Raw genomic sequence first — 228083 nt, forward strand, 5'->3', positions numbered from 1 at the left:
ATGGATGACCGTCGCCCGGTCGCACCGCAAGGCGCGCCGGGAACAGGATCCGGCTTACATGCCAGCTCGTCCGCCCCAGCGCATCGAACGCTGGGGCGCTTCGGACCAGCCCCTCCCGAACTCGTGCTTCCGACGGTGCGCACCCTGGTTACCGCGCGGTAGGGTTCGCGGCATGGGTGAGGCCACGGACGTCGCGAAGCAGTTCAAGGGCACTTTCGACACGCTGCACTCCCTGGTGTACTTCGTGCCGGAGACCGAGCAGTACCTCACCGCGGCGGGGCTGCGGCCGGGCCGGATGTGCTACTTCGCCGGGCGGGCCGCGCCGATGGGGGCCGTCGGGACGGCCGTGGTGACTGCGACGTTCTACAACTTCAACCCCGAAATCGTCGCCCGGCACATCCCGCGCGCCTGGACGCTGGCGACGCCGGAGGCCGTGCTCACGGCCCGGCTCGAGGCCGTCGACGCGGCGTACCGGCGGCTGCTCGGCGACGAGGCCCTCGCCTCCGACGACGTGGCCGAGGCCGCCGAGCTGGCGCGCGAAGCCACGGCTGGTTGCAGTGCGGAAGGCCGTGCCCTCTACGCCGGGCACGCGAGCCTGCCCTGGCCCGACCGGCCGCACCTCGCGCTCTGGCACGCCGTCTCGCTGCTGCGCGAGTACCGCGGCGACGCGCACGTCGCCGCGCTGATGCTGAACGGGCTGGGCGGGCTCGACGCTCTCGTCACCCACGTCGCGACGGGCGCCGGCTTCACCCCGGAGTCCGCGAAGCAGACCCGCGGCTGGAGTGACGAGCAGTGGGACGCCGCCGTCGCCGGACTGGTCGACCAGGGCATCGTCGGCGCGGACGGCGGGCTCACCGAGCGCGGCGCCGAGCTGCGCGAGCGGATCGAGGCCGCGACGAACCTGGCGTCCGAAGAGCCGTGGACGCGCCTGGGCGAGCAGAAGTCGGCCCGCCTGCGCGAACTGTGCCGCCCGCTGAGCCGCGCTGTGGTGAAGGCAGGCGCGTTCCCCCGCGCGATCACCAAGCCGTCCTGACCGGAGGAGTTCCGCGGCCCGCGCTTGTCGGCGCCGTTGCCGCCGAACGGTGCAGGTCACGCTGGTTCGGGCGGCCGAACGTGTACCCGGAGTGAGCACGGGCCGGTGCCCGGAACCGGGCGTTCCCGGAGCGGAGAGGGCCTAAACACCGCTTTCGGCGGGCCCGGCCCCCGATGTCCGATATCACGCTATGTAGTGAAAAAAGGCGTCCGACTTGCGCGTATCGTGACAAGCGCCTCACTGCTTCGTGATCGATTTCGGGCCACGGCTGCAGCGTGGCGCTCACTCAGCGGACTCGCGAGAGGCGGCCGAATGGGGCATGCCACACTGGTTGCGGCCTCATCACGTCGGCACCGGGAGCACCGAGAGTGAGCAAAGGGCTCCTGGCGGAGTGAGTTCGTCGGTCCACTGCGAAATCCGGGTGTCCGGGGTTAATCCCGAGCACCCTTGCCACCATGATGGAGGGCGAGGAATTCTGACCAGACCGCTCCGACCCGGCCCCTGCCCACAAGTCGACATTCACCAAGCGCGCTTTGACCATTACCCCATGTAACGCCATGATGTTGTTCGAAGCTTCGCCCAAGCCAGAACCGCGCGGCCCCCTCCGCGCACCGGGAGTATCGCGATGATGACCATGACCACCCTCGAGACGCTGGCTGCCGGCGAGCTCGGCACCGGCAACGTCCGTAGCTGGTTGATCGACAACGTCATCCCCCTGGTGCTGCTCGCCGTCGCGCTCCTGCTGCTGTGGCTGGGCGGCGGCAAGGGTGACAACGCGGGCGTGATGCGCCGGCTCGCCGGTGTGGTCATCGCGCTCGCGATCATCGGGCTCGCGGTCAGCGGCGCCGGCGTCAACGTGGGCCAGTGGATCGCCGGCCTGTTCACCGGCTGAGGCGGGGCTGGCGTGCGTATCAGGACAGATGACGAGGTCTACCGGGTCGACGCCGTCTGGCTCGGCCCGCCGAAGGCGACTTTTCCCTGGAGGGCCCGCTACGTAGCGTGGCTCATCGGCATACCGGTCTTCCTGCTCGTGCTCACCGTGGAGCGGTGGGCGGGCTGGAGCTTCGGGTTCTTCTCCACGGCGTGGGCCTTTGTGATCACGATCGTGATCACCAGGCTGATCACGGCCAAGATCAGCCACGAGCGCCCGCTGGGCGCGGTGGTCGCGATGGCGGGCCGTGAGCTCAACACGCCGCGGGAGCGGGGCACGGGCACGGGCGGCGCGGTCAGCGCCAGCCGGATCCGCGTCCGGGCCGAGCGCCCGGTCCCGAAGCACAAGAAAAGGCGGCAGTACCAGCACCACGGCTACGGCCAGGTCGCTGGAGCACAGGCCGGGGCACAGGGAGCACCACGAGCGCGCCGGAGCCGCCCCGCGGCTCGGGCCGGGAGGTAGTCGTTGTTCGGTCGCGGCGGAAGCCGAGGGAAGCGGGATCAGGACGTGCCGGTGGGCGCTTGGCAGACGCCCCAGCAGGTCAGGTCCGCGAACGCCAGGAACACCTCCTCGAACGGCAAGGGCGGCAAGCGCCTGACGGGTGAGCAGGCCATACCGGCCTACACCCCGTCGATCGCCGCCCGCAGCATCGACGGGCACCTGCTGCGCACGGGCTACGAGGTGTACGCCTGGTACCGGCTGGCGCCGCAGCGCTGGTCGTTCCGCTCCGACTCGCAGCGCCGCGACCTGATCGCGGCCATCGCCGGCCAGTACGCCGAGCTGCAGGGCCGCTGGCTGCACCTGCGCGTGACCAACCGGCCGTACCCGATCCGGATGTGGGCCGAGGCCCACGTGCACAACGCGGTCGGGCGCCCGGGCGACGTGCCGGGCGCGCTGTCCTTCGACGACTACCTGATCGGCGAGCAGCAGCAGCTGATGGGCCGGTCGATGGCGGAGAAGGAGGTCTACCTCGGCGTCCAGGTCCAGACCCGGCGCATGGTGGACCGCGCGGTCGAGCGCGCCGCGCCGGTGCTGCGCAAGATCCTGCCCGAGGCCGTCGACGCCGAGCTGGCGGCGCTGGACTCCGAGGTCGAGCACCTGGACCAGGTGATCGGCAGCGCCGGGCTGGAGGGCCGCCCGGTGCACGCCGAGGAGATGTCCTGGCTGATGCACCGGTCCTGCTCGCTGGGCCTGCCCGCGCCGCGGAACATGCCCGCCGTGCCGGGCGCCGCGTGGGAGCCCGAGGACCTGGCCAGCTTCACCGACGCCGCCGACTTCTACGCCGACCCGTACGCCCCGACCGTCACGGTCCGCGGCCGGACGGGGTCCAACGCGGGCGTCTCGCGGCACCTCGCCGTGCTCACCGTCGGCCAGATGCACGGCCTGCAGATCCCCGAGGTCGACGACCCGTGGATCCAGCACGCCGACCGGCTGCCCGCCGCGGTCGAGGTGTCCGCGCGGATCTACGTCCGCCGTCCGGAAGAGGTGTCCGGCGAGCTGCAGCGCCAGATGAACAAGGTGCGCTCGCAGGTCAAGCACTACACCGACGAGCACGAGCTGGAGCCGCCGCAGTCGCTGTCGCGCCAGGCCGGGCGGGTGCTGGAGATCGACGACGAGATGACGTCGGGCTTCACCGCGCTCGCCACGCGCGTGCGTTCCTGGTGGCGCCTGGCGGTTTCCGGGCCCACCGAGCGTGACGCGCTGCGGCTGGCCCAGCAGCTGCTCGACCTGTACAAGCCGAAGGTCGCGATCGAGCACCCCGAGGCGCAGTACGCGATGGCGCGGGAGTTCATCCCGGGCGAGCCGCTGGCTTCGGCGGCGTACATGCGCCGCGGTTCCGTGGTGTGGGGCGCCTCCGCGGTGCCGACGGCCACGGCCGAGGTCGGCGACCGGCGCGGCATCCTGCTCGGCGAGACGGTCACCGCGACCCGGCGCCCGGTGGCCTGGGACCCGTGGATGGCGCAGGAGATCCGCGACGGCTCGGGCCTGACCGCGATGGTGGCCGGGCTGGGTGGCGGCAAGTCGTTCCTCGGCGGCGGCATCGTCTACAAGACCCTGCGTGCCGGGGCGCACTGGACGATCCTCGACCCGTCCGGCCCGCTTTCGCGGCTGTGCGACCTGCCCGAGCTGCGCCCGTACGCGCGGCCGATCAACCTGCTCAACGCGCAGCCCGGCATCCTCAACCCGTACCGGGTGGTGGCGGACCCGCTGCTCGAGCACTTCATGGACGAGGACGACCCGGAGCGGTCCTGGCGCCGGGAGAAGGCGCTGGCGGGCGCGACGCGGCGCCGCCTGGTGCTGGACGTGCTCACCGGCGTCCTGCCGTACGAGGTGTCACGCATGGCGCAGACGCGGATCGTGCTGCTGCGCGCGGTCCGCGCGGTCGGCGGCCGCTTCGACGCCGACCCGGGCCAGGTGATCGACGCGCTGCGCCGGGACTCGAGCGAGCACCACGAGCACGCTGTGGTCGTCGCGGACTTCCTCGACGAGATGCGCGAGCGCATGGCGCTGCTGATCCCGGAGGACGACGCCGACCCGTACGCCGAGACCCGCGACGACCGCATGACCGTGCTGACCATGGCGGGCCTGACCCTGCCCAAGGACGGCGTGCCGCGCGAGTACTGGACGGACGCGGAGTCCCTCGGCGTCGAGATGCTGAACCTGGCGGCGTGGCTGACCCAGCGGTCGGTGTACGAGAAGCCGAAGGAACTGCGCAAGGGCGTCTGGATCGACGAGGCGTTCTTCCTGTCCGAGGTGCCGACCGGGCGCGTGCTGATGAACCGCTTCGCGCGTGACTCGCGCAAGTGGAACGTCCGGGTGCTGCTGTCCTCGCAGATCCCGGCGGACTTCCTGAAGATCCAGGGTTTCGTCGCGCTGCTGGACTCGGTTTTCGTCGGCCGGCTGGACGACGACGATGCCCAGGCCGACGCGTTGCGCCTGCTGAAGGTGCCGGTCGGCGTGGGCTACGAGCAGGTCGTCGCGGCGCTGGGCCGCCGCCCGGGCTCGCAACGCGGCCTGGAGCGCGACGTCGAACCGCGCCAGTTCATCTTCGGCGACGGCGCCGGCGGCGTGGAGCGCATCCGCGTCGACTTCTCCGGCCCGCACCTGCAGCAGCTGCGGTCGGTCATGGACACCACCCCGGGCTCGAAGGACGCGTACACCAAGCCGGGCACCGACCTGGTCGTGCCGCACCCGCCGGAGGAAGAGCCCGTCCCGTACGTCCCCACCCCACCGGAAGACGACGAGCTGGAACACGACTTCGAGCTCGAGGCCGAGCTCGAAGTCGGCCTGACCGACGAGCAGCTCCTCGGCTCGCCGGACCCGCTCGCGTCCGAGACCGGCGAGGTGGAGGGTGCGGTGCAGCAGAACGGAAACGGTGCCAATGGACGGGGCCAGGGTCAGCCCGCCCGGACCGGCGGCAAGGGCGGCACCGGCAGGGATGCCGCGTGAACCCGCCGGAACCGGGCCGCGGTAGCCGCGGCCTCGCCAGTGCGCGCGCCGGCTTGGCCAGGGTGCCTGAACCGGCGGTCGCCGGCCGGTCCGCGGGGACCACACCGGGCTCCGCGGGGAGGACCGCGTGAGCACCGTCCTGACGCTGGCGTTCGTGCTCTCGATCGCCGCCGCCTGGCATGCCCTGCGCCGGCGGATCAGGCAGGGGCCCAAGCCGGGCAAGCACAAGCCCAGCCGGCGGGCCACCATGATCGCCGTCATGGTCATCCTCGGGATGCAGACCGTGGTCCTGGCGCCGTCCGCGAACGCCGCCGCCTGCGGTGAGGCGCCGAATCCCGAGCGGCCGGGCTCCGGCATGGTCGGCGCGATCGACCCGCCGGAGGGCCACGGCGAGCCGAACAGCGCGTACATCGATTACAGCTACGCGGGGCTCGTCTGGGACACGTTCCAGACCGACTGCTCCCCGCTCTCCAGCATCGCCTCGCCCAGCTCGACCATCGACACCTGGGCGGGCAACCAGCTGTTCAACGTCGGCAAGAACATTGTCGGCGCGACCAACTCTCTGCACTACACCGTGCTCGAGGGCGGTCTGCTGAACCCGATCTACAACGCCGTGAAATCGGGCGCCGAGAAGGTCTACAACAACATCTACGCGCAGCTGTTCGGGCTGGTCGCGCTGATCATGTCGATCATGCTGTTCCGCAACATCTGGCGCGGTGACCTGGCCGCGGTCAGCAAACGGGCGCTGTACGCGCTGGCGGCCGTGTGGCTGGCCGCGTCGTCACTGGCAATGCTCAGATACTTCGACCCCATCGACAGGGCGATCGTCCAGACCACCACGAACATCCAGGCGGGCTTCGTCGACGAGAGCTCCGACCGGATCGTCCGCGACATCCTGCCGACCAACCTGCACACGCAGATCGTCTACAACAACTGGCTGCGCGGCGAATTCGGCAGCCCGACGGCGCCGCAGGCCGACCAATTCGGCAAGCCGCTGCTGGACGCGCAGGCCTTCACCCGCGACCAGCTGGTGAACGGCGACGACGGCAAGCAGAACGTCGTCGACGCCAAAAAGGCCGCGTACAAGGACATCTCCACCAAGCTCGGCCCCGCGACCGGCTACTTCACCGGGGAGTCCGGCGGGCGGACCGGGGCCGGGTTCCTGGCGCTGGGCCAGAGCATCGTCTACTCGCTGTTCCAGTTGCTGGCCAAGGCTTCCGTGCTGCTCGCGCAGGTGCTGATCCGGCTGTTCGCGCTCACCGCGCCGTTGATCGGGCTGGTGGCGCTGCTGCACCCGGACATCCTGCGGCGCGTGCTGAAGGTGGCCGGCGCGGTGGCGTTCAACCTGGTCGTGCTGTCCGTGCTGGCCGGGGTGCACGCGTTGCTGCTGCAGGCGATCTTCGACGCGGGCAACTCGCTGAACATGCTGACGCAGATGGTGCTCGCCGGGCTGGTCACCGTGCTGCTGTTCATGGTCGGCCGCCCGGTGCGGCGGTTGTGGCAGATGGTCGAGATGTCCGTGAGCATGGTCGGCGCCGCGGTGCCCTCGCCGTCCGGCGGGATCTTCTCGAAGTTCCGCAAGGGCGCGAACGGGCCGACACCACAGGATTCGTTCTGGCAGAACGTGCGCGAGACCGACGACGTGGTGGACGGCGAAGCCCGCGGGCCGATGGGCGCCACCGTCGGCGGTGGGCGTTATCGCCCCGAGGCAACGGTTTTCGCCAGCTCCCAGCGGCTCGACAACGGCTCCGGCGCGGTCCGGCCGGCCGCCGCGTGGTCCGGCGCGCCGTGGCCCGGCGCCGTGGGCTCGGGCGGATCGGCGGGCGCGCTCCCGGCCGGACGCGGGGGCTCACCGGTTTACGGCCAGTACAACCCGGTTTCCGGCGAGCCCGGCGATTACGTCGTGGGCAGCCGCCGGCTGCCGGCGCAGGAGAGCCGCCGCGTCGACACCTCGCCGGTCGCCGACCTGCGCTGGAGCGACGAGCCCGAGCCAGTGGTGGTGCCGTCCCGGATGAACAACGCCGACCGCGGTTACACGACGCCGGAGTCGGTCCCGGGCCAGGCCAACGTGTACACGCCGCCGGGCATCCGCGCGCAGCCGCGCCGGGTGGACCCCGAGGTCGTGGCGGGCAAGCCGGTGTTCGTGCTCTACCGCCCCTCGCGGGGCATCGAGGTGCGCGACACCGACCAGGTCATGGGGCGGTGACGGATGCCGATCCGCACCAACCGCGGCCGGGCCGCGGTCTACCGACGCCTGTGGGGCTGGCCGTTGCGCTCGCCACGGCACCTCGCCGGGACCTTGGTGTTCCTGGCCATCCTGGTCACCGCGCTCGGCATCGTGCTGCCGAAGACGATGGGCAAGCCGGCCGCCGCCCAGCCCGGCCCTTCGGCGACCAGCTCCGTGCCGCGGCCCGGCCTGGCCGCGCCGGTGGCGACCCCCTCGACGCTGCCCACGCGGCTGTCCAGCCCGCTGGCCACGCCGACGTCCGCGCCGCCGAACCCCGAGGCCGTCAATGTGGCGAAACAGTGGGCCACGGCCTGGGTGAACCACCCGGCGGGCATCTCGAACGCCGACTGGCTCAACGGGATGCGCGCGCTGACCACCGACGAGTTCCTGCCCGTCATGTCCACTGTGGACCCTTCGAACATCCCGGCCACGCGCTTGACCGGTGACCCGGCCGTCACTTCCTCCTACACCAGCTCCGTCCAGGTCGTCGTCCCCACCGATGGTCCGAAGCTCAGCATCACCGTGGTCAACACCGGCGCGGGGTGGCGAGTGGCGGACTACGACCAGGCGGGCTGAGTCCGGTGAAGCTCGGGATCCTGGTCGGGGTGCTGATCGCGGCGGTGTTCGCGACGGTGCTGACCACCAGCGCCGTGACCAAGGTGGTGGTGGACCAGCAGCAGGCCGCGGCCGGCGGGCTGATGAACACCTCCTGCGACGCCGCGATCGGCCCGACCCAGCCGGGCCAGCCCCAGCAGGGCGCCGCCGACGCGTCGAACCTGGACCAGGAGCAGAAGGGCACCGTCGCGCTGATCATCTCGATCGGCAAGCAGCGCGGCCTCGCCCCGCGCGCCTGGCAGGTGGCGATCCAGGCCGGCATGACCGAATCGGGCCTGCACAACCTCGACCACGGCGACCGCGACTCGCTCGGCGTCTTCCAGATGCGCCCGTCGATGAACTGGGGCAGCGCCGCCGAGGTGACCAACCCGAACTACGCGATCAACAAGTTCTTCGACGTGCTGCTGTCGGTCCCGGACTGGACGAACCTGCGTCCCGGCGACGCGGCCCAGTCCGTGGAGCGCTCCGGTTTCCCCGATCGCTACCACAAGTGGGAGGCGATGGCGGCGGTCCTGGTGCAGAACCTGGGCCAGGTCGTCGACGCCGCCGGCTGCGGGCAGGGGCTGGGCGCCGCGCTGCCGCCGAGCCAAGCGGCGGCGCAGGCGATCAAGTTCGCGTTGGGGGAGCAGGGCAAGCCGTACGTCTGGGGCGCGACCGGGCCCAACGCGTACGACTGCTCCGGCCTGATGCTGCGCGCGTACGAGTCGGCCGGCGTGATCCTGCCGCGCGTTTCCCAGGACCAGTACAAGGCGGGCGCGATGCTGCCGGTGCGGAACGCGCAGCCCGGGGACCTGATCTTCCTGGCGACCGACCCGGCGGACCCGTCGACGATCCACCACGTGGCGATGTACCTGGGCGACGGCAAGATCGTCGAGGCCCAGCAGACGGGCGTCCCGGTGCACATCCGGCCGTTCTCCTTCGACGAGGCGGAAGTGGTCCCGCAGGCGGTGCGTCCCGGCGTCTAGCATGGGGTTTGGGAGTCACCGGCTCTTGACACCGACCGGGGTGACCGCTATGGCCTGTCCGATGACCCGGCGACGGGCCCGATTCACCCGAAGTCGCGGCCTGTCCACGAGCACGCGGCCGCGCGCTGGCAGAGGATGACACACGTGGCACGGAAATTCGGCAAGCGAGGCAAGCCCGGCCCGGGCGAGCCCCAGGACCCGCGAACGCTGTTCGGCGCACCGCAGCCGCAGCGTCAGTCCGCGCACCCGGCGTCCAGCACGCCGCTGGCCGACCAGCTGAACCACGGCTGGCCCGGCGTCGATGCCGGTTACGTGGTGCTGCCGCGCTCGCTGGCGGAGGGCATGTCGCTGCCGTGGCAGCAGCAGATGGCGGCCCTGCTGGCCCAGTTCCACGCCGAGCACGCGCGCCTGACCTGGCCGGTCTACCGCGTGGTGCCGTCCCGCTACGAAAAGCTCGTGGATCTCGACGAGGAACAACTGGCGGAGGCCGGTTATCTCGTCGAGATCGACACCGAGGGCGAGATGATCTACCGGGAACGCAGCGGGCGCAAAGTGGCGGATCCCCTGAACACGACCGTGCTGGTTTCCTGCCTGGACCCGATCCCGAAGCCTGCTCCGCGGCCTGCCGCCCCTGCTCCCACGACGGGTCCCCTGGCGGCCCCGGCGGCGATGAACATCGGACCGGCGCCGGTGTGGCGGACGGTGCCGCATCCGGGTGGGGCTGAGGGTGGGGTGCCGGGTTCTGGTGTTGCTGGCACCGGTCTCGGCGCTTCTTCTGTTGCTGGTCCCGGTGCTGCTGCCTCCGGTGCTTCTGCAGCCAGTCTCGGTGCTGCCGGTTCTGCGCCTCCCGCTGGCCCGGGCGCGACTGGCCCTCGTCCCGGTGCGAGCGGCGCGGCTGCTTCCGGCGCTGGTGCGGGCGGTTCAGCTGTCGGCGGATCCACCGGGGCTGGCTCCGGTGCGGGTATTTCCGGCGGCCCGGAGGGGCACGAAGGCGGTGCTGCTGCGCCGGGCACCACCAGCGGACCTGGTGTTGCCAATGGACCTGGTGGTGCTGCGCCGGGCGTCGCTGACGGACCTGGTGCTGCCAACGGACTTGGCGCTATTGCGCCCGGTGGCGCGAATGGACCTGGTGCGTCGGGCGCCCCGATGTCTGGGGCTCCGAGCACAGGTCCGGTGGTTTCTGGTGCGCCGGGCGGAAGTCCTGTGGTGCCTGGTGGACCGGGTGCTCCGGGTGTGGCGCCGGGAATCCGTCCGAGGACTGGTCAAGCTCCGGCTGCGCCCGAGACGGCACCGCAGGCCTCGGCCGGTGCTGCTCCCGCCGGTGCGTCAGACAACACGATGTCAGCCGCCACAGCCCCCCGCGCCGATCCCGTGCCCGATGCTGCGCAGTCCGGTTCGGCACCGATGCCTGCACGCCCTGCGCGGGAGACCTTCCCGCAGTGGTCGCCCGGGCCGACACCGAAGTGGTCGACTACGCGCTCGCACGCTTCGGACCAGACGGGCGAGCCCGAGGCCGTCCAGCGCCAGCCGCTCCATCGCGCACCGATCGAGCAAACCCCGGAACCGGGCCAGCTTCCCCTGGAACCGGGTCGGCTCAGCCCGGAACCGGCCGTTCCGGCCGAGACCTCCTGGTCTCAGCCGGAACAACACCCACGGCACGATCGCGAGCAGACACCTCCACCCGCAGCGTCACCTGAACCCCAGCCTGAACCGGCAACTCGACCGCACGCCTCCGTCGCGCCCTTGGAGGCGACTGCTCCGACGTCACCGGCAGAGCAGCCGACGGACGCAGCGTCGCCTGAACTGGACAGCGAAACCTCCACGGATTCTGTGCCGAGCCCGCCTCGAGAGCCCGTCGCCGAGGCGCCCGCTCCGTCGACCGACCCGGCCGCGGAGCCAGAGCAGACCGGACAGACCGAACCCGAGGCTGCCGACTTGGCCGAACCTGCCGCCCAGCCAGAGCCCGCGGGGTCGGCTGATGAGGCAGTGACGCGGCCTGACGTAACGTCGCAAGCCGACCCGGCTGCTGAGCCCGAGCCGGCTGGCCGGACCGAGCCATCTGCTCGATCCGATGCCGACGAGCCAGGAGAACCGACCCCCGAGACCGAACCCGTCGCCAAGCCAGACCCCGCCGTCAAGCCAGAACCTGTAGCCGAGGCGGAACCCGTTGCGGAGCCTGAACCTGTTGCGCCGCCGACGGTTCCGGCGGAACAACCAAACCGGCCGGAAGCTGCTGCGGCGCCGATGGACTCGTCGGAATCGCCGGTGACGGAAGGGCCGGACGAGCAGCGTCACGAGGCTGCTGCCGAGCCGCCCGTGCGTCCGGCGGATGTTGCGGCTCAGCCGCAGGCGGGACCGGTGCCGCCTTCGGAGTCGCCGCAGCCAGGTTGGTCGGCTCAACAGGAAATGCAGCCGACGGAGCCGGCAAGCCACCCTGGCCCGCCACCGCAACAAGTGAGCCACTCGGAACAGCCGCAGTCGGACCGGCCTGTGCAGCCGCCGCATGAAGTGAGCCACTCGGAACAGCCGCAGGCGGATCGGACTGTGCAGCCGCCGCATCAAGCGAGCCGACCGGAGCAGCCGCCGACGGGCGGACCCGTTGAGCCGCCTTGGCACGGGAATCAGCCCAAGCACGAGAGCCTGCAGCAGTCGCAGGCGGGCGGACCCGTTCAGCCGTCACAGCAGGAGAACCAGCCAAAGCACGAGAGTCGGCAGCAACCGTCGCCGTCGCCGTCGCCGCAGCCGCCGCAGCAACCGCAGCCGCAGCAGCAGCCGCCGCAGCAACCGCAGCCGCAGCAGCAGCCGACGCAGCCGCAGTTGCCTCAGCCGTCGTTGCCGCAGCCGCAGGGGCAGCGGCCGGCGTTGCCGCAGCCTGGTGGGGGGCGTTCGGCGGGATTCGGGCCGGATGGGCGGCCGTTGCCGGTGTTTCCCGGGCAGGAGACGGGACCCGCCGGGCCGCCGCCACCGGTGCGGAGTTTCCGGGCCGCACCGCCGGTGTTCCCGGGGCGGGAGCCGGTTGTGCCGCCGGTGCCCACCGGACCGCCGGCGCCCGCGGATTCACAGGCGACCGCCGCGCAGCCGGGGCCCGCAGAACCACAGGACAGTGCCGCGCAGCAGGGGTACACGCCGCAGAAGCCCGCGGAGCACGGCCACACAGAGCAGGGCCACGTGCAGCACGGGTACGCGGAGCAGCAAGGCGCTGCCGCCGCGGGGCAGCGGACGTCCGCTGGGGTGCAGGGACCCGCGCAGCAGCCGGGCGGGTTGCCGCAGCCTCAGGACCCGGCTGGGCAGTGGGTTCAGCCGACACCGGCGGAGCAGCAGGGGTTCGGCGGGGCTCAAGGAGCCGCGCAGCCGCAGTCGTCGATGGCTCGGCGGCTTGGGGGAGAGGCCGGGGGTGCTGAACCGCCGCAGGTGCGGGATGCGCCGATCGCTTTTTCGGCTCCCTCGCCGGCCGATGACGTCGAGACGCCGCCTCGGGGGACGCCGCTGCCGCAGTCACGCGGGTGGTTCGACGAGTTCGAGAACCGCGAGGACAACGGTGGCGGCGGCGAGTTCGGCCCGACCGGCGAGCCCACGGAGATCCCCTACAAGTACCGGAAGTGACGTCGGCACCGGTAACCCGAATCGTCCCGCCGGAGTGACAGGCGCGTCCCCGGGTGCCACGCTACGAGGCATGGCTGACGACCCGAACCCGGACCAAGGCTGGTACTACAACACCCGCACCAACGAGGTGGAGCACCTCGAACGGAGCCGGAGCATCGACCTGCTCGGCCCGTACCCCGACGAGGCCACGGCCCGCCGTGCGCTGGACATCGCCCGGGAACGGACCCGACAGGCCGACGCAGCCGACCACGCCTGGGACGGCGACTGACCGCGAGCGCCCCCGCCCAACCGACCGCCTGAAGCGCCCCGACGTGGCGTTCGGCGCGTGGGTGAGGGCTGGGCGCGGAGCGCCGGTGGGGCAGAGGCTGGCGCACCCAACGCCACGTCGGACGGGCTGGCCGCACTCGACGCCGTGCCCGGGTGCGTTGGGCGCCACCAACGCCCATGTTGGCCGCGACTGACGCCACATTGGGACGGTCCCCAGCCGCTCGAGCAGGCGCAGCCAACCCCCAGCCAGCCCAGCAAACAGCAGCCGGACAGAACAGCCTCAGCGCAAAGCAGGAACCGAAGGATCCAGCACGAACTCCGGGTCCACCTGTGCCTCCAGATCGGCCCCCGTACGCCCGTTCCCCCAGGCACGAGCGTTGCGCAGGTGGAATTCCACCCCCTGCCGCTGGTACCGCGCCCAGTCGCGGGGTTCGGCGTCCACCGTGGACAGCAGGCGGGACAGGGTGTCCAGGTTGTGCGGCTCCAGTTCGCCGATGGGGCGGGGCGCGCCGCGCTCGGCGGCTCGGACGTGGCGGGAGGCACTGAGCCAGCCGATCAGGGCGTCGCCGAGTTGGGTGCTCAGGAATTCGACGTCGTCGGCGTCGGTGACTTTGTTGCCGACCACCATGAGGCGCACGCCGAAGTCGCGGGCGTGGTCCGCGTACTGGCGGTAGACGCCGACGCTGCGGAGCGTCGGCTCGCAGACCAGGTACGTCACGTCGAAGCGGGTGAACAGGCCGGAGGCGAACGCGTCCGCGCCGGCCGTCATGTCCATCACCACGTACTCGCCCGGGCCGTCGACCAGGTGGTTCAGCAGCAGCTCCGCCGCGCCGACCTTCGAGTGGTAGCAGGCCACGCCGAGGTCGTCCTCGTCGAACTGGCCGGTGACGCCCAGCCGCACGCCGCCGAGGGGGCGGAAGCACGCGTCGAAGACTGGGTTGTCCTCGAACGGCTTCACCAGGCGCGATCCGCGGCCGGGCGGGGTGGTCTTGATCATCGACGCGGCGTCCGGGATCCGCGGGTTGGCGCCGCGCAGGTACTCCTTGATCAACGCCATGTTGTCGCCCAGCGTCGGCCACGCGAGGGCCTGCTCCTCGGTGGCGCCCAGCGCCACGGCGAGGTGCTGGTTGATGTCGGCGTCGATCGCCAGCACCGGCTTGCCGGCGTCGGCGAGGTACGAAACGAACAGCGAGGACAGCGTGGTCTTCCCGCTGCCGCCCTTGCCGACGAACGCGATCTTCACGGCGAAACCCTTTCGGAAATGAAGATGGTTTTCATTGTTGGACGGGCTCAACGTACACCCGACCGGCGCGCGCCCGAACGGGCGATCACGGGCGCTTCAGCGGGATACTGTTGTGTGGTGCCTCCACTCGTGATCAGGACACACGCGGCGGGAGGGGACTTCGGTCGTCTCCGGGCCGAGTTCGCGCTGCCGGAGTCCTTCGGCCCGGAGGTGCTGGCCGAGGCGGAGCAGTCGGTGCTCGACCCGCTCGCGTCGGCCGGCGGCCGCGAGGACGCGACGAACCTGCCGTTCGTCACCATCGACCCGCCCGGTTCCAAGGACCTGGATCAGGCGATGCTCGTCGAGCGCACCCGCCGCGGTTTCCGGGTGCACTACGCCATCGCGGACCTGGCGGCGTTCGTGCCGCCCGGCGGCGCGCTGGACCGCGAGGCCCGCCGCCGAGGCCAGACGATGTACCTGCCCGACGGCAACGTCCCGCTCCACCCGCCCGTGCTGTCCGAGGGTGCCGCGAGCCTGCTGCCCGGCGAGGTCCGCCCGGCCGTGCTGTGGACGATCGACGTGGACGAGGGCGGCGAGCCGGTGGAGACGCGCGTGCGCCGCGCGCTGGTCCGGTCCACCGAGCAGTTCGACTACGAGACGGTGCAGGCCGCGCTCGACGCCGGCCGCCCGCACCCGTCCGTGGCGTCGCTGCCGGAGCTGGGCCGGGTCCGGCGTGAGCTGGCCGTCCGCCGCGGGGCCGTGGAGTTGCAGCTGCCGGAGCAGGAAATCAGCGGCGACGCCGACGGTGGCTGGGCGCTCGCCCGCCGCCCCCGCACCGCCGTCGACGCCTGGAACGCGGAGATTTCGCTGCTCACCGGAATGGCCGCCGCGCAGATCATGCTGGACGCGCGGATCGGCGTCCTCCGCACGTTGCCGCCACCGGAGCCGGACGCGGTGGAGTGGTTGCGTCGTTCGGCGCACGCGCTGGGGGTGGCCTGGCCGGAAGGGCGGACGGTCTCGGAGTTCCTGTCCTCTTTGGACCCCGGACGCCCCTCCTCGATGGCGCTGTACGCGGACACAACGCGTCTCCTGCGCGGCGCGGGCTACACCTCGTTCGACGGCGAGCGCCCCGGCCTCGACACGCACGCGGGCATCGGCGGTGCGTACGCGCACGTCACGGCGCCCATCCGACGCCTGGTCGACCGTTTCGCCACGGAGGTCTGCCTGGCGGTGACGGCGGGGCGCGAGGTGCCGTCGTGGGCGCGGGAGGCGCTGGAGGAGGTGCCGTCGAAGATGTCCGCTTCGGACGTGCTGGCCGCGCGCGTGGAGCGGGCCTGTATCGACCAGGTGGAGGCGTGGGTGCTGGCGGAGCGCGTGGGTGGTGAGTTCACGGCCGTGGTGCTGCGCGCGGAGGAGACGAAGGCGGAGATCCTGGTGGAGGACCCGCCGGTGATGGCGAAGTGCGCGGGCGAGCGCTTCCCTGAGGGCGAAAGAATCGGAGTCCGCCTGACCGCAGTCGACGTCGACAAGCGAAAGGTGCTGTTCGAACGCGTATGAGAACCCGCGACTTACTGGACGACCTGGGCGAACTGGTACCGATCGACGGCGCGCCGTCGCGGGTGGTCTCGCTGGTCCCGTCGCTGACGGAGGCGGTGGAGGTGAGCGCCCCCGGACGCCTGGTGGGTGCCACGGACTACTGCACGCACCCATCCACATTGGACGTGGTGAGGATCGGTGGCTCGAAATACCCAACCCTGGACCGCGTCCTGGACCTGGCCCCGGACCTGGTGCTGGCGAACTCGGAGGAGAACCGCCCGGAGGACGTGGAACGCCTGCGCGCCAACGGAATCCCGGTGTGGGTAATGGAAGCCAGCGCCACCGTCCCGGCCGCCCTGGGCTCGTTGCGCCGAATCCTGACCCAGGCCTACGGCATCGCGGAGCCCACGTGGCTGAACGAGGCGGAGGACCTGTGGCGAGAGGTCCCGCCGATCAGACACCACGCAGTAATCCCGGTCTGGCGCAAGCCCTGGATCGTCCTGGGCCGCAACACCTTCGCCGGTGACGTACTACGGCGCGTCGGAGTGGAGAACGCCTACGCGGATTCGGCCGACCGCTACCCCCGTCCCCCGCTGGACGAGCTACAGGCCCGAGCGGACGACCTGGTGATTCTGCCGGACGAGCCATACGAATTCACCGCCGAGGACGGCCCGGGTTTCTTCCCGGACGCTAGGCCGGTGCTGGTGTCGGGCCGGTATCTGACCTGGTATGGCCCTTCGCTTGTTGACGCGCATGCTGCATTGAACGAGGCGCTCCGCACCCTGTAATCCGCGACCGTCTTGTCCGACTTTCGTGTAGTGGCGCGGGTTTGGTCGTGTAGGTCCGTCCGGATGGCGTGGTGATGGTGCCTTCGCCGCCGGGCTTTGTGGCGTAGGTCCACCCCGGCTGGTCTTTGAGGTGGTGATGGTTCTGGCAACGCGGAGCAAGGTTGTTTTCGGCGGTATGGCCGCCTTTCGCGAAGTCGCGGGTGTGGTCGATCTCGCTGTATTGAGAGGGCCGGTGACATCCGGGATGCTGACAGACGCGATCGCGGGCTTGGACAAGGTCGGCGAGGGCGGCGGGCGGCCGGTAGCGAGTGCGCCCGACGCTGAGAACCTGCCCGGTATCCGGATCGGTGATGATGCGCCGCCACACTGAATTGGCGTCGCCTGCGAGTTCCCGCCCGAGCCAGGCAGGGATAGTGCCATTACCTGCCAGCTCGGCGGGTTCTTCGTTGAGCCCGGCGAGGGTCAGCAGATCGACGTAGACGTAGATGACGGGTGCGATGCCACTGTTGCCGGGTGATCGGTTGAGTAACCGATCGGAGAGGATATCGGCGCGTAACTGTTCGAGAGTTCGTTCGTCACCGCGACGGCGGAGCTGCCGAGCGTGCTGGTCGAGTGAGGTGTAGATGGCGGAGGCCTGTTCGACGGGAAGGTCGCAGAAAAGGGTGGCCATGGTTTCGTCTTGGTGGATAAGGCAAACGCTGCGTTCGCGCCGCCGAGCCCGAGACCGCCGCTCGTAACCCGCAGCATCAACCTTTTGCACTACGCGATTAACAGCCGCCCGAAGCGACGAGGGGTTCTTCCCGGCAAGTCGGGTCGCAACAATGGCGTCAACCTGGCGAGCCATGTCATCGGAGAGGACATTGGTCGGCTCGAACACCATGCGGGCTTTGAACCCGTCGATCTCTCCGCGTTGGAAGGCAGCGAAGGTCCGAGGCAGCCGAGTAGTTAGAGCTTGTGCCAGCGCGACCTCGGCACCGGCACGCCGTTCGGTAATGGACAGCTCCAAGGCGAGTTCGGCGGCAACAGAACGAGATGACCCGCTCGCAGCGAACGCGGCGATATCGGCTGCCTGCTCAGCCTCCATTTGTGCTATCCGAACAGCTCGATCGCGAATCCGAGTCAACACCTCGGACGAAGAATCCCCAGAACAACTCACCCTTCAATTTTACCGAAAACGACGCCGAAAAACGTCACTAAATGGGGTGAAACGAAACATGGCTACGCGACATAACCAGCACAAATGCCCACACCTCCCCGACCCCGATCCCCGCCGCCCACACGCTCACTGGGATTTGTCAAGGCATCTTTCCAGCCTTGACAAATCCCAGTGAGCGTCAGTGACACTTAAAAATCGGGGCACCACCCTACAACGTAATCCCCGTCAACACAGTGACACGTTCCTCGGTCAGATCAGCCATCGCAGCCGCCGGCCCCTCACGCCCGACCCCCGAGTCCTTCACGCCGCCATAAGGCATCTGGTCAGCCCGAAAACTAGGCACGTCACCCACCAAGACCCCGCCGACCTTCAACCGAGCGGACACGTCAAAAGCAGTCGGAAGGTCGCGAGTGAAAACACCAGCCTGAAGTCCGAAGCGCGAAGCGTTGATCCGCGCAACACCTTCGTCCACCGAGGAAACCCGGATCAGCGAAACCACCGGCCCGAAAACCTCCTCAGCCATCATCGATGCATCCTCAGGCACGTCAGCGAGCACGGTCGGCTCCACGGCGGCACCAGAACGGCCACCACCGGTCAGCAAGGTCCCACCTACGGCCACCGCATCCGAGACCCACGACTCGACCCGCACGGCGGCAGCCTCGTTGATCAGCGGGCCGACATCCACCCCATCCTCGCGCGGATCACCTGTCCGCAACGCAGCGACCTGCGCAAGCACCTTCTCCCGCAACGAGTCATACACATCGGTATGCACGTACACCCGCTGCACCGAGATACAAGACTGTCCAGCCTGGTACATGCCGAACGTAGCGATCCGCTGCGCCGCAAAGTCCAGATCTGTCCAATCAGGACAGACCAACACCGCGCCATTACCACCCAGTTCGAGCGCCACATGCTTACGCGGCACGCTCTCCCGAATGCTCCACCCGACCGGAACCGAACCAGTGAAAGAAACAACAGGCAGCCGAGGATCCTTGACCAGCTCGGCAGTCTCCTCATTGCCGATAGGCAGAATCGACCAGCTGCCCGCAGGAAGCCCCGTCTCGGCCAGGATCTCGCCAAGCAGCAACGCGGTCAGCGGCGTCGCAGGCGCAGGCTTAAGCACGATCGGCGCGCCAACTGCGATGGCGGGTGCGACCTTATGCGCCACCAAATTCAACGGGAAGTTGAACGGCGTAATGCCCAGCACCGGCCCGCGAGCCACCCGCCGGACCAACGCGATCCGCCCAGTCCCACCAGGATCGGTGTCAAGACGCTGCAACTCACCGGAGAACCGCCGAGCCTCCTCAGCCGCCCACCGGAACGTCGAAACCGCACGGCCGACCTCACCACGAGCCCACTTCAACGGCTTACCCGACTCAGCCGTGATCAGCTGCGCAATCTCCTCGGACCGCTCACCCAACACCCGGGACACGTGGTCCAACGCCCCCGCGCGGACGTGCGCAGGCAACGTGGCGAACTCATCAGCAACGTCAGCCGCAGCCTGCACAGCCGTCTCGATGTCCGATGTGGACGGTACGTGGTGCGAACCAGCCTCGCCGCCGTCGAATGGATGACGGACAACGGCGTTGGTGTCATTGGTCACCGGCTTGCCGGCGACCCAGAAGGGGACGGTCACTTACGAGCCTCCACACGGATCGCGTACTCGAGGACGGACAACCCCTCATCGAGCAACTCATCGGACAGGGAAAGAGGCGGCAGCAGCCGAACGACATTGCCGTAGGTGCCACAAGTCAGGACGACCACGCCGAGCGCGTGGCAGGCCGCGGCGGCGCGTTTGGTCAAGTCCGCGTCTGGCTCCACCCCACCCGGCTTGACGAACTCCGCCGCCAGCATCGCGCCACGCCCGCGAACGTCACCGATCACTCCGGTCTCCAATGCCAGCGCCCGCAACCGACGCAGCACCTGCTCCTGGATCCGTCGCGCAGAAGAGGCCAGGTCCGCCTCCCGCATGATCTCGATCGACCCAAGCGCCGCAGCACACGCAACCGGGTTGCCACCGTAAGTACCACCAAGCCCACCCGGCCCGACAGCGTCAAGCAACTCCGCACGCCCGGTCACCGCAGCGAGCGGCAGCCCACCCGCGATCCCCTTGGCCGTAGCGATTAGATCGGGCACCACACCTTCATCACTGGAAGCGAACCAATCACCAGTACGACAGAACCCGGTCTGCACCTCGTCAGCGACGAACACCACGCCGTTGGCCGTGCACCACGCCGAAAGAGCAGGCAGGAACCCAGCCGCAGGCTCAATGAACCCACCCTCACCCTGAATAGGCTCGATCACCACAGCGGCAACCTGGTCCCCGCCGATCTGCTTCTCTATCCGATCGATCGCAACCCGCGCAGCCTCGACGCCGTCCAACCCGTCGCGGAACGGATAAGAACCAGGCACCCGATAGACCTCAGGCGCAAACGGCCCGAAGCCGTGCTTGTACGGCACCGACTTCGCGGTCAGCGCCATCGTCAGGTTGGTCCGCCCGTGGTAAGCGTGGTCGAACACCACCACCGCCTGCCGCCCCGTCGCGGCGCGAGCGATCTTCACCGCGTTCTCCACGGCCTCAGCACCGGAGTTGAACAGCACCGACTTCTTCGCGTGGTCGCCAGGTGTCAGCTCAGCCAGCGCCTCACAGACCTCCACATAACCCTCATACGGCGTCACCATGAAACAGGTGTGTGTGAACAGCCCCACCTGCTCGCGAACGCGATCGACCACCGCAGGCGCGGAGTGGCCGACGTTCGTCACAGCGATACCGGAACCGAAGTCGATCAGCACGTTGCCATCAGCGTCAGTCAGCAGCCCACCGCTCGCAGACGTGATGTACGCAGGCAGCGTGGACGCAACCCCAGCTGCGACGACGTTCGCCCGCCGCTCCTGCAGCGCGCGCGACGCAGGGCCAGGAATCTCGGTAAGCAGCCGACGCTGCTGGGGTGCCGGTGCCTGAGGCTCGGCGGCGGTCGTAGTCACGGGCGGCTCCTGGAAACGGGCTCGTGAGTGCCTACGACGGTTCTAACCGGCACAAACACTCACGACTGGCTGGGTCGTTCACCAGAGTGCGGCCGGGAGGGCACGGCGTCATGTGGCCAAGCTGTCCAAGTCGGCACGTAGAATTAGCCACTATGGCACTGACTCTGCGCGCACTGGCCGAAGACCGACCGCTGGGCCTGCGAGTGGTCGCCGGAGCGGCAGCCCTGGACCGCCCGATCAGCTGGGTCCACCCCACCGAACTAACCGACCCGCAAGCCTTCCTCGAAGGCGGCGAACTCCTCCTCACCACCGGCCTAGCGCTGGACGAAGCGACGTCAGCCGCCTACGTCCAACGCCTCGTCGAAGCCGGCGTAGCAGGCCTCGGCTTCGGCGTCGGCCTGAGCCACACGCGCGTGCCCGAAGCACTACTAACCACCGCAGACAACATCGGCCTACCCGTCCTCGAAGTACCCAGGAAGACCCCGTTCATCGCCATCACTCGCGCCGTCTCCCGCTCAGTGGCCGCCGACGAGTACGCCGCCACAATCCGCGTCGGCAAGGCCCAACAAGAGCTGACCCGAACAGCCGTCGGCAAAACCGGCCCCGCCGGAGTGGTCCGCCGCCTGGCGCGACTCGTCGACGCCTGGGTCGTCCTGTTCGACTCCGCCGGCCGGGTGACCGAGGCCGCTCCCGCCGCCGCCCGCGCGTACGGCGAACGCCTCGACGTCGCCGGACTTCGCGCCGGCACCCGCGTCATCCCGCTCGACGACGACGAGGTGGTCCTCCAAACCCTGCACACCCGCGGCACCCTCGCCGTCGGGCGAAGGGATCCCCTCGACGCGCCCGGACGGCACATCGTCAACACCGCCGTCTCGCTGCTTTCCCTTGCCCTGGAACAGGATCGCACGCAGCACGCCGCGTTGTCGCGACTGCGCACCGGCCTCCTGGACCTCCTCGCGGCAGGACAGGAAGACCTCGCCCTGGACGTCCTGCGCACCGTTCAAGAGGTACCACCCCAGCCGTGGACCGTGCTCGCCCTGTCCGGCACGAAAGGCCAGCGCAACGCCCTCTACGACCGGCTCGAAACCCTTGCCGGACAAGTGTTCTTCGCCCACCACCACAACCTGCTGATCGCCGTGACCGACGACGCGGACCGGGTGATATCAGCGACCCAGGACGTCGGCGAGTTCCACGTGGGCCTAGCCGAGGCGGACGTCTTCGCCACCGCCCTCCACCAAGCAAGCGAGGCAGCGGCCGCCGCGCGCACCACCGACGTCCCGCTCGTCCGCTACGCCGACCACGCCGGCCGTGGACTCCTCGAACTGCTGGAACCCGAAGCAGCACAAGCGTTTTCCGCCCAGCTGCTCGCCCCATTGCGGGCCTTCGATGCAACCGGCCGCGGGGACCTGGAGACGTCGTTGCGCTGCTGGCTCGAGCACCACGGCCACTGGGACCTCGCCGCGACGAAGCTCGGCGTGCACCGGCACACCCTGCGCAACCGCGTGACGAAGGCGGCTGAACTGCTCGGCCGGGACCTCGACTCGCCCGGTGTGCGCGCCGAACTCTGGCTGGCGCTGCAGGTCAGGTCGTGACGAGCAGCGCGATCGGCGAGTCCCCGCAACGGCGCAGGGTCAGGCCGCCGTCCGCGGTGTAGGGCTCGGCGCCGGAAGCCCACCAGGCCGGCACGTCGACCGCGCGCACCAGCGAACCCGTCGCCTGCCGGACGCTGTTGGACACGATCACCCGGCCCTGCGCGTTCAGCAGCGCCGCTTCGCGTCCCAGTGAGCGAAGCCGCTTTCGCACCGTACGCTCGAACTCGCGCACGTACACGTCCGCGCCGACAACCCCGGCGAAGCCGTCTCGCTCGACCGGCAGCGTGAAGGTGAGCGTGTACTCGTCAGTGCAGAGGTAGTCGACGTACGGGCCGTTGATGTGCCTTCGCCCGCTGTCGCGCGGCACCGTGAACCACGATTGGCGCGTGTAGTCGAGGAAGTTCTCGCTGTCCGGGTCAAGCGAGATGAACAGCTGTTCCGGCGGCTCGCCCTCCTCGGCGGGGCTGGTCCACCACTCGAAGCCGAACTCCTGGTCGGACAGCACGTGCGGCGCGCTGACGAAGCCGGCGCCGATGACCAGGCCGCCGAGGGCCTCGATGACCTGCGGCCGGATTCGGTGCAGGGCGGCCGAAGCCGAGCCGCCCGGCTCGGCGAGCAGGGACTCGGCGGCGGCCAGTACCGGCTTCAGCCGTTCGAAGATCTCTTCCACCAGCGCGGAAACCTGGGCCACGACTTCATCGCCGGTCAGCGTTCGGGTGTCGGTCACGATGCTCACCTCGGATGCGGGGTCATCGAAGCTTACGGCGTTTCGAGGCTTAAGTGGAGATCGGCTAGCCGATCCAGTGCGCCCAAAATGTGGTCCTCGGTGAGCTTCCTGGCCAGTTCGCCGTCTGCTGCAGCGATCGCGGTGACGATCGCGCGGTGCTCAGCGTAGGCCTGCTGGGAACCGTCTTCGCCGCCGAGGGGCACCCAGAGCAACCCCCCGCGTTCGCTCTGCAACTGAACTTCCTGGTTGGTGAGCCGCGGCGACTGCGCGGCCGCCGCCACCTCGAGGTGGAAGTGCCGCTCGGCGCGGGTCGCGTCGGGCCCGGTGGCGTCGACCAGGTCCTCGGCGGCCAGCCGCAGCCGTTCGAGGTCCTCCGGCGAGCTGCGTTCCGCGGCGAGCTTGGCCGCGGAGCCGGCGACGGCGAGGTAGTGGTCGCCGAAGTCGCGCAGGTCCGCGAGCGAGACCAGACGCAGGCGCTCGGCCCACGAACTCGGCGCCGGCCAAGCGGGCGTGCGGACGAAGCTGCCGCCGCCCCGTCCGCGGCGCGTTTCGACCAGCCCTTGGTGACGCAGGACCGCGAGCGCCTCTCGCACCGTGACCGTGGAGACGCGGAACTGCGCGGCCAGCTCGACCTCGCTCGGCAGCTGCTCGGCGTCGTCGAGCAGGCCGAGGGTGATGGCGTCCAGCAGCCTCGCCGCCACCGCCTCAGCCCGGCCGAGCTGGTCCAGCGGCGCGAACATGGCCAGTCGCGCGTTGTTCGGCATCTCCTTGCGCATGAGTCCACCCGTCTCGCACCTGCGATTGAGTCAATCCTGCCCCAGAGTCTTGTGATTTGAAATATGGAGTTATATGTTTCAGCCTGCCACGGAGAGTCAGGAGGCGTACGCGTGCAGGAATTGAAGCACTACGTCGGCGGGAAGTTCGTCGACTCCCTGTCCGGTGCGGTCGCCGAGATCACCGATCCGGTGACCGGCCGCCCGTACTGCACCGCTCCGGTGGCCGGTGCCGAAGACGTCGACCGCGCGCTGAAGACCGCCGCGGAGGCGTTCGAGAGCTGGCGCGAGACCACGCCGGCCCAGCGTCAGCTCGCGCTGCTGAAGATCGCCGACGCCGTCGAGGCGCGTGGTGAGGAGATCGTCCGCGTCGAGTCCGCGAACACCGGGAAGCCGGTCGCGCTGACGATGTCCGAAGAGCTGCCGATGATCGTCGACCAGCTGCGCTTCTTCGCCGGCGCCGCGCGCGTGCTGGAAGGCCGGTCGGCGGGGGAGTACATGGAGGGTCACACCTCCTTCATCCGCCGCGAGCCGGTGGGCGTCTGCGCGCAGGTGACACCGTGGAACTACCCGCTGCTGATGGCCATCTGGAAGATCGCGCCCGCGCTGGCGGCCGGGAACACGATCGTGCTCAAGCCGTCCGACACCACGCCGGCGTCGACGCTGCTGCTGGCCGAGATCTGCGGCGAGTTCCTGCCCCCGGGCGTGTTCAACGTGGTCTGCGGCGACCGCGACACCGGCCGCGCGCTGGTGGAGCACGAGATCCCGGCGATGGTTTCGATCACCGGCTCCGTCCGCGCGGGCATCGAGGTGGCCGCCGCCGCGGCCCGCGACGTCAAGCGCGTGCACCTCGAGCTCGGCGGCAAGGCCCCGGTGATCGTCTTCGAGGACGCCGACCTCGACCTCGCGGCCGAGACGATCGCGATGGCCGGCTACTTCAACGGCGGCCAGGACTGCACTGCAGCCACCCGCGTGCTGGTCTCCGACGACGTGCACGACACCTTCGTCGCCGCGCTCACCCGCCAGGCCGAGGCGACCAAGACCGGCCTCCCGGACGACGACACCGTCGCGTACGGCCCGCTGAACAACGCCGCGCAGCTGGAAAAAGTGGCCGGTTTCGTGGACCGCCTGCCCGAGCACGCCACCGTCCACTGTGGAGGACGGCAGGCCGGCGACGAGGGCTACTTCTACGAGGCCACGGTCGTCTCCGGCGTCACCCAGGACGACGAGATCACCCAGAACGAGGTGTTCGGCCCGGTCATCACCGTGCAGCGGTTCAGCGACGAGGCCGACGCGGTGAAGGCCGCGAACGGCGTGCCGTACGGGCTGGCGTCCTCGGTGTGGACCAAGGACCACCAGCGGGCCATGCGGGTTTCGGCCAGGCTCGACTTCGGCTGCGTGTGGATCAACACCCACATCCCGCTGGTCGCCGAGATGCCGCACGGCGGGTTCAAGAAATCGGGCTACGGCAAGGATCTCTCGCTCTACGGCCTCGAGGACTACACCCGCGTCAAGCACGTGATGAGCGCGCTGTAACCCGAGACCGGACCGGAACGACGCCGAAAGGCCCGCCATGCCCCACCAAGCCCCCTCGACGGCCCCCCGCGCCGGCGCCGCGCGGAACCCCGGCGACCGCCCGGCGATCCGGCTCACCGGGCTGCAGAAGCACTTTTCCGAGGTGCGCGCGGTCGACGGCGTCGACCTCGACATCCCGCCGGGCGAGTTCTTCTCGATGCTCGGCCCGTCCGGCTCCGGCAAGACGACCGTGCTGCGGCTGATCGCCGGGTTCGAGCTGCCCACCTCGGGCAGCATCGAGCTGGACGGCCGCGACGTCAGCGACCTCGCGCCGTTCGACCGTGACGTGAACACGGTTTTCCAGGACTACGCGCTGTTCCCGCACATGTCCGTGCAGCAGAACGTCGAGTACGGGCTGCGGGTGAAGGGCGTCGGCAAGGCCGATCGCCGGCTGCGCGCGGAACAGGCGCTGCGCACGGTGCGGCTCGAGGAGTACGGGCGGCGCAAGCCCTCGCAGCTCTCCGGCGGCCAGCGTCAGCGGGTGGCCCTCGCGCGCGCCCTGGTAAATCGCCCGAAAGTGTTATTGCTGGACGAGCCCCTGGGCGCGTTGGATCTCAAACTGCGTCAAGCGATGCAGGTGGAGTTGAAGCAGATCCAGCGCGAAGTCGGCATCACGTTCGTCTTCGTGACGCACGACCAGGACGAGGCCCTGACGATGAGCGACCGCATCGCGGTGTTCAACGCCGGGCGGATCGAGCAGGTCGGCACCCCCGTGGAGGTGTACGAGCGGCCGGCGACCGCGTTCGTGGCCGGTTTCGTCGGCACGTCCAACCTGCTCAGCGGCCGCGGCGCGGAGGCGGTGATCGGCCGTCCGGGTGTTTTCAGCATCCGGCCGGAGAAGATCACCATCGACGGAAACCTCGCTTCACCAGCGGGGCCGGGCGAGACCAGCGCGACCGGAATCGTCACGGATGTCGTATACGCCGGGTCCACAGTGCGCTACGCTGTCGCGCTCGATGCGGGGGGTCAGTTGTCCGTTGTCCGCCAGAACATCAGTGCTCCGACCGAGTTCGCCGATGGTCGCGTCCGACTGAGCTGGCGCCGCGAACACAGTTTCCGGGTCCCCGAAGCCGGTTAGTCCTCACGGGAAGGTTTCTCTCGACATGAAGAACAGGAAGACGCTGCTCGTTGGCTTGTGCGGCGTGAGCCTCCTGCTCGCGGCCTGCGGCACGGCCAGTAACAGTTCCTCCTCGGGATCGGCGCCGGGCGCGCAGGGGTTCACCCCGCCGAAGCTGTCCGCCCTGACCGCGCTCGGCCAGCCCGAGGGGCAGCTGAACGTGCTGGCTTGGCCCGGTTACGCGGAAAACGGCTCGAACGACCCGAAGGTCAACTGGGTCACGCCGTTCGAACAGGAGACCGGCTGCAAGGTCAACGTGAAGCCGTTCGGCACCTCCGACGAGGCCGTGACGCTGATGAAGACCGGGGGCTACGACGTCGTGTCGGCTTCCGGCGACGCGTCGCTGCGACTGGTCGCTTCGGGTGACGTGGAGCCGGTCAACACCGCGCTCGTGCCGAACTACAACGACGTCTACCCGTTCCTGAAGAACAAGTCGTGGAACAGTGTCAACAACGTCGCGTACGGCATCCCGCACGGCTGGGGCGCGAACGTGCTGACCTGGCGCACCGACAAGGTGAACCCGGCGCCGACCTCGTGGTCGTCGATGTTCGACCCGAACTCGCCGTACAAGGGCAAGATCATCGCCTACGACTCCCCGATCTACATCGCCGACGCCGCGCTGTACCTGATGGCGCACCAGCCGGACCTGGGCATCAAGAACCCGTATGCGTTGGACGACAAGCAGTTCAACGCCGCGGTGGACCTGCTGAAGAAGCAGCGCCCGCAGGTCGAGGAGTACTGGGCGGACTACCTGAAGGAGGCGCAGTCGCTCAAGAGCGGCGACGGCACGATCGGCACCGCGTGGCAGGTGACGGTCAACCTGGCCAAGAGCGAGGGCGCGCCGCTGCAGTCGACGGTGCCGAGCGAAGGCGCCACGGGCTGGTCGGACACCTGGATGGTGGCCACGAAGTCGCAGCACAAGACCTGCGCGTACAAGTGGATGGACTACATCATCAGCCCGAAGGTGAACGCCCAGGTCGCCGAGTACTTCGGTGAGGCGCCGGCGAACAGCAAGGCCTGCGCCGAGTTCACCGACAAGTCGCTGTGCGACACCTACCACGCGAACGACGCCGCGTACGCCGCCAAGATCCAGTACTGGACCACGCCGATCCCGCAGTGCCTCGACGGCCGCACGGACGTCAAGTGCAAGGACTACGGCGACTGGACCCGCGCCTGGACCGAAATCAAGGGCTGACCCCCTCGTGAGTGTTTATGACGGTTAGAACCGTCATAAACACTCACAAGCCCCACAGCTCCAGGGGCGGCAGGCATCCTCCCCCTCGTCTGCCGCCCCTGGACCCCCTTCCCGCCAGCGTGTCCCGAAGGTGCCCGACATGACCGCCGTGAGCCCGCCGAGCCGCCGAGCTTCGGCCTTCTTCTTCCGCAAACCCCGGCTGCGCCTGACCATTCTGCTTTCGGCCCCGCTGCTCTGGCTCGGCCTGGCCTACCTCGGCGCGTTGGCCGCCCTGTTCATCACGGCGTTCTGGTCGACCGACGTGTTCACCGGCCAGGTGGTCACGGACTGGTCGTTCGACAACTTCGTCACGCTGTTCAGCGACTCGGTGTACCGCACGATCACGCTGCGGACCGTGGGCATCGCCGCGCTCGTCACGGTGGTGGACGCGGTGATCGCGTTCCCGATGGCGTTCGCTATGGCCAAGCTCGCTTCCCCACGCGCGCAACGGATCCTGGTGATCGCCGTGATGACGCCGCTGTGGGCCAGCTACCTGGTGAAGGCCTACGCCTGGCGGACCCTGTTGTCCGGCAACGGCGCGATCAACTGGCTGCTCGACCCGTTCGGCCTCTCCGGGCCGGGCTACGGCGTCGCGGCCACCGTGATCACGCTGTCCTACCTCTGGCTGCCGTACATGATCCTGCCGATCTACGCCGGGCTCGAACGGCTGCCGGACTCGCTGGTGGACGCTTCCGGAGACCTCGGCGCGAAGTCGTTCCGCACGTTCCGCTCGGTGATCCTGCCGCTGACCTTCCCGGCGATCGTCGCGGGCTCGATCTTCACGTTTTCCCTTTCGCTGGGTGACTACATCGCGGTGAAGATCGTCGGCGGCACGTCGCAGATGCTCGGCAACGTCGTCTACGACAACATCGGCGCGGCCAACAACCTGCCGTTCGCGGCGACCGTGGCCACCGTGCCGGTCGTGATCATGCTCGTGTACTTGGCCGTGGTGCGCCGCACCGGCGCGCTGGACAATCTCTAGGAGGCTCCCGGTGCGGATGTCGAAGACCGCCAGGGCGCTGCTGTGGACGGCGCTCGGGGCCGGGTTCGCGGTGATCTACTTCCCGCTGTTGGTGGTGCTGCTGAATTCGGTGAACTCGGACACCACCTTCGGCTGGCCGCCGAAGAGCTTCACCCTGGAGTGGTGGGGCCGCGCGGTGACGAACGAGGGCGCGCTGCACGCGTTGTGGACCAGCGTCGAGGCCGGCCTCGCGGCCACCGCGATCGCGCTGGTGCTGGGCACGATGGCGGCGTTTGCCTTGCAGCGCTACCGGTTCTTCGGGCGCAACTCGATCTCGTTGCTGATCGTGCTGCCGATCGCGCTGCCCGGCATCGTCACCGGCATCGCGCTGAACAACGCGTTCCGCACCATCCTCGGCATCGACCTCGGCCTGCTCACGGCGATCATCGCGCACTCGACGTTCTGCATCGTGGTGGTGTTCAACAACGTCGTCGCGCGGCTGCGCCGGATGGGCGGCAACCTCGAAGAGGCGTCGATGGACCTCGGCGCCGACGGTGTCACGACGTTCCGCCTGGTCACCTTCCCGATGCTGCGCTCGGCCCTGCTGGCCGGCGGGCTGCTGGCGTTCGCGCTGTCGTTCGACGAGATCATCGTGACCACGTTCACGCTCGGCACCGGTTTGGAGACCCTGCCGATCTGGATCTACGACAACCTGTTCCGCCCCAACCAGGCGCCGGTGGTGAACGTGGTGGCGGCGGTGCTGATCGTGGTCTCGACCGTGCCGGTGTACTTCGCCCAGCGGCTTTCGGGCGGCGACAGCGCCAGTGGCGGGCGGATCTAGCGGAACCCGTCGGTCGCCGCGCGCAGGGCGGCCAGGATCCCGGGGTCGTTCACGGCGTGGCCGGCCGCTTCGGTCAGCTGCAAGGAAGAACCCGGCCACGCGCGGTGCAGCTGGTACGCCGTGATGGGCGGGCAGACCGCGTCGTACCGGCCCTGCACCAGGACGCCCGGGATGCCGGCGAGACGGCCGGCGTCGCGGATCAGCTGGCCGTCCTCGAGCCAGGCGCCGTGGCGGAAGTAGTGCACGGCGAGGCGCGCGAAGGTCAACGCGAAATTGGGGCTGGCGTATTGATTCCGGAACGCCTCCTGCGGCAGCAGGGCGACCGTCGCGCCTTCCCAGACGCTCCAGGCGATCGCGGCGCGTTCGCGGACCCCGCGGTCTTCGGAGGCGAGCAGTTCGGCGTAGCCGCCCAGTGGGTCCTTACGCAGTGATTCCGGCAGCGGCGCCAGGAATTCCTCCCACTCCGCCGGGAACAGGTTCGCCGCGCCGCCGCGGTAGATCCAGTCCAGCTCGCTGCTGCGCACCGTGAAAACGCCGCGCAGCACGATTTCCGAGACCCGCGAAGGGTGCGTCTGCGCGTACGCCAGCGCGAGCGTTGATCCCCACGAGCCGCCGAACAGCTGCCAGCGCTCGATGTTCAGCCGTTCGCGCAGCAGCTCCATGTCGGACACCAGGTGCCACAACGTGTTCGTGGCCAGGTCCACGTCCGGCTCGCCGACGTTCGGCGTACTGCGGCCGGCGCCGCGCTGGTCGAACTGGATGATCCGGTAGGTGTCCGGGTCGAAGTGCCGGCGCGACATCGCCGCGATCCCGCTGCCCGGCCCGCCATGCAGCACCACCACCGGCTTGCCGTCCGGGTTTCCCGCGTCCTGGCAGAAGATCCGGTGCCCGTCGCCGACGTCGAGCAGTCCTTCGGCGCGCACCGGGAGCGGCGGGTAGAGATCGTCGTCCATGGCGGACACTCTGCCGGAACGCCGCGGATGGGTGGGGGCCCGCCCCCGCCGCCGGGCTGAGCGGGCCCCCAGTCTGTGTCGCGCGTCAGCAGCCCTCGGTGGCCGCCACGTTCGCGAATCCCTTTCCGGCACCGGTCACGGTGTTGCTCGCGCAGACCTTGTTCCCCTGCGCGGCGGCGACGACGTAGAAGCCGTACGCCGAGGGCGCCTGCACGTCGGCGGTGTTGCCCGAGAAAATGTTGTCCCGGCCCCAGCCGTCCACCTGCACGTGGACCTCGAACGAGCCGTACGTGGCGTCGTGCACGAAGACCTTGCTGCCCATGTTGCCGGTGACCAGGTAGCCGTTGCCCTTCACGTCGACCCAGCTGTCGGCGTAGTTCTCGCCGCTCTGGCCGGTGCCGTCGAAGGTGTTGCCGCGCAGCTCGCCGCCGGTGGTGCCCTCCTTGACGTCGATCGACTCGGCCCGCACGTTCGGCCCGATCTTGTTGTCCAGTGCCTTGTTGCGGTCGCTGTGGTCGGGCTGCCCGCCGGGCCAGTTGCTGTTCGCGGAGCCGAAGTAGATGCCCTCGCCGAAGCCGCCGTTGTCCTTGCCGGTGTCGGAGATCTCCGAGTTCTGCACGACGTTGTCGCTGCTCGTGTACTGGAAGTGGATGCCCTCGTTGCCGATGCCGGTGACCTTCAGGCCGTCCACCAGCGTGTTGTGCACGCCGAGCGCCATCAGGCCCTTCTGGCCGCCGGTGATGGTGAAGCCCGAGATCGTCCAGTAGCTGCCGGTCAGCTCGAGCCCACGGCCGCCGGACGCCTTCAGCACCGAGCTGCGCGGGCCGGTGAGCGTGATGCGGCCGGCCGCCGTGCCGTTGACCGCGGCCTTGAAATTGCCGGTGAACGTGGTGTCCGCGGCCAGCTGGATCGTCGTGCCGGGCGTCGCCGCGGCGAGCGCCGCCTTCAGTTCCGCGGACGTCGAGACCGGCACCGTCGCGCCGGAAGCGCTGGGTGCGGCCAAGGCGAGCAGTGCGGCGGCTCCGGCCGCCACAGCCAGAACCCGCTCACGTACACGCATCTCATCCTCCTCGTCGAGGGCTGGGCTCCGTGGTGTGCGGCGTTGGCGTAGACGCTAAGCCACCATCAGAACACCAGTCAAGGACATGATTGATGTTCAGATATGTGAACATCGTGGGATGGCACACGCCGCTCGCGGGTCTTTTGCCCGGTGTTAACCCGGCCCTGGTTAGATTTGCCGGGAATTCCCTGGATCGATGCCGAGAAAGGCTCCTGAATGTCCGCCGTTACCTATGTCGAGGCGATCGTCGTCGGCGCCTTGCAAGGGGTGTCGGAATTGTTTCCGGTGTCCAGTCTCGGGCACAGCATCCTGCTTCCGGCGTTGGTCGGCGGTACCTGGCAGCGTGATCTGAGCATCGGCAAGGACTCGCCTTATCTCGCCGTGCTCGTCGCGATGCACGTGGCCACCGCGCTCGCTCTCGTGCTGTTCTTCCGGCGCGACTGGGTGCGGATCATCGGCGGCCTCCTGACCTCGATCCGCCACCGCGAAGTGCGCACCGCGGACCAGCGCCTGGCGTGGCTGCTCGTGCTCGCCACGATCCCGGTCGGCATCGCCGGGCTGCTGCTGGAAAGCGTGCTGCGGGACTTCCTCGGCAAGCCCGTGCCGTCGGCGATCTTCCTGGCCCTCAACGGCGGGGTGCTGTTCGCCGCCGAGCGCTTCTCCCGGCCGAAGCGGTCGGCCGAACCCGCAGCTCGGCGGTCGGAAGACACGGTGGACTTCTCGGCGGAGGAGACGCTCGTGATGCGCGCGGTCACCGTCGAGGAGACCACCGACGCGCGGCTTTCGAAGCTCGGCGTCGGCGAGGCGGTGCTGATCGGCTCGGCCCAGATCCTCGCGCTGCTGCCGGGCATCAGCCGGTCCGGCATCACGATGGTCGCGGGTCTGCGAAGGGGGCTGGGGCACGAGGACGCGGCGCGCTTCGCGTGGCTGCTCGCGACGCCGGTGATCCTCGCCGCGGGCGTGCTGAAGCTGCCGTCGTTGTTCACGCCGGAGAACAGCCCTTCGCTCGGCCCGGCGCTTGTCGGAAGCCTTGTCGCGGGGGTCGCGTCCTATATCGCTGTCCGTTTTCTGACGAAATACTTCGAAACGCGCACCTTGACGCCGTTCGCGATCTACTGCTTCGTCGCCGGAATCGGCAGCCTGCTCTTTTTCACGTTGTGAGGGTGGTGTCCGGCCCGAATTCCGGGAAGGGGACACTATCGCTATCGAACCTGCGGCGAATGTGCCTCCGCTGAGCGGGGCCACTCTCTTCACGGCCTGGACCATCGACATCCCGGCCGTCGTCGTGGTGCTCCTGCTGGGCTCGGCGTACCTGTTCGCCGTACGGCGGCAGCCGGTTTGGTCACCCGGACGGACCACCGCGTTCCTCTCCGGGCTCGCGACGATCGTCCTGGTCACCTGCTCGTTCCTCGGCGTCTACGACACCACGCTGTTCTGGGTCCGGGCGACGCAGAACACCGTGCTGCTGATGGTGACGCCGCTGCTGCTCGCGCTCGGCGCCCCCGTCACGCTGCTCATGCGCACCGCGTCGCCGGGCCTGGCCGCGGTGCTGCGGCGCTACGGCCGAAGCGGCTTCGCGCGGTTCATCACCTTCCCGCTGTCGGTCACCGTGGTGCTGATCGCGCCGTTCCTGCTGATCTACCTGACGCCGTTGTACGAGCTGACGCTGGACTCGCCGGTGGTCGCCGGGCTCGTCCGCCTGGCTTTGGCGCTGGGCGGGTTCCTCTACTTCTACAGCCGCGTGCAGCTCGACCCGACCCCGCGCGGCGGCTCGCACCTGGTGTCGGTGTGGATCTCGTTCACCGAGGTGGTGTTCGACGGCGCGCTCGGGCTCGTGCTGTGGCTCGGCCCGGTGCTCGCGCCCGCGCATTACGCGGTCGCGCACCCGGGCTGGGGCCCGGACCCGCGCACGGACCAGATCGTCGGCGCCGGGGTGCTGTGGATCGGCGGCGACCTGGCGGGCCTGCCGTTCGTCGGCGCGCTGTTCATCCGCTGGGCCCGAGACGACGAGAAGCGCGCGGAGCAGCTCGACCGGCGTCTGGACGACGAAGAGGAAGCCGGAGCCGCCCCGTCCAGCGGGCTCTGGTGGGAGAACGATCCCGAACTGGCGCAACGGTTCCGCCGGCAGTGACTACTTCCCCGTACCGCCGTCAAGGCCTCCTTACCCGCGTCGGACGCAGGCAAGGAGGCCTTGACGGAACGCGGTCAGTGGAAAGCGTGCTCCGGAGCGGGGAACTCGCCGCGCCGGACGTCTTCGGCGAACGCCGTCGCCGCGCCCTGCAGCACGCCGGCCAGATCGGCGTAGCGCTTCACGAACCGCGGCGCCTTGCCCCGGCGCAGGCCGGCCATGTCCTGCCAGACCAGCACCTGCGCGTCGCAGTCCGGGCCGGCGCCGATGCCGACGGTCGGGATCTTCAGCTCGTGCGTCACCCGCTTCGCGGCCTCGGCCGGCACCATCTCCATGACGACCGCGAACGCCCCGGCCTCCTGCAGTGCCAGCGCGTCGGCGAGCAGCACGTCCGCCGCCTCGCCGCGCCCCTGCACCCGGTAGCCGCCGAGGTTGTGCTCGCTCTGCGGGGTGAAGCCGATGTGGCCCATCACGGGCACGCCCGCCGAAGTGAGCGCCTCGACGTGCGCCGCGAACCGGCGTCCGCCTTCCAGCTTCACGGCGTGGGCGCGGCCCTCCTTCATGAACCGGACCGACGTGGCCAGCGCCTGCTCCGGCGAGAGCTGGTAGGAGCCGAAGGGCAGATCGGCGACCACGAGCGCCCGCTTGACCGAGCGCGTGACGCCGCGGACGAGCGGCAGCAGCTCGTCGACGGTCACCGGCAGCGAGGTGTCGTAGCCGAACACGTTGTTGGCGGCGGAGTCGCCGACGAGCAGCACCGGGATCCCGGCCTCGTCGAACAGCTCCGCAGTATACATGTCGTAGGCGGTGAGCATCGGCCAGGGCTCGCCGCGCTCCTTCAGCTCGCGCAGATGGTGGATGCGCACCTTCTTCGCGGGCGCTTGCGCGGGAGCCGCGGGGCCGGAGCCGTACGGTGCGGCCACCTCTTCGGCGGATCCGCCGGGCGTGCCTTCGGCAGGGGTCTTCTGGGCAGACATCGTCGTCGACCGTCCTTCCCTCGAGGCCTCGAAGAGGTCCCCGGGTCGTGGAGCAGATGCGGTTCAAAGCGTGACACGCCCCGACGGCGCCCCCAAGCCCGTGCGACCAGCTTCACACGGCGGTGGCCTGCGACTCGGGGATGAGCCGCGCTCAGCCTCCCGGGTGATGACCGGAGACAACCAACCGCTGTTCACTGGCGTCCTTGAAGTCGTCGTGACAACCACGACCATCGCGGAGAAAGGCAACGATGGGAACCCCTGCGAGCGCGCGCCCGCGCATCCCCGGCTGGAAGGCAAGGGCGGGTGGCCTGACTGCCACCGTCGTGCAGCTGGCGGCCGTCTTCTCGGTTGTCCTCCTCATCGCCGGCGGCAGTCACGGCCGCCTGCTCAACAGCATCGACATGGCGTTCTCCGCGCTCAGTGTGCCGACCAGCGCGAGCCTGGTGATCGTCCTGCTGCTGGTGGTGCTCGGCGGCGCGCTGCGAAGGCGCAAGAAGGCCGCGCTGTACACGCTGCTGCTGTTCCAGGTCGCCGGCCTGCTGCTCACGCTGGCGATGCAGGCGGTGCTGCTCTGGGCGCCGAGCCTGCTCACGCTCGGCCCGCGTCAGCTCCGGCACATTCCGGCGCAGATCTGGGCGCTCACCGTCGCCGACGTGCTCTCGGTCCTGCTGATCGTGTTCCTGCTCGCCCTGCGCCCGGCGTTCCCGGCGCGGCTCGCCCCCGGGGCATGGCGCGACGGTCTGTCGATGCTGATCGGCGGCCTGCTCGTGGTGATCGTGCTCGGCTGGGCGCTGAGCGAGGCGTTCCCCGGCACCCTCGGCGACACCTGGGAGCGGTTCGCCTGGGTGGTCAACCACGCGACCGGTGAGAACGTGCAGCTGCGGCGCATCGGCGTCGGTGAGGGCCCGGCGTGGCTCGACGTGTTCCTGGATCTGGGCGCGACCTTCGTCGCCACCGCCGCGCTGTACATGCTCTTCCGCGGCGTGCGCAGCCGTCGCCTCCGCACGGACGACGAAGAGCTGCGCCTGCGCCGGCTGCTCGCGGAGTACGGCGAGGACGACTCCCTCGGCTACTTCGCGACCCGCCGCGACAAGAGCGTGGTCTTCGCCCCGAACGGCCGCGCCGCGGTGACCTACCGCGTGCTCGGCGGCACGAGCGTCGCGAGTGCGGACCCGATCGGCGACCCCGACGCGTGGCCGGACGCCGTGCGCGCGTGGCTCGACGAAACTCGTTCCTACGGCTGGACGCCCGGCGCGCTCGGCGCGAGCGAGCGTGGCGCCAAGGTGTACGCGGCCGCGGGCCTCAAGGCGCTGGAGTTCGGCGACGAGGCCGTGCTGGACATCCGCGAGTTCTCGCTGACCGGGCCCGAGCGCAAGTCCGTGCGCCAGGCCGTGAAGCGGATCGAACGGGCCGGCTACACGTCGCGGGTGCGGCGCCACAGCGAGATCCCGGACGACGAGATGACCGAGCTGCTCAAGCACGCCCAGCAGTGGCGGGGCGCGGAGACCGAGCGCGGGTTCTCCATGGCGCTGGGCCGGCTCGGCGACCCGAGCGACGGCCGTAGCGTGATGGTCGAGGCGTACGACGCCGAGGGTCGGCTGCGCGGGATGCTGTCGTTCGTGCCGTGGGGCCGTCGTGGGCTCTCGCTCGACCTGATGCGCCGCGACCGCGACGCCGAAAACGGGCTGAACGAGTTCATGGTCGCCGAGGTCGTCGCGGCCGGGCAGCAGCTGGGCGCGCAGCGGATTTCGCTCAACTTCGCCATGTTCCGCGCGGTGTTCTCCGAAGGCGAGCGGATCGGCGCCGGGCCGGTGCTGCGCGCTTGGCGAGGCGTGCTCGGTGTCGCGTCACGCTTCTTCCAGCTGGAATCGCTGTACCGCTCGAACGCGAAGTACGGGCCGGACTGGGAGCCGCGCTTCCTCTGCTACTCCTCGGCTCGACGGCTGCCGCGCGTCGGCATCGTCGCCGGCGCGCTGGAGGGCTTCGTGCCCACGGGCCGGTCGCGCTCGCTGCGGCTGGAGAACGTGGGGGAGGAGTTCGTCGCCGAGGCCAAGCGCATCGACGAGTCCTCGGCGAAGGCCGCGCCCAAGACCGCGCGACGGCCGGAGCAGGTGCGGGTGCGCGTCGCGAAGCTGGACAAGCTGCGGGAACTGGGCATCGATCCGTATCCGGTGGGTTTCGGCCGGGAGGATCTGCTGGGCGACATCGTGCGGAAGTACGCGGATCTGGGGCCGGATGCGCAGACCGGGCACCGGGTCCGGATCGCGGGCCGGGTGCTGGCGTTGCGGACGTTGGGCGGATTGTGTTTCGCGCGGATCAAGGACTTCTCGGGTGAACTGCAGTTGATGCTGGACGCTCGTGAGCTTGATCTGTCGGGGTGGCGGGGTGGCGTCGACCTTGGTGATCACGTGGGTGTGAGTGGCCAGGTGGTGACGTCGCGGCGTGGTGAGTTGTCGGTTCTGGTCGATGAGTGGACGGTGACGGCGAAGTGCCTGCATCCGTTGCCGGACAAGCGGAAGGGCTTGACGGATCCGGAGACGCGGGTGCGTCAGCGGTATCTGGATCTGGCGGTGAATCCGGAGTCGGGGCAGATGCTGCGGTTGCGGTCCACTGTGGTGCGGGCGGTGCGGGAGCGGTTGCACCAGGGTGATTATCTCGAGGTCGAGACGCCGATGTTGCAGACTGTCCACGGTGGAGCGAACGCGCGGCCGTTTGTCACGCACATCAACGCGTATGACATGCGGATGTATTTGCGGATCGCGCCGGAGCTGTATCTCAAGCGGCTGTGTGTCGCCGGGGTGGAGCGGGTTTTCGAGCTGAACCGGAACTTCCGCAACGAGGGCGTGGACGCCACCCACAACCCCGAGTTCACGATGCTCGAGGCGTATCAGGCGTACGCGGACTACAACTCGATGCGCGTGCTGACCCGCGAGCTGGTGCAGTACACGGCCGAAGCGGCGTACGGCGCGCAGATCGTGCGCCGGTTCGACGCGGACGGGCGCGTGGTCGAGCACGACATCTCCGGTGACTGGCCGGTGATCCCGGTGCACGAGGCGGTTTCCGCGGCGCTGGGCGAGGAGATCACCTCGTCGACCTCGGTGTCCGAGCTGCGCCGGCTGTGCGCCGCGGCGGGGGTGCCGGTGCCCGAGGAGGCCGGGCACGGTGACCTGGTGCTGAAGGCGTACGACCATCTGGTCGAGGGCCAGACGGTGCTGCCGACGTTCTACACCGACTACCCGACCGACGTGTCGCCGCTGACCCGGCAGCACCGCGTCGACCCGCTGCTGGCCGAGCGCTGGGACCTGGTGGCGTTCGGCCTGGAGGTCGGCACTGCCTTCACGGAGCTGACCGACCCGATCGAGCAGCGGCGGCGGCTGGAAGCCCAGTCACTGCGCGCGGCGAGCGGGGACGTCGAAGCCATGGAACTGGACGAGGACTTCCTGCTGGCGCTCGAGCACGGCATGCCGCCCACCGGCGGGCTCGGGATCGGCATCGACCGGCTGCTGATGATGCTGACCGGCACCTCGGTCCGGCAGACGGTGCTGTTCCCGTTCGTCCGCCCGCACGGCTGAGTGACGGGGCGATCGCTGGTCGTGAGCCTTGCTGTGCAATGAAAATCACGGCTGTGACACCATCGCGCGCAACGTCGCACTTTGTCCCTTAGGGTGTCCCGGTGCGTGCTGCGCGAATCGCTGCGGTGGTCCTGTTCATCGTCGGACTGGCGGCGTATTCGGCGTGGTTGCTGGAGTTCGTGGTCCCGACCGGGCTGTCTTCGCTGCAGAGCCCGGCCGAGGACCTGCTGGGGGCGGACCCGGTGTTCCGCGTCGCGCGCGGGGTGGCGGGGCTCGCGTTCGTCCTGTCCGGACCGCCCCTGATGCGGCTGGCCCCGGTGCACTGGACCGGCCGGCTCAGCGCGATCGCCGTGTGCCTGTTCGGCTTCCTGATGCTGGCCGACGCCGCCTGGCCGGGGACGCGACTCATCGACGTGGCGGCCAACCTGGTGTTCGTGGCGGGCGCGCTGAGCCTGGTGCTGTGGTGGCCGCCGCGCTGGCGCGAGTGGGCGGTCGGCGGCCTGGCGCTGGTGCTGGTGACGTGGGCGCTGGTGTTCGTCGCGGGGCTGCTGGGGCCAGGGCATCTGGAGGGCTTGTTCACGCGGGCGCAGCTGGTGGTGCGGACGGTGCTGCTGGCGGTCGGCGTCACGTACGTCTTGGTGATGCCGGCGCCGCGGCGGCTCTGAAAATTGTCGGTGGTGGCTGGGATGCTTCCGGAGTTCGGGTGAGACCCCCTTCTGGAAAGTGAGGCCCATCATGGCGGGAAGCGTCCCTCCGGTGACCGACGAGCGCAGCGGCCTGCTGGCGTACCTGGCCCAGCAGCGCCACGTGATCCGCATAGCGGCCCACGGATTGTCCGACGAGCAGGCCAGAGCCGTGCCGAGCGCCAGCGACCTGAGCGTCGGCGGCCTGGTGAAACACGCGGCCAACACGGAGAGCGGCTGGATCGATGTGGTGCTGCAGCAACCACAGAAGCCCTTTGACGACGCGATGGCGGACTATTTCGACAACTACCGCCTGGGGGAGTCGGAGACGCTGGCGTCGGTGCTGGACCGGTACGACCGCATCGCCGCCCGCACGGAAGAGGTCATCGCGGGCATCGAGGATCTGGGCCAGGCCGTGCCGGTGCCCCAGGGAGTGCCCTGGTACCCGAAGGACGTGGAAGCCTGGTCGGTCCGCTGGGTGCTCCTGCACCTGATCGAAGAGACCGCCCGCCACGCCGGCCACGCCGACATAATCCGCGAATCCCTGGACGGCGCCACGGCGATGCCGCTGATGGCCGCCGCGGAGGGCTGGCCGGAATCCGATTGGGTCAAACCTTGGCGAGGTGCTCCGGTCGCTGGTTGAGGGATTTCTGTTTCACGCTCGCCGGGTTGCTGGTTGCCAGGTCATGGGCCGCGGGGGTTGCGGTTGCCAGGGCCGCCGGGCTGCGGGCCTGCCGGTCGCCGGGCAGTTGGTTGACGGTCTCCGGTCGACGGGTTTCTGGTTGGCAGGTCTGGTCTCCGGTCCCCGAGACGTCGGGTCGCCCCACGGGGTGGCCTGGGTCTCGGGTTACCGAGGCGCCGAGTGCTGCGGATGAGCCGGGCGCTGCGGAGGAGCCAGGCGCCGCAGAGGAACAAGGCGGCTATGGATTTGCTCCCTGAGTTTCTGGGCCAACCGCGCATGTGGCAACCGTGCTCGTGGCCTTCAGTGGAACGTCGGCCGGATTCGCCTTCCCCGGAACGGAATCGGCCGCTAGAAGAGGGTCGGTTCGTCCGCGATGGCGCCTTCGATCACGAGCATGGTCCGCTTGGTCCGGACACCGCCGTGCGCCGAAAACCCGCCGTCCTTCCCGCCCGCGGCCAAAACACGGTGGCAGGGCACAACAATCGGAAACGGGTTGTGCCCCATGGCTTGCCCCACGGCCTGCGCCGCCCCCGGCATCCCCAGCCGATGCGCGATGTCCCCGTACGTCACCGTCTTCCCCGGCGAAACCGCCCGCGCGACCTCGTAGGCCCGCCGATTGAACTCCGGCACCCCACTGAAGTCGAGCCCCACCTCACCCAAATCCCGCCGCTCCCCACCCAACAACGCGACAATCCCCAGCACCGCCGCCCGCACCACATCCGGCACCCGCACTACATCCGGCACGCGTCCTGACTCCGGCACCGCCTCGCCTCCCACGTCCGATGCCAGCCCATGCCCTGCCTCAGGTGCCGCCCCGGTTCCAGCCTTCAGCGCAGACGCGCGCTCCACCTCTGGCGCCGGTTCACCCGCTGCCCCCGACGATGGCTCGCGCGCTGCCTCCGACACCGGTTCGTGCCCTGCCCCAGAGCCCAGCCCGCGATCCGTCCCACCCGAGGACCTATCACCGGGAACGTCCGCTCCGATCTCCGACACCGGGACCTCCACCGCGTCCGGAAACCTGGCCCGCAGCCGAGCGCGGGTGCGCGCCTCAGTGCCCTCCGGCAGCGTGGTGCCCACCAGCAACTCGCCCTGCCAGGCCACGCCGCACGGGCCGATCGGGGTGCCGAACACGGTGAACGAAACCGTCATCGCACCAGCGTACGAGCCACCACCGACAGAAACGCCGCCCGCCCGAACGCCCCAACCCGAACGCACCAAGCGCGACGACACGACGCCGCGCCCTCGTCCAAGCCCCGGACAGGCACCAGCAAGATATACAGCAAAGGTGTACAGTCGCGCTGTATTAATCACCAAGAAGGAGCCCCACAGTGCGCCTCACCAAACACGCCCACGCCTGCGTCGAACTGGCCAAGGACGGCACCTCGATCGTCTTCGACCCGGGCACGCTCTCGCCCGGAGCGAAGGACGCCGTCGCGCGCGCCGGGGCCGTTTTCGTCACCCATGAGCACTTCGATCACTTCGACGAGGCCCTGGTGGCCGAGGCCCTCGAGCTGCAGCCGGAGTTGCAGGTCTTCGGGCCGGCGGCCGTGCTGGAGAAGCTCGGGGACCACGGTGGCCGGGTGCGCGCCGTCGTGGCCGGTGACGTCACCGAGGCCGCCGGCTTCAGGCTCACCGTGCACGGCGAGCGCCACGCCTCGATCCACCCGGACATCCCGAACGTCGAAAACGTCGGATACCTCGTCGATGGCTCCCTGTTCCACCCCGGCGACGCCTACTTCGCACCGGGCGTGCCGGTGTCCACGCTGCTCCTGCCGACCAGCGGCCCGTGGACGAAGCTGGGCGAGGCAGCCGACTTCGTCCGCGCCGTCCGGCCGGAGCGCGTCATCCAGATCCACGAGCTGATGCTCAGCGACCTCGGCCGCCAGTCGACCGCCGCCCTGCTGGGCGAAAACGGGCTCACCGGCGTGGCCGTCACCGAAGTCCCCGCCGGTGACAGCGTCGAGCTGGCCGGGTGACGGCGGAGGTGGACAGCGACCGGCTCGCGGAGGACCTGCGCGCGGCCGTCGGGCACCTCGTCCGCGCCGCGCGGACGACGGGCACTCTGCCGGCCGGTGAAGCGGCCGTCCTCGGCCACCTCGACCGCGAAGGCCCCGCCACGACGGCGGAAATCGCGCAGTGGCGCCAAATCCGCCACCAGACGGCGGCCCGGATCGTAAAAGACCTCGTCGACGCCGGACTCGTCCGCACCGCACCGCACGAGAGCGACGGCCGCAAGGTGGTCCTCCACATCACCCCCGACGGACGCGCCCGCCTCGGCAGCCACCGCCGGGCCCGCGCGGACCGCCTCGCCGCCGCCATCGACGACGTCCTCGACCCAGCCGAACGCACCGAACTCGTCCGATGCGTCGACCTGCTGACCCGCCTGACCGGCCACCTCCGCCAGGAGCCCTGACGGAAAAAGGGCCTCCCCGACGCGCCGAGCGAGGGGAGGCCCTTCGTGTTGCGGAGGCCCTTCGTGTTGCGGAGGCCCTTCGTGTTGCGGAGGCCCTTCGTGTTGCGGAGGCCCTTCGTGTTGCGGAGGCCCTTCGTGTTGCGGAGGCCCTTCGTGTTGCGGAGGCCCTTCGTGTTGCGGAGGCCCTTCGTGTTGCGGAGGCCCTTCGTGTTGCGGAGGCCCTTCGTGCTGCGGAGGCCCTTCGTGCTGCGGAGGCCCTTCGTGCTGCGGAGGCCCTTCGTGCTGCGGAGGCCCTTCGTGCTGCGGAGGCCCTTCGTGCTGCGGAGGCACCGTCCAATGGATCGGATCGGCCCCGGTCAAGCGGATCGGGCCTCATCGGATCGCTCGGGCGCTGCCGCCGCTCCGGGCCGCAGCCAACTCGGGCCGCCGTGCCGAGCTGCCGCGGACCTACCTGTCGTCAAACCGATCCGCAGCCGACCAGCCCAACCCAAACCAGACTCAACCCAAACCAGACCCAGCCCAGCCAGACCCAGCTCAGTCAGTCTTTCCGTTCCCGCCAAGCATTGGTGATCGGCAACCGCCGGTCCCGTCCAAAAGCCTTGAACGTGATCTTCGTGCCCGGCGGGTACTGCCGCCGCTTGTACTCCGCCTTGTCGACCATCCGCACGACGCGGTCGATCGTCTCCGGGTCGAAGCCGGCTTCCAGCAGGTCGGCGTAGCCGCGGTCGCCCTCGACGTAGTCGTCCAGGATGTCGTCCAGCAGGGCGTAGTCCGGCAGTGAATCCGTGTCGACCTGGCCGGGGCGCAGTTCCGCGGACGGCGGCTTGCTGATCGAGTTCTCCGGGATCGGCGGGGTCTCGCCGCGTTTGGCCGCGTCCTCGTTGCGCCACCGGGCCAGCCGCCACACGTGCGTCTTGAACAGGTCCTTGATCGGCGCGAACGCGCCCACCGCGTCGCCGTACATGGTCGAGTAGCCGACGGCCAGCTCGGTCTTGTTGCCGGTCGCGAGGACCAGGTGACCATCCGAATTGGACAGTGCCATGAGGAGCATCCCGCGGGTGCGCGCCTGGATGTTCTCCTCCGCCAGCCCGGTCAGGTTCAGCTGCTTCACGTACACCGCAACCATTTCCTCGACCGATTCCACGCGGTAGTGCGCGCCGATCCGCCGGGCCAGGTCCGCCGCGTCGTCCTTCGAGTGGCCGGACGAGTACTTCGACGGCATCGAGACGCCGTACACGTTTTCGCCGCCGAGCGCGTCGGCCGCCAGTGCCGCCACCACGGCCGAGTCGATGCCGCCGGAGAAGCCGAAGGTGACTGACGAGAAGCCGTTCTTGTGCACGTAGTCGCGCAGGCCCACCACCAGCGCCGACCAGACCTCGGCCTCGTCGGACAGCGGCTCGCTGAGCACCGGGTCGGTCAGCGGCGGGTACGCCGGCAGCGGCTCCTCGCTCAGCACCCGGCGCCGGACGTGCAGCCCGGCCAGCTCGCCGTCGGCCGCGTGGCCGCCCGCGGTCAGCTCCATGTCCAGCACGAGCAGGTGCTCGACGAACTGCGGCGCGCGCGCCAGCAGCGCCCCGTCCGCGCCGACGACCAGTGAGTCGCCGTCGAACACGAGGTCGTCCTGGCCGCCGACCTGGTTGGTGTAGACCAGCGGCGCGCCCGCCTCCGCGGCCCGGCGCGCGACCAGCGGCAGCCGCTGCTCGTCCTTGGCCCGCTCGTACGGCGAGGCGTTCGGCGACACCACCAGGTCGACGCCGGCGCGGCCGAGCGCGGAGATCGGCCCGCCGTCCTGCCAGATGTCCTCGCAGATCACCATGCCGACGTCGATGCCGTGCAGCCGCACGACCTCCAGCTCGGTGCCCGGCTTGAAGTAGCGGTGCTCGTCGAAGACGCCGTAGTTGGGCAGGTGGTGCTTGAACTGCCGGGCCACGACCTCGCCGCGGTACAGCGCCGCGGCCGCGTCCCGCGGGCCCACCTCGTCGAAGTCGAGGTAGCCGACGTAGGTCAGGATCTCGCCGCAGCCGGCCTCGTCGAGGCGGCGCGCGAGTTCGTCGACGGATTTGCGGGACGCGGCGGCGAACGTCCGGCGCAGCGTCAGGTCCTCCACCGGGTAGCCGGTCTGGGACATCTCGGGGAACACGACGACGTGGGCGCCGGCCTCGGCGGCCTTGCGGGTCCACTCGACGGTGAGCGCGGTGTTCCCGTCGAGGTCGCCGACGGTGGTGTTGACCTGGGCCAGTGCGATGCGCAGTTGCGGCATGCCGCCATTCTGTCCCACCGCGGCACCCCCAGCCGAGCGAATGTGGGCGGAAATGCTCGTGAGTGTCTATGACGGTTAGAACCGTCATAGACACTCACGAGCCATTTTCCGGCTGGGTCAGGCCTTCTTCATCTTCATCATGCTGCGCACCCGCTTGATCGTCTGCTCGAAGTCCGAGTCGAACGGGTTGTCGTGCACCAGGTAGGTCCACGTGGTGTTCGCGCGCCGCACGCCGTTGTCGGCCAGGTCGAGGCCGTCGTCGGTGATCTCGGCTTCCTCCAGCGTCTTCGCCGCGCGCGTCGCCGCCTCCGGGATGATCTTGTGGAACTCCGGGATGGCCGCGCGGTGGAACTCGTCCAGCGGCGTCTCCCGGGCCAGCGCCCGCAGGTGGATGCTCTCGCGCACGTCGGTCAGGTACGCCAGGTGGTCGGACCAGAGCTGGTCGACGTGGAACAGCAGCACCTCGCGGGACAGCTGCTCCAGCCGGTCCTGGTCGTCCAGCTTCTCCTTCAGCTCGGCGAACTTCTCCGGGTGCGCCTTCTCCAGGCCCTCGGCCGCCAGGCCCGTGCGCAGCACCTTGTCGCGGTGCTCCAGCAGCTCGGCGCGCTGCCGCTCGATCAGCCGCGTGTAGCGCCAGGTGTTGCGGTGGATCTCCAGGTCGACGCCCTCGGCCACGCGCTGGGCGTGGTTGATCTGCCGGTGCGCGGCCGGGTCGGTGACCTCGCCGGTCTCCGGGTCGGAGTCGATGCCCTCGGGGATGTCCGGCGCGTTCGACAGCACCAGGTCGTCGTTCAGGCTGGCGAAGAAGATCGCGCTGCCCGGGTCGCCCTGACGGCCGGAGCGCCCGCGCAGCTGGCCGTCGAGCCGGCTCGACGGGTACCGCGCGGTGCCGATCACGTGCAGGCCGCCCAGCTCGGCGACCTCCTCGCGGCTCGCGCCCTCGGTGCCGCCCAGCCGGATGTCAGTACCGCGGCCCGCCATCTGCGTGGACACGGTGACCGCGCCCTTCTTGCCGGCCTCGGCGATGATCGCGGCCTCTTCGGCGTCGTTGCGCGCGTTCAGCACCACACACGGCAGGTCGGCCTTCGCGAGCTTGTCCGCCAGCTCCTCGGACTCGGCGACGTCCTGGGTGCCGACCAGGATCGGCCGCCCGGTCTCGTGCACCTTCCGGATCTCCTCCTCGATCGCGCGCAGCTTCTGCGACGGCGACCCGAAGATCCGGTCCGGCTGGTCTTCGCGGACGTTCGGCGTGTTCGGCGGGATCACGGCGACCTCGAGCCGGTAGAACTCGCGCAGCTGCTCGGCCACCGCCACGGCGGTGCCGGTCATGCCCGCGACCTCCGGGTACCGCGCGAGCAGCGCCTGCACGGTGATCGAGTCGAGGATCTCGCCGCGGTCGGTGGCCGCCACCTGCTCCTTCGCCTCGACGGCCGCCTGCAGGCCGTCCGGCCAGCGCTGCAGCTCGGCGACGCGGCCGCGGGCGGCGTTGATCAGCTGCACCTTGCCGTCGCGGACCAGGTAGTCGACGTCGCGGGTGAGCAGCGCGTGGGCGTGCAGCGCGACGTTCACCGCGGCGAGCCGGTCGGAGCCGGAGTCGCCGTAGAGGTCGATGCCGCCGAGCGACTTTTCGACCACGGACGAGCCGGCGCTGGTCAGCCAGGCGTTGCGGCCGTCGGAGTCGGTCTCGTAGTGCAGGCCCAGCCGCAGCCGCCGGACGACGGTCGCGACCTCCTCGTCGGCGTCGTTGTGGTCGATCGAGCCGGCCATCACCAGCGGCACGCGCGCCTCGTCGACGAGCACCGAGTCGGCCTCGTCCACGATCGCGATCTCGGGGGCGCCCTGCACCAGGTCGTCGACCTCGGTCACCAGGCGGTCGCGCAGCACGTCGAAGCCGATCTCGGCGACGGCGCCGTACGTGACGTCCTTGCCGTACGCCTCCTTGCGCTGCTCACGCGAGTGCGCGGGCTCGACCCAGCCGACGGACACGCCGAGCAGGTCGTACACCGGGCCCATCCACTCCGCGTCGCGTCGCGCCAGGTAGTCGTTCACGGTGACGACGTGCACGCGCTTGCCGCGCAGCGCGTGGCCCGCGGCGGCGAGCGCGCCGGCGAGCGTCTTGCCCTCACCGGTCTCCATCTGCACGACGTGCCCGCTGAGCAGGCCCATGGTGCCAAGCACCTGCACGTCGAACGCCCGCTCGTCGAGCGCCCGCCGGGCCGCCTCACGGCCGAGCGCGCACACCTCGACCAGCTGGTCGTCGCTGAACGTCGTGGTGCCGTCGAGCTGCTCGCGCAGCTTGCCCGCGCGCTCGGTGAGCTCGGGGTCGGACAGCTTTTCGAGCTCGGGTTCGAGCTTCTCGACTGCGGGCAGCAGTGCCTCGTAACGCGTCAGCTCGACGCTGCCCGGCCGCTGGATGATCCGGCGGAGCCGCTTGCCCACCCGGCTGATCAGTGCCACCCCTGGTCTCCCGTCCTGTATAACGCCGTGTCGCTCTGTACGCGGACCGCGGCTGGCCCCTACTCCCCAACGCGCCGGTGGTGCGTCGGAGTTCCGCGGCCGGATGGCACGATCAAACCGTGCCCCCTCATGTCAGCGCCAGCCCTCGTGCCCACCGAATCGCCGCCCTCGGGCTGTCCGGCCTGCTCGCCGTCACGCTCGGGGCGTGCTCGTCGAACAGCGGCCAGGCCCTGCCCGCGCCGGCGACCGAATCGCACGCACCGGTGGGGCCGGTGCCCGCGGGGCTGGAGCGCTTCTACGGCCAGAGCATGACCTGGGCCGACTGCGCACCCTACGCGACCTCGGACGACGCGCAGTCCGCCTTCCGGGCGCAGGGCATCCAGTGCGCGCGGCTCACCGTCCCGCTGGACTATGACAAACCGGACGGACAGACCATCAAGCTCGGCGTGCTGCGGCACAAGGCGACCGATTCGGGCGCCCGGATCGGCTCGCTGGTGGTGAACCCGGGCGGCCCCGGCGCGTCCGGCATGGTCGCGGCCGCGGGCCTGCTCGACCAGGTCGGCAAGAACGACCTCGGCAAGCGCTTCGACCTGGTCGGCTTCGACCCGCGCGGGATCGGCGCCAGCGAGCCGCAGATCCGCTGCCTCACCGACAAGGAGCGCGACGCCGACCGCGCGGACGACAGCGAGACGGACGGCTCGCCCGCCGGCGTCACGAAGCAGGAGACGCAGGAGAAGGACTTCGCCGCCAAGTGCGCCCAGCGCACGACGTACGGCGCCGACATGCTCGCGCACGTCGGCACGCGCGACGTCGTGAAGGACATGGACGTGCTGCGCTCGGTCCTCGGCGACCAGAAGCTGACCTACCTGGGCTACTCGTACGGCACGCGCATCGGCTCGACGTACGCGGAGGCGTTCCCGCAGAACGTCCGCGCGCTGGTCCTCGACGGTGCCGTCGACCCGGACCAGAGCCCGGAGGACTCGCTGATCGCGCAGGGCCAGGGCTTCGGCACGGCGTTCGGCGAGTTCGCCAAGTGGTGCGCCGCCCGGCAGGACTGCGCGCTGGGCCCGGACGCGGCCGGCGCGGTTCAGGCGTTCCAGGCCCTGACCCGGCCGCTGATCGACTTCCCGGTGCCGGTCGGCGACGGCCGCAAGCTGTCCTACGAAGACGCCACCACCGGCGCGATCCAGGCGCTCTACCAGCAAAACCTCTGGGAGTACCTGAACACCGGCCTGAACGAGCTGAAGCAGCAGCGCGGTTCGACGCTGGAGAAGCTCGCGGACATCTACAACGAGCGCGGCGCCGACGGCCGCTACGGCACCACGCAGGACGCCTTCACCGCCATCCGCTGCGTCGACGACCCGCGGGTCACCGATCCGAAGCAGATCCTCGACGGCCAGGAGAAGTACGTGCACGTCGCCCCGTTCCTGGACGACGGCCGCCAGGCCAGCGCCGCTCGCGACGCCTGCGCGTTCTGGCCGGTGCCGAACACCTCGCAGCCGCACGAGCCGAACGTCGCCGGCCTGCCGAAGACGCTCACCATCTCCACCACGAACGACCCGGCCACGCCGTACCAGGCGGGGGTCAACCTGGCGAAGGCGCTGAAGGGCTCGCTGCTCACCTTCGAGGGCACGCAGCACACGGTGTTCCTGCAGGGCAACTCGTGCGTGGACAAGGTGGGCGTCGCGTACCTCCTGGACGGCACGACGCCGGCCGACGGCACGCGCTGCGCCGGGAGCTGACGGTGCGACGCCTGGCCGCCGTGGTGGCAGTGGCCCTCGCGGCCACGGCGTGCTCGGCGTCGCCCGCTCCCTCCCCGTCGCCGTCGTCGAAGCCCGGCCCGGACCCGATGGACCGGTTCACCACCCAGCAACTCGCGTGGGGCCCCTGCGCCGCGTACGGGCAGGACGACTTCGAGAAGCAGGCGTACGCGGATAAATCGCTCGAGTGCGCAAGCCTCACCGTGCCGTTGGACTACGCGAAGCCGACCGGCGAGACGGTCACCGTCGGCCTGCTTCGGCACCGCGCGACGGACGCCGCGAAACGCGTCGGCGCGCTGGTCGTCGACCCCGGCGGGCCCGGCGGCTCCGGCATGATGGCGGCCGCGTCGCTGGTCAAGCCGGCCGGCGACCTGGCGAAGGAGTTCGACTTCGTCGGCTTCGATCCGCGCGGCGTGCATGCGAGCCGGCCGCGGATCACCTGCCGCTCCGACGCCGAGCAGGACGCCGACCGCTCGTCCGACATCGAGAGCGACAATTCGCCCGCGGGTGTCGAAAAGCAGCTCGCCGAGGCGAAGTCGTACGGCGCCTCTTGCGTGGCGCACACCGGCGCGGAGTTCCTCGCGCACGTCGGCACCCGCGAAGTCGTACAGGACCTCGACGTGCTGCGCGCCGCCCTCGGCGAGCCGAAGCTGACCTACCTCGGCTACTCCTACGGCACGCAGATCGGCTCCGCGTATGCCGAGGCGTACCCGGCCCGCGTCCGCGCGATGGTCCTCGACGGCGCCATCGACCCGGCTCAGGACCTCCCGCGTTCGTTGATCACGCAGACCGCGGGCTTCCAGGACGCGTTCACGGAATTCGCGAAATGGTGCGCCCCGAGGTCAGGCTGCCCGCTCCAGGGTGACGCCACCGCCGCGTTCCAGCGGCTCGTCCGTCCGCTCGTGGCCAAGCCGGTCCCGGCTCGTGGCGGGCGGAAGCTTTCCTTCGAGGACGCCATCACCGGCGTCACCGCCGCGCTCTATTCGCGGCAGCGCTGGGGTTACCTGGCCACGGGCCTGCAACAACTGTCGCAGGGGCAGGGCGGCAATCTGCTGGACCTCGCCGACAGCTACTACGAGCGGGACCAGCAGGGCCACTACAGCGGAGAGATCGACGCGTACTTCGCCGTGCGCTGCGTGGACTTCGCCCGGGTCACCGACCGTGCGGCCATCGACTCGGCGCACGCGCAGATGGTGGCGGGCGCGCCGTTCCTCGCGGGCGGCACGCCGGACACGAGCGAGCTGGACATCTGCTCGAGCTGGCCCGTTCCGCCGACGTCACGGGCGCATCAGCCGGCCCCGCCGCGCGGCCTGCCGAAGGTGCTGGTCGTCTCCACCACCCACGACCCGGCGACGCCGTACCAGCAGGGCGTCGACCTGGCGAAGGACCTGGGCGCCGCGTTGCTCACCTTCGAGGGCACGCAGCACACGGCGTTCCTGAGCGGCAGCGCCTGCGTCGACAAAGCCGTCGGCGACTACCTGCGCGCCGGCACCGCGGTCGACGCCCGCTGCGCCTGACCGGTCGGCGCGGGAGCCGCCTGGTCCTGCTGCGAAAGCGTCACCTCGAACATCACCGGGCTGTCCCGTTCGGTAGCTGGCGGCACCTGCAGCCAAAGCCGCGCGAAACGACGCGGCTCGCTCGCGGTCACCCAGACCTTCACCAGGACGGCGTCGTGGATCTGCGGCAGCAACCGGGTGGCCACAGCGGCGGGCACGGACCCGCCGACGCGGTAGGCGTCCACGCCGTTCAGCGTCTCGCGGATCTCCGTGCGCGCCCCGGACACGGCGCCGAGCAGCTGCGCCAGACTGCCGTTCGCACCAAGGAAACCGGCCACCTTGAACGGCGAGGTCCCGGTCCACGATTGGCCCGACGGGTCCTTCGTGGTGGCGGTGTCCCCGTCGACCACGAAGCTGAACTTGTGGTCCTGCGCGCCGTTCTGCACCTGGGCCTGTCCGGTCGCGTAGCCGCCGCCGGACAGGGTCGCGTCGCCGTCCAGCTGCCGCAGCGGCAGGCCGGGCAGGACGCCGTTCACGTCGATGGCGAAGTGCAGGCTCCGGACGTCGGAGAACGTGGTTTTCGCGGCGCCGAGCAACTCGCCGCCGGCCGGCAGTGGGGGTGACGCTGAGCAACTGCCGACCAGCCCGAGGAGCAGCAGCGCCGGCAGGAACCGTCGGCAGCGCATGCGGACGAGCCTACTCGGGTGGCCCGATCTTTTCGGACAGTGTCCTTCAGGCCACTGTCGAGCGGCGTGTCGACGAACCAGACTCACCTGCTGTGACCGTCGAAACCCGTCCCGCTCCCCGTGTCCACCGCGCCTGGTTCGTGGCGGCCGCCGCGTTCGTCGCGCTGCTCGCCGCCGCCGGCTTCCGCGCCGCGCCCAGCGTCCTGATCGACCCGCTGCACGAGGAGTTCGGCTGGTCGCGCGCGACGATCGGCGCCGCCGTCTCGGTCAACCTCGTCCTGTACGGCCTCTTCGCCCCCTTCGCGGCCGCGCTCATGGAGCGCTTCGGCATCCGCCGCGTCGCCGCGACGGCGCTGTTCGTGGTCGCGCTCGGCGCCGGCGGCACGGTGTTCATGAACACCAGCTGGGAGCTGATCCTCTGCTGGGGCGTGCTGGTCGGCGCCGGCACGGGCTCGATGGCGATGAGCTTCGCCGCCACGGTCACCACCCGCTGGTTCGTCCGCCACCGCGGCGCCGTCACGGGCGTGCTGACCGCCGCGGGCTCGACCGGGCAGCTCGTTTTCCTGCCGATCGTGGCCACGCTCGCCGTCAGCAACGGCTGGCGCACGGCGTCGCTGGTCATCGCGATCGCGGCGCTCGCCGTGGTCCCGGTCGTGCTGCTGGTGGTCCGCGACCACCCGGCGGACATCGGCACCACCGCGCTCGGCGCGCCGGCCGACGCCGAGGTGGCCCGCCCGGCTCCGAAGGGCGGCTCGGCCCGCCGCGCGCTCACCGTGCTCTTCCAGGCCGCGCGCACGAAGTCGTTCTGGCTGCTCGCGATCGGCTTCGCCATCTGCGGCGCGACGACCAACGGCCTGGTCGGGACCCACTTCATCCCCGCGGCCCACGACCACGGCATGCCGCAGACGACGGCCGCGAGCCTGCTCGCGCTGGTCGGGGTCTTCGACGTGGTGGGGACCGTCGCGTCCGGCTGGCTCACCGACCGTGTCGACCCGCGGCTGCTGCTCGGCGTCTACTACGCGCTGCGAGGCGTTTCGCTGGCGCTCCTGCCGCAGCTGCTCACGAACTCCGTCCAGCCGAGCATGTGGGCGTTCATCCTTTTTTACGGACTCGACTGGGTGGCCACGGTCCCGCCGACGGTCGCGCTCTGCATCCGGTCGTTCGGCGAGGCGGGCCCGATCGTGTTCGGCTGGGTCTTCGCCTGTCACCAGGTGGGAGCGGCCTTCGCCGCTTCGGCGGCCGGCGCGGTGCGCGACCAGCTGGGCGATTACGCGCTGGCCTGGTACGTCGCGGCGGGCCTGGCGGTGATCGCGTCGGTGGCCTCGGTGTCGATCACCCGATCCGGGAAACGCGAGCTCACTTTCGCGTAGTGCGGGGGAGTTCACGCAGAACCGACACTTCCGGCGCGTCGCGAAACATCCCGTTAACACGCTCTGGTTAGGGTGCGGCCATGGATCGCCAGCAGGAGTTCGTGCTCCGTACCTTGGAAGAGCGCGACATCCGTTTCGTCCGGCTCTGGTTCACCGATGTGCTGGGGTTCCTCAAGTCCGTCGCGGTCGCGCCCGCCGAACTGGAGGGCGCCTTCAGCGAGGGGATCGGGTTCGACGGTTCGGCCATCGAGGGCTTCGCCCGGGTCTACGAGTCCGACATGGTCGCCAAGCCTGACCCGTCGACCTTCCAGGTGCTCCCGTGGGAGACGCCGGAAGGCGGGCCGTACTCCGCGCGCATGTTCTGCGACATCGCGATGCCCGACGGCTCGCCGTCGTGGGCGGACCCGCGGCACGTGCTGCGGCGTCAGCTGTCGAAGGCGGGCGAAGCGGGCTTCACCTGCTACGTGCACCCGGAGATCGAGTTCTTCCTCCTCGCCAACCTCCCCGACGACGGCAGTGAGCCGGAGCCCGCCGACAACGGCGGCTACTTCGACCAGGCCAGCCACGCGACGGCCACGCACTTCCGCCGCCACGCCATCGAGACCCTCGAGGCGATGGGCATCTCGGTGGAGTTCAGCCACCACGAGGGCGCGCCCGGCCAGCAGGAGATCGACCTGCGCTACGCCGACGCCCTGACCATGGCCGACAACGTGATGACCTTCCGCTACGTGGTCAAGGAGGTCGCGCTGACGCAGGGCGTGCGGGCCACGTTCATGCCGAAGCCGTTCACCGACCAGCCCGGCTCGGGCATGCACACGCACGTCAGCCTGTTCGAGGGCGACCGCAACGCGTTCTACGACGCGGAGGACCCGTACGAGCTGTCGGAGACCGGCAAGGCGTTCGTCGCGGGGCTGCTGCACCACGCCAAGGAGATCTCCGCGGTCACGAACCAGTGGGTGAACTCGTACAAGCGCCTGATCCACGGCAGCGAGGCGCCGACCACGGTCTCGTGGGGCCGCGCGAACCGCTCCGCGCTGGTCCGGGTGCCGATGTACTCACCCGGCAAGGCGTCGTCCCGGCGGGTGGAGATCCGGACGCTGGACTCGGCCTGCAACCCGTACCTGGCCTACTCGGTGATACTGGCCGCGGGCCTGAAGGGGATCGAGAAGGGCTACGAGCTGCCGCCGCCGTCGGAGGACAACATCTGGCAGCTGTCGGACTCCGAGCGGCGCGCCGCCGGTTACGCGCAGCTGCCGCAGAACCTCGGTGAGGCCCTCGCGGAGATGGAGAAGTCGGAGCTGCTGCCGGACGCGCTGGGGGAGCACGTTTACGACTTCTTCCTGCGGAACAAGCGCGTCGAATGGGACAACTACCGGAGCGCGGTCACCCCGTACGAGCTCCGCACGCTCCTCCCGGTGCTCTGATGGGGCGGCGGCCGGTGTTCCGAATCCTTTCGGCGCTGGTCGCCGCACTCGGCGTCGCCGCGATGACGGCGCCGGCGGCCTCCGCGGCGTCTGCCGGGCCTGGCGGGTTGGACCTCGACTCCACCGACATCCCCGCGCTCCAGGCGCGGATGGCGTCCGGCCGGCTCACCGCGGTGAGCCTGACCAGGGCGTACCTCCAGCGGATCCGGGCCGTGGACCCGTGGGTGAACGCGGTGCTGGCGCTCAACCCGACGGCGCTCGCGCAAGCCGCCGCCAGCGACGTCCGGCACCGCACCGGCCGCGTCCGCGGGCCGCTCGACGGCATCCCGGTGCTGGTCAAGGACAACGTCGACACCCGCGACCAGCAGACGACGGCCGGTTCACGCGCGCTCCGCAGCCGTCCGGCGGCCGACGCCACGCTGATCACCCGCCTGCGTGAAGGCGGCGCGGTGATCCTCGGCAAGGCGAACCTGTCCGAATGGGCGAACTTCCGCGCCGAGAAGCCGACTTCCGGCTGGTCGGGCGTCGGCGGGCAGACGCACAACCCGTACGTGCTGGACCACAACCCGTGCGGGTCGTCCGCCGGTTCCGCGGCCGGCGTCGCCGCTTCGCTCGCGCAGGTCGCGATCGGCAGTGAGACGGACGGCTCGATCGTCTGCCCGGCCGGCATGACCGGGACCGTCGGGCACAAGCCGAGCCTCGGGCTGGTCAGCCGCACCGGGGTGGTGCCGATCTCCGCTGAGCAGGACACGGCGGGGCCGATCGCGCGCCACGTCGTCGACGTCGCGTTGACGCTCTCGGTCCTGCAGGGCCGAGACCCCTCCGATCCCGCGACAGCCCTGTACCCACCGACGCAGCCCACGGACTACGCGAAGCTGCTTCGCCCGGGCACGCTGCGCGGCGCGCGGATCGGGCTCTGGCGCCTGCCCGTACTGGGCCCGGACACCGACGCGATCATGTCGCGGGCGAAGGATTCGCTGGTCAAGGCCGGTGCCGACGTCGTCGAGGTGACCCTGCCGTACCAGGACCGGCTGGGGGAGCTGGAGTTCCCGGCGCTGCTCACGGAGTTCCACCGCGACATCGACGCGTACCTGGCGAAGCGCCCTTCGGGCCCGCGGAATCTCGCCGACTTGATCGCGTACAACCGCGCCGACCCGCTCGAGCGGACCTGTTTCGCCGGCCAGGAGCTGTTCGAGCAAGCGCTGGCCGCGCCCGGTCCGGACGACCCGGGATACCGCGCCGGCCGGGCGGAGCTGTCGGACCTCGCGCGCCGTTCCATCGACGAGACGCTGGCGAAGTACCAGCTCGACGCCATCGCGTCGCCGACGAACCCGCCCGCGTGGAAGACCGATTGCGCCAAGGGCGACAACGACGTGATCCCGTCCTCGACCCCGGCGGCCGTCGCGGGCTACCCGGACGTCACCGTGCCGGCCGGGTTCGCCGGGCCGCTGCCCGTCGGGATCTCGTTCATGGGCGCCCGGTGGTCCGACGGCCGGATGCTGGCGTTGGCCGCCGACTTCGAACGCGTCGCGCCGGCCCGCGTGCCGCCGAGCTACCTGCGCGAGCTGCCGTCAGGCTCCGTTTCTGGGTCCTGACCTGCGGCGATGGCGTTAAGTGACCCCCCTGTTTTCGGAGGGTTCCAGGCCATGTAATCTTCTCTTCGTCGCCAGGAACGCCGGGCTGGCGGGGCCGAAAGCCCCACGGGCCAGGCGCCAGGGCCGAGCGGGTTGACACCGCGAAACGGACCAGGTAACGTTCAGCGTCGGCCCACGAGCGGCCGCCGACTCCCTACGACTAACACCGTAGGTACAGGCATGCTCGACCAAAAGTTTATGAATATCGCTTGAAGCAATTAAGTGTGTTGCTTGAGAACTCAACAGTGTGCTAGTGAACTAAGCCAGTAGAGCTTATATGAAACCCCCTCGTCGGGGTTTCCTTTGAGAATGATTGAGAAAATGGTCTCGATCGAACTGTTCATTGTTGGAGAGTTTGATCCTGGCTCAGGACGAACGCTGGCGGCGTGCTTAACACATGCAAGTCGAACGCTGATCCGGTTTCGGCCGGGGATGAGTGGCGAACGGGTGAGTAACACGTGGGTAATCTGCCCTGTACTCTGGGATAAGCCTTGGAAACGGGGTCTAATACCGGATATCACATCTCCTCGCATGGGGGGTTGTTGAAAGTTCTGGCGGTACAGGATGAACCCGCGGCCTATCAGCTTGTTGGTGGGGTAATGGCCTACCAAGGCGACGACGGGTAGCCGGCCTGAGAGGGTGACCGGCCACACTGGGACTGAGACACGGCCCAGACTCCTACGGGAGGCAGCAGTGGGGAATATTGCACAATGGGCGAAAGCCTGATGCAGCGACGCCGCGTGAGGGATGACGGCCTTCGGGTTGTAAACCTCTTTCGCCAGGGACGAAGCGCAAGTGACGGTACCTGGATAAGAAGCACCGGCTAACTACGTGCCAGCAGCCGCGGTAATACGTAGGGTGCAAGCGTTGTCCGGAATTATTGGGCGTAAAGAGCTCGTAGGCGGTTTGTCGCGTCGGCTGTGAAATCTGGAGGCTTAACCTTCAGCGTGCAGTCGATACGGGCAGACTTGAGTTCGGTAGGGGAGACTGGAATTCCTGGTGTAGCGGTGAAATGCGCAGATATCAGGAGGAACACCGGTGGCGAAGGCGGGTCTCTGGGCCGATACTGACGCTGAGGAGCGAAAGCGTGGGGAGCGAACAGGATTAGATACCCTGGTAGTCCACGCTGTAAACGTTGGGCGCTAGGTGTGGGCGACATCCACGTTGTCCGTGCCGTAGCTAACGCATTAAGCGCCCCGCCTGGGGAGTACGGCCGCAAGGCTAAAACTCAAAGGAATTGACGGGGGCCCGCACAAGCGGCGGAGCATGTGGATTAATTCGATGCAACGCGAAGAACCTTACCTGGGCTTGACATGCGCCAGACATCCCCAGAGATGGGGCTTCCCTTGTGGTTGGTGTACAGGTGGTGCATGGCTGTCGTCAGCTCGTGTCGTGAGATGTTGGGTTAAGTCCCGCAACGAGCGCAACCCTTATCCTACGTTGCCAGCGCGTGATGGCGGGGACTCGTGGGAGACTGCCGGGGTCAACTCGGAGGAAGGTGGGGATGACGTCAAGTCATCATGCCCCTTATGTCCAGGGCTTCACACATGCTACAATGGCTGGTACAGAGGGCTGCGATACCGCGAGGTGGAGCGAATCCCTTAAAGCCGGTCTCAGTTCGGATCGCAGTCTGCAACTCGACTGCGTGAAGTCGGAGTCGCTAGTAATCGCAGATCAGCAACGCTGCGGTGAATACGTTCCCGGGCCTTGTACACACCGCCCGTCACGTCATGAAAGTCGGTAACACCCGAAGCCCATGGCCCAACCCGTAAGGGAGGGAGTGGTCGAAGGTGGGACTGGCGATTGGGACGAAGTCGTAACAAGGTAGCCGTACCGGAAGGTGCGGCTGGATCACCTCCTTTCTAAGGAGCACAACACATCCACCTGGCCGGGATACCCGGACCAACCATGGTGGAGTGGGCACGGTTTAACACCCGCCTGTGGTGTTGCCGCGCTTGCTCAAGGAATTGTGGAACTACTGGTCTAGGTGTTCAGGTGGTGACTGCGGTCGCCGGCGAGTACTGCACATGCTCTTCGGGGTGGGTGCGTGGAAAGTCGGGTTTCCGGGTCGGGTCTGGGCATGTTCACTTGGCACGCTGTTGGGTCCTGAGGCAACACACTGTTGTTTCTGGTGTGGTGTTTGAGAACTGTAGAGTGGATGCGAGCATCTTTGTGGTCAAGTTGTTAAGGGCACATGGTGGATGTCTTGGCTTCAGGAGCCGATGAAGGACGTAGGAGGCTGCGATAAGCCTCGGGGAGCTGTCAACCGAGCTGTGATCCGAGGATTTCCGAATGGGGAAACCCAGCACCAGTGATGTGGTGTTACCCGCCGGTGAATATATAGCCGGTGTGGAGGGAACGCGGGGAAGTGAAACATCTCAGTACCCGTAGGAAGAGAAAACAACCGTGATTCCGTGAGTAGTGGCGAGCGAAAGCGGAAGAGGCTAAACCGATTGCATGTGATACCTGTCAGGGGTTGTGTAGTCGGTGTTGTGGGACCCACCTTGAAGAAACTGACATTTTTTCGAAGTCACGCATGAGTTAGTGGAACCGCTTGGGATGGCGGGCCGGAGTGGGTGAGAGCCCCGTACGCGAAAGCTTGTGTTGTGGTTTTTGGTGGTGTTCCCGAGTAGCAGCGAGCTCGTGGAATTTGCTGTGAATCTGCCGGGACCACCCGGTAAGCCTAAATACTTCCTGAAGACCGATAGCGGACTAGTACCGTGAGGGAAAGATGAAAAGTACCCCGGGAGGGGAGTGAAAGAGTACCTGAAACCGTGTGCCTACAAGCCGTCAGAGCCGTAATAAGGTGATGGCGTGCCTTTTGAAGAATGAGCCTGCGAGTTAGTGCTGCGTGGCGAGGTTAACCCGTGTGGGGTAGCCGTAGCGAAAGCGAGTCTGAATAGGGCGTGTGAGTCGCGTGGTCTAGACCCGAAGCGGAGTGATCTACCCATGGCCAGGGTGAAGCGACGGTAAGACGTCGTGGAGGCCCGAACCCACTTAGGTTGAAAACTGAGGGGATGAGCTGTGGGTAGGGGTGAAAGGCCAATCAAACTCCGTGATAGCTGGTTCTCCCCGAAATGCATTTAGGTGCAGCGTCACATGTTTCACCGCGGGGGTAGAGCTACTGGATGGTCTAGGGGCCTTACCGGGTTACCGAAATCAACCAAACTCCGAATACCGTGGTGTGAGAGTGTGGCAGTGAGACGGCGGGGGATAAGCTTCGTCGTCGAGAGGGAAACAGCCCAGAACACCAGCTAAGGCCCCTAAGTGTGTGCTCAGTGGGAAAGGATGTGGGATTGCCCAGACAACCAGGAGGTTGGCTTAGAAGCAGCCACCCTTGAAAGAGTGCGTAATAGCTCACTGGTCAAGTGGTCCTGCGCCGACAATGTAGCGGGGCTTAAGCACACCGCCGAAGCTGTGTCATTGACACAATAGATCCGCTTGGACTCTTGAAGTCCTTGTGTAGTCGTGTTGATGGGTAGGGGAGCGTCCTGCATCCAGGGAAGCGGCCGTGTGAACGAGTCGTGGAGGGTGTGGGAGTGAGAATGCAGGCATGAGTAGCGAATGCAGAGTGAGAAACTCTGCCGCCGGATGACCAAGGGTTCCTGGGCCAGGCTAATCCGCCCAGGGTAAGTCGGGACCTAAGGCGAGGCCGACAGGCGTAGTCGATGGACAACGGGTTGATATTCCCGTACCCGAGCATGTGCGCCCATGACGAGGCGTTTGATACTAACCACCCAAAGCCGCTCAGCGAAGCCTTCGGGCTTAGGTGGGTGTGTGGAGCGTGGGACCTGATTTCGTAGTAGTCAAGCGATGGGGTGACGCAGGAAGGTAGCTCCGCCAGGCGATGGTTGTCCTGGTGTAAGCGTGTAGGCCGGAACATAGGCAAATCCGTGTTCCATGAGGCTGAGACGTGATGCGTAGCCGTTTGAGGCGAAGTAGAGTGATCCTATGCTGCCGAGAAAAGCCTCTAGTGAGTGCATGCACGGCCCGTACCCCAAACCAACACAGGTGGTCAGGTAGAGAATACTAAGGCGATCGGGTGAACTGTGGTTAAGGAACTCGGCAAAATGCCCCCGTAACTTCGGGAGAAGGGGGGCCAAACATCCTGAAGCTTTTTACAGGCTAGGGGTGGGTGGCCGCAGAGACCAGCGGAAAGCGACTGTTTACTAAAAACACAGGTCCATGCGAAGTCGCAAGACGATGTATATGGACTGACGCCTGCCCGGTGCTGGAACGTTAAGAGGACCGGTTAATCCCTTCGGGGGTGAAGCTGAGAATTTAAGCGCCAGTAAACGGCGGTGGTAACTATAACCATCCTAAGGTAGCGAAATTCCTTGTCGGGTAAGTTCCGACCTGCACGAATGGCGTAACGACTTTCCGGCTGTCTCAACCACAGGCCCGGCGAAATTGCACTACGAGTAAAGATGCTCGTTACGCGCGGCAGGACGGAAAGACCCCGGGACCTTTACTATAGTTTGGTATTGGTTTTCGGTTCGGCTTGTGTAGGATAGGTGGGAGACTGTGAAGCGGTGACGCTAGTTACTGTGGAGTCGTTGTTGAAATACCACTCTGGTCGAATTGGGAATCTCAACCTCGGACCATGATCTGGTTCAGGGACAGTGCCTGATGGGTAGTTTAACTGGGGCGGTTGCCTCCTAAAGAGTAACGGAGGCGCCCAAAGGTTCCCTCAGCCTGGTTGGCAATCAGGTGTTGAGTGCAAGTGCACAAGGGAGCTTGACTGTGAGACAGACATGTCGAGCAGGGACGAAAGTCGGGACTAGTGATCCGGCACCACCTGGTGGAAGGGGTGTCGCTCAACGGATAAAAGGTACCCCGGGGATAACAGGCTGATCTTGCCCAAGAGTCCATATCGACGGCATGGTTTGGCACCTCGATGTCGGCTCGTCGCATCCTGGGGCCGGAGTAGGTCCCAAGGGTTGGGCTGTTCGCCCATTAAAGCGGCACGCGAGCTGGGTTTAGAACGTCGTGAGACAGTTCGGTCCCTATCCGCCGCGCGCGTAGGATACTTGAGGAAGGCTGTCCCTAGTACGAGAGGACCGGGACGGACGAACCTCTGGTGTGCCAGTTGTCCCGCCAGGGGCATGGCTGGTTGGCCACGTTCGGAAGGGATAACCGCTGAAGGCATCTAAGCGGGAAGCCTGTTCCAAGATGAGGTATCCCACCCCATGTGGGTTAAGGCCCCCAAGAGACCATTGGGTTGATAGGCCAGAAATGGAAGCACAGTAATGTGTTGTCGAGTTGACTGGTACTAATAGGCCGAGGACTTGCCCACGAAGATGTTACGCATCCACTCTACAGCTCTGAAACACCACACCGACACCCTGAAGTATGGGGTGGGTGTGTGTTGTTTCGTAGTGTTTCGGTGGTTATAGCGCCAGGGAAACGCCCGGTCCCATTCCGAACCCGGAAGCTAAGCCTGGTAGCGCCGATGGTACTGCAACCGAAGGGTTGTGGGAGAGTAGGACGCCGCCGAACTCAACGTGAAACAGTAGGGCCCCGGTCGAGAACCTTCAACGGTTCTCCCGGGGCCCTACTGCTATTTCAGCACCTTTTCCCGGGCTGCGACCCGCCTCAGGTCGGACGCTCGACCGGCAGGCCGGCCAGCTCGAGGCCACTCGTCGGCCCGCAGACCTCCGGGAAGGCGGTCGGCATCGCGGCGGCGACAACGCACTAGCGCACACCGGCCGCAGCGAGGTCGGCGAGCGTTGGGGCGGTCGGGCAGGGTCAGCGTGTCCGGAGAGGGCCCGAGTGGTCACCCCGGCACAGCCCTCGCCGGTGCTCCGTACCCTGGAGGCGTGACTCGTCTGCTGATCATTCAACCTGACGTCAGCGATCCGCTCAGCCGGCTCGGCGACTGGCTCACCGAGGCCGGGGCCGAGCTGGACGTTCGACTGCCGCCGGGGCAGGAGCTACCCGCCAGCCTTGACGGCTACGCGGGCGTCGTCTGCCTCGGGGGTGGTATGGGCGCGCTCGACGACGCGGACCATCCCTGGCTTGCCGACGTGCGGAAGCTCCTCAGCGCCGCCGCGGCGGCCTCGCTGCCGACGCTCGGGATCTGCCTCGGCGCGCAGCTGCTCGCGGCGGCCACCGGGGGACAGGTCGTCGTCGGTGAAGATGGGCCGGAGGTCGGGCCCGGGCTTGTGTCCAAGAAGGACGCCGCCTGGACCGATCCGCTGTTCGCCGACCTCCCGCTGATGCCCGACGTCATGCAGTTCCACAACGACGTGATCAAGCGCCTGCCGGCGGGCGCGGAGCTGCTCGCGTCGGCGCCGCGTTACCAGAATCAGGCGTTCCGGCTGAACCGGTGCGTCTACGGGGTCCAGTTCCACATCGAGACCACGCCGGACGTCGTGCTCGCGTGGGCCGAGGCGGAGCCGGAGATGGCTGAACTCACCCGTCCGGGCGCACTGGAGCCGGAGAAGCTGACCACCGTGCACGCGGACATCGAGGAGACCTGGCGGCCGTTCGCGTCCCGGTTCGTCCAGTTGGCCGCGGGAGAGCTGGACGCCGCGGCGGAGAGTCAACACCGGTTGCCGATGGCTTGACGCCTGATGTCCACATCACTAACGCCGCGTTAACGATTCACCTGATCGGTCGGGTACCTTGCGGATGATGTTCCCGTAGGGCTCGGAGGTCGGGGTGGACCCCTCGTTGCTGGTTGTCGTCGTGGTTGTCACGGCGCTGGTTTTCGATTTCACGAACGGCTTCCACGACACAGCGAACTCGATGGCCACGTCCATCGCCACGGGGGCGCTCAAACCCAGAGTGGCCGTGGCGATCTCGGCGGTGCTGAACCTGGCCGGCGCGTTCCTGTCGGTCGAGGTGGCGAAGACGATCTCCAGCGGGCTGGTGGACGACACCAAGATCGGCCCCGAGATCGTCTTCGGCGGCCTGATCGGCGCGATCGCGTGGAACCTGTTCACCTGGTACGTCGGGCTTCCGTCCAGTTCGTCGCACGCGCTGTTCGGCGGCCTGATCGGCGCCACCTGGGTTTCGGCGGGCGCCGACTCCGTCCACTTCGCCAAGATCGTGGACAAGGTGCTGGTGCCCGCGGCCGCGTCGCCGGTGATCGCCGGGCTGGTGGCCGCCGGTGCGACCTACCTCGTCTACCGGCTGTTCGTGCGACGGCGCGGCGGTCGCGGCTTCCGCGTGGGCCAGATCGTCTCGGCGTCGCTGGTCTCGCTGGCGCACGGCACGAACGACGCGCAGAAGACCATGGGCGTGATCACGCTGACGCTGGTGACCGCGGGCAGCCTCCCGGCGGGCTCGGCGCCGCCGGTGTGGGTGATCGTCAGCGCCGCGTCCGCGCTCGCGCTCGGCACGTACCTCGGCGGCTGGCGGATCACGCACACCCTCGGCAAGGGCCTGACCGACATCGAAGGCCCGCAGGGCTTCGCGGCGCAGACGAGCAGCGCCGCGGTGATCCTGCTGTCCTCGCACTTCGGCTTCCCGCTGTCGACCACACACGTGTGCTCCGGCGGGATCGTCGGCTCGGGCGTCGGCCGGCGCGAGGCCCCGGTGCGCTGGCGGATGGCGGGCCGGATGGTCGTCGCCTGGCTCTTCACGCTGCCCGCTGCGGCTGTCGTCGGCGCGGCGGCCGGGAAGCTCGCATCCCTCGGCACGGCGGGGACGCTCGGCGTCGGCGTGGCGGGCATCGCCTTCGGCGCCGGCATCTACCTGCTTTCGCGGCGCAAGCCCGTCACAGCGCACAGCTTCACGGTTCCGGAGCCGTCCGCGCCCGGCACCGAGCCGGACCGCCTCGCTGCCTGAACGGGTGGCGAACTCCTCGCGCGCCCGCCTGCTCGGCCGGGGCCGATCCGGCTACGGTGGTCGTGATGGCAGAGCGCGCGCGGACGGCCGCATCGGCGGCCAGATACGGCTTCACCGACACCCGGGCCGACGGGCAGTTGCGTGCGGCGGGCTGGTGGGACGCGGCGGGACCGGTCGACGGCGTCGCCGACGTCCTGGCCGCGCTTTCGCGCGCCGCCGACCCTGATCTCGCGCTCCGCGGACTCGACCGCATCCGCGAAGCCGACGAGGACGGCTGGCCCGAACTCGACCAGACGCTGCGGGACAACCGCACGTTCCGCGGCCGGCTGCTCGCGGTCCTCGGCACGTCCACCGCGCTGTCCGACTTCCTCGCGGCTCACCCCGGGGAATGGCGCTGCCTCGTCGACAACCGCTGCACGGTGCCGGACCGGTTCACCGAGCGGCTGCTGGACCGGCTGCGTGACGAAGATGGTTCGTACCTCACCGGTTTCGCCGCCGAGCAGGCGTTGCGCGCGGCGTACCGCGGCTTGCTGCTGGGCATCGCCGCCGTCGACCTCGGGCACCTGGTGGAGCCCGGGCTCGACCACCCGCCGTTCAAGGACGTCGCCAGCCAGCTGACGGTGCTCGCCGAGGCCGCGCTGACCGCCGGCCTCGCGGTGGCTGAGACAGAGGTCGGCGCGACGACCGAGGGCTCGCTCGCGGTGATCGCGATGGGCAAGACCGGCGGCCGCGAGCTGAACTACGTCAGCGACGTCGACGTGATCTTCGTCGGCGCGGGCGACCTCGCCGTGGCGACCCGGCTGGCCAGCACGATGATGCGCGTGGTCGGCAACGCCTGCTTCGAGGTCGACGCCGCGCTGCGTCCCGAGGGCAAGAGCGGCGCGCTCGTCCGCACGCTCGAGGGGCACACCGCGTACTACCGGAAGTGGGCGAAGACGTGGGAGTTCCAAGCCCTGCTGAAGGCGCGCCCGGTGGCCGGCGACGCCGAGCTGGGCCGGCAGTACGCCGAGATGGTCGCGCCGATGGTCTGGTCGGCGGCCGACCGCGACAACTTCGTCACCGAGGTCCAGCAGATGCGCCGGCGCGTGGAGCGCCACCTGCCGGAGGAGCACCGTGAACGCGAGCTGAAGCTGGGCCGCGGCGGGCTGCGCGACGTCGAGTTCGCCGTGCAGCTGCTACAGCTCGTGCACGGCCGGATCGACCCCGAGCTGCACTCACCGTCCACTTTGGAGGCTCTGGGCGCGCTCGGCGAGGGCGGTTACGTCGGCCGCAAGGACGCCGCCGAGATGGCCGACTCGTACGAATTCCTGCGCACCATCGAGCATCGGCTGCAGCTGCGCCAGCTGCGGCGGACGCACTTGTTCCCGGAGTTCAGCGACACCGACGAGCTGCGGGTGCTCGCGCGCGCGTGTGGAATCCGCGCGGTGCGGGGACGCAGCCAGGGCGAGACGCTGCTGGCGGAATTCCGCCGGCATGCGCAGGGAGTCCGGCGCCTGCACCAGAAACTGTTCTACCGGCCGCTGCTCCAGTCCGTGGCGAACGTGCCGACGGAAGCACTGCGGCTGACCACGAAGCAGGCCGCCAGCCGGCTGTCCGCGCTCGGTTACGCGGCGCCGGAAGGCGCGTTGCAGCACATCAAGGCTCTGACGTCCGGCGTCTCGCGGCGCGCGGCCATCCAGCAGGCGCTGCTGCCGGTGCTGCTCGACCTGCTGGCCGACACCCCGGATCCGGACGGCGGGCTGCTGTCGTACCGCAAGGTGTCGGAGGCGCTGGAGGACACGCCGTGGTACCTGCGGGTGCTGCGGGACGAGGGCACCGTGGTCGAGCGGCTGGCGTTCCTGCTCGGCACGTCGCGGCTGGTGCCGGACCTGCTGGTGCGGGCCCCGGAGGTGCTGCAGCTGCTCGGCGACCCGGCGCGGCTGACCGGCCGCGACCCCGCGGACGTCGCGAAGTCGCTGCGCGCGGCCGTCCGGCGCCAGCCCGGCATCAACGCGGCGGTGGCGGCGGCGCGTTCACTGCGCCGGCACGAGTTGCTGCGCGTGGCCAGCGCGGATCTGTTGGGGCTGCTGGAAGTTCCGGCGGTGTGCGCGGCGCTGTCGAGTGTGTGGGTCGCCGTGCTCCAGGGCGCGCTGGCCGCGGCGTACCGGCAGCGGCAGGCGGAATTGGGGCAGACGCCGGCGACCGTCGCGGTCATCGCGATGGGCCGTCTTGGCGGGGCGGAGCTGGGATACGGCTCGGACGCCGACGTTCTGTTCGTTTGTGAGCCCGCGGACGGCGTTCCGGACGCTGATGCCGTCCGTTTCGCGTCTTCGGTGGCCGAGACCGTGCGGAAGATGCTGGGCGCGCCGAGTTCGGACCCGGCGCTGGTCGTGGACGCGGACCTGCGGCCGGAAGGACGCAGCGGCCCGCTGGTCCGCACGCTCGAGTCTTACCGCGCCTACTACGCGCGCTGGGGCGAGGCGTGGGAGGCGCAAGCGTTGCTGCGCGCGCGTTTCGTGGCCGGCGACGACGACCTCGGCGAGCGGTTCATCCGGATGATCGACCCGTTCCGCTACCCCGAGGGCGGGCTGGACGCGACCAACGCCCGGGAGATCCGGCGGATCAAGGCGCGGGTGGAGACCGAGCGGATGCCGCGCGGCGCCGACCCGACGCGGCACACGAAGCTCGGCCGCGGAGGGCTCGCCGACGTCGAATGGACCGTCCAGCTGTTGCAGCTTCAGCACGCATACGAGGTCCCTGGCCTGCGGACGACGTCCACCCTCGACGGCCTCACGGCGCTGGCCGAAGCGGGACTGGCGCCGGTCGAGTCGGCCGAGTCACTGCGGGAAGCGTGGCTGCTGGCCACGCGCGTGCGCAACGCCGGGATGCTGGTGCGCGGCAAGGCCGTGGACCAGGTCCCCAGCTCGGGCCGCGACCTGGCCGCCGTGGCGCGGGTGTTCGGCTACTCCCCGGACGACGACCCCGGCGAGTTCCTCGACCACTACCGCCGGGTGACGCGGCGCGCGCACGCCGTGGTCGAGGAACTGTTCTACGACAACTAGTCTGGGGCGCGTGACTGATCGCGAACCATTCCGGACCCGGCTCAAGGTGCGGCAGTACGAGCTCGACGCGCTGGGGCATGTGAACCAGGCCGTTTACCACTCGTACGCCGAGGTCTCGCGGCTCGAGGCTTTCGAGGCAGCGGGCAACACGAAGGTGGGCGAGGACAACACGGCCCCGGTCCTGCTCGAATCCCACATCGTCTACCGGAGCGAACTCCGCGGCGGCGACGTCGTCGACGTCACCTGCGACACCACTTTCGGCGAGGGCAAAGTCTTCTGGATGACCTCGCGCATCCTCAAGCTGGACGGCACGCTGTCGGCCGAGGTCAAGTGCACGCTGGGCGTGATGGACCTCGAGCGGCGCAAGCTCGTGGCCGACCCGCGGGGGCTTTTCGAGCGCGCCGGGCTGGACCTGAAGGTGCTCTCGACCGCGGAGTGACGTCTTGCCGGATAAGGTTTCCGGCCATGGAGAGCTGGCTGGCCGACACCCGGACGTCTTACGACACGGTCGCGTCCAGCTACCTCGAACAGCTGCGCGGCGCACTCGCGAACCTGCCGTACCTGCGGGCGATGCTCCCGCTGTTCGCCGAGCTGGTGCCGGACGACGGCCCGGTCGCGGACGTCGGCTGCGGTCCTGGCCTGGTCACCGCCGACCTGCGTGCCCTGGGCGTCAACGCCTTCGGGATCGACCTGTCGCCGGCGATGATCGACATCGCGCGGCGCGAACACCCGGGCGTGCCGTTCGCGGTGGGCTCGATGACGGACCTCCCGCTCGCCGACGCGTCGGTCTCGGGCCTGTTCGCCTGGTGGTCGCTGATCCACGTGCCCGACGAAGCGGTGCCGGCGGTGCTGGCGCACTTCCACCGCGCCCTGCGCCCCGGCGCCCCGGTGATGATCGGCTTCCACGTCGGCGACGAGACGACGGTGAAGACCCAGGGGTACGGCGGCCACCCGATGAACGTCCACATCCACCGCCGCCGTCCCGCCCAGGTCTCGGATTTGCTGCGTGCCGCGGGTTTCGCGATCGAATCCGAGGTCGTCTTCAACCCGGACGACCGCGTGCCCGGTGCGCTGGTCTTCGCTCGGCGGCCCGCAGTACTGGCGCCCGCCGGCTGAGCCCCGCGCGTCGGGCCGGTCACACGGTGCTGGTCACAAAAAACGGGACGGCGGCCGAGGTATTCCCTCGACCGCCGTCCCGTGTCCGGTGGGTCGTCAGCTGGCCTTCAGTGTCCGGTGAAGGCCAGGTCGATCACACGTCGTAGTACAGCGAGAACTCGTACGGGTGCGGGCGCAGCCGCAGCGGGTCGATCTCGTTCTCGCGCTTGTAGGAGACCCAGGTGTCGATCACGTCGGGCGTGAAGACACCGCCCTCGAGCAGGTAGTCATGGTCGGCTTCGAGGGTCTCGAGCACCGTGCCCAGATCGCCGGGGACCAGCTTGACGTTCTTGGCCTCCTCGGGCGGCAGCTCGTAGAGGTCCTTGTCGATGGGCTCCGGCGGCTCGATCTTGTTCTTGATGCCGTCGAGGCCGGCCATCATCATCGCCGAGAACGCCAGGTACGGGTTGCCGGACGAGTCCGGGCAGCGGAACTCGGCGCGCTTGGCCTTCGGGTTGTTGCCCGTGATCGGGATGCGGACGCACGCGGAGCGGTTGCGCTGCGAGTACACCAGCGAAACCGGCGCCTCGAAGCCCGGCACCAGGCGGTGGTACGAGTTCACCGTCGGGTTGGTGAAGGCCAGCAGGCTCGGGGCGTGCCGGAGCAGGCCGCCGATGTAGTGCCGCGCCGTGTCGGACAGGCCCGCGTAGCCGGACTCGTCGTGGAACAGCGGCTGGCCGTCCTTCCACAGCGACTGGTGGCAGTGCATGCCCGAGCCGTTGTCGCCGGCGAGCGGCTTCGGCATGAAGGTGGCCGTCTTGCCCTGGGCGAAGACGGTGTTCTTCACGATGTACTTGAACAACTGCAGGTCGTCCGCCGCGTGCAGCAGCGTGTTGAACTTGTAGTTGATCTCGGTCTGGCCGGCGGTGCCCACCTCGTGGTGCGCGCGCTCGATCTCGAAGCCGGAGCCCTCGAGGTTGCGGACGATGTCGTCGCGCAGGTCGGCGAAGTGGTCGACCGGCGGGACGGGGAAGTAACCGCCCTTGAACTTCGTCTTGTAACCCTGGTTGCCGCCGATTTCGTCGGCGCCGGTGTTCCACCAGCCCTCGACGGAGTCGATCTCGTGGAACGAGGCGTGCTCGGCCGAGTCGAAGCGCACGGAGTCGAAGATGTAGAACTCGGCTTCGGGGCCGAAGAAGACGTTGTCGGCAACGCCGTACTCGGAGATGTACTGCTCGGCCTTGCGCGCGATGTTGCGCGGGTCGCGGCTGTAGGCCTCACGCGTGAAGGGGTCGTGCACGAAGAAGTTCAGCGACAGCGTCTTCGCCTTGCGGAACGGGTCGATGCGAGCCGTCTCGGGGTCGGGCAGGAGCAGCATGTCGGACTCGTGGATCGACTGGAAGCCACGCACCGAGGAGCCGTCGAACGCGAGGCCCTCTTCGTAGGCCTCCTCCGTGAAGGCCTTCGCGGGGACCGTGAAGTGCTGCATCACGCCCGGCAGGTCACAGAACCTGACGTCGACGACCTCTACGTTCTCGTCGGCGATGAGGCGTTGGATATCGTCTGGAGTAGTGGGCACCCTCGGTGACTCCTTCTCAATCGAGCTCGTACGGCAGTACTCTCTTCGGCTCACGCTAAAAGCGCGGTGTTGCCCGACCGTCACCCGAATGTTTCGCGGGTGTTAACGGGTCGGTGGATACCCGGTAGTCGACCAGGTCGGACGTGGTGCGCGCCACCGGCATACCCTGGACGGGTGGCTAGATGGACGGGTGAATGGCTGCCGGGCGCAGGCGACGGCCCCGCGACCACTGATCAACAGGCACCGCGCTGGCGCGGCGAGCGGCTCGGCCTGCCCGAGTCCGGCGTCGGCTCCGCGGCGGGCGGCGGCTCGCGGTTGCTGGCCCTGATCGTCGACCTCGTCCTCGCGGCACTGGTCACGGCCATCTTCGTGCGCTACGACCTGCAGGACGCGGCCGCGATGCAGACGTTCAACCTGTGGGCCGGCGTCGTCTGGGCGGCCATCTCCACGGTGTCGGCCGCGTTCTTCGGCTTCACCCCCGCGATGGGCCTGTTCGGCATCCGCGTGGCGCGCCTCGACGGCGCGTCCATGGTCGGCCCGTGGCGCGCGGCGGTGCGCATGGTGCTCACAGTGGTGCTCATCCCGGCGGCGGTGCGCAACATCGACGGCCGCAGCTGGCTCGACCGGCTCACCGGCACCGTCGTGGTCCGGATGCGCTGAACCTCGTACGGAACAAGCTGACCGCATGAAGAAGGCCCCCGCGAGAACGGGGGCCTTCTTCACGTCCTGGGGCTCAGCTCAGCGGCGGCGGATGGTGCGCTGCACGTTCCGCATCTTCGCGCCGGCCGGCATCGGGCCCTTCGGCATGGCCGCGCCGCGGTTGCCGAGGGCGGCGAGCTTCGCCTCGAGGGCATCCACCTGATTCGGCTTGAGGTTGCGGGGCAGCTTCATCAGGTGGCTCTGAAGCTTCTTCAGCGGGACCTGGTTCTCTTCGTGCCCGATGGTCATGTCGTAGATCGGGGTGTCGCCGACCAGCCGCGACACGCGCTTCTTCTCCTGCGCGAGCAGGGTCTTGACCCGGTGCGACGCGCCCTCGGCCACGAGGATGACGCCCGGTCCGCCGAGCACGCGGTGCACGGCGTCGAGCTGCGTGGTGGCGGCCACCGTCGGCGTCACCTTCCAGCGGCCGCGGAGGTTCTCCAGCGCCCACGCCGCGGCGCCCGGCTGCCCGTCGGCCTTCGAGTAGACCGTGCGCTGCACCCGGCGCCCGAAGATGATCACGGCGAGCAGGATGCCCAGCACGATGCCCAGCGGGAGCAGCGCCCACTGGATGTTGAAGATGAAGCCCACCCCGAACAGCACGCCGGCGACGACGATGATCGAGCCAGCCATCCAGGGGATGAGCAGCGGATCCTCTTTGCGCTGCATCTTGAACGCTTCGAAGAGCTGCCCGCGCCGGGCCTTGCTGGCCGCGCGCTTCTCCTTCTTGGCCAGCTTGGCCGCTTCCTTGTCCTGCTTTCCCGCCATCTGACCAGGATACGGCCGCGTGCCCTGCCACGAATCCGTCGGCCCCCTCTGCGAGGATCGCGGGGTGGTTAGCGCATCGTCGGAAAAGAGTCGTCCGGGCCTGCTCGACGGGCTCGACCCCGAGCAACGGGCCGCCGCCTCCGCCCCGCGCGGGCCCGTCTGCGTCCTCGCCGGCGCGGGCACGGGCAAGACACGCACGATCACGCACCGCATCGCGCACCTGATCGCCGCTGGTCACGTGTCCGCCGGGCAGGTGCTCGCGGTCACCTTCACCACCCGCGCCGCGGGCGAGATGCGCACCCGGCTGCGCGGGCTCGGCATCGACGCGGCGCAGGCGCTGACGTTCCACGCCGCCGCCCGCCGCCAGCTCCGCTACTTCTGGCCGCGCGTGGTCGGCGACCGGCCGTGGGACCTGCTCGACAACAAGTTCCGCCTCGTCGCCCAGGCGGCCACGCGGGTCCGGCTGAGCACCGAGACCGAGGTGCTGCGCGACCTCGCGAGCGAGATCGAGTGGAGCAAGGCGTCGCTGGTCTCGCCGGAGGACTACCCGGCCGTCGCCGCGCGCACGCAGCGCGACACACCCGCGCCCGCCGCGCAGGTCGCGGAGGTCTACCGGCTGTACGAGGAGATCAAGAACTCCGCCCAGCTGCTCGACTTCGACGACCTCCTGCTGCACACCACCGCCGTGCTGGAGGAGCACGAGGCTGTCGCCACCGAGTTCCGCGACCGCTACCGCTGCTTCGTGGTCGACGAGTACCAGGACGTCACGCCGTTGCAGCAGCGCCTGCTCGACGCCTGGCTCGGCGGCCGCGACGACCTCACCGTGGTCGGCGACGCCAACCAGACCATCTACTCCTTCGGCGGCGCCTCGCCGCGCCCGCTGCTGGAGTTCACCCGGCGCTTCCCCGAGGCGTCGGTGATCCGCCTCGAGCGCGACTACCGGTCGACGCCGCAGGTCGTCTCGCTGGCCAACCAGGTGATCGGCGCGGCGCGCGGCCGTCCGGCCGGGTCGCGGCTCAAGCTCGTCGGCCAGCGCCCGCCGGGCCCGGAGCCCCGCTTCGCCGAGTACGAGGACGAGGCGGCCGAGGCCGCGGCCGCCGCGCGTCGCGTGCGTGAGCTGCTCGACGGGGGAGCGACGGCGAGCGAGATCGCCGTGCTCTTCCGCATCAACGCCCAGTCCGAGGCCTACGAGCAGGCGCTCACCGAGGCCGGCATCCCGTACCTGGTCCGCGGCGGCGAGCGGTTCTTCGCCCGAGCCGAAGTGCGGCAGGCGATGTCCGCGCTGCGGATGGCGTCGGGCGATCCGACGGGGCCGGACCTGGTCACGGCCGTCCGCTCGGCGCTGGCCAAGGTCGGCCTCACCGAGCAGCCGCCGGCCGGTGGCGCGGCGAAGGAGCGGTGGGACGCGCTGCTCGCCATCGTCGAGCTCGCCGAGGAGCTGTCGGCGAGCGTGGCCGACGCCGACCTGCCCCGTTTCGTCGCGGAGCTCGACCAGCGCGCCGCCGCCCAGCACCCTCCGACGGTGGAGGGCGTCACGCTCGCCTCGCTCCACGCGGCCAAGGGCCTGGAGTGGGACGCGGTTTTCCTCGTCGGCCTGTCCGAGGGCACCATGCCGATCCTCCACGCCGACGGCGACGAAGCGGCGATCGAGGAGGAGCGGCGCCTCTTCTACGTCGGCGTCACCCGCGCCCGCGAGCACCTGTCGCTCTCGTGGTCCCTCTCGCGCACGCCGGGTGGCCGCCGCAACCGCCGTCGCAGCCGGTTCCTCTACGGGCTGATCCCCGAGGACCACCCGGCCGCCCGCATCGCCCGCTCGCAGGGGAAGCCGGCGGCGGGGGTGACGGCTCGCTGCCGCCTGTGCGGCGGGCCGTTGCTGGAGACCATGGAGGTCAAGCTCGGCCGGTGCTCGCGGTGCCCGTCCACTGTGGATGAAGGGCTGCTCGAGAAGCTGAAGGCCTGGCGCGGTGAGCGCTCGAGGGAGCTGAAGGTGCCCGCGTTCGTGGTGTTCACCGACGCCACCCTGATGGCCATCGCCGAACAGCGACCGACCGACGACGGAGCGCTCGTGTCGATCTCCGGCATCGGCGCGACCAAGCTGGAACGCTTCGGCGCGGAGGTCCTCAACGTCGTCCGCACCGCGATGCGCTCTTGACCGCGTCCGCCCCCTGATCGGTGCGGCGAACCCGCTGCTCGAAGGCGATCTTCGTAGCTTCGGTGAGATTTCGGGAAAATAAGTTGCCCCCGTGTGCGAGGGGCAATAATCTGCTGGTACCCGGGCGGGAAGCGCCCGGTCTGGGGATCCACACGACGAGTTCCGCTTCGAGCGTAGCGCGTCCGGACAGCGAAAGGTGGTGCCGGTGAAATGATCAGCAACATGAAGCTCGCGAACCCTGGCACCGGTCTGTCCGCCTGTGGCGTCATGGCCGCTCCGCGCCAGGGTACCGATGTGTCCACGAGCGCTCACGCTCTGTTCGGTACGCACCGCGTCGAGCGCAGCGGCGGCATCTTCGGAATCAACCTCGTGAAGACCGCTGCCGTTGTCGGCGCGTACCCGCAGGTTGATGCCGATCTGCCGACCATCAAGCAGTTCCGTGTTCCGTTGTCCATACGGGAGCGAAGTTCCTGACCTAGTCAGGACTAGAGGCTCACGAAGGCCGCGGAACCGGTAACCGGATCCGCGGCCTTCGTGTTTTTTTGGCTGCACAACCACAAGGAACAAGTTGTCCAGTTCGATCGCCCATCCCACCAAAACCGCCTCGACCACAAGGAGCACGGAAATGTCATCGGCCATCGCCCTCGCCGAGGGGGCTGTATCCGACGGGTTCGACGTCGGCATAGGCGACCTGCTCGACGGGATCGCCGCCCCGGAGCTGGAACTCCCCTGCCGCTCGCGTGACGCGGACCTCTGGTTCGCCGAATCGCCCGCGGAGCTCGAGCGCGCCAAGGCGCTCTGCGCCGACTGCCCGGTCCGCGAGGCGTGCCTCGCGGGAGCGCTTGCCCGGCGTGAGCCGTGGGGCGTCTGGGGTGGCGAGATCTTCGAGCGCGGTGTCGTGATCGCGCGCAAGCGTCCCCGTGGGCGCCCGCGCAAGAACGCCGCTCTCGAACCCGCCGCCGTTGCCCGGAGTGCCGCCGCATGATCGTCGAACCAGTCACCACCAGGGATTACGAAGCGCGCAACGACACCGATCGCGCGCATCCGCAGCTGAAGCAGATCAAGATTCAGGAGCCGAGCGAAATGTTGCTTTACGAAGAACTGTCCAGGGCCCGAATACGGGAGCTGGAGCATGAGTTCGAGGTACAACGTCCATGGCGTCGGGCCAGGGCCGCTCGCCGCTGGTCGCGGGTCGCCCGATGGGCGGCCGGCCGCGCCGAGCGTTACCGCGACGCAAGTTGAGTTGCCGGAGGGCCGGTCGAGACGGCCGGCCCTCCGGCTCATCTGTGTATTCACGGCTTTCGCCCCGGCCCGCCGGTGGGTCGGGGCGTCGCTGTCTGACGACGGTTGTGGCTGGTCGGAGCTGTTCGACATCGGCCGCGCCCGGGTGGGGTCGTGGCCGCCCGATCCCAGCGGTGGCACCGTGCTGCTGGTGTTGAATGAAGCCGTGCCCGCACACACCCATGACCACATCGACTGGGCGGACCGCCTCGCGCACCTGCGTGCCGCCGACGCCCTCGACGCCGTCGCGATGGCCACTGCCGCCCGCCGGCTCGTCGCCGCCCTGCCTCCCCGTCCGACGATCGTCGACCTCGGCTGCGGCGCGGGCGGCATGAGCACGCACTTCGCCCGCGAACTCGCTGCTCTTTCGGGTGGCACGGTCGTGCTCGTGGACGCTACCCCGGCGTTGCTCGAAGAAGCCGAACGCACGGTGGCTGACAAGCATGCGGCGCAGGGGCGTGGGCCCGTCCAGGTCCACGCGATCCTCGGGGACCTCGCCGACACTGGCTTGCCGCACACCCTGCCGCCGGCGGACCTCGTCTGGGCGTCGCACGTGGTGCATCACCTGGCGGACCAGCAGGCCGCGGTCGGGACGGTCGCGGCGGTGGCGAAGCCCGGCGGCCTCGTCGCGCTCGCCGAGGGCGGTCTCGACTTCCGTTGCCTGCCTTGGGATCTCGGCGTCGGCCGGCCGGGTTTGGAGAACCGGATGCTGGCCGCGCAGGCCGAGTGGTTCATCGGGATGCGCGAGGGCATCGACAGTGCCGTCCCGATGCCGTACGGCTGGCCCGTCGCTCTGGACCGGGCGGGGTTGACCGAGGTCGATTCGTTCGGCGCGCTCGTCCACCACCCGTCGCCAGGCCCGGACTCGCTCGCGGATTATGTGGTCAACCGCATCGACCGCCTGCGCGAGTTCGCCGGTGACCAGTTCACCGCCGAGGACCGCACGACAGTCGACGCCCTGCTCGACCCGGACGGCCCCCACTTCGTCGGCGCCCGCCGGGACCTCTACCTGCTCGGCGCCAAAACCATCCACTGTGGACGCCGGCCATGACGGCGCCGGATGCCACCTGCTCCCGCTGCGGCCGCGCCCGTTCGGCCGAGCGGAACTCGCTGGACAGCCTGTCCTGGGTCTCCACCAAGGAAGACGGCCGAGAGCGCTGGCTGTGCCCTGGCTGCGCGCGCGACCACGTCCGCGACATCGAGGCCAAACTCCCGGACGAGTACTGGTAACTGCCGTGCGGTGCTCGGTTCCGGCCGCATCCGGCGCTCGCCCTGGCGGAGTGGCCCGCCGATGCTTGGCGGATGGGTCCGCAGTGGGAGCCACGCCGCGAGAAGCGATCTCACGTTGCGTCCGCGATGTCGGGGCCAAGCTCTCTGACGAGTACTGGCAACCGCCGTGCGGCGCCCGATTCGGGCTGCGTCCGGCGCCCGCCTTCGCGGGGTGGCTTGGTGGCGCGGGGCGGATGGTCGCGGGTGTGTCCGCAGTGGGAAGCACGCTGTGAGAAGTGTTCTCACACTGTGTCCGCGATGTCGCGGCCAATCTCCCTGACGAGTACTGGCAACCGCCGCGCGTCGCCCGATCCCGGTCATGTCTGGGTGCCTGCTCTGCCGGAGTGGCTTGTTGCGCAGGGTGGATCGTCGAGGGTGTGTTTGCGGTGGGAGCCACGCCGCGAGAAGTGTTCTCGTGCTGCGTCCGCGACGTTGAGGCCAAACTCCCTGACGAGTAGTGGTAATCGCCGCGCGTCGTCTGAGTCCGGCTGCGTCTGGTGCCTGGCCTGCCGGGGTGGCTTGGTGGCGCGGGGTGGATCGTCGCGGGTGCGTATCCGGTGGGGACCAGGCCGTGGGAAGCGTTCTCACGCCGCAGTCCCGACCTCGTGCACCGCGCGGACTTTCGGCCGTGGCGTGCGCGCGGCCTGGGTGTAGGCGCGGATCAGTTCGCGGCCGACCTCGTCCGGGTTGTCGAGCAGTTGCTGGGTGGTGCAGCGGGCCAGCACGGTGCCGGTCGCCGTCAGGGCCAGGTGCGTGAAATCGCCGACGCCCACGCCGGTCAGGTAGCGCCAGGCAAGGCCCACCTCGTCCCACCAAGCGTCGGCCGTGCCGATGCGGCGGCCGCGGCGGTCGCAGACGGAGACGTTCCACATCGGCGCCGGCAGGGGAGTGCCGCGGAGCACCTTCGCGGCCAGGCCGTGGGCGAAGGTGTCTCGCTCGTCGAGGCCGCGCAGGATCGCGCGGACGGTCGCCGAGCCGCGCTGGTTGCCCGCGTCCAGCTCGGCCAGCAGCTCCGCGCGATCGGCCAGGCCCCAGTACAGCGGCAGTGTCACCAGCTCCTCGACGACGGCCGCGTCCGGCTCCCGGCGCGCGAGGTCCAGGGCGGCGCGCGCGACCGGGGCGAAGGGCAGCCCGTCGATCATCACCGGCTCGGGCATCCGGCCCGTGCGGCAGGTCAGCACACCCGCGTCGGGTGCGAGCCGCCGGTAATGCGGAACCAGCAACTGGATCTGGCCGGTCAGCGGACGGTGGACGCCATGGGCGCGAAGCGCGTCGGCCCCCGTGATCACCGCCTCGTGGCCGTGCCGGCTGATCGTCGCGTGCAGCAGCTGGCGCCGCGTCGGCGGGGTGTCGTGCAGCAGGAACACGCCGGGGTACAGCCTTCGCCACGGGCCGCCGGGACCGGCCAACCGCGCGGCTCTTCGCGCGGATACCCCGACCTCGCGTAGCTGCCTGCTCGTCAGCACACCGCAGACGGTGTCACTGAGCGCCAGCGATTCTGCGCTTTCAGTAGTCGCCATACTTCGATCATGACCGCTCGGCCATCCGGGTGGAACCGGTCCGGGCGATCTGTGGACAACTCCGGCCGAGGCGCCCCTTCCGCCCCTCGGCCTGTGGACAACTCAGCCGGCGAAGCCGGGCTGCCAGCGCTCCACGATGCCCCGCGCCGGGATCTCGGCGTCGAGCTGGCAGAGGATCCCCGTGGACCCCGCGGTGACCCGGTGGATCATCAGGTACTCCGGCGGCAGGTTCAGCGAGCGGCCGACGTGGAAGTCGCTGCCGCGGGAATCGCCGACCCGGCCCGCCTGGCGCTGCATCCAGCGGCGCGTGAAGTGGAACGTCGGCGTGGCCAGCGGCTCCGTGAACGGCGACAGGTAGGCCAGCACCTCATCGGCGGTGAGGTCCGAGTCCCCGCGGATGAAGCGGTTTTCGCGCAGCAGACGCATGAGGTCGTCGGAGTGGCCGTCGAGGGCCAGGCGCGTGATCTCGCCGAGGTGACGGGGGATGCCGAGGGGCAGCTTCGAGACGCCGCCGAAGTCCATCACGCACAGGCGGCCGTCGTCGGTGAGCATGAAATTGCCCGGGTGCGGGTCGGAGTGCAGCAGGTGCGCCCGCGCCGGCGACGAGTAGTGGAACTCCGTGAGCAGCCGGCCCGCGAGGTTGCGGGTCTCCTGGTCCCCGTCCGCGATCACGCGGGACAGCGGGGTGCCGGTCACCCACTCGCTCACCACGACCTTCGGCGCGCTGGCCACGACGCGCGGGATGAGGAACGCCGGATCGCCCTCGAACGCCTTCGCGAAGGCTCGCTGGTGATCGGCCTCCGCGAGGTAGTCCAGCTCCTCGTCCATCCGCTCGGCCAGCTCGGCCAGCAGCGGCTTGACGTCGGTGCCGGGCACGAACGCCTGGAACAGCCGGCTGAGCCGCTGCAGCTGCCGCAGATCGCTGCGCAGGGCCTCGTCGGCGCCCGGGTACTGGACCTTGACCGCGACCTCGCGGCCGTCGTGCCAGGTCGCGCGGTGGACCTGGCCGATGCTGGCGGACGCGGCCGGCTCGTCGTCGAAGTGCGAGAACCGGCCCTCCCACGTCCGTCCCAGCTGCTCCGCGAGCACCCGATGGGTCTGCTTCGCGGACATCGGCGGCGCGGCCGTCTGCAGCTTGGTCAGCGCTTCGCGGTACGGCTTGGCCATGTCGTCGGGCACCGCGGCCTCGAACACGCTCAGCGCCTGGCCGAACTTCATCGCGCCGCCCTTGAGCGTGCCCAGCACCTCGAACAGCTGCTCGGCGGCCTTCGCCGACAACGTGGCGCTGACCTGCTCCGCGCTCTGTCCCGCGAGCCGCTTCCCCCACCCGCCCACGGCACGTCCGGCAATCCCCAGCGGGAGACTGGCCAGCTTCGCGGTGCGCGCGGCACCTCGGCGTGGCAAAGCGGGTTCGCGGTCTCCTGGGCGGTCGCGGAAGTCGGTCACACTGAAGATTCTGCCCTGGTCGAGAGGACCGCCGCAGCCTGTTGACGTCGTGTCTGTGGGCTACGTCTCCTGCAGTACGCACGGAGCGCCACAGGTGCAGTCCGGATGTGGCTCCCAGTAACGGTGGCGCAGCCGGCCCTCGAAAGCGTCGAGCTCCAGCGTGGTGTTCCAGGTCGGCGGCGGCTCGAGGCTCGGCGACAGCACCCGCATCGCCTGCGCGACGGCCAGCGCCGCGCACGATTGGACCGCGCCCAGGTCGGGACGCTGGACGAACCCGACGAGCTGGCTCGCGATGCGCGGCCACGACGGGTCCAGGTCCGTCCGGTGCAGGTCACAGCAGTGCAGGCAGGCACTTCGGCCGGGCACGACCAGCGGGCCGACGATGCCGGTGCCGTCGCGGACCCGGGCGGCCAGGTGCGTGACGCCGCCTTCCATCAGTTCCGCGACCTCCTCCGGCGGCGGGACGACGGCGTCGGTCAGCAGGACGACGTCGGGCGCGCGTCCGCTGTGGTTGCGGGTCGTAACGACCTCCGGGGCGACCCGCGCGAGGACGTCGGCCAGCGCCCGGCGGCGGGGTAGGCCGAGTTCCGCGGCGGTGAGCCCGGAGCCGAGGTCGGATTCGGCCACCGTGCCCTTCATTCGCAGGTCGATGTGCCCGACACCGGCGTTCGCGAGCAGCAGGGCGACGGCGACGGCCAGCCGTCCTTCGCCCCGGACGGTGACGATGCCCTGCCTGCGGCGCTCGGTCAGCGCGGTCTGGTGGTGGCGGGCGCGCAGTGACCACAGACCGGTCTCGACCCGTCGCGCGGCGTGGCTGGGCGCCTCCGTGACGAGGCCCAATGCCGTCAGCTGCTTGAGCAGCAGCCGGAGCTGGTCACGGTGTTCGCTCTCGGCGAGCAGGATCGCCTCGAGGCCGCGTTTGCCGTCGAGCCCGCGGACGCGGTCGACGACGTTCGGCGCCAGCCCGGACACCACCACGCCGTGGCGCGGGTCGAGGCCGAGCTGGACCTCGTCTTCGCCGCGTTCGAGCAGGTGAAGCCCGGGAAGCAGCGTCGGGTACGCCGGGAGCAGCACATCCGGCGGCGGAACGGTGGACAAGATCATGCCGGCCAGCTTGACACCCGCGCCGCGGCGAGCCGGGTCGGAAAAGGCAGTTGTCCACAGGCAGGCCCAGTTGTGGACAACTCAGGGCTGTGACCTTTCGGCTCTCGGAGTTGTCGGTGGCTGGCCTTACCGTTGTCGAGTGGTCGAAGCACGGATGCCCTCGCTGCGGGGCCGGGGGGCAGTGATCCCCCCATCGGACACTCCTGAACACAAGGTCGAGGTGCGGCGCAGCCAGCGCCGGCACCGCACGGTCACCGCGTACTGGAACGACGACACCCTCGTCGTGCTCATCCCGGCGCGGATGACCCGTGCGGAGGAGAAGCACTGGGTCGCGGAGATGGAGCGCAAGCTCCAGCGCTCCGAGCCCAAGAAGGCGGCGCCGCCGAAGGCGTCGGACGAAGCGCTGCTGGCACGGTGCGCCGTGCTGGCGTCGAGGTATCTCGACGGCAAGGCGCTGCCCGCGAGCGTGCGCTGGGTGCCGCCCATGCGCACGCGCTGGGCGTCCTGCACACCGGTCGACGCCACGATCCGCGTGAGCGACCGGCTCCGGCGGGTCCCGCCGTGGGTCCTGGACTACGTCCTGGTCCACGAGCTGGCCCACCTGCGCGAGCCCGGTCACGACGCGGCGTTCTGGGCGCTCGTCAACCGCTACCCGAAAACCGAGCGCGCCATGGGCTACCTGGAAGGGCTGTCCGCGGCGGCAGGCTGGGGGATCTCCACGGACGATTGAGGGAGGCACTGCCTGGTGAAGGGCTCGTGAGTGTTTGTGCCGGTTCTAACCGGCACAAACACTGACGAGCCCTGAATTACCTGCCCAGCCACCGCCTCGCTGGGTGGCGAGACGGCGGATCGAGGGGGCGGTCAGTTCGAGGGGTTGGTGCCCTCGTCCTTGCCCGAGGCGGAATCAGAGTCGGAGTCTGAGGCGGAGCCCGAGTCGGCAGGCTGGTCCTTGCCCGACGTACCCGAATCCGAACCCGAAGACGGCGCGTCCGAAGAGGCCGAAGGGTCAGCGCGGTCGCGGGCTTCCTGTTCCCGGCGTTCCGTGCGTTCCAGCTCCGCGATCGGGTCCAGGTCGTCCGGGAGGGTGGCCGGGTCGGCGAGACGGTCGGCGAAGTCGAGGGGCTCGTCGAGGTCCTCGGCGGTCGGCATGAGGTCCGGGTGGGACCAGAGGCCGTCGCGTTTGTCGATGCCGTGGCGGTCGCCCACGAGCTTCCACAGGGAAGACGCCGCGCGCATGCGGCGGGGGCGCAGCTCCAGGCCGACGAGGGTGGCGAAGGTCTGCTCGGCCGGGCCGCCCGTCGCACGGCGGCGGCGGAGGGTTTCGCGGAGGGCTTCGGCTCCCGGCAGACGGTCGCCGATCGCCTCGGCGACCACGACGTCCACCCAGCCCTCGACCAGAGCCAGCATCGTCTCCAGGCGCTTGAGCGCGGACTGCTGCTCGGGCGTGGTCTGCGGCTCCAGCAGGCCCGAGGACATGGCCTCCTCGATGCTCGCCGGGTTGGCCGGGTCGATCTGGCCGGCCAGCGATTCGAGCGCCGAAGTGTCCACAGTGATCCCGCGGGCGAATTCCTCCACAGTGGCCAGCAGCCGCTGACGCAGCCACGGCACGTGCGCGAACAGGCGCTGGTGCGCGGCTTCACGCGCGGCGAGGAACACGAGCACCTCGCTGCTCGGCAGCTCCAGGCCCTCGGTGAACTTCTCGATGTTGGCCGGCAGCAGCGCGGACGTCGCGGCGGGGCCCAGCGGCAGGCCGACCTCCGTGGACGTCAGCACCTCCTGCGCGAGCTGCGCCAGCGCGTTGCCGAGCTGGGAGCCGAAAGCCATCCCGCCCATCTGTCCCATCATGGACAGCAGCGGCCCGGCGGCCTGCTTGGCCTCCTCGGGCAGCGCCTGCATCCACGCGCCGGACACCTGCTGCGCCACCGGGTCGCAGAGCCGCTGCCACGTGGGCAGGGTCTTCTCCACCCAGGCGCGCGCGGACCACGCGACGGTGGTGGTCGCGCCCGCGGGCAGGATCGTCGCGGCGTCGAGCCACAGCTCCGCCAGGTGCGCGGCATCCCGTACAGCCGTGGAGGAGTCCCCGGAAGCGTCGGACGACGAGAACCCGATCTTGCCGTCGTCGCTGCCGCTCAGGTTCTGCAGGGCGATCTGCTTCGCCAGGTCGTAGTTGACCGGCCCGCTCGAAGTGCCCGCCTGACTGAGCATCTGGCCCAGCTGGCTCAGCATCTGTCCGAGCTGGTTGAAGGCCTCGGGGCCGGTCGGCTGCTCCGAAGGATCGTTGTCGCCTCGTCTGTCGGGATCGGGCGGTCCGAAACCGAACGGGGGTTTGCTCATGAGTCCACCGTACGCGGGTCAGGCCCTTCTCAGCGCGTCAAGCGTGGGCTTAACCGTGAAGCGAACACGGTCACCGTACGCTGTCGCACGTGACCAAACCCGACGAGGAGACCGCGACCGAGAGCAGCCGGAGCGAGCCACCGCGGGAGCGGGCCCGCACCGAGCGGCGAATGACCCGCCGCGGCTGGACCCTGCTGGTCAGTGGCGCGTTGTTCCTGGTGTTCGTCGTTGTCGGTTTCCTGGTCCAGGTGCCGTACGTCGCGATCAGCCCGGGACCGACCTACGACACGCTCGGTCGCGACGCCGCCGGCAACGCCGTGATCCAGGTCAACGGGCAGCAGACCTATCCGACGACCGGCGAACTGCGGATGACCACGGTCTCGTTGAACGACGGCATCAACCTCTTCACCGCGCTCGGCCTCTGGGCCAGCGGCCGCTACGCGCTCGCGCCGCGCGAGGAGTACTACAAGCCCGGCGAGACCAACGAGCAGGTCAAGCAGGAGAACATCCAGCAGCTGCAGGATTCGCAGAGCAACGCCCAGGTCGCCGCCCTGCGCCACCTCGGCTATCCGGTGGACGTCGTCGCCAAGACGATCGTCTCCGGCAGCCCCGCCGACCACGTGCTCGCCCCTGGCGACAAGCTGGTCACCGTCAACGGCAAGCAGGTCAAGGAGGCCGCGGACGTCGCCGCGGCGCTGACCAGCACCAAGCCCGGCCAGTCCGTGCCGATCTCCTTCCAGGCCGACGGCCAGCCCGTCCGGACCGTGCCGATCACGCTCGCGCAGCGCTCCGACCGCACGCAGGGCTTCATGGGACTGACCGCCTCGGACCGCGCCGTCGCGCCGTTCAACGTCGGCATCTCGTTGCAGGACGTCGGCGGCCCGTCGGCCGGCCTGATGTTCACCCTCGCGATCATCGACCGCCTTACCCCGCCGGGGAAGGCGGAGGCCGATCTCGCGGGGGGCAGGCACATCGCCGGCACCGGGGAGATCAGCGAGACGGGTGTGGTCGGGCCGATCGGCGGCATCTCGTTCAAGGTCGTGGGCGCGCGCGAGGCCGGGGCCACCGACTTCCTGGTGCCGGAGCACAACTGCGCCGAGGCCGTCTCCGCCAAGCCGGACGGGCTCAACCTGATCAAGGTGTCCACTCTGGACGACGCACTGACCCAGCTGGAGAACCTCAAGGCCGGTCGGCCGACCACACACTGCTGAAGGAAACCGAGTGCTGACGCCCGTCCGGAACGGAACGCCTTCGTTCGAAGGCCTCCGCACCGAACGCCGCGCGCACTACGAAGACAACAGCACTCAGGCCAACGCCGGCCGCGGCATCGGCGGCCGGCGTGGCCGGTGCGATCAGGGCATCAGCGTGGTTTTGAGCGCTTCGAGCAGGTTCGGGGCGAGGTCCGGGCTCTCGACGATCTCGTCGACAGCCTCGTCGTCGCCTTCTGGGGCGTCGGGGAGCGCGCCGCGCAGGCGCATGACGCACGCGGCGTCACCTTCGCGCAGGACGGCCGCGACGAGCCGGGCTTCGGTGCGGCGCGGGTGGTCCGCCGCGGCGCGGCGCAGGCGGTCGGCGTCGGCCTCCTCCAACCCCGGCAGCTCGGCCTCGACGTCGGGCGGCAGCACGATGATCTCCTGCGCCAGCGCGCAGCCCACGACGATCTCCGGCCAGGCGATCCGGCCGAGCGACTCGGCGAGGTCTCCTTCGGGCAGCGCCTCCTGGGCGACGGGCGTCAGCGGGCTCGACCGGTCGAGCTGGCCGGCCAGCTCCGGCTGCTCGTCGAGCAGCGCCGCGGTCGGCACCAGCGCGAACAGCTGCGGCGGCTGCTCCCAGCCGCCGGAGGCGACGAACTCTTCGACTTCCCGGGCCAGGCCGGCGACGGGATTGGCGGCAGGCGGCTCACTCGGTGACATGGCGACATCGTCCCAGGCCGGTCCGCGCGCCGCCGTCGGACGCCCGGTTCGGGCGGTCCGGGGAACTCGGGCACCCATCCGTAGAGTTAGACCGTCAGGGGACGACGCTGTCCCCGCGAACATGTTCACGAAGACAGGAGCGTTGCCGTGGCGACTCGGCCCCCCGTGAGCCTGAAGCTGTCCCGCCGCAGCCGGATCCTCCTCATCATCGCCGCGGTGATCGTGCTGGCGCTGCTGCTGGGTGTCAGGCTGCTCGACACGTACGTCGACTGGCTGTGGTTCGGTGAGGTGGGCGCGCGGTCGGTGTTCACCACGGAGCTGCTGACCCGGATAGTCCTCTTCGTGGCGGTCGGGCTGCTGGTCGGCGGGGCGCTGGCGATCAGCCTCACCATCGCCTACCGCACGCGGCCGGTGTTCGTGCCCGTCTCGGGCGCCGACGACCCGCTGTCGCGCTACCGCTCGCTGATCGTCAGCCGCATCCGGCTGTTCGGCATCGGCATCCCGCTGATCACCGGGCTCATCGCCGGCGCGTCCGCGATGGGCGACTGGCAGCTGATCCAGCTGTTCCTCAACGGCACGCCGTTCGGCCAGACGGACCCGGAGTTCGGCCACGACATCGGCTTCTACGCCTTCGACATGCCGTTCGTGAACTGGCTGCTCGGCTGGCTGTTCATCACGATCGTCATCTCGTTCTTCGGCGCGCTGATCGCGCACTACATCTTCGGCGGCATCCGCCTCGCCGGCCGCGGCGGCCAGCTCGCCGGCCCGACGCGCGCGCAGCTCGCCATCACCGTCGGCCTCTTCGTGCTGCTGAAGGCCGTCGAGTACTTCTTCGACCGGTACAACCTGCTGTTGTCCGATCGGGACATGCCGTTGTTCAACGGCGCCACGTACACGGACCTGAACGCGGTGCTGCCGGCGAAGCTGATCCTGTTGTGCATCTCGGTGATCTGCGCGGTCGCGTTCTTCGCCGGCGCGTTCCTGCGCAACCTCCAGCTGCCGGCGATCGCGCTCGTCCTGCTGATCCTGTCGAACGTGCTCGTCGGTGTCGCGTGGCCCGCGATCCTCGACCAGTTCTCGGTGAAGCCGAACGCGAACGACAAGGAGGCCGCCTCGATCCAGCGCAACATGGACGCGACGCGGCAGTCGTTCGGGCTGAACAACGTGAAGTACGAGGACTACCCCGGCAAGACCGAGGCGAGCGCCGACGCGGTGAAGGCCGACACCGGCACGGTGTCCAACATCCGGCTGCTGGACCCGAACATCCTCAGCGACACCTTCACCCAGCGCGTCGGCCGGGAGAACTTCTACGGCTTCCCGGCGAAGCTCGACGTCGACCGCTACAACGTCGGCGGCACCACGCAGGACTACATCGTGGCGGCCAAGGAGATCAAGACCGACGGCCTCACCGGCAACCAGACGAGCTGGATCAACAAGCACCTCGTCTACACCCACGGCAACGGCTTCGTCGCCGCGCCGGCCAACACGATCGACCGCGCGGTGAAGGACTCGAACTCCGACGGCGGCTACCCGATCGCCACCACCAGCGACACGACGAACCCGACCGGCGCCGGCTCCGTCGGCGGCCAGCCGGGCATCCAGGTCTCGCAGCCGCGCATCTACTACGGCGAGCTGACCAACGACTACGCCATCGTCGGCGGCCAGCCGGGCACGGCGCCGGGCGAGTACGACACCGACAGCCAGCGCGGCTACATCTACCAGGGCAAGGGCGGCGTCTCGCTGGACAACTGGTTCAACCGGCTGGTCTTCTCGGCCGAGTACGGCGAGCGGAACATCCTGTTCTCCGACGCCATCGGCGCGAACTCGAAGATCATGTACAACCGCGACCCGCGGGAGCGCGTCGGCAAGGTCGCGCCGTGGCTGACCCTCGACGGCGACCCGTACCCCGCGGTGGTCGGCGGCCGGATCCAGTGGATCGTCGACGGCTACACCACGCTGAACAACTACCCGTACGCCCAGCAGACCCAGCTCGGCGAGGCCACCAACGACTCGCTGAACGGCGTCACCAAGCAGGCCAACAACTCCATCAACTACATCCGCAACTCGGTGAAGGCGACCGTCGACGCGTTCGACGGCACCGTGACGCTGTACTCCGCGGACGACAAGGACCCGGTGCTGAAGGCGTGGGAGAAGGTGTTCCCGGGACTGGTGAAACCCAGCTCCGCCATCTCGCCCGAGCTGCGCTCGCACTTCCGGTACCCGGAGGACCTGTTCAAGATCCAGCGTGAGCTGCTGGCGCGCTACCACGTGTCGAGCCCGCAGGAGTTCTACGCGCAGCAGGCCTTCTGGAGCGTGCCGCAGGACCCGACCGAGGACGGCAGCTCCACCACGGCCGCGGCCAACGTCGCGAACCAACCCGGTTATTACGTCCTCGCCAACGCGGCCGGGGAAGGAAAACCGACGTTCCAGCTGACCAGCGCGCTCACCGGTCTGCAACGGCAGTACCTCGCGTCCTGGATGTCGGTGTCCTCCGATCCCGGCGACTACGGGACGATCAGAGTGCTCCGGCTACCGCCGGCCAGCGGCGCCAACCAGGTCGACGGGCCCGTGCAGGTGCAGAACAGATTCCAGAGCGATCCACGGGTCGCCCAGGACAGAACGCTGCTCAACAACCCCAACGTCATCCCGATCTACGGCAACCTGATCACGTTGCCGGTCGCGGACGGGTTCCTGTACGTCGAACCGGTGTACATCCGGCAGCGCAACCAGCTGAGCTATCCACAGCTGGCCCGCGTGCTGGTGTCCTACGGCGCGAAGATCGGCTTCGCCTCGACCCTCAACGAGGCGCTGGACCAAGTGTTCGGCGCGGGCACCGGCGCGGCCGCGACAACGCCGCCACTGGGCGACACGTCAACGCCACCGACCACACCCACCACACCGACGTCGCCGACCACGCCACCGGCCAACTCCGGCGGCAGCAACCCGGCCCTCGACAAGGCCGTGGCCGACATCCAGGCGGCACTGAGCCAGCTCAAGGCCGCCCAGCAATCCGGCAACTTCACCGACCAGGGCGCGGCACTCAGCGCCCTCGACGCGGCGACCAAGGAGTACACGGCGGCCAAGCCGACCACCACTCCGCCGGCCAGCAGCGGCGCCAACCAGCCCGGTGGCGGGTGACGTCCCTGACCCAAGTGGCACCTGCTTTGCGCCCGGAAAACCCCCGGGCGTAAGGTAGGTCCCACGACGCGGGGTGGAGCAGCTCGGTAGCTCGCTGGGCTCATAACCCAGAGGTCGCAGGTTCAAATCCTGTCCCCGCTACAGAGGTCTGAGGCCCCTGTCTTCGCAGAAAGCGCGAAGACAGGGGCCTCTTTCGCATTCGTTTCGGGGGTCGGACCCCCGAACCCCCGCCAAGGAGGGCTTCGCCCCCTTGGATCCCCCAATTGCCGTGGGTGCGTGGCGTTGGGAGGTGACCGGTGGGGCGGGGTGAGGCGGGGCGGGGCCTTAACGGTGTTAGGCGGAGGTGAGGGGGCTGGGTGTGGGGATGTTGGGTTGGGGTGCGAGGGGTTGTGGGGGGTTGGGTGGGGGTTGGGGCTGGTCAGGGGGTTGCGGTGGGGTTAACGGGGGGTGCGTGGGAGGGGTGGGGCGAGGGGTGTAATCTATTAACACAACGACGCGGGGTGGAGCAGCTCGGTAGCTCGCTGGGCTCATAACCCAGAGGTCGCAGGTTCAAATCCTGTCCCCGCTACAGAGGTCTGAGGCCCTTGTCTTCGCAGAAAGCGCGAAGACAAGGGCCTCTTTCGCATTCGTCTCGGGGGTTGGACCCCCGAACCCCCGCCAAGGAGGGCTTCGCCCCCTTGGATCCCCCCGGGGTGGTCGGGTTGGACCGTTTGGTCGGCTGCTGGGGTGGATGCGCCCGTGTGGTGGTTGCGGGGAGTGGGGGAGGGCTGGGTGGAGGGCGGATCGGTTGCTGAGCGTGGTCGGGTCCACTGTGGACCGGCGGTCGGATTGGGCCGAAAGAGGGGATAACACTAGCCACAATGGACAGATCCCGAGACCACTGTGGACACAGCGGCGAATAAGTGGGAACGTAGAGGTGTGTCCGAATTGAATGCAACTGCCGCCGCTCTGCTCGGTCTGCTCCACGACGGTCCCGCCACCGGCGGGCAGCTGGTCGCCGGCGCCGACGAGCGCTTCGGCGCCTTCTTCAGTGTCACCCGCAGCCAGGTCTACCGCGAGCTCCCGGCCCTGTCCAAGGAGGGCCTCGTTCGCCTCGGCAAGCAGGGCCCCCGGTCGAGCCAGCAGTACGTGCTCACCGCGGCGGGCAAGAAGGCCTTCAAGACGTGGCTCGCGTCCGAGGCCGGGCCCGACCACCTGCGCAGCCCGCTCATCCTGCGGCTCGTGCACGCCGGCTCGCTGACCATCAAGCAGCGCGCGGCCCTGCTCGAGACCGCCCGCACGAGCTACCAGCAGCAGCTGGACGACGCGAAGGTCGCGACGAAGGCGGCCGACGGCCCCTACGCCAAGGCCGTCGCCGAGTTCGCCCAGGCGCAGGCCAAGGCCGCCCTGAAGCTGCTCGACGCCATCCCGCAGGCCTGAGGTTCCGCGCGGCCCACGACCGGTGCGCAACCGGTCGTGGGTTTTGCCGTAACCTTGCTAAACGTGAGTGATGAGTTCGATGCGGCGCTGAAGGACCTGACCGGCAAGCTGGCCCAGATCGAGTCGGTGATGGACCTCGACGCGCTGCGCGCGCAGGTCGCCGAGCTCGAACAGCAGGCCTCCAGCCCGACCCTCTGGGACAACCCGGAGGAGGCGCAGAAGGTCACCAGCCAGCTGTCGCACCGCCAGAGCGAGCTGCGGCGCGTCTCCGAGCTCCGCCAGCGCCTGGACGACCTCGCCGTGCTGTACGAGCTGTCCGAGGCCGAGGGCGACACCGCCAGCATGGCCGAGGCCGAGCACGACCTCACCGGCCTGACCAAGGACGTCGACGGGCTCGAGGTCCGCACGCTGCTGTCCGGCGAGTACGACGACCGCAACGCCGTCGTCACCATCCGCTCGGAAGCCGGCGGCGTCGACGCGGCCGACTGGGCCGAGATGCTGCTCCGGATGTACCTGCGCTGGGCCGAACGCCACGGCTACCCCACCGACGTCTACGACATCTCCTACGCCGAAGAGGCGGGCATCAAGTCGGCGACGTTCAAGGTGAGCGCCCCCTACGTGTACGGCACCCTCTCGGTCGAGCAGGGCACGCACCGGCTGGTCCGGATCTCGCCGTTCGACAACCAGAGCCGCCGCCAGACCTCGTTCGCGCACGTCGAGGTGCTGCCCGAGGTCGAAGAGGTCGACCACGTGGACATCGCGGAGAAGGACATCCGCGTCGACGTGTACCGCTCGTCCGGCCCGGGTGGACAGAGCGTGAACACGACCGACTCCGCGGTGCGCATCACCCACCTGCCGACCGGCATCGTCGTCTCCTGCCAGAACGAGAAGTCGCAGCTGCAGAACAAGGCGGCCGCGCTGAAGGTCCTCCAGGCCCGGCTGATGCTGCGCAAGAAGGAAGAAGAGCGCGCCGAGATGGACGCGCTCAAGGACGGCGGCTCCAGCTGGGGCAACCAGATGCGCTCGTACGTGCTGCACCCGTACCAGATGGTCAAGGACCTGCGGACCGAGTTCGAGGTGGGCAACCCCTCGGCGGTGCTCGACGGCGACATCGACGGCTTCCTGGAGGCCGGCATCCGCTGGCGCAAGCAGGCCGGCGTCGCCTGATCTTCTTCACCGCCGGGGATTCCGGCACGCGAGCAAGGGACTTCTGCTACCGCCTGGCGACGGTTCGGCCACGCTTGGCGACGGCGGGGGTCCCTTGCCCGCTTTACGGGGCACGGGCAACCCGGGCTTAACGAGGTCCATGGGTAGTATGCCGAACCGTGATCCGGCTCGAAGAGGTTTCCAAGGTCTACAAGACCTCGACCCGTCCCGCCCTCGAGCGGGTGTCGGTCGACATAGACAAGGGCGAGTTCGTTTTCCTCATCGGACCGTCGGGTTCGGGGAAGTCGACGTTCCTGCGGCTGTTGCTGCGCGAGGAGGTCCCGAGCAAGGGCCGGGTGATGGTGTCCAACTTCGACGTCGCGAAGCTGGCCCGGCGCCGGGTGCCCCGCCTGCGCCAGACGATCGGCTGCGTGTTCCAGGACTTCCGGCTGCTCGCGAACAAGACCGTGGCGGAGAACGTCGCGTTCGCGCTCGAGGTGATCGGCAAGCCGCGGCCCACCATCAAGAAGGTGGTGCCCGAGGTGCTGGAGCTCGTCGGCCTCGACGGCAAGGCCGACCGGCTGCCCAACGAGCTTTCCGGCGGTGAGCAGCAGCGCGTGGCCATCGCGCGCGCGTTCGTGAACCGCCCGCTGGTGCTGCTCGCCGACGAGCCCACCGGGAACCTGGACCCCGACACCAGCCAGGACATCATGTTGCTGCTGGAACGCATCAACCGCACGGGGACCACCGTGCTCATGGCCACCCACGATCACTCCATCGTGGACTCGATGCGGCGCCGGGTCGTCGAGCTCCAGCTCGGCCGCGTGATCCGTGACGACGCCCGCGGGGTGTACGGCATCGGTCGCTGACCGAAGCCGTAGACCCTCCCCGAACGCCCCGAAACCGACAAGGGACAGACACCTGCGATGCGTGCCAGTTTCGTCTTCAGCGAGGTCCTCACCGGTTTGCGCCGGAACGTCACGATGACCATCGCGATGATCCTCACCACGGCGGTCTCCCTCGCCATGCTCGGCGGTGGCCTGCTCGCCGTGCGCACGATCGACAAGATGAAGGCGAACTTCCTCGCCGAGGTCGAGATCTCCATCAGCCTGGTCGACGACATCAGCGCCAACGACAAGAACTGCCAGCAGGCGCTGTGCAGTGGGCTGCGCCAGTCGCTCCAGAACAACCCCGGCGTCGACTCGGTGGTGTTCGAGAACCGCGACCAGGCCTACGACCGGTTCAAGAAGATCTTCGCGAGCCAGCCGGAGCTGCTGTCGCTGACCGGGCCGGAGGCGCTGCCTGCGTCGCTGCAGGTCAAGCTCAAGGACCCGGACCGCTCCGACGCGATCATCAAGCAGTACACCGGCCAGCCCGGCGTGCGGAAGGTCGACGACCAGAAGAAGTTCCTCGACCGCGTGTTCAACGTCTTCAACGGCGTGCGGAACATCGCGTTCGTGATGGCGCTGATCATGGCCGTCGCCGCGCTGCTGCTGATCGCGAACACCATCCAGGTCTCCGCGTTCACCCGGCGCACGGAGGTCGGCATCATGCGGCTGGTGGGCGCCACCCGGTGGTACACACAGCTGCCGTTCCTGCTGGAGGCGGTGGTCGCCGGCGTGGTCGGTGCGGTGCTCGGGACCGTCTTCCTGATCCTGACCAAGGTCTCGTTCCTCGACACCGTGTTCACCGGCGAGGTGTTCCCGCAGATCACCACGCTGGAGCTGCTGTTCCCGGTCGCGCCGATACTGCTCGCGGTCTCGGTGGTCATCTCGGCGATCACCGGCTACGTCACGCTCCGTCTGTACGTCCGACACTAGCCGCGGGTTAACCACCTGCTCAGGGCCCGGAAATCACGTAGAGTCGTCATCATGCCCAAAGAACGTGGACAGAAGGTCATCGCGTCGAACCGCAAGGCTCGGCACGATTACTCCATCCTGGACACCTACGAAGCCGGACTGGTGCTCCAGGGCACGGAGGTGAAGAGCCTTCGTGAGGGCAAGGCCTCTCTGGCCGACGCGTTCGCGACCGTGGACGACGGCGAGGTGTGGCTGCGCAACGTGCACATCCCGGAGTACACGCAGGGCACCTGGACCAACCACACGCCGCGGCGCACGCGCAAGCTGCTGCTGCACCGCGGTGAGATCGAGAAGCTGATCGGCAAGACGAAGGAGAGCGGCCTGTCGCTGGTGCCGCTCTCGATGTACTTCAAGGACGGCAAGGTCAAGGTCGAGATCGCGCTGGCCAAGGGCAAGAAGGCCTACGACAAGCGGCAGACGCTGGCCAAGCGCGACGCCGAGCGGGACATCAGCAAGGCCATGGGCCGGGCGCTGAAGGGCCGGTTCACGGAGTGACGGTGGGTCCGGCGTCGGACGAAGACGTCAGGCGATGGACCGCGTCCGTCGGCCTGGACGGGCTCGTCGACCTGCACGTGCACTTCCTGCCGAAGTCCGTGATGGACAAGGTGTGGGCGTATTTCGACCGTGCCACCGAGCACTACGGCACCGAGTGGCCGGTGTTCTACCGCACCGAGGAGAAGGAGCGGCTGGAAACCCTGCGGTCGCTGGGCGTCAAGCGGTTCGCGCCGCTGGTGTACCCGCACAAGCCGGGCATGGCCGAGTGGCTGAACTCCTGGGCCGGCGATTTCGCGGACCAGGTGCCCGACGCCGTGCGCACCGGCACGTTTTTCCCCGAGCCCTCGGCCGCGTCCTATGTGGACGCGGCGCTGCGGGCGGGCGCGCGCTGCTTCAAGGCCCACGTCCAGATCGGCGCGTACGACCCGCGTGACGAGCAGCTGGCGCCGGTCTGGGGCGCGCTGGCCGACGCGGGCGTGCCGGTGGTCGTCCACTGTGGACACGGTCCGCTGCGCGGGAACTTCACCGGGCTGCAGGTCTTCGGCGAGGTGCTGGCGAAGCACCCCGATCTGACGGCCGTGCTCGCGCACTCCGCGATGCCCGAGTTCACCGCCGCGTTCGAGCTGATGGAGCGCTACCCGCGGGTGCACATCGACACCACCATGGTCGGCGTGCCGTTCGTGGCGAAGATGGCGCCGCTGCCGCCGGACTGGACGGCGCGGCTGGCGGGCGTCGCCGACCGGGTGGTGCTCGGCACGGACTTCCCGAACATCCCGTACTCCTACGCCACGCAGCTGCAGGCGATCGCCGGCTGGGCGGCCGACGAACGCCTCGGCGAGCCGTTCCTGCGGGCTGTGTTGCACGACACGCCCGCCGGGCTGCTTTAACCGCCGGAGAACCCCCGGCCAGGGCGGGAACCCTGACCGGGGGCGCACCCCCAGCTCCCCCTAGACCTTCTTGAGCTGCGCGGTCTCCACGACCGCGACGGCCCGGCCGAGGAACCGCGTCACCGGCACCTGCCGGCCGGCCAGCACGAACCCGGCGGCGGTGAGCACGACCCAGGGCACCGGGCCATGGACCAGGCCCGCGCTCAGCGGCTGGAAACCGTGTGCGGCCAGCCCCAGCAGGCCGCCCGAGGCGAGCAGCCCGGCCAGCACCAGCTGCGGGGTGCGGGCAGTGACGACCACGCTGTCCCGCTGCATCTCGAAGCGGGCGAACAGGCGCAGCAGGCCCAGCAGCACCGCGCCGCAGGCGCCGAACCACATCGGCACCATCACGAGCCACAGCAGCGTGCCCGGCGCCGGCGTCGCGTAATGCAGGCCGTAGACGGTGATGCCGGAGACCACGATCAGCGCCGGCATGTGCCACAGATAGACGCTCATGAACCGCGCGCCGATCCAGCTCAGCGCGGAGCCGAAGCCCGGCTTCGCGGCCAGCGCGTTGAGCTGCGGCCGGAACGCCAGCAGCAGGCCGATCTGGCCGACGGCGAGGAACGCGAGCAGCACGGTCGGCGGGCTCATGTTGGACACCGGCGCGCCCGGCATGCCGATCATGCTGGCCGGGTACGGGCCGAAGGCGACCATCAGCGCGGTGACGCCGAAACCGGCGGCCGACAGGCCGAGCGCGGCGCGCCGGCTCAGCTCACCCAGCTTGCCCTCGACGTAGTGGAAGCCCAGCTGGTGCACGGCGACCCAGACGAACACCGCGTTGACGTAGCCGATCATGCCCAGGTCGTTGAAGCGGGCGACGTCGACGAGCACCCCGGCGGCGGCCATCACGAACGGCACCTTCAGGCCCCAGCGCCGGTGCGCGGCGACCATCAACGGCGTCACCAGCACGGTGAGCAGGTAAACCGAGAGGAACCAGAGCAACTGCGCCGCGATCGAGCCGGCGATCTGCAGGGGCTGCGGGGGAATTCCCATGCCCTGCAAGAGATCCGGCACCACCAGCCACACGGCGACCAGCGGCAGCACCGGCACGAGCAGCCGCCGGATGCGCCCGGCCAGCCAAGCCCGTGAGGACGCTGCGCGGCGCAGGGAGATCAGGTTCGCGGCGCCACCGGCGAAGAAGACCAGCGGCATCACCTGGGAAAGCCAGGTGAAGGCCCACCAGCCGGGCGTCGCGAGCGCGTTCCCCGTCGCGAGCTGACCGTCGGAATAGGAGAGCACCGGCATGACCCAGTGCTGGGTGATCACGGCCAGGATCGCGCCCGCCCGGACCACGTCGAGGAACTTGTCCCGGCCGCCTTTCGCGGCCGGGGTGCTGACCCGCAGCTGGCTCGTCGTCATGGGTAAAGCCTGGCGGGAAAGGACTTCCGGGACAGCGGTGCTGACCGCCGTTTCCGGGTTCGGGTCAGCTGGGGGTCGATACGGGGGCTGGCCCTACCTCAGCCCGTCCGGCTCCGGCTCGGCCTCGCTGTGTGACGTCGAGCGCACCCGGTACTCCCAGCCGTTTTCGGTCATGCCGAGCTCGTACAGCGTCTCGATCTTCGGGCCGCCGTGGAGGTGGATGTGCCGGACGACGGTGCCGGGCGCGGGCTCGGCGTCGGCGAGCTCCTGGACGCGGCCGTCGAGCGGGCCGCCGAAGAAGCGGACGCTGCGGTCGGTCATCGGGCGCTCCTCACTCGGCATCGGTCCATGGTAGGCGAGGTCGGCGGCCCGATGCTGCCCTGGAAACGGGTGAGGAATTCTCACGCTGAGCGACGAACGGTCAGCGGCCGAGATAGGTGAGCACGGCCCGGACGCGCCGGTGCTCCTCCGAGCTGGCCTCCAGGCCGAGCTTGGCGAAGATGTTGCCGATGTGCTTTTCCACGGCGCCGTGCGACACCACGAGGGAGTTCGCGATGGCCGTGTTGGACAGTCCCTGGGCCATCAGGCCGAGCACCTCGGACTCACGCGCGGTCAGCGCGTCGAGCGGGTTCCGGCGGCCGCGGGCCATCAGCTGGGCGATCACGTCGGGGTCGATCGCCGTGCCGCCGCCGGCCACCCGGCGCACCGCGTCGAGGAACTCCGCGACGTCGGCGACGCGCTCCTTCAGCAGGTAGCCGACCCCGCCTGCGCCGCCGGAGAGCAACTCCACCGCGTAGCTCTCCTCGACGTACTGCGAGAGCACCAGCACGGGCAGGCCCGGCACGGCTTTGCGGGCGGACAACGCGGCGCGCAGGCCTTCGTCGGTGAACGTCGGCGGCATCCGCACGTCGACGATCGCCAGGTCGGGACGGTGCTCGGTGATCGCGCCGAGCAGATCGTCACCGTTGTCGACCGCGGCGACGGTCTCGATGCCCTCGTCCGCGAGCAGGCGCGTGACCCCGGCTCGCAGCAGCACGGCGTCTTCGGCGATCACTACCCGCATCAGGCCCCCAGGCTCGTGAGTGAAAAGCTCCGAGGCTATTCACTCACGAGCCGGTCACCACTGGCACGGCAGGTCGGCGCGGATCACGGTCGGACCCCCGACGGGACTCACCACCGTGATGACGCCGTCGATCGTGGCCGCGCGGTCGGCCAGCCCGGCCAGGCCGCCGCCGGGGCGCACCTCCGCGCCGCCGTGGCCGTTGTCGGTGATCTCGACGATGACGCGCGTGTCGCTGCGCCAGACCTTCACGATCGCCTCGGTGGCGCCGGAGTGCTTGGCGATGTTGGTGAGCGTCTCGCCGACGATGAAGTACGCCGTGGTCTCGACCGCGGCCGGCGGGCGCGGCTCCACGTCCACGTGCACGTCCACCGGGATCGGGGACTTCGCCGCCTGCGCCGAGAGCGCCGCGTCGAGGCCGCGGTCGCCCAGCACGGCGGGGAAGATGCCGCGGGCCAGGTCGCGCAGCTCCGAGACGGCCAGCTTGGCGTCCGAGTGCGCCTCGTTGATCAGGTCGCGCACGGCTTCCGGGTCGTTGTCGAACTTCGACTTCGCGCGGCCCAGGCTCATCGCGACGGCCACCAGCCGCTGCTGCGCGCCGTCGTGCAGGTCGCGCTCGATCCGGCGGCGCTCGGCCTCGGCGGCGTCCACGCCACGGGCCCGGGACGCCTGCAGGTGCTCGGCCTTCTCTTCCAGCTTCTTCGTGCGGTTCGGGCCCAGCAGGGACATCGCGAGGTTGCCGTGCAGCCAGCCGAGCCACGGCGTCACCCAGATCGCCATCGGCAGCAGCACGATGGACGCGATGGCCACCGGCAGCTCCGCGACCGCCAGCGGGAACGCGATCATCAGGTACGACAGGTCACGCCAGGTCGTCGGGTCCGTGAGCCGGGTGAGCCAGCGGCGGGTGAGGGACTGGCCCTCGAGCGGCAGGCGCTCCACCGACGTCAGCGGCGAGCCCAGCATCTTGCCCGCCCAGCGCCGTTCCATGTCGCCCGACCAGCGGACGAACCCGGTGGTGGCGAGCAGGATCGGGAAGCCGACCCAGACCACCACCGTGGCGACGCCGACCACCGCGCCCACGACGATCAGGATGAACTGCACCAGCCGGAACACGAAGCTGACGATCATGTAGACGATGGTGCGGGCCGGATTGGGCCGCGGATGCTCCGGCCGCAGCTGCTGCTCCGTGGTCATCCGGTCACCGTGCTCATTCCGTCGATCTCGTTCCAGGAGCGCTCCATGCGGTGCCGCTGGGCGACCGTCGGCCGCAGCATGGCCACGGCGAAGCCGGCGTGCAGCCTGGCCAGCCCCCTGGTCAGCGCCACCGACAACGCGGCGAACAGCACCCCCAGCGCCGCCCACGGCAGCGCGGCCACCGTCGAGTCGACGATGATCCAGCGCACATCGTAGCTCGGGAAGAAGTAGGCGCCGTCCGGAAGGAAGCGGTAGTACACCGGCAGCGCGATCAGCCCCAGGCTCGTCGCCCAGAACGTCACGACCAGCACGAACTCGATCAGGCCGACCGGGAACAGCAGGAAGAAGTACGCCAGGTCGCGGTAGGTGGCGCGGTCCTTCACCCGGGCCACCCAGCGAGCGCGCCCGCTCGGCGGCAGCGGCAGGTACGGCGCGTCGACATAGGTGTCGAGCAGGGCGAACACGCGGGCCCGCTCCATCCGGGCCGCGCCGCGTGCCAGCAGCACGAGCAGCGCGAGCAACGGCACGCCCACCCAGACCACGGCCGTCCCGACCCCCGCCGAGAACAGCGTGACGACCAGCGCGAACGACACGATCCCGAGCGGCAGGTTGAGGAGCAGGAACGCCAGGCCCCCGCCCAACGGCGGGTTCCGGCGCCTCCCGGTTGAAGCGGTGACCATGGCGGGGCTCCTCATCTGTGCGGCTGACCTGCACAGCATCGCTCCGGGAGCCATCGAGGGGACAGGGGGCGAGCGGGCATGTTGCCGGTAGGGCCAGCCCCACCCCGGCCGGGATCAAACGGCTTGCCGATGGCGTTATGATGAAGAGGTTATGTAGCACCTACAAGGGGGTGAACGGTTTCGACTCTGGACGTTGAGTCAGGGGAAGCGTGCCGGTGCAGGCGAGAGACCACCGCAAGCGTCATCGCAAACCAATAAGCGCCAAGGCCAATAGCCAGCGCGACTTCGCTCTTGCTGCCTAAGTAGCAGAGTGAGTCTGTCGGCCCGGGATCGCCTCCGACCCGGTAGCCGGCATCAGCTAGGAGGCTTACCGCCAGTCCCGGCCACGGGTCCTGGTTGGGAAGCAAACAGTGGCTGGGCCCGTCACTTCAGCTTGTTCGTGTGACTGAAGGGGCCGAGTAGAGACATAGCGGACTGCGCACGGAGAAGCCCTGTCAAGACGCTAGAGGACCCGGGTTCAATTCCCGGCACCTCCACGGTCCTCGGGGCGAGCTGTGTTCGCGGAATGCGCGGACCGGCTCGCCCCGTCGTCGTTTCTGGGGGTGCAACCCCCAGACCCTGCCCGGAGGGCTTCGCCCCCGGACCCCCACAGCGCGTGGTTGCGTTGGGTGAGTGGGGTGCGGTTGGGTGGGGCGGATTGAGTGAGTGACGCTGAGGTCCGCAAGTTGGAGGCTCGTGCCTGTGTGGGGCGCGGCCTTTGTTGCGTTGTTGGGTGTTTTTTTTGGGGGGGGGCGTCCGGAGGGCTTTCCCGCTCCCCATCGTGGTGACGTTGGGTGGGGAGTTAGTTGCGGAGGGTGGTCAGGGTGTTTTGCAGGGTGGCGGTGATGTAGCGGGGGTGGCCGGGGCCGCAGGTGATGTCGTGGGCGCCGGTGGGAGTGGGGCTCAGGTAGGTGAGGATGCGGCCGTGGTCGTCGGCGTCCACGGCGGTCAGCGGCACACTGGACTGCCGGGTGCCGCCGGTGCGAGCGGCGACGTAGAGCTGGTGGCTGGCTGTTCGTGGTGAGGACATCAGGGTGCGGAGTTGCTCGGCGGCGGTGTAGTCGGTTGTGGTGTCGAGGGTGTAGCCGGTCGTTTTCGGCTCGTAGTCGGTTTTCGGGACGGAGAACTCGTGGATGTCGGCGGCCGGGAAATCGGGTAGACCGTCCACGATGGCGTGGACCAGGTGATTCGCCTTGATCGTCGCCAGGGTCAGCAGGTCGTTTTCGACGGTGGCGAGCACGGCGTTGCGGCCGACCGGGACTGTGAGCATCGCGCGGTCGTGGCCGCGGCGGTCGGTGGACCAGCCGTAGCACTCGTCGTCGGCGTTGGCGATCGCCAACAACAGGTCGCGGAGCTTTCCGGTGACCCGGCCGGTGCGTAAGTTGTAGAAACCGGGCTCGGCCAGCGCTTGCCTGGCCAGCTCGTCCAAGCGTTCGGCGGCATCGTCTTCGACCCAGACGTCCACGACGCCCAGCACCGGATGAGCCGGGCCGATCTGCTCCCATTCCCACGCTTTCGCGACCGCCAGCCGCGGCACGGTCACGGGCTCGTCGAGCAGCATCACGTTGTCCCCTCGCTTGGATGCCGCCTATTTGCCGATGACCGGTGGCGTGGCCTTGCCGTCGTAGCCGAACAGGGCGTTCGGGTCGGCTTCCTGGAGGTACTCGGGAGTCTTGCGTTCCTTGTCCTCCTCCTTTTTGTCGCCCTTGCCGGTGCCGGCGGGGAGGGGCATGCCGTTGGCGCCGCGGGCTCCAGTCGCTCCGGAGCCGGTTCCACTTCGCCCGCCGACTTCGGCCGTACCGCCTAGCCGGCCGGCGCCGGTCGCCTTGCCCGGACCGCCGGGTTGGTTGCCGCGTGGGGAAGTGCTGGCGCCGTTGCTTGCCCCCGGCGTGCTGCCGCCGATCTCCAGAGGACCGATCGGGTAGTCGCCGGCACTGCCGTAACTGGTTGGCTTGGCGGCAGGAAAGCTCGGGCCGTTGGCGCTACTCGTGGTGAATCCTGTTGGGCCGTCCACGCTAGTGCCCGGCGGGACGTATCCGGAGGTGTGGGTCCCGTCGTCACCGTGTGCTGCTGCCGGAACGTGGACCGACTGCTGCTGCTCATCGGAGTTGCCGTAGCGCTCCGCTGGTGGTGGCACCGCGGTCGATCCCGGCCGGTCCACCGATTGTTCAGGACCACGGGAAGGGCTTGGGATGACGACCTGCACGTGACGGTTCCGCTTGCCTTCGGCGTGGGTCTGGTCCTGCGCGGGTTGCAGGGCGTAGGCGCCGTCCGCTGAGTCGGGGACCTGGCCGTAGTCGATGGGCATCTGCTGGGCGTGGTCGTCGCTGGTTCCGGCGAAGCCCTGGTACACGGCATTGTTCTGCTGGATCGCCGCGTTGCGCTGGTTGACCTGGTCTTCGTTGTCGGTGTCCCACGGCGTGACTGTGTCCCAAAAGGACTTCGACGGCGCATCATCCGACACGTCGTGGAGCGAGTCGCGGGTCGAGGTGAAGGCGTGTGCCTGGTCGGTGAGGGTGTTCTGGCTGCCGTGCAAGGCAATCGACGCCGATATGGCCACGTCGGCGAGTGGGCGCAGCGATCCCCTTGCGGCATCTCCGCTCTGACCCGACCAGGCGTTCTCGAGACGGCCCACCACGGCCAGCGTGTCTGCCTCGATGCCCAGTTGTGCGTTCGCCTGCAGCGCACTGGCATTCTGCGCATGCCCGAGACTTTCCGTTCCTGGCCCGGCCTTCACCCGGCGCACCAGTTCGCCCGGCGGGATGATCTTGCCTTCGGCCTGCATCTGCTTCAGGTATGCGACGAATGCTTCAGTCGGCCCGAACCCCATCACGCGCCGCCCTTCAAAGTGGTGATCACCGCGTCGCTGATTCGTCGGGCGGAGTCGCAGGCGTCGGCTTGGCCGACCTTCGATCGGGAAATGGTGGCGTCCGCTTCGAAGGCGGCGTTGTCCGCAACGCCGACAGCGACACTGCACCGCCCAGTCGGGCGGTCGTCTTCCGGCCCATACGCCGTCACCGGATAACCCTGTACGGGATCCAGCTCCTTGAAGAACCCTTCGTTCTTCTTCGCGTAGACGGCGCGGAGGCCGTCCGGCCACGCGTACACGAACTGAACGCTGATGGAGGAGCCCCGGTCGAGGTTCGCCCAGTGACACATGTGCGCGAGCCCGGTGTCCTGGGCTTCGCCGGTTGCGGGAACACCCAGCAAGGTGGTGACCTGGCCGGGGGTCAGCGCCTGACACGGGTCCCCGTTCAAGGCTCCTGCCGGCAAGGGGCTCGCTATCTTGGGCGGCGCGGGATCTGAGGGCGTGACTCCTGGCCCGGATGACCACGGGGCGGCGCTCGGCGTGGCATGTCCAGGGTCGCTTGAGCATGCGGACAGCAGCATCGCGGATACGCTCAATCCTAGAACTGCCCAGCGGGTACGGATAACCATCAGATTGGCCCCTGGCCGGCCTGATTGACGGCGGTGCCGGCTTGCTGATCGGTCGTCTCGTGAATGCCGAGCGCCGCTCGCATCTTGTTGATGACAGTGCTGAGGTACGTGCTTTCCCGGACGAGGTGACCTCGGTAGAAGTCGCCGGACTTGTTGCTGGCGGCGGCGTTGCGCAGGGAAGCTGGATCCTGCCCTGGGGAGATGATGCTCCACATGGGTACTGCCGCGTCGAGTTGGGCATCGATCCGGGTCCGCAGCTTTTGAAGGTTTCCGAGTTCGGCGGTCATCGCTTCACGGCTCAGGCGGAAGCCTGCTGCAGCACCTGGTGTCGCACTGCCTCCGGGCTGGCTGCCGGGGGCGAAGAAGTCCGCGTCGCCGAGCGGTCTGCTCGGCGCCCCTGTCTGTTCAGTCATCTGCGTTCTCCCCGTTACGCCTGACTCGAACACTGCTTTCGGAACCGCGTGTCTCGCAAACGGGATAAATCCTATCGTTTTCGGATGCGGCGAGGAGAGGTATACGGGAGTGGAATATTCGTGATCGAGCGAGACGGTCATGGCGGCCTGGTTCAATGCGGTCTCCAAGGGGTTTCCGGGAGGGGAGGTTTTCGTCAAGGGCAGGACGAAATCCCGGTGAATTGGCTGTCACGGGAGGGTCTGTAGGCGCCATTCGAAAAGGCAAGGATGTCCTGCACTAGAGGTATACGTGTTTGCCATCCGTGACAACGTCGAAAGGGAATAGTCCGATCGGGGTGACTAAAGATCGGCAAACGGAGTAACGCCGGCGCCCGTCCAGGCTCGCTTTTCCTAACCGACGCTCAGGCCGGAGTGCCGCCGATGCGGGTTGTCAGGTCGGCGGCGGTGGTGGCGACTTCGGTGGCCAAGGTGGGGAAGGTTTCGCGGCAGGGGGTGTCGTCGGGGCAGAGGTGGCGCAGGGTCACGCTGATCGCCGCCATGGGACGGGCGCCGTGGTCGAAGACGGGGGCTGCGACTGAGGCGAAGCCGGCCGTGACGTGGCCGTCTTCGAGGGACCAGCCGAGGCGGCGTTCGGCGGCCAGGGTGCGGCGCAGGGCGGCCAGCGAATCCGGGCCGCGGGTGGTGCGGCGGACGAACGAAGCCGAGGACGGGAACAGCGCGCGGACGTGCGCGGCGGGCAGATGGCGCAGCATCGCGCGGCCCGACGCCGTCAGATGCGCCGGCAGCCGCACGCCGACGTCGGTGACCAGGGTTTCCGGGCGGGCCGGGCGTTCCTTGATCAGGTACAGGGACTCGTTGCCGTGCAGCACGCCCAGGTGCGCGGTGTGCCCGATGCGGTCCACCAGCTTGCGCAGCAACGGGCCCGCCAGGCGCTCCAGCGGGTCGTGGCGCAGGTAGGCCGAACCCAGCTCGAAGGCGGCGATGCCCAGGCCGTAACGGCGTTCCGCGGGGAGGTGGGCGACGAAGCCGGCCGCGGTCAGTTCGTTGAGCAGGTGGTACGTGGTCGAGCGGGGCAGGTGCAGGTCACGCGCGATGGCGGCGGCCGAGACCGGGCCCGCGTGGCCCGCGAGCAGCCGCAGCACGGCCAGACCGCTGCGGAGCGCGGGGACGTCCGAACTGCTCAACGGGGGCCTCCTTTCGTGCCGGACCAGGTCCGGCATCTCCCTGGTGGCCGGTGGCTCCGGTCCGGGTGACTGACGCTCGGCTGACCTGGGCCCGGCGCCGGCGCTGGTGGTTGTCAGCAGGTCCCGCCCGGCGCCGACGGAGTCCGACAGCTACGACCGAGTGCTAGTGACGCCCGGCAACCCGAGCCCGCCACCGGCGCGACTGGAGCCGATCGACGTGCACGAGAGGGACACTCGCACCACGCGTTGACGCACCAGCCACCGACGTTCCGGCGACTCGAGTCCGCCGTCGGCGCGAATGGAGCTGATCGACGTGTGCGAGAGGGACACGCGCCCTCGCGCCCTCGCGCCGACGCACCTCCCGCCGTCGCCCAGCAACCCAAGTCCGCCGTCGCCGCGAATGGAGCCGCTCGACGTGTGTGAGAGGGACACTCGCACCTCCCATCGACGCTCCGGCCACGCACTGTCTTGAATACCAGACACAACCACCCGACCGCGACTCCCGCCCCGCCGCCGATCGTTGTCCAATGGCCCCATGCCGGAACAAGTACTCCTGGGCCCGCAGCCGATGACCGCGGCGGACGTCGTCGACGTCGTCCGTGGCCATGCGACCGTCGGGCTCACCGACGCGGCCGGGAAGAACCTCGCCGCCACCCGCCAGCACATCGAGAACCTCGCGCACGCCACGACACCCACGTACGGCGTCTCGACGGGCTTCGGCGCGCTCGCGACGCGGCACATCCCGCTCGAGAGCCGCACGGCGCTGCAGCGCAGCCTGATCCGCTCGCACGCCGCGGGCGCCGGGCCGGCGGTGGAGCCCGAGGTGGTCCGCGCGCTCATGCTGCTGCGCCTGCGCACCCTCGCCAGCGGGTACACCGGCGTCCGCGCCGAGACCGCGCAAACGCTTGCGGCCCTGCTCAACGCCGACATCACCCCGATCGTCCACGAGTACGGCTCGCTCGGCTGCTCGGGCGACCTCGCGCCGCTCGCGGCCGTGGCGCTCGCGTTGATGGGCGAGGGCGAGGTCGTGCACGAGGGCCGGGCGAAACCGGCTGCGGAGGCGCTGGCGCAGGCCGGTATCGAGCCGGTTGTGCTCGCCGAAAAGGAGGGCCTCGCGCTCACCAACGGCACCGACGGCATGCTCGGCATGCTGCTGCTCGCCGCCGCCGACCTGCACGGGCTGCTGGACGTCGCGGACCTCACCGCGGCGATGAGCGTGGAGGCGCTGCTCGGCACCGACCGTGCCTTCGCCGCCGACCTGCAAGCCTTGCGCCCCCACCCCGGCCAGGCGACGTCCGCCGCGCGCATGTTCGCGGCGCTGCAGGGCTCGAAGATCGTCGAAAGCCACCGCGGGCCGGACTGCAACCGCGTCCAGGACGCCTACTCGCTGCGGTGCGCGCCACAGGTCCACGGCGCCGCGAGGGACACGCTCACGCACGCGGAACTCGTCGCGGACTGCGAGCTGCGGTCCGCTGTGGACAATCCGGTCGTGCTGGCCGACGGCCGGGTCGAGTCCAACGGCAACTTCCACGGCGCGCCCGTGGCGTACGTGCTGGACTTCCTGGCCATCCCGGTCGCCGACGTCGCCAGCATCGCCGAGCGCCGCACCGACCGGATGCTCGACAAGGCCCGTTCGCAGGGCCTGCCGCCGTTCCTGGCGAACGACCCCGGCGTCGACTCCGGCCACATGATCGCGCAGTACACGCAGGCCGCCGTGGTCAGCGAGCTCAAGCGGCTCGCGGTGCCGGCCTCGGTCGACTCGATCCCGAGCAGCGCCATGCAGGAGGACCACGTGTCCATGGGCTGGTCGGCGGCGCGCAAGCTGCGCAAGGCCGTCGACGGGCTCACCACCGTGCTGGCGATCGAGCTGCTCACGGCCGCCCGCGCGCTGGACTTCCGGGCGCCGCTGGCGCCCTCGCCGGTCACCGGCCGGGTCCGCGACCTGCTCCGCACCCAGGTCCAGGGCCCCGGCCCCGACCGCCACCTGGCGCCCGAGATCGCGGCCGCCGAAGAACTCGTGCGGTCGGGTGCCGTCCTGGCCGCCGCCGAACTGGAGGTCCGATGAGCACCGCCCGCACCGTCCGCGCCGCCCGCGGCACCACGCTCACCGCGAAGAGCTGGCAGACCGAGGCCGCGCTGCGCATGTTCCACAACAACCTCGACCCCGAGGTCGCCGAGCGGCCGGACGACCTGGTCGTCTACGGCGGCACCGGCAAAGCGGCCCGCAACTGGGCGAGCTTCGACGCGATCACCCGCGAGCTGACCGCGCTGGAGGTCGACGAGACGCTGCTGGTCCAGTCCGGCAAGCCGGTCGGCGTGTTCCGCACGCACGAGTGGGCGCCGCGGGTGCTGATCGCGAACTCGAACCTGGTGGGCGACTGGGCGACCTGGCCGGAGTTCCGGCGCCTGGAGCAGCAGGGCCTCACGATGTACGGCCAGATGACGGCCGGCTCGTGGATCTACATCGGCACGCAGGGCATCCTGCAGGGCACCTACGAGACGTTCGCCGCCGTCGCCAAGAAACTCGCTTTGAAGGGACACAGTGGCGGCACGCTGAAGGGCACGCTCACCGTCACCGCCGGGCTCGGCGGGATGGGTGGCGCGCAGCCGCTCGCCGTCACGATGAACGACGGCGTGGCGCTGGTGATCGAGTGCGACCCGCAGCGCGCGCACCGCCGGGTCGAGACCCGTTATCTCGACGAGGTGGCCGACAACCTCGACGACGCGATCCGCCGGGTCACCGCTGCCAAGAAGGAGCGGCGGGCGCTTTCGGTCGCCGTCGTCGGCAACGCCGCCGAGGTGCTGCCGGAGCTACTGCGCCGCGGGGTGGAGGTCGACATCGTCACCGACCAGACCTCGGCGCACGACCCGCTTTCCTACCTGCCCAAGGGCATCTCCGTGGACGACTGGGCGGACTACGCGGCCAAGAAGCCCGACGAGTTCACCGACCGCGCCCGCGAGTCGATGGCCGACCACGTGAACGCGATGCTCGGCTTCCTCGACGCCGGCGCCGAGGTCTTCGACTACGGCAACTCCCTGCGCGGCGAGGCGAAGCTGGGCGGCTGCGAGCGCGCGTTCGACTTCCCGGGCTTCGTGCCCGCGTACATCCGGCCGCTGTTCTGCGAGGGCAACGGCCCGTTCCGCTGGGCGGCGCTCTCCGGCGACCCCGAGGACATCGCGGCGACCGACCGCGCGATGCTGGAGTTGTTCCCGGAGAACGAATCCCTCGCGCGCTGGATCAAGCTGGCCGGCGAGCGCGTGGCGTTCCAGGGCCTGCCCGCGCGGATCTGCTGGCTCGGCTACGGCGAGCGGCACCTGGCCGGGCTGCGGTTCAACGAGATGGTGGCCAGCGGCGAGCTGAAGGCCCCCGTGGTGATCGGCCGCGACCACCTCGACTCCGGCAGCGTCGCCTCGCCGTACCGGGAGACCGAGGGCATGGCCGACGGCTCCGACGCGATCGCCGACTGGCCGTTGCTCAACGCGCTGGTCAACACGTCCTCGGGCGCCAGCTGGGTGTCCATCCACCACGGCGGCGGCGTCGGCATGGGCCGGTCGATCCACGCCGGGCAGGTGAGCGTGGCCGACGGCACGCCGCTCGCCGCGCAGAAGCTGGAGCGGGTGCTCACGAACGACCCGGGCATGGGCGTGATCCGGCACGTCGACGCCGGGTACGAGCGCGCGGCCGAGGTCGCCGACGAGCGCGGCGTCCGGGTGCCGATGCGGGACGAGCAGTGACCGCATCCGGGCTGCTGCGGGAAATCGCCGACATCGGCCGTGACGGCAAGCGCGGCGGCTACTCGCGCCACGCGTTCGACGCGCCGGAGCACGACCTGCGCACGTGGTTCGTGGAGCGGGCGCAGCGGCTCGGGCTGGACGTCGAGACCGACCGCAACGGCAACCTGTGGGCCTGGTGGGGCGCGCCGGGGCCGGGCGCGGTGGTTACCGGCAGCCATCTCGACTCGGTACCCGGGGGCGGCGCTTTCGACGGCCCGCTCGGGGTCACGAGTGCGCTGGCGGCGGTGGAGTCGTTGCAGCGCAAGGGGTTCCAGCCTGCCAAACCGTTCGCGGTGGTGGTGTTCGCCGAGGAGGAGGGCGGCCGGTTCGGCGTGCCTTGCCTCGGCTCGCGGCTGCTGACCGGGACGATCGACGCGGACAAGGCCCGCGGGCTGCGTGACCAGAACGGGGTCACTTTCGCGGAGGCGGCGATGAAGTCCGGCCTGGACGCCGATCGGCTGGGTGCTGACCCGGACCGGCTGGCGATGGTCGGGCGGTTCCTGGAGCTGCACGTCGAGCAGGGCCGCGGGCTGGTCGACCTCGGGCGGCCGGTGGCGGTCGGCAGCACCGTGATCGCGCACGGGCGGTGGCGGTTCTCCTTTGAGGGACAGGGAAACCACGCCGGGGCGACGCTGATCGCCGACCGCGCCGACCCGATGTTGCCCGCGGCCGAGACTGTGGTCGCCGTCCGGCGGCTGGCGCGGACGCACGCCGACGCGCGGGCCACCGTGGGACGGCTGGTTCCGACGCCCGGCGGCACCAATGTCATCGCGTCCACTGTGGACTTGTGGCTGGACGCGCGGGTGCCGGGCACTGGCACGCCCGAGCTGGTCGAGGAGATCCGGCGGGCGGCCGGGGTGGCGGCCGAGGCTGAAGGCTGCCGGCTGACGGTCACGCGCGAATCCTATTCGGACGACGTGGTGTTCGACGCGGGTCTGCGCCGTGACCTGGGCGCATGGCTCGGGGATCCGCCGGAGCTGCCCACCGGGGCGGGCCATGACGCGGCGATCCTGTCCGGGTTCGTCCCGGCCGGGATGCTGTATGTGCGCAACCCGACCGGGATCAGCCACTCGCCGGAGGAGTTCGCCGAGGTCGACGACGTCGAGGCCGGCGCGCGGGCGCTGGCCGAGGTGCTGGAGCGGCTGGCGGCATGAAGGCCTTCTGGTGTGAGCGAGCGTGGTTGCCCGGCGGGATCGCCGACGGGGTGCTGATCGAGGTGGCGGACGGCCGGATCACCGCGGTGACGCCGGACGCGCCGCGGGTCGGCACCATCCTCAATGGACTGACGCTGCCGGGGTTCGCGAACGGGCACTCCCACGCGTTCCACCGGGCGTTGCGCGGCCGGACGCACCACGAACGCGGCACGTTCTGGACCTGGCGGGTGCGCATGTACAACCTCGCCGCGCGGCTTGATCCGGATTCTTACTACCGGCTCGCGCGTGGCGTTTACGCTGAGATGGTGCTGGCCGGGTACACGAGCGTCGGCGAGTTCCACTACCTGCACCACGCGCCGGGCGGGAAGCCGTACGCGTCGCCGAACGCGATGGGTGAGGCGTTGCGCGAGGCCGCGCGCGAAGCCGGGATTCGCCTGACGCTGCTTGATACCTGTTACCTCGCGGGTGGCATCGGTGTGCCGCCGGACGAAGTGCAGCAACGGTTTTCCGACGGTTCCGCGGAACGGTGGGCGGAACGCGTCTCGGCACTCGAGGAAGACACTGGGTTCCGGGTGGGCGGCGCGATCCACTCGGTCCGCGCGGTGCCGGAGTACGACCTGCCCACGGTCGACAATGCTGTGCCGGAGAACCGTCCGCTGCACATCCACCTGTCCGAGCAGCGCGCGGAGAACGAGCAGTGCGAGGCGGCTTATGGCTGGACGCCGGCCGGGCTGCTGTGGGAATACGGCGTGCTGGACGAGCGGCTGACCGCCGTGCACGCCACGCACCTCACCGACCAGGACGTCAAGTGGCTCGGCGACGCGCGCGCCGGTGTGTGCTTCTGCCCGACCACCGAGCGGGACCTCGGCGATGGCATCGGCCCGGCCCGGGCGTTGCTGGACGCCGGCGCGCGGCTGGGTATCGGGAGTGACAGCAACGCCGTGGTCGACGCGTTCGAGGAGACCCGGGCACTCGAGCTGGACGACCGGCTGGCGAGTGAGCAGCGCGGCCGGTTCAGCGTCGAAGAGCTACTCGCGGCGGGCACCGACCACGCCGCGGTCGGCTGGCCCGAGGTGGGCCGGCTGGCGGTCGGCTCCGGGGCGGACCTGGTGACGGTGGCGATGGACTCGGTGCGCACGGCCGGGGCTGAGCCGTCCGGGGTGGTGTTCGCGGCCGGGGCCGCCGACGTGCGCAGCGTGGTGGTGGCGGGCCGCGAGGTGGTCCGCGACGGCGGGCACCTGCTGGTGGAGCGACCGGAGACCGTACTGGCCAAGGAGATCGAGGCGTTGTGGCAACTCTGATCACGGGTATCGGCGAGCTCACCACGAACGACGCCGAGCTGGGCAAACTGGCTGACGCCGCGCTGGTGCTGGACGGCGGGGTCGTCGCGTGGGCCGGGCCGGCCGGGCGCGCGCCGGCTGCGGACGAGCGCGTGGACGTCGAGGGGCGGGCGGTGCTGCCGGGGTGGGTGGACAGCCACACCCACCTGGTGTTCGCCGGTGACCGCACGGCCGAGTTCGAGGCGCGGATGGCCGGAAAGCCTTATACCGCAGGTGGAATCGCCGTCACGGTCGGCGCGACGCGGGCCGCTTCCGACGAGGAGCTGACCCGGAATCTGAGTCGACATGTCGATGAGGCGGCCGCGCAGGGCACGACCTGCCTGGAGACCAAGACCGGGTACGGGCTGACGGTCGCCGACGAGGCTCGCTCGGCGCGGATCGCGGCGGCAGTGGCCGACGAGGTCACGTACCTCGGCGCGCACCTCGTGCCGCCGGGCGCCGACGCGGAGTCCTATGTGGACTTGGTCTGCGGTGAGATGCTGGACGCGGTGGCGGACCACGTGCGGTGGGCGGACGTGTTCTGCGAGGCCGGGGCGTTCGACGAGGCGCAGTCGGCGCGGGTGCTCAAGGCGGCGGCCGGGCGCGGGCTCGGCCTGCGGGTGCACGGCAACCAGCTCGGCGAGGGCGCGGGCGTGCGGCTGGCGGTGGAGCACGGCGCGGCGAGCGTGGACCACTGCACGTACCTGAGTGACGAGGATGTGGCGGCCCTCGCGGCGTCCGACACCGTCGCGACGCTGCTGCCAGCTTGCGACCTCTCGACCCGCCAGTCCCTCGCCCCGGCGCGGCGGCTGCTGGACGCGGGGGCGACGGTGGCGCTGGCCAGCAACGCCAACCCCGGCAGCTCGTACACGACGTCGATGGCTTTTTGTGTCGCCACGGCAGTTCTGCAGATGCGGATGACCATCGACGAGGCGGTGTGGGCGGCCACCGCGGGCGGGGCGCGGGCCCTGCGGCGTGACGATGTGGGTGTGCTGAGGCCGGGCGCGCGGGCGGACGTGCACGTGCTGGACGCGCCGTCGGTCACCCACCTGGCGTACCGGCCGGGAGTTCCGCTGACGTACGGAGTCTGGCGGCGGGGTGACCGAATCCGCTAGCCTGGCCTCGGAGGACGCGCGAAGACACAGTCCGGTATGGGTTAGTCCGGACGATTCGCCCGGCATCTCGCGGCGCTAGGACACGGCTCGCGTGAACCCTGTGCGTCCCTTTCCAGTCGATACGTCTGTGAGGGGACTTCGCCATGTCTGTGCCGAGTAATCGTGCTGTGCCCGAAGACGGGGTTGTCGTGATCGGGGCCGGGATCGGGGGACTGTGCCTCGCCCAGGGATTGCGGCGGGCCGGAATCCCTTGCGCCGTCTACGAACGGGACGCGTCACCGGAGGCCCGGCGGCAGGGCTACCGGCTGCACATCGACGGGGCGGGCACCGACGCGTTGCGGGAAGTGCTGCCGGACGAGCTGTACGAACGGTTCCTGGACACCTCGTTGCGGCCCAAGCCGACCGTCCCGCTGTTCGACGAGCAGCTGGTGCTGCAGTCCGTGCGGGAGTTCCCGGACCCGGGGTTCAACGTCAACCGCATGACGTTGCGGCGCATCCTGCTGAGCGGGCTCGGCGACGTGCGCTTCGGGAAACGGCTCACCCACTACGAAAACGACGCCGACGGGGTCACCGCGCACTTCGCGGACGGGACCTCCGCGCGTGGCCGGGTGCTCGTCGGCGCGGACGGGGTGAACTCGCCGGTCCGGCGCCGGCTTTTGCCACACGCGCGGATCGCGGACACCGGGCTGCGGCAGCTGTACGGCAAGATCCCGTTGGACGACGAGGCTCGGCGGCTGTTCGACGACGAGATGCACGCCGTGTTCAGCATGATCGTGGGGCCCGGGCACACGATGGTCGGCGTGGCGCCGGTGGCGCACCCGGAGCCGTTCATGACCTGCTCGGTCGGCCTGCGGCGGGAAGCGATCGGGCTGTCCGAAGCGGAACTGGCCGGGCTCTCCGGCGCGCAGTTGCAGGAACTCGCGCTGAAACTCGTCGGCGGATGGCATCCGCGGGTGCGGGCGATGGTCTCCCGCTGGGCGCTGGAAACCGTGTTCCCGCTGGTGATCCGGACGAGCGTGCCGTTCTCGCCGTGGGATTCCGGCCGGGTGACGCTGCTCGGGGACGCGGTGCACGCGATGAGCCCGGCGGCCGGGTCCGGGGCGAACTGCGCGCTACGGGATGGGGCCGCGTTGGCGGCGGCCTTGGGCGCGGGGCCGGACGCGGCCGTCGCCGGTGGCGCGATCGCCGCGTACGAGGAGGCCATGCTGGCCAGTGGGTTCGCCGCGGTGCGCGAGTCCGCGGCGAACGGCCACCAGTTCCTCGGCCAGGATCCGCTCCCGGTCTGAGCTAGGCCGAGTAAGCCGCCAAGTGGTTCAGCACCAAGGGAATCACCCGGTCCGGCGCCTCCTCCGGCAGCCAGTGGCTCGCGTCCTCCAGGATTTCGAACTGGTACGGGCCCTCGATCAGTTCGCGGGTGCCGGTGGCGGCGCCGCGGCCCAGCTTGCTGTCCTGGCCGCCCCAGACGTAGAGCGTCGGGACGGTGATGGGGCCGGCCGGGACGGTGAACGCGTCGTCAGTGGCGCCGCGGTACCAGTTGAGCGTGGCGGTGAGGGCGCCCGGCTCGGTGAGGCGCCGGACGTTGCGCTCGACCTGCGCTTCCGGGATACGGCCGGCGTACGCGGCGCGCAGGCGGGCGGCGTCGTCGGCCAGCAGGGACGCCTCGGCGACGCCGCCGGGGGCCCGGAAGAAGCGGACGTAGTCGAGGTTGTGGTTCTGCTCCTCGTCGGACTGCGCGGACCGTTGCAGCGCCACGGGATGCGGCGTCGCGAGGACCGAGAGCGAACGGAGGCGCTCCGGGTGACGGGAGGCGAGCACCCACGCGACCATGCCGCCCCAGTCGTGGGCGACCAGGTGGAAGCGGCCGCCGCCCAGGGCATCCACAAAGGACAGTGCGTCCGCGGCCAGGTGGTCGATCGAGTACGACTCGACGCCGGACGGGCGGGCCTCGCGGGCGTAACCCCGCTGGTCCACGGCCACGGCGTGCCAGCCGGCGTCGCCGAGCGCGCGCAGCTCGGCCGTCCAGGAATCGGCGAACTCGGGCCAGCCGTGCAGCAGCAGGACCAGCTCGCCGGTTTCCGGGCCGGCGGCCAGCGCGGTGTGCCGGTGTTCGCCGACCTCGAGCGTCAGCTCTCGCAGGTCACTCACCGGCGAGCCCCCGCCCGGGCAGCCACGGGACGGCGACGCGGTGCGTTTCGTCCAGGACTTCCTGCAGTTCGACGACGTTGCCGTCGGGGTCGCGGCCGTACGTGGTGCGCACGTTCGGCGCGACCAGCTGCGGCGGGCAGTGGAACGTCATGCCCGCGGCGACCAGGCGTTCGTACTCGGCGTCCAGGTCGGTGACGTCGAAGCACAGGTGCGTCAGGCCGGGGTCGCAGACGCGGCGCGCGGGGTCGCCGGGGCCGGGCTCGGGGCTGGCGTACTCGAACAGCTCGATGTACGCGTTTCCCTTGCGCAGCATGACACTGTGCGCGGAGCAGTCGTGCAATGCGGTGATCTGGTCCGCGACGTCGGTGCCGACCTGCCAGCCCCAGTCGCTGATCACCTCGCAGCCGAACAGGTCGACGTAGAACGCCGAAGTGCGTTTGATGTCGAGCGTCGCGATGGCGAGGTGGTGGATGCCGCGGATCATCGGGCGGCCCCGCCTTCGACGAGCGTGCGGACGCCGGCCAGCCAGGCCTCGTGGTCGGTGGCGCGCAAGACCATGCGCTCGGCGACGTCCTTGTGCGGCAGGATCAGCAGCCGCTCGGCGCGCATGCCCTCGACCACGGCCTCGGCGACGTCGGCGGGCTGCAGCACCCCCGCGGCGGCGACCACTTCGGACGCCCCGTCGGACTGGCCCATGGCCTCGTCGAGCAGCCGCGTCTGCACGGCCTGCGGGCAGACGCAGGAAACGCGGATGCCGAGGTGGTGGTACGTCATCGAAAGCCATTCGGCCACCGACACCGCGGCGTGCTTGGTGACCGTGTACGCCATCGCGGACGGCTGGATCAGCAGGCCCGCGGCGGACGAGGTGTTCACCAGATAACCGCCGCCGGCCTCGGTCATCCGCGGCACGAGAATGCGCGACGCCCACACGTGCGACATCACGTGGATGCGCCAGAGCCGGTCCCATTCGCGGTCGGGGGTCTCCGGCCCGGCGGCGGGACCGCCGACGCCGGCGTTGGAGAAGTAGACGTCGATCGGGCCGTTGGCCTCGGTGGCGAAGTCGATCAGGCCGGCCACGTCCGACTCGAGCCCGGCGTCGAACTTCCTCGCGGTGGCGCCGAATTCCGCGGCGACCGCGCGGGCCCCTTCGAGGTCGGCGTCGGCCACGACGATCGCGCGGGCGCCCTCCTGCGTGAACCGTTCGACCAGCGCGCGGCCGATCCCGCCGGCGCCGCCGGTGATGACGATGTGCTTCCCATGCAGTTCCACGGGCTCACACTAAGCCGGAAAGATCAAGGAATTCCAGGGAAGCCCGACTCGCGCAATCCCGTCAATCCGAACATTCCGTACAGCGCGAAAAAGTGGTTCACCCAGAGTTCAGTAACTCGACATTCCGGCGGGATCGGGGGTCCCCCGATCGTGAGTAGCGTCGAAACGGCACTTCGGCCGAAGATGGAGAGCGCGCATGGACTTTTCCCTGATCGTCTTGGTGGTGGTCGTGGCGGCACTCGCCTTCGACTTCACCAACGGGTTCCACGACACCGCGAACGCGATGGCGACGTCGATCGCCACGGGGGCGCTGAAGCCGAAGGTCGCGGTCGGCATCTCCGCGGTGTTGAACCTGGTCGGTGCGTTCCTGTCGATCGAGGTCGCGAAGACGATCTCCGGCGGCATCGTCGACGACACGAAGGTGACCCCGGTGGTGATCTTCGCCGGGCTGATCGGGGCGATCATCTGGAACCTGGTCACGTGGCTGGTCGGGCTCCCGTCGAGTTCCTCGCACGCGCTGTTCGGCGGGCTGATCGGCGCGACCTGGATCGCCTCCGGCGCCGACGCCGTGCACTTCGGCAAGGTGGTCGAGAAGGTGCTGATCCCCGCGGTCGCGTCGCCGATCGTGGCGGGCATCGTGGCGCTGGTCGGCACGTTCCTCACCTACCGCATCACGCAGAAGTCGCGGGAGAACGTGGTGGGCAAGGGCTTCAAGACCGGCCAGGTGCTCTCGGCCAGCCTGGTCTCGCTCGCGCACGGGACCAACGACGCGCAGAAGACGATGGGCGTGATCACGCTGGCGCTGATCGCCGGCGGCACGCTCGCGCCCGGCTCGAACCCGCCGTTGTGGGTCATCGTGGCCTGCGGCCTGGCGATCGCGGCCGGCACCTACCTCGGCGGCTGGCGGATCATCCAGACGATGGGCAAGAAGCTCACCGAGATCCAGACGCCGCAGGGCTTCGCGGCGGAGACCAGCTCGGCGGCGGTCATCCTGGCCTCCTCACACCTGGGCTTCGCGCTGTCGACCACGCACGTGACCTCGGGCGGCATCATCGGCTCCGGCCTCGGCCGCAAGCTCGCCGAGGTCCGCTGGGGCGTCGCGGGCAAGATGGCCATCGCCTGGGTGCTGACCCTGCCGGCCGCGGCCATCGTGGGCGCGCTCGCCGCGGTCATCTCGACCCAGGGCAGCTGGGGCACGGTGCTGGTCGGCGGTGTCGGCGTGATCCTCGCGCTGGGCATCTGGCTCGCCTCGCGGCGCAACCCGGTGACGGCCGAGACCATCAATGAGCCGGAGGCCGTCGAGGCCGCCCCGGTCGCGGCCTGAGGGAGCGAGCATGAACATCAACTGGGGCGCGCTCGGCGAGGTCTTCGTCGTCGCGCTGGTCGCCGCCGTAGTCCTGACCACGCTGTTCGCCTACGGCATCCGCGGGCTGTCCGAGCGCGAGACGGCGAAGGAACAAGGCGGCACAGGCACCATGCAGCTGACCGGCTCGGTCGTCTGCTTCGCCGTCTGCGCGGCGGTGGTCGCCTACGGGATCTACCTCATCGTGGCCTGAGCGCGGGCGCGCAGGCTTTCCGGCAGCTCGCCGAGCAGCGGAAGGACCGCGGCCCGGCGGGTTTCGCCGAGATGGGACAGCACGTCGAGGGCGGGCTCCCACAGCGTCTCGTCACCCGCGGCCGCGCGGAGCAGGCCGGGCAGCCGGCCTTCGGGCAGCAGGCCCATCACGTGGTCGATGCGTGATTTGTCGTCGAGGACGTACGCGGTGCGCAACAGCGCTTCGTCGGACAGCAGGGCCAGACTGCGCCGCACGGTCGGGTCCGGCAGGTGCCCGACGAACCGGCCCAGGGTGATCCAGTCGTCCCGCTGCGCCAGCTCCCGCGCGACTGCCAGCACGGTGTCGAGCGGGATGCGCGTGATGATCGCGGTCGCGCGCCGCGGGTCCAGCTCGGCCGCCACCTCGGCCAGGAACTTCGGCGGCAGCCGCTTCGCGACGTCGACGCCGCGGGAGACGTCGACCAGCCCGGCGATCCGCGCGCACAGCAGTGGCCCGAACACCTTCTCCGCGATCTTCGCGATCAGCGGCGCGGGCAGCAGACGGCTGGCCAGCGCCATCCGCTCCAGCACTACGAGGTTCGCGTCGAACAGCGTGGTGGTCGCCTGCTCGCGGAACAGCTGCAGGTCGGCGATGTCCACTTCGGCCAGGTAGGCCAGCCGCTCGGGCTCGACGCCGAGCACCCGCGCGAGCTTGAGGATCTCCGGGTTCACAGCCCGACCACCTTGCGCACGGCCCCGCGCAGCAGCGCCGGCACGTACCGAAGGCCTTCCTCGCCCGCCTCGCCGAGCGCCTTGGCCTGCCGGTGCCGGGCGTCGCGCAGGGCCTCGGCGAGGTCGCGCTTGTGCTCCTCGGGCAGGGCTTCGATGCCTTCGGGGAGTGGGCCGCCGAGTTGCTCGGCGAGGGTGCGCTCGGCCATGGTCACCCATCATGCCCCAGAGCCGCGGTGGCGCAGGGCGAGCGGTGTTGACTTTCGGCAGTGGTGACGCCGGCTGCCGCGCTTGTAGCGTCTGAGACATGAAAGAGGCGGCATGAAGGAGGCGGTCAAGCGCAGGTGGCGGGTGACGCTGGACGTCACGGTCTGGCTGCTGCTCTCGCTGCTCGTGGTGATCGACGCCTCGAACAACCCGAACCGCTGGGAGCTGGCCGGCGGGCTGGTGGCGGTCGCGGTGGCGACCGTGACCCTGCGCCGGTACCCGGCGTTCGCGCTCGCTGTGACCATGGCGACGGCAGTGGTGGTGGCCATCGGATGGGGCGGGCGGGTGGCCGTTTGGGAATTTTTCCTCATGCTGACCATGGCCTACCGCGCGGGCCTGCGGATGACACGCGTGTGGCCGCTGGTCCTGGAGTGCGGCGCGATCGTGCTGGCCGGACTGCCGGTGGCGCTGCTGGTCCCGAGCGCCGGGCTGCAGGCCTGGGGCGGGATGCTCGGGGTGCTGGCGTTCGCGGCCGTCGCGCCGTGGCTGCTCGCCCGGTTCGTGCGGACGCGGGGGCAGCTTTCGCGCGCGGGCTGGCAGCTCGCGGCGGAGATGGAGAGCCGGCAGCGCCTCGTCGCCGATCAGGCCCGGCTGCGGGAGCGCGCGCGGATCGCCAGCGACATGCACGATTCGCTGGGCCACGAGCTGAGCCTGATCGCCGTGCGGGCCGCCGCGCTGGAGGTGGCCGGCGGGCTGGACGAGCCGCAGCGCACCGCCGCGGGGGAACTGCGGGGCAGCGCGGCGACGGCGACCGAGCGGCTGCGCGAGATCATTGGCGTGCTGCGCGAGGACGCGGCGCCGGTGGAGCCGGTGCAGGGCGACTTGCGCGAGCTGGTCGAGCGGGCGCGCGCGTCAGGCCTGCTGATCGAGTCGCAAGTGGACGATCTGGTGGACGCGCCACCGATGGTGGCGCGCGCGGCGTACCGCGTGTTGCAGGAGGCGCTGACGAACGTCGCGAAGCACGCGCCGGGCGCCGCCGTGACGGTGCGGGTGCTGAGTTCGGCGGAGAGCACGGAGGTCCGGGTCCTGAACGCGGCGCCGCCCGCGGGCCCGCTGCCCGGCAGTTCGGGACGGCGGGGGCTGATCGGCCTGCGCGAGCGCGTGCGGCTGGTCGGCGGCACGCTGGACGCCGGCCCGCGGACCGGTGAGCTGGGCGGGTTCGAGCTGGTGGCGCGGCTGCCGCACGACGCGGCGCCGGTCGAGGAGACGCCGGAGAGCCGGGACGCCGCCGAGGCCGTGGTCGGGCAGTCGACGGCCGCGCGGGAGCTGGAGCTGGCGCGCCGGGACGTGCGGCGCAGCCTGGTGCAGGCGATCGTGATCCCGTTGACCATGTTCGGCATCGTGATCGGCGGGGCCGGGGTGACGTTCCTGGTGCAGTGGTCGGATTCCGTGCTGTCCGACGGTGCCTACCAGCAGCTGCGGATCGGGGCGGACCGGGCGTCGTTCGCCGGGCTGCTGCCTGCGCACCAGCGGATCGCGCGCCCGCAGGACCGCGAACCGCCGATCCCGCCGGGCGCGAACTGCGAGTACTACGGCACCGGCCGCAGCTGGACGAACCCCGACTATGCGGTCTACCGGCTGTGCTTTGTGGACGGACGGCTGGCCGAGAAGGACTACTACAGTGAGGATCAACGGTGACCAGGGTGCTGCTGGCCGACGACGAGGCCATGATCCGCGCGGGCGTCGCCGCGATCCTCGCCACGGGTGAGGGCATCGAGGTGGTGGCCGAGGTGGGTGACGGGCGCGCGGCCGTCGAGCAGGCGCTGGCGACCCGGCCCGACGTCGTGCTGCTCGACATCCGGATGCCGGTGCTCGACGGCCTCGCCGCGGCCGAGGAGATCCGCCGCCTGCTCCCGGAAACCGGCGTGATCATGCTGACCACCTTCGGCGAGGACGCCTACATCGAACGCGCGCTCGGCCTGGGCGCGAGCGGTTTCCTGTTGAAGGCGGGGGATCCCCGGGAGCTGCTGGCGGGGATCCGGGCCGTGGCGGACGGGGCGGCGTTCCTCTCACCGAAGGTGGCGCACCGCGTCATCTCACGGCTTTCCGGCGGGCAGCTCAGCCGCGGTGTCGCCGCGCGGGAACGGATCGAGGCGCTGACCGCGCGCGAGCGTGAAGTGCTGACGCTGCTCGGCGGCGGACTGTCCAATGCGGACATCGCCGCGCGGATGTACGTGGTGGAGGGCACGGTGAAGGCCCACGTGAGCACGATCCTGACCCGGCTGGGTGTGCGCAACCGGGTTCAGGCCGCGATCACGGCCTACGAAGCGGGGTTGGTGGGCGGCGAGGCGTGAGGCTGGGCGGTGACCACGCGTTCAGGTCGCCGCCGATCCGTGCGGTCACCGAACTCGGGGCCAGGCGCAGCAGGCTGTTGCGGACGGCCACCGCCGCGCGGTTGCGCAGCAGCGGACCGGCGGCGCCGGCGCGGATGGAGGCTTTCGCGACCTGCTGGCTGCGCGGACGGCGTTCCGCGTCGTAGCGGGCCAGCGCCGCCGACACCGTGTCCGAAGTGGACATCGCGGCGGCCAGGACCACGGCGTCCTCGATCGCCTGGCAGCCGCCCTGGCCGAGGAACGGTGGCATGGCGTGCGCGGCGTCGCCGAGCAGCGCCACCCGGCCGCGGGTGTAGGAGGGCAGCGGCGTGGCCAGCTGGAACACGTCGTGGTGCAGGATTTCCGGCGTCGACGCGATCAGCTCCGGGACCGGGGCGTGCCAGCCGTCGCAGACCGAGGCCAGGTGGGCGCGCACGTCCGCGTGCCGGATGCCTTCGGGGACGGCCTCGGCGACCCACCAGTACACGCGGCCGTCGTGCAACGGCAGCACGCCGACCTCGGTGCCGCGCGCCCACGTTGTGCTCAGGCGCGGCGTTTCCGGCAGCTTGACAACGCCGCGGAACGCCGTGCCGCCGCTGTAAGCCAGCCTTGAGGACGGCCAGAACGCTTGCCGGATCGGGCTGTTGATGCCGTCGGCGGCGACCACGAGGTCCGCGTGCACTTCCCCGTCGCTGTGGCGGACGAGGCCGTCCGGCGAAACGGACGTGACGGTGACCCCGGCGCGCAGGCTCGACGCGGGCAGCTCGGCACACAGCGCGTCGATCAGGTCGGCGCGGTGGACCACGCCGAGCGGGAGGCCGTAACGGCGTTCGAACGCCGCCGCGTCCCAGCGCGCGAGCCGCCGCCCGCTCGCGGTGAGCAGCCCGCCGTCGTGCTGCGGGGCCGACGGCGGGTGCACGCCCAGCTCGGCCAGTGCGCGCTGAGCGTTGGGCCACAACGAGATTCCGGCGCCGATCGCGTCGAACGCGGCGGCGCGCTCGTACACGGTGACCCGCCAGCCGACGCGGTGCAGCCCGATCGCCGCGCTCAGCCCGCCGATGCCGCCGCCGACCACCACGGCGTGCCGTTGTGCCATGACGTCCTCCTCTACAGATGTAGTGGACTCTACACCTGTAGAGTGGCGGGGTGGAGCGAATCGGGACGATCGGGGACGCGGCCATCGAGGTGATCGCGGCCGAGGGCATGCGCGGGCTGACGCACCGAGCCGTCGACCGGGCCGCGGGCCTGCCCGTCGGCTCCACCTCGTACTACGCGCGCACACGGGCCGCGCTGCTGGAGCTGGCCATCACGCGGATGGTCGAGCTGGACAGTGTTGAATTGGACACCGCCGAACTGGAGCCGCCGGCGGGGGGAATGGCGGAATTCCTCGCCGCGACAGTCCACTTGGCGATCACCGAGGGGCGCACGCGGATGCTCGCGCGGTACGAGTTCGCGCTGGAGGCCGTGCGCCGCCCGGAACTGCGTGCTGCGTACGACCGCGGTGGCCTGCTGCTGCGCCGTCGTTGCGCGGAGATCCTCGAGGCCGCGGGCTCCCCGGCGCCGGAGCGGCACACGCGCGTCCTGATCGGCTGGCTGGACGGGTCGATCTTCGACGCGCTGGCGGGCACCGGCTCGCTCGCCCCGCCCGGCCTCGACGAGCTGACCTCAAGCGCCCACGAACTGCTGGCTGCCCTTGGCCTGCCTCGCCCCCGGAACTCCTGAGCACGCTCTGAAGGCCACCATGAGGGTCGGATATGCCCTCATGGTGGCCTTCAGGGCACCAGCGCGGGTAGGGCTTCAGGCGTCGCGGCGTTTCAGGACCGCGGTGCCGGCCAGCAGCCCGGCCACCGCCCAGAGCAGGCAGATCACCACACCCACCCAGGCGCTGTACGGGGGCGGGCCGCCGAACAGCGGGTTCTCCGTGCCGGGCGCCGTCATCGTGTTGAGGCCGCCGAACGCGGGGAAGTAGTTCATGATCCCCTGCGAGACGTACGAGGAAAGCAGCAACGGCAACGGCAGCAGCAGCACCATCACCGTCACGACGGTCCCCACCGCGCTGCGCAGCGCGAACCCGATGCCGAGGCAGAGCACCCCGAGCAACGCGAAGTACGCGCCCATCCCGGCCGCCGTGAGCAGGGCCGTGGTGAAGGACGTCGGCAGCCCGTGGCTCCCCATCAGCAGCCCCGACACGCCCATCCCGGCCAGCGCGACCACCACGCCGTAGCCGAACAGCACCGGCACCAGCACCGCGGTCTTCGCCGCCGGGACGTGGTGGCGGACCGGCACCCACTGCAGCGTCGAACGGATCCCGCCGTTCGCGTACTCGCTGGTGACGAACAGCGTCGCCACCGCGATCACGAAGAACTCGGTCAGGTAGATCGCCCCGGCCGCCGCCATGCTGTGCGCGCCTTCCGGCCGGCTGTCACCGACCCGCTGCGAAAGGCCGGAAATGCCGCTGTACAACAGCATCATCAGCAGCCCGCCGGACAGGCACCACCAGGTGGCGCGCACGGACCAGAGCTTGGTCCACTCCGAAGCGACCGCGCCGCTGATGCCCCCGCCCCGCACTGCTTCCGTCGTGGTCATGCCGTCACCCCGTATTCGACCGACGAAGCGGTCAGCTCCATGTACGCCTGTTCCAGCGACGCCGTCCGCTCGGCCAGGCCGTGCAGCCGGACGCCGAGTTCGTGCGCGAGGTCGCCCACCTGGCCGACGGAGACGCCGTCCACCAGCAGTTCGCCGGGCTCTCCGGCCCGCGCGGCCGGGCCGAGGCGCCGGGCCAGCGCTTCGAGCTCCGCGGGCACGGGCACCTGCACGGAGACGAAACTGGTGGAGTTGCCGGCGATGAACTCGTCGACCGGCGCGTCGGCGAGCAGCTTTCCCTTGCCGATCACCACGAGCCGGCTCGCGGTCAGCTGCATCTCGCTCATCAGGTGGCTGGACACGAACACGGTCCGGCCCTCGTCGGCGAGCGAGCGCATCAGCTGGCGCACCCAGCGCACGCCGTCCGGGTCGAGCCCGTTCACCGGCTCGTCGAACATCAGCACCCCCGGATCGCCCAGCAGCGCGCCCGCGACCCCCAGCCGCTGGCCCATGCCGAGCGAGAACTGCCCGACGCGTTTGCCCGCGACTTCGGTGAGCCCGACGGTGGCGAGCACCTCCTCGACGCGCTTCACCGGGATTCCGTTGCTGCGCGCCATCGCGGTCAGGTGCTTGCCCGCGCTGCGGCCCGGGTGCAGCGACTTGGCGTCGAGCAGCGCACCGACCTCCCGCAGCGGGTGTCGCAGCTCGGCGTACGGCTTGCCGCCCACCAGCACGTCGCCGGCGGTCGGCCGGTCCAGCCCGATCACCATCCGCATGGTGGTCGACTTCCCCGAGCCGTTCGGCCCGAGGAACCCCGTGACGGCGCCCGGCGCGACGACAAACGTCAGCGCGTCCACCACCGTCTTGTCCCCGTAGCGCTTCGTCAAACCTCGAAGCGTGATCATGTTTTTCCTCCTCGATCCCCGTCTGCGATCGAGTCTGCGGCTCGCGGTGCCCCGTGGGCATCGGCCGAGCGGCCCGGGCCACCCCCGACTTTCGGCAGGGGGCGGCTCAGCGGGCGCGGCGCGTGGTGTGCCGCGTCGGGGCGGCGGTGGCGGGGTCCTCCGGCCACGGGTGCTTCGGGTAACGGCCGCGCAGGTCAGCCCGGACGGCCGCGTAACCGTTGTGCCAGAAGGATTCCAGGTCCGCGGTCACGGCGGCGGGCCGGCCGGCGGGGGAGAGCAGGTGCAGCAGCACCGGGACCCGGCCGTCGGCGATTTTCGGGGTCTCGCGCCAGCCGAAGGTCTCCTGCAGTTTCACTGCGAGCACCGGCTGGTCGCCGCTGTAGTCGACGCGGAGGTGGGAGCCCGACGGGACCTCCAGCCGGTCCGGCGCCAGCTCGTCGAGGCGGGCGGCGTCGGGCCAGGGGAGCAGGCCGCGCAGGGCCGCGCCCGCGTCGAGATTGGCGAGGTCCGCGCGGCGGCGGGCGCGGGAGACGTCGAGCCAGGTGTCCAGAGTGGACAGCAGGGCCGGATCGCCGACGTCGGGCCACGGCTCGCCCAGAACGCGGTGGAGGAACGCCATTCGCTCGCGCAGCCGGGCGCCGTCGGCAGTCCAGCGGAGCAGGCCGAGGCCCTCGTCGCGCAGGCCGGTCAGCAGCGCCTCGCGCACGAGATTCGGGTCCGGGGAGCGCAACGGCTTGGACGACAGCGTGATCGCGCCCAGCTTCCGGACGTGCCGGGCCACCACGTCGCCGTCCCAGGCCACTTCGTCCACTTCGGACACCAGGTTCGGCGCCGCCCGGACGGCCAGCGGCTCGTCGGCCGCCGCGGCGAGCCGGATCGTGCCGTGGACCCGCCCGGGATCCCGCGTGGCCTCCCCGACAGCGAGCCATTCGACGTCGCCCAGCCCGGCCCCGGTGGGCAGCTCGGCCGCGGTGCCGCCGGCCATCAGGTACACCGGCGCGGTGCCGGAACGCCGTCGCGCCAGCCGTTCCGGGTGCGCGAGGGCGACGACCAGGGCCGCGTCGGGTTTCCCACGTTCGGGGCCACGCACGAGTCCGGCCAGCCGTCGGGACTCCGTTTTCCAGCGCCGGGCGCCCTCGTCGGTCGCGGACCGCAGCCTTCGCAGCTCGGCTTCGACGTCGGTGAGCGTCGCGCCCGCGTCCAGCAGGGCGACTACCTCGGCGGCGAAGCGCGGCCCTGTTTCCGCGGCGCCGTCGAGCAGGGCGCGCGCCAGCCGCGGGTGCAGGCCGAGGTCGGCCATCCGGCGGCCGCGGGCGGTGACCTCACCGTCGGCAGTCGTCGCGCCCAGCATCAGGAGCAAACTGCGTGCCACGGCGAGCGCGCCTTCACCGGGCGGGTCCCACCAGGACAGGGCGCTGCCGTCCGGAGTGGACCAGCAGGCCAGCTCCAGCGCGAACCGCGCCAGCTCGGCCGTGCGGATCTCCGGCTCGGGGTACGCGGGCAGAGTCGCCTGTTCGTGCTCCGCCCAGCAGCGGTACGCGCGGCCCGGCGCCTCGCGGCCCGCACGGCCGGCGCGCTGCTCGGCCACAGCCGCCGACACCCGCACCGTCGCCAGGCCCGGCAGGCCGCGCCGGTGATCGACGCGGGGGACCCGCGCGAGCCCGGAGTCCACCACGGCGCGCACACCCGGCACGGTCAGGCTCGACTCCGCGACCGCCGTCGACAACACCACGCGACGCCGTTCTCGCGGTCGCAGCGCGTCGTCCTGACGGGCGGGGGAGAGACGCCCGTGCAGCGGCAGGACATCGGCATCCAGTGTGGACAGCAGGTTCGAGGTGCGCGCGATCTCCCCGGCGCCGGGGAGGAACGCGAGTACGTCACCGTCCCCTTCGGACAGTGCGCGCCGGACCGCGCCGGCCACCGCCGCCTCGGGCCGCTCACCACGAGCGGGCGCGCGGTACGAGAGCGTCACCGGATACGTGCGGGCCTCGGCCGTCACCACCGGCGCGTCGCCCAGCAGCTCGGCGAGCCGCCCGGCCGCGACGGTCGCGGAGGTCGCCAGCAGCCGCAGGTCGTCGCGCAGGCCCGCGCGGACGTCGAGGAGCAGGGCGAGCAGCAGGTCGGCGTCGAGGTGGCGTTCGTGGCACTCGTCCAGGAGCACCGTCGACACCCCGGGCAGCTCCGGGTCGTTCTGCACCCGCCGGACGAGCAGGCCCGACGTGACCACCTCGATCCGCGTGCGCGACGAAACCTTCCGATCGCCGCGCACCGCGTACCCCACCGTCTCGCCGACCGGCTCGCCCAGCAGCCCGGCCATCCGCGTGGCCGCGGCCCGGGCGGCCAGCCGGCGCGGCTCGGCCACGACGACCCGGCCGGGTGAACCGGCGAGCGCGAGCGGCACCAGCGTCGTCTTGCCCGTGCCCGGCGGCGCCACGAGGACCGCGGTGCCGTGGGCGTCGAGCGCGGCCAGGAGCGAGCGGAGCACCGCGCGGACGGGCAGGTCCGGAAGCTGTTCGGGAGGCGGGATCGTCACCGCTCGGTGACCTGCGGGGGCGGTGGCAGCGGGTAGTTCGACGGGCCGATGTTGGCCTGCAGCGACTTCAGCCACGCGCCGCTGGAGATCATGTCGCTGATGGCGTCGTCGATCGCGTGCTGGCTCTCGGTGTCGCCCTTGCGCAGGCCGATGCCGTAGCGCTCGGTCGAGAACGGCTTCCCGACCACGCGCAGCAGCTCCGGGTCCTGCGCGGCGTAACCGGCGAGGATCACCGCGTCCGTGGTCACGGCGTCGACCTGGTTCGCGAGCAGCGCCGTGACGCAGTCCGGGTACCGCGGGTACTCGACCAGCTGCACGGCCTGCGCGAACTTGTCCCGCACCATCTGCGCCGGGGTCGAGCCGGTGACCGAGCACAGGCGACGGCCGTTGAGCGTCTCCGGGCCGGTGATGTCCGTCGACTTCAGCCGCACCAGCAGGTCCTGCCCGGTGCTGAAGTACGGCCCGGCGAACGAGACCAGCTGCTTGCGTTTGTCGGTGATCGAGTAGGTGCCCACGATCAGGTCCGCCGCGCCCGAGGTGAGGTCCGACTCACGCGTGGCCGGGGTCGTCTCGTGCCAGGTGATGTGCTGCGGGTCGACGCCCAGCTTGCCGGCCACGTACTCGGCGACATCGACGTCGAAGCCGATGAACCGGCCGTCGATCGTGCGCTGGGAGAGGCCGGGGGAGTCGAAGCGGATGCCGATCGTCAGGTGCTTGCCGTCACTCGCCCGCTTGACCAGCGGGTCGCTCGCAGTGACCGTGCCCGGGCCACACGCCACGCACGTGACCAGCAACAATGCGGCCGCGAACAGGGCGCGAGCGCGCATGCCGCCTCCGTTCGCGATCGGTGATGAACTCACAAAGTTCTCAGGTCCGGCGGTTAGCCTAAGCCTGTGCGAAGACTGCCCCAACCCGTGCTCGACACCATCGGCACGCTGGCCCGGCTCGGGCTGGCGGCCGTATGGCTGATTTCGGGCGGCATCAAGCTGGCGGACCCGGGGCAGACCTACATCGCGGTGCAGGCGTACGACGTGCTGCCGCACGCGCTGGTCGGCCCCGTCGCGACCGCCCTGCCGCTGCTCGAGCTGGTGCTCGGCCTGCTGCTGCTGGCCGGCCTCGCCACGCGGTACGTGGCCGGGGTCGCGCTGGTGCTGCTGGCCGTGCTGGTCGCGGGCATCGCGCAGTCGTGGGCACGCGGGCTGAGCATCGACTGCGGCTGCTTCGGCGGCGGCGGGAGCGTGTCGGCCGGGCAGACCGAGTACCCGCAGGAGATCCTGCGCGACACCGGGTTCGCGCTGCTGGCGGTCTGGCTGCTGGTCCGCCCGCGCACGTGGCTCTCACTCGACGGTTGGCTCGGGTGGGGCCGGGAGAAGACCACCGGGACCGGGAACTCCACCGGCCCGGCGGACGACTACTCCACGAGCATCGCTGAAGGGAAATAGGAAACTGATGGGTGGAGCAGCGCGGAGCGCTCGGAAGAGTCGTCAGAATCGTCAGGGCCGGCAGCAGGCACAGGCGCAGGCGGCCAGGTCCGTCGCGCAGGCCAGGGGCACGGCGGGCGGCGACCCGAAGCGGGTCGCGATCGTCGTGGCCGCGGTCGTGGTCCTCGCCGCGCTGGTGATCGGCGGCGTGATCTGGATCAACTCGAGCAAGAACGCGACGGAGGGCGCCACCATCCAGCCCGGCGCCAGCCCGACGCTCGCCGCCGGCGTGGTGGAGAAGCGCGACGGCGTCGTGGTCTCGGTCGGCAAGCCCGGCGCGGTGAAGACCATCGACCTGTACGCCGACTTCCTGTGCCCGTACTGCGGCCAGCTGCAGAAGGACTTCGGGCCGCGGATGGAACAGGCGGTCAACAGCGGCCAGCTCACCGTGCGTTATCACATGGTGACACTGCTGAACCAGAACTCGAGCCCGCCGGGCTACTCGCTCGAATCGGCGAACGCGGCGCTGGCCGCGGCCGACTCGCAGAAGTTCACCGCCTTCCACGACGCGCTGTTCAAGAACCAGCCCGAGGAAGGCCAGCGCGGCTACGACAAGGCGCAGCTGATCAAGCTCGGCCAGGACCTCGGCATCACCGACCCGAAGTTCGCCCAGACGATCAACGCGGGCACCTACGACGCGCAGCTGCAGACCGCTTTCCAGCAGGCGGAGAACGACCCGAACCTGGCCCAGGACTTCCCGAACGGCGCGCACGGCTTCGGCACGCCGACCATCGCGATCAACGGCAAGGCGATCTCGGCCTCGGGCGACTGGCTGACCGGGGTGCTGAACGGCTCGGTCAGCTGACCCATATCGGGCCGCATCGCCCGCGCCCGGACCGCTGAGCGCAAGACCGTTTCGGGCGAACCCGAACGGCTGGCCGCGGAGGCGGATCCGGGCCCGGGCGCCCGAAGATCCGGGGTATGCGAACGAAGATCGTCTCTGCCCTGCTCCTCGTGACGAGTGTCTGCGCGCCACCGGCAGTCGCCGCGACGGTGACCGCCCGCACCGGGCCCGGCACCGTGTTCCCCGCTTCGGCCGCGACGCTCGAAGACCGGACCGCGGTCGTCTGCACCGTGCGCGCCGAGCTGGTGGACGGCAACGACAGCTGGGCGAAGCTGAGCACCGGCGGCTGGGCCCCGGCCGCGCAACTCGGGACGTTGGCCGGCGTGCCCGAGTGCGAGGGGACCGGCGCGTACCCCGCCGGCGACGACTACCCGTACCGCACCGCCCGCGCCGACAACGTTGACAGGTGGGCGTTCTACCGCGGCCAGTGCACGTCGTTCGTCGCCTGGCGGCTGGAGCAGACGCTCGGGTACTTCCACAACTTCCAGTGGCACAACGGGATTCCCGGTCATTGGGGCAATGCCGTCGACTGGGACGACAACGCGCGCAAGCTCGGCTACCGCGTCGACCGCGAGCCCGTGCCCGGCGCCGTGGCGCAGTGGGAGAGCGGGCACGTCGCGTACATCAGTGCTGTGCAAGGGAAAACGGTCACGGTGGAGGAATACAACTGGGTCACCCCGCTGGCTTACGACATCCGGGTGACGACGATGAACCGGATCAGCGCCGTCCTGCACGTGGTGCCCGGCCGGTAGTCACGGTCATCCCGCTGACCGGTACCCGGCGCCGGTGAGGTCTGGACCACCGCGCTGAACTGTGCGTTAATTCAAGACGTGAAGTTTGGTTTCTCGCCGGAGAGAACCCGAATACGCGGCGACGTCCAGCGGCCCGCGCGGGTCCCCTTCGGGTGCGGGAGGCGGTACTCCCACCGCTTCCCGTGACGGCAACCCCCTCCTCCCCGCCCCCACCGGAAGGCTCCCCATGTCCGTCAAACGACGCCCGTTCGGGCTCGTGGGCAAGGCATTGGCGTTTTTCACCGCCTGCCTCGGCCTCGCGTTCGGCTCGCCGGCCATCGCCTCACACGCCGCCGAGGCGACCCCGTTCAAGGTGCTCGCGTTCTACAGCGGCACCTACGACGCCGCGCACATCAGTTTCGAGAAGGAGGCCAACGTCTGGTTCCCCCAGCAGGCGGCGGCCAACGGCTTCACCTATTCCTCCACCAACAACTGGGACCAGCTCACCAGCATCACGCCGGACCAATACCAGGTGGTGATGTTCTACGACGACCAGCCGCAGTCGCAGGCGCAGTTCGAGGGTTTCCAGCGGTACATGAACGCGGGCGGCGCGTTTTTCGGGTTCCACGTTTCGGCGTACAACGACGATTCCACGCCCTCGTACGCGAACTGGTTCCACAATGACTTCCTCGGCACCGGCCGGTTCGTCTCCAACAGCTGGGGCCCGACCGCGGAAACGCTGAAGATCGAGAACCGCACGCACCCGTCCACGGTGAACCTGCCCGCGACCATCCAGTCCTCGGTGAGCGAGTGGTACTCCTGGCAGAACGACCTGCGGCAGAACCCGAACATCTCGATCCTGGCCTCGCTCGACCCGTCGACCTTCCCGGTGGGCGACGACCCGAACCAGACCTGGTACAGCGGGTACTACCCGATCATGTGGACGAACAAGAACTACAAGATGATCTACGCGAACTTCGGCCACAACAAGATGAACTACGACACCAACACCGCGCTTTCCTCGACCTTCGAAAGCGCCGACCAGAACAAATTCATCCTCGACGGCCTGCGCTGGCTGGGCGGCGCCACGAGTGACGGCGGCACCCCGCCGTCCGGCGGAATTTCACCGACCGCCTGGTATCCCGTGGTGAACAAGGCCAACGGCAAATGTGTCGACGCGCGTTCCGCCGCTTCGGCGAATGGCACCGTGATCCAGCAGTACGCCTGCAACGCCACGAACGCCCAGCAGTTCCAGTTCCAGCCGACCAGCGGCGGCTACGTGCGGGTGAACAACCGGACCAACCCGGCCCAGGTGATCGACGTGTCCAATGTGGCCACCACGGACAACGCCGGGCTCCAGCTGTGGGCCTACAGCGGCGGGGCGAACCAGCAGTGGCAGCCGGTCTCGGAAGGCGGCGGATACTACCACTTCGTCGCCCGTAACAGCGGAAAGTGCTTGACCGTGCCGGGCGGCTCGACGGCGGACAGTGTCCAGCTGGTCCAGTCGGCCTGCACCGGCGGGGCGGCGCAGTCGTTCCACGTGGCGTGACGTGCGTGAGTGCTGAAGCCGGTTCTTGCTGGCTTCAGCACTCACGTTTTCAATGGTTCGGGGCGCGCTCGACGATCGCCCGCAACGCCTCGACGTGCTCCAGGAACTTCGCCCGTCCTTCGCCGGTGGCCTGCACCGAGGTCTTGGGCACCCGGCCGAGGTAGGTCCGGCGCTGCTCGATGTACTCCGCTTTTTTCAGCGTCGCCAGCTGTTTGGACAGTGCGGAGTCCGAAAGGGACACTCCGTCGCGCAGGAAGGCGAAGTCGCACCATTCGGCGGCGCAGAGCACCGACATGATCGCCAGCCGCGTCGGGTCCGACAACAGGCGGTCCAGTTCCGGCGGTGTGGTCATGCGCTCGGGCGTCGCTGCGAACTCGCGACCAGTGCCTGCCCCAGCGCGAACAGTGCGGTGAACGCGGCGCCGTAGATCACGCCGACCACGGTGTTCGGGTAGTCGCGCAGCCCGACCGCGCCGGCCAGGCTGTCGGCGAAACCGGCGCCGTACTGGGCGATCAGCCACGCGCCGAGCACCCCGAGGGCCAGCACGACCCCGAAGACCCACGGGACGAACGGCTGCCGCTGCTGCACCCCGCGCATCCGGCCCAGCAGCGAAGACCGCTCGTACCGGCTGGCCACGAACACCACCACCAGCGCGAGGATGACCAGTACTGCCACCAGTTTCGCGCCGCTGAGGCTGATGAAGTCGTTCGCCGCCGAACCCCCGGCGCCCACCACGAACATCCCCGCGTACACCCACCACGGCAGCCGCGCCGCCCGCCGGGTCTGCTCCTGGTGCGAGCGGACCGACGCCAACGCCTCCGCTGCCTGCTGCTGCTCGTCCTGCTGGTTCATGACGTCCTCCCGTTGACTACTTGCCTATCTGGAAAGTACTCACTTCTTTCCGATTAGGCAAGTAGTCAGGTCGAGCGCGGTGCGGCTTGGGTGATCAGGCCGGCCGCCAGGTGGTCTGCATCCGGACCACCAGCACGGCCAGCACCAGCAAGGCGATGGCGATCAGCACCGCGGCCCACCGGCCGTCGTCCGGGGCGGTGCCCAGGGCGGCGGGCAGGATCACCAGCGAGGTGACCAGGTAGGCCAGGTGCGTGCCGGGCTCGCCGGGGTGGTCGCCGCCGAGCAGGCCGGCCACGTCGGCGACCGCCTGGACCAGCAGGGCCAGCTCGATCACAGCCAGCGCCGGCAGCACCCAGCGGCGGCGGTAGCGGCCGGCGAGCCCGGTGCCGAGCACCACGAGCCCGCCGGCCACGCACACCACCGTGGTGGTGAAGGCGAGGGATTCGATCACGCTTTCGCCTTGCGACGACGGCGTTTCGAGCCGGAGCGGAACAGCCAGGTGGACAGCCCGGTCAGCATCAGCGCCAGCGGCGCCAGGCCGAGTACGAACCACACGATCCGCCACCAGGGGCCGACCAGCCAGCCGAAGTGGGCGGGCTCGAAAACGTTCTCGTAGAACGTGTTCGCGCCCGGCTGTGGCTTCGCGTCCACATCGGACACATGCGTCGGGTCGTGGCTGTCGACGTACACCGTGTGGTCGCCGCCGAAGAAGGCACGCGCGCCGTACGGCTGGTAGCCGGGGCTCGCGATCGAGACCTGGTAGTACCCGGTTTTCGCTGTGATCAGGTAACGCACCTCGCCCGGCGTGACGGCCAGCGCTGCGGCGGCCGCCTGGTCGATCCCGATCTCGGGGGTGCCGGGTGCGGCGGGGTTCGCGGTGAACGAGTACTTGGCCGGGTCGGCGGGCGCGCCGCCGGTGATGGCGAGCCACGCGTCCTTCGCCGGCGGCAGGTAGAACGCGGCGCCGGTGACGCCCCACATCAACACGAACGGCACCGTCACGATGCCGATCAGGTTGTGCAGGTCGTAGTCGCGCGCGAACCGGCCCTTGCCGGTGCGCACGCGGAAGCCGTGCGAGAACCGCCGGAATCCCGGCCACCACACCACGATCCCGGTCACCGCCAGCAACACCATGAGCAAGCCCAGCACCACCAGGATCAGCAGCCCCCAGTTCGTGCCCGGCGGCCAGTCGAACCCGATCGACGGCACCGGCGCGGCCAGCCACGAGACGTAACCCGGATCGTTCGCGCAGGTCAGCCCGCAATCGTGCAGGTTGACCAGGAAGCCCATCACCCCGTCCTCGACCGGCGCCTCGCCGTTGATCCGCCCGGTGCCGGGGTCGACGGCGAACGCCCGCGAGTAGTCCGCGTCGCCGACCGCGAGGATCCCGCCGTCGGCGCTGACCCAGGCGGGGGAGAACTCGGGGTGGGCCGCGGCGACGATGTCACGCGCCTGCTGGAAACCGATGGGGTGCGCGCTGTCGGTGTGCCGGTAGAAGTCGCCGTGCGTGGCCCGGTAGTACTCCGGGTGGAACAGCAGCACGGCGCCGGACGTCGTCTCGAGCACCAGGAACAGGCCGAGTACCAACGAAGTCCACCGGTGCGTCAAGACCAGCGCCCGGCGGACGGGCTTGCGGCGCAGCCACCGCCGGACGTTCCCCTTACGGGCCGGGGCTGCGCGGGTCAGCTGTTCGGTACTGATGGTCGTCCCCCTCGAACTTGATCGATGTTAGGTTAGCCTTGCCTTCACTCTGAGGTAAAGCCCCTGTGATCCACGCGCCTTTCCGGCCTTGTAAAATACATTCAGGTCTGTATCTTTGTTGTCAACGCCTACACGAGGGAGTGCTGCGGTGGCGAACAAGGTGTACGTCGTCGGGGTCGGGATGACGAAGTTCGAAAAGCCCGGCCGCCGCGAGGGCTGGGACTACCCGCAGATGGCGAAGGAATCCGGCAGCAACGCGCTGGCCGACGCCGGGATCGCGTACGACCAGGTGCAGCAGGCGTACGTCGGGTACGTCTACGGGGAGTCGACGTCGGGCCAGCGCGCCGTCTACGAGCTGGGCCCGACCGGCATCCCGGTGGTGAACGTCAACAACAACTGCGCCACCGGCTCGACCGCGCTGTACCTGGCGGCGGAGGCGATCCGCGGCGGCCGCGCGGACTGCGTGCTGGCATTGGGCTTCGAGAAGATGAAACCCGGCTCGCTCGGCTCGACCTTCGACGACCGTGAGCAGCCGATGGGAAACCACATGCAGGCGCTCGCGGAGATCTCCGAGGTGCTGTTCCCGCCGGCGCCGTGGATGTTCGGCGCCGCCGGACGCGAGCACATGAAGGCCTACGGCACCACGGCCGAGCAGTTCGCGAAGATCGGCGAGAAGAACCACCGGCACTCGGTGAACAACCCGTACGCGCAGTTCCAGGACGCGTACACGCTCGAAGACGTGCTCGGCTCGCGGATGATCTACGACCCGCTGACCAAGCTGCAGTGCTCGCCGACGTCCGACGGCTCGGGTGCCGCGATACTGGCGAGTGAGTCCTATGTGGACGTCCATGGGCTGGCGGGCCGCGCCGTCGAGATCGTCGGGCAGGCCATGACCACCGACTTCGCCAGCACGTTCGACGGCAGCGCGAAGAACATCGTCGGCTACGACATGACCAAGCAGGCCGCGGCGCGCGTGTACGAGCAGTCCGGGCTCGGTCCCGAGGACTTCCAGGTGATCGAGCTGCACGATTGCTTCTCCGCCAACGAATTGCTGACTTACGAGGCGCTCGGCCTCTGCGCGGAGGGCGACGGCGGCAAGCTGGTCGACTCCGGCGAAACGACGTACGGCGGCAAGTGGGTGGTGAACCCGTCCGGCGGCTTGATCTCGAAGGGCCACCCGCTCGGCGCGACCGGGCTGGCGCAATGCGCCGAGCTGACCTGGCAGCTGCGTGGCGACGCGGACAAGCGTCAAGTCGGCGGGGTCGAAGCCGCGCTGCAGCACAACATCGGGCTCGGCGGCGCCGCCGTGGTCACCGCTTACCAGCGAGCTGTTGTTTAGGAAAGGAGCACCATGGGCCGGATCAGCGCGTCCGTCGAACTGCCCATCACGCCGGAGAAGGTGTGGGCGGAGTTCGCGGACCCGAACAACTTCGAGAAGTGGCTGACCATCCACACCAAGTGGAAGGGCGACGTGCCGGCGCGGTTCGAGCTGGGCGCGCAGGTGTCCGAAGTGGTCACGATGCTCGGCATGCCGAACACGATCACCTGGACCGTCGACGAGTACGCCGAGCTGTCGAAGCTCGTCATCTCCGGCACCGGGATGGCCGGGGTGAAGGTGAGTTTCGCGCTGTCCGTGCAGGCCGGCGGCGCCGGGGCGATCGCGGCGATCGACGCCGAGTTCTCCGGGCAGATGATCGTCGGCGCGCTCGGCAAGGCGGTGGAGAAGGACGGCAAGAAGAACCTGGACTCCTCGCTGGAGAACCTCAAGCAGCTGGTCGCGGCCTGATGGCCGAGGGCTTCGACCCGGCCGGGCTGGACCGGTGGACCGACGAAAGCCGGTTCGAGGTCACGCGCGCCCGTCTCGTCGAGTACGCCGAGGCGACCAACGACCCGATCCCCGCCCACCGCGCGGGTGACGTCGCGAGCCCGGTGTTCGCGATCGTGCCCGTGTTCCAGTCGCTGCTGGAGCCCGCGCTGGAGGTGGTGCCGACGGGGCTGTTCGGGCGGGTGGTGCACGGGGAGCAGGATTTCCGTTTCCACCGCCCGATCCGGCCCGGGGACAAACTCGTGTCGCGGGCGAAGATGACCGGTTACGAGGGCCTGCCGAACGGCACTCGCGGCACGGTGTACCTGGAAACCCGCGACGAGGCGGGGGAGTCGGTGAACGAGCAGTACGTGACGTTGTTCGTCCGCGGTTTCGACACCGGCGAGACGCGCGGTGTGCTGGGCCCGGATCACCGTTCGGCGCGTTCGGGCGCGCCTGCTGCAAAGGTGGCGCAACACGTCGACGACGACCAGACGTTCCGCTACGCCCCCGCCGCCGGCGACCCGATGCCGATCCACCTGGACGCCGAGGTGGCTCGCGACGCGGGTCTGCCCGGCATCATCGCGCATGGCTTGTGCACCATGGCTTTCGCGTCGTGGGCGCTGCTGACCTCGGTGGGGGAGCGTCGCCGTCTGCGGCGTTTGGCGGTGCGTTTCGCCAAGCCGGTGCTGCCCGGCTCAGACCTGGACACGACGATCTGGCGCGCCGGTGATCTGGCGTACGCATTCGAAACCGCTGTCGGCGACACCGTTGTCCTGAAGGACGGCCTCGCCGAGTTCACGGATCAGGAGTAAGTGGCATGGGAGCACTGGACGGCCGCGTCGCCGTCATCACCGGCGCGGGCCGCGGCATCGGCCGTGAGCACGCGCTGCTCTTCGCTGCCGAAGGCGCCGCCGTCGTGGTCAACGACCTGGGCGGCGCCAACGACGGCACCGGCGCCGACACCACGCCGGCGCAGGAAGTGGCTGCCGAAATCCGCGCTGCGGGCGGCCAGGCCGTAGCGAACTCCGCGAACGTGACTTCCTGGGCCGAGGCCGCGAGCTTGATCGACCAGGCCGTATCGGAGTTCGGCCGCTTGGACGTGGTCGTCAACAACGCCGGCATCCTCCGCGACGCTTTTGTTGCGGGGATTACGGAAGAGCAGTGGGACGCGGTGATCGCGGTGCACTTGAAGGGACACGCCGCGGTCCTGCATCATGCTGCGGCGTATTGGAAATCCTGTGCCAAGTCGGGTTCTCGGGTGGCTGCTTCGGTGATCAATACGGCTTCTGCTTCCGGTACGACGATGCCCAATCCGGGGCAGGTGAACTACGGTGCTGCCAAGGCTGGTATCGCCGCTATGACTTTGGTGGCTGCGCAGGAGTTGGAGCGGTATGGCGTCCGTGTCAACGCGATCGCTCCTATCGCGCGGACCCGGCTGACTTTGGCTACGCCCGGAATGGGGGCGATCTTCGCGCAGGAGGTGGCGGAGGGGGAGTTCGATGCGTTCTCTCCGGCCAATATTTCGCCGCGGCTGCTTACTTGGCTACTGAGAAGTGTGAGATTAGCGGAAAAGTCTTTGCGGTGCAAGGGGAGGCTATCTCGGAGCTGGCCGGGTGGCATGACGTGAAGGTCGTGGAGACGGAAGGGCCTTGGCGTATCGAGGATATCGCTGCTCGGCTGCCTTGAGGTTTTCGTGTTGGCGGGTCCGAGTCGGATTCTGCGTCCATAGTGGACACTACTCCTTGGTTTCGCGGTTGCTGTTTCTGGATTTTTTGTTGCTGCTTAAGGGGTTTCGATACGCTAACCAAGGAGCACCTGTTCGAGTGATGCATCGAACAGGTGTTCGAGCTACTGTGGTGGTATGGAAAGAACGGAGCAGGTGCCGGTGTGGCAGCTTTCCGAGGAGGAGCTGACCACGGAACTCTTGGTTGTGGAACGGATGTTGTGCCGCGGGTATGCGCGGATGCTGGAGGTGGTCGGTGAGGTAGACCGGCGTGGTGTGGCGGTGGGCAAGGGTTTCCGCAGCACCGCGGTCATGCTCGTGCGCGCATTACGGGTGTCGCACAAGGAAGCCCGCGCTCGCGTCACTCAAGCAACCACTGCGCTGCCGGTGATGCGGGCCGCCCTGGCTGCTGGTGACCTCAACCGTGAGCACGCCGCCGAGATCGCTTCCGTGCTGACTCACGCCCCCGACACGGTCACCTTCGACGACTTGGCTGACACCGAAACCACCCTGGTTACCCTGGCCCGTCAAGCCCCACCTTTCACTGTGCGGAAAACGGCCCAGCGCATCCGTACCTACTGGGACTTCGACGGTGTCGATCCCGGCAAACGCGAACACGACCTGGCCCGGCCCCGTCGCGAGTTCCGCTGTACCCGCACCCGGGATGGCCGTATGCGGTACTCCGGTGAACTCGACGCCGAAATGGCGGACCTGACCGAGCAGCTCTTCACCGTCCTGGCCAAACCCGCTCCCGTTGACCCGTTCGGCAACCCCGACCCCCGCACCCGCTCCCAGCGCCAGGGCGACGCGATCGCCGCCATCCTGGACCTCGCCGCCCGCGCCCCCGAGGTGCCGGTCAAGGCCGGTGAACGCGTCGTCGCCACCGTCACCATCCCCCTGGCTGACCTGCAACGCCGCGCCGGCACCGTCACCCCCGACGGCCACACCCCCATGACCGTCTCCCAGCTGCGCCGCTTGTGCTGTGACGCGAAGGTCCTGCCCGCCGTCCTCAACGGCGCCGGCGAAGTCCTGGACCTGGGTCGTGCCGTCCGCACCGCCACCCCCGCCCAACGACGAGCCCTAGCCGTGCGCGACAAAGGCTGCACCGCCCCCTGGTGCACCAAAGGCCCCAAATGGACCACCCCGCATCACATCGAGTTCTGGGCCAATCTCCAGGGCGGCCCCGGCGGACGAACCGACATCACCAACCTGGCCTCGATCTGCGAAGCCGACCACCGCATCGCCCACCACGAAGGCTGGACCATCCGACTCCGCAACGGCACCGTCGAATGGCTCCCACCCGCCTGGCTCGACCCCCAACGAAGACCCCTCCACAACACCACCCACCACCCACCCCACGCCCAAGCCGCCTGATGACGCACCGGACAAACATGAGCCTCGCGTCACCCGTGCGACCGATCGCACAGGATCGCTTTGTCTCATGGATAGCTCTGCTCCCGCGACCCCGTTGCTCGGCGACCCAGCAACCCCGCGATCCCAGCGACCCTGCAACCCGGCGATCTCCGTGACCCCGCTGTTCGGCGATCCCCGCAACCCCGCAACCCCGCAACCCCGCAACCCCGCAACCCCGCAGCCCGGCGGCTCCGCACCCCCGTGGCCCTGCGACCTCGCGACTCGGCGATCCCGCAGGCCCCGCGACCCCGTTGTGCGGTGACCTCGTTGTACGTTGGTGCTCAGTGGCCGGATGCCTGCGGCCGAAAACCGGAGCCCGGCGCCGATGAATGGACCGAGTCGCTCTGTGGCCACGACTGTGTCAAGCAGCCCCAGCGTGAATCAGTGGTGCAGGTTGCTTGGCCACATCGATCTGCTGGCCGCGTCATGCAACTCGGCGGCGACCCCTTGCCGCAGACACATCTTCGTGCCTGGCAAGAGAGTCGCCGCCGTCATGCTCGGATCCGCAGTCGCGTTCGGACCGCAGTCAAAAGCGGACTTGGGGAGTGGGCTGCCGGTAGAAGCAGCTATTCCTCAGTCACGCTCAATGGCGTGACCCACGACGTCCGGGCCGGGGTGGGCGTGGCCGGAGCCGTCGCGGCGTAGGTCTACTTCGGGGAGTTCCACGGGGTCGCCGTTGCGGGCTGCGCCGGCTGGGCGGGGGCCGATCCAGGCCACGGCCACGCCGGTTTCGCCCTTCAGGAAGCGGTGGGCCCGGACGCCGGCGGTTGCTCGGCCCTTGGCGGGGTACTCGCTGAAGGGGGTCACCTTCACGCTTTGGCCGGTGGCGGTCACGACCATGGGCTCGCCGTGTTCCTCGTCGTCGGTGCGGACTGCGCCGAAGAAGACCGCGCCGGCGCCGGTGGGGAGGTTGATGCCGGCCATGCCGCCGCTCTTCAGGCCCTGCGGGCGGACCAGCGAGGCGGCAAAGCGCAGCAGGGAGGCTTCGGAGGACACGAAGGCCAACGTTTCGCTGCCGTCGGTCAGCCAGGTGGCGCCGACCAGCTCGTCGCCGGGTTTCAGGGAGATGACTTCGAACTCGTCCGAGCGGACGGGCCACTCCGGGGCGCACACCTTCACTACGCCGCCGCGGGTGCCCAGGGCCAGGCCGGGGGAGTCGGCGGCCTGCTCGCCCAGTGGGGCGATGCCGACCACGGTCTCGCCCTTTTCCAGCGGTACCAGCTCTTTCGCGGCCATGCCGCCGCGCAGTGACACCGTGCCGGCCTGCTCCGGGAGGACCGGCAGGGGCAGCACGTCCGTCTTGAACGCGCGGCCGCGGCTGGTCACCAGCAGCACCTGCCCGCGCGCGGTGGTGTGCACGACGGCCGAGACGGCGTCGTGTTTCACGCGGCCGTTGCGGCGGCGGACTTCGGACGCTTCTTCCGACTCGGCGGCCGTTCGCGCGACCAGGCCGGTGGCCGACAGGATCACCTGGCACGGGTCGTCGGTGATCTCCAGCGGGCCGGACGGCTTCGAGGCCGCCAGCACCTCCTTGAGGTCGCCGTCGATCAGGCGGGTGCGCCGCTCGGTCGGGAAGTCCTTCGAGATCTTCGCCAGCTCCGACGAGACGAGCTTCTTCAGCACCGTCTCGTCGTCGAGGATCGTGCTCAGCTCGGCGATCTCCTCGCGCAGTTTGTCCTGTTCGGACTCCAGCTCGAGGCGGTCGTACTTGGTCAGCCGGCGCAGCGGGGTGTCGAGGATGTACGTGGCCTGGATCTCGGAGAGCTTGAAGCGCGACATCAGGCCGTCCTTGGCCGCCTGCGCGTTTTCGCTCTCGCGGATCAGCTTGATGACCTTGTCGATGTTCAGCAGCGCGGTCAGCAGGCCCTCGACCAGGTGCAGTCGCTCCTCGCGCTTGCGGCGGCGGTAGCGCGTGCGCCGCGTGACGACCTCGTAGCGGTGCTTGAGGAAGACCTCCAGCAGCGCCTTGAGCCCGAGCGTGCGCGGCTGGCCGTCGACCAGCACCAGGTTGTTGATGCCGAAGGACTGCTCCAGCGGCGTCAGCCGGTACAGGTCCGCCAGCAGCGCCTGCGGGTTCACGCCCACCTTGCACTCGATGACCAGGCGGGTGCCGTTCTCGCGGTCGGTCAGGTCCTTCACGTCGGCGATGCCGGTGAGCCGCTTGGACTTGTTGACCTCGTCGGTGATCTTTTCGATCACCTTCTCCGGACCGACGCCGTACGGCAGCTCGTTGACCGTGATGGCCTGCCGCCCGCGGCTGCCCTCCAGCGGCCCGGTTTCGACGTTCGCGCGCATCCGCACCACGCCGCGGCCGGTTTCGTACGCGCGGCGCACCTCGTCGAGGCCGAGCAGCGCGCCGCCGGTCGGCAGGTCCGGCCCGGGCACGATCTCCATCAGCTTGTCCAGCGTGGCGTTGGGGTGGTTGATCAGCCACCGCGCCGCGTTGATGATCTCGCCCATGTTGTGCGGGATCATGTTGGTCGCCATCCCGACCGCGATCCCGGACGTGCCGTTCACCAGCAGGTTCGGGAACGCCGCGGGCAGCACTGAAGGCTCCTCCAGCGACCCGTCGTAGTTCGCCCGGAAGTCGACGGTCTCCTCGCCCAGCTCGCCGACGAGCAGCATCGCCTCGGGCGACATGCGGGCCTCGGTGTACCGCGAGGCGGCCGGGCCGTCGTCCGGGCTGCCGAAGTTGCCGTGCCCGTCGATCAGCGGGGCGTTCAGCGAGAAGTCCTGGGCCAGCCGGACCATGGCGTCGTAGATGGCCACGTCGCCGTGCGGGTGGTACTTGCCCATCACGTCGCCGACCACGCGGGACGACTTCACGTACGCGTGCGTCGGCCGGTAGCCGTTCTCGTTCATCGAGTACATGATGCGGCGGTGCACGGGCTTGAGGCCGTCGCGCGCGTCGGGCAGGGCGCGGGAGTGGATGACCGAGTAGGCGTACTCCAGGTAGGAGTCCTCGATCTCGGTCTGCAGCGGGTTGTCGAAGACCTGCGCGCCCGGCCGGTCGAACGCACTCGCGTCCACCCGCGTCACCGGGGTCTTGCTACGGCGAGCCATGGCTCACAACTCCTTGGGAACGAAGGAAAATCAGACGTCGATGGCTTCGCGGTCGACGCGGTCGGAGGATTCGACGAGCCAGTTGCGCCGGGGCTCGACCTTCTCGCCCATCAGCAGCTCCAGCGCGTTTTCAGCGGCTTCCACGTCGTCGAAGCTGATCCGCCGCACGGCGCGGGTGGCCGGGTTCATCGTGGTCTCCCACAGCTCGTCGGCGTCCATCTCGCCGAGGCCCTTGAACCGCTGCACCGGGGTGACGATCTGCTTGCCCGCCCGCTCCAGCTCGGCGAACTTCGTTTCCATCTCGCGCTGGGTGAAGGTGAAGTGCGTCTCCGGGTTGCGGCCCTTGGTGACCAGCTTGTGCAGCGGCGGCATGGCCGCGTACAGCCGGCCGTCCTCGATCGCCGGGCGCATGTACTTGGCGAACAGCGTGATCAGCAGGGTGCGGATGTGCGAGCCGTCGACGTCCGCGTCGGCCATCAGGATCACCCGGCCGTAGCGCATGGTGCTCAGGTCGAACGTGCGCCCGGTGCCCGCGCCGAGCACCTGCACGATCGACGCGATCTCGGCGTTCTTCAGCGTGTCGCCGAGCGAGGCCTTCTGCACGTTCAGGATCTTGCCGCGCAACGGCAGCAGCGCCTGGTACTCCGAGACCCGCGCCATCCGCGCGCTGCCGAGCGCGCTGTCGCCCTCGACCAGGAACAGCTCGCTGCGGGAGACGCCGGTGGTGCGGCAGTCGACCAGCTTCGGCGGCATCGCCGCGCCCTCGAGCGCGGTCTTGCGCCGGGCGGCGTCCTTCTGCTGCTTCTGGGTGAGCCGCACGCGCGCGGCGTCGACCACCTTCTGCAGCACGACCTTCGCCTCGGACTTGGTCTTGCGGTCCTCGACCCACGCCTTGATGTGCTTGTCGACCACGCCCTGGATCACCCGCGTGATGCCGGCGGTGGACAGCTCGTCCTTGGTCTGCGAGGTGAACTGCGGCTCCGGGATGCGCACGTGGATCACCGCGGTCATGCCCTCGAGCGCGTCCTCCAGCGTCGGCGGGTCCTCCTTGGGCTTGAGCAGCCCGCGGGTCTTGCCGATCGCCTCCTGCAGCGATTTGGTGACGGCGCGGTCGAAGCCGCGCCGGTGGGTGCCGCCGTGCACGTTGCGGATGGTGTTGGTGAAGCACTCGACGGTGCGCTCGTAGCCGGTGCCCCAGCGCAGCGCCACCTCGACCTCGGCGCGACGCTCCACATTGGACTGCATCACGCCGCTGGCGTCGGCCGCGTTCTCCTTGTACATGCCCTCGCCGTTGATGACCAGGGTGCCGCAGACCGGCTTCTCGCCGTCCGGGGAGAGGAAGTCGACCATGTCCACCAGCCCGTGCGGGAAGTGGAAGGTCTCCTCGTTGATCGTGTCCTCGATGGCGGTGCGCAGCACGTACGTGACGCCCGGGACGAGGAACGCGGTGTTGCGCAGCTTCGCGCGCACGCCCTCGACATCAAGTGAAGAACCCGTTTCGAAGTACCGCGTGTCGTACCAGTAGCGGATCGACGTGCCGCTGCGCTCGCCGCGCTTCATCTTGCCGGCCAGGGTGAGGCCGGAGCGGCGGGTGAACTTGGCCTTGGGGCCCGGGCCGTCGAACGTGCCGGGCACGCCGTGCGCGAACGACATCTGGTGCACCTGGCCGTTTTGCTTCACCGTGACGTCGAACCGGTGCGACAGCGCGTTCACCGCCGACGCGCCGACGCCGTGCAGCCCGCCGGAGGTCTTGTAGCCGGAGCCGCCGAACTTGCCGCCGGCGTGCAGCCGCGTGAGCACCAGCTCGACGCCGGAAAGGCCGGATTTGGCGTGCGTGCCGGTGGGGATGCCGCGCCCGTCGTCGTCCACCTGCACGCTGCCGTCCGCGTGCAGGGTGACCACGACGCGGCTCGCGTGGCCGGCCACGCCCTCGTCGGTCGAGTTGTCCACGACCTCGGAGAAGAGGTGGTTGATGCCGCGGCTGTCGGTGGAGCCGATGTACATCCCGGGCCGTTTGCGGACCGCTTCCAGGCCTTCGAGATGGGTCAGGTCGTCGGCCCCGTACAGAGTTTCAGCAGTCACGAGGTCGCTCTCCCGGATCAAGGCAGCTGGCGGTGGACAGGGTTCGGTGCGCACGCCGGAGCTGTGCTCCCGGGCTGACACCGTACTGCAGGATATCCGCACCCACCGACAGCTTCCGCGCCCTCGGGGCCGGGTGTGGTGGCGCAGCGTGTCCCAGGTCACCGGTATGGTCAAGAAGGAATACATCTTGCGCGCGAGTGGTTGAGCGGGTCAGCAGGGCCGGGAGCGGCCACCACAGCGCAGCAGAGCCAGCGAGAACCAGCGTCGAGGAGCGGTCATGCAGTTCGGAATCTTCACGGTGGGCGACGTCACGACGGACCCCACCACGGGCAAGGCGCCGTCGGAGCACGAGCGCATCAAGGCGATGGTCCGGATCGCCCTCAAGGCCGAGGAGGTCGGCCTGGACGTATTCGCCACGGGGGAGCACCACAACCCGCCGTTCGTGCCGTCGTCGCCGACCACCATGCTCGGCTTCATCGCGGCGCAGACGGAGAAACTGGTGCTGTCGACCTCGACCACGCTGATCACCACGAACGACCCGGTGAAGATCGCCGAGGACTTCGCGATGCTGCAGCACCTGGCCGAGGGCCGCGTGGACCTGATGATGGGCCGCGGCAACACCGGGCCGGTCTACCCCTGGTTCGGCCAGGACATCCGGCAGGGCATCCCGCTCGCCATCGAGAACTACGCGCTGCTGCGCCGGCTCTGGCGCGAGGAAGTGGTGGACTGGGAAGGCAAGTTCCGCACCCCGTTGCAGGGCTTCACCTCCACCCCGCGCCCGCTCGACGACGTGCCGCCGTTCGTCTGGCACGGCTCGATCCGCAGCCCGGAGATCGCCGAGCAGGCCGCGTTCTACGGCGACGGCTTCTTCGCCAACCACATCTTCTGGCCGACGCAGCACTACCAGCAGCTGATCGCCTTCTACCGCCAGCGCTACGAGCACTACGGCCACGGCCAGGCCGACCAGGCCATCGTCGGCCTCGGCGGGCAGGCGTTCATCCGGCCCAAGTCGCAGGACGCGTGGAACGAGTTCCGGCCGTACTTCGACCAGGCGCCGGTGTACGGGAACGGCCCGTCGCTGGAGGACTTCACCGAGCAGACGCCGCTGACCGTCGGCAGCCCGCAGGAGGTCATCGACAAGACGCTGACCTTCCGTGAGCACTTCGGCGACTACCAGCGCCAGCTGTTCCTGATGGACCACGCCGGCCTGCCGCTGAAGACCGTGCTGGAGCAGCTCGACCTGCTCGGCGAAGAGGTCGTCCCGGTGCTGCGCAAGGAGCTCGAGGCGAAGCGCCCCGCGCATGTTCCGGACGCGCCCACGCACGAGTCGCTGAAAGCCGCGCGTGACAGCGAAAACGCCCTCGTCTGAGCCGCCGGAGTCGTCTGAGCCCCGAGTTTTCGAGTCTGGAGAAGAGAAAATGACCGCACGCACCATCGCCGTGGTCACCGCCGGGCTGAGCCAGCCGTCGTCGACGCGGCTGCTGGCCGACCGGCTGGCGGAGGCCACCCGCGCCGCGCTGGGCCCCGAGACCACGGTCGAGGTGATCGAGCTGCGCGACGTGGCCGTGGACGTCACCAACAACATGCTCACCGGATTCCCCAGCCCGCGGTTGCGCGAGGCGATCGACACCGTGACGCGGGCCGACGGGCTGATCGCCGTCACGCCGGTGTTCACCGCTTCGTACAGCGGGCTGTTCAAGTCCTTCTTCGACGTGCTGGACAAGGAAGCCCTCGACGGCAAGCCGGTGCTGCTGGCCGCGACAGGCGGTACGGAACGGCACTCGCTCGTGCTGGACTTCGCCCTGCGCCCGCTCTTCGCTTACCTTCGCGCTACGCCGGTGGCGACGGGTGTGTACGCGGCTTCGTCGGACTGGGGCAGCGTCGCCGCGACGGGCGCGTTGCAGCAGCGCGTCGAGCGCGCGGCGGGAGAGCTGGCGGCGCTGGTCTCGGCGGCACCCGAGTCCGTGGCCGAGCCGGAGTTCGCGTCGGTCCCGTTCGAGCAGCTGCTTTCCGGTGGGGTGTAAGGGTTTCAGTCCACCAGGTCGCTGATGCGGCGGGCGAGGAACCGGCGGTCCGCCTCGGTGGTGGCCAGGTCCAGCGCCTGCCGGAAGGCCTCGGCGGCCTCCGTCCGACGGCCGAGCCGGCGCAGCAGATCACCGCGGGTGGCGGGCAGCAGGTGGTAGCCCGCCAGCCGCGGATCCTCTTGCATGGCCGTCACCAGCGCGAGCCCCGCTTCGGGGCCGTCCGCCATGGCGACGGCCACCGCGCGGTTCAGCTCCACGACCGGTGACGGCAGGCGTTTCGCCAGCTCCCCGTACAGCGCCGCGATCTGCGGCCAGTCGGTCGCTTCGGCGGTGGGCGCGCTCGCGTGACAGGCCGCGATCGCCGCTTGCAGCTGGTACGGCCCGGCCGAGCCGCGGCGCCGGGCCGTCTCGGTCAGGGCCTTTTCCACCAGCGGCAGCCCTTCCTCGATCGCGGCCGCGTCCCAGCGGGAACGGTCCTGGTCCTCGAGCGTGACGAGTTCGCCGTCTTCGTCGAGGCGCGCTTCGCGGCGTGAGGATTGCAGCAGCATCAACGCCAGCAGGCCCTCGATCTCCGGCTCGGCCGGCATCAGCTCCGCCAGGATGCGGGCGAGCCGGATGGCCTCCGCGCACAGCTCGTGGCGGGCGGGCCCGTAACCCTCGTTGAACAGCAGGTACAGCACACCCAGCACGGCCGTCGTCCGCTCCGGCAGCAGGTGCGCGGGCGGCACGCGGTAGGGGATTCCGGCCTCGCGGATCTTGCGTTTCGTCCGCACCAGCCGTTGCGACATCGTGGACTCGCTGACCAGGAACGCCCGCGCGATCTCCGACGTGGTCAGCCCGCCGAGCGTGCGCAGCGTCAGCGCGACGCGGCCCTCGAGCGGCAACGCCGGGTGACAGCAGGTGAACATCAGCCGTAGCCGGTCGTCCTGGACGCCGCTGGGGTCGGCGTCCGGTTCGTCGTGCGAAGCGAGCGTCGCGACGTCGCGGAGCTTCGCCGCTTCGGTGGCGCTTCGCTTGAGACGCGTCAGGGCGTGGTTGCGCGCCGTGGTCGTGAGCCAGGCGCCCGGCCGGTCGGGAATGCCGTCGCGCGGCCAGCGTTCGAGCGCGCGGGCCATCGCCTCCTGCGCGCACTCCTCGGCCAGGTCCCAGTCCCCGGTCAGCCGGATCAGCGTGGCGACCACCCGGCCGCCCTCCTCGCGGAAGGCGGCCGTGACCGCGGCCTCGGTGTTCAGGCCTGCTCCGGCTCTTCAGACGGCGCTTCGAACGGCCACAACGGACGGACCTCGATGGGGCCCCACAACGCGGCCGGGTGCTTCGACGCGACCTCGATCGCCTCGTCCAGGTCCGCGCACTCCAGCAGGTCGAAGCCGAGGATCTGCTCCTTCGTCTCGGCGAAGGGCCCGTCCGAAAGCAGCACCTCGCCGTCCTTCACGCGCACGGTGGTCGCCATGCTCGCGGGCCGGAGCCGGTCGCCCATCAGGCGCACGCCGCGCCCGTCCATTTCGTCCACCCAGGATTCGGTGGCCGGGTCGGCGGGGCCGTCCTCGGGCGGCTTGCTGCCCTCGTGGCTCTGGCCGCAGATCAGCAACATGTAGCGCATCGGATCGCTCCTTCTCTCGGGTGTTTCCTACCGCGCCTGGGGCGCGAGGTCGAGCCGGCGGGGCTTCAGGGTGGTCGCGCCGGCCAGGGCGCCGAGCGCGGCGAGTGCCGCCGCGACGGCGAACGCCGGGCCGTCGGCCAGCGTTGTGGCCACTGTGGACAGTGCGGCGACGCCGATCGCGCCGCCGACCTGGAACGCCGCGGTGTTGACGCCCGAAGCGACTCCGGCGTCCGGTTCGGCGGCGCCGGCCAGCGCCGCGGTGGACCCGGCGAGCCCGCCGCTGCCCAGCCCGAACCCGACCAGCGCCAGCCCGGGCACCAGGCCGAGCAGGTACGAGCCGCCCGGCGACACCATGGTCAGCATCAGGCAGCCGACGGCCACCGAAACCAGGCCTGCGACGGCGACGGGCCGGTAGCCGAACCGCGTCACCGCGGCCTGCCCGGCGGACGCGCCGACGATCGCGAGCACGGGCAGCGCGGTGGCCGCGAGCCCGAACGCCAGCGGGGACAGGCCGAGTTCCCGCTGCGCGTATTCGGAGACGGTGAGCGAGGTGCCGAACACCGCCATCGCGCCCGCCAGCGTCACCAGGTTCCCGCCGGTGACCAGGCGGGACCGGAACAGTCCCAAGGGGACCAGCGGCGCCGCCGAGCGTCGTTCGGTCGCGGCGAACACCAGGAACAGCCCGGCGGAAACGGCCAGCAGCACCAGGGTCCACGGGCTGGTCCAGCCGGCCACCGGCGCGCGGGTCAGCGCGAGGAGGCCACAGGCCAACGCCGCGGTGACGGTCACCGCGCCCGTCACGTCGAAGCCGCGCGCGGTGCGTTCCCGGCTCTCCCGCAGCAGGCCCGCGCCCGCCAGCAGCAGCCCGGCGGCCACGGGCACGTTCAGGAAGAACACCCACGGCCAGCCCAGCGCGCGGGTCAGCGCGCCACCGACGATGAGCGCGGCCGTCGCGCCGATCCCGCCGACCGAGGACCACGCCGCGATGGCGCGGTTGCGCTCGGCGCCGTCCGGGAACGTGGTCAGTACCAGCGAAAGCGCGCTCGGTGCCATCAACGCGGCCGAAACGCCTTGCAGCACGCGTGCGCCGATCAGCATCGCGGGCGTCCAAGCCAGTCCGCACAGCAGCGACGAAACGAGGAACAAAGCCGTCCCGCACAGGAAAACCCGGCGTCGTCCGGCGAGGTCCGCGACGCGGCCACCGAGCAGCAGCAGGCCGCCGAAGCTGAGCATGTACGCGGTGAGCACCCACTGCGCGTTGCCGGCGGCGAAGCCCAGCGCCCGGTCGATCGAGGGCAGCGCGAGCAGCACGATCTGCGAGTCGAGGATGACCATGAAGTTGGCCGTGCAGAGCACGGCGAGCGCCGCCCAGCGGCGGGGGTCGGGCTGGTTCACGAGGAGTCTCCTTCCCGGTCTGTCACCACCCCGACCATCGGGAAGCACCGGAATCGACAGTCCGGGCGGAGTTTTTTGAAACTTAAGTAGTTACTTGACTATCGGCGGGGGCACGCGGATAGTCAAGGACATGGTTAACGATTCGGACTGGCTCGACCGGGTCTTCCAGGCACTGGCCGACTCCACCCGGCGCGAGCTGGTCGAACGGCTGGTCCGCGGGCCGGCCGCGGTGAGCGAGCTGGCCCGGCCGTTCGCCATGTCGCTGCCCGCGGTGATGCAGCACCTCCAGGTGCTCCAGGACTGCGGGCTGGTGCGCTCGGAGAAGAACGGCCGGGTCCGCACCTGCCGGCTCGAGCCGGCGGGGCTGCGGCTGGCGCAGGAGTGGCTGGGCGCGCAGCGCACCGACTGGGAGCGCCGGCTGGACCAGCTCGGCGATTTCCTCACCGAAACCGATCAAGGACCCGACCAAGGGAGCACGAGATGACCGACGTCTTCACCAAGCACAGCACGTTCACGCTCGAACGCCGTTACCCGGCGCCGCCGGCGAAGGTGTTCGCCGCCTGGTCCGACCCCGAGACCAAGGCCGCCTGGTTCGCCACGCCCGGCGGCCAGCACAGCCTGGACTTCCGCGTCGGCGGGCAGGAGGTGAACGCCGCGCGCGGGCTGGTGTTCACCGCCGAATACCACGACATCGTGCCGGGGGAGCGGCTCGTCTACTCGGGCACCATGCGCTCGCCCGCCGGGATCATCACCACGATTTCGGTGACCACCATCGAACTGGAGTCCGACGGCGACGGCACGCACCTGGTCCTCACCGAGCAGGGCACTTTCCTCGACGGACACGAGGACCCGTCCTGGCGCGTGCAGGGCACTGGCGACTGGCTCGACCAGCTGGGCGTCTACCTGGCCGGGTAGTCCGGGCCCGGAGCGGGCAGACTGGCGGAATCGGACACGGGAGGGGAAAGCGCGTGGGAGTCGGCAAACCGGTGAAGCGGGTGGTGGCCGCGGTGGCCGGCGGAGTGCTGGTGGCCGTCGGCGTGGTGCTGCTGGTGCTGCCCGGACCCGGGCTGCTGCTGGTGCTCGCGGGGCTGATCGTGCTGGCCTCGGAGTTCCCGGCGCTGCAGAAGTTCGTCGACCCCGTGCGCAAGCGCGCGATGAAGGCGGCGGAGGACAGCGTCGCGTCACCGCTGCGGATCGCGGGCTCGGTGCTCGCCGGTCTGGCCCTGATCGCCGCCGGGGTGGTGTGGGGGCTGGTGAAGACGCTCCCGTTCGGCGGCTGGAGCGCGGGCTCGAGCCTGATCCTGTCCGGGCTGATCCTGTTCACGTTGCTGATCTGGAGTTACCGCCGGGTTCAGGCCCGTCGTGCTGCGCCGCAGCCGGCGCCGAGTGAGCCCGCGCCGGAGGCCTAGCCGACCGTCCCCGGCCCGGTGATGACAACCGTCTGGCTGAGGAATTTGGCGCCCGGGCCGCAGTGGTCCTTGACGTCGACCTCGTTGACGTTGACGGTCAAGTCGAAGTGGCCGCTGATCCCCTGGTACGCCCCGGTGCCCGACCCCGCCTCGATGGGCGCCGTGCCGGTGGCCGTCACCAGGCCCGAGCAGGTGGTGGTGTTCGACGGGAAGTGCGTGAAGGCGTCGACGAGCTTCTTGTCGATGTCCGCGATGTTGATCCGGAACTTGCCCCGGGTGAGGTTCAGGTCGATTTCGGTGCGCTGGCCGTGCGCGTCGCCGTTCGAGAGGAGGCTCACCGCGTCGCCGTAGTCACCGATCGCGCCGGTGAGCACGACCTTCGCCTTGGTCCCGTCGTTGTCGCTGTAGTCCGTGAAATTCACGTTGCCGTTGTCCGGCGCGGCGGCGGGCGCCGCAGCCGGACCACACCCGCTCAACGTCAGGGCGGCGAGGGTGAACACGATGGTGAACGCAGCCGTTTTGCGCATGGCTTCAGTGTGTTGGCGTTCGGTCGGCGGGACATCGGGGAAGTCACCCAATGGACCCTGAGAAGGCCAGGCCGAGCGAGTGACGAGCGGGCCGTTAAAAGACTGCCGGGCTGCTATTCTCGGCCCGGTGAGCGCCGGTTTCCAGCGCGCGCGGCGGCCCGAGCAGATCGAGGCCCGGCGCGTCACGATCCTCGAGACGGCGACCGCGATGCTGCGCGAGCGGCCGGTCGCTGAGATCAGCCTGCGTGAGCTGAGTGACCGCGTGGGGCTGGCGAAATCCAACGTGCTGCGCTACTTCGACAGCCGCGAGGCGATTTTCCTCGAGGTGCTGGACCAGGTGTGGCGGGCATGGCTCGACGGCGTCGAGCGGGAGCTGGCCGAGCCGGCCGAGGACGGGCCGGGGTACGCGCGCGAAGAGCGGGTCGCCGCAACGATCGCGCGGTCGCTGCGCGCAGACCGGTTGCTGTGCGAACTCATCAGCGCCATGGCTTCGGTGCTGGAGCGCAACATCTCCATCGAGTTCGCGCGCGGCTTCAAGGCACGCGCGGCCGCCAACACCGGCCGCCTCGCCGAGCTGGTCCGGGCCCGGGTGCCGGAGCTGTCGGCCGAGGGCGCGAACCACTTCGCGGTCGCCGCTTTTGTTGTGGTGGCGGGATTGTGGCCGTTCGCCAACCCGACCGAGGCGGTCGCGTGCGCGGCGGCCGAACTCGGCGCGCCGCCCGCGTCGCGGATGTTCGCGGACGGCCTCACCGAGGGCCTGGTCAACCTGCTGGTCGGTCTCGTCGCCCGGCAGCGGTGATGTCGCGCGGCTCGAGGATCTGCTGCGGATAACCGTCGGCGGTGACGGACACCATCGCGCGGCCCAGCTTCTCCGTTGTGGTGACGGTCGCGGGCGCCACCCGTCGCAGCAACGACAACAGCGGCCCGGTGAACCGGTAGATCGACCGGTACAGCTGGGTTTTCGAGGTGATCCCGTGCAACGGCTGGACCACGCCGGGGCGGAAGAAGTACGTGGTGAGCGGCAGCCGCTTCAGCGCGTTTTCCGTGGCGCCCTTGACCCGCGCCCAGCGGATGCGCCCGCGCTCGCTGCTGTCGGTGCCGGCGCCCGAGACGTAGATGAACGTGCTGTGCGGCCGTGTGGCCGCCAGCGTCCGGGCGACGGAAAGCGTGAGCTGGTAAGTGATCCGCTCGTACTCCTCGGCCGGCATGCCCGCGGAGGAGACGCCGAGGCAGAAGAAACACGTGTCGTAACGGGAGAGTTCGGCAGTGTGCGCGCCCAGGTCCGTGAGGTCTTCGGGGACCAGCTCGGTCAGCTTCGGGTGCACGGTGCCGGTGGCCGTCCGCCCGACCGTGAGGACCTGCTCGACGCGGTCGTCGGTCAGGCACTCCCGCAGCACGCCCTGCCCGACCATGCCGGTCGCGCCGAACAACAGCACCTTCATGCGCCGGTCACCGGCAGCAGCCCGCGCTCGCCGAACACCTTCTTGGCGACGAGCGTGGCGTTCAGCGACTTCGGGAACCCGCAGTAGCCCGCCGCCTGCAGCAGCGCCTCGATGATCTCCGCCGGCGTAAGCCCGACGTTCAGCGCGGTGCCGATGTGCACCTCCAGCTGCGGCTCGCACCCGCCGAGCGCGGTCAGCATGCCGATCGTCAGCAGCTGCCGGTCCCGCGGCACCAGCCCGGGCCGCGAGTAGATCTCCCCGAACCCCCAGGAGACGATCTGCCGGGCCAGGTCCGGCGCTACGTCGCCGAGCGAGTCGATCACCCGCTGGGCGCTGCCGTCTCCGATGGCGTCCATGGTCCGGACGCCGAGTTCGTACCGCTCTTCTTCGGTCATGCCCTGTTCCTACCAGTGAAAGACGCGGAAGGCCGCCACGAGCGAACCCGTGGCGGCCTTCATCGAGCACCGAGCACTCACGCACCGGAGCTGTACAGCGTCGCCACCTCCTGCTCGGTCAGCGCGCGGTCGTAGACGTGCACCTGGTCGACGGCGCCGTTGAGGTAGTCGACCGGGTTGCCGCCGAACTGGCCGCGGCCGATCACCGTGTGACCGGTCGACGCCTCACCGAGGCAGACGTTGCGGCTCACGGCCTGCTTGCCGTCCACGTACAGCGCGAGCTGGCCGGTGGCGGCGTCGCGGACACCGACCAGGTGGTACCAGCGGCCGGCTTCCGGCGTCATCGGCGCGAGGGCCCGCACCCCGACGAAGCTGAACGCCAGCTTGTGGTCCGCGCCCGAGTACTGCAGGAAGAACGCGCTGTGGTCACCGCCGTCCTGGCTCACCACGGTCTGGAAGCCGTCGCCCAGCGCGGTGAACTTCACCCACGCCGCGACGCTGTAGCTGCCGTCCGTCTTGAGCAGCGGCGCGCCGGTGTCGGCGTACTGGCCGGAGCCGTTCACCGCCAGCGCCGAGCCGCTGTGGCCCGCCGTCCAGCCGGCGCCGCCGACGAGGGTGGCGTTGTGGCCGCCGACCGTGTCGGCCGCCGTGGTGCCGGTGTTCTCGTCGAACGGGTACGCGGCGATGCCGTCGATACCCGGGGTGCCCTGCGAGGCGACCGGGCCCTGGACCGGTGCGCCGGTCGCGCCCTTGATCACCGCCTGGTTCGCCGCGTGCACCGCCGCGAAGTCCATCTTCTTCACCTGACGGTCGTAGGTGAGGAAGCCGTTGACCTCCTTCTCGACGTCCGTGGTCTGCGTGTACACGCCGGCCGAGACGCCGCATTGCTGGGCCGCGAGCAGAAGCCGTTGCTGGAGCTCGCCGTACCGCTTCGTCAGGGTCGCGCTGTCCGGCTCCATTTCGTACGCGAAGCTGCCGGCCGGGTCGAACTGGTGCCCGTCGACCTTGAGCCCGAGCCCGCCGTACTCACCATCGACGGCGGCTCTCGTCGCGTCCGGTGTCGGCGTGCCTGGACCGGTGTAGGTGTGGTCGTCGTAGATGTTCCCGCGGCCGCTGTCCGGTTCGGACCGGCAGCAGTTCACCCCGGATTCGGCGTCCACCAGCCGGGTCGGGTCCCAGGACTTGACCTCGTCGGCGATCCGGCCGACCTGGTAGTCGCCCCAGCCCTCGTTGAACGGCACCCAGGTGACGATCGACGGGAAGCTCCGGTGCTGGTCGATCATCCGGTGCATCTCGGACTCGAAGTTCACCTGCGCGGCCGGGGTCGCGTCGACGTCGTCCTTCATCGCCGGCATGTCCTGCCACACCATCAGCCCGAGCTTGTCCGCGTAGTAGTACCAGCGGTCCGGCTCGACCTTGATGTGCTTGCGCACCATGTTGAAGCCGAGCGCCTTCTCCTGCTGCAGGTCGAACTTCAGCGCGGCGTCGGTCGGCGCGGTGTAGATGCCGTCCGGCCAGAAGCCCTGGTCGAGCGGGCCCAGCTGCATGACGAACTTGCCGTTGAGCAGCATGTGCTGCTTGCCGTCCGCGGTCTTGCCGACCGAGATCGAGCGCAGCCCGAAGTACGAGCCGACACTGTCCCCTGAGGACAGTGACACCCGCAGGTCGTACAGGAACGGGTCGTCCGGCGTCCACAGATGGGGCTTGTCCACCTTGAGCTGCAACGGTTTGTTCGCCTCACCGGTGGCCCGGCCGACCACCCGGCCGTGGTCGTAGGCGATGGCTTCGACGCGCTGGCGCACCGGGCCGCCGACCTGCGCGGTCACCGTCACCGAGCCGTTCGCGACGTCCGGCGTGGTGTCGACGCGGTCGATGTGCGCGGGCGTGACCGGCTCCAGCCACACGGTCTGCCAAATGCCGGACGACGGGGTGTAGAAGATCCCGTCGCCGGGCTGGCGCTGCTTGCCCAGCGGCTGGCCGCCGGCGTCGTTCGGGTCGGCGACCCCGACCACGATCTCCTGGTCCTTGGCCGTGGTCAGCGCGTCGGTGACGTCCACGGAGAACGCGTCGTACCCGCCGGTGTGGTGGGTGACCTCGCGGCCGTTGACGTACACCGTGGCGTCCCAGTCCACGGCCTGGAAGTGCAGCAGCAGCCGCTGGCCGCGGCCGCCGACCTGCCAGTTGTTCGGCACCTGGAACGTGCGCCGGTACCACATTTGCGTTTCGTGGCGCATGATCCCGGACAGCGCGGACTCCACCGGGTAAGGCACGAGGATCCGCTCGCCCAGCGAGCGGCCGATCGGCGGCGCCTCACCGGGCTGGGCCTTCGCGAACTCCCAGACGCCGTTGAGGTTCTGCCACTTGTCACGGGTCTGCTGCGGGCGCGGGTAGTCCGGCAGCGCGTTGGTGGGCGAGACCTGGTTCGTCCACGGGGTGGTCAACGGTGGCGTCAGCCGTTGCCATTGCGGGGAAGCCGCGGCCGTGGCCGGGGCGCTCGAGAGACCGGACAGCACCACGGCGAGCGCGGCCGCCGCCGTGGCCCATCGGCCGGGTCTGCGGGCAGGACGGAACATCGTCGAACCTCCTGTGTGTGACGGGGTCAGGACCGGCGAGAACGAGCTAGCAGACGCTGGATCACGACGACGATCAGCAGGAACGCGCCGCTGACCACCGTCTGGTAGTTGGAGTCGAGGGTGCCGACCTGGTTGATCACGTTCTGGATCAGGATGCGCAGCAGCACGCCCACGAGCGTGCCGATGATCGTGCCGGCGCCGCCGGTCAGCAGGGTGCCGCCGATGACCACCACCGAGATCGCGTCCAGCTCCGTGCCGACGCCGAGCACCGTGACGCCGGACTGGAGGTACGCCGCGGTGAGCACGCCGGCCAGCCCGGCCAGGGTGCCGCTGAGCGTGTAGAGCGCGATTTTGGTGCGCACCACGGGAAGGCCCATCAGCAACGCGGACTGCTCGGCGCCGCCGAGCGCGAACACCGACTGCCCGAACCGCGTCCGGCGCAGCACCACCCCGCCGATCGCGAAGAGGATCAGCGCGAGGTACACCGGCACGCCGATGCCGAAGACCGTGCCCTGGCCCAGCCACAGGAACGCGGAGCCGACCGGGACCTTGTACGTGGTGGCGCCCTCGTTCGTCAGCGCGAGCAGCAGTCCGCGCGCGAACAGCAGCGAGGCCAGTGTGACGATGAACGGCGCCATCTTCGTGCGGGCGATCAGCAGCCCGTTCACCAGCCCGATCAGCGCGCAGACCACCAGCGGCAGCACGATCGCGACGAGCAGGCCGTACTGCGAGCCGTACGCGGCCAGCACGCCGCCGAGCGCGTACACCGAGCCGACGGACAGGTCGATGCCGCCGGAGATGATCACAAACGTCATGCCCAGCGCGATCACCGCCAGGAACGAGCCCTGCAACGCGAGGTCACGCAGGTTGTCGGCGGAGCCGAAGCGCGGGAAGGCGAACCACGCGGCGATGATCCCGAGCACCAGCACCACGGCGGCGCCCTGCCGCTGGATCACCCCGGCGAACTGGGCACCGCGCCCGGAGCCCGCGGTGTCGGTTTCGGTGACGGCGGTCATCGGCTGCTCCGCTCACGGGCGACGTAGACGGCCGCGACGATGATGGCCGCCTGGACCATCTGCGCGGCCGAGTCCGGCAGGTTGTGCTTGATCAGGGTGGCGTGCACCAGCTGCATCAGCAGCGCGCCGAACACCGTGCCGAGCACCCGCACCCGGCCGCCGGTCAGCGGCGTGCCGCCGACCACCACGGCGGTGATCGCGGACAGCTCCATCAGCAGGCCGAGGTCGTTGGGGTCGCTCGCGCCGAGCCGCGCCGTGGACAGCACCCCGGCGATGGCCGCGAGCGCGCCGGAGATCACGTACACGCCCATCAGCACGCGCTTGACCGGCAGCCCGGCCAGCGTCGCGGCCGGCCGGTTGCCGCCGACCGCCACCAGGTGACGGCCGAACGTGGTGCGCCGCACCAGCAATCCGGCCAGTGCGGCGAGCACCGCGGCGACGAGCACCATCACCGGGATTCCTGCCACCTCGCCGGTGCCGAGCGCGAGGAAGTCCTGGTTGTGCAGCTCGACGAGCTGGCCGTGCGCGATCACCAGCGCCAGCCCGCGTCCGCCGACGAGCAACGCCAGCGTCGCGATGATCGGCTGGATGCCCAGGCGCGCCACCAGGAAACCGCTGAACAGCCCGGAAACCACACCCGCGATCACGGCCACGATGACCGCGGTGACCGGCCCGGCGCCGAGGTACAGCGGCACCAGCGCCGCGGCCACCGACATCACCGAGCCGACCGACAGGTCGATGCCCTCGGTGCCGATCACCAGCGCCATGCCGAGCGCGACGATGCACACCGGCGCGGCCTGCACCAGCTGCGTGCGGAAGTTGGCCGCGGACAGGAAGTTCTCCGTGAAGAAGAGGTTGAACAGCAGCAGGACAAACACGGCTAGGTAGACGCCGTAGGTTTGGAGCCAGCTCGCAAGGGATTGTGAGTGTTTGTGACGGTTAGAACCGTCCTGAACACTCACGAGTTCTTCAGTGACCATCTTCGCCCCCCGCCGCGATCGCGGCCAGCACGTTGTCCTCGGTGATGGCCTCGCCGGTCAGCTCGCCGGCGACGGAGCCGTCGCGCAGCACCACCACGCGGTCGGCGCCGTCGAGCAGCTCTTCCAGCTCCGAGGAGATCAGCAGCACGGCCAGGCCCTCACGGGCCAGCTCGTCGATCAGGGCCTGGACCTCGGCCTTCGCGCCGACGTCGATGCCGCGCGTGGGCTCGTCCAGCAGCAGGATCTTCGGCCCGGTGGCGAGCCAGCGGGCCAGCAGCACCTTCTGCTGGTTGCCGCCGGAGAGCTCGGACACCTTCTGCTCCGGGCTCGACGCCTTGATCCGCAGCCGGTCCATGAACGTCTTCACCACCCGGTCCTGCTTGGCCCGGCTGACAAACCCCAAGGTGGACAAAGAAGGCAGCGCGGCCAGCACGATGTTCTCGCGCACGGACAGGTTCGGGATGATCCCGTCGGCCTTGCGGTCCTCGGCGAGCAGGGCGATCCCGGCCCGCATGGCGGCCGCGATCCGCCCGCGTTTCAACGGCTTCCCGGCCACCAGCACGGTGCCGCCGTCGAGCGGGAACGCGCCGACCAGCGCCCGCGCCGTCTCACTGCGCCCGGACCCGAGCAGCCCGGCCAGCCCGACGACCTCACCGGGCCGCACGCTGACCGAGACGTCGTGCAGCTTGTGGCCGCCGGAGAGGTTTTCCGCGCGCAGCAACGGCTCCTGCTCGGCATGATGCTCTTCGCCGAACGCGGTGACGCCCTCGGCGCGGATCTGCCGGATCTCCCGGCCCAGCATCATGGACACCAGCTCGATCCGCGGCAGCGGCTTCAACGGTCCACTGTGGACGACCTTGCCGTCGCGCAGCACCGTGACGCTGTCGCAGACCCGGTACAGCTCGTCGAGCCGGTGGCTCACGTAGATCACCGCGATGCCCTCGGCGTGCAGCCGGGCCAGCACCTCGAACAGCGTGTCCACCTCGCGCGGCTCGAGCGAGGACGTCGGCTCGTCCATCACCACCACGCCGGCGTCCGTGGACACCGCCCGGGCCAGCGCGACCATCTGCTGCGCGCCGACGCCGAGCGTGTGCAGCGGGCGCCGCACGTCGGCCTCGATCCCGTACCCCTTGAGCAGCTCGCGCGCGTCCGCGTTCAGCTTCGCCCAGTCCACCAGGCCCGCGCGGGTGCGCGGCTCGCGGCCGAGGAACACGTTGCTCGCGATGCTCATCAGCGGGACGAGGTTGACCTCCTGGTAGATCGTGGAGATGCCGGCGCGCTGCGCGTCGATCGGCCGGCGGAACCCGACCGGTGTGCCGAGGTGGCGGATCTCGCCCTCGTCCGGCCGGTACACGCCGGTGAGGACCTTGATCAAAGTGGACTTGCCGGCGCCGTTCTCCCCGACCAGGGCGTGGACCTCGCCCCGGCGCAGGGAGAACGAGACGTCGTCGAGGGCCACCGTGCCGGGGAACCGCTTGGTCACCCCGGCCACCTCGAGCACCGGTGCGGACGTGGTCACCACGTCCTCGTCGGCCGTGCTCGTCATCAGAACGCGTTCCCGACCTTCTGGGCCGCGTTCGACTCGTCGTAGGAGTCATCGGAGATCACGATGCTCGGCGCGATCGGCTGCCCGTCCTCGAACTGCTGCAGCGTCTGGAAGGCGAGCTGGCCGAAGCGCGGGTTCGACTCGATCACGGCGTTGTAGCTGCCGTCGGCGATCAGCTGCACGGCGTTGCGCGTGCCGTCGACCGACACCACCTTGACGTCCTTGCCCGGCGCCTTGCCCGCGGTCTTCAGCGCGTTCACCGCGCCGATGCCCATCTCGTCGTTCTCCGCGTACACGGCGGTGAGGTCGGGGTGGGTCTGGATCAGCTGCTCCATCACGGACTGGCCCTTGGACCGGTCGAAGTCGCCGGTCTGCTCGGCCACCACGGACAGGCCGGGGGCCTTGGCCAGCTCGTCCTTGAAGCCCTTGGTGCGGTCGGTGGTCACGTTGTTGCCGGACGAGCCGAGCAGGATCGCGACCTTGCCGGTGCCGCCGGTCGACTTGACCAGCGCGGCGGCGGCGCGGTGGCCCTGCTGCACGAAGTTGGAGCCGATGAACGTCAGGTAGTCGGTGCACGGCTTCGAGGTCACCTGGCGGTCGATGGTGACCACGGGGACCTTCTTGGCCTTCGCCGCGTCGAGCGCCGGCGCCAGGCCGTCGGAGTTCAGCGGGGCCACGATGAGCAGCTGCGCGCCTCGGTCGAGCAGCGACTTGATGTCGCTGATCTGCTTGTTGAGGTCGCTCTGCGCGTTGGTGGTGAGCAGGTGGCCGGCCGGGATGCCGAGCTTGGTCGCCTCGTCGCGGATGGACTGCGTCTCGGCGATCCGGAACGGGTTGGCCTCCTTCTCCGACTGGGAGAAGCCGACGATCGCGGTCTTCGGGTCGATCTTGGGGTAACCGGTCTTGGCCAGCGTGCAGCCGTCGGCCGTCGGGGCTGCCGAAGCGGCCGACGCGGCCGGCCCGGCGCCGTTGGAGGGCGCGGACGAGGTTTGCTCGCGGCTGGTGCAGCCGGTGAGGACGAGGGCCGCGGCGGCACCGGTCACGAGGACCAGCCGGGTGCGGCGGGCAGGGGCGGACAGGGACACGGTGGACTCCTCGGGACAGCTACGACGATGACCCGCTCACCGGGTGATCGCGGTCACCGCGGGAGCCTGGTACCTTTTTTACATCGTTGGAACAACGTTGTAAACAGGCAAATAGTCGCTATGCTTCGTGGTCGCCGGGGTCATGGTCCCCGGCTCCCGAGCAGAGGGGAGTCGGCGTTGGCCGTGACGCTCAAGGACGTCGCCACACTCGCGGGAGTGTCGGTGAAGACCGTGTCCAACGTAGTGAACGGGTACGCGTTCGTGAAGCCCGACAATCGGCGTCGCGTCGAGGAGGCGCTGGCCGTCACGGGCTACCGGCCCAACGTCGGCGCGCGCAACCTGCGGCGCGGGCGCACCGGCTTCCTCGCGCTGATGGTGCCGGAGCTGAGCATCCCGTACTTCGGCGAGCTGGCCGGGCTGGTGATCACCGCGGCGCAGCGGCGCGGCTGGAGCGTGCTGATCGAGCAGACGCAGGGCACGCGCGCGCGGGAACGGGCCACTTTGGACTCACTGGGCCCGCATCTGGTGGACGGCGCGCTGGTGCACCCGGAGGCGCTGGAGGCGGGTGACTTCCCGGACCTGGCCAACGGGATCCCGATGGTGATGCTGGGCGAGCACGCGGTGGACGTGCCGCTCGACCGGGTGGCGATCGACAACGTGGTCGCCGCGCGCACCGCCGTCTCGCACCTGCTTTCGCTCGGCCGGCGGCGGATCGCCGCGATCGGCGTCAACCCGGCCCGAGGCACCGCCTCGCTGCGGCTGGAGGGCTACCGGGCGGCACTGGCCGACGCCGGACTGTCCGTTGTGGACTCCCTGCTCGCCCCGGCGGAGAAGTACCACCGCGCGGTCGGCGCCGCGGCGATGAAGAACCTGCTGGCGCTGAAGGAGCCGCCGGACGCGGTGTTCTGCTTCAACGACCTGCTGGCCGTCGGCGCCCTGCGCGCGGCGGCCGAGCGCGGGCTGAGCGTGCCGGGGGACATCGCGATCGTCGGGTTCGACAACACCGAGGAGAGCGCGTTCAGCCTGCCCTCGCTGACCACGATCGCGCCGGACAAGGCTGCCATCGCGGAGGCGGCCATCGAGCTGATCCACGGCCGGCTGACCACCGGCGCGGACGGCGACCCGCGCGAGATCCAGCCGCCGTTTTCCTTGCAGATCAGGGAAAGCACGGTGGGCGTCCAAGCCGGGACCAGCTTCGCTTGAAGCGCCCCAATGTGGCGTTGGTTGCTCCGGCCCTGCCCCACCACCACCCTCAACGGAGGCGCTCTGCGCCCGGCCTCGATTCCACGCACCGAACGCCACATTGGGGCGCCGTGAACCTGGCGGCGGGCCACCGGCCGGGTGGGCCGCGCAGCGGGATCCCAGCGAGTTCCGGCGTACTGCCGGTTCGCGCTGACGGCTGGTCAGCGCCGCATCCTCGGGTCCTCGGTCGGATCCGCGTACATCGGCGGGCAGCCGTGGTCGATCGCTTCCGGGCGCAGCTCGTAGTGCCACGGTTCGTTGCGGTAGATCTGGCACAGGCCGTACGCCGCGCCGTGTTCGGAGAGCCAGGCGCTGGCGGCCGGGGGACCGACGTCGACGGCGTGGCCGGACACGTGGGCCGAGGTGTCCGGAGTCGCGACCCAGCGGGTGGCTTCGGCCTCGGAGCCGTACGTCGAGATCGCCTCGGTGAACAGCCATTCCTGGTATTCCGGGGAACGCCAGCCGCCGTTGACGAGGAGGTTGACGCCGTCGGCCGCGGCGGCTGTGGCGGCGCGGCGCAGGGCCGTGAGCAGCGCGGGGTCGAGGTTGGCCACGGCCGCGGCACTGTCGTCGAAGGGCGTCACGGGGGTGGGGACGGCGCCGTGGGAGCGCGGCGGACGGGTTCGTGCTGGTTGGAGGTCGGGCATGGCTCCAGTGAAGGCGGCGCGGTGTTGCCGGCGCGTAGCCGCTTTTGGATATGCCGCCGATATACGTCGCCTCGTAGCATCGGAGCATGCGTGTGCTGGTGGTCGAGGACGAGCCCTACCTGGCAGACGCCATCCGCGACGGGTTGCGGCTGGAGGCGATCGCCGCCGACGTCGCCGGGGACGGGCACACCGCGCAGGAGCTGCTGAGCGTCAACGCCTACGACATCGCCGTCCTCGATCGCGACATCCCCGGGCCGTCCGGTGACGAGATCGCGCGGGGCATCGTCGCGTCCGGCAGCGGCCTGCCGATCATCATGCTCACCGCTGCCGACCGGCTCGACGACAAGGCGTCGGGCTTCGAGCTGGGCGCCGACGACTACCTGACCAAGCCGTTCGAACTCCGGGAACTCGTGCTGCGGCTCAGAGCGCTCGACCGCAGGCGCGGCCACAGCCGGCCGCCCGTGCGGGAGATCGCCGGGCTGCGGCTGGACCCGTTCCGCCGCGAGGTCTACCGCGACGGCCGTTACGTCGCGCTCACCCGCAAGCAGTTCGCGGTGCTCGAAGTCCTCGTCGCGGACGAAGGCGGGGTCGTCAGCGCCGAGGAGCTGCTGGAACGGGCGTGGGACGAGAACGCGGACCCGTTCACCAACGCCGTGCGCATCACCGTTTCGGCGCTGCGCAAACGGCTCGGCGAACCCTGGCTCATCGCGACGGTGCCCGGCGTCGGCTACCGCATCGACATCGGAGGCGAAGACCGTGGATAGGCCTTCCGGTTTGAGCGTGCGCCTCAAACTCACCCTCAGCTACGCCGGATTCCTGATGATCGCCGGCGCCGCGCTGCTCACCGCCGTGTGGGTGTTCCTGCTGCGGGTCTTCCCGGCCAGCGTGTTCGTGCCCAACCTCGGCAACATGCTGCGCGCCTTCGACCCGCGCAACTTCGGCCCGGCCGTCTTCGCGCAAGCGGCCGCGTTCGTGTTGGTCTTCCTGCTGGTCTTCGGCCTGGTCGGCGGCTGGATCCTGGCCGGGCGCATGCTCACCCCGCTGACCCGCATCGCCGACGCCGCCCGCCTGGCCGCGAACGGCTCGCTGTCCCACCGGATCCGGCTGCCCGGCCGGCACGACGAGTTCCGCGAACTCGCCGACGCCTTCGACGCGATGCTCGAACGCCTCGAAACGCACGTCGTCGAGCAGCGGCGGTTCGCGGCCAACGCCTCGCACGAGCTGCGCACCCCGCTGGCGATCTCGCAGGCCATGCTCGACGTCGCCCGCAACGATCCCGGCCACGACTCCGGTGAGCTGGTCGAACGCCTGCACACCGTCAACGCCCGGGCGATCGAGCTGACCGAAGCGTTGCTGCTGCTCAGCCGCAGCGACCAGCGATCCTTCACCCGGGAGCCGGTCGACCTGTCGCTCGTCGCGGAAGAGGCTGTCGAGACGCTCCTTCCGTTCGCGGAGAAGCACGGCGTGACCGTCGAGACTTCCGGCGACCTCGCGCTCACCGAAGGCTCACCCGCGCTGCTGCTCCAGCTGACGACGAACCTCGTGCACAACGCCATCGTCCACAACCTCCCCGAGCACGGCAGCGTGCGGATCGAAACCGCCGCGCGCTCCGGGTTCGTCCTGCTGACCGTCGAGAACACCGGCGACCAGCTCAGCCCCGAGCTGGTGTGGACCCTCACCGAACCCTTCCGGCGCGGGACCGGCCGCGTCCGCGGTGATCACGCGGGCGTCGGGCTCGGCCTGGCCATCGCCCGCAGCATCACCCGCGCCCACGACGGGATCTTCGGCCTCACCCCGGTGGCCGGGGGCGGCCTGCGCGTCACGGTGCAGCTGCCCGCCCGGCCACGGTGATCGGGAAGTCGAAGTAGGTGTCCGGGTACGGCTCGTCCTCGAGCGTGTAGTGCCACCACTCGTTTTCGTAGGCGGCAAAACCGCAGGACTCCATGATGGAGCGCAGGTGGTGCCGGTTCCCGGTTTCGGCCGCCCCGATGCCCGGTGCGCCATGGTGGGAGATCGAGTCCATCAGGTCGTGGTCGCCGCCCATGGCCACGAGTTCGCCGGACGCCAGGTGATAAAGCGTCAGGTCGACTGTGCTGCCCCGGCTGTGGCCCGACTTGACCGCCACGTAACCCAGCTCGAACATGTCGGCCCGCTCGATGTTCGGGTAGTGCCGCGGCTTCGTCCGGCCGTCGTCGCGCTCCTTCGACCAGCGCACGAATCGGTCGACGGCGCGCTGCGGCCGGTAGCCGTCCCACAGGACCAAGCCGAAGCCGAGCGAGGCGGCCTTCTCGTGCGCGTTCTCCAGGGCCGCGCACAAAGCCGTCGTGCCGAGGATGCGGTTGACCAGGTACCCGTCCACGGGCTTGCCGGTGAAGTTGTCCCAGGTGGCGTACTTGGCGTCCCAGCGAATTCCGGGCACCACCTCGTCGACGAAGCGGAATCCCTTGTTCACTGGACTTTTCCCGTCAACGCCAGCGAAACGGCCCGGTCGAGCACGTCGGCGAACGACAGCCCCGCGGCCGCCATCATCCTCGGGTAACGGCTGTAGCGGGTCAGGCCGGGAAAAGTGTTGACCTCGTTGAGAAGCACGGTGCCGTCCTCCTTCAGGAACATGTCCACCCGGGCCAGGCCGCGGCAGCCGAGCGCGCGGTAGATCGCCTTCGCCGTGTCCTGCACCAGCTCGCGCGTGGCCGCCGGGAGGTCGGCGGGCACGGTCACCGTCGAGTTCTCGGAGCCGCTTTCCGGGTCGACTTCCTGGTGGATCCGGAAGAACCCGTGGGACAGCGTGATCTGGTCCACCTCGCCGACGATCAGGTCCAGGTCGTTCCCCAGCACCGCGCACCCGACCTCACTGCCGACGACCGCGTTTTCGACCAGCACCTTCGAGTCGTACTTCCGCGCGGCCTCGACCGCACTCGCCAGCTCTTCCGGGCCGGACACCTTGCTGACGCCGAAGGACGAACCCGAGCGGGCCGGCTTCACGAACACGGGATAGTCCAGGTCGGCGTCCAGGGTCTCGTCCGTCACCACCCGGCAGACCGGCGTCGCGACCCCCGCGCTCGCGACGACGGTGTAAGCCAGGGATTTGTCGATGCAGAGCGCGGAACTGGGCACGTCGCAGCCGACGTACGGGATGCCGGACAGCTCCAGCAACCCTTGCATCGCACCGTCTTCCCCGTGCCGGCCATGCAGAACCGGCAGCACGACATCCAGGCTGATCACCTCACGGCGCCCGTCCGCCAGCACGTGCAGCCCGGGCGTGCTCCGGTCCGGTGACAGGGTGACAGGACGGTGCTCGCCCGTTTCCCAGCCTTCGCCGGGGCCGTCGCACAGCCGCCAGGCGCCGCCTTGGGTGATCCCGATCCAGAACGGCTCGTACTTTTCGGTGTCGAGGTTCCGGGCCACCTCTTGCGCGGACTTGACCGACACCGGGTGCTCTTCGGACGTGCCCCCGAAAATGATTCCGACCTTCACCTTGTTCACGCCGTGTCCCCGCTTTCGAATTTCAGGCAATTGATCAGGCTGTTTTCGACGATGTCGCTCAGCGCGTGGTCCGTGTAATAGGCGGTGTGCGGGCTGATCAGCACGTTGGGCATTCGCTGCAATCGCGGCAATGTTTCACTCTCGCTGAGCTTGCCGCGGCAATCGGCGTAGAAGACACCTTCCTCGCCTTCGAGGACGTCCAGCGCCGCGCCGCCCAGCCGGCCGCTTTCCAGCGCGGCGAGCAGGGCCCCGGTGTCGATCAACGCGCCCCGCCCGGTGTTGACGACCACCGCGCCGTCCTTCAGCCGCGCGATCCGCGACCGGTCCAGCAGGTGGTGGGTGCCCTCGTCGAGCGGCGTGTGCAGGGTGACGATGTCGCTCAGTTGCAGCAGGTCGTCGAGGGGCAGGTAGTCGGCCGAACTCCGTGGACGCCGGTCGTAGGCCAGCACGGCACACCCGAATCCCCGCAGCCGGTCGATCACCGCCGCGCCGATCCGGCCCGTGCCGATCACCCCGACGGTCAGGTCGCGCAGTTCTTTCCCCCGGGCCGCGGGCAGCCGGTAGTCGTGCGCCTCGGCGCGGCTGAGGGTGGTTTTGGTGTTTCGCACCGACATCAACATCAGCATCACGGTGTAATCGGCGACGCTGTCCGGCGAATACGCGACGCCTTCGACGGAAATGCCGACGCTGCGCGCGTAGTCCCCGTCGATGTGGTCGTAACCGACACTCCGCGTCGAGACGTACCGAACGCCGGCCCGGCTGAGCGCGAGCAGCGCGGAATTCGTGACCCGCGTTTTGTGCCCGACGCTGACGCATCGGTTCCCGGCGGCCAGGCCGGCGTTCGCTTCCCCCAGCGTTTCCGCGGTGATCACCAGCCGCAGGCCCCAGCGCGCCGCCACTTCCCGGAACAACGCGGCCTCGTCCGGCTCGCAGCCGTACACCGTGACCCCGGTCGACGGCACCGCCGCGGCGGGCGCCCCTGCTCGCACCGCTTCGCTGTACCTCATGCCCGCCAGTCAACGTATGCCCACGTTGCCGGCCCGTATCGACTTTCCGATACGCCCGCGATATGTGCTGCGCTGCGGCGGTCAGCCGTTCTGCAGGACGAAGAACAGGAAGCTCGGCGCCGTGGTGAGCGGCCGGTATTCCTCGGGGAACAACTCGCGGGCGTCAGCCGAGGGCTGCGGTTCGCTGAGGACGGCGATGCGGAAGCCGGCCGCGGTGAAGGCGTCGGTCATCGCGTGCAGCGGCCGGTTCCAGAAGCTCATCCGCGCGGTCTGCCCGCCCATGGTCCACTCTTCGGACCAGTGGTAGGTCTCGAAATAGTTGGTCCGGCCGGCCGCCAGGCCATGCATGAGGTGGATGGCGAAGGGATGGTCGACCGAGGCGATGAGCCGCCCGCCCGGCCTCAGCACGCGTCGCAGTTCGGTGAGGGTCGGGCCCCAATCCTCGAGGTAGTGCAACACCAGTGACGCGACGACGTCATCGAACGCGCCATCGGGGAAGGGCAGCGGGTCGGCCAGATCGGCGACCCGCAGGTCCGTGTCGGTGCCGAGCCGACGGCGGGCCAGTTCCAGCATTCCGGCGCTGGCGTCGACGCCGGTCACGACGGCACCGCGATCACGCAGCGCCGCGAACAGGGGGCCCGAGCCGCAGCCGGCGTCGAGGATTCGCCGGCCGGTCACGTCCCCGGCGAGGTCCAGGATCGCGGGCCGCTCGTAGTGGGCGTTCTGGAGGTTGGTCTCGTTCTCCGCGGAGTACGCCTCGGCGAAGCTGTTGTAGTCGTTCGAGGGGACCTGGTCAGCAAGGGCGTCGTTCTCGGGAATCGGAGTCACCCAGCCGATCCTGGCACGCCGGGACTCACCGTTTCGGCCAATGCCAGGACGGTTGGTCCAGCCGGCCCTGTCCTTCGAGGACGGTGGCGCCGAACTCCTTGGCCAGCTCCAGCGTGGTGACGTCCGGGGCGATCGTCTCCAGGGCGTGGACCAGCGGGCGAGCGTGGGAGATGACCACCAGCTGCGTGGTCTTCGCGGCGCGGGTGATCAGGGCCGCGAGCGCGGGCAGCAGGTCCGGGTGCAGGCTGGTCTCGGTTTCGTTCAGCACCAGCAGTTCCGGCGGGCGCGGGCTGAGCAGGGCGGCCACCCACAGCAGGTAGCGCAGGGTGCCGTCGGACAGCTCGGGCGCGCTCAGCGGACGCAGCAGGCCGTGCTGGTGGAAGCCCAGCTCCAGCCGTCCGCCGACGGAGTCGACCACCAGCTTCGAGCGGGGGAAGGCGTCGTCGACGGCGGTGGCCAGGCCGGCTCGGTCGCCGACTTCGAGGATCGTCTGCAGCGTGGCCGCGAGGTCGGCGCCGTCGTGGTGCAGCACGGGGGTTCGGGTGCCGATGCGCGACCGCCGCGCGGGCGCGCCCGGGTCGGTGCGGAACTGGTCGTAGAAGCGCCACGAACGGATCCGCTCGCGCAGCAGCAACAGCTCCGGCGCGGCCCGCGGATCGGCGAACTCGCTCAGCATGCTGTCGGTCAGCCCGATCCGGTGGCTCTCGCCGGACCATGCGCCCGTCTCGTCGCGGGTGCGGACCACCGGGCCGGCCCGGTCGGCGAGCAGCGTCGCCGGACGCAATACCGGACCGCTCCACAGGCACTCGCGCTTGAACTCCGGGTCGAGGTCGAACAGGCTGCCCAACGGCGCCGGCATGCCCAGGTCCAGCGCGTACCCGAACTCGTCGCCGGAGAAGCCGAGGCGCAGCGCGAGCGGCTTCGTCCGGCGCGTGCCCTGCACCGGCGCGCGGCCTTCGCGCACGGCTCGGCCCACCGACTCGGGCCCGGCCCACAGCGTCGAGGGCAGCCCGCCTTCCCGCGCGAGCGCGGCGACCGCCCCGTTTCGCGCGGCATCGGCCAGCAGCCGCAATGCGCGGTACAGGCTCGATTTCCCGCTCCCGTTCGCCCCGGTCACCACGGTGAGCCGGGACAGCGGCAGCACCAGGTTCCGCAGCGATCGGTAGTTCTCGACGGCCAGCGTGGTCAACACCCGTCCGACGCTAGCGGGACCCACCGACAAGATCGGATTCGTCGCCAGGCCGATAACGATCGTGACTACCTTCGACGCCGGTCCATGCGCCTTCACCTGGGCATCTCACCGTCGGTCGCGGGAAATAATTCTGCCCGTGTTCACGGCCGGTGGACTCGGCGGCTCATTCATCGGATCTTTGTGCACGACGTAGTCCGAGGCGCAAAGGAGCGGCCATGGTGATCAGGCCAACATCGGGCAGAGCCAGGAGGCGGACGCCCGGCGTCCTCGCCGCCGCGGCGCTGCTGCTGCCGGTGATGCTGTCGGCGAGCCAGGTCCCGGCCGCCTCGGCGGACCCCGCCCCGGCCCCAGCGGCCCAGCCGGCTCAACTGGCCCAGAAGCCGTACATGGGCTGGAGCAGCTGGAGCCTCGAATCGACGAAGAACCCGGGCGTCATCCCGTCCGGGGAAGCCTGGCTGACCGAGAAGAACGTGGTGCAGCAGGCCGACATCCTGGCCTCGAAGTTCAAGCAGCACGGCTACGACCACGTGAACCTCGACGCGGGCTGGCTCGGCTCCTTCGACCAGTACGCCCGCCCGGTCGTCGACGCCGCGAAGTTCCCCCACGGCATGAAGTACATCGCCGACTACGTGCACGGGAAGGGCCTGAAACTCGGCTCCTACCTCGCGGTCGGCCTCGACATGAAGGCCTACAACGGCGGCAATTCCCCGATTTTCGGCACCACCGACTGCCACACCCGCGACCTGGTCTACCCCGATCTGCGCCAGACCAGCGGCTGGGACAACCAGTCGTACCAGATCGACTTCGCCACCCCGTGCGCCCAGGCGTACATCCAGTCCGAGGCGGACCAGCTCGCGAGCTGGGGCGTGGACTTCCTGAAGCTGGACGGCGTCGGCCCCGGCTCGTTCCGCGGCGGCCCGCAGTACGACAACACCGCCGACGTGCGGGCGTGGTCCGCGGCGCTGAAGAAGACCGGGCGGCCGATCGAGTTCATCCTGTCCTGGTCGCTGAGCCACGAGCGGATGGACGTGTGGAAGCCGAACGCCGACGGCTGGCGCATCGACACCGACGTCGAGTGCTACTGCGACACCCTGGTCACCTGGAACAATTCGGTGAAGGGCCGCTGGAACGACGTCGTCCAGTACATCCCCGACGCCGGCCCGGGCAACTGGAACAACCTCGACTCCCTCGACGTCGGCAGCGGCAAAATGGACGGCATCACCGAGGCCGAGCGGCAGAGCTACATGACGTTGTGGGCCATCGAATCCGCGCCGCTGTACCTCGGTGACGACCTGACCCAGCTCGACGACTACGGCGTCAAGCTGCTCACCAACGACGAGGTCATCGCCGTCGACCAGGCCGGGGTGCCGGCCAAGCCGGTGAGCCAGACGGGCGACCAGCAGGTCTGGTACACCCGCAACGCCGACGGCAGTTACACCGTGGCGCTGTTCAACCTCGGTTCGGCGCCGGCGAAGGTGACCGCGGACTTCGGCGACTTCGGCCTCACCGGCCCGGCCAAGGCGCGTGACCTGTGGAGCCACCAGGAATTGGGGCTGCAGAACGGTTCCTTCAGCGCCACCCTGCCGGTGCACGGCTCGAAGCTGCTGCGTCTCGCGCCGCTGAACCCGACGCAGATCCCGGCGCCGGCCGTCGTCCACGGCACCGCTTCGACGCCGTCCGGCATCTCGCTGGCCTGGGACGGTTCGGGGAGCAAAGCCACCGGTTACGACGTGTTCTCCGGTGGCCGGAAGGTCGCCTCGGCCACTGGCACGAGCACGACGGTGAGCGGCCTCAAGCCCTCGACGTCGTACGGCTTCACGGTGGTGGCGCGTGACCGGTTCGGCCGCAGCTCGGCGCCGAGCACCGCGGTGTCGTACGTGACACCGAGTGCGAGCGGGCCGGTGGTCTACGAGGCCGAGGCAGGCAGCCCCGGCGGCGGCGCGAGCGTCTCCGACTGCACGTGTTCGGGCGGCAAGAAGGTCGGCAACGTCGGCGGCAGCGGACTGCTGACGTTGAACAACATCAAGGCGGACAAGGAAGGCACCTACCTGGTCCGGCTGGGCTACGTCGACGGCGACACCAGCCGCACGGCCGTGGTCACGGTCAATGGCAGCTCGTTCAAGCTGCCGGTGCCGGGCACGAACGACAGCGACTGGAGCACCGCCCGGACCATCACGGTGCCGGTGTACCTGATGGCCGGGAACAACCAGGTCATCTTCGGCAACCCCAGCGAGAGCTCGTTCGACGTCGACCAGATCACCGTGTAGCGCGGGATGCCCTGAAGGCCACCATGAGGGACTCCGATGCCCTCATGGTGGCCTTCAGAGCCTTGGTTCACCTCAGTGGGCCAGAACCGGCAGCTCCTCGTAGATGCGCTGCTGCGGCGCTGCCGAGTTGACGCGCAAACCGTTGGCCCACAGGGAGTTCACGCGGGAGCGCTCCTGCGAGTTCGGCAGCGCGTTGGTGCACGACGGGCCGGGGCCGCCGCCCGACATCAGCTCCGAGCACGGGCCCGAGTAGTGGTCGGGCAGCCCGAGCACGTGGCCGGTCTCGTGCGCGGTGATGCGGGTGTTGTTGTACTGCTGCGCCTGGGTGTAGTCGATGAAGATGGTGCCGCTGCCGTGGCCGTCCGTCTGGGCGTACGAGCCCCGCGGGTCGTTGCCCTCGGTGTAGCGCAGCGACGCGCCCGAGGACCGTTCGACCAGCTTCACGTTCGTCACGGAGTTGTTCCAGTTGGCCGCGCCCGCGTTGATGGCGGCGCGGAAGGTCGGGGCACCGGAGGTGCTGTAGTACACCGTGGTGACCGCGGCGGCCTGCTGGCCCGTGCCCGGCGCGGCGGTGGCCGTGCCGGAGATCAGCGGGGCGGCGGCGACGGCCAGTGCGATCGCGCCGGACAGCAGAAACTTCCTCGACATCGGAAAGCTCCTCAGGGGAAAGGGGAGGGAGATTTGCCTGATTTGCGCGCGCTGGGCCAAATCTAGGCAGTTTCTTCCCCTTTGTGACCCGACTTTCGTTCCGTCCGGTAACTGGTGATTTACCAACACCTTCCCCGGGTTGACATGCTCACTCGTGCATGAGTCAGCCGACCGGCTCGGCCAGTGGCCGGTCGAAGTGGTGCACCCAGGTCTCGACCAGGCGCAGGTCGGCGCGTTCGAGCGCGGCACCGCAGTGGTCGCAGGCCTGGCCGGGGCGCGTTGAATGCCCGCACGGCGTGTGCACCAGCCGCATCGGCTCCGAGGCGGCGGGCGATGACGTGTGTGCGTCGCCCCAGGCCGCGATCGCGTGCAGGATCGGCAGGGTGTCGGCGCCCGCTGGGGTGAGCCGGTACTCGGCGCGGGTCCGGCCGCCGTCGCGGTACGGCACGCGGGTGAACAGGCCGGTTTCGACCATTCGGGCCAGCCGTGCCGAAAGCACGTTGTCCGCGATGCCCAGGTGCTCGCGGAACTGCTCGAATCGCGTGATGCCCGCGTGGGCGTCGCGCAGGAGCAGCAGCGTCCACGGCTCGCCGAGCACGTCGGCGCCGCGGGCGGTGGGACAGGGCGTGCCCGTCCAGTCGCTTCGACGGCCCATCGGATCTCCTTCGCCTGCTGACTTGCTTAAAGCAAGCTTACGTCGTACCGTCGGCGCTGGCTAGCTTGCTATCAAAAAGTCAGAGGAGTTCATCATGCAGATCAAGGGATCGGTCGCTTTGGTCACCGGGGCGAACCGCGGGCTGGGCCGCCGCTTCGCCGCGCAGCTGCTGGAACGGGGCGCCGCGAAGGTGTACGCCGCCGCGCGTAATCCGGAGTCCATCGACCTGCCGGGCGTGGTGCCGATCAAGCTCGACATCACCGACCCCGCGTCGGTGCGCGCCGCGGCCGAGCTGGCCGGCGACGTCACGCTGCTGGTCAACAACGCGGGCTCGTCCACCGGCGCGTCGTTCCTCGGCGGCTCGGTCGAGGACGCCCGCCTCGAGATGGACACCCACTACTTCGGCACCCTGGTGATGGCGCGCGAGTTCGCGCCGGTGCTCGAGCGCAACGGCGGCGGCGCGATCCTGAACGTGCTGTCGGTGCTCTCGTGGTTCACCGCGCCGCCCGTGGCCGCGTACTCCGCCGCGAAGGCCGCGGGGCTCCAGCTCACCAACGGCCTGCGCATCGAGCTCAAGGGCCAGGGCACGCAGGTCACGGCGCTGCACGTCGGTTACATGGACACCGACATGGCCGCCCACGTCGACGGTCCGAAGGCCGATCCGGCCGAGGTCGCCGCCCAGGCATTGGACGGGGTCGAGAAGGGTGAGTTCGAGGTCGTCGCGGACGAAGTGAGCCGACGCGTGCGCGCCGGTCTGTCGGGCGGCATCGCCGGACAGTACCCGCAGCTGGTGTCGTAACGGTTGGCCGCACCCGGCGGGCCTGGCCCGCGGCCGCGCCGGGTAAGCGGTAAGAATGGGGGCGTGTCGGAAGAGGTCGAGGTCAGCGCCCCGCGCACGCGCAACCGGTGGGGCGAGGGCGACCGGCTGCGCGGGGAAATCCTCGACGCGGCCAGTCGCCTGCTGTCCGAGCTCGGCGGTGAAGACGGCCTGACCATCCGCGGTGTCGCGCGCGCTGTCGGCATCGCGCCCGCGAGCATCTACCAGCACTTCACCGACCGGTCCGCGCTCGTCGAAGGGTTGCTGGACTACGAGTTCTCCCGGCTGCGCGCCGAAATGGAGGCCGCCGAAGCGAGCGAAGACCCGGACGACGTCGTCGGCCGGGTCCGCGCGCTGGTCCACGCCTACTGCCAGTTCGCCATGGACAACCCCGGTCACTACCGGCTGATGACGGCCGTCGGTGCCACCCGGTCTTCGATCGAGGCGCGGCCGACGGCCTCGCTGCCGGGTGTCGTCGACCTGCTGTCGGCCGGGTTCGCGCGCTGCGACGCCGCCGGGCACCCGCTGCGGGTGCCGGCCGACCGCGCCGGCGTGATCGCGTTCGTCGGCGCGCACGGCCGCGTCGCGCTGTTCCACAACTCCCCGCGGCGCGCGACGGCGGACACCGTGCTGCCGTTCGTCGACGAGCTCGTCTCGCTCGTTTTCGCCTGAGCCAGGGCGTTTTCTCCGGTTTCACCCCACCTGCTCTCGGCCGTAATGGTGATCTAGGTCGCGAGGGTGGCGAACTCTCCACCAGATTGCCTAACATGTGTTCAGTAAGTGTCCGAACAATCGTTTGGTGACTCTGTGTAGGAGGCATGAATGTCGGAGGCCCTGTCCGACGCGCCCGAGTTCCCGATGGCGCGAGGGCGCAGCCCATTCGACCCGCCGCCGGAGCTCGACCGCCGGTTGCACGACGAACCGGTGTCCCGGGTGAAGATCTGGGACGGCAGTGAGCCGTGGCTGTTCACCCGCTACGAAGACGTCCGGGCGATGCTCGCCGACGCGCGGGTCAGCGCCGACACGGAGCTGCCCGGCTACCCGCCCCAGACGGCCGGCATCCGGGCCCGCCGCAAGCGCGCCAAGTCGTTCATCACCATGGACGAGCCGGAGCACGGCGCCCAGCGCCGGCTGCTGACCGGCGACTTCATGGTGAAGAAGGTGGAGCGGCTGCGGCCGCGCATCCAGAAGATCGTCGACGACCTGATCGACGACATGCTGGCCGGCCCGAAGCCCGTCGACCTGGTGCAGGCCTTCGCATTGCCGGTGCCGTCGCTGGTGATCTGCGAGCTGCTCGGCGTGCCGTACGAGGACCGCGCGCTCTTCCACCGGATCAGCAAGATCCTGGTCTCCCGCGACGCGACGCCGGCGGAATCGGTGGCCGCGCTGGAGGAACTGCTCGCGTACCTCGGCGGGCTGGTCAAGAAGAAGCTGACCGACCCGGGTGACGACGTGCTGAGCAAGCTCGCGACCGAGCAGGTGGCGACCGGCGCGATGACCGTCGAGGACGTCGCGGCGATGGGGCAGCTGCTCCTGGTCGCGGGGCACGAGACCACGGCCAACATGATCACGCTCGGCACCACGGCGCTGCTGGAGCACCCGGACCAGCTGGACCTGGTCCGCGACGGCGACACCGCGCTGATCGCCAACGCCGTGGAGGAGCTGCTGCGCTACCTCACCATCGTCCACACCGGACGGCGGCGCGTGGCGCTGGAGGACATGGAGATCGGCGGCCAGACGGTCCGCAAGGGCGAGGGCCTGATCGGCGCCTCGGACATCGCGAACCGCGACGCCGGCGCGTTCCCGGACCCGGACAAGCTCGACGTCACCCGTAAGGCCCGCCACCACGTGGCGTTCGGCTACGGCGTGCACCAGTGCCTGGGCCAGCCGCTGGCCCGGGTCGAGCTGCAAGTCGTGTACAGCACGCTGTACCGCCGCATTCCGACGCTGAAGCTCGCCGCGCCGGTCGAAGACCTGAAGTTCAAGCACGACATGGTCGTCTACGGGGTGCACGAGCTCCCCGTGACCTGGTGATCGGTTCGGGAGGAAAGTCATGAAGGTGGTCATCGACCAGGACCGGTGCGTCGGGGCGGGGCAGTGCGTCCTGGCCGCGCCGGAGGTGTTCGACCAGCGCGAAGAGGACGGCATCGTCGTGCTGCTGCAGGAGAACCCGCCCGAGGAGCTGCACGCGCAGGTCCGCGAGGCGGCCCAGATCTGCCCGGCGCTGGCCATCGAGCTGGCCGACTGAGCAACGGTTCCCGGTGGGCGGGCGGCCACGGCGGCCGTCCGTCCATTGTGGTTGGTGCCGGTCCGTGACCTCGGGCCCCGGATTCTCCCGGTGGGGTGACGCTCGTCCGGGGAATGTCGTGGCCGGGCCCGCGCTGGCTAGGGTGACTCGTCCTGTTGCCGGGGAAGGGAACTCCCGCCGTGTCGTTTCGCCGTTGTGTGACAGTGCTTTTCCTCGGGCCGGCGCTGCTGGCCGGTGCCGCCGGGACGGCTTCCGCGTCCATCGCGCCGATGCCGCCTTCGCCGGCCCGCTGTGCCGCCGTCGGCGAGGTGGCCGAGCAGCTTCGTTCCGATGTGGACACCATCGTCGACGGGATGGGCAGCAACCCGAACGCGACCGCCGCCCCGGCATCGCGGGCGTTCCAGAAGGCCACCTTCTCGCTGCCGGCCGCTCCCGGCGCCACCTGCCCGGCCGACGGGGCGGCGTCGGCGGCCGTCGTCGGCTCGATCTTCGGTTACGTCGGCGCGGTCAACCACTTCGCGGCCACCCAGACGCCGACCGTCAGCCTCGTCGTCGATCCCAGTGTGAGCAGCTTCGTCACCGCTCTGCAGACCGCGGCCCCGGCCACCTTCACCAGCGTCACCCGGTCCGTCACCCCGGAGATGCGCGGCGAGCTGCTGCAGGGCAAGTACGTGCTGACGGCCGCCACGCTGGGTCTCTGAACGCGGGGCCCCTTATCGTGTAAGGAGTCGTTCGAGGGGTGAGGAGCCGTCCGTGGTCGTGTTCGCCGGTCAGGGTGACGCTCGTCGTTCGATGGAGCTGTTGTGGCGCACGGGGGTCGCGGCCAAGACGGCCCCCGGGCCGAAGCCGGGCCTGAGCGTCGCCCTCATCGTGTCCGCCGCCATCGAGATCGCCGACGCCGACGGCATGGCCGCGCTGTCCATGCGCGCGGTCGGCGATCGGCTGGGGCGCACCGCGATGGCGCTGTACACGTACGTGCCCGGCAAGAGCGAGCTGATCGACCTGATGTACGACCACGTGCTCGGCGAGCTGCGCGAGGACCACGACCTCTCGTCCGGCTGGCGGCCCGCGGTGCTCGAGCTGGCGCGGGAGCTGGGGGAGTTCCACCTCCGGCACTCGTGGCTGCTGCAGGTGTCGTACGCGCGGCCGGTGCTGGGGCCGGGGGAGTTCCGGATGCAGCAGCTCGTGCTGCGGGTGCTGCTGGCGACGGGGCTGCCGCCCGCCCGGGTGCGCTGGATCGTCGGCGCGCTGCTGAACGTCGTGCGCGGTTCGGTCCAGCCCGCCGCCGAATCCCGCCAGGCCGCGCGCGAGACCGGACTGTCGGAAGAGGACTGGTGGTACTCGCGCTCGGCGTTGCTGGGCGAGCTGGTCCCGGACTTCGCCGAGCGGTACCCGCTGGTCGCGCGCCTCGGCGAGGGCCAGACCCCGCCGCCGTCGGGCACCGGGTCCTACCTGGAACGCGAGGCCTGGCGCAGCCTGGACGCCGGTGTGGAACTCCTGCTGGACGGCATCGAGACGGCCATCGCCCGCGAGGTCTGAGCCCGTCGCCGGTCAGACCAGGTTGGCTCGATAGTCCGCCTCGGCGATCTCCCGGATGGAGCCGACCGAGCCGCCGAGCGCGTCGGCCATCTTGGCGGCCTCCTGGGCGATCATCAGGTTGTAGAAGCCGCCGCCGAGGGTGAGGGCTTCGGTGAGGCCGCGGTCGTCACCCTCCCAGAGGTGGGCGCGGATCAGGGCCTTGCCGCACTGGGTGAAGGCCTCCTCGACGCGCACGACGGTGGCCAGCAGCGCCGGTTTGCCGCCCGCGCTCAGCTGGCGCAGCAAAGCGGGGTCGTCGGAAACCGTGGCGCGGCCGTTGACCCGCAGGGTTTCCCGCATGCCCGGCACGAAGAACAGCAGCGCGACGGACGGGTTGCGCAGGATGTTCTCGAACGAGTCGGCCAGCCGGTTGCCCGGCCTCTCGGGCAGGGCGAGCGTCCACGGGTCCAGCACCTTCACCGAGCCCGGCGGGTCGCCCTTCGGGCTGATGTCCAAATTGGACTCCGCGTCGGTGGTGGCGAGGCAGAAGAACGTGCTGTGCGCGATGAACCGCACCAGGAACTCGCCCAGCACCGGTTCTTTCTTCTCGGCGATGAACCGCATCGGCTCGCCGATGATCTCGCGCAGCCGGGCGTGGCCGATGCCCGGGTAGTCGTCGGCGGCGGTGTGGGCGGGGACGTCAGACATCAAGCACCAGCTTCGGGGTCAGCGCGCGGGAAACACACGGGAACAGCACGTCGCCGCGGGCCTGCTCGTCTTCGGACAGGATGTCGTCGCGGTGGTCGGGCACGCCTTCGAGCACCTTCGTCCGGCAGGTCCCGCAGACGCCTTCGCGGCACGAGCCCTCGACCGGCAGCCCGGCGTCCTCCAGTGCGCGCAGGATGCTGCGGTCGGCGGGCACCTGCACGGTCCGCGCGGACCGCGCGCACACGACCTCGACCGGGGTGTCGGGCCGGGGCGGACGGGGCCGCGGCTTGAACCGCTCCAGGTGCGGCGAGCCGGCCGGCCAGTGCGCCATCCCCTTCTCGACGGCTTCGAGCAGTGGCTCCGGACCGCACACGTAGACCTCGCCGCGCGGCTCCTCCAGCAGCTCCGCCAACGGCAGCCGCCCGGTCCGGTCCGACGCGTGGAAACCGAAGGGCCCCAATGATTCCAGCTCCGCGCAGAAGGCCATCGAGTCCGCCGTGTGCCCGCCGTACGCCAGCTGCCACGGCACGCCCCACTCGGCGGCCCGGCGCGCCATCGGCAGGATCGGCGTGATCCCGATGCCGCCCGCGATGAACAGGTACTCCCCGGCGCGGGTGAAGCCGAAGTTGTCGCGCGGGCCCCGGATCTGCACCTTCTGGCCGGGCCTTAGGAACGCGTGCACGTACTCCGAACCGCCGCGGCTGCGCGGGTCGCGCCGCACGCCGATGCGGTAGCTCGACCGGTCGTCCGGCGAGCCGCACAGCGAGTACTGCCGGCTGATGCCGGTCGGCAGCACTAGCTCGACGTGCGCGCCGGGCTGCCACTCGGGCAGCGCCCCGCCGTCCTCGCGGACCAGCTCGACGGACACGACGCCGGCGGCTTCCCAGCGCAGCTGCCGGACGATCACCGGGAGTTCCATACGCCCCTCCTTGGTCAATGACCAATCTAGGTCACTGACCAAGGTGCTGGCAAGGTGGCTCCGACCACCTACGATCGGCGGGGTGACGACTTCCGCAGCTCCGGACCGCCGGGCCGACATCGTGCGGGTGGCGCTCGACGTGCTCGAAGAGTCCGGGCTGGAGGCCACCAGCCTGCGCGCGGTCGCGGGCAAGCTGGGCGTGCGGATGAACACCGTGCTGTGGCACGTGAAAACGAAGGCGCGGCTGCGCGAGCTGATGGCCGACACGATCCTGGACAGCATCGGCCTCGACGGCCTGCCCGAGGACCCGCGCGAGCGCGTGGTCGAGCTGGCTCACCGTTACCGCGCGGCATTGCTGGCCCACCGCGACGGCGGACGGGTCGTCGCGGGCACGTTCACCAGCGGGCCGGGCACCCTCGGCACGGCGGACGCGCTCATCGGCGCGTTGACCGGCCTCGGCCTCGACGACCGTCAGGCCGACTGGACCTGCTGGACGATCGTCTACTTCGCGATCGGGCTGGTCGTGGAGGAGCAGGGCAGCGCGGAGTCGCCGAAGCTGCACCTGGAATCGCCGGCGACGCTGGAGCCGTACCCGCACCTCCGGCGGGTGCAGCTGAGCGAGGCCAACGACCGGTTCGACGACCGGTTCACCTTCGGCCTCGACCTGATCCTCACGTCCGCTTCCGCGCCTCGATGAGGAATCGGGTGGTGGTGGCGGTGAACGGGCCTTCGCGCAGCTGCTCGTGCAGCTCGCGCAGCCGGGGCCGGTAAGCCTCGACGGTGAAGCCCGGCACCATCCAGATCACCTTGCGCAGGAAGTAGATCACCGCGCCGATGTCGAAGAATTCGGTGCGCAGCTGTTCGGGCCGCAGGTCGACGACCTCGAGCCCGGCGCGTTCGGCGGCCGCCCGGGCGTCTTCGGGATGACGGCCCCGGCGCACCTCGGGCGGCTGCGGCCCGAGGAAGTACTCGACCAGCTCGAACACACTGGCCGGGCCGACCTGCTGGGACAGGTAGGTCCCGCCCGGGCGCAGGACCCGTGCGATCTCGTCCCACCACGCCGTCACCGGATGGCGGCTGATCACCAGCTCGAACGTGCCGGCCCGGAACGGCAGCGGCGGCTCGTCGGTGTCCGCGACGACCACCCCGCCCCGCGGCTCCAGCAGCGCGGCGGCCTTGGCGAGGTTCGGCGGCCACGATTCGGTCGCGACGGTCAGTGGCGGCAGCACCGGCACCCCGGCCAGCACCTCGCCGCCGCCGGTCTGAATGTCCAAAGCGGACTCGACGTGCGCGAGCCGTTCGCCGATAAGCCCTTGGTAGCCCCACGACGGCCGCTGCTCGGTCGCCCGCCCGTCGAGCCAGGAGAAGTCCCAGCCCGCCACCGAAACGGCCTCGGCCTCGGCCACCAGCTCTTCGAACGTGCGTGTCATGGCCTGATCGTCACAGCGGGAGCCGGATGGTGGCAACTCAGCGGCGCCGCACCGGTTGCGGCGGCACCGGCTTCGCGGCGACGACGGCGTCCAGCGGGACGACCACGAGGCCGCGTTTCGTCTCCACGGTGCAGGTTTCGGCGTCGCGCTCGCGCAACGGGCCGAGGGCGTCGGTGAAGCCGCCCTCGATGCGATAGCGCACGACGACGCGGGTGCCGAGCGGCAGTTCCCTCAGCGGCGTCATCGGGGAAGGCGCGCGCTCAGCTCGTCGTCACTCGGCTCGACGAGGTGGGTGCCGTCGCCGAAGACGATGGTCGGGATGCGGCGCGGGCCGCCCTGCAGCTCGCGGACCAGCGCCTCGGCCGCGGCGTCCGCCTCGACGTCGACGTAGTCGTACTCCACGCCTTCCGCGTCGAGCAGCGCGCGGCTGCGCTTGACGTCCGGGCACCAGCTCGCGCCGTAGACCACCGGCTTCATGACACGACCTCCGAGGGGACGGGAGTGGATTTCTCTTTCACGACAACGGGTTCCGGATGCCCGAGAAAGGTCAGCCAGTCGCGGAACACGTGGTGCACGGCCTCGGCGCCCACCGGCTCGCCCGGCGCCGGGAACTCCCGCGGGTGCACGATGAACCCGCGCTGCTGCGGGCCGCCGAGCGCGCCGTGGGAGCCGACGTGCCGCTCGAACGGCGAGGACTGGTCGGACTCCGGGTCGTACCGGCTGTTGATCATGATGTCCGCGCAATGCGGGAAGGTGTCGACGCGCTGGACCAGCTCGTCGGCGAACGGGCCGTAGTCGGCCAGCGGGTCCTCGCCGATCACGACGCCGGTGGCGAGCCGCTTGAGCCCGTCGCGGCCCAGCACCACGGGCCCGAACTCCGAGCTGTGCACCAGCATGAAGCCGACGCCGTCGTGGTCGACCAGGGTGGGCAGCAGGTCCGGGTACTCGCGCTCGATGGTCTCCAGCTCGACCCGGCCCTCGTGCTCGGTGAACGACACCATCGCCAGGTGCCCGGACACGACGGCGACCACCCCGGGCGCCACGCGGGTGACCGCGCCGGGGGCGCCGCTGGTGGTGCGCTGCCGGTTTTCGCCGCCTTCGGCCTTCTCGACGCGGCCGCGCAGCCGGCGCGCGATCAGGCCGCCGGTGGTGGTGGCCTCGGCCAGCGCCGCGTTGACCTGCCAGCTTTCGGCCTGCCGCCGCTTGCCCGGCTCGGCCACGGGCTTGCCGCCGCACAGCCGTCCGACCAGCGCCTCCATCGTCTCGCCGAACCGGTCCGCAAAGGCCTGGCCCTGGGTCTGGCCGTGGTCCGAAAGCCCGACGATGTGGTAGCGCCGCGGCGCGATCCGGCTCGCGCGTTGCAGCCGCGCGAACTGCTGGTCGATCGAGCGCAGCACCTCCAGGGTGTCGAAGCGCTCGATGCCGGAGTGGTGCGCGACCTCGTCGTAGCCCAGGAAATCGGCGTACACCACGGGCCGGCCGGCCAGCATGTCGCCGATGATCGCGGACACCACCACGTCACGCGCGATCACCGTGGTGCCCGGCCGCGCGAGCGGGTAGAAGCCACCGCGCGGGATCCGCGGCATCACGCCGGCGCGGCGCTGCTTGGCCGCCGCGGACAGCTCGCGGAAGACGTCGACCAGCGCCACGCCGAACGTCCGCAGCACGTTCACCGGGTTCGCGAAGTAGGCGCGGTAGCCGGCGCCGACCCGGTCGCGCTTGCGGCCGCGCAGGGTGCGCGGCACCAGCACCGGGATCGAGCTCATGGTCAGGCTGACGTGCTCGGCGTCGCCGGAGAACAGGTTGCCGTGGCTCGCGCCGTCACCCGAGAGCAGGCCGCGGCCGTTGGTGTGGCGGCGTTCGATCTCGGCCGCGTCGGTCGGGTGCGCGCACGCCATCACGTGGTCGCGATCCTTTTCGTACCAACGAAAGCCGAGGATGTCGTGGTTCGAGCCGTGCAGGATGCCGCAGACGCTGGCGCCGGTCTGCGAACTCCAGTCGGTGTGCCAGCGGGTGAGCGAGTGCGTGCCCTCGCCCAGCCAGGCGGCGAATGTCGGCATGTCGCCGTCGCGCACGGCGCGGCGCACGGTGTCGTAACCGAGGCCGTCGATCTGCAGGAAGATCACGCCGGGCGGCTGCTCGGCAAGGCCGGCGTCCGGGTTGTGCCGGCGACGGCGGCGGGCCGCGCGGCGGAAGAAGATCTCGTCCTCGTCGACCGCGAGCAGGCTGGAGATCACCGCGCCGACGGCCGACATCGCGACCGTGACGATCACCGCCGCGCTGAAGCTGTGCAGCTCGACGCCGGGCACGGCCTGCAGGATCGCCAGCGTCGCCACGCTCAGCAGCAGGAAAGTGCCGACGCCGAGGGTGAAGTACGCGATCGGCCAGGCGATCCGGACCACCAGCGGCCAGACCACCGACGTCAGCAGGCCGAGGATCAGCGCGCACACCGTGGGCTGCCACCAGGACTGCATCGAGAACCCGTCGAGCCACAGGTCGAGCAGGCGCAGCGCGCCGGTGACCGCGGCCCAGACCAGGATCACGCGGGCGACCACGCGGCCGCCCTGAAGCAGCCGTCCCTTGCCCGGTTCGGGATTCGTCACTGGTGTCCTCCAGTTCGCTCCGGCTTGCGGCGCAGCTTGCTGATCAGCGTCATGGCGACGGTGACGAGCAGCACCAGCACGGTGGCGAGCAACGTGGCGATCAGGGGTGAGTCGAAGATGCCGCCGCTGATGATGCCGAGCAGCGAGTAGGCGACGGCCCACAGCACGCAGGCGATCAGGCCCGCGGGCAGGAACTTCCGCCACGGGTAGCTCAGCGTGCCCGCGGCCAGCAGGACCGGGATGCGCCCGGCGGGCACCAGCCGGCCGATGACCACGAGCTGCCAGCCGCGGCGGGCGAACTGCTCACGGCCCTTGGTCAGCCGTTCGGCCTGCTGCCGGCGTTCGACCCAGCGCAGCAGCGCCTCGCTGCCGAACCGGGGGACCGCGAACGTCAGCACGTCGCCGAGGTACGCGCCGAGCACGGCGAGCAGGATCACCAGCGGCAGCGAGAGGTGGTCGGTGGTGGTGGCGACCGCGGCGGCGGCGCCGACCACCGCGCCGGTCGGCACCATCGGGATCACCGAGCCCAGCAGGACCCCGCCGAACAGCGCCGGGTAGCCGATCGCCGACGGGTCGGACCAGTTCACACCTTGTCCCCGGGAGCCGGGAGCGCGACCTCGGCGCCGGGCCGGGTCAGCAGCACCTCGGTGGGCAGGCCGGCCTTGAAGACCTCCGCCGCGAACGTGCGCGGCGGCTCCACGAGCAGCTTGCGCATCCGCGCGGTCCGATGGATGCCGGGCACGGCCAGCGTGCCCCAGTGCACCGGGATGATCACTTCGGCCTGAAGAAGCTTCGCCGCCTCCGCCGCACGCTCGGGTGTCAGGTGCCCCGGGCCGAGGTTCGGGCCCCAGCCCCAGACCGGCAGCAACGCCACGTCGAGCGGCGCGAAGTCCGCCATGCCGTCGAACAGGTCGGTGTCGCCGGCCGAGTAGACGCGGACGCCTTCGGCCTCGAGGAGGTGTCCGAGCGCCGGGCTCTGCGGCCCGTGCGTGAGCCGCGGTCCCCAGCGGTGGCCGGAGTGGACGGCCTTCGTCGCGGTGACCCGGAGGTCGCCGTCGGTGAGGGTCTCGCCGGGCGACAGCTCTTCGACGTTCGGGAAACCCCGCTTCGCGAGCCAATGCCCGGCGCCGCGCGGGACCACGATCCGCGTCCGGCGGCCCACCAGCCGCAGCGAAGGCAGGTGGAGGTGATCGCCGTGCAGGTGCGAGATCAGCACCAGGTCCACGTCGGACCACGCGGACGCGTCGGGCAGCGGGGCCACGCGGGTGAGCGGGCCGACCCGGGAGGTGAGCACGGGATCGGTGAGGACCACGCGCCCGCCGAGTTCGACCCGCGTGGTCGCGTGGCCGAGGAAGTGCAGGTTGAGGCCGGTCACGGTTCCGAGTATCACCTGGTTGGGACGGAAATGCCCGGCGGAGTGGCAGGTCGCACCTTGTCGGGTCCCCCGCTGGGCCCGGGCTTCAGGGAGTGGGCAGGAGCGACGAGATCTTGAGCGAGCTGGTGCCGAGGCCGGTCGGCCCGCTGAACGGGTGGGCGGCCGGGGTGACGGGAGCCGCGGGCCGGTAGCTGAGCTCCGGCTCGGTGTAGCGGTGACAGCCCTCGTGCCAGTTGAGGATGCCGGCGAGCCAGTTCTTCAGCTCCCCGGTGTACGCGAGCAGAGTTTTGCGCGCGGCATCGTCGAGGTTGTAGTCGGTGAAGAGCGTGGGGAGCGCGACGTCGACCGCGTGCTGGAACTCCTGCAGGCGGGCGGCCATGAGGTTGGCGACGACCTCGAAGGCCTCCTGTTCGCCGACGTCCAGGAAGTTCCGGACCACCAGCACCGCGTTGTGCAGCTCGCCCTCGTACTGGATCTCCTTGCGGTACGAGAAAACGTCGTTGAGCAGGCAGGCGTAGTCCATCGCCGAGTGCTCGATGGCCTGGATGGTCCGGGTGCGGTAGATCTCGGGCGGCACGGTGCGGCCGTGGCCGATGCGGCACAGGCTCATGGTCAGCTCCGAGCCGAAGGTCTTGCGCCGCATCTCGACGTAGTCGATCGGGTCCGGGATGCGGTTCTGGACCTGGTTGGCCAGCTCCCAGACCCAGCTTTCGAGCATGTCCACGATCGCCTTGCGGAACTGCTGCCGGAAATCCCGGGCCATGGTCGCGGTGGTGCGGGACCAGAGGTCGGCCAGCGCAGTCTCGAGCGCGTTCAGCGGCGGCGGCATCGGCTCGTCGTCAACCGGCAGGAACAGCTTGAACCGCTCGGTCATCGCCTTCGCGCCCGCGACGTTGCCGGTCGTGCCGAAGACGACGGGGTAGTAGTCGTCGCCGTAGGTGCCCCAGGTCAGCCAGCCGCTGGTGAGGTCCAGCTGCTCCGGCGTCGCGTCCGGGTGGATGCCCGCGGCGCACAGCGGGAGGTCGAACGCACGCAGCTTGTGCTCGTCCCACACCACGCCGTCGAGGATGCCCATGGCCTGCGACCAGCCGACGACGTTCTCCCGCGCCTGGTCCAGGTGCGGGCTCAGGGTGAGCGGGAACGGCAGGGTGATCTCCGGCTGGTCGATCGGCCCGACCGGTTCGAACGGCTTGTGCTGGAAGCTGCGCATCCGCTGCGGCGCCGTGGCCGCGAGCGAGGAGAAGATCCGCGCCGCGGACGTGCCGAGGCCCGCCGGCCCGCCCAACTGCTCCGGTCCGTCCCGCCGTTCCAGCGCGCCTTCGTTCATGTACCGGCTGGAGCGAAGGTGCCACTCGTGCCCGCCGGACTGCCAGTCCTGCAAACCCTTGACGTAGGCGAATGTTTCGGCCCGCCCGGCCGGGTCCACGCCGTGCTCCTCGAACACCCCCGGCACCTCGGTGAGCGCGGTGTGCTCGAACTGGTGCAGGCGGGAGGTGAGCAGGTTGTTGACCGCGTCCGCGGCCTCTTGCGTGGAGCAGCCGAGGAACTTCTCGAACACCAGCACGCCGTTGGACAGCTCGCCCTCGTCCTCCACCTCGCGCTGGTAGGAGAACAGGTCGTTGCGCAGGTGCACGGCGTCGGCGAAACAGTCGCGCAGCACCTCCATCGGCCGTTTCGCGGCGATCGAGTCCGGCACCTCCGCGTGGAGGGAGTGCTCGATGAGGTTCGCCGACCACGGCGCGCCGCCGACCTTGCGGCGCATCTCGATGTACTCCACCGGGTTGGAAACACGGCCCTCGTTGATGTTCGCCAGTTCCCACAGCGATTCGTCGAGCAGATTCCGGGTGCTGTCGGTGAACCGCCGCCGCCAGCCCGCCGACCGGAGTGGCACGGTGCGGTTCCACAGGTCTTCGAGCCCGCGCTCGACCGGGTTTTCCGGGGTCGCGGTGATCTCGCCGGTCACCGGCATGAACAGCGCCACCCGGTCCAGGTACGCGCGGGCGCTGTCGATGTCGCCGGTGCGCTTGAACAGCTCGAGGAAGTGGTCGTCGAAGTAGAAGACCCAGACGTACCAGTCGGTGACCAGGTCCAGCTCGGGCGCGCCGGCGTCCGGGTGGGTGTACGCGCAGAGCAGCGCGTAGTCGTGGGAGTCGAAGTCGCCCTCGTCCCAGATCACCGTGCCGTGCTGGGGCACGTCGATCATGTCCATGGTGTGCGCCCAGGCCTTGCTGTGCGCCCGCGCCCGGCCCAGGTTCGGGTTCAGCCGGGCCGGATACGGCATGTAGAACTCGGGCAGAGCAAACGGCTGCACGCGGCTTCCCTGGCCTTCCCTTTCGCTGGGTCCGGACCCCGTGAGGCAATCAAACCCGCCCGCGCCCCGGAAGCCCCGCGGTGCGCGACCACACGAATGAGCGGGGCCCGTCGCCCGGGCAGCCCAGCGCGGGTCACCGCGCGGTCGGCTCCGGGTGCCGTTCCGTCGCTCTAAGGTGAAGATCATCGGTACTGCCGCGAGCGAACGGGCCGCTCGCGTCATGCTGCTGCGGTACCGCTGCCGGGCCCGGACCGGGAAGTGTTGCGGGGCCTGCGGTGTTCACCCCGATACCCCGACTGCGAGGAGTGACCATGAGCGACGAGACCAGCGTTGTGCGCAATGACGACGAGAGCCGCTACGAGGTGTTCGCCGACGGCAAGCTGGCCGGCTTCGCCGCGTACACCGACCGCGGGCCGCTGACGGTGTTCACCCACACCGAGATCGACGACGCGTTCGGCGGGCGCGGCCTCGGCAAGGTGCTCGCGAAAGCGGCGCTGGACGACGTGGTGGAGCGCGGCCGCGTGATCGTGCCGGTGTGCCCGTTCATCGCCGGGTACCTCCGGAAGAATCCGGGTTACGGCGACCATGTCCGTTGGCCGGAAGGCACTTCCGCCAGCTGATCAGTCCTCTGTGGACGAATTTTCGAGCCGTCCGGCGAGGATGCCCGAGCGGGCCAGCTGGACCGCTCGGGCGCGCGACGCGGCGAAGCGCAGCAGGCCGAACGGCGCGTGCATCCGCAGGGCGTCGGTGACGCGCGTGCCGTCGCCGTCCGGCTCGAGGCCGAAGCGGTAGCCCATGCGTATGCCGCCGGGGGAGACGACGTCGCCGTACACCGCTTCGGTGGCCTTCAGCCGGAGCGTGACGACGATCGGGCTGTCGTACCGCAGGAAGCCCAGGAATCGGAAACGCTCGACGGCCGTGTAGCGCGTTGTCCCGCCTTCGCGGCCCACGTCGCGCACCTCGACGACGAGGGGTGAGAGACCGACGTAGCTGGCGGGCTCCGTGAGGTGCGCGGAAACGGCGGCGGGGGTGGCCGCCACGGTGAACTGGTGGCGAAGTTCGGTGTCGGGCACGCCTGAGGTTAGCCAGGAGCCCGGTTTCGCCCCGCGCAGGCGTTGGGCCATTCGGGGCACGCCGGCGCGCGGGCTTTTCACGGAAGCTGCCCGCATGACCGGATAGCGCCGTTCTGGGCAGGGCTGTCTGGTCCAGCCGGACTGGGCCAAACGGCGGTCTGCTGTCTGTTTTGTCCGATACCTTGGTTATTAACCAACCTTCGTCGGTGGTGCATCGGTTTCTGGGCAACAAAAGTGGGCAGCGTCCCCCCGTGGTGCGTGACTCGCTCACGCAGGATCCGTCCAGCAGCACAACTGGAGGAAGATTCCATGACTTCCCGGAAAACGGTCGTCGCGAGCTTCACCCTGTTTTCGGCCGCGGCGCTGACGGCGGGCATCTGCTCGTCGGCCGCGTCGGCGAGCCCGGTGGCCTTCGCGCAGATGCAGGCGCAGGCCATCAGCCAGGCCACGCAGGTCGCCGGCAGCCTCGGCGCGGCGAGCGGCGGCATCTTCCTTGACAACGGCAAGGCCGTCGTCAACGTCACCGATGCCGCTTCGCAGGAGAAGGCCGAAGCCGCCGGCTTCGCCACGAAGATGGTCAAGCACAGCTTCGCGGCCTTGACCTCGGCGAAGAACTCCCTCGACGCGGTCAAGAACGTGCCGCAGACCGCCTGGGGCATCGACACCAAGAACAACCAGGTCGTCGTCAAGATCTACGACTCGGCCTCGAAGGCCACCGCGGACAAGGTGACCGCGGCCGCCGCCCAGCTCGGCGACTCGGCCCGGATCGAGCACCTGGCCGGCAAGCTGTCGCTGTACATCGCCGACGGCGACGCGATCCAGAACGACCAGGGCCGCTGCTCGCTCGGCTTCAACGTGACCCGGGGCGGCTCGCCGTTCCTGCTCACCGCGGGCCACTGCACCAACCTCGGCGGCACCTGGTCCGGCGGCGACGTCTCCGGCGCCACGGTCGTCGAGAGCGACTGCCCCGGTGCGGACTCCGGCCTGCTGACCCGCCCGAACGGCTCCGGCCCGGGCGAGATCAACACCGGCCAGGCCATCACCAGCGCGGGCTCGCCGACCGTCGGCGAGCAGATGGAGAAGCAGGGCTCGACCACCGGTGGCGGCAGCGGCCAGGTCACCTCGGTCGACGAGTCGGTCAACTTCGACGTCGGTGTCCTCAACCACGAGTTCGGCACCACCGCCCACACCGACCACGGTGACTCGGGCGGCCCGGCGTACGACGGTTCGACGGGCCTGGGCACCCTGTCCGGCGGCGACACCGTGACCAGCTACTTCTACCCGCTGACCCTGGAGCTTCAGTCCTACGGCCTCTCCCTGGCCTGATCCTCCGGTAGTTCTGTTTCGAGCAGCCCCCTCCACCGCTTGGTGGAGGGGGCTTCCTCGCGTTCTGAGCCATTACGCTGACCGTTCATGGAGCCGAATTCGAGCCCGGCCAGGCGGTTCTGGGTGGCGCTGGAGCCGTTGCACGCCGTGGTCTATTTCGCGCCGGAGCCCGCGGCGGCGGCGAAGGACGCCGGGCTGCGGGGCTGGTGGATGGGGTACTTCGCCGGCCGCGCGGCGCCGCTGGGCCCGATCGGGCCGGCGCCGGTGACGTCGATGTTCTTCGGCTTCGCGCCCGGGATGGTGGCCCGCGCGCTGCCGGACGCGTGGAAGTTCGCTCGTCCCGAGGACGTGTTGCGCACCCGCGTGGAAGCGGTGGAAGCGGTGCTCGCGCGGGTGCTGCCGGAGGCGGGGCTGGCCGAGCTGACCGGTTTGCTGGAACGGGCCGTCGCGGGCTGCCGCTTCGATGGCCGTCCGCTGGCAGCTGCGTGGGCCGCCGTCCCGCGCCCACCACGCCTGCTCGCGCGGCTGTGGCTGGCGACCTGCGTCCTCCGCGAACACCGCGGCGATGGGCACGTGCTCGCGTCCGTGGCCGCGGGCCTGACCGGGCTCGAAGCGGGCCTGACCCACATCGCAACCGGCGCGACGACCCGTGAACTGCTGCAACGCGCCCGCGGCTGGACCGACGAGGAGTGGGAGGCCTCGCGCTCGCGACTGCTGGCTCGCGGCCTGCTCGACGCCTCCGGCCGCCTGACCGAGGCCGGCGCCGCCGTCCGCCACGAGGTCGAGGCCACCACCGACCGTCTGGCCGCCGGACCGCTGGAAGTCCTTGGCACAGCGGAAACCGAGCGTGTCATCGAACTGGCCACGACGTTGAGCCGTTTGGTCATCGACGCGGGTGTGGTGCCGGTACCGAACCCGATGGGCCTGCCACGGCCGTGAAGGCCGGTGTCAAATAGTCCACATCGGACACCGAGTCGCGGTCAACCCCCCAGCAACCGGGCCAGCGCCGCACGAGCCCGTTCATCCCGTGACGCCAAGGATTGCAGCTCCGCGGCCAGCACCGTGAGCCACTCGTCCAGCTCCGTGTCTCGGCGGCTGATCACCACGCCCCGCACCACTTGCCGGACCTCGGCGGCGACACCGCCGCTGCGGCTGGCGGTAAGTACCAGCAGCTGGTCCGGCGTGGTCACGCGCACTTCCACCGGCTGGCCGGCGCGGCCCGCCACGCGGTCGGCGAAGGTGCGGCGGCGGTCGACTTCCACCATGCCTGGGGGGAGGGCCGCGCCGAGGGTGTCGGACAGGACGCGGCTGTAGGACTCGACGTCGGCGCGGTCGGTGCGCAAGGTGGCGACCAGCAGGTGGAAGTCCAGCTCCGAACCGGCCATCAGTCGGTCAGGGGCAGCACGAGCTGCGGCTTGGTGATGTGGTGATCGGCGCGCAGCGGCTTCACCGCGGTGCCGATCGCGAAGAACTCCGTGGTGTGCCCGCCCCAGCGGTGCGGCAGCGAGAGCAGCTGGACGCCCACGATGCCCTCCGCGTGCAGTTGCTCGGCCTCAGCCTGCATGCGCGACATTGCCAGCTCACGCGCGTCGTAAAGCGCCTCGGTGTACTGCGGGATCTCGACGTTCTGCCCGATATTGCCCATCGCCTGGCGGAATCGCTGGTGCGCGATGTGGTAGACGCACGAGCCCATCACCATGCCCAGCGGCGCGTAACCGGCCTGCACGAGCGTCCAGAAATCCTGGCCGGACAGGTCGGAGGTGAACGGCTTTCCGGTGTTGTTGCGCCATTCCCCGGGTTCGTCGGCCTTCACCGCGGTGCCGACGGCGACGAACTCGGCCAGGTCGTTGCCGAACTCCTTGAACTCGATCTCCAGCCGCACGGCCACGATCCCGTCGGCGCCGAGCAGGTCCGCCTCGGTCTCCATGCGCGACATCGCCAGCTCGCGCGCGTGGTACATCGCGGCGGAAAGCCGGTCCATCTCCTGGTTCTTGCTCCACCGGCCCATCTGGAAGCCGACGTGGTAGATGCTCGAGCCCAGCACCAGCCCGAGCGGGCGGAACCCGGCTTCGCGCACGAGCAGGAACTCGTTCACGCTCAGGTCCGAAGTGAACAGGCTGGTCGCCTGTCCCGGCCGCATCTCGGCGAGCCGGCGCATCGCATCCTCGGGGATGTGCTGCGCGGCGGGGTCCACAGTGGTCACAGGGCCTCCTTGTCAGGCTCGGTTCAGCGGCAGCATGGTGAGCGCGGACGTCGGCGCGGCGGCCCCCTGGTGGAAGCGGCCGATCGCGGTGCCGAAAACGCTCGACACCCCGGCGACGCCGATTTCGCCCAGCTGCCAGGTGTTGAGCGTCATCCGCGAGACGATCGCGCCGTCGGCGCCGGTGGCCTGCACGGCGCGGCGGAACTGGCTCCTGGCGTCGGACCGCACGTGCGTGACGAGCCGGGTGTGCGCGTCGACTTCGGTGTTCCCGGCCCACATCGTGGTCTGGTACTGCATGTTGTAGTCGAACGTGGTGTGCGCGGCGATGCCGGTGACGATGTCCGCGGGCACCCAGCCGGCCTGCATCAGCTTGCCGACGTCCTGCCCCGGCAGCTCGGTGGTGAACACCCGGCCCGGGCGCTGCCTCGAGTCCGCGCGCACGGCCGTGCCGAGCGCGACGAACTCCTGCATGGTCTCGTCGAGCGGGGTCACCGTCAGGTTGATGCCGAGTACCCCGTCCGCGCCGATCGCCTGCGCCTCCAGCCGGAGCCGGTCGAGGGCGACGCCGTAGCCCTGCCGCAGCGCGTCGGCGTACAGGCCGATCTGCTGGTTCGGGGTCATGCCGTACACCGGGGTCCAGCCGAGCCGCTCCACGATGCAGCCCATCACCTCGCCGACGGCGGTGAAGCCCGCGACCTCGGCGCCGACCGCGGCCGGCACGCTCAGCAGCGAGGTGTGCAGGCCCGAAGAAGCGAACCGGTCGACGCGCGCCTGCGCGACCGGCGGTAGCCCACGGCCATCCCAGTCGGGCACTCGGACCTCCTCGCGGCCCGTGGCGGCGGGCCCTCACCCTCCATCGTGGCACGAGCCGGCCGCAGGTCGGCGCCGGGAAGCGGCGATCAGGGCTGTTTGTCCGGAACATCCTCCGGAATCGTGGCCGACAGTCCAGTGAGGACACGATCGAGGCCGGCTTCGAAGGCCCGCTGCAGCCGGTCGGCCGCGTGCGGGGTCTCGGCCTCGATCATCACGCGGGTGAAGCGCGGGTACGCGCCGTTGTTCATGATCGCCGGGCCGTACTCGCCCTGCTGCGTCATCCACTCGTCGTTGCTGAGCCCGGAGCGGCGGATCGCCTCCTGCTCGGCCAGCTCCGCCTGCACGTGCCCGCGCACGAACGAGAACAGCGTGCCGAGCGCCAGCAGCATGTCGTCGGTGCCGAGGCTGGTGCCGTCGAACGCGGCCAGGGTCAGCTCGGTCCAGCGCAGGCTGTACGGGCCGTGGGTCGGCCGGCCCGCCGCCAGCGCGGGCAGCCAGGGATGGCGCAGCGAGACCTCGCGCAGGAGGTGGGCGAAGCGGCGCAGGTCGGCGCGCCAGTCGCCGGTGGTGCCGGCGTCGGCCAGCTCGGCCATCACCGCGTCGGTCATCAGCTCGTGGACCTCGTCCTTGCGCAGCACGTACCGGTACAGCGACGCGACGCCGACGCCCAGCTCCGTGGCGATCCGCCGCATCGAGACGGCGTCGATGCCTTCGGCGTCGGCCACCCGCACGGCCACCGCGGCGACGTCGTCGCGCCGGTAGGTCGCCTTCGGGCCGCGGGCGCCCTGCTCGGGCCTCATCCAGATGACGGGGGCGGGCTGGTCCATGGCGTTGATTGTCCCGCATGGGGTAACCTCGAAGTTACTGCGAACGATGTTCCTGGTTTGGGGGATGGGGTCATGGACTACGACGTGGTGGTGGCCGGCGCGGGCCCGGTCGGCTTGCTGCTGGCGGCCGAGCTGCGGCTGGGCGGGGCCAGGGTGCTGGTGCTGGAGCGCGACGCCGAGGTGGTTCGGCCGTGGCGGGTGGGGTCGATGGGGGCGCGGTCGGTGAACACGCCGACGGCCGCGGCCCTGCACCTGCGCGGGCTGCTGCCCGCCGTGAGCGCGGCGGCGCTGTCCTGGTTCGACCCCAAGCAGGTCACGCCGGAGATGCAGGCGCAGTTCCAGGAAGCGGCCCGGCAGGCGGCCGCGTCGAAGGACGGCTCGCCGCCGCCCGGGCTCCCGTTCGTCGGGCACTTCGCGGGCATCGGGGTGCGGGCCGACCGGCTCGACTTCGAGGACCCGGAGATGACGGCCGAGCTGTACGGCAGTGGCGTCGTCGCCCAGCAGGACTTGGAGGACATCCTCGCGGCACGCGCGGAGGAACTCGGCGTGGAGATCCGGCGCGGGGCCGCCGTCACGGGCTTCGAGGCGGACGAAACCGGGGTGACGGTGGAGGCCGGGACCTCGGTGCGCGCCGGCTGGCTGGTCGGCTGCGACGGCGGGCGAAGCACCGTCCGCAAGCTCTCCGGCATCGGATTCCCAGGCGTGGACGCGGTTTTCCTCGGTCGACAGGCCACAGTGGACATTGCCGGCGCGGGCATCGAGGGCCTGGACGAGAGTGCCGGCTGGCAGCACGGCCCCGGCGGCTCTTACACCGTCGGCGGCTGGGGCGGCGGTGATACGCGCGTGCACACCGTCGAGCCCATCGGCCCGATCCCGGACGGCGAGGTGACGGCCGAGGAGATCGAGGCGAGCCTGCGGCGGGTCAGCGGGCTCGACGTCGCCGTGACGGCCGTCCACACGGCCACCCGCTACACCGACGTGACGCGCCAGGCGGAGACCTACCGGCGCGGCCGCGTGCTGCTGGCCGGCGACGCCGCGCACGTCCACTCGCCCGCGGGCGGGCAGGGGCTGAACCTGGGGCTGGGCGACGCGTTCGGGCTGGGCTGGCGGCTGGCCGCGGTGGTCCGCGGGGATGTGCCGGCGGACCTGCTCGACAGCTACGTCGCCGAGCGGCACCCGATCGGCCGGTGGGTGCAGGAGTGGAGCATGGCGCAGACCGCGCTCAGCCTGGAGCAGGGCCCGCGCGCGGAAGCCCTGCGCACCGTCGTCGGCCAGCTGCTGGACACCCGGGACGGCGCGACGTTCGTGGTCAAGCGGATCGCCGGCGTCTGGCAGCACTACGACCTGCCCGGCGAGCACCCGCTGGTCGGGCACCGCGCGCCGGACCTGCCGCTGACCGACGGCAGCACGCTGGCGTCCCACTTCGCGTCCGGCCGGGCAGTGTTCCTCGACGGCGGCTTCGGCGGCGAAGTGGCCGCGCGCTGGGCAGACCGGCTGACGGTGGTGGAGGCTCGCGTGGCGGCGTTCGCGGACGTGGTGCTTTCGGCCTTTGTACGGCCCGACGGGTACGTCGCCTGGGCCGGGCCGGGCGAGGGCTTGGCTGAGGCGCTGCAGGCCTGGCTCGGGCCGTCAGCCCGTGGCTAGCTCCACGCGGTTGCGGCCGGCCTGCTTGGCCCGGTAGAGCGCGGTGTCGGTGGCCACCAGCACGTCGTCGACGCCGGTCAGGTGCTCGGCGGGGTAGATGGCGCAGCCGATGGACACGGTGACCTCGCTGATCACCGTGTCGCGGTCGGGCAGGACCACCGCGACCCGCGGCACGCGCCGCCGGATGCGGTCCGCGAGCCGGCCGAGGTGCTCCATGGTGGGCACGTTCGGCACCACGATGGCGAACTCCTCGCCGCCCCACCGGCCGCACACGTCCTGCTCGCGCACCTCGTCGCGCAGCGCGATGGCGATCTCGCGCAGCACCAGGTCGCCGGTCGGGTGGCCGTACGTGTCGTTGATCGCCTTGAAGTGGTCGAGGTCGAGCAGCAGCACGCCGACCGTGCCGTGGCCCGCCCGGGCCCGCTCGAGGTATTGCTCGGCGATGGTGCGCCACCAGCGCTTGGTGGCCAGGCCGGTGGTGACGTCGGTGCGCGCGTCGCGCTGGAACTGGGTGAGCAGCAGGCCGCGGTGCAGCGCCACCAGCGCGACTACGACGCCCACCAGCACCAGCGGGTTGGCCAGCACCAGCAGCGTGGCGGTGACCAGGCCGAGGCCGATCGCGCCGGCCTCCAGGATCTGGTCGCCGAAGCCGGAGAACAGCTCGCTGACCGACCGCGGGGTGCTCGACAGCGCGATCGCGACCATCACCAGCGCCGTGTTGATCGCCCAGCGCAGCACGGCGGCCAGCGCGATCACGGCGAGGTCGCCGAGGCCGGCGGCGAAACCGGAGTCCGGGATGCCGGGGTAGTGGTGCAGGCCCAGGCCGAGCACGAGCACGGCGGCCTGCGTGCCGCACAGCACGGTCGCGGCGGAGAAGATCCAGCGGTGCGGGAGCACGGGCCGTTCGCGCGGCCAGATCCGCCACCACGCCACCGCGTACGTGAGCACGACCATCGCCGACGCGAGCACGGCGGGCAGCGCGATGACGGCCGCGATGCTCCACACGGCCTTGGTGTCGACGTACGCGACCGTGGGCGCCCGGTTGTACTCGCGCTGACGCTCGATGTGCCGGGTCGCTTCGATGGCGGCGACCGCGCACACGGCGAGCACGCCGAACCGCACGAGATCCTGCCGGCCCACCGGCGCGAGCCACGCGGTGCCCACCGACGCGGCCACCGCGACGACGTTCACCACCAGCACATAGGTGCGGACGCGGGGAGGCAACCGCCAAAGCCGCCAGCCCGTGAACCAGCTGTCCGGCCGGTCTGTTCCTCCGCGCACTCTTCACCTCACCCGGTTGGCTTCCTACCGTAAACGACGAGGGGCAACGCGAGCCGCTCGTAGCCCGGACTATGGGAGCAGGCCGGGCAAGTTCGCCCGGACAGCCCAGTGCCGGCGCGTGGTGGAGGGGAAGTGGCGACTGTGCGTGACGTCGAGCTGCGGTAAACCCTCAGCCGACCTGGGCATCCACTGGATGGGAAAGGAGGTGCCGATCATGCGCGACAACAACTGGACGTAATCGCCGATACCGGCCGTGGTGGAACGAGTGAGAGGAGACGCGCTGTGCGTGACAACAACTGGACCCGCTGAGCCGTGCTGACCAGTCCCTTTACGAACCGGAAGGAGGCAAGCCCGTGCGCGACAACAACTGGACCCGCTGAAGCCCGTTGGCCAATCCCGCGTGAGCCGAGAGGAGGCAAGCCGATGCGCGACAACAACTGGACCCGCTGAATCCCGGAACCAGGCGAAGAAACTTCGGCGGGGAGGTGAAAGGCGTGCGTGACAACAACTGGACCCGATGAGCACAACCGAGCAGAGCACCCGATCCGGTCCGGGGAGGTGAGCGAGACGGCACCCGGGCGTGCGGGCCGGTCAACCGGCCGCGGGTGGCGTGGTTCCGCCGACGGGGCTTCGGCGGGACCACGCCGCGCGTGCCCAGGCCGTGGCGGCGAGCGCGGCGGCCGTCGCCCCGGCGGCCGCCGCCACGCCGACCACGGCGGTCGGCGCGAGTACTTGCGTGAGCGCGCCCGCGGCGGCGATGCCCACGCCCTGCGAGGCGCGCAACGCGGCGATCGCGACTCCGATCACCTGGCCTCGCTGGTCCGCCGGCGCGGCGAGGCTGTACTGCACCTGCGTGATGAGGTCGTGCGCGGAGCACATGCCCGAGAGCGTCCACAGCAGGACGATCGGGACCAGGCCCGGCGACCAGCCCGTCGGCAGCAGCAGGAGGCTGGTCAGCACCGCGAGCGGGCCCAGCAGCCGCATCTGCCGCGCCCGCGGGAGCCGGCTGATCAGCAGCGCGCCCAGCACCGTGCCGACGGGGTTCGCGACGAGCAGCCAGCCCAGCACCCCCGTCCCGCCGAGCTGGGCGGAGATCGGCACCGCCAGCCCTTCGGGGATCACGTAGAACCCGCAGCAGCAGGCGATCGCCAGCAGGGACCGCAGTTTCCGGTCCCGTGCCACCAGCCGGCAGCCGGCCACGAGTGCCGCCCACTGCGACAATCGTTGCGGCGTGGGCGAAATCACCGGTTCGACCGGGTGTGGCCGCAGCCCCCAGCGCAGCGCGAGCGCCGAGACGGCGAACGTCAGCGCGTCCACCCACAGCGCGCCCGCGACCCCGAGCCACGCGACGACCGCTGCGCCCGCGCCGAAGCCGATCACCAGCGCGGCCTGGTAGGTCGAGGAAAGGATCGCCTGGCCGACTGGCAGCCGGTCCGCGCCCAGCAGGTCCGGCAGCACGGCCTGGCGCGCCGCCTGGAACGGGCCCGCCGCCAGCTGGACCACCACGAGCAGCGCCGCGGCGACCGGCCACGGCAGCCCGGGGATCGCCATCACCGCGACGAGCGCGGCCCGCAGCACGTCCGCCACGACCATCACCGACCGTCGCGGGTAACGGTCGGCGAGCCCGCCGAGCGCGCCGCCGAGCAGATCCGGCAGATAGGTGAGCGCGTACGTCAGCGCGGCCCAGCCCGCCGATGCCGTACGGTCGAACACGAGCACCGTCAGTGCCACGCGGGCCAGCTGGTCACCCGCGACGGACAGCACGTGGGCCAGCCACAGCGCCCGGAATTCGGTCACACCGAACACATTCCGGAACGTGGGGGCAGCCGGGCTCATGTGATCAGAGTGTCCTGGTTCGGCCACGTGGAGCAACCCCCGGCAGCTCGGGTGGGTCGTCTGGACCGCCTCTTCCGGGGCGTGAAAAACTTGGTGGTCGCCGCCCGTGAACGCCGCACCGAGGGGTTAGTCCGTTGACCGAGGAGAGCCGGCAAGTCGCCGGTCGCTACCAGCTCGTCGAGCTCATCGGCAGCGGCGCCATGGGCATGGTCTGGCGCGGGGAGGACAAGATCCTCGGCCGTGTGGTCGCGGTCAAGGAACTCCTGATGCCCGTGAACCAGGGCGAGGAGAAGGTCGAGGAGGCCAAGAACCGCGCGATGCGCGAGGCCCGGATCGCCGCGCGGCTCCAGCACCCGAACGCCATCTCGGTGTTCAACGTGGTCGAGCACGAAGACCGGCCCTGGCTGATCATGGAGTACCTGCCTTCGCGCAGCCTTTCCGCGAAGCTGCACGACGACGGCCCGATGACCGTCGACGAGGTCATCCCGGTCGCCGTGCAGCTGGCCGGCGTGCTGGCCGCCGCGCACCGGGCGGGCATCGTGCACCGCGACGTCAAGCCCGGCAACATCCTGCTCGGCGAAGACGGCACGGTGAAGGTGACCGACTTCGGCATCTCCCGCGCGGTCGGCGACGTGACGCTGACGGCCACCGGCGAAATCTCCGGCACACCCGCGTTCCTCGCGCCCGAGGCCGCGCGCGGCGAGGAAGCCACGTTCCCTTCTGACGTCTTCGCGCTCGGCGCCACGCTGTACATGGCCGTGGAGGGTGTGCCGCCGTTCGGCACGGCCGACAACGCGATTGCCTTGCTGTACCGCGTTTCCAGCGGCGAGATCACCCCGCCGAAGCAGGCCGGGCGGCTCGAGCCGCTGCTGCTGAAGCTGCTCGAACTCAAGCCGGAGGACCGGCCGACGATGGCGGAGGTGCTCGTCGAGCTGCGCAGCCTCGACGGCGGCGTCACCCCGGTCGCGACGATTCCCGAGCCGCTGACCCTGCCCCGGACCAAGGCTGTTGAGGTTCCGGCCGCCGCGCCGGCTGCGTCGGCTGTGTCTGATTCGGAGGCAGCCCCGGCGGCTGCGACCGCGCCGGCGCCGCCCGGGCACCCGGGCGTGGACCGAAGACGGCGCTCGATGCTCCTCGCCGGGATCGGCGCGCTGCTCGTGGTCGTCCTGGTCGTGGTGATCGTGCTCGTCAACCGCAACAGCAGCACCGGAAACACCGCCGGCGGCTCGCCGTCGACCACCCCGTCGGCTGCTCCTTCCGCTTCGCCGAGCGCCCCCGTCTCGCCCAGTGCGACGCCCAGCTCGCCCTCGACGCCGCCGACGTCCACCAGCCCACCGGCCTCGTCCAGCGTGACTCCGCCGCAGAACACCGTGCAGGCGCTGGAGAACTACTTCGGTCTGCTCCCGGGGAACACCGAAACGGGATTCACGTTGCTGTCCAAGGGTTTCCTCGCCAAGCGGCAGCAGACCCTGCAGACTTACACGAGCTACTGGAAGGCCTACAGCGCCGTCCGGGTGGCGAACGTGAAGCAGACCGGGCCCGACACGCTGACCGCGGACGTCACCTACGTCAAGCCCGGCGGCAGCAGCGTGACCAACCACCACGTCTACCGGATGGTGCAGGAGGACGGTGTCTGGAAGATCGACACCGAGTCCTGAGCCCCTCAGCGCAGCAGCAGTTCGATCGCCCCGGCCGCGTCGCCCACGACGTGGTCCGGGGCGCCGTCGTCTTCGGGCCAGCGACGCCCGCGGTCGACCCACACCGTGCGCAGGCCCGCGGCGCGGCCGCCGGTGATGTCCGCCGCGGCGGAGTCGCCGACCATCCAGCCGCCCTTGAGCGGGACTTCGCAGCGGCCGGCCGCGATCTCGAACAGCCGCCGATCGGGTTTGCCGACGCCTTCGTGCGCGGAAATCGCCCAGCCGTCGACCATCCCGGCGAGGCCCGTGCAGACGAGGGTCGCCAGCTGCTGCGCGGCGTCGCCGTTGGTGACCACGCCGATCCGCCAGCCCGCGGCGCGCAGCCGGGGCAGGCCGCCGCGCACGCCCGGCGCCATGGGGATCAGCGCGGGATGCCGTTCGTGGAAGTCCTCGAGAAGCTGTGGAACGGTCTCGTGCAGCGCGAACCGTTCGCGGACCGCGGTGAAGAACGCTTCCCTCGGCTCGAGGCCGTCGCGGTCGGCGGCCACCAGCCACTCGGCGTCCTCGTCGCCGAGCCGGTGTTCCGCGCAGAACTCCCAAGCCCACCGGCGGAAGCCCTCCGCCCGGTCGGCGAGGGTGTTGTCGAGGTCGAACAGCACCAGCCGCACGGTGAGAACCCTAGGCCGACTCGCGCCGGACCTGCACGCTGACCAGCGATGAACGACCCGGCCGGCGCACTGGGAGGTCCGCGCGGGAACCTCGTCATCCCGGACGCCGGGGCTGGTTGGTGGCGTGGCTTTTCGGCCTTGGTTGCTCCATTAGGGTGACAGGATCCCGGTTTTTGTCGGGGTTCGATGCGAACATATGTTCGTGACGAGCGAAGGCCCCATCCTCCACGCCGACCTCGACGCGTTCTACGCGTCGGTCGAGCAGCGCGACGATCCCCGGCTCCGCGGCCGCCCGGTGATCGTCGGCGGCGGCGTGGTGCTGGCGGCGAGTTATGAGGCGAAGGCGTGCGGCGTGCGCACCGCGATGGGCGGCGCGCACGCCCGGCGGCTGTGCCCGCAGGCGGTGGTGGTGCCGCCGCGGATGTCGGTGTACAGCGCGGCGAGCAAGGCGGTGTTCGAGGTCTTCCGGGACACCACGCCGATGGTGGAGGGGCTGTCGATCGACGAGGCGTTCCTGGACGTCGGCGGGCTGCTGCGGATCGCGGGCACCCCGTCACGCATCGCGGCGCGGCTGCGCGCGGAGGTGCTGGGCGCGGTCGGCCTGCCGATCACGGTGGGCGTCGCGCGGACGAAGTTCCTGGCGAAGGTCGCGAGCGGCGTCGCGAAGCCGGACGGGCTGCTGGTAGTGCCGCACGACCGTGAGCTGGAGTTCCTGCACCCGCTGCCGGTGGAGCGGTTGTGGGGCGTGGGGAAGGTGACGTCGGCGAAGCTGCGGGACCGGGGCATCCAGACGGTGCGTCAGGTCGCGGCGATGCCGGAGGTGGACCTGATCTCGTTGCTGGGCCGGGGCCCGGGGCTGCACCTGCACGCGCTGGCCCACAACCGCGATCCCCGCCCGGTCCAGGTGGGCCGGCGCCGTCGTTCGATGGGCTCCCAGCGCGCGCTCGGCCGCCGTCGCCGCACGATGGCGGAGCTGGACGAGATCCTGGTGGGCATCGTGGACCGCCTCTCCCGCCGCCTGCGCTCGGCGAAGCGCGTTTGCCGCACGGTGGTCCTGCGCATGCGCTTCGACGACTTCGCCCGCGCCACCCGGTCACGGACGCTGGTGAAGGCGACGGACCACACGGAGACGATCCTGGCCGCGGTCCGGCGGCTGCTGTACGAGTCACAGTCACTGGTGTACGACCGGGGGTTGACGTTGATCGGGGTCTCGTTGTCCAATTTGGACGGAGACGGCGCGGTCCAGCTGGTGCTGCCGTTCGACGCCGCCGACGGTGACGCACTGGACACGACCCTGGACGGGGTGCGGGACCGGTTCGGGGCCGGGGCGGTCACCCGGGCGGCGTTGCTGGGGGCCGAGGCGGGAGTGGAGGTGCCGTTGCTGCCGGACTGAGTGCTGGTGCTGCCGGGCTGGGGCTTGTACCGCCGGGCTGGGGCTTGCGGCCGGGGCGGAGGTGCGGGAGCTGGGGCGAGCCGCGAGGGAGGGCCGGCTGCGCACGCGGTGGAACGGAATGGCGGTGCTGGCAGTCGAAGGGCTGTCGGTCGGCAGTCTGGTGGTCCGCAGTCCGGTGGCCCGCAGTCTGGTGGCCCGCTGGTCCGGTAGTCCAAGATCGGGTCGCCGGTGGTGCGCAACCAGCTGGTGTTCGTCCGATGGCAAAGCGGTATCCCCGAGTTCCGGAAGGACGGGCGGCCTGCCTTGTTGAACGTGCACTTCACCGAAGCGGACCTGGGGAAGGTGGCCGTCGCCGAAGACGCGGACCCGATGTGGGAGCTGCTGATGAGCAGCTACCGGATCCGGCGGCCCGAGGGGGAGCCGTTTTTCGGGCGGTGGCGGCGGGGGTCGCGGTCGGCGATTCCCGATTCGGGGCGGTTGCTGATGTCCGCGGTGCCGCCGTACGGGTACTGCCCGGACTTCCTCACACCGCCGGAGGCCCGCACGGTCGGCGACGGGATCGCGGCGGTGCTCGAGACCCCCGAGCGGGTTCTGGCCGCCGACGTCGCCGAGCTGGTTGCGCAGGGGACTCGCGTTCCGCCGTGGCTGCTCGGGCTCGCCGGTGGCGAGACACGGGAGCTGCGCCGGCTGGGCACCGCGCTGCACGACTACTACCAGCAGTGCGTCGCCCCGCATTGGGTGACGGTCCGCGGGGCTGTCGCCCGTGAGCGCGTGCGGCTGCAGTCGTGCCTGGACCGTGGCGGGCCGCAGCTGCTGCTGTCGACGCTGCATCCCGACGTCACCTGGAATCCGCCGGTGCTGCGGGTGCGCTTCCCGATCGAGCAGGAGCTCCACCTGAACGGGCGCGGGATCCGGCTGCTCCCGACGTTTTTCGCCCACGGGATGCCGACCACGTACAAGGACCCCGGCCGCCCGCCGATCCTGGCCTGCTCGATCAGCCACACCAGCCTCCACAGCGAAGCCGAGCCCGGCCCGTCGCTGGCCGCGCTGCTCGGCCCGACCCGCGCCCGGGTCCTCACCGCGATCGCGATCGGCCGGTGCAACACCAGCGCACTGGCCGAGCTGACCGGCACGCGCCTGTCCACCGCGAGCCAGCACGCGTCGGTGCTGCGCGCCAGCGGGCTGATCGTCAGCACGCGCGCCGGCAAATCCCAGGTCCACGAGATCACCCCGCTGGGACTCGGCCTGATCCAGGCGGGCTAGCGCCGGCTTTTACGACACCGGCGGGCCGGGTGTCAAGGGGCGCTTCGACCTTTCAGCCGAGCATGAAACCAGGATCGGAGCTGCGTTCAGCAAGTAAGGGGATGGCAAACTCTGCTTAGCGCGAGTGAGGAATTCGCAGCTATCGAGATCCCATATTGCTATTTCCGGAGTTGAACGCATGAAGAAAATGACAGTGCTCGGTGCGGTCGTCGCGAGCGCGGCCTTGTCGATCGCGGCCGCCGGAACGGCCGCCGCCTACGCGCCCATCCTCGACAAGAACGTCGAGCTGGTCCTGTTCGGCAGCGGCACCCACGTCAGCTCGGCCACAGTCCACAGCATCCCGGAGCTCCCGGGGCCGGCCGAGTACGAATTCATCTACAGCGCAACGACTTCACCGACGAAGACGTTCACGATGATCTGCGGCGGCAGCTCGACCGGGGGCAGCTGCTCGCACAAGTTCACGGTCAACGCCACCTACGCCAAGGGCGTCGGGATCAAGAGCTGCGGCCAGATCCAGCGGGTCTCCACCGGGCAGGTCTACGGCACCCCCTGCAAGAAGTGGTGACGATTCACGCGGTGTGAAACCACCGGGTGCGCAGGGCGGCGCCGATGGGGTCCGGCTGGGTCTGGGGGCCCGGCCGGGCTCGCGTTGCGCCACGCCGCGCCGTGGCCCGGGTGACCCCACCGGAACACGCTGTAACGAACCGGCGATCTCCGACGACGGATGGGCAGCTGTCTTTTTCCACCTGCCTTCCGAAACGTCAGAGCGGTATCCCCGGGAAGAAATAGGTAAGACATGAACCTGCGAAGACGCCGGCGAAGTATTGCCATTGTGTCCATGGTGGCGGCCGCGGTCGCGATGGTCCTCGTGACGCCCGGTGCGGCACTGGCCGACACCCCGACCAGCGCGATCACCGTCAGCCAGACGGCGCTGCAGCGTGGCGCGACCTTCACCGTCACCGAGACGATCTACAACCCCGAGAACTTCACCGTCACCGGCGCCAAGCCCGCGTTGTACGGCAAGGAAGCGGCCATCACCGACGTCGCCGACATCGTCTCCTGCACCGTCGCCTGCGGCGCGCTGGGCAGCAGTTACCGTGCCGTCGTCGGCGATCTCGCCCCCTTGCAGAGCGCCACCGTCACGTTCACGCTCAAGGTCAAGGACACCGCCCCGCTCGGTACTTTGACGCTGCAGGACCAATTCGTCGGTGACAACTACGCGTTCGACACCCTCGACGGCCCCGCGCTCACCATCTCGCAGGCGGCCGGCTCGGCCGACGTCAGCGTGGCGCTCGCCGCCTCGCCGGCCGGCGTGCTGACCTCGCAGATCACCTACACGATCACCGCGGCCAACCACGGCCCGGACGCGGCCACCGGCGTCAAGCTCCTGGCGAACCTGCCGAACGGCCTGGTGTTCTCGAAATCCCCGGACTGCACGGCTTCCGGGCGCACGGTGACCTGCAGCATCTCGTCGATCCCGTCCGGCTCCTCGGCCAAGGCGAGCTTCACCGTCCGGGCCGGGCTGCTCACCATCGGCAGCTTCACCACCACGGTCCAGCGCCAGGAGAGCTCGCCCGCCGACTCGAATGTGGTCAACGACAAGGCTTCGCGCTCCTGCGGCGCGATCACGAGCCTGCTCCTGAGCTGCTGAAGCAGCGTTTCGCGGATTCCGGCCCGGCGCCTCGAGGTGCCGGGCCACCGCTATGACGAAGCCCCGGAAACGAGTGAGCGCAAGCGTTCCAGCGCCGGCCGGGCGGTCGGCGTCCCCGGCCGGTCCCGCGCCGAGCGGAGGTCGCTCAGCCGGGAAAGCCCGGCGACGACCACGTCCAGCGGCGGCCCGCTGGCGGTGATCCCGTCCAGCCGGTCGGCGGGTGCCTTTTCCGCCGGGACCACGAGGAACGGCTTGACGAGCCGGTGGTGGTGATAGGTGTACGCGGCCCCGTGCGCGCGGCAGACGGCGAGGAACAGCTCGGCGTTCCGCCGCAACCCCGGTCCGGCCCCCGATTCCGCCTCGCGCAGGAACTTGGCCAGCAGCGGCTCCTCCTCGACGACGGCGCGCAGCAGCACCTGGTCCTCGGGCGCGACGTAGGCGTACTTCTCCGCGATCACGTTCTGGTAGAAGGGATCCCGCGCGTCGCAGAGGCCCAGCAGCAGGTCGATCTCGTTGACCGCGGAGAAGTCGCCGGCGTTGGCGCCGCGGTACTCGACCGCGCCGACGCGGTGCGATTTGAAGTACGGCCGGATGTTGAAGAAGAACCGGTCGACGTCGAGCGTCCGGCCGAGGTCCTGGTTGAACCGCAGCACGTCGTCCAATGCGGAAAGCGCGGTTTCCAGCAGATACGTGGTCAGCGGGTTGGACACGCCCATCGGCGGAATGCGGCGGAGCGCGTCGGCGGCCCGTTGGTAGGCGAGCACAGCAAGCCCGTTGTTGGTCAGGAAAACAGCTTCGTCGGCCAGCGAGGTGAAAGTCTGATAACGGTCTCGAATGGCCGGGTTGTACAGCGCCTGGTGCGCGAAGACGAATCGCGGCGCCACGCCCAGGGCCGAGCCCAGCACCTGGGCCAGCGACCAGGCGGACGGATCGACCGGCTCGGCGGACTCGTGCCGGCGGCAGGCTGCGAGGTAAAAGCCCACCATGCCCAGGAGCTGGTATTTCTCCCGGGCCGAAATCGGCAGCGGGCCCGGAATCGCCCCGATCAGCAGGCCGCCCTCGGTCACCACGGCCTGTTTGATCTTCTCCAATTCGGGCCGATCGCCGACGATCTCCCGCCGTTCGGCGAAGTACGCTTCCTCGAGCGCGGTGTTGTACTCGACGAACTCGGTCCTGATCCACCGGTCGAGCCGGTCCACTGCGGTCACCGGGCCGACTCTAACCGAGTCCTACAGCCGGTCGAGCCCGTCGAGCACGCGGTCCAGCACCTCCGTGCGGGCCTCCGAGTCGTACGCGGCGACCGGCGGGTGCGCGCGCAGCAGCCCTTCGGCCAGCAGGTCCTCGACCAGCGTGCGGGTGGTGCCGAGCGGCAGGCCCAGGTGGGCGGACAGCTCCACCACCGAAGTGGTGGACGCGCACAGGTCGCACACCCGCCCGTACTGCTCCCACAGCAGCCGCCGCAGCCGGCGGCCGAGCTCAGTGGTCGAGACCAATGTCTCCAGCGCGAGCTGGTGCTGGGTCCGCGGCGGGATGCGGTCGCGCGCATAGGGGCGGACCGACGGCGCTTCGCCGGGATCGGGCAGCCGGTGACGTCCTGACAGCGAGCCGCCGCCGGGGACCTCCGGCTCGGTCACGGCGCCACCTCCTCGGGCTCAGGCAGGCAGTACAGCACCGTGCTCGCACCCGTGCCAAGCACGATCGCGAATTCTGTCCGAAGTGGACCCGAAAACCCGCGCGGCCGGGACGAACGGGAAGGTCCCGTCCGTCCCGGCCGCGTGTGACCGGTGTCTGGCGAAGTTGTTCAGGCGGCCTTCACGGCGCCCTTGTGACCGCCGCGCAGGTCCAGCTCGATCTGCTCCAGCGTACGGCCCTTGGTCTCCGGGACCAGCCACTTGGTGAGGCCGAACAGCACGACGTTGATGCCCGCGAACAGGAACATCGAGCCGCCGATGCCGAGCGCGCCCGGGTCGGAGATGATCGGGAAGACCGCGCTGACGATGCCGGTCGCGGCCCACAGCACCACGCTGCTGATGCCCATGCCCGCGGCGCGGACCTTGAGCGGGAACACCTCGGCCATCATCACCCAGACCACCGCGCCCCAGCCCAGCTCGTAGCCCACCAGGTAGAGCACCATCGCGACGAGCATCAGGATGCCCTTCGTGCCGGTGTCGTGGACCAGGTAGACGACCAGCCCGGCGGCGATCAGCGTGATCACCATGATCACGTTGCCGATCAGCAGCAGGGGCTTGCGGCCCCAGCGGTCGACGACGAACACCACCCACGCGGTGAACAGGAACTTGGTCACGCCCAGCAGTACACCGGACAGCAGCGCCGCCTGCGTGGCGAAGCCGAGGCCGATCAGCATGGTCGGGAAGTACGCGTTCACCGCGTTGACGCCGCTGAACTGCTGGCCGATGGCGAGCAGCAGGCCGACCACCAGCATCGGCCGGACCATCGGGGTGACCAGGTCGCGGAACCGGGTCTTCGCGCTCTCGGCGTCGAGCCGGATGACCTCGCGGATGGTGCCGATCTCCTCGTCCACGTTCACCGAGCTGCCGTGGGAGCTGATCAGCACGGACCGGGCCGCCTCCTCCTGGCCCTTGGCCAGCAGCCAGCGCGGCGTCTCGGGCAGGAAGATCAAGCCCACCAGCAGGATCACGGCGGGCACCACGGCGCCGGCGAACATCAGCCGCCAGTTGCCGGACGGGCCGAGGCCGTAACTGACCAGGAACGCGATCAGGATGCCGAGCACGATGAAGATCTGGTTCAGCGCGCCCATCGCGCCGCGCAGCCGGGCCGGGGCCAGCTCCGAGAGGTAGGTCGGCACGGTCGACGAGGAGAAGCCGATGCCGATGCCGATCACCAGCCGGGAAACGATCAGCAGGGCGAAGGTCGGCGAAACGCTCGCCGCCACCGTGCCGACGATGACGATGACCGCGGCCACCATGATCGTCCGGCGGCGGCCGAGTTTTTCGTTCAACCGCGAGGAGAAGAGCGCTCCGACGATCGCGCCGACCGACAGGCTGGCGGTGATCACACCCTTGTCCCACCCGGTCAGGCTCCAGGCCTTGCCGATGAACGGCAGCACCCCGGAAATGACCCCGAGGTCGTAGCCGAACAGGATGCCGCCGAGGGCACCGAAGAAGTACAACGTGGTCCTGTTGATGGGCCGCCGCGCCGCGGCTGTCTGTGTCATAACCGAGCCGTCTCTTTTCTGGGGCTGGCCGGCCGGTCCGGTTCGGCTGGGGGCGGCCAGCGGAGCGGGATCGGGCGGGTGGGTCTGATGGCCGGTGATCCGGGCGCCGGCGCGGGCCGGGGCACTCGCAGCGCAGGGCTGCGAGACGGCTGTTTCCCCCACCCGTTACGCCTTTCCTCGTCCCGGGCTTTCAGCCGCGTACCCGTCGGCACGATCCGACGAACTTTCGCCGTACACAGTCACACGCTGCTTACCGGCGGGCAATACACCGGCTGATAACTATTCAGTCACGTGACTATCGTTCACATATGTGTATGAGGTAACGGCGAGATTTCCCAGGTCAGCGGCGTTTAACGGACAATCCGGCTTTCCGGGAACCGCGGTATCCGTGCCGCCGTCGTACGGGCGTCTCGCGGTCAGGCTGGGGGAGGAGCGTCATGGGCGCCGGTTTCGAGGTGGTTCCCGCGTCGGTGGGAGAGTCGGCGGGCAAGGCGCACCGGGCCGCCGCGGCGGTGCGGCCGGTGGACCTCGCGGGGGCGCTGGCCGACGTGGCCGCCGGGTTGCCCGGGGGCACGAGCGTCCCGGCGGCGGCGCGGCTGTCCGACGTCTGGGGTGAGGCCGTGCCGAAGTGGGCTTCGGACACCGAGGCGTACGGGAGTCAGCTCGACGACGCCGCCCGCGGCTATCGCGGTGTCGAGGACCGGGCCGGCGCCGGCGTCCGGGCGGCCGCCCGATGATCACCTGGGGAGACGTGCGGCGCTGGGACGCGGCCATGATCGGCGGGGTGGCCGACGCGCTCAACGACCGGTGCGCCCGCCTCGTCGCGGCCAACGACGACGTCGAGGGCATGGCCAGGTTCGACGGCTGGACGGGTGACGCCGCCACCGCGGCCACCGCGCGTGGCACGGCCTTGACCACGGCGCTGGAGCAGCGGGTCGCCGAGGCTTCGGCCGTGCGGCGCGGTGCGCACGAGGTGCAGGCGGCGGTCGAGCGGCTGAGCGCGTACGTCAAGGACACCGACGATCTGGCTGCCCACAACGGTTTCACCATCGACGACGGCGGCCGGCTCACCGCAGTGCCCGGCCCGGCGGTGCCGTCCGACGTCGCCGGGGCCCGGCAGCGCGTGCAGACCGAGCTGACCGACCGCGTCGAGCAGATCCTGCGCCAGGCCACGGATGTGGACGCGGACTTCGCGGCGATCCTCACCCGCGCCGCGAACGGCGAGATCACCGACCAGGGCGCGACTTCGCTCGCGCAGGCCGCCGATGCGGGCTCGGCGCAGAGCGGGCTTTCGACGCAGGGCCCGCCGCCGGGCGGCACGCCGGGTGACAACCGCGCGTGGTGGGACAGCCTGCCGGACGCCACGCAGGCCACCATCCTGCGGGACAACCCGGACCTGGTGCGCAACCTCGACGGCATCCCGGTGACCGACCGTGACGCGGCCAATCGTGGTGTCCTGCAACGGGAAATGGCCCGGCTGCAAGGGGATCCGAGCGAGGACGCGAAGGCCAAGCTCCGTGGCCTGGAGGCCATCCGGACCCGGCTCGACGCGACCGGGCCCGGGCACCCGCAGGCGTACCTCGTCGGCCTGGACACCAGCGGCGACGGCAAGGCGATCGTCGCGGCCGGCAACCCGGACACCTCGGTGAACGTCGCCACCTCCGTGCCCGGCACCGGCAGCGAGCTGGCCAAGATCGGCGGCGACCTCGACCGCTCGGACAAGATGTGGCAGTCGGCGACCACGGCCGGCTCGCCGTCGACCTCGGTGATCACCTGGGTCGGCTACGACGCGCCGAACGAGCTGCTGGACGCGGCCAGCGAGAAGTACGCCGACAACGGGAAAGCGGCGTTGTCCGGGTTCGAGGACGGCCTGCGCGCCTCGCACGACGGGCCGCCGTCGCACAACACCGTGGTGGGCCACAGTTACGGCACCACGGTGGTCGGCCACGCCGCGCGCGACGGCGGGCTGAACGCGGACGACCTCATCTTCGTCGCCAGCCCCGGCGTCGGCGTCGATCACGCGAACCAGCTGCACCTCGACGGGATCAGCCAGGACGATGTCGGGCAGCATGTGCACTCGACCGTCGCCGAGCACGACATGATCAAGCTGACCAATATCGGCATCCCGGGCCACGACATCGCGCTGGGCCCGTCGCCGGCCGACGCCGACTTCGGCGGTCAGGTGTTCGCTTCGGCGCCCGGCACGAAGGGGCCGTGGTACGAGGGCGGGCTGAGCGGCGCCGCGCATAGCCAGTACTGGGAGGACAATAATCCGTCGTTGCGCAGCTTCGGCCGCATCATCGCGGGGAAGCCGGCATGAGCGGCGGCCCGCTCCCCGGAGGTGGAGCCATGAATCCCACGATCACCGAACACCAGGCCCAGGACCGCGTCGAGGCCTACCTCGACGAGGCCTTCGCGGCATTGCCGGACGCGGCCGGGCGGAAGCTGTTCTCGCGCAACCGGTCCGAGTGCGCCGACCCGACCGACAACGGCCCGGCCGGGCGGTACGAGATCTCGGCGACCTACGAGGTGACCGGGCTGGACCCGGCGGCCTTCGGCGAGTGTTTCGACGCCGTCGTCGCGTGGTGGCTTTCGCACGGCTTCTCCGTGCTCGCCGACCATCGGCACGCGGACCCGTATGTGTTCGCGCGCAACGATTCCGACGGCTTCGACCTGTCGATCCAGGCGAACGACCTCGGCAAGCTCTACCTCGGGGCGACCTCGCCGTGCGTCTGGCCGGAGGGGGAGCCGCCTGCGCACCCGGTTGAGCCTGAGCCGACGCCGGTGGTCGCGGAGGCCGAGCCGGTCGCGAAACCGCGCCCGCGCCGCGAGGCCGTGGACGACGAGGACTTCGGCGACACGAACTGGTCGGACGGCGGCACGGCCTACTGAGCTCCGGGGCGTAAATTGGACCAGCAGGTCCAGCTCTGGAGGAGGCCCCGATGACCGGCACGCTCACCCGCAAGGGCGCCGCGACGCGGCAGCGCATCGTCGAGGGCGCCGCCGCGGTGATCCAGCAGCGCGGGGTGCTCGACACCACGCTGGACGACGTGCGGGAGCACACCGGCACCAGCAAGAGCCAGCTGTTCCACTACTTCCCGGACGGCAAGGAGCAGCTATTGCTCGCCGTCGCGGGCTTCGAGGCGGACCGGGTGATCTCCGCGCAGCAGCCGCACCTGGGGCGCCTGCACACCTGGGCCGACTGGCAGGCGTGGCGCGACACCGTGGTCGGGCACTACACCGAGCGGGGACGGCACTGCCCGCTGAACGTGGTGATGTCGCAGATCGGCCGCAACACCCCGGGCTCGCAGGCCGTGGTGACGCAGCTGATGGACCGGTGGCTGGCGGAGCTGACCGCGGGCATCCGGCACCTGCAGGCGGCCGGTGAGATCCCGTCGTCCACCGATCCGGCGCGGGCCGCGACGGCGCTGCTGGCCGGGGTGCAGGGCGGAGTGCTGATGCTGCTGTCGACGGGCGATCCCGGTTACCTGAAAGCGGCGCTGGACGTGGGGATCGAAAACCTGCGGGGGTAAGGACTCGTGAGTGGCTGTGCCGGTTCTAACCGGTATGAACACTCACGAGTCCTTACCGCCTGCGCGACCTGGTCACCCGGGGTCTGGGACGAGACTCAGGCGTTCTTGATCGCCGAGATCTCGAACTCGAGGGTGATCTTGTCGGAGACCAGCACGCCGCCGGTCTCGAGCGCGGCGTTGAAGCTGATGCCGTAGTCGCTGCGCTGGATCGCGGTCGAGCCCTCGAAGCCGACGCGCTCGTTGCCGTACGGGTCCTTGGCGGAGCCCTCGAACTCGAACGGGATGGTGACGGACTTGGTCACGTCCTTGATGGTCAGGTCGCCGGTCACGTCGAAGGTGGAGTCACCGGTGTGGGCGATCTCGGTGGACGTGAAGGTGATCTGCGGGTACTGCTCGATCGCGAGGAAGTCGTTGGTCCGCAGGTGGCCGTCGCGGTCGGCGTTGCGGGTGTCGATGCTCTTGGTCTGGATGGTGATCTGCGCGGTCGACTTCGACGGCTCGTCACCGTCCACGGTGAAGGAGCCGTCGAACTCGTTGAACGAGCCGCGCACCTTCGTCACCATCGCGTGGCGCGCGACGAAGCCGATGCGGGAGTGGGCGCCGTCGATCGTGTACTCGCCGGTGTGCTGGGTGAAGGTGGTCGCGCTGGTCATGAACTTCTTCTTCCTCCGGGGTCGGCCCCCAGGTTGTTGAGGGCTCAACAAGGACTGTAGCCCACAATAACTGATTGCGCGAGCAAGCTTCGGGTAAACTGCCCAGATGGTGGACGTCAACCCGCTGACCAGCGAGGAACAGGCGGTGTGGCGGCCGCTGACCCGGATCATCACCGTGCTGCCCCGGGCGCTGGACGACCAGTTCGTGAACGACACCGGGGTGTCGATGACCGACTACACCGTGCTCGTCTCGCTGTCCGAAGCCCCCGAAGGCTGGCTGCGCCTGACTGACCTGGCCAAGGTCACGGCCCTGTCGCTGAGCCGGATCAGCCGGGTGGTCGACAGCCTGGTCAAGCACGGGCTGGTCGAGAAGTCCCGGTGCCCGAGCGACCGCCGGGCCGCCAACGCCACCCTCACCGAGCTGGGCCGCACGAAGCTGGTCGCGGCGTACCCGGGGCATCTCGCGCGGGTGCGGGCCTACCTGTTCGACCACCTCACCCCCGGCGAGGTCGCCGCCGCGGGCCCGATCCTGGCCCGGCTCGCCGCGGCACTCGAGCCCCCGGAGCCGAAGGGGCCGCCGGGACCGGACGAAGAGCCTGTCTCACCGACGGAAGCATTGACAGAAGCCTCGACGAAAGCGGAGTCATGACCGGCGAGTTCAAGCGTGACCAGAACTACCTGCCCGACCGCATCACCGCGGACGGCCGCGACGGCTGGCCCGTGGAGGCCGGCCGCTACCGGCTGGTGATCGCGCGCGCCTGCCCGTGGGCGAACCGCGCGGCCATCGTCCGCCGCCTGCTGGGCCTGGAGGACGCGCTGTCGCTCGGGCTCTGCGGCCCGACGCACGACGAGCGGAGCTGGACCTTCGACCTCGACCCCGGCGGCCGCGACCCGGTGCTGGGCATCGAACGGCTGCAGGAGGCGTTTTTCCAGCGGGATCCCGAATACCCGCGCGGGATCACCGTGCCCGCGATCGTCGACGTGCCGAGCGGGCAGGTGGTGACCAACGATTTCAAGCAGATGACGCTCGACTTCTCCGGCGAGTGGCGGAAGTTCCACCGTGAAGGCGCGCCCGAGCTGTACCCGGAGCCGCTGCGCGGCGAGATCGACGACGTCGCGGAGAAGGTGTTCCGCGACGTGAACAACGGCGTCTACAAAGCCGGCTTCGCCACCACGCAGGAGGCCTACGAAGAGGCGTACCGCGCCCTGTTCTCCCGGCTCGACTGGCTTTCCGAGCGGCTGGCGACGCAGCGGTACCTGGTGGGCGACACGATCACCGAGGCCGACGTCCGGCTGTTCACCACGCTGGTGCGGTTCGATTCGGTGTACCACGGCCACTTCAAGTGCAACCGGCAGAAGCTGACCGAGATGCCGGTGCTCTGGGCGTACTCGCGCGACCTGTTCCAGACGCCCGGCTTCGGTGACACGATCGACTTCGACCAGATCAAGGAGCACTACTACGTGGTGCACCGCTCGGTGAACCCGACCGGGATCGTGCCGCTCGGCCCGGACCCGTCCGGCTGGCTCACCGCGCACGGCCGCGAGGAGCTGGGCGGCCGCCCGTTCGGCGACGGCACCCCGCCCGGCCCGCCGCCCGCGGGTGAGCGGGTGCCGGACCTGGCGGGGTAGCCGGGAGGAAACCCTTACACCGCAGCGCGTCCGCCGTCGACGGGCAGGACCGCGCCCTGTACGAAGCCGGCCCCGCCGGTGGCCAGGAAGACGATGGCCGCGGCGATCTCGGCCGCCTCGCCGGGGCGGCCGGCGGGGGCGAGCGAGGCCAGCTGGTCGAGGCTCTCGCCCATCACCGCGGTGCCCTCGGTGCGGGTGGGGCCGGGGCTGACGGCGTTCACCCGCACGCCGCGCGGGCCGAATTCCGCGGCCCACGCCTTGGTCAGCAGTTCCAGCGCGGCCTTGCTGGCCCCGTACAGGGCCATGCCGGCCGCGCCGAACCCGGCGACCATGGTGGACACGTTCACGATCGCGCCCGAACCCCGTTCCGCCATCTTCGGCGCGAGCGCGGCGACGAGGAAGTACGGCGCCTTCACGTTCAGTGCGAACACACTGTCGAAGTCCTGCTCGGTGGTCGCTTCGGTGGGCCCGAACGGGAAGATGCCGGCGCTGTTCACCAGCACGTCGACGTGGCCGGTGATCGCCTCGGCGCGGGCGGCCAGGTCACGGGCGCTCGCCTCGTCGGTGAGGTCGGCGGCCAGGAACTCGGCCTGGCCGCCGTCGGCGCGGATCTCCTTGACCACCTGCTCCCCGCGGTCCGCGTCGCGGCCGCCGACCAGCACGTGCGCGCCCAGCTTCGCCAGTTTCACCGCCGTGGCCCGGCCGATGCCGCTCGTGGCCCCGGTTACGAGGGCGGTGGTTCCGGACAGTTCGTTTGTCATGATCACTTCTTCCGAGTCCGTCCGCGGTGTCCCCGCGGTCGTCTCGTTCAAGCACGCCGGAGGAGAAAAGCCTTCCGGGACAGCGATACCGGCGTCTTATGGCCGCCATAAGCCCTTCACTCGGCCTCCAGTGCCGCGACCAGATGACCGAGGTCCCGACGGTGGGAGGACGCCGGCCACACCGCCCAGGTCCGCCGCACCAATGGATTTCCCTTCAGCGCGCACCAGGCCAGGTTTTCCGGCACCGGCTGGCCCCAGTCCGGTGGCGCCAGCGCGAACGCGCCACCCGCGCTCACCGCGGCGAACTTCAGCTCCGGCAGCAGGGAATCGGCCGCGGCCGGGCCGATTTCCAGGCCGTGCGTGCGGAAGACGGCGGTGATCTCGTCGTGCCAGGCGGGACTGCCCTCGCGGGGGAAGCCGATCCACTCCAGCCCGGCCAGCGCGTCGAGCCGGACGCCGTCCGGGCCGCCGATCTTCTCGGCGAACTCCTTCGCCAGCAGCACGCCGAGGTTCTCGGCGAGCACCAGCACCGCGTCCAGCTCCGGGCCGACGGGGTGCTCGCGCAGCAGCCCGACGTCCAGCTCGCCCCGGCGCAGCATGGCGGCCTGCCCGGTGGTGGACGCGTGCACCACCTGCACCCGGGTGTCCGGGCAGGTGCGGGCGAGGTCCGCGACGGCGCGGGAGATCAGCCCGGGCGGCAGCTCCAGCGGGAGGCCGACGCGCAGCAGGCTCCCGCCCGCGGTGGTGTGCCGCGCGACGGCGGCCAGCGCCTGGTCGTACCGCGCCAGCACCGCGCGGGCCTCGGTGAGCAGCGTCGACCCGGCCTCGGTCGGCCGTACCCCGGCACTGCTGCGCACCACCAGCTGCACGCCCAGCTGCCGTTCCAGCGCCTGCATGGTCTGCGACACCGCCGGCTGGCTCACGTGCAGCCGCCGCGCCGCCGCCGACAGCCCGCCCTCCTCGACGACCGCGACGAAGGCCCGCATCTCCCTCAACTCCATGCCCTTCATCACAGCACGGGGGTACGACTATTTCGGCGGGACGCGCACGTGCTCCAGGAACGCCGTGGCCGCCGCGCTCGTCGGGTTCGTGGTGACGGAGACCGTCTCCCAGGCGGGCACGTCGCCGTCCAACGGGACAAAAGCGGCACGATTTGTCTTGTGGCAGAAGGTTTCCGGCACCAGCGCCACACCCAGTCCGGCGACGACCAGGTCGAGCAGCGAGTGCACGTCGGTGATCTCCAGCGCCACCTTGCGGTGTGCCCCGGCCTCGGCGAGCACGGCGTCGGCCAGATCGCGCGTGCCCCAGCCGGGCTGGAAGTCGACGAAACGCTCGTCCGCGAGTTCCAGCGGCTTGACGGAGCGGCGCGTGGCGAAGGGGTGGTCGAGCGAACACGCCAGCACCAGCGCTTCACTGCCCAGCGGCGCGACGTTCACGTCGTCCGGGAAGCGCGCGGGCCGGGAGACGAACGCGACGTCGAGGCGGCCGGCTCGCACCTGGTCCACCAGCTCGGTGGAGCCGCCGTGCTGGAGCCGCACGTCCAGTCCGGGGTGGACGGTCAGGAACCCGCTCAGCGCCGTGGGCAGGTGCAGTGAATACAGGCACTGCAACGCCCCGATCGCGAGGCTCCCGCGCATCAGCCCCTGCACCGCGGCCACGGCGTCGCGGCCCGCGCTCGTGGCCGAAAGCGCCCGCCGCGCTTCGCCGAGGAAGGCCTCGCCCTCGGCGGTCAGCTGCACCTGGCGGGTGCTGCGCCGGAACAGCACCGCGCCCAGTTCCTTCTCCAGTGCCCGGATCGACGCCGACAAACCGGACTGCGCGACGTGCATCCGCGACGCCGCCCGGGTGAAGTGCGACTCCTCCGCGACCGCGACGAAGTATTCGAGCTGCCGAAGCTCCACGATTCATCACCCTGACTGCTCAGCCGGATCGGTTTCTTCTGTTGGACAGCTTAATGCCACCGGCGGAGGGTGGAGGAGTACGACGGTAACCACCAGGAGGAAGTCCATGCACACGCGCCGCCTCGGCGATGTCGACGTCAGCTCCATCGGGCTCGGCGGCATGCCGATGTCCATCGAAGGCCGGCCGGACGAAGAGCGTTCGGTGGCCACCATCCACGCCGCGCTCGAAGCGGGCATCACCTTCTTCGACACCGCGGACGCCTATCACCGCGACGCCGGCGAGGTCGGGCACAACGAGTCCCTGATCGCCCGCGCGATCGCGAGCTACGGCGGCGACACCTCGGGCGTGCTCGTCGCGACCAAGGGCGGCCACCTGCGTCCCGGCGACGGCTCGTGGACGCTCAACGGCTCGCCCGAGTACCTCAAGCAGGCGGCCGAGGCCTCGCTCAAGCGCCTCGGCGTCGAGGCGATCGGGCTGTACCAGTTCCACCGGCCGGACCCGAAGGTGCCGTACGGCGAGTCGGTCGGCGCGATCCGCGACCTGCTCGACGAGGGCAAGATCCGCTTCGCCGGCATCTCGAACGCCAACCCGGAGCAGATCAAGCAGGCCAACGACATCCTCGGCGGCCGGCTGGTGAGCGTGCAGAACCAGTTCTCGCCCGCGTTCCGCTCCAGCGAGCCGGAACTGGACCTGTGCGCCGAACTCGGCATCGCGTTCCTGCCGTGGAGCCCGCTCGGCGGCATCACCAAGGCGAGCGAGCTGGGCTCGCGCTTCGCGCCGTTCGCGGACGTGGCGAAGACCCACGGCGTCAGCCCGCAGCAGGTGACGCTGGCGTGGATGCTCGCGAAGGCCCCCGTCGTGATCCCGATCCCGGGCTCCTCGCGGCCGGAGACCATCCGCGACTCGGCCCTCGCCGTCGACCTGACGCTGACCGCCGACGAGGTCGCGGCCCTCGACGCCGCCTGACGCCCCTGCCCGGTGATGCGCCCCAATGTGGCGTTCGGTGCGTTGGACGCAACGAACGCCACATTGGGGCGTCAGCGAGCTAAGTCCCAGCGGGTCGCACCCTGTGGCTCGGCGGTGGCGACGCCGAAGGCGGTACGCGCGGTGAGGCGGTAGAGGTGCCAGGGCGCCGGGCCCGCGCTGGGCGCGGTGAACGGGGCCGTGAACCCGTCGCCGATCACCGTCGCGGGCCAGCCGCTTTCACGGTAAGCCGCGGCCACCTTCTCCAGGGTCTCGGCGTCGGTGGTCCGGTGGGCCTCGCCCTCCAGCACCACGTCGATCCCGGGCAGCCGGACCGACACGGAACACGCCGGGTTTTCCGCCAGGTGACGGGATTTCCGGACGTCAGGCCCGCTGGTGAAGTACAGCGCGCCGTCCACCCAGGCGGCCCCGACGCCCGCCGAATGCGGCCGTCCGCCGGGGCTCACCGTGGACAGGAAAAACGTCACCTCGGCGGTGGGCCACTGCTGGACGATGGCGTCGAGCGCCCGGCTCCACGGCAGCTCCGCGGACCCGCTCTGGTCGAGGTTTTTCGTCGCGTACGGCTCGATCGTGGTTTCAGTCATACCGGTGCGTCGAACGGCGTGGCCCCGGATCGACACCCGGCCTCGAAAAACTTCAGTCCGTCCCGGGCAACGTCAGATCGCGGGACTTGCGGAAGTCCGCCAGCGTCAGCCAGGCCAGGTGCGGGTCCAGCGCGAGGTGACGCCGCGCGACGGCCAGCTGGTGCAGGTCGGCGGTCAGCCGCTCCTCGGTGAGCGCTTCGGTGAAGACCTCCAGCAGCGTCGCGCTGAAAAGCACAAAAGCGCTGCTGTGCCAGCGAAGCCGGTTGACCTCGTCGGTGGTGTCCTGGGTGGCGCCCTGATTCAGTTCGGCGGCGAGCGCGGCCAGCTCGACGGCGTTGCCGGATTCGGGGATACGCAACAGTTTCGACCACAGGTCGGCCAGCGCGTCGCTGTGCTCCAGGCCGCGCGCCTGACCGGTGAACGCGCCGGCCTTGGCGGCCAGCTCGGTGCGCACCAGGATGCCCGCGACGGCCGGAAGCGCCGGCTGGTACCGCTCGGTGGTCACGTCCACCATGTCGATCGTGGTGCGCCGCAGGTCGCGGGGGAGGCCGCCGGACAGGCAGTGGCACAGGTAGGAGAACTGCTCCTGGATCCCCGGCAGCCGCTTCGCGATCCACAGCCGGCTCTCGTCCATGGTGAACGGTTCGAGGCGGACCAGCTCGGAGAACGCGCTGTCGAACGCGTCGCGCACGGCCAGCCCGCGCTTTTCGAAACTGACCACCGCGTCGTCGGACACCGCGACGAAGAACAGGCAGCCGGGCACGCCGAAGATGCCCTTGACGTCGTTCACGAGCTGGTGCGCTTTCTCCTGCTCGCCTATCTTGTCCAGCTCGTCGATGGCGACCACGAGCCGGTCGGTGACGCCCGCGTCCCGCAACGTCGCCGCACTGCGCCGGGCGAACTCCCGGAAGCTCGCCACCACCTCGGGGTGCGTCAGCTGCTGCTCGGCCCGCTGGGTGCTGCGGGTGCGGCCGAGGTCGGCGCCGGCCGGCAGGGTGAGCTTGCCCGACCAGCCGCTGGTGTGGGTCTGCAGGAACCGGATCCGGTCCAGCTGCTCCCGCGCCTCGGCGAGCAGCCCCCGCAACTCGGCGTGGCGTCCCCGGCCGAACGCGCGCGCCAGCCATCGCCCGGCCACGACGAGTGCGTCGGCCACCAGCCACAGCGCGAGGATCGCCACGATGACCAGCGCGATGCGGTGGCTGGTCGGCTGGCTCGTCCACAGTGCTAACGGCGTCCGCCAGTCCCGCTTGAGCAGCTGCCACAGCTCGCCGGGGAACGCGAGCAGCGAACCGCCCCACAGCCAGCCCCCGGCACCCCAGCCGATCGCGACCGAGATGACCACGTCGGCCAGCGCGCGAAGCCCAGTGCGAATCGCGGCCCGCCAGCTTCTCGTGCGCTCGCCGACTTTTTCACTGACCAGATCGAGTACGGCCTTGCACAGCAACGCGTGCAGGTGCAGCACGAAGTCCCGCGCGTCGTAGTTGGCCGGCGCGGACGCCACGACAACCAGCGGCGCGCGCGTCTCGCTGCCGTGGATGAGTCCCCGCTGCATGGACTGGATCGCGGTCGTCTTGCCGACCCCGCGCTGCCCGCCGAGCGCGACCGCCCCGGTGTCGGCCCGCTCGATGATCCGCCGCAACCGCTTGGCCGACGCGGTGGGGACGATCAGCAGGTCCTCCTCGTCGTAGAGGCCCTGCTGATCGTCGAAGGCGAGTTTGGTTCCGTAGCAACACTTCCGATGCGCGGTGATGTAGGCCCGCAGCCCCGGCAGCACGACTTCGCGGAGCGCGAACTCCTGCCGGTTCCCCAGCCGGAGCTGCTCGTCGCCGAACCGGGCCGCGCCGAGGTTGCCGGGCTCGAACCCGGTCAGCAGCAGGGGAGCGCGGCGGATGACCAGCCGGGCGGACAGGGCCAGCGAGCACAACAGCCCGGCCACGGCGAAGATCCGGAGGAACCCCGGCAGGCTCGGCCAGGCGGCGCGGAACAGGGCGAGGTAGCCGACACCGAGCAGCATCGCGAACACCAGCCAGGCGACTTCCGGCGCCTCGACCGTCCGGGCCCGCGGAGCCGATTCGGTGTCATCCACCCGGTCCTGGATCATCCGGATCTTCGCGAGCAGCGCCTCGTCGCCGACCAGCGCGTCTCGCGCGTCCACGGCGCGCAGTTCCTCCACGCGCAGGGCCGTCGAGATTTCGTAGTCCTCGAGCGCGTCGTCGACCAGCACGCCCAGCGCGACCCGCGCGCTCCACGACTCGTGGTCGGTGAAGAACTCCTCGCTCACCGAGCGGGGGTCGCTCCACTCACCGTTCACCCGGGCATGTTCCCACAAACCGCCCAGCGGCAACGGCGGTTCGGCCGCGGTGTCAGCGCGGTGTCAGCGCCATCGACGGGCCGTGTCAGCGCCCCGGCGCACGCTGGGCCGACCACGGAGAAAGGGGGACCCTTGACCACCACCACGACCACCACCGCGATCACCGCGACCGGGTTGCGCAAGGCCTACGGCGACCACACGGTGCTCGACGGCATCGACCTGAACGTCGCGGAGGGCTCGATCTTCGCCCTGCTCGGCCCGAACGGCGCCGGCAAGACCACCACCGTCCAGATCCTGTCCACGCTGCTCGAGGCCGACGGCGGCGAGGCCCGCGTCGCGGGGCACGACCTGGTGCGCGAGCCGGACGCGGTGCGCGGCTCGATCGGGGTCACCGGGCAGTTCTCGGCCGTCGACGACCTGCTCAGCGGCGCCGAGAACATGCAGCTGATGGCCGATCTGCACCACCTCGGCCGCGCCGAGGGCAAGCACCGGGTGGCCGACCTGCTCGGCCGGTTCGACCTCGCCGACGCCGCGGGCAAGCTCGCCTCGACCTACTCGGGCGGCATGCGCCGGCGGCTCGACCTGGCGATGAGCCTGGTCGGCGTGCCGCGGATCATCTTCCTCGACGAGCCGACCACGGGCCTGGACCCGCGCAGCCGCCGCACCATGTGGGGCATCATCCGCGAGCTGGTCGCGGGCGGCGTCACCGTTTTCCTCACCACGCAATACCTGGAGGAGGCCGACCAGCTCGCCGACCGGATCGCGGTGCTCGACCACGGCCGGCTCGTCGCGCAGGGCACTGCCGAGGAGTTGAAACGGCTGGTGCCCGGCGGCCACATCCGGCTGCGCTTCGCCGACGTCGCCTCGCTGGCCGCCGCCGAGCGCCTCTTCGACGGCTCCACCCGCGACGACGACGCGCTCTCCTTGCAGGTCCCCAGCGACGGCGGCGTCCACTCGCTGCGCGCCCTGCTCGACCGGCTGGACGCGGCGTCGGTGGAGGTCGGCGAGCTGTCCGTGCACCTGCCCGACCTCGACGACGTTTTCCTCGCACTCACCGAAAGGACCTCGGCCCGATGAGCGGCTACGCCCTGCGCGACTCCGCAACCATGTTGCGGCGCAACATCAAGCACATGATCCGGTACCCGTCGATGACCGTGCTGCTGGTCGCCATGCCGGTGATCTTCCTGCTGCTGTTCGTCTACGTCCTGGGCGGCACGCTCGGGGCCGGCCTCGGCGGAGGGCGCGACGCGTACGTCAACTACGTGACGCCGGGCATCATCCTGATGGCCATCGCCGGCGCCGTGCAGGGCACCGCGGTGGCCGTGTCGATGGACATGACCCAGGGCATCATCGCGCGGTTCCGCACCATGGCGATCAGCCGCGCCTCGGTGCTGACCGGGCACGTGCTGGGCAGCGTGATCCAGGCGATGATCAGTGTCGCGGTGATCATCGGCCTCGCGCTGGCCATCGGGTTCCGCTCGGACGCGGGCCCGCTGCAGTGGCTCGGCGCGCTGGGCATGCTGGTGCTGCTTTCCTTCGCGCTGACCTGGCTGACGGTGGCGCTCGGGCTGGTCAGCAAGAGCGTCGAGACCGCCAGCAACCTGCCCATGCCGCTGGTCCTGCTGCCGTTCCTGGGCAGCGGCTTCGTGCCGACGGACTCGATGCCCGCCGGCGTGCGCTGGTTCGCCGAGTACCAGCCGTTCACCCCGGTGATGGAGACGGTCCGCGGCCTGCTGCACGGCACGCCGGTGGGCGGCACCGCGCTGCTGGCCGTGGGCTGGTGCCTGCTGATCACGGTCGGCGGTTACGTGTGGGCCCTGCGGTTGTACAACCGGAACCTGCTCCGTTAGTCCACAATGGACGTGACCAGCGCGGGAAGCTCCGCGCTGGTCACGTTTCCGCCGGTCTGGAACGCCTCCTCGTACGCGTCTTCACCGAGCGCCGCGCGGGCAGCTGTCTCGATACGGGCGGAGTCCGGCTGGGTCAGGTCGTGGCCGCCGCGCACAGTGGCGGTCACGGCCAGCATCCGGGCCGCGTCGGCCGGCCGGCCCAGGCGCAGCGCCTGGTCCGCGACGCCGACCAGGATCTGGGCCAGGTAGAGCGCGTCGCCGGAATTCCGGGTCAGCTCGAAGGACTCACGACGCGAATCCGCCGCCGCCGCCAGGTTCCCGGCGTCGGCCTCGAGAAAACCCTGGGAGTACAGCAGCATGGCGCGGAACACCGGGTGCACCGGCGCGGATCCCATCAGCGCTTCGGCGTGGCGGAGTTCCACGCGGGCAGTGGCCGGATCACCGCGCCAGCGCGCCAGCTCCGCCTTCGCCTGGGCCAGCCCGGCCAGCGCGTCGGGGAACACGACGGTCCGCGCGTCCCGGTCGGCCGCGGCCAGCGTGGCCGCGGCGCCCTCGGCGTCGCCGAGCTGCCAGAGCAGCTGGGCCTGGCGGCTGCGCAGGTGCAGGACGTCTTCCACGGTGCCCATTTCGGAGATGACGTCGATGGCCTCCCCGTTGTGGGCGGCCGCGGCCGCCAGATCGCCGCGACGGCCCTCCAGCTCCGCCAGGCTGCCCAGCGCGAGCGAGAGTCCCCATCGCTCCCCGGCCGCGCGGAGGTCCCGCAGCGCCTGCTGGGCGTCGGCCTCCGCTTCGTCGAGGCGATCGCCGAAGCTGACCAGCATCCGCACCCGGGTCAGCCGGGCGTGGCCGCGCAGCCACGGGTCCTCGTCGGTGAGCAGGCCGTCCAAAATGTCCAGTCGAGGGCCGGCGCCGTCGCGGAGGCCGCGCATCAGCTCCTGCAGCGGGATGAGGAACCGCAGCATCGGGTGGACCGAGGTCTCCCGCTCGGCGAACTCCAGCGCGGTCTGCACCCACGAGTCGATCTCGCTGTCGTCGCCGACGCCCGCCGTGACGAACATGGCGTACAGCGCGTACGCCGTCGCCCGCGCCTCGTCGACCTCGCCGGGCACGGCCAGCGCCTGGGTGATCAGGTTCAGCCCCTCGCTCCGGTGCCCGCCCAGCAGCCAGTACCAACCGGCCGCGACGACCAGCCGCACGCACGCGGCGGCGTCACCCGCGGCGATGGCGCCGCGCACCGCGGCCGTGAGGTTGTCGTGGTCCGCGGCCAGCAGCGCCAGCCACTCGAGCTGCTCGGCGCGGCGCAGGTGCGGGTCGGCCGTCTCGGCCAGCCAGGCGAACCAGTCCGCGTGCGCCCTTCGCACCTGCTCGCGCTCGCCGGCCTCGTCCAGCCGCTCCAGCCCGTACGCCTTGATCGTCTCGAGCATCCGGTACCGCGGCTCGCCCGTGTCCTCGACGACCACCAGCAACGACTTGTCGGTCAGCGCGGTGAGCAGGTCGAACGCCTCCGGGGCGCCGCAGACCTCCGCGGCCGCCTCGGCCGTCGCGCCGCCGGAGAACACCGCGAGCCGGCGCAGCAGCGTGCGTTCGGCGTCCGAAAGCAGTTCCCAGCTCCAGTCGACCACCGCGCGCAGCGTGCGGTGCCGCGGCAGCGCGGTGCGGCTGCCGCCGGTGAGCAGCCGGAACCGGTCGTCGAGCCGCGCGGCCAGCTGGTCGGCGGTGAGCGCGCGCAGCCGGGCCGCGGCCAGCTCGACGGCCAGCGGCATCCCGTCCAGCGCGCGGCAGACCCGGACGACGGCGCCGACCGTCGTGGCGTCCACGGTGAACCCGGGGCGCACCGCCGACGCCCGGTCGGCGAACAGCCGGACCGACGCGCACGACATCGCTTCTGTGACGCCGCAGTCCTGCGGGGGCAGCGCGAGCGGCTCCACCGGCCACAGCGCTTCGCCCGTGACGGCGAGCGGCTCCCGGCTCGTCGCGAGGATCCGCAGCCGCGGGCATTCGCCGAGCAACGCGTCCGCCAGCTCCGCCGCGGCGTCGATCACGTGCTCGCAATTGTCCAGTACCAGCACGGCATTCCGGGCGCGCAGCGCCGCGACGGCCCGGTCCAGCGGCGTCCCGGAAGCCGGCCCGAGGTAGGCCTGGCCACGCAGGCCCAGCGCGGTGAGCACGGCCTGCGCGACGTCGGCGCCGTCGGTGACGGGCGCCAGCTCCACCAGCCAGACGCCGCCGTCCGCCTCGTCCAGCAGGGTGCGCGCGGTCTCGGTGGCCAGCCGCGTCTTCCCGGCGCCGCCCGGCCCGATCAACGTCGTGAGCCGGTACTCGCCGACCAGCTTCGCGACCACGGTGACGTCGGAGTCCCGGCCGACGAAGCTGGTCAGCCCGGCGCGCAGGTTCGTCCGCGATTCGTCCACTGTGGAATTAAACGCGGCGGAATCAAACGCGGTGGAGCCACGCAGGATGGACGCGTGCAGTTCGGCCAGCTCGCCGGACGGGTCGGCGCCCAGCTCTTCGGCCAGCACGCGGCGGGTCCGCTCGTAGACGTTCAGCGCCTCGGCCGGCCGGCCGGCCGCGCACTGCGCGCGCATGAGCGCCAAGGCCAGCCGTTCGCGTAACGGGTGTTCGGCCAGCAGATCGGCCAGCTCACCGGCCAGCGCGGCCCCGGCCCCCAGCCGCAGCGACGCCTCGGCGTGCTCCTCGACGGCGGTCAGCCGCAGCTCCGCCAGCCGCGCGAGCGGGGCCTGGAAGTACTCGCCGTCCGCGGGCACCGGGCCGCGCCACAGGTCCAGCGCCTCGCGCAGTAGCTGGGCGGTGTCGGCGTCGCCGCTCCCGCGGGCCTCGGTGAGGAGTTCTTCGAACCGGGCCACGTCGGTCTCCGCGACCAGGCGGTACCCGGTGGGCGTCGAATCCGGCGCGACGCCCGCCTTCCGCAGCCGGGAGACCAGCGCCTGCAGCGCGTTCGCCGTGCCCGGCGGATGCTCGCCCCAGACGGCGTCCACCAGTCGCGCCGACGCGACGACGCGCCCCGGCTCCAGCGCGAGCGCCGTCAGCAGCGCGCGCAGACGGGCGCCCGCCACCTCGACGGCAATGCCGTCTTCGGTCCGGACGTCCAAGGGCCCCAGCAAACTGATCCGCACCGCTCGATTCTGCCGTGCCGGGGCCGCCGATACCTCGGGGATCGCCCGGATTTACGGCATCGCGACCGAATTCGGCTGGAGTCGACTGCAAAAATAGAGTTGACCCCAACTTCGGAGCCTGCTGCACTGACCGGCATGACCGAAGGACTCCGCGCCCGCAAGAAGCGCGAGACGGCGGCCCGGATTTCCGGCGTCGCCATCGGATTGTTCGTCGAGCGGGGGTTCGACGCGGTCACGATCGCCGAGGTGGCGGAGGCGGCCGACGTGTCCGTGAACACCGTCTACAACCACTTCCGGACCAAGGAGGACCTGGTCCTGCCGCCGGAAGAAGCGTCGCCGGGACGGCTCGCGGAGATGGTGCGGGCGCGGGGGCTGGGGGTCTCCGCGGCACACGCCGTCCTCGGCCGGCTGCGCGCCGAGGTGCGCGGGCGCGAACGCACGGTCGGCCTGACCGAGGGGTTCGGCCGGGTGCTGCCGATGATGCTGGCCGCGCCGACGCTCGCCGCGCGGCTGGGCGAGCTGGGCACGCGGATGACCGGCGAACTGGCCGCGCTGCTCGCCGAGGAGGCGGGCACGGGCCCGGACGACCGCGTGCCCGGGCTGGTGGCCGCGCAGATCGGCTGGGTGCACAACCTGGTGTACGCGGAGATCGGCCGGCACGTCGTCGCGGGGAAGCGGCCCGATGCCGTCGCGGCGGCGGCCGAAGAGCTGCTCGACGCCGTCGAGGGACTGCTCGGCGAGCGGGTTCTCACTTACGCAGTCAAGGAAGAAGACCGGTCATGACGCAGGACCTGTTCCGGGTGATCGTCCGCGGCAAGTTCGACGGCCTCGACGACGCCGGCCGCACCGCCTTGCGGGCCAAGGACAGCGGCCCGCTCTTCAGTGAAGAAGGCACTTTCACCTACGACGTCAACGCCACCGCGTTCACGTTCCGCTGCCAGGTGCCCGCCGGGCCGGACGACGACGAGCGCGTCGCCAGGGAGCGCGCGGCCGAGGCGCTGCAGGCCCACGGGCTGCCGTGCCGGGACCTGAACTTCGCCGTCACGGACCTGCGCACGATCCGGGTCCGCGCCAAGAGGCGATGACCCGAAGTCGCGTCGTTCCCGTCTTCCGGCGCGCTTCGTACCTACAGTGGCCGGGTGACTACGCCCGCACAGCACAAGCGCGACCAGGCGAGCGCGCGCGTCGGCCGGCTCCAGGAGGGCCTGCGCGCGGGGCTGGCCGGCCTGCCCGCGCTCGCGGATGACCAGGAGCGCACCGCGGCGCTGGACCGGCTCGTCGACCAGGCCGGTGACCTGCTGCGCACCGAACGCGAGGTCGAGGCAGCCGCCGAGCAGGTGCGCCTGGCCCGGCTGGAGGCCCGGCGCGTGGGCACGCAGCGGATGGCGCTGTACCTCGCGACGCTGCCGGTCGGGGTCGGGCTGGTGGCCGGCGCGCTGATGCTGTTCGGCGGGATCAGCGCGGTGTGGGTGCTGCTTGTCCTGCCGCTGCTCGGCGCCGGGCTGCGCATCGCGCTCGGCCCGGTGGGCCCGACGCCGCTGATGGTCGACCGGCGGCTGCGCGCGGCGTACACGGGCGCGGCGGCCGGCGTGCTGACGGCGGCGGCGCTGGTGTTCCAGGCTTCCACCGCCGCCGAGGTGATCCTGGCCCTGCTGGCCGGCATCGCCGCCGCGGCCACGGTGCTGTTCCTGGTGCAGGAGGTCCGGTGACCCACTCCGAGTACTACGCCGACACCGGGTACTACCCGGACGCCGAACCGTTCGAAGACCCGGACGGCGAGCGGGAAGACGAGTTCGCCGTCCTGTCCGACACCGTCGACGGCATGCAGGAGACCGTCGACGACCTCGAATCGCGCACCGGCCGGGAGCTGACCGACCTGCGCGAGTCCGTGGATTCCTACCGCGAGGCGCAGGAACGCCACGAGTCCCGGCTGGACCTCGCGACGCGGCAGCTGGAACGGCTCAAGCAGCGGCTGCTGGTGCTGGAACGCGCCGTGCGGGTGTCGGAGAAGGTGCCGGTGGTCGACCTCGACGACGTCGGCCCGGAGCTGCGCAAGCTCGCGGCCGACGCCGAGCGGCGGCACGCGCTCACCGCGCAGCTCATGACCGCGAACCAGCGGCGGCCGTACGAAGAGGACATCGCGCTGCTGCCGAAGGCGTGGGAAGCGTTGGCGGACAGCGAAAAGTCGTTGATCGCGGTGCTCGGCGTGCTGGCGACGACCCAGCGCACGGACGAGCGTCGCGCCGACGCGGAGGCCCGGCTGTCCGAGGTGGCCGCCCGCCGCCGCGGGGTGCTGGACCGTCAGCTCCCCGCCGCCATGAAGGACGCCGAAGCGGCACAGCAGGCGCTGGACGCCGACGACCTGACGCGCACCCGCGTCCTCCCGCAGATTGAAAAAGCGGAGCGTGACTGGGAAGAGCTGCACGCCCGCCTGCGCGAGCGGATCACCAGTGCGCTCGGGTCCAGCGCGTTACTGCCGGTGTGGTTCACGCACGCCTTCGGGGTCGCCCCGCCCTCGGGCGCGGCGAGCGACCGGTGGATTCGCGCGTCTTCGTCGGTGCTGGCCTACCGCGTGACCCACGGCGTCACCGACCAGGCCCTGCCGCTGGGCGAGCCCCCGGCGCCCGACACGGACTGGACGCAGCCGCAGTGGTCCTGGCGCGCCCGGCTGGAACAGGACATCGAAGACCTGGACGACAGCGTCGGCTGAGCTGACTCGTGAGTGTTTATGACGGTTAGAACCGGTATGAACACTCACGAGCTTTTCAGCAGGTCACGCTGCGCCCAGGCGACGTCGCGCCAGGCGCCGTGCTTCCAGCCGATGCGGCGGTAGGTGCCGACGGGCTCGAAGCCGAGCGCGCGGTGCAGGCCGGCGCTCGCGTCGTTCGGCAGCGTCATGCCCGCGACAGCCGTACGGAAGCCGCGCTCGACGAGCCGGGCGAAGAGGGCTTCGTACAGCGCGCGGCCGCTACCCGTACGCCGTCGTCCCAGCTCCAGGTACACGCTCACTTCGCACGAGAACCGGTACGCCGCGCGCTCCTTGTACGGGCCGCCGTACGCGTAGCCGACGACACGGCCTTCGTCCTCGATGACCAGCCACGCGTGGGTCTTCACGGCTTTGGTGATGCGGTCCGTCATCTCCTCGACGGTGGGCGGCTCGAGCTCGAAGGTGATCGCGGTGTCCGTGACGTACGGCGCGTAGATCGCCGCGCAGGCTTCGGCGTCGCTCGCCGAGGCGTCTCGAATCAACATGGTCACTATAGTAGACACGAGACGCTGCTATAGTCGACAGCTGTGACGGATCCCCTCTCCGAGTCGATTGCCGCGACGCTGCGCGCGGCTCGTCAGGCCCACGACATCTCGGCCGGTGCCCTCGCCGAACGCGCGGGCGTTTCCCGGGCCATGGTCGGGAAAATCGAGCGCGGTGAAGCCCAGCCGACGGCCGTGCTGCTGAGCCGGCTGGCGTCCGCCCTCGGTATGAGCCTGTCGGAACTGGTGGCCCACGCGGAGGACAACGACCGCCGGGTCGCGCGCGTCGCGGACCAGCCGAAGTGGACGGACCCGGTGACCGGTTACCTCCGCCGTTCCGTCTCGCCCCCGGGTCGCGGTGCGACGGAACTCGTCGAGGTCACCCTGCCGGCGGGCGCGGAGGTCGCGTTCCCGGCCGACTCGTACGCCTTCGCCGATCATCAGATCTGGGTCCTGGACGGGCATCTGCGCTTCCACGAGGGCGCGGCCGTCCACGAACTCGACGCCGGAGACTGCCTCCAGCTGGGCCGTCCGCAGCCCTGCGCGTATGCGAACCCGACGGCCGAGCCCTGCCGGTACCTCGTCGTGCTCACGAAGCGCTGAATCGGTCTACAAAGGACAAACCGGCCGGGGAACAGGTCCCCGGCCGGTTCGCGTCGGACGTCAGGAAAGCTCCGGGACGACCTTCGAGGTGAACAGCTCGATGCCCGAACGGTCGTACGCCGCTTCGGTGAAGTACGTGATCGCGTACGTCATGCCGAGGCCTTCGAGTTCCTTCAGCTTCGGGATGATCTGCTCCGGGGTGCCGACCAGCGGGCCCGTGGCGATGTTCTGGTACGAGCTCTCCAGCACGTCGGCCGGCAGCAGCGGCTCGTAGTGCGCGCGGATCCACGCCAGGCGGTCCTGCACGTCCTTCTCGGTCTCGCCGATGACGACGTTGTAGTTGGCCGAGCGGACGATCTTGCCGTAGTCCGTGCCGACGTCCTTGCAGTGCGCTTCCAGCACGGAGGACTTGTGCTGGAAGCCCTCGGTGTCACCGACGAAGTTCGTGTACGACGCGTACTTCGCCGCCGTACGCAGGGTTTTCTTCTCGCCGCCGCCGGCGATCCACAGCGGGATGCCGCCTTCCTGCAGCGGAAGCGGGCGGGAGATCGCGCCGTCCACCTGGTAGTGCTTGCCGTCCAAGGTGGCCTTGCCCTCGGTCCACAGCTGGCGCATGATCTGCACGCCCTCGTCGAGCTGGCCGAGCCGGTCCCCCGCGCTGGGGAAGCCGTAACCGTAGGCGCGCCACTCGTGCTCGTACCAGCCGCCGCCGATGCCCATCTCCACGCGGCCGCCGGAGATCACGTCGATGGTGGCGGCCACCTTCGCCAGGTAGGCCGGGTTGCGGTAGCCCATGCAGCTGCACATCTGGCCGAGGCGCACCCGGCTCGTCGCGGCGCCGTACGCCGCCATCAGGCTCCACGCCTCGTGCGTGGCTTCGTCGCTGGGGACGGGAACGGTGTGGAAGTGGTCGTAGACCCAGATCGACTCGTACGGCCCGGCGTCGGCGTAGCGGGCGAGGTCGAGCATGGTGGTCCAGTGGTCCGCGGGGTCGATGCCGACGAGGTCGTGGCGCCAGCCCTGTGGCACGAAGAGTCCGAATCGCATGGCCCCGACCCTAAGCCTGGAGTCGCTCCACCTGTGGCGCGAAGCCACGGAATTCACAGTTTCGGCAGCCGCTGGGAAACCCCGAGCAAGGCGGCGAACGGGTCACCGGCGGTCTTGACGCGGTCCAGCACGGTCCGCACGGTCCAGCGCGCCGGCGTCAGGTCCGGGTCGTCGAGTTCGTCCCACTCCAGCGGAACCGACACCGGCGCCCCGGGCTGCGGCCGCACGCTGTAGGGCGCCACCAGGGTTTTGTTGTGCACGTTCTGCGTGTAGTCCAGCCGGGCGCGCCCGCCCCGGCGGTCCTTGTGCCACGCCCAGCTCACCAGCTCCGGCACGGTCTTCCCGATCATCTTCGACACGGTCTCGGCCCACGCCCGCGTCTCGGCGAAGGTGTAACCCGGTTCGACCGGCACCCACACCTGGATTCCGCGCTGCCCGGTCACTTTCGGCCGTCCGACCAAGCCGAGGTGCGCCAGTGCGGTGCGGTGCAGCCGGGCCAGCACCAGCACGTCGTCGAACGAGGTCTCCGGCCCGGGGTCGATGTCGAAGAGTGTCCACGTCGGACTCCCGACGTCGGGAATCCGCGAGGTCCACGCGTGCAGTTCGAGCGCGCCGAAGTTGGCCAGCCACGCCAGATCCGCCGCCGCGCCCGGCACGAGGTACTGCTGCACCTCATCGGCCGCGGCGGCTTCGTTGTGCCAGCGCTGCAGCCAGTCCGGCGCGTGGTCGGGCACTTCCTTGTGCCAGAACCCGGGTTTCCCGATGCCGCCGGGAAACCGCTGCGTATTGAGCGGCCGCCCGGCGAGGTAGGGCAGCATCGCCGGCGCGATCGAGGCGTAGTACCGGATGAGCTCGCGCTTGGTGATCGGCTCCTCGCCGTCGCGGCCGGGGATCAGGACTTTGTCGAGGTTGGTGAGCACCAGTTTTCGCCCGCCGAGGGTCCAGGTGCCGCGGGCGCCGAGTGCCTCCAGTTCGGCTAGTTCTTGTTCGGTGGGCCCAACGAAGACGGTCTCTGCTTCGGCTGCGGGGTGGTCTTTGCGTCGCGTCGCCGCCTTGTCGGTACGGCCGCCGGGGATGGGCTCCTCCGCTTCGGCGGCGGGCCGGTCGCCGTGCCACAGCGCCGCGGGTGCCGCCGCGACCTCGTCGTTGGTCAGCCCGCTTTTCACGGACTTCAGATGATCCTCGGCGTCCCAGCCGGAGCGGGCGTGGTCATCCTGCTTGTGTAGCAACAACCACTGCTTGCCGTCGCCGTCGCGTTTCGGGTGGATGAGCACGAACCGTCCGGCCAGCTTGTCCCCGAACAGGTCGAAGTGCAGGTTCCCGTCGGCGAGGGCCTGCTCGGGGTCGTCGGTGTCCGCGGGTTCCCAGGTCCCGCGATCCCACACGATCACGTCTCCGCCGCCGTACTCGCCGTGCGGGATCACCCCCTCGAAGTCGGCGTATTCGAGCGGATGGTCCTCGACGTGCACAGCCATCCGCCGCGCTTTGGGATCCAGCGTCGGCCCTTTCGGCACAGCCCAGCTGACGAGCACCCCACCCAGCTCCAGCCGCAGGTCGTAGTGCCGCCTCCGAGCCCGATGCCGCTGCACGACAAACCGCTTACCGCCCGCGGCTTCCCCGCCCGCGTTGCCCCGCGCGGCCTCCCCACCCGCGGGCTCGGCCGTGCGCTCGAAATTCCGCATCGCACGGTACTTCGCGAGCCGCTCAGCCGCCTCATCCATGGTCCGCCGCCCTCCTCGGCCCAGCGTAAGACAACGCGCTGGTCTTGGCCCCGTCTCCGACTCGGCAGGCGGCTTCGTCGAGTCTGGTCCGCGCTCTGAAGGGTCGGCGGCTGTGCTCAGCAGACAGGCGGTCCCGGCGCCTCGTCGGCCGCCCCGGCGCACGCGGCGATGTCTGTGGTCGCGGTCGCCTGCTGGAGTAGGGCGTAGAGCTGCTCGCGCTCGTCGTGGCTGAGGCCGGCCAGGACCTCGTCCTCGACGCCGGCCAGGGCGAACTCCGCCTTGGCCAGCTTCTTCGCCCCGACGTCGGTCAGCTCCACGACGTGCCGGCGGCGGTCCTCGGGAGAGCGGCGGCGCTCGGCGAGGTTGTCAGCTTCGAGGTCGTTCAACAGGCCGACGATGGTGGTGCCGTCCATCTCCAGCGTGCTCGCCAGCGCCCGCTGGGTGCTGCCGCCCTGGTCGCGCAGCACGGTGAGCGCGAGCAGGTGCCGCGGCCGCAGCCCGAGGGGGGCCAGCACGGATTCCGCCCGCAGCCGCATCCGGCGCGAGAGGTGGTCGAGCAGCGCGCCGCACCGGTGGGGCGGCTGGTTGACGACCGGGAGCGAGCTCATCTGCCCAGCATACGAGACGAAGGCGATCGTAGGCGTGCTATAAATGGTTTGCCTTACACCAACGATCTACGGATGGCTAACGAGATGGCTCACCTGCTGCACATCGACTCGAGCATCAATGGCGACCGCTCGGTCAGCCGCAAGCTCACTGCCCGTGCCGCCGCCGCGTGGCGCGCCGCGCACCCCGAGGGCACCGTCACCTACCGCGATCTGGGGCAGAACCCGCTGCCGCACCTCGACGCCGAAAACGGCCTGGCCCGCATGATCCCCGCCGAGCAGCGCACGCCCGCGCAGGAAGCTTCTTGGCAGCTCACCGAGGAACTGGTCGGGGAGCTGCGCGAGGCGACGACGGTCCTGCTCGGCCTGCCGCTGTACAACTTCGGGCCGCCGAGCGTCATCAAGTCCTGGGTCGACCACCTGATCGCGC

Annotated in this window: 208 protein-coding genes, 2 tRNA genes, 3 rRNA genes and 2 other RNA genes (2 of these 215 running past the window's edge); 118 read left to right on the forward strand and 97 right to left on the reverse strand. The window is 70.1% G+C overall.

The genetic code is table 11. From position 1 onward, the window contains the following. From rnpB to OG371_RS21570, 8 genes are all read left to right on the forward strand, one after another. Positions 1-73, forward strand: an RNA gene (gene rnpB, locus OG371_RS21535) — RNase P RNA component class A (it extends 331 nt beyond the left edge of the window). A 99-nt stretch (positions 74-172) separates the two neighbouring features. Continuing rightward, on the forward strand, positions 173-1033 hold the full coding sequence (locus tag OG371_RS21540; protein ID WP_329071916.1) for an SCO6745 family protein: 861 nt from the start codon (positions 173-175) through the stop codon (positions 1031-1033). A 625-nt stretch (positions 1034-1658) separates the two neighbouring features. After that, positions 1659-1925: a hypothetical protein gene (locus OG371_RS21545; RefSeq protein WP_091625991.1), complete on the forward strand. Its 267-nt coding sequence runs from the start codon at positions 1659-1661 to the stop codon at positions 1923-1925. Between the two features lie 12 nt (positions 1926-1937). Beyond that, positions 1938-2426, forward strand: a complete 489-nt coding sequence (locus OG371_RS21550; RefSeq protein ID WP_329071918.1) for a hypothetical protein — start codon at positions 1938-1940, stop codon at positions 2424-2426. 3 nt (positions 2427-2429) lie between these two features. Continuing rightward, entirely contained in the window at positions 2430-5414 is a 2985-nt protein-coding gene (locus OG371_RS21555; protein WP_329071920.1) for an ATP-binding protein, read from the forward strand. 127 nt (positions 5415-5541) lie between these two features. After that, positions 5542-7620: a magnesium transporter gene (locus tag OG371_RS21560; RefSeq protein ID WP_329071922.1), complete on the forward strand. Its 2079-nt coding sequence runs from the start codon at positions 5542-5544 to the stop codon at positions 7618-7620. 3 nt (positions 7621-7623) lie between these two features. Next, the gene (locus OG371_RS21565; RefSeq protein WP_329071924.1) at positions 7624-8217 is read left to right on the forward strand and encodes a hypothetical protein; all 594 of its coding nucleotides are present in this window, start codon (positions 7624-7626) and stop codon (positions 8215-8217) included. A 5-nt stretch (positions 8218-8222) separates the two neighbouring features. After that, positions 8223-9221, forward strand: coding sequence for a C40 family peptidase (locus OG371_RS21570; RefSeq protein WP_329071926.1), 999 nt, complete (start codon positions 8223-8225; stop codon positions 9219-9221). A gap of 15 nt (positions 9222-9236) precedes the next feature. Here OG371_RS21570 and OG371_RS21575 read toward each other — a convergent pair whose 3' ends face one another. Further along, a complete protein-coding gene (locus OG371_RS21575) occupies positions 9237-9698 on the reverse strand; it encodes a hypothetical protein (protein WP_329071928.1) in 462 nt (153 codons plus the stop codon). A 2550-nt stretch (positions 9699-12248) separates the two neighbouring features. Between OG371_RS21575 and OG371_RS21580 the strand changes: the two genes are divergently transcribed. Both OG371_RS21580 and OG371_RS21585 read left to right on the forward strand, forming a co-directional pair. Beyond that, entirely contained in the window at positions 12249-12824 is a 576-nt protein-coding gene (locus OG371_RS21580) for a hypothetical protein (RefSeq protein ID WP_329071930.1), read from the forward strand. Positions 12825-12894: 70 nt separating this feature from the next. Then, positions 12895-13092 (forward strand): hypothetical protein, encoded by a 198-nt coding sequence (locus OG371_RS21585; protein WP_329071932.1) that lies wholly within the window; start codon positions 12895-12897, stop codon positions 13090-13092. A 279-nt stretch (positions 13093-13371) separates the two neighbouring features. On the opposite strand, the gene OG371_RS21590 is transcribed toward OG371_RS21585, so the two are convergent. Beyond that, on the reverse strand, positions 13372-14334 hold the full coding sequence (locus OG371_RS21590) for an ATP-binding protein (RefSeq protein WP_329071934.1): 963 nt from the start codon (positions 14332-14334) through the stop codon (positions 13372-13374). A gap of 129 nt (positions 14335-14463) precedes the next feature. Between OG371_RS21590 and OG371_RS21595 the strand changes: the two genes are divergently transcribed. Both OG371_RS21595 and OG371_RS21600 read left to right on the forward strand, forming a co-directional pair. Beyond that, positions 14464-15870, forward strand: a complete 1407-nt coding sequence (locus OG371_RS21595) for an RNB domain-containing ribonuclease (RefSeq protein ID WP_329073240.1) — start codon at positions 14464-14466, stop codon at positions 15868-15870. Next, entirely contained in the window at positions 15867-16637 is a 771-nt protein-coding gene (locus OG371_RS21600; protein ID WP_329071936.1) for a helical backbone metal receptor, read from the forward strand. The genes OG371_RS21595 and OG371_RS21600 overlap by 4 nt, the downstream gene beginning before the upstream one ends. Here OG371_RS21600 and OG371_RS21605 read toward each other — a convergent pair. The 3 genes from OG371_RS21605 to gabT all read right to left on the reverse strand — a co-directional run bounded on the left by OG371_RS21605 (position 16540) and on the right by gabT (position 20778). Beyond that, positions 16540-17793, reverse strand: coding sequence for an HNH endonuclease signature motif containing protein (locus tag OG371_RS21605; RefSeq protein WP_329071938.1), 1254 nt, complete (start codon positions 17791-17793; stop codon positions 16540-16542). The genes OG371_RS21600 and OG371_RS21605 overlap by 98 nt on opposite strands. Before the next feature lie 208 nt (positions 17794-18001). Further along, positions 18002-19429, reverse strand: coding sequence for an aldehyde dehydrogenase family protein (locus tag OG371_RS21610; RefSeq protein WP_329071939.1), 1428 nt, complete (start codon positions 19427-19429; stop codon positions 18002-18004). Further along, entirely contained in the window at positions 19426-20778 is a 1353-nt protein-coding gene (gabT, locus tag OG371_RS21615; RefSeq protein WP_329071941.1) for a 4-aminobutyrate--2-oxoglutarate transaminase, read from the reverse strand. Before gabT ends, OG371_RS21610 begins: the two co-directional genes overlap by 4 nt. A 152-nt stretch (positions 20779-20930) precedes the next feature. Between gabT and OG371_RS21620 the strand changes: the two genes are divergently transcribed. Beyond that, entirely contained in the window at positions 20931-22370 is a 1440-nt protein-coding gene (locus OG371_RS21620; RefSeq protein ID WP_329071943.1) for a PucR family transcriptional regulator, read from the forward strand. Here the strand turns inward: OG371_RS21620 and OG371_RS21625 are convergent. Both OG371_RS21625 and OG371_RS21630 read right to left on the reverse strand, forming a co-directional pair. Beyond that, the gene (locus OG371_RS21625) at positions 22360-23097 is read right to left on the reverse strand and encodes a cache domain-containing protein (protein ID WP_329071945.1); all 738 of its coding nucleotides are present in this window, start codon (positions 23095-23097) and stop codon (positions 22360-22362) included. The two genes, OG371_RS21620 and OG371_RS21625, sit on opposite strands and share 11 nt — an antisense overlap. Before the next feature lie 32 nt (positions 23098-23129). Next, positions 23130-23873, reverse strand: a complete 744-nt coding sequence (locus OG371_RS21630; protein ID WP_329071947.1) for a FadR/GntR family transcriptional regulator — start codon at positions 23871-23873, stop codon at positions 23130-23132. A gap of 111 nt (positions 23874-23984) precedes the next feature. Here OG371_RS21630 and OG371_RS21635 point away from each other — a divergent pair, with 111 nt between their 5' ends. The 5 genes from OG371_RS21635 to OG371_RS21655 all read left to right on the forward strand — a co-directional run bounded on the left by OG371_RS21635 (position 23985) and on the right by OG371_RS21655 (position 29598). Continuing rightward, entirely contained in the window at positions 23985-25406 is a 1422-nt protein-coding gene (locus OG371_RS21635; protein ID WP_329071949.1) for a gamma-aminobutyraldehyde dehydrogenase, read from the forward strand. Positions 25407-25443: 37 nt separating this feature from the next. Next, positions 25444-26523 (forward strand): ABC transporter ATP-binding protein, encoded by a 1080-nt coding sequence (locus tag OG371_RS21640; RefSeq protein ID WP_329071951.1) that lies wholly within the window; start codon positions 25444-25446, stop codon positions 26521-26523. A 25-nt stretch (positions 26524-26548) separates the two neighbouring features. Beyond that, the gene (locus OG371_RS21645) at positions 26549-27757 is read left to right on the forward strand and encodes an ABC transporter substrate-binding protein (RefSeq protein WP_329071953.1); all 1209 of its coding nucleotides are present in this window, start codon (positions 26549-26551) and stop codon (positions 27755-27757) included. A 139-nt stretch (positions 27758-27896) separates the two neighbouring features. Beyond that, positions 27897-28778, forward strand: coding sequence for an ABC transporter permease (locus tag OG371_RS21650; RefSeq protein WP_329071955.1), 882 nt, complete (start codon positions 27897-27899; stop codon positions 28776-28778). Positions 28779-28794: 16 nt separating this feature from the next. After that, positions 28795-29598 carry an ABC transporter permease gene (locus OG371_RS21655; protein WP_442876175.1) on the forward strand — a complete coding sequence of 268 codons (804 nt, stop codon included), beginning with the start codon at positions 28795-28797 and terminating at the stop codon, positions 29596-29598. Here the strand turns inward: OG371_RS21655 and pip are convergent. Continuing rightward, positions 29595-30551 (reverse strand): prolyl aminopeptidase, encoded by a 957-nt coding sequence (gene pip / locus OG371_RS21660; protein WP_329071959.1) that lies wholly within the window; start codon positions 30549-30551, stop codon positions 29595-29597. The two genes, OG371_RS21655 and pip, sit on opposite strands and share 4 nt — an antisense overlap. Before the next feature lie 85 nt (positions 30552-30636). Further along, positions 30637-31611, reverse strand: coding sequence for a right-handed parallel beta-helix repeat-containing protein (locus OG371_RS21665; protein WP_329071961.1), 975 nt, complete (start codon positions 31609-31611; stop codon positions 30637-30639). Positions 31612-31827: 216 nt separating this feature from the next. Here OG371_RS21665 and OG371_RS21670 point away from each other — a divergent pair, with 216 nt between their 5' ends. Then, positions 31828-32772, forward strand: a complete 945-nt coding sequence (locus tag OG371_RS21670) for an undecaprenyl-diphosphate phosphatase (protein ID WP_329071963.1) — start codon at positions 31828-31830, stop codon at positions 32770-32772. A 61-nt stretch (positions 32773-32833) separates the two neighbouring features. Continuing rightward, positions 32834-33742, forward strand: coding sequence for a cytochrome c oxidase assembly protein (locus OG371_RS21675; protein ID WP_329071965.1), 909 nt, complete (start codon positions 32834-32836; stop codon positions 33740-33742). Between the two features lie 74 nt (positions 33743-33816). Here the strand turns inward: OG371_RS21675 and panB are convergent, their stop codons facing one another. Continuing rightward, positions 33817-34716 carry a 3-methyl-2-oxobutanoate hydroxymethyltransferase gene (panB, locus tag OG371_RS21680; protein ID WP_329071967.1) on the reverse strand — a complete coding sequence of 300 codons (900 nt, stop codon included), beginning with the start codon at positions 34714-34716 and terminating at the stop codon, positions 33817-33819. A gap of 248 nt (positions 34717-34964) precedes the next feature. On the opposite strand from panB, the gene lysX reads away from it, so the two are divergent. The 3 genes from lysX (at position 34965) to OG371_RS21695 (ending at position 39614) form a co-directional block, all read left to right on the forward strand. Continuing rightward, positions 34965-38288, forward strand: coding sequence for a bifunctional lysylphosphatidylglycerol synthetase/lysine--tRNA ligase LysX (gene lysX, locus OG371_RS21685; RefSeq protein ID WP_329071969.1), 3324 nt, complete (start codon positions 34965-34967; stop codon positions 38286-38288). A 101-nt stretch (positions 38289-38389) separates the two neighbouring features. Next, positions 38390-38953 (forward strand): hypothetical protein, encoded by a 564-nt coding sequence (locus OG371_RS21690; protein ID WP_329071971.1) that lies wholly within the window; start codon positions 38390-38392, stop codon positions 38951-38953. A 70-nt stretch (positions 38954-39023) separates the two neighbouring features. Then, positions 39024-39614: a DinB family protein gene (locus tag OG371_RS21695; protein ID WP_329071973.1), complete on the forward strand. Its 591-nt coding sequence runs from the start codon at positions 39024-39026 to the stop codon at positions 39612-39614. A gap of 387 nt (positions 39615-40001) precedes the next feature. Here the strand turns inward: OG371_RS21695 and OG371_RS21700 are convergent, their stop codons facing one another. Continuing rightward, positions 40002-40502, reverse strand: a complete 501-nt coding sequence (locus OG371_RS21700; protein ID WP_442876176.1) for a methylated-DNA--[protein]-cysteine S-methyltransferase — start codon at positions 40500-40502, stop codon at positions 40002-40004. A 479-nt stretch (positions 40503-40981) separates the two neighbouring features. On the opposite strand from OG371_RS21700, the gene OG371_RS21705 reads away from it, so the two are divergent. Beyond that, on the forward strand, positions 40982-41629 hold the full coding sequence (locus tag OG371_RS21705; protein ID WP_329071975.1) for an MBL fold metallo-hydrolase: 648 nt from the start codon (positions 40982-40984) through the stop codon (positions 41627-41629). Continuing rightward, positions 41626-42066: a MarR family winged helix-turn-helix transcriptional regulator gene (locus tag OG371_RS21710; protein WP_329071977.1), complete on the forward strand. Its 441-nt coding sequence runs from the start codon at positions 41626-41628 to the stop codon at positions 42064-42066. The genes OG371_RS21705 and OG371_RS21710 overlap by 4 nt, the downstream gene beginning before the upstream one ends. A 538-nt stretch (positions 42067-42604) precedes the next feature. Here OG371_RS21710 and OG371_RS21715 read toward each other — a convergent pair. Then, positions 42605-44326, reverse strand: a complete 1722-nt coding sequence (locus OG371_RS21715; RefSeq protein ID WP_329071979.1) for an NAD+ synthase — start codon at positions 44324-44326, stop codon at positions 42605-42607. Positions 44327-44443: 117 nt separating this feature from the next. Further along, positions 44444-46783 (reverse strand): accessory Sec system translocase SecA2, encoded by a 2340-nt coding sequence (gene secA2 / locus OG371_RS21720; protein WP_329071981.1) that lies wholly within the window; start codon positions 46781-46783, stop codon positions 44444-44446. Positions 46784-46956: 173 nt separating this feature from the next. On the opposite strand from secA2, the gene OG371_RS21725 reads away from it, so the two are divergent. Further along, positions 46957-48525 carry an alpha/beta hydrolase gene (locus OG371_RS21725; RefSeq protein WP_329073241.1) on the forward strand — a complete coding sequence of 523 codons (1569 nt, stop codon included), beginning with the start codon at positions 46957-46959 and terminating at the stop codon, positions 48523-48525. A gap of 2 nt (positions 48526-48527) precedes the next feature. After that, entirely contained in the window at positions 48528-50060 is a 1533-nt protein-coding gene (locus tag OG371_RS21730) for an alpha/beta hydrolase (protein WP_329071983.1), read from the forward strand. Here OG371_RS21730 and OG371_RS21735 read toward each other — a convergent pair. After that, positions 50018-50725, reverse strand: coding sequence for an LppX_LprAFG lipoprotein (locus OG371_RS21735; RefSeq protein WP_329071985.1), 708 nt, complete (start codon positions 50723-50725; stop codon positions 50018-50020). The genes OG371_RS21730 and OG371_RS21735 overlap by 43 nt on opposite strands. A 92-nt stretch (positions 50726-50817) precedes the next feature. Here OG371_RS21735 and OG371_RS21740 point away from each other — a divergent pair, with 92 nt between their 5' ends. The 11 genes from OG371_RS21740 (at position 50818) to OG371_RS21790 (ending at position 67104) form a co-directional block, all read left to right on the forward strand. Beyond that, the gene (locus OG371_RS21740) at positions 50818-52095 is read left to right on the forward strand and encodes an MFS transporter (protein ID WP_329071987.1); all 1278 of its coding nucleotides are present in this window, start codon (positions 50818-50820) and stop codon (positions 52093-52095) included. Positions 52096-52175: 80 nt separating this feature from the next. Then, positions 52176-53519 (forward strand): type I glutamate--ammonia ligase, encoded by a 1344-nt coding sequence (gene glnA / locus OG371_RS21745; protein WP_091629784.1) that lies wholly within the window; start codon positions 52176-52178, stop codon positions 53517-53519. Then, positions 53519-55114 (forward strand): amidase, encoded by a 1596-nt coding sequence (locus tag OG371_RS21750; RefSeq protein ID WP_329071989.1) that lies wholly within the window; start codon positions 53519-53521, stop codon positions 55112-55114. The genes glnA (OG371_RS21745) and OG371_RS21750 overlap by 1 nt, the downstream gene beginning before the upstream one ends. A 382-nt stretch (positions 55115-55496) precedes the next feature. Further along, positions 55497-57015, forward strand: a 16S ribosomal RNA gene (locus OG371_RS21755). Positions 57016-57327: 312 nt separating this feature from the next. Continuing rightward, a 23S ribosomal RNA gene (locus OG371_RS21760) occupies positions 57328-60449 on the forward strand. An 86-nt stretch (positions 60450-60535) separates the two neighbouring features. Further along, positions 60536-60652: ribosomal RNA gene (rrf, locus tag OG371_RS21765) — 5S ribosomal RNA — on the forward strand. The 16S, 23S and 5S rRNA genes sit together here, the layout of an rRNA operon. Before the next feature lie 320 nt (positions 60653-60972). Next, the gene (locus tag OG371_RS21770; RefSeq protein WP_329071991.1) at positions 60973-61722 is read left to right on the forward strand and encodes a type 1 glutamine amidotransferase; all 750 of its coding nucleotides are present in this window, start codon (positions 60973-60975) and stop codon (positions 61720-61722) included. Between the two features lie 94 nt (positions 61723-61816). Further along, complete coding sequence (locus tag OG371_RS21775; protein WP_329071993.1) at positions 61817-62947, forward strand: inorganic phosphate transporter; 1131 nt, start codon at positions 61817-61819, stop codon at positions 62945-62947. Positions 62948-63012: 65 nt separating this feature from the next. Further along, on the forward strand, positions 63013-65988 hold the full coding sequence (locus OG371_RS21780; RefSeq protein ID WP_329071996.1) for a bifunctional [glutamine synthetase] adenylyltransferase/[glutamine synthetase]-adenylyl-L-tyrosine phosphorylase: 2976 nt from the start codon (positions 63013-63015) through the stop codon (positions 65986-65988). 10 nt (positions 65989-65998) lie between these two features. Beyond that, on the forward strand, positions 65999-66427 hold the full coding sequence (locus OG371_RS21785) for an acyl-CoA thioesterase (protein WP_329071998.1): 429 nt from the start codon (positions 65999-66001) through the stop codon (positions 66425-66427). A gap of 26 nt (positions 66428-66453) precedes the next feature. Then, positions 66454-67104, forward strand: coding sequence for a class I SAM-dependent methyltransferase (locus tag OG371_RS21790; protein WP_329072000.1), 651 nt, complete (start codon positions 66454-66456; stop codon positions 67102-67104). Between the two features lie 133 nt (positions 67105-67237). On the opposite strand, the gene glnA (OG371_RS21795) is transcribed toward OG371_RS21790, so the two are convergent. Beyond that, positions 67238-68662 carry a type I glutamate--ammonia ligase gene (gene glnA, locus OG371_RS21795; protein WP_329072002.1) on the reverse strand — a complete coding sequence of 475 codons (1425 nt, stop codon included), beginning with the start codon at positions 68660-68662 and terminating at the stop codon, positions 67238-67240. A gap of 174 nt (positions 68663-68836) precedes the next feature. Here glnA (OG371_RS21795) and OG371_RS21800 point away from each other — a divergent pair, with 174 nt between their 5' ends. Next, a complete protein-coding gene (locus OG371_RS21800) occupies positions 68837-69322 on the forward strand; it encodes an RDD family protein (protein ID WP_329072004.1) in 486 nt (161 codons plus the stop codon). A gap of 78 nt (positions 69323-69400) precedes the next feature. Here OG371_RS21800 and OG371_RS21805 read toward each other — a convergent pair whose 3' ends face one another. After that, positions 69401-70129 carry a DUF4191 domain-containing protein gene (locus OG371_RS21805; RefSeq protein ID WP_329072006.1) on the reverse strand — a complete coding sequence of 243 codons (729 nt, stop codon included), beginning with the start codon at positions 70127-70129 and terminating at the stop codon, positions 69401-69403. A 64-nt stretch (positions 70130-70193) separates the two neighbouring features. Here OG371_RS21805 and OG371_RS21810 point away from each other — a divergent pair, with 64 nt between their 5' ends. From OG371_RS21810 to OG371_RS21835, 6 genes are all read left to right on the forward strand, one after another. Then, positions 70194-72281 (forward strand): ATP-dependent DNA helicase UvrD2, encoded by a 2088-nt coding sequence (locus OG371_RS21810; protein WP_329072008.1) that lies wholly within the window; start codon positions 70194-70196, stop codon positions 72279-72281. A gap of 210 nt (positions 72282-72491) precedes the next feature. Further along, entirely contained in the window at positions 72492-72755 is a 264-nt protein-coding gene (locus OG371_RS21815) for a hypothetical protein (protein WP_329072010.1), read from the forward strand. Between the two features lie 151 nt (positions 72756-72906). Continuing rightward, positions 72907-73266, forward strand: coding sequence for a WhiB family transcriptional regulator (locus OG371_RS21820; RefSeq protein ID WP_329072012.1), 360 nt, complete (start codon positions 72907-72909; stop codon positions 73264-73266). Next, positions 73263-73523 (forward strand): hypothetical protein, encoded by a 261-nt coding sequence (locus OG371_RS21825; RefSeq protein ID WP_329072014.1) that lies wholly within the window; start codon positions 73263-73265, stop codon positions 73521-73523. The genes OG371_RS21820 and OG371_RS21825 overlap by 4 nt, the downstream gene beginning before the upstream one ends. 205 nt (positions 73524-73728) lie before the next feature. Then, on the forward strand, positions 73729-74613 hold the full coding sequence (locus OG371_RS21830; RefSeq protein ID WP_329073242.1) for a class I SAM-dependent methyltransferase: 885 nt from the start codon (positions 73729-73731) through the stop codon (positions 74611-74613). Further along, on the forward strand, positions 74610-74792 hold the full coding sequence (locus tag OG371_RS21835; RefSeq protein ID WP_329072016.1) for a hypothetical protein: 183 nt from the start codon (positions 74610-74612) through the stop codon (positions 74790-74792). The genes OG371_RS21830 and OG371_RS21835 overlap by 4 nt, the downstream gene beginning before the upstream one ends. Positions 74793-75415: 623 nt before the next feature. Here the strand turns inward: OG371_RS21835 and OG371_RS21840 are convergent. The 3 genes from OG371_RS21840 to OG371_RS21850 all read right to left on the reverse strand — a co-directional run bounded on the left by OG371_RS21840 (position 75416) and on the right by OG371_RS21850 (position 78901). Next, a complete protein-coding gene (locus OG371_RS21840; protein ID WP_329072017.1) occupies positions 75416-76351 on the reverse strand; it encodes a hypothetical protein in 936 nt (311 codons plus the stop codon). 102 nt (positions 76352-76453) lie between these two features. Further along, positions 76454-77797, reverse strand: a complete 1344-nt coding sequence (locus OG371_RS21845) for an ABC1 kinase family protein (protein ID WP_329072019.1) — start codon at positions 77795-77797, stop codon at positions 76454-76456. A gap of 60 nt (positions 77798-77857) precedes the next feature. Then, positions 77858-78901, reverse strand: coding sequence for a hypothetical protein (locus OG371_RS21850; protein ID WP_329072020.1), 1044 nt, complete (start codon positions 78899-78901; stop codon positions 77858-77860). Positions 78902-79121: 220 nt separating this feature from the next. Between OG371_RS21850 and OG371_RS21855 the strand changes: the two genes are divergently transcribed. After that, complete coding sequence (locus OG371_RS21855; RefSeq protein ID WP_329072022.1) at positions 79122-79631, forward strand: M48 metallopeptidase family protein; 510 nt, start codon at positions 79122-79124, stop codon at positions 79629-79631. 131 nt (positions 79632-79762) lie between these two features. On the opposite strand, the gene OG371_RS21860 is transcribed toward OG371_RS21855, so the two are convergent. Further along, a complete protein-coding gene (locus OG371_RS21860; RefSeq protein ID WP_329072024.1) occupies positions 79763-81235 on the reverse strand; it encodes a zinc-dependent metalloprotease in 1473 nt (490 codons plus the stop codon). Positions 81236-81426: 191 nt separating this feature from the next. On the opposite strand from OG371_RS21860, the gene OG371_RS21865 reads away from it, so the two are divergent. Beyond that, the gene (locus tag OG371_RS21865) at positions 81427-82446 is read left to right on the forward strand and encodes a YlbL family protein (protein ID WP_442876177.1); all 1020 of its coding nucleotides are present in this window, start codon (positions 81427-81429) and stop codon (positions 82444-82446) included. Positions 82447-82587: 141 nt separating this feature from the next. On the opposite strand, the gene OG371_RS21870 is transcribed toward OG371_RS21865, so the two are convergent. Further along, positions 82588-83148 (reverse strand): PPA1309 family protein, encoded by a 561-nt coding sequence (locus OG371_RS21870; protein ID WP_329072028.1) that lies wholly within the window; start codon positions 83146-83148, stop codon positions 82588-82590. Between the two features lie 165 nt (positions 83149-83313). Between OG371_RS21870 and OG371_RS21875 the strand changes: the two genes are divergently transcribed. From OG371_RS21875 to OG371_RS21915, 9 genes are all read left to right on the forward strand, one after another. Next, complete coding sequence (locus OG371_RS21875) at positions 83314-86286, forward strand: UPF0182 family protein (protein ID WP_329073243.1); 2973 nt, start codon at positions 83314-83316, stop codon at positions 86284-86286. A 67-nt stretch (positions 86287-86353) separates the two neighbouring features. Then, positions 86354-86427: transfer RNA gene (locus OG371_RS21880), tRNA-Met, on the forward strand. Positions 86428-86780: 353 nt separating this feature from the next. Next, positions 86781-86854 (forward strand) — tRNA-Met (locus OG371_RS21885). Between the two features lie 350 nt (positions 86855-87204). Next, a complete protein-coding gene (locus OG371_RS21890; RefSeq protein ID WP_328606695.1) occupies positions 87205-87705 on the forward strand; it encodes a PadR family transcriptional regulator in 501 nt (166 codons plus the stop codon). Positions 87706-87768: 63 nt separating this feature from the next. Beyond that, the gene (gene prfB, locus OG371_RS21895; RefSeq protein ID WP_329072032.1) at positions 87769-88872 is read left to right on the forward strand and encodes a peptide chain release factor 2; all 1104 of its coding nucleotides are present in this window, start codon (positions 87769-87771) and stop codon (positions 88870-88872) included. 158 nt (positions 88873-89030) lie between these two features. Then, a complete protein-coding gene (gene ftsE, locus OG371_RS21900; protein WP_329072034.1) occupies positions 89031-89720 on the forward strand; it encodes a cell division ATP-binding protein FtsE in 690 nt (229 codons plus the stop codon). A gap of 57 nt (positions 89721-89777) precedes the next feature. Beyond that, entirely contained in the window at positions 89778-90671 is an 894-nt protein-coding gene (gene ftsX, locus OG371_RS21905) for a permease-like cell division protein FtsX (protein WP_091620482.1), read from the forward strand. A gap of 51 nt (positions 90672-90722) precedes the next feature. Beyond that, complete coding sequence (smpB, locus tag OG371_RS21910; protein ID WP_220246577.1) at positions 90723-91205, forward strand: SsrA-binding protein SmpB; 483 nt, start codon at positions 90723-90725, stop codon at positions 91203-91205. After that, positions 91202-92092 carry an amidohydrolase family protein gene (locus tag OG371_RS21915; protein WP_329072039.1) on the forward strand — a complete coding sequence of 297 codons (891 nt, stop codon included), beginning with the start codon at positions 91202-91204 and terminating at the stop codon, positions 92090-92092. The genes smpB and OG371_RS21915 overlap by 4 nt, the downstream gene beginning before the upstream one ends. Before the next feature lie 60 nt (positions 92093-92152). On the opposite strand, the gene OG371_RS21920 is transcribed toward OG371_RS21915, so the two are convergent. From OG371_RS21920 to OG371_RS21940, 5 genes are all read right to left on the reverse strand, one after another. Beyond that, positions 92153-93493 carry an acyltransferase family protein gene (locus tag OG371_RS21920; RefSeq protein WP_329072041.1) on the reverse strand — a complete coding sequence of 447 codons (1341 nt, stop codon included), beginning with the start codon at positions 93491-93493 and terminating at the stop codon, positions 92153-92155. Between the two features lie 93 nt (positions 93494-93586). Beyond that, complete coding sequence (locus OG371_RS21925; protein WP_329072043.1) at positions 93587-93814, reverse strand: hypothetical protein; 228 nt, start codon at positions 93812-93814, stop codon at positions 93587-93589. A 100-nt stretch (positions 93815-93914) separates the two neighbouring features. After that, positions 93915-94556: a response regulator transcription factor gene (locus OG371_RS21930; protein ID WP_091620472.1), complete on the reverse strand. Its 642-nt coding sequence runs from the start codon at positions 94554-94556 to the stop codon at positions 93915-93917. A 54-nt stretch (positions 94557-94610) separates the two neighbouring features. Next, positions 94611-95747: a sensor histidine kinase gene (locus tag OG371_RS21935; protein WP_329072045.1), complete on the reverse strand. Its 1137-nt coding sequence runs from the start codon at positions 95745-95747 to the stop codon at positions 94611-94613. Beyond that, complete coding sequence (locus OG371_RS21940; protein ID WP_329072046.1) at positions 95744-96427, reverse strand: sensor domain-containing protein; 684 nt, start codon at positions 96425-96427, stop codon at positions 95744-95746. The genes OG371_RS21935 and OG371_RS21940 overlap by 4 nt, the downstream gene beginning before the upstream one ends. Before the next feature lie 166 nt (positions 96428-96593). Here OG371_RS21940 and ssrA point away from each other — a divergent pair. Beyond that, positions 96594-96966, forward strand: a transfer-messenger RNA (tmRNA) gene (gene ssrA, locus OG371_RS21945). Positions 96967-97268: 302 nt separating this feature from the next. On the opposite strand, the gene OG371_RS21950 is transcribed toward ssrA, so the two are convergent. The 5 genes from OG371_RS21950 to OG371_RS21970 all read right to left on the reverse strand — a co-directional run bounded on the left by OG371_RS21950 (position 97269) and on the right by OG371_RS21970 (position 101501). Continuing rightward, positions 97269-98027 (reverse strand): ESX secretion-associated protein EspG, encoded by a 759-nt coding sequence (locus OG371_RS21950; RefSeq protein ID WP_329072048.1) that lies wholly within the window; start codon positions 98025-98027, stop codon positions 97269-97271. Between the two features lie 27 nt (positions 98028-98054). Continuing rightward, complete coding sequence (locus OG371_RS21955) at positions 98055-99299, reverse strand: hypothetical protein (protein ID WP_329072050.1); 1245 nt, start codon at positions 99297-99299, stop codon at positions 98055-98057. Continuing rightward, complete coding sequence (locus tag OG371_RS21960) at positions 99296-99856, reverse strand: DUF3558 domain-containing protein (RefSeq protein WP_329072052.1); 561 nt, start codon at positions 99854-99856, stop codon at positions 99296-99298. Before OG371_RS21960 ends, OG371_RS21955 begins: the two co-directional genes overlap by 4 nt. Before the next feature lie 47 nt (positions 99857-99903). Next, on the reverse strand, positions 99904-100317 hold the full coding sequence (locus OG371_RS21965; RefSeq protein WP_329072054.1) for a PE domain-containing protein: 414 nt from the start codon (positions 100315-100317) through the stop codon (positions 99904-99906). A gap of 401 nt (positions 100318-100718) precedes the next feature. Beyond that, positions 100719-101501: an IclR family transcriptional regulator gene (locus tag OG371_RS21970; RefSeq protein WP_329072056.1), complete on the reverse strand. Its 783-nt coding sequence runs from the start codon at positions 101499-101501 to the stop codon at positions 100719-100721. Positions 101502-102036: 535 nt separating this feature from the next. Between OG371_RS21970 and hutH the strand changes: the two genes are divergently transcribed. The 6 genes from hutH to OG371_RS22000 all read left to right on the forward strand — a co-directional run bounded on the left by hutH (position 102037) and on the right by OG371_RS22000 (position 110149). Further along, on the forward strand, positions 102037-103566 hold the full coding sequence (gene hutH, locus OG371_RS21975) for a histidine ammonia-lyase (protein WP_329072058.1): 1530 nt from the start codon (positions 102037-102039) through the stop codon (positions 103564-103566). Continuing rightward, complete coding sequence (hutU, locus tag OG371_RS21980) at positions 103563-105236, forward strand: urocanate hydratase (protein ID WP_329072060.1); 1674 nt, start codon at positions 103563-103565, stop codon at positions 105234-105236. Before hutH ends, hutU begins: the two co-directional genes overlap by 4 nt. After that, the gene (locus OG371_RS21985; RefSeq protein ID WP_329072062.1) at positions 105233-106429 is read left to right on the forward strand and encodes an allantoate amidohydrolase; all 1197 of its coding nucleotides are present in this window, start codon (positions 105233-105235) and stop codon (positions 106427-106429) included. Before hutU ends, OG371_RS21985 begins: the two co-directional genes overlap by 4 nt. Then, positions 106426-107730: a formimidoylglutamate deiminase gene (locus tag OG371_RS21990; RefSeq protein ID WP_329072064.1), complete on the forward strand. Its 1305-nt coding sequence runs from the start codon at positions 106426-106428 to the stop codon at positions 107728-107730. The genes OG371_RS21985 and OG371_RS21990 overlap by 4 nt, the downstream gene beginning before the upstream one ends. Beyond that, positions 107718-108863, forward strand: coding sequence for an imidazolonepropionase (hutI, locus tag OG371_RS21995; protein ID WP_329072066.1), 1146 nt, complete (start codon positions 107718-107720; stop codon positions 108861-108863). Before OG371_RS21990 ends, hutI begins: the two co-directional genes overlap by 13 nt. Before the next feature lie 143 nt (positions 108864-109006). Beyond that, on the forward strand, positions 109007-110149 hold the full coding sequence (locus OG371_RS22000) for an FAD-dependent oxidoreductase (protein WP_329072068.1): 1143 nt from the start codon (positions 109007-109009) through the stop codon (positions 110147-110149). A 1-nt stretch (position 110150) separates the two neighbouring features. On the opposite strand, the gene OG371_RS22005 is transcribed toward OG371_RS22000, so the two are convergent. From OG371_RS22005 to OG371_RS22015, 3 genes are read right to left on the reverse strand one after another with little or no spacing between them, the layout of a single operon-like run. Beyond that, the gene (locus tag OG371_RS22005; RefSeq protein WP_329072071.1) at positions 110151-111008 is read right to left on the reverse strand and encodes an alpha/beta fold hydrolase; all 858 of its coding nucleotides are present in this window, start codon (positions 111006-111008) and stop codon (positions 110151-110153) included. Then, positions 111001-111492: a VOC family protein gene (locus tag OG371_RS22010; protein WP_329072073.1), complete on the reverse strand. Its 492-nt coding sequence runs from the start codon at positions 111490-111492 to the stop codon at positions 111001-111003. Before OG371_RS22010 ends, OG371_RS22005 begins: the two co-directional genes overlap by 8 nt. After that, positions 111489-112277 carry an SDR family oxidoreductase gene (locus tag OG371_RS22015; protein ID WP_329072074.1) on the reverse strand — a complete coding sequence of 263 codons (789 nt, stop codon included), beginning with the start codon at positions 112275-112277 and terminating at the stop codon, positions 111489-111491. Before OG371_RS22015 ends, OG371_RS22010 begins: the two co-directional genes overlap by 4 nt. 196 nt (positions 112278-112473) lie before the next feature. On the opposite strand from OG371_RS22015, the gene OG371_RS22020 reads away from it, so the two are divergent. Beyond that, positions 112474-113601: an inorganic phosphate transporter gene (locus tag OG371_RS22020; RefSeq protein ID WP_329072076.1), complete on the forward strand. Its 1128-nt coding sequence runs from the start codon at positions 112474-112476 to the stop codon at positions 113599-113601. 10 nt (positions 113602-113611) lie between these two features. Further along, positions 113612-113833, forward strand: a complete 222-nt coding sequence (locus OG371_RS22025; protein WP_329072077.1) for a hypothetical protein — start codon at positions 113612-113614, stop codon at positions 113831-113833. Here OG371_RS22025 and OG371_RS22030 read toward each other — a convergent pair. Continuing rightward, positions 113815-114543, reverse strand: coding sequence for a hypothetical protein (locus OG371_RS22030; RefSeq protein WP_329072079.1), 729 nt, complete (start codon positions 114541-114543; stop codon positions 113815-113817). The two genes, OG371_RS22025 and OG371_RS22030, sit on opposite strands and share 19 nt — an antisense overlap. Next, positions 114540-114749: a hypothetical protein gene (locus tag OG371_RS22035; RefSeq protein WP_329072080.1), complete on the reverse strand. Its 210-nt coding sequence runs from the start codon at positions 114747-114749 to the stop codon at positions 114540-114542. Before OG371_RS22035 ends, OG371_RS22030 begins: the two co-directional genes overlap by 4 nt. Positions 114750-114861: 112 nt before the next feature. Between OG371_RS22035 and OG371_RS22040 the strand changes: the two genes are divergently transcribed. Together OG371_RS22040 and OG371_RS22045 are read left to right on the forward strand one after the other, a co-directional pair. Next, entirely contained in the window at positions 114862-116445 is a 1584-nt protein-coding gene (locus tag OG371_RS22040) for a sensor histidine kinase (RefSeq protein ID WP_329072082.1), read from the forward strand. Beyond that, positions 116442-117101: a response regulator transcription factor gene (locus OG371_RS22045; protein ID WP_329072084.1), complete on the forward strand. Its 660-nt coding sequence runs from the start codon at positions 116442-116444 to the stop codon at positions 117099-117101. The genes OG371_RS22040 and OG371_RS22045 overlap by 4 nt, the downstream gene beginning before the upstream one ends. Here the strand turns inward: OG371_RS22045 and OG371_RS22050 are convergent. Beyond that, positions 117061-118215: an FAD-dependent monooxygenase gene (locus OG371_RS22050; RefSeq protein ID WP_329072087.1), complete on the reverse strand. Its 1155-nt coding sequence runs from the start codon at positions 118213-118215 to the stop codon at positions 117061-117063. The two genes, OG371_RS22045 and OG371_RS22050, sit on opposite strands and share 41 nt — an antisense overlap. Before the next feature lie 107 nt (positions 118216-118322). Here OG371_RS22050 and OG371_RS22055 point away from each other — a divergent pair, with 107 nt between their 5' ends. Further along, complete coding sequence (locus tag OG371_RS22055) at positions 118323-118841, forward strand: TetR/AcrR family transcriptional regulator (protein ID WP_329073244.1); 519 nt, start codon at positions 118323-118325, stop codon at positions 118839-118841. Positions 118842-118916: 75 nt separating this feature from the next. Here the strand turns inward: OG371_RS22055 and OG371_RS22060 are convergent, their stop codons facing one another. The 4 genes from OG371_RS22060 to OG371_RS22075 form a co-directional block, all read right to left on the reverse strand. Next, on the reverse strand, positions 118917-119705 hold the full coding sequence (locus tag OG371_RS22060; protein ID WP_329072089.1) for an ABC transporter permease: 789 nt from the start codon (positions 119703-119705) through the stop codon (positions 118917-118919). Beyond that, positions 119702-120607 carry an ATP-binding cassette domain-containing protein gene (locus OG371_RS22065; protein ID WP_329072091.1) on the reverse strand — a complete coding sequence of 302 codons (906 nt, stop codon included), beginning with the start codon at positions 120605-120607 and terminating at the stop codon, positions 119702-119704. Before OG371_RS22065 ends, OG371_RS22060 begins: the two co-directional genes overlap by 4 nt. 106 nt (positions 120608-120713) lie before the next feature. Next, positions 120714-123140, reverse strand: coding sequence for an ATP-dependent helicase HrpB (gene hrpB / locus OG371_RS22070; RefSeq protein ID WP_329072093.1), 2427 nt, complete (start codon positions 123138-123140; stop codon positions 120714-120716). Then, on the reverse strand, positions 123137-123967 hold the full coding sequence (locus OG371_RS22075; protein ID WP_329072095.1) for a glutamate ABC transporter substrate-binding protein: 831 nt from the start codon (positions 123965-123967) through the stop codon (positions 123137-123139). Before OG371_RS22075 ends, hrpB begins: the two co-directional genes overlap by 4 nt. A gap of 87 nt (positions 123968-124054) precedes the next feature. Between OG371_RS22075 and OG371_RS22080 the strand changes: the two genes are divergently transcribed. The 4 genes from OG371_RS22080 (at position 124055) to OG371_RS22095 (ending at position 127745) form a co-directional block, all read left to right on the forward strand. Then, positions 124055-124582 (forward strand): MauE/DoxX family redox-associated membrane protein, encoded by a 528-nt coding sequence (locus tag OG371_RS22080; RefSeq protein ID WP_329073245.1) that lies wholly within the window; start codon positions 124055-124057, stop codon positions 124580-124582. Positions 124583-124589: 7 nt separating this feature from the next. Next, positions 124590-125426, forward strand: coding sequence for a DsbA family protein (locus tag OG371_RS22085; protein WP_329072097.1), 837 nt, complete (start codon positions 124590-124592; stop codon positions 125424-125426). 116 nt (positions 125427-125542) lie between these two features. Further along, positions 125543-126217, forward strand: a complete 675-nt coding sequence (locus tag OG371_RS22090; protein WP_329072099.1) for a CHAP domain-containing protein — start codon at positions 125543-125545, stop codon at positions 126215-126217. A 226-nt stretch (positions 126218-126443) separates the two neighbouring features. After that, positions 126444-127745 (forward strand): RICIN domain-containing protein, encoded by a 1302-nt coding sequence (locus OG371_RS22095; RefSeq protein ID WP_329072101.1) that lies wholly within the window; start codon positions 126444-126446, stop codon positions 127743-127745. 49 nt (positions 127746-127794) lie between these two features. Here the strand turns inward: OG371_RS22095 and OG371_RS22100 are convergent, their stop codons facing one another. The 4 genes from OG371_RS22100 to OG371_RS22115 form a co-directional block, all read right to left on the reverse strand. After that, positions 127795-128097, reverse strand: coding sequence for a winged helix-turn-helix domain-containing protein (locus tag OG371_RS22100; protein ID WP_329072103.1), 303 nt, complete (start codon positions 128095-128097; stop codon positions 127795-127797). Beyond that, the gene (locus OG371_RS22105; protein ID WP_329072105.1) at positions 128094-128597 is read right to left on the reverse strand and encodes a hypothetical protein; all 504 of its coding nucleotides are present in this window, start codon (positions 128595-128597) and stop codon (positions 128094-128096) included. Before OG371_RS22105 ends, OG371_RS22100 begins: the two co-directional genes overlap by 4 nt. Before the next feature lie 94 nt (positions 128598-128691). Next, positions 128692-129048 carry a hypothetical protein gene (locus tag OG371_RS22110; RefSeq protein ID WP_329072107.1) on the reverse strand — a complete coding sequence of 119 codons (357 nt, stop codon included), beginning with the start codon at positions 129046-129048 and terminating at the stop codon, positions 128692-128694. After that, positions 129045-130205 (reverse strand): PepSY-associated TM helix domain-containing protein, encoded by a 1161-nt coding sequence (locus OG371_RS22115; protein ID WP_329072110.1) that lies wholly within the window; start codon positions 130203-130205, stop codon positions 129045-129047. The genes OG371_RS22110 and OG371_RS22115 overlap by 4 nt, the downstream gene beginning before the upstream one ends. A 241-nt stretch (positions 130206-130446) precedes the next feature. Here OG371_RS22115 and OG371_RS22120 point away from each other — a divergent pair, with 241 nt between their 5' ends. From OG371_RS22120 to OG371_RS22140, 5 genes are all read left to right on the forward strand, one after another. Further along, on the forward strand, positions 130447-131637 hold the full coding sequence (locus OG371_RS22120) for a lipid-transfer protein (protein WP_329072112.1): 1191 nt from the start codon (positions 130447-130449) through the stop codon (positions 131635-131637). 12 nt (positions 131638-131649) lie between these two features. Further along, positions 131650-132084, forward strand: coding sequence for a type II toxin-antitoxin system Rv0910 family toxin (locus OG371_RS22125; protein ID WP_329072113.1), 435 nt, complete (start codon positions 131650-131652; stop codon positions 132082-132084). Beyond that, positions 132084-132917: a MaoC/PaaZ C-terminal domain-containing protein gene (locus OG371_RS22130; protein WP_329072115.1), complete on the forward strand. Its 834-nt coding sequence runs from the start codon at positions 132084-132086 to the stop codon at positions 132915-132917. Before OG371_RS22125 ends, OG371_RS22130 begins: the two co-directional genes overlap by 1 nt. A gap of 5 nt (positions 132918-132922) precedes the next feature. Further along, on the forward strand, positions 132923-133732 hold the full coding sequence (locus tag OG371_RS22135; protein ID WP_329072118.1) for an SDR family NAD(P)-dependent oxidoreductase: 810 nt from the start codon (positions 132923-132925) through the stop codon (positions 133730-133732). Positions 133733-133966: 234 nt separating this feature from the next. Next, positions 133967-135202: an HNH endonuclease signature motif containing protein gene (locus OG371_RS22140; RefSeq protein ID WP_329072120.1), complete on the forward strand. Its 1236-nt coding sequence runs from the start codon at positions 133967-133969 to the stop codon at positions 135200-135202. A gap of 612 nt (positions 135203-135814) precedes the next feature. Here the strand turns inward: OG371_RS22140 and OG371_RS22145 are convergent. Both OG371_RS22145 and OG371_RS22150 read right to left on the reverse strand, forming a co-directional pair. After that, positions 135815-138304: a DNA gyrase/topoisomerase IV subunit A gene (locus OG371_RS22145; RefSeq protein WP_329072122.1), complete on the reverse strand. Its 2490-nt coding sequence runs from the start codon at positions 138302-138304 to the stop codon at positions 135815-135817. Positions 138305-138334: 30 nt separating this feature from the next. Further along, the gene (locus OG371_RS22150) at positions 138335-140386 is read right to left on the reverse strand and encodes a DNA gyrase/topoisomerase IV subunit B (protein ID WP_329072124.1); all 2052 of its coding nucleotides are present in this window, start codon (positions 140384-140386) and stop codon (positions 138335-138337) included. A gap of 277 nt (positions 140387-140663) precedes the next feature. On the opposite strand from OG371_RS22150, the gene OG371_RS22155 reads away from it, so the two are divergent. Together OG371_RS22155 and OG371_RS22160 are read left to right on the forward strand one after the other, a co-directional pair. Continuing rightward, positions 140664-141755 (forward strand): LLM class flavin-dependent oxidoreductase, encoded by a 1092-nt coding sequence (locus OG371_RS22155; protein ID WP_329072126.1) that lies wholly within the window; start codon positions 140664-140666, stop codon positions 141753-141755. 49 nt (positions 141756-141804) lie between these two features. Beyond that, positions 141805-142410 (forward strand): FMN reductase, encoded by a 606-nt coding sequence (locus tag OG371_RS22160; RefSeq protein ID WP_329072128.1) that lies wholly within the window; start codon positions 141805-141807, stop codon positions 142408-142410. Between the two features lie 5 nt (positions 142411-142415). Here the strand turns inward: OG371_RS22160 and OG371_RS22165 are convergent, their stop codons facing one another. Genes OG371_RS22165 through OG371_RS22175 form a run of 3 tightly spaced genes read right to left on the reverse strand, consistent with a single transcriptional unit; the run spans position 142416 to position 145405 of the window. Further along, entirely contained in the window at positions 142416-143642 is a 1227-nt protein-coding gene (locus OG371_RS22165) for an RNA polymerase sigma factor (protein WP_329073246.1), read from the reverse strand. Further along, positions 143639-144010: a YciI family protein gene (locus OG371_RS22170; protein ID WP_329072129.1), complete on the reverse strand. Its 372-nt coding sequence runs from the start codon at positions 144008-144010 to the stop codon at positions 143639-143641. The genes OG371_RS22165 and OG371_RS22170 overlap by 4 nt, the downstream gene beginning before the upstream one ends. 27 nt (positions 144011-144037) lie before the next feature. Beyond that, the gene (locus tag OG371_RS22175; protein WP_329072130.1) at positions 144038-145405 is read right to left on the reverse strand and encodes an MFS transporter; all 1368 of its coding nucleotides are present in this window, start codon (positions 145403-145405) and stop codon (positions 144038-144040) included. Between the two features lie 130 nt (positions 145406-145535). Here OG371_RS22175 and OG371_RS22180 point away from each other — a divergent pair, with 130 nt between their 5' ends. Genes OG371_RS22180 through OG371_RS22190 form a run of 3 tightly spaced genes read left to right on the forward strand, consistent with a single transcriptional unit; the run spans position 145536 to position 146814 of the window. Next, complete coding sequence (locus OG371_RS22180; RefSeq protein WP_329072132.1) at positions 145536-145889, forward strand: ArsR/SmtB family transcription factor; 354 nt, start codon at positions 145536-145538, stop codon at positions 145887-145889. Then, positions 145886-146320 (forward strand): SRPBCC domain-containing protein, encoded by a 435-nt coding sequence (locus OG371_RS22185; RefSeq protein WP_329072134.1) that lies wholly within the window; start codon positions 145886-145888, stop codon positions 146318-146320. Before OG371_RS22180 ends, OG371_RS22185 begins: the two co-directional genes overlap by 4 nt. A gap of 53 nt (positions 146321-146373) precedes the next feature. After that, positions 146374-146814, forward strand: a complete 441-nt coding sequence (locus OG371_RS22190; protein ID WP_329072136.1) for a PGPGW domain-containing protein — start codon at positions 146374-146376, stop codon at positions 146812-146814. Here OG371_RS22190 and OG371_RS22195 read toward each other — a convergent pair. Further along, the gene (locus OG371_RS22195) at positions 146811-147341 is read right to left on the reverse strand and encodes a hypothetical protein (RefSeq protein ID WP_329072139.1); all 531 of its coding nucleotides are present in this window, start codon (positions 147339-147341) and stop codon (positions 146811-146813) included. The two genes, OG371_RS22190 and OG371_RS22195, sit on opposite strands and share 4 nt — an antisense overlap. Before the next feature lie 127 nt (positions 147342-147468). Here OG371_RS22195 and OG371_RS22200 point away from each other — a divergent pair, with 127 nt between their 5' ends. Then, complete coding sequence (locus OG371_RS22200) at positions 147469-148140, forward strand: TetR/AcrR family transcriptional regulator (RefSeq protein ID WP_329072140.1); 672 nt, start codon at positions 147469-147471, stop codon at positions 148138-148140. On the opposite strand, the gene OG371_RS22205 is transcribed toward OG371_RS22200, so the two are convergent. The 7 genes from OG371_RS22205 to OG371_RS22235 all read right to left on the reverse strand — a co-directional run bounded on the left by OG371_RS22205 (position 148103) and on the right by OG371_RS22235 (position 156372). Continuing rightward, positions 148103-148783: an epimerase gene (locus OG371_RS22205; RefSeq protein WP_329072142.1), complete on the reverse strand. Its 681-nt coding sequence runs from the start codon at positions 148781-148783 to the stop codon at positions 148103-148105. The two genes, OG371_RS22200 and OG371_RS22205, sit on opposite strands and share 38 nt — an antisense overlap. Further along, positions 148780-149178: a carboxymuconolactone decarboxylase family protein gene (locus OG371_RS22210; RefSeq protein WP_329072144.1), complete on the reverse strand. Its 399-nt coding sequence runs from the start codon at positions 149176-149178 to the stop codon at positions 148780-148782. The genes OG371_RS22205 and OG371_RS22210 overlap by 4 nt, the downstream gene beginning before the upstream one ends. Positions 149179-149255: 77 nt before the next feature. After that, positions 149256-151751, reverse strand: coding sequence for a LamG-like jellyroll fold domain-containing protein (locus OG371_RS22215; protein WP_329072146.1), 2496 nt, complete (start codon positions 151749-151751; stop codon positions 149256-149258). A 26-nt stretch (positions 151752-151777) separates the two neighbouring features. Next, positions 151778-152767, reverse strand: a complete 990-nt coding sequence (locus OG371_RS22220) for an ABC transporter permease (protein ID WP_329072147.1) — start codon at positions 152765-152767, stop codon at positions 151778-151780. Beyond that, on the reverse strand, positions 152764-153645 hold the full coding sequence (locus OG371_RS22225) for an ABC transporter permease (protein ID WP_329072149.1): 882 nt from the start codon (positions 153643-153645) through the stop codon (positions 152764-152766). Before OG371_RS22225 ends, OG371_RS22220 begins: the two co-directional genes overlap by 4 nt. A 91-nt stretch (positions 153646-153736) precedes the next feature. After that, positions 153737-155293 carry a sugar ABC transporter ATP-binding protein gene (locus tag OG371_RS22230; RefSeq protein ID WP_329072151.1) on the reverse strand — a complete coding sequence of 519 codons (1557 nt, stop codon included), beginning with the start codon at positions 155291-155293 and terminating at the stop codon, positions 153737-153739. Further along, entirely contained in the window at positions 155293-156372 is a 1080-nt protein-coding gene (locus OG371_RS22235) for an ABC transporter substrate-binding protein (RefSeq protein WP_329073247.1), read from the reverse strand. Before OG371_RS22235 ends, OG371_RS22230 begins: the two co-directional genes overlap by 1 nt. Before the next feature lie 183 nt (positions 156373-156555). On the opposite strand from OG371_RS22235, the gene OG371_RS22240 reads away from it, so the two are divergent. Continuing rightward, positions 156556-157581, forward strand: coding sequence for a LacI family DNA-binding transcriptional regulator (locus OG371_RS22240; RefSeq protein WP_329072153.1), 1026 nt, complete (start codon positions 156556-156558; stop codon positions 157579-157581). Positions 157582-157781: 200 nt separating this feature from the next. Here OG371_RS22240 and OG371_RS22245 read toward each other — a convergent pair whose 3' ends face one another. Further along, the gene (locus tag OG371_RS22245) at positions 157782-158267 is read right to left on the reverse strand and encodes a M15 family metallopeptidase (RefSeq protein ID WP_329072155.1); all 486 of its coding nucleotides are present in this window, start codon (positions 158265-158267) and stop codon (positions 157782-157784) included. Positions 158268-158353: 86 nt separating this feature from the next. Here OG371_RS22245 and OG371_RS22250 point away from each other — a divergent pair, with 86 nt between their 5' ends. Then, positions 158354-159031 (forward strand): response regulator transcription factor, encoded by a 678-nt coding sequence (locus tag OG371_RS22250; RefSeq protein WP_329072157.1) that lies wholly within the window; start codon positions 158354-158356, stop codon positions 159029-159031. A 10-nt stretch (positions 159032-159041) separates the two neighbouring features. Beyond that, a complete protein-coding gene (locus OG371_RS22255) occupies positions 159042-160118 on the forward strand; it encodes a sensor histidine kinase (RefSeq protein WP_442876131.1) in 1077 nt (358 codons plus the stop codon). Here the strand turns inward: OG371_RS22255 and vanX are convergent. The 5 genes from vanX to OG371_RS22280 form a co-directional block, all read right to left on the reverse strand. Further along, on the reverse strand, positions 160087-160719 hold the full coding sequence (vanX, locus tag OG371_RS22260) for a D-Ala-D-Ala dipeptidase VanX (RefSeq protein ID WP_329072161.1): 633 nt from the start codon (positions 160717-160719) through the stop codon (positions 160087-160089). The two genes, OG371_RS22255 and vanX, sit on opposite strands and share 32 nt — an antisense overlap. Continuing rightward, positions 160716-161750, reverse strand: coding sequence for a D-alanine--(R)-lactate ligase (gene vanA, locus OG371_RS22265; RefSeq protein WP_329072163.1), 1035 nt, complete (start codon positions 161748-161750; stop codon positions 160716-160718). The genes vanX and vanA overlap by 4 nt, the downstream gene beginning before the upstream one ends. Beyond that, positions 161747-162757, reverse strand: coding sequence for a D-isomer specific 2-hydroxyacid dehydrogenase family protein (locus OG371_RS22270; protein ID WP_329072165.1), 1011 nt, complete (start codon positions 162755-162757; stop codon positions 161747-161749). Before OG371_RS22270 ends, vanA begins: the two co-directional genes overlap by 4 nt. Before the next feature lie 81 nt (positions 162758-162838). Continuing rightward, positions 162839-163585: a class I SAM-dependent methyltransferase gene (locus OG371_RS22275; protein ID WP_329072168.1), complete on the reverse strand. Its 747-nt coding sequence runs from the start codon at positions 163583-163585 to the stop codon at positions 162839-162841. Positions 163586-163610: 25 nt separating this feature from the next. Beyond that, entirely contained in the window at positions 163611-164777 is a 1167-nt protein-coding gene (locus OG371_RS22280; protein ID WP_329072170.1) for an AAA family ATPase, read from the reverse strand. 215 nt (positions 164778-164992) lie between these two features. Between OG371_RS22280 and OG371_RS22285 the strand changes: the two genes are divergently transcribed. Continuing rightward, a complete protein-coding gene (locus OG371_RS22285; RefSeq protein ID WP_329072172.1) occupies positions 164993-167044 on the forward strand; it encodes a fibronectin type III domain-containing protein in 2052 nt (683 codons plus the stop codon). A 72-nt stretch (positions 167045-167116) separates the two neighbouring features. Here the strand turns inward: OG371_RS22285 and OG371_RS22290 are convergent, their stop codons facing one another. Together OG371_RS22290 and OG371_RS22295 are read right to left on the reverse strand one after the other, a co-directional pair. Next, complete coding sequence (locus OG371_RS22290) at positions 167117-167692, reverse strand: snapalysin family zinc-dependent metalloprotease (protein ID WP_329072174.1); 576 nt, start codon at positions 167690-167692, stop codon at positions 167117-167119. A gap of 163 nt (positions 167693-167855) precedes the next feature. Continuing rightward, complete coding sequence (locus OG371_RS22295) at positions 167856-168347, reverse strand: winged helix-turn-helix transcriptional regulator (protein WP_329072176.1); 492 nt, start codon at positions 168345-168347, stop codon at positions 167856-167858. A gap of 94 nt (positions 168348-168441) precedes the next feature. Between OG371_RS22295 and OG371_RS22300 the strand changes: the two genes are divergently transcribed. The 6 genes from OG371_RS22300 (at position 168442) to OG371_RS22325 (ending at position 172951) form a co-directional block, all read left to right on the forward strand. Then, complete coding sequence (locus tag OG371_RS22300) at positions 168442-169146, forward strand: SDR family oxidoreductase (RefSeq protein WP_329072178.1); 705 nt, start codon at positions 168442-168444, stop codon at positions 169144-169146. 63 nt (positions 169147-169209) lie between these two features. Then, a complete protein-coding gene (locus OG371_RS22305; RefSeq protein WP_329072180.1) occupies positions 169210-169836 on the forward strand; it encodes a TetR/AcrR family transcriptional regulator in 627 nt (208 codons plus the stop codon). A 150-nt stretch (positions 169837-169986) separates the two neighbouring features. Continuing rightward, positions 169987-171198 carry a cytochrome P450 gene (locus tag OG371_RS22310; RefSeq protein ID WP_329072182.1) on the forward strand — a complete coding sequence of 404 codons (1212 nt, stop codon included), beginning with the start codon at positions 169987-169989 and terminating at the stop codon, positions 171196-171198. Between the two features lie 19 nt (positions 171199-171217). Beyond that, positions 171218-171412: a ferredoxin gene (locus tag OG371_RS22315; protein WP_329072184.1), complete on the forward strand. Its 195-nt coding sequence runs from the start codon at positions 171218-171220 to the stop codon at positions 171410-171412. 197 nt (positions 171413-171609) lie between these two features. Further along, entirely contained in the window at positions 171610-172113 is a 504-nt protein-coding gene (locus tag OG371_RS22320; RefSeq protein WP_329072186.1) for a hypothetical protein, read from the forward strand. 52 nt (positions 172114-172165) lie between these two features. Beyond that, positions 172166-172951, forward strand: a complete 786-nt coding sequence (locus tag OG371_RS22325) for a TetR/AcrR family transcriptional regulator (protein ID WP_329072188.1) — start codon at positions 172166-172168, stop codon at positions 172949-172951. A 12-nt stretch (positions 172952-172963) separates the two neighbouring features. Here the strand turns inward: OG371_RS22325 and OG371_RS22330 are convergent, their stop codons facing one another. Together OG371_RS22330 and OG371_RS22335 are read right to left on the reverse strand one after the other, a co-directional pair. Then, positions 172964-173638, reverse strand: coding sequence for an MSMEG_1061 family FMN-dependent PPOX-type flavoprotein (locus OG371_RS22330; RefSeq protein WP_329072190.1), 675 nt, complete (start codon positions 173636-173638; stop codon positions 172964-172966). Beyond that, positions 173631-174557 (reverse strand): PDR/VanB family oxidoreductase, encoded by a 927-nt coding sequence (locus OG371_RS22335; protein ID WP_329072192.1) that lies wholly within the window; start codon positions 174555-174557, stop codon positions 173631-173633. The genes OG371_RS22330 and OG371_RS22335 overlap by 8 nt, the downstream gene beginning before the upstream one ends. Before the next feature lie 82 nt (positions 174558-174639). Between OG371_RS22335 and OG371_RS22340 the strand changes: the two genes are divergently transcribed. After that, entirely contained in the window at positions 174640-175254 is a 615-nt protein-coding gene (locus tag OG371_RS22340; protein WP_329072193.1) for a TetR/AcrR family transcriptional regulator C-terminal domain-containing protein, read from the forward strand. Here OG371_RS22340 and OG371_RS22345 read toward each other — a convergent pair. From OG371_RS22345 to OG371_RS22375, 7 genes are all read right to left on the reverse strand, one after another. Further along, positions 175229-175987: a class I SAM-dependent methyltransferase gene (locus OG371_RS22345; RefSeq protein ID WP_329072195.1), complete on the reverse strand. Its 759-nt coding sequence runs from the start codon at positions 175985-175987 to the stop codon at positions 175229-175231. The genes OG371_RS22340 and OG371_RS22345 overlap by 26 nt on opposite strands. Before the next feature lie 37 nt (positions 175988-176024). Beyond that, positions 176025-176231 carry a putative acetyltransferase gene (locus OG371_RS22350; RefSeq protein ID WP_329072197.1) on the reverse strand — a complete coding sequence of 69 codons (207 nt, stop codon included), beginning with the start codon at positions 176229-176231 and terminating at the stop codon, positions 176025-176027. Next, the gene (locus OG371_RS22355; protein WP_329072199.1) at positions 176228-176464 is read right to left on the reverse strand and encodes a glutaredoxin family protein; all 237 of its coding nucleotides are present in this window, start codon (positions 176462-176464) and stop codon (positions 176228-176230) included. Before OG371_RS22355 ends, OG371_RS22350 begins: the two co-directional genes overlap by 4 nt. Continuing rightward, positions 176461-178590, reverse strand: a complete 2130-nt coding sequence (locus tag OG371_RS22360; RefSeq protein WP_329072201.1) for a phage holin family protein — start codon at positions 178588-178590, stop codon at positions 176461-176463. Before OG371_RS22360 ends, OG371_RS22355 begins: the two co-directional genes overlap by 4 nt. Then, positions 178587-179177: a DedA family protein gene (locus OG371_RS22365; RefSeq protein ID WP_329072203.1), complete on the reverse strand. Its 591-nt coding sequence runs from the start codon at positions 179175-179177 to the stop codon at positions 178587-178589. Before OG371_RS22365 ends, OG371_RS22360 begins: the two co-directional genes overlap by 4 nt. Then, a complete protein-coding gene (locus OG371_RS22370) occupies positions 179174-179965 on the reverse strand; it encodes an MBL fold metallo-hydrolase (RefSeq protein WP_329072205.1) in 792 nt (263 codons plus the stop codon). The genes OG371_RS22365 and OG371_RS22370 overlap by 4 nt, the downstream gene beginning before the upstream one ends. Positions 179966-180050: 85 nt before the next feature. After that, entirely contained in the window at positions 180051-182276 is a 2226-nt protein-coding gene (locus tag OG371_RS22375) for a terpene synthase family protein (protein ID WP_442876132.1), read from the reverse strand. A 311-nt stretch (positions 182277-182587) separates the two neighbouring features. On the opposite strand from OG371_RS22375, the gene OG371_RS22380 reads away from it, so the two are divergent. After that, positions 182588-182896: a GNAT family N-acetyltransferase gene (locus OG371_RS22380; RefSeq protein ID WP_329072207.1), complete on the forward strand. Its 309-nt coding sequence runs from the start codon at positions 182588-182590 to the stop codon at positions 182894-182896. Here OG371_RS22380 and OG371_RS22385 read toward each other — a convergent pair whose 3' ends face one another. Continuing rightward, a complete protein-coding gene (locus OG371_RS22385) occupies positions 182897-183349 on the reverse strand; it encodes an SRPBCC family protein (protein WP_329072209.1) in 453 nt (150 codons plus the stop codon). Between the two features lie 309 nt (positions 183350-183658). Between OG371_RS22385 and OG371_RS22390 the strand changes: the two genes are divergently transcribed. Together OG371_RS22390 and OG371_RS22395 are read left to right on the forward strand one after the other, a co-directional pair. Then, the gene (locus OG371_RS22390; RefSeq protein ID WP_329072211.1) at positions 183659-184675 is read left to right on the forward strand and encodes a S1 family peptidase; all 1017 of its coding nucleotides are present in this window, start codon (positions 183659-183661) and stop codon (positions 184673-184675) included. Positions 184676-184762: 87 nt separating this feature from the next. Continuing rightward, a complete protein-coding gene (locus OG371_RS22395) occupies positions 184763-185614 on the forward strand; it encodes an SCO6745 family protein (protein ID WP_329072213.1) in 852 nt (283 codons plus the stop codon). A 41-nt stretch (positions 185615-185655) separates the two neighbouring features. Here the strand turns inward: OG371_RS22395 and OG371_RS22400 are convergent, their stop codons facing one another. From OG371_RS22400 to OG371_RS22415, 4 genes are all read right to left on the reverse strand, one after another. Then, on the reverse strand, positions 185656-186060 hold the full coding sequence (locus tag OG371_RS22400; RefSeq protein ID WP_329072215.1) for a hypothetical protein: 405 nt from the start codon (positions 186058-186060) through the stop codon (positions 185656-185658). Next, positions 186060-186878: a heavy metal-binding domain-containing protein gene (locus tag OG371_RS22405; protein WP_329072216.1), complete on the reverse strand. Its 819-nt coding sequence runs from the start codon at positions 186876-186878 to the stop codon at positions 186060-186062. Before OG371_RS22405 ends, OG371_RS22400 begins: the two co-directional genes overlap by 1 nt. 12 nt (positions 186879-186890) lie before the next feature. Beyond that, positions 186891-187691, reverse strand: coding sequence for a heavy metal-binding domain-containing protein (locus tag OG371_RS22410; RefSeq protein ID WP_329072217.1), 801 nt, complete (start codon positions 187689-187691; stop codon positions 186891-186893). A gap of 86 nt (positions 187692-187777) precedes the next feature. Further along, complete coding sequence (locus OG371_RS22415) at positions 187778-188518, reverse strand: TetR/AcrR family transcriptional regulator (protein ID WP_329072218.1); 741 nt, start codon at positions 188516-188518, stop codon at positions 187778-187780. Positions 188519-188590: 72 nt separating this feature from the next. Here OG371_RS22415 and OG371_RS22420 point away from each other — a divergent pair, with 72 nt between their 5' ends. Continuing rightward, on the forward strand, positions 188591-190162 hold the full coding sequence (locus OG371_RS22420) for an FAD-dependent monooxygenase (protein ID WP_329072220.1): 1572 nt from the start codon (positions 188591-188593) through the stop codon (positions 190160-190162). Here OG371_RS22420 and OG371_RS22425 read toward each other — a convergent pair. Further along, positions 190148-191443, reverse strand: coding sequence for a GGDEF domain-containing protein (locus OG371_RS22425; protein ID WP_329072221.1), 1296 nt, complete (start codon positions 191441-191443; stop codon positions 190148-190150). The two genes, OG371_RS22420 and OG371_RS22425, sit on opposite strands and share 15 nt — an antisense overlap. Before the next feature lie 591 nt (positions 191444-192034). Next, positions 192035-193279, reverse strand: a complete 1245-nt coding sequence (locus OG371_RS22430) for an MFS transporter (RefSeq protein WP_442876133.1) — start codon at positions 193277-193279, stop codon at positions 192035-192037. A 134-nt stretch (positions 193280-193413) separates the two neighbouring features. Here OG371_RS22430 and OG371_RS22435 point away from each other — a divergent pair, with 134 nt between their 5' ends. After that, entirely contained in the window at positions 193414-194937 is a 1524-nt protein-coding gene (locus OG371_RS22435) for a serine/threonine-protein kinase (protein ID WP_329072225.1), read from the forward strand. Positions 194938-194942: 5 nt separating this feature from the next. Here the strand turns inward: OG371_RS22435 and OG371_RS22440 are convergent, their stop codons facing one another. Then, entirely contained in the window at positions 194943-195584 is a 642-nt protein-coding gene (locus tag OG371_RS22440; protein WP_329072227.1) for an HAD family hydrolase, read from the reverse strand. A gap of 196 nt (positions 195585-195780) precedes the next feature. Between OG371_RS22440 and dinB the strand changes: the two genes are divergently transcribed. The 4 genes from dinB (at position 195781) to OG371_RS22460 (ending at position 199891) form a co-directional block, all read left to right on the forward strand. Next, positions 195781-196977 (forward strand): DNA polymerase IV, encoded by a 1197-nt coding sequence (gene dinB, locus OG371_RS22445; protein ID WP_329072229.1) that lies wholly within the window; start codon positions 195781-195783, stop codon positions 196975-196977. A 312-nt stretch (positions 196978-197289) separates the two neighbouring features. Further along, on the forward strand, positions 197290-198240 hold the full coding sequence (locus tag OG371_RS22450; RefSeq protein ID WP_329072231.1) for an ArsR/SmtB family transcription factor: 951 nt from the start codon (positions 197290-197292) through the stop codon (positions 198238-198240). Positions 198241-198418: 178 nt separating this feature from the next. Next, the gene (locus tag OG371_RS22455; protein WP_329072233.1) at positions 198419-198805 is read left to right on the forward strand and encodes a hypothetical protein; all 387 of its coding nucleotides are present in this window, start codon (positions 198419-198421) and stop codon (positions 198803-198805) included. Between the two features lie 273 nt (positions 198806-199078). Then, positions 199079-199891 (forward strand): hypothetical protein, encoded by an 813-nt coding sequence (locus OG371_RS22460; protein WP_329072235.1) that lies wholly within the window; start codon positions 199079-199081, stop codon positions 199889-199891. A gap of 50 nt (positions 199892-199941) precedes the next feature. Here OG371_RS22460 and OG371_RS22465 read toward each other — a convergent pair whose 3' ends face one another. From OG371_RS22465 to OG371_RS22475, 3 genes are all read right to left on the reverse strand, one after another. After that, a complete protein-coding gene (locus tag OG371_RS22465) occupies positions 199942-201099 on the reverse strand; it encodes a monodechloroaminopyrrolnitrin synthase PrnB family protein (protein WP_329072237.1) in 1158 nt (385 codons plus the stop codon). 21 nt (positions 201100-201120) lie between these two features. After that, a complete protein-coding gene (locus tag OG371_RS22470; protein WP_329072239.1) occupies positions 201121-201525 on the reverse strand; it encodes a DUF742 domain-containing protein in 405 nt (134 codons plus the stop codon). Positions 201526-201692: 167 nt separating this feature from the next. After that, positions 201693-203087 (reverse strand): sugar porter family MFS transporter, encoded by a 1395-nt coding sequence (locus tag OG371_RS22475; protein ID WP_329072241.1) that lies wholly within the window; start codon positions 203085-203087, stop codon positions 201693-201695. Between the two features lie 437 nt (positions 203088-203524). Between OG371_RS22475 and OG371_RS22480 the strand changes: the two genes are divergently transcribed. From OG371_RS22480 to OG371_RS22495, 4 genes are read left to right on the forward strand one after another with little or no spacing between them, the layout of a single operon-like run. Further along, a complete protein-coding gene (locus OG371_RS22480) occupies positions 203525-203824 on the forward strand; it encodes a hypothetical protein (protein ID WP_329072243.1) in 300 nt (99 codons plus the stop codon). Then, positions 203821-205407, forward strand: coding sequence for an alpha/beta hydrolase (locus OG371_RS22485; RefSeq protein WP_329072245.1), 1587 nt, complete (start codon positions 203821-203823; stop codon positions 205405-205407). Before OG371_RS22480 ends, OG371_RS22485 begins: the two co-directional genes overlap by 4 nt. A gap of 29 nt (positions 205408-205436) precedes the next feature. Further along, positions 205437-205979 carry a hypothetical protein gene (locus OG371_RS22490; RefSeq protein WP_329072247.1) on the forward strand — a complete coding sequence of 181 codons (543 nt, stop codon included), beginning with the start codon at positions 205437-205439 and terminating at the stop codon, positions 205977-205979. A gap of 50 nt (positions 205980-206029) precedes the next feature. Continuing rightward, positions 206030-206620 carry a TetR/AcrR family transcriptional regulator gene (locus OG371_RS22495; protein WP_329072249.1) on the forward strand — a complete coding sequence of 197 codons (591 nt, stop codon included), beginning with the start codon at positions 206030-206032 and terminating at the stop codon, positions 206618-206620. Between the two features lie 95 nt (positions 206621-206715). Here the strand turns inward: OG371_RS22495 and OG371_RS22500 are convergent, their stop codons facing one another. Beyond that, positions 206716-207273, reverse strand: a complete 558-nt coding sequence (locus OG371_RS22500; RefSeq protein WP_329072252.1) for a YceI family protein — start codon at positions 207271-207273, stop codon at positions 206716-206718. Between the two features lie 106 nt (positions 207274-207379). Here OG371_RS22500 and OG371_RS22505 point away from each other — a divergent pair, with 106 nt between their 5' ends. Both OG371_RS22505 and OG371_RS22510 read left to right on the forward strand, forming a co-directional pair. Next, positions 207380-207922 (forward strand): MarR family winged helix-turn-helix transcriptional regulator, encoded by a 543-nt coding sequence (locus OG371_RS22505; RefSeq protein WP_329072255.1) that lies wholly within the window; start codon positions 207380-207382, stop codon positions 207920-207922. Continuing rightward, positions 207919-208902, forward strand: coding sequence for a glutathione S-transferase family protein (locus OG371_RS22510; RefSeq protein ID WP_329072257.1), 984 nt, complete (start codon positions 207919-207921; stop codon positions 208900-208902). The genes OG371_RS22505 and OG371_RS22510 overlap by 4 nt, the downstream gene beginning before the upstream one ends. A 14-nt stretch (positions 208903-208916) precedes the next feature. Here OG371_RS22510 and OG371_RS22515 read toward each other — a convergent pair whose 3' ends face one another. The 3 genes from OG371_RS22515 to OG371_RS22525 form a co-directional block, all read right to left on the reverse strand. Continuing rightward, positions 208917-209663: an SDR family NAD(P)-dependent oxidoreductase gene (locus OG371_RS22515; protein WP_329072259.1), complete on the reverse strand. Its 747-nt coding sequence runs from the start codon at positions 209661-209663 to the stop codon at positions 208917-208919. Between the two features lie 116 nt (positions 209664-209779). After that, positions 209780-210664, reverse strand: coding sequence for a LysR family transcriptional regulator (locus OG371_RS22520; protein ID WP_329072261.1), 885 nt, complete (start codon positions 210662-210664; stop codon positions 209780-209782). Positions 210665-210691: 27 nt separating this feature from the next. Next, positions 210692-211564: a LysR family transcriptional regulator gene (locus tag OG371_RS22525; RefSeq protein WP_329072262.1), complete on the reverse strand. Its 873-nt coding sequence runs from the start codon at positions 211562-211564 to the stop codon at positions 210692-210694. A 106-nt stretch (positions 211565-211670) separates the two neighbouring features. Here OG371_RS22525 and OG371_RS22530 point away from each other — a divergent pair, with 106 nt between their 5' ends. Beyond that, entirely contained in the window at positions 211671-212531 is an 861-nt protein-coding gene (locus tag OG371_RS22530; RefSeq protein ID WP_329072264.1) for an aldo/keto reductase, read from the forward strand. A 71-nt stretch (positions 212532-212602) separates the two neighbouring features. On the opposite strand, the gene OG371_RS22535 is transcribed toward OG371_RS22530, so the two are convergent. Both OG371_RS22535 and OG371_RS22540 read right to left on the reverse strand, forming a co-directional pair. Then, entirely contained in the window at positions 212603-213133 is a 531-nt protein-coding gene (locus tag OG371_RS22535) for a pyridoxamine 5'-phosphate oxidase family protein (RefSeq protein WP_329072266.1), read from the reverse strand. Between the two features lie 52 nt (positions 213134-213185). Next, entirely contained in the window at positions 213186-215444 is a 2259-nt protein-coding gene (locus tag OG371_RS22540; protein ID WP_329072268.1) for a hypothetical protein, read from the reverse strand. 132 nt (positions 215445-215576) lie between these two features. Between OG371_RS22540 and OG371_RS22545 the strand changes: the two genes are divergently transcribed. Beyond that, the gene (locus OG371_RS22545) at positions 215577-216521 is read left to right on the forward strand and encodes an ATP-binding cassette domain-containing protein (protein ID WP_329072270.1); all 945 of its coding nucleotides are present in this window, start codon (positions 215577-215579) and stop codon (positions 216519-216521) included. Further along, complete coding sequence (locus OG371_RS22550; protein WP_329072272.1) at positions 216518-217294, forward strand: ABC transporter permease; 777 nt, start codon at positions 216518-216520, stop codon at positions 217292-217294. The genes OG371_RS22545 and OG371_RS22550 overlap by 4 nt, the downstream gene beginning before the upstream one ends. On the opposite strand, the gene OG371_RS22555 is transcribed toward OG371_RS22550, so the two are convergent. Beyond that, entirely contained in the window at positions 217291-220428 is a 3138-nt protein-coding gene (locus tag OG371_RS22555; RefSeq protein ID WP_329072274.1) for a BTAD domain-containing putative transcriptional regulator, read from the reverse strand. The genes OG371_RS22550 and OG371_RS22555 overlap by 4 nt on opposite strands. Positions 220429-220563: 135 nt before the next feature. Here OG371_RS22555 and OG371_RS22560 point away from each other — a divergent pair, with 135 nt between their 5' ends. The 4 genes from OG371_RS22560 to OG371_RS22575 are packed head-to-tail and all read left to right on the forward strand — an operon-like array spanning position 220564 to position 223138. Beyond that, a complete protein-coding gene (locus OG371_RS22560) occupies positions 220564-221211 on the forward strand; it encodes a TetR/AcrR family transcriptional regulator (RefSeq protein WP_329072276.1) in 648 nt (215 codons plus the stop codon). Further along, positions 221208-221513 (forward strand): DUF6204 family protein, encoded by a 306-nt coding sequence (locus tag OG371_RS22565; protein WP_329072279.1) that lies wholly within the window; start codon positions 221208-221210, stop codon positions 221511-221513. Before OG371_RS22560 ends, OG371_RS22565 begins: the two co-directional genes overlap by 4 nt. Before the next feature lie 54 nt (positions 221514-221567). Then, entirely contained in the window at positions 221568-222137 is a 570-nt protein-coding gene (locus tag OG371_RS22570; protein WP_329072280.1) for a hypothetical protein, read from the forward strand. Then, positions 222134-223138, forward strand: coding sequence for a hypothetical protein (locus OG371_RS22575; RefSeq protein WP_329072282.1), 1005 nt, complete (start codon positions 222134-222136; stop codon positions 223136-223138). The genes OG371_RS22570 and OG371_RS22575 overlap by 4 nt, the downstream gene beginning before the upstream one ends. Positions 223139-223182: 44 nt before the next feature. Here OG371_RS22575 and OG371_RS22580 read toward each other — a convergent pair whose 3' ends face one another. After that, positions 223183-223680 (reverse strand): GNAT family N-acetyltransferase, encoded by a 498-nt coding sequence (locus OG371_RS22580; RefSeq protein ID WP_329072284.1) that lies wholly within the window; start codon positions 223678-223680, stop codon positions 223183-223185. Positions 223681-223722: 42 nt separating this feature from the next. Here OG371_RS22580 and OG371_RS22585 point away from each other — a divergent pair, with 42 nt between their 5' ends. Beyond that, positions 223723-224280, forward strand: coding sequence for a helix-turn-helix domain-containing protein (locus tag OG371_RS22585; protein ID WP_329072286.1), 558 nt, complete (start codon positions 223723-223725; stop codon positions 224278-224280). 60 nt (positions 224281-224340) lie between these two features. Here OG371_RS22585 and OG371_RS22590 read toward each other — a convergent pair whose 3' ends face one another. The 3 genes from OG371_RS22590 to OG371_RS22600 form a co-directional block, all read right to left on the reverse strand. Further along, positions 224341-225327: an LLM class F420-dependent oxidoreductase gene (locus OG371_RS22590; RefSeq protein ID WP_329072288.1), complete on the reverse strand. Its 987-nt coding sequence runs from the start codon at positions 225325-225327 to the stop codon at positions 224341-224343. A gap of 53 nt (positions 225328-225380) precedes the next feature. After that, entirely contained in the window at positions 225381-227048 is a 1668-nt protein-coding gene (ligD, locus tag OG371_RS22595; protein WP_329072290.1) for a non-homologous end-joining DNA ligase, read from the reverse strand. Positions 227049-227164: 116 nt separating this feature from the next. Continuing rightward, positions 227165-227656, reverse strand: coding sequence for a MarR family winged helix-turn-helix transcriptional regulator (locus OG371_RS22600; protein WP_329072292.1), 492 nt, complete (start codon positions 227654-227656; stop codon positions 227165-227167). Positions 227657-227740: 84 nt separating this feature from the next. On the opposite strand from OG371_RS22600, the gene OG371_RS22605 reads away from it, so the two are divergent. Next, on the forward strand, positions 227741-228083 hold the 5' portion of the coding sequence (locus OG371_RS22605) for an FMN-dependent NADH-azoreductase (protein ID WP_329073249.1). It continues 299 nt past the right edge of the window; 343 of the gene's 642 nt are visible here — the first part of the coding sequence; it begins with the start codon at positions 227741-227743; its stop codon lies beyond the right edge, outside the window.

The organism is Amycolatopsis sp. NBC_01480 (genome assembly GCF_036227205.1).
Classification (GTDB): domain Bacteria; phylum Actinomycetota; class Actinomycetes; order Mycobacteriales; family Pseudonocardiaceae; genus Amycolatopsis.

What these genes read in the sequence shown, in the direction of transcription:
- OG371_RS21540 (WP_329071916.1), top strand. Translation starts at nt 173, where the DNA reads ATGGGTGAGGCCACGGACGTCGCGAAGCAGTTCAAGGGCACTTTCGAC.
- OG371_RS21545 (WP_091625991.1), top strand. Translation starts at nt 1,659, where the DNA reads ATGATGACCATGACCACCCTCGAGACGCTGGCTGCCGGCGAGCTCGGC.
- OG371_RS21565 (WP_329071924.1), top strand. Translation starts at nt 7,624, where the DNA reads ATGCCGATCCGCACCAACCGCGGCCGGGCCGCGGTCTACCGACGCCTG.
- OG371_RS21585 (WP_329071932.1), top strand. Translation starts at nt 12,895, where the DNA reads ATGGCTGACGACCCGAACCCGGACCAAGGCTGGTACTACAACACCCGC.
- OG371_RS21600 (WP_329071936.1), top strand. Translation starts at nt 15,867, where the DNA reads ATGAGAACCCGCGACTTACTGGACGACCTGGGCGAACTGGTACCGATC.
- OG371_RS21620 (WP_329071943.1), top strand. Translation starts at nt 20,931, where the DNA reads ATGGCACTGACTCTGCGCGCACTGGCCGAAGACCGACCGCTGGGCCTG.
- OG371_RS21630 (WP_329071947.1), bottom strand. Translation starts at nt 23,873, where the DNA reads ATGCGCAAGGAGATGCCGAACAACGCGCGACTGGCCATGTTCGCGCCG.
- OG371_RS21640 (WP_329071951.1), top strand. Translation starts at nt 25,444, where the DNA reads ATGCCCCACCAAGCCCCCTCGACGGCCCCCCGCGCCGGCGCCGCGCGG.
- OG371_RS21645 (WP_329071953.1), top strand. Translation starts at nt 26,549, where the DNA reads ATGAAGAACAGGAAGACGCTGCTCGTTGGCTTGTGCGGCGTGAGCCTC.
- OG371_RS21650 (WP_329071955.1), top strand. Translation starts at nt 27,897, where the DNA reads ATGACCGCCGTGAGCCCGCCGAGCCGCCGAGCTTCGGCCTTCTTCTTC.
- OG371_RS21655 (WP_442876175.1), top strand. Translation starts at nt 28,795, where the DNA reads ATGTCGAAGACCGCCAGGGCGCTGCTGTGGACGGCGCTCGGGGCCGGG.
- pip (WP_329071959.1), bottom strand. Translation starts at nt 30,551, where the DNA reads ATGGACGACGATCTCTACCCGCCGCTCCCGGTGCGCGCCGAAGGACTG.
- OG371_RS21665 (WP_329071961.1), bottom strand. Translation starts at nt 31,611, where the DNA reads ATGCGTGTACGTGAGCGGGTTCTGGCTGTGGCGGCCGGAGCCGCCGCA.
- OG371_RS21670 (WP_329071963.1), top strand. Translation starts at nt 31,828, where the DNA reads ATGTCCGCCGTTACCTATGTCGAGGCGATCGTCGTCGGCGCCTTGCAA.
- panB (WP_329071967.1), bottom strand. Translation starts at nt 34,716, where the DNA reads ATGTCTGCCCAGAAGACCCCTGCCGAAGGCACGCCCGGCGGATCCGCC.
- lysX (WP_329071969.1), top strand. Translation starts at nt 34,965, where the DNA reads ATGGGAACCCCTGCGAGCGCGCGCCCGCGCATCCCCGGCTGGAAGGCA.
- OG371_RS21695 (WP_329071973.1), top strand. Translation starts at nt 39,024, where the DNA reads ATGGCGGGAAGCGTCCCTCCGGTGACCGACGAGCGCAGCGGCCTGCTG.
- OG371_RS21715 (WP_329071979.1), bottom strand. Translation starts at nt 44,326, where the DNA reads ATGCCGCAACTGCGCATCGCACTGGCCCAGGTCAACACCACCGTCGGC.
- OG371_RS21735 (WP_329071985.1), bottom strand. Translation starts at nt 50,725, where the DNA reads ATGCGCTGCCGACGGTTCCTGCCGGCGCTGCTGCTCCTCGGGCTGGTC.
- glnA (WP_091629784.1), top strand. Translation starts at nt 52,176, where the DNA reads ATGGATCGCCAGCAGGAGTTCGTGCTCCGTACCTTGGAAGAGCGCGAC.
- OG371_RS21750 (WP_329071989.1), top strand. Translation starts at nt 53,519, where the DNA reads ATGGGGCGGCGGCCGGTGTTCCGAATCCTTTCGGCGCTGGTCGCCGCA.
- OG371_RS21780 (WP_329071996.1), top strand. Translation starts at nt 63,013, where the DNA reads ATGGCAGAGCGCGCGCGGACGGCCGCATCGGCGGCCAGATACGGCTTC.
- OG371_RS21790 (WP_329072000.1), top strand. Translation starts at nt 66,454, where the DNA reads ATGGAGAGCTGGCTGGCCGACACCCGGACGTCTTACGACACGGTCGCG.
- OG371_RS21805 (WP_329072006.1), bottom strand. Translation starts at nt 70,129, where the DNA reads ATGGCGGGAAAGCAGGACAAGGAAGCGGCCAAGCTGGCCAAGAAGGAG.
- OG371_RS21815 (WP_329072010.1), top strand. Translation starts at nt 72,492, where the DNA reads ATGATCAGCAACATGAAGCTCGCGAACCCTGGCACCGGTCTGTCCGCC.
- OG371_RS21820 (WP_329072012.1), top strand. Translation starts at nt 72,907, where the DNA reads ATGTCATCGGCCATCGCCCTCGCCGAGGGGGCTGTATCCGACGGGTTC.
- OG371_RS21825 (WP_329072014.1), top strand. Translation starts at nt 73,263, where the DNA reads ATGATCGTCGAACCAGTCACCACCAGGGATTACGAAGCGCGCAACGAC.
- OG371_RS21835 (WP_329072016.1), top strand. Translation starts at nt 74,610, where the DNA reads ATGACGGCGCCGGATGCCACCTGCTCCCGCTGCGGCCGCGCCCGTTCG.
- OG371_RS21840 (WP_329072017.1), bottom strand. Translation starts at nt 76,351, where the DNA reads ATGGCGACTACTGAAAGCGCAGAATCGCTGGCGCTCAGTGACACCGTC.
- OG371_RS21850 (WP_329072020.1), bottom strand. Translation starts at nt 78,901, where the DNA reads ATGATCTTGTCCACCGTTCCGCCGCCGGATGTGCTGCTCCCGGCGTAC.
- OG371_RS21860 (WP_329072024.1), bottom strand. Translation starts at nt 81,235, where the DNA reads ATGAGCAAACCCCCGTTCGGTTTCGGACCGCCCGATCCCGACAGACGA.
- OG371_RS21870 (WP_329072028.1), bottom strand. Translation starts at nt 83,148, where the DNA reads ATGTCACCGAGTGAGCCGCCTGCCGCCAATCCCGTCGCCGGCCTGGCC.
- ftsX (WP_091620482.1), top strand. Translation starts at nt 89,778, where the DNA reads ATGCGTGCCAGTTTCGTCTTCAGCGAGGTCCTCACCGGTTTGCGCCGG.
- smpB (WP_220246577.1), top strand. Translation starts at nt 90,723, where the DNA reads ATGCCCAAAGAACGTGGACAGAAGGTCATCGCGTCGAACCGCAAGGCT.
- OG371_RS21920 (WP_329072041.1), bottom strand. Translation starts at nt 93,493, where the DNA reads ATGACGACGAGCCAGCTGCGGGTCAGCACCCCGGCCGCGAAAGGCGGC.
- OG371_RS21925 (WP_329072043.1), bottom strand. Translation starts at nt 93,814, where the DNA reads ATGACCGACCGCAGCGTCCGCTTCTTCGGCGGCCCGCTCGACGGCCGC.
- OG371_RS21930 (WP_091620472.1), bottom strand. Translation starts at nt 94,556, where the DNA reads ATGCGGGTAGTGATCGCCGAAGACGCCGTGCTGCTGCGAGCCGGGGTC.
- OG371_RS21935 (WP_329072045.1), bottom strand. Translation starts at nt 95,747, where the DNA reads ATGACCACGGAGCAGCAGCTGCGGCCGGAGCATCCGCGGCCCAATCCG.
- OG371_RS21940 (WP_329072046.1), bottom strand. Translation starts at nt 96,427, where the DNA reads ATGGTCACCGCTTCAACCGGGAGGCGCCGGAACCCGCCGTTGGGCGGG.
- OG371_RS21950 (WP_329072048.1), bottom strand. Translation starts at nt 98,027, where the DNA reads ATGCTGCTCGACGAGCCCGTGACCGTGCCGCGGCTGGCGGTCGCGAAA.
- OG371_RS21960 (WP_329072052.1), bottom strand. Translation starts at nt 99,856, where the DNA reads ATGCTGCTGTCCGCATGCTCAAGCGACCCTGGACATGCCACGCCGAGC.
- OG371_RS21965 (WP_329072054.1), bottom strand. Translation starts at nt 100,317, where the DNA reads ATGACTGAACAGACAGGGGCGCCGAGCAGACCGCTCGGCGACGCGGAC.
- hutH (WP_329072058.1), top strand. Translation starts at nt 102,037, where the DNA reads ATGCCGGAACAAGTACTCCTGGGCCCGCAGCCGATGACCGCGGCGGAC.
- hutU (WP_329072060.1), top strand. Translation starts at nt 103,563, where the DNA reads ATGAGCACCGCCCGCACCGTCCGCGCCGCCCGCGGCACCACGCTCACC.
- OG371_RS21990 (WP_329072064.1), top strand. Translation starts at nt 106,426, where the DNA reads ATGAAGGCCTTCTGGTGTGAGCGAGCGTGGTTGCCCGGCGGGATCGCC.
- OG371_RS22000 (WP_329072068.1), top strand. Translation starts at nt 109,007, where the DNA reads ATGTCTGTGCCGAGTAATCGTGCTGTGCCCGAAGACGGGGTTGTCGTG.
- OG371_RS22010 (WP_329072073.1), bottom strand. Translation starts at nt 111,492, where the DNA reads ATGATCCGCGGCATCCACCACCTCGCCATCGCGACGCTCGACATCAAA.
- OG371_RS22020 (WP_329072076.1), top strand. Translation starts at nt 112,474, where the DNA reads ATGGACTTTTCCCTGATCGTCTTGGTGGTGGTCGTGGCGGCACTCGCC.
- OG371_RS22025 (WP_329072077.1), top strand. Translation starts at nt 113,612, where the DNA reads ATGAACATCAACTGGGGCGCGCTCGGCGAGGTCTTCGTCGTCGCGCTG.
- OG371_RS22035 (WP_329072080.1), bottom strand. Translation starts at nt 114,749, where the DNA reads ATGGCCGAGCGCACCCTCGCCGAGCAACTCGGCGGCCCACTCCCCGAA.
- OG371_RS22040 (WP_329072082.1), top strand. Translation starts at nt 114,862, where the DNA reads ATGAAGGAGGCGGTCAAGCGCAGGTGGCGGGTGACGCTGGACGTCACG.
- OG371_RS22050 (WP_329072087.1), bottom strand. Translation starts at nt 118,215, where the DNA reads ATGGCACAACGGCACGCCGTGGTGGTCGGCGGCGGCATCGGCGGGCTG.
- OG371_RS22055 (WP_329073244.1), top strand. Translation starts at nt 118,323, where the DNA reads ATGCGCGGGCTGACGCACCGAGCCGTCGACCGGGCCGCGGGCCTGCCC.
- OG371_RS22060 (WP_329072089.1), bottom strand. Translation starts at nt 119,705, where the DNA reads ATGACCACGACGGAAGCAGTGCGGGGCGGGGGCATCAGCGGCGCGGTC.
- OG371_RS22065 (WP_329072091.1), bottom strand. Translation starts at nt 120,607, where the DNA reads ATGATCACGCTTCGAGGTTTGACGAAGCGCTACGGGGACAAGACGGTG.
- OG371_RS22075 (WP_329072095.1), bottom strand. Translation starts at nt 123,967, where the DNA reads ATGCGCGCTCGCGCCCTGTTCGCGGCCGCATTGTTGCTGGTCACGTGC.
- OG371_RS22085 (WP_329072097.1), top strand. Translation starts at nt 124,590, where the DNA reads ATGGGTGGAGCAGCGCGGAGCGCTCGGAAGAGTCGTCAGAATCGTCAG.
- OG371_RS22090 (WP_329072099.1), top strand. Translation starts at nt 125,543, where the DNA reads ATGCGAACGAAGATCGTCTCTGCCCTGCTCCTCGTGACGAGTGTCTGC.
- OG371_RS22095 (WP_329072101.1), top strand. Translation starts at nt 126,444, where the DNA reads ATGTCCGTCAAACGACGCCCGTTCGGGCTCGTGGGCAAGGCATTGGCG.
- OG371_RS22100 (WP_329072103.1), bottom strand. Translation starts at nt 128,097, where the DNA reads ATGACCACACCGCCGGAACTGGACCGCCTGTTGTCGGACCCGACGCGG.
- OG371_RS22105 (WP_329072105.1), bottom strand. Translation starts at nt 128,597, where the DNA reads ATGAACCAGCAGGACGAGCAGCAGCAGGCAGCGGAGGCGTTGGCGTCG.
- OG371_RS22125 (WP_329072113.1), top strand. Translation starts at nt 131,650, where the DNA reads ATGGGCCGGATCAGCGCGTCCGTCGAACTGCCCATCACGCCGGAGAAG.
- OG371_RS22130 (WP_329072115.1), top strand. Translation starts at nt 132,084, where the DNA reads ATGGCCGAGGGCTTCGACCCGGCCGGGCTGGACCGGTGGACCGACGAA.
- OG371_RS22135 (WP_329072118.1), top strand. Translation starts at nt 132,923, where the DNA reads ATGGGAGCACTGGACGGCCGCGTCGCCGTCATCACCGGCGCGGGCCGC.
- OG371_RS22140 (WP_329072120.1), top strand. Translation starts at nt 133,967, where the DNA reads ATGGAAAGAACGGAGCAGGTGCCGGTGTGGCAGCTTTCCGAGGAGGAG.
- OG371_RS22145 (WP_329072122.1), bottom strand. Translation starts at nt 138,304, where the DNA reads ATGGCTCGCCGTAGCAAGACCCCGGTGACGCGGGTGGACGCGAGTGCG.
- OG371_RS22155 (WP_329072126.1), top strand. Translation starts at nt 140,664, where the DNA reads ATGCAGTTCGGAATCTTCACGGTGGGCGACGTCACGACGGACCCCACC.
- OG371_RS22160 (WP_329072128.1), top strand. Translation starts at nt 141,805, where the DNA reads ATGACCGCACGCACCATCGCCGTGGTCACCGCCGGGCTGAGCCAGCCG.
- OG371_RS22170 (WP_329072129.1), bottom strand. Translation starts at nt 144,010, where the DNA reads ATGCGCTACATGTTGCTGATCTGCGGCCAGAGCCACGAGGGCAGCAAG.
- OG371_RS22180 (WP_329072132.1), top strand. Translation starts at nt 145,536, where the DNA reads ATGGTTAACGATTCGGACTGGCTCGACCGGGTCTTCCAGGCACTGGCC.
- OG371_RS22185 (WP_329072134.1), top strand. Translation starts at nt 145,886, where the DNA reads ATGACCGACGTCTTCACCAAGCACAGCACGTTCACGCTCGAACGCCGT.
- OG371_RS22195 (WP_329072139.1), bottom strand. Translation starts at nt 147,341, where the DNA reads ATGCGCAAAACGGCTGCGTTCACCATCGTGTTCACCCTCGCCGCCCTG.
- OG371_RS22205 (WP_329072142.1), bottom strand. Translation starts at nt 148,783, where the DNA reads ATGAAGGTGCTGTTGTTCGGCGCGACCGGCATGGTCGGGCAGGGCGTG.
- OG371_RS22210 (WP_329072144.1), bottom strand. Translation starts at nt 149,178, where the DNA reads ATGACCGAAGAAGAGCGGTACGAACTCGGCGTCCGGACCATGGACGCC.
- OG371_RS22215 (WP_329072146.1), bottom strand. Translation starts at nt 151,751, where the DNA reads ATGTTCCGTCCTGCCCGCAGACCCGGCCGATGGGCCACGGCGGCGGCC.
- OG371_RS22220 (WP_329072147.1), bottom strand. Translation starts at nt 152,767, where the DNA reads ATGACCGCCGTCACCGAAACCGACACCGCGGGCTCCGGGCGCGGTGCC.
- OG371_RS22230 (WP_329072151.1), bottom strand. Translation starts at nt 155,293, where the DNA reads ATGACGAGCACGGCCGACGAGGACGTGGTGACCACGTCCGCACCGGTG.
- OG371_RS22245 (WP_329072155.1), bottom strand. Translation starts at nt 158,267, where the DNA reads ATGCCCGACCTCCAACCAGCACGAACCCGTCCGCCGCGCTCCCACGGC.
- OG371_RS22250 (WP_329072157.1), top strand. Translation starts at nt 158,354, where the DNA reads ATGCGTGTGCTGGTGGTCGAGGACGAGCCCTACCTGGCAGACGCCATC.
- OG371_RS22270 (WP_329072165.1), bottom strand. Translation starts at nt 162,757, where the DNA reads ATGAGGTACAGCGAAGCGGTGCGAGCAGGGGCGCCCGCCGCGGCGGTG.
- OG371_RS22285 (WP_329072172.1), top strand. Translation starts at nt 164,993, where the DNA reads ATGGTGATCAGGCCAACATCGGGCAGAGCCAGGAGGCGGACGCCCGGC.
- OG371_RS22290 (WP_329072174.1), bottom strand. Translation starts at nt 167,692, where the DNA reads ATGTCGAGGAAGTTTCTGCTGTCCGGCGCGATCGCACTGGCCGTCGCC.
- OG371_RS22295 (WP_329072176.1), bottom strand. Translation starts at nt 168,347, where the DNA reads ATGGGCCGTCGAAGCGACTGGACGGGCACGCCCTGTCCCACCGCCCGC.
- OG371_RS22300 (WP_329072178.1), top strand. Translation starts at nt 168,442, where the DNA reads ATGCAGATCAAGGGATCGGTCGCTTTGGTCACCGGGGCGAACCGCGGG.
- OG371_RS22310 (WP_329072182.1), top strand. Translation starts at nt 169,987, where the DNA reads ATGTCGGAGGCCCTGTCCGACGCGCCCGAGTTCCCGATGGCGCGAGGG.
- OG371_RS22315 (WP_329072184.1), top strand. Translation starts at nt 171,218, where the DNA reads ATGAAGGTGGTCATCGACCAGGACCGGTGCGTCGGGGCGGGGCAGTGC.
- OG371_RS22330 (WP_329072190.1), bottom strand. Translation starts at nt 173,638, where the DNA reads ATGTCTGACGTCCCCGCCCACACCGCCGCCGACGACTACCCGGGCATC.
- OG371_RS22335 (WP_329072192.1), bottom strand. Translation starts at nt 174,557, where the DNA reads ATGGAACTCCCGGTGATCGTCCGGCAGCTGCGCTGGGAAGCCGCCGGC.
- OG371_RS22345 (WP_329072195.1), bottom strand. Translation starts at nt 175,987, where the DNA reads ATGACACGCACGTTCGAAGAGCTGGTGGCCGAGGCCGAGGCCGTTTCG.
- OG371_RS22350 (WP_329072197.1), bottom strand. Translation starts at nt 176,231, where the DNA reads ATGACGCCGCTGAGGGAACTGCCGCTCGGCACCCGCGTCGTCGTGCGC.
- OG371_RS22355 (WP_329072199.1), bottom strand. Translation starts at nt 176,464, where the DNA reads ATGAAGCCGGTGGTCTACGGCGCGAGCTGGTGCCCGGACGTCAAGCGC.
- OG371_RS22380 (WP_329072207.1), top strand. Translation starts at nt 182,588, where the DNA reads ATGAGCGACGAGACCAGCGTTGTGCGCAATGACGACGAGAGCCGCTAC.
- OG371_RS22390 (WP_329072211.1), top strand. Translation starts at nt 183,659, where the DNA reads ATGACTTCCCGGAAAACGGTCGTCGCGAGCTTCACCCTGTTTTCGGCC.
- OG371_RS22395 (WP_329072213.1), top strand. Translation starts at nt 184,763, where the DNA reads ATGGAGCCGAATTCGAGCCCGGCCAGGCGGTTCTGGGTGGCGCTGGAG.
- OG371_RS22400 (WP_329072215.1), bottom strand. Translation starts at nt 186,060, where the DNA reads ATGGCCGGTTCGGAGCTGGACTTCCACCTGCTGGTCGCCACCTTGCGC.
- OG371_RS22415 (WP_329072218.1), bottom strand. Translation starts at nt 188,518, where the DNA reads ATGGACCAGCCCGCCCCCGTCATCTGGATGAGGCCCGAGCAGGGCGCC.
- OG371_RS22420 (WP_329072220.1), top strand. Translation starts at nt 188,591, where the DNA reads ATGGACTACGACGTGGTGGTGGCCGGCGCGGGCCCGGTCGGCTTGCTG.
- OG371_RS22430 (WP_442876133.1), bottom strand. Translation starts at nt 193,279, where the DNA reads ATGAGCCCGGCTGCCCCCACGTTCCGGAATGTGTTCGGTGTGACCGAA.
- dinB (WP_329072229.1), top strand. Translation starts at nt 195,781, where the DNA reads ATGTTCGTGACGAGCGAAGGCCCCATCCTCCACGCCGACCTCGACGCG.
- OG371_RS22455 (WP_329072233.1), top strand. Translation starts at nt 198,419, where the DNA reads ATGAAGAAAATGACAGTGCTCGGTGCGGTCGTCGCGAGCGCGGCCTTG.
- OG371_RS22460 (WP_329072235.1), top strand. Translation starts at nt 199,079, where the DNA reads ATGGTGGCGGCCGCGGTCGCGATGGTCCTCGTGACGCCCGGTGCGGCA.
- OG371_RS22475 (WP_329072241.1), bottom strand. Translation starts at nt 203,087, where the DNA reads ATGACACAGACAGCCGCGGCGCGGCGGCCCATCAACAGGACCACGTTG.
- OG371_RS22480 (WP_329072243.1), top strand. Translation starts at nt 203,525, where the DNA reads ATGGGCGCCGGTTTCGAGGTGGTTCCCGCGTCGGTGGGAGAGTCGGCG.
- OG371_RS22485 (WP_329072245.1), top strand. Translation starts at nt 203,821, where the DNA reads ATGATCACCTGGGGAGACGTGCGGCGCTGGGACGCGGCCATGATCGGC.
- OG371_RS22490 (WP_329072247.1), top strand. Translation starts at nt 205,437, where the DNA reads ATGAATCCCACGATCACCGAACACCAGGCCCAGGACCGCGTCGAGGCC.
- OG371_RS22495 (WP_329072249.1), top strand. Translation starts at nt 206,030, where the DNA reads ATGACCGGCACGCTCACCCGCAAGGGCGCCGCGACGCGGCAGCGCATC.
- OG371_RS22500 (WP_329072252.1), bottom strand. Translation starts at nt 207,273, where the DNA reads ATGACCAGCGCGACCACCTTCACCCAGCACACCGGCGAGTACACGATC.
- OG371_RS22505 (WP_329072255.1), top strand. Translation starts at nt 207,380, where the DNA reads ATGGTGGACGTCAACCCGCTGACCAGCGAGGAACAGGCGGTGTGGCGG.
- OG371_RS22510 (WP_329072257.1), top strand. Translation starts at nt 207,919, where the DNA reads ATGACCGGCGAGTTCAAGCGTGACCAGAACTACCTGCCCGACCGCATC.
- OG371_RS22515 (WP_329072259.1), bottom strand. Translation starts at nt 209,663, where the DNA reads ATGACAAACGAACTGTCCGGAACCACCGCCCTCGTAACCGGGGCCACG.
- OG371_RS22520 (WP_329072261.1), bottom strand. Translation starts at nt 210,664, where the DNA reads ATGGAGTTGAGGGAGATGCGGGCCTTCGTCGCGGTCGTCGAGGAGGGC.
- OG371_RS22530 (WP_329072264.1), top strand. Translation starts at nt 211,671, where the DNA reads ATGCACACGCGCCGCCTCGGCGATGTCGACGTCAGCTCCATCGGGCTC.
- OG371_RS22535 (WP_329072266.1), bottom strand. Translation starts at nt 213,133, where the DNA reads ATGACTGAAACCACGATCGAGCCGTACGCGACGAAAAACCTCGACCAG.
- OG371_RS22550 (WP_329072272.1), top strand. Translation starts at nt 216,518, where the DNA reads ATGAGCGGCTACGCCCTGCGCGACTCCGCAACCATGTTGCGGCGCAAC.
- OG371_RS22560 (WP_329072276.1), top strand. Translation starts at nt 220,564, where the DNA reads ATGACCGAAGGACTCCGCGCCCGCAAGAAGCGCGAGACGGCGGCCCGG.
- OG371_RS22565 (WP_329072279.1), top strand. Translation starts at nt 221,208, where the DNA reads ATGACGCAGGACCTGTTCCGGGTGATCGTCCGCGGCAAGTTCGACGGC.
- OG371_RS22580 (WP_329072284.1), bottom strand. Translation starts at nt 223,680, where the DNA reads ATGTTGATTCGAGACGCCTCGGCGAGCGACGCCGAAGCCTGCGCGGCG.
- OG371_RS22590 (WP_329072288.1), bottom strand. Translation starts at nt 225,327, where the DNA reads ATGCGATTCGGACTCTTCGTGCCACAGGGCTGGCGCCACGACCTCGTC.
- ligD (WP_329072290.1), bottom strand. Translation starts at nt 227,048, where the DNA reads ATGGATGAGGCGGCTGAGCGGCTCGCGAAGTACCGTGCGATGCGGAAT.
- OG371_RS22600 (WP_329072292.1), bottom strand. Translation starts at nt 227,656, where the DNA reads ATGAGCTCGCTCCCGGTCGTCAACCAGCCGCCCCACCGGTGCGGCGCG.